Annotated in this window: 189 protein-coding genes, 1 tRNA gene, 1 pseudogene and 1 riboswitch; of the genes and pseudogenes, 76 read left to right on the top strand and 115 right to left on the bottom strand. The window is 67.6% G+C overall.

From position 1 onward, the window contains the following. Positions 1 to 519: DUF924 family protein (locus tag AC1RVW_RS04035; protein WP_493198152.1), on the top strand; the 519-nt coding region annotated here is incomplete at its 5' end. A 5-nt stretch (positions 520 to 524) separates the two neighbouring features. On the opposite strand, the gene AC1RVW_RS04030 is transcribed toward AC1RVW_RS04035, so the two are convergent. Further along, positions 525 to 1448 carry a YihY/virulence factor BrkB family protein gene (locus AC1RVW_RS04030; protein WP_172839879.1) on the bottom strand — a complete coding sequence of 308 codons (924 nt, stop codon included), beginning with the start codon at positions 1446 to 1448 and terminating at the stop codon, positions 525 to 527. Between the two features lie 86 nt (positions 1449 to 1534). On the opposite strand from AC1RVW_RS04030, the gene AC1RVW_RS04025 reads away from it, so the two are divergent. Genes AC1RVW_RS04025 through AC1RVW_RS04010 form a run of 4 tightly spaced genes read left to right on the top strand, consistent with a single transcriptional unit; the run spans position 1535 to position 4203 of the window. Further along, entirely contained in the window at positions 1535 to 2101 is a 567-nt protein-coding gene (locus AC1RVW_RS04025) for a chromate transporter (protein ID WP_493198149.1), read from the top strand. Further along, positions 2098 to 2697: a chromate transporter gene (locus tag AC1RVW_RS04020; protein ID WP_081269124.1), complete on the top strand. Its 600-nt coding sequence runs from the start codon at positions 2098 to 2100 to the stop codon at positions 2695 to 2697. The genes AC1RVW_RS04025 and AC1RVW_RS04020 overlap by 4 nt, the downstream gene beginning before the upstream one ends. Positions 2698 to 2737: 40 nt before the next feature. Then, positions 2738 to 3706 (top strand): aldo/keto reductase, encoded by a 969-nt coding sequence (locus AC1RVW_RS04015; RefSeq protein ID WP_493198147.1) that lies wholly within the window; start codon positions 2738 to 2740, stop codon positions 3704 to 3706. Between the two features lie 14 nt (positions 3707 to 3720). Further along, on the top strand, positions 3721 to 4203 hold the full coding sequence (locus tag AC1RVW_RS04010; RefSeq protein WP_081269122.1) for a DUF3237 domain-containing protein: 483 nt from the start codon (positions 3721 to 3723) through the stop codon (positions 4201 to 4203). 7 nt (positions 4204 to 4210) lie between these two features. Here AC1RVW_RS04010 and AC1RVW_RS04005 read toward each other — a convergent pair whose 3' ends face one another. Continuing rightward, positions 4211 to 4732, bottom strand: a complete 522-nt coding sequence (locus tag AC1RVW_RS04005; RefSeq protein WP_285410937.1) for a GNAT family N-acetyltransferase — start codon at positions 4730 to 4732, stop codon at positions 4211 to 4213. Between the two features lie 43 nt (positions 4733 to 4775). On the opposite strand from AC1RVW_RS04005, the gene AC1RVW_RS04000 reads away from it, so the two are divergent. The 3 genes from AC1RVW_RS04000 to AC1RVW_RS03990 all read left to right on the top strand — a co-directional run bounded on the left by AC1RVW_RS04000 (position 4776) and on the right by AC1RVW_RS03990 (position 6951). Continuing rightward, positions 4776 to 5381: a helix-turn-helix domain-containing protein gene (locus AC1RVW_RS04000; protein ID WP_493198144.1), complete on the top strand. Its 606-nt coding sequence runs from the start codon at positions 4776 to 4778 to the stop codon at positions 5379 to 5381. A 104-nt stretch (positions 5382 to 5485) separates the two neighbouring features. Continuing rightward, a complete protein-coding gene (locus AC1RVW_RS03995) occupies positions 5486 to 5656 on the top strand; it encodes a hypothetical protein (RefSeq protein WP_172839878.1) in 171 nt (56 codons plus the stop codon). Positions 5657 to 5745: 89 nt separating this feature from the next. Next, positions 5746 to 6951 carry an NAD(P)/FAD-dependent oxidoreductase gene (locus AC1RVW_RS03990; protein WP_493198141.1) on the top strand — a complete coding sequence of 402 codons (1206 nt, stop codon included), beginning with the start codon at positions 5746 to 5748 and terminating at the stop codon, positions 6949 to 6951. 15 nt (positions 6952 to 6966) lie between these two features. On the opposite strand, the gene rlmB is transcribed toward AC1RVW_RS03990, so the two are convergent. The 4 genes from rlmB to AC1RVW_RS03970 form a co-directional block, all read right to left on the bottom strand. Then, positions 6967 to 7713 carry a 23S rRNA (guanosine(2251)-2'-O)-methyltransferase RlmB gene (gene rlmB / locus AC1RVW_RS03985; RefSeq protein WP_081269119.1) on the bottom strand — a complete coding sequence of 249 codons (747 nt, stop codon included), beginning with the start codon at positions 7711 to 7713 and terminating at the stop codon, positions 6967 to 6969. Between the two features lie 123 nt (positions 7714 to 7836). Next, complete coding sequence (locus AC1RVW_RS03980) at positions 7837 to 8817, bottom strand: hypothetical protein (protein ID WP_493198139.1); 981 nt, start codon at positions 8815 to 8817, stop codon at positions 7837 to 7839. Between the two features lie 4 nt (positions 8818 to 8821). Next, positions 8822 to 9301, bottom strand: a complete 480-nt coding sequence (locus AC1RVW_RS03975) for a hypothetical protein (protein ID WP_081269117.1) — start codon at positions 9299 to 9301, stop codon at positions 8822 to 8824. Positions 9302 to 9352: 51 nt separating this feature from the next. Beyond that, entirely contained in the window at positions 9353 to 10063 is a 711-nt protein-coding gene (locus tag AC1RVW_RS03970; protein ID WP_081269116.1) for an ABC transporter ATP-binding protein, read from the bottom strand. Between the two features lie 36 nt (positions 10064 to 10099). Between AC1RVW_RS03970 and AC1RVW_RS03965 the strand changes: the two genes are divergently transcribed. Further along, on the top strand, positions 10100 to 10738 hold the full coding sequence (locus AC1RVW_RS03965) for an arylesterase (protein ID WP_234382513.1): 639 nt from the start codon (positions 10100 to 10102) through the stop codon (positions 10736 to 10738). A 58-nt stretch (positions 10739 to 10796) separates the two neighbouring features. Here the strand turns inward: AC1RVW_RS03965 and AC1RVW_RS03960 are convergent, their stop codons facing one another. Beyond that, a complete protein-coding gene (locus tag AC1RVW_RS03960; protein ID WP_055796387.1) occupies positions 10797 to 11000 on the bottom strand; it encodes a hypothetical protein in 204 nt (67 codons plus the stop codon). A gap of 113 nt (positions 11001 to 11113) precedes the next feature. After that, positions 11114 to 12307 carry a PLP-dependent transferase gene (locus AC1RVW_RS03955; RefSeq protein ID WP_493198136.1) on the bottom strand — a complete coding sequence of 398 codons (1194 nt, stop codon included), beginning with the start codon at positions 12305 to 12307 and terminating at the stop codon, positions 11114 to 11116. Between the two features lie 87 nt (positions 12308 to 12394). Here AC1RVW_RS03955 and AC1RVW_RS03950 point away from each other — a divergent pair, with 87 nt between their 5' ends. Both AC1RVW_RS03950 and AC1RVW_RS03945 read left to right on the top strand, forming a co-directional pair. After that, positions 12395 to 13279 (top strand): helix-turn-helix domain-containing protein, encoded by an 885-nt coding sequence (locus AC1RVW_RS03950; RefSeq protein WP_493198134.1) that lies wholly within the window; start codon positions 12395 to 12397, stop codon positions 13277 to 13279. A gap of 52 nt (positions 13280 to 13331) precedes the next feature. Continuing rightward, positions 13332 to 13784, top strand: a complete 453-nt coding sequence (locus AC1RVW_RS03945; RefSeq protein WP_081269112.1) for a VOC family protein — start codon at positions 13332 to 13334, stop codon at positions 13782 to 13784. Positions 13785 to 13802: 18 nt separating this feature from the next. Here AC1RVW_RS03945 and AC1RVW_RS03940 read toward each other — a convergent pair whose 3' ends face one another. The 20 genes from AC1RVW_RS03940 to AC1RVW_RS03845 all read right to left on the bottom strand — a co-directional run bounded on the left by AC1RVW_RS03940 (position 13803) and on the right by AC1RVW_RS03845 (position 34341). Next, on the bottom strand, positions 13803 to 14327 hold the full coding sequence (locus AC1RVW_RS03940) for a phosphoribosyltransferase (protein ID WP_081269111.1): 525 nt from the start codon (positions 14325 to 14327) through the stop codon (positions 13803 to 13805). A 21-nt stretch (positions 14328 to 14348) separates the two neighbouring features. Next, positions 14349 to 15680 (bottom strand): adenylosuccinate synthase, encoded by a 1332-nt coding sequence (locus tag AC1RVW_RS03935; RefSeq protein WP_081269110.1) that lies wholly within the window; start codon positions 15678 to 15680, stop codon positions 14349 to 14351. A gap of 22 nt (positions 15681 to 15702) precedes the next feature. After that, entirely contained in the window at positions 15703 to 16863 is a 1161-nt protein-coding gene (locus tag AC1RVW_RS03930) for an ATP phosphoribosyltransferase regulatory subunit (protein ID WP_493198131.1), read from the bottom strand. 56 nt (positions 16864 to 16919) lie between these two features. Next, positions 16920 to 17108, bottom strand: coding sequence for a DUF2065 domain-containing protein (locus AC1RVW_RS03925; RefSeq protein ID WP_081269108.1), 189 nt, complete (start codon positions 17106 to 17108; stop codon positions 16920 to 16922). Positions 17109 to 17124: 16 nt separating this feature from the next. After that, positions 17125 to 18024, bottom strand: a complete 900-nt coding sequence (gene hflC / locus AC1RVW_RS03920; RefSeq protein WP_081269107.1) for a protease modulator HflC — start codon at positions 18022 to 18024, stop codon at positions 17125 to 17127. Positions 18025 to 18041: 17 nt separating this feature from the next. Beyond that, a complete protein-coding gene (hflK, locus tag AC1RVW_RS03915) occupies positions 18042 to 19415 on the bottom strand; it encodes an FtsH protease activity modulator HflK (RefSeq protein ID WP_081269106.1) in 1374 nt (457 codons plus the stop codon). A gap of 74 nt (positions 19416 to 19489) precedes the next feature. Then, positions 19490 to 20659 carry a GTPase HflX gene (hflX, locus tag AC1RVW_RS03910; RefSeq protein ID WP_106934243.1) on the bottom strand — a complete coding sequence of 390 codons (1170 nt, stop codon included), beginning with the start codon at positions 20657 to 20659 and terminating at the stop codon, positions 19490 to 19492. Between the two features lie 57 nt (positions 20660 to 20716). Further along, positions 20717 to 20962: an RNA chaperone Hfq gene (gene hfq, locus AC1RVW_RS03905; protein WP_012747311.1), complete on the bottom strand. Its 246-nt coding sequence runs from the start codon at positions 20960 to 20962 to the stop codon at positions 20717 to 20719. Between the two features lie 162 nt (positions 20963 to 21124). Next, complete coding sequence (der, locus tag AC1RVW_RS03900) at positions 21125 to 22468, bottom strand: ribosome biogenesis GTPase Der (RefSeq protein ID WP_081269104.1); 1344 nt, start codon at positions 22466 to 22468, stop codon at positions 21125 to 21127. Positions 22469 to 22528: 60 nt separating this feature from the next. Next, complete coding sequence (gene bamB, locus AC1RVW_RS03895) at positions 22529 to 23671, bottom strand: outer membrane protein assembly factor BamB (RefSeq protein ID WP_081269103.1); 1143 nt, start codon at positions 23669 to 23671, stop codon at positions 22529 to 22531. A gap of 7 nt (positions 23672 to 23678) precedes the next feature. Then, positions 23679 to 24371, bottom strand: coding sequence for a YfgM family protein (locus tag AC1RVW_RS03890; protein ID WP_081269102.1), 693 nt, complete (start codon positions 24369 to 24371; stop codon positions 23679 to 23681). A gap of 5 nt (positions 24372 to 24376) precedes the next feature. Further along, positions 24377 to 25687 carry a histidine--tRNA ligase gene (hisS, locus tag AC1RVW_RS03885; RefSeq protein WP_081269101.1) on the bottom strand — a complete coding sequence of 437 codons (1311 nt, stop codon included), beginning with the start codon at positions 25685 to 25687 and terminating at the stop codon, positions 24377 to 24379. 16 nt (positions 25688 to 25703) lie between these two features. Next, positions 25704 to 26975: a flavodoxin-dependent (E)-4-hydroxy-3-methylbut-2-enyl-diphosphate synthase gene (ispG, locus tag AC1RVW_RS03880; protein WP_493198126.1), complete on the bottom strand. Its 1272-nt coding sequence runs from the start codon at positions 26973 to 26975 to the stop codon at positions 25704 to 25706. Further along, positions 26972 to 27940 (bottom strand): RodZ domain-containing protein, encoded by a 969-nt coding sequence (locus tag AC1RVW_RS03875; protein WP_409195662.1) that lies wholly within the window; start codon positions 27938 to 27940, stop codon positions 26972 to 26974. Before AC1RVW_RS03875 ends, ispG begins: the two co-directional genes overlap by 4 nt. After that, the gene (gene pilW, locus AC1RVW_RS03870) at positions 27933 to 28787 is read right to left on the bottom strand and encodes a type IV pilus biogenesis/stability protein PilW (RefSeq protein WP_106934239.1); all 855 of its coding nucleotides are present in this window, start codon (positions 28785 to 28787) and stop codon (positions 27933 to 27935) included. The genes AC1RVW_RS03875 and pilW overlap by 8 nt, the downstream gene beginning before the upstream one ends. A gap of 4 nt (positions 28788 to 28791) precedes the next feature. Beyond that, entirely contained in the window at positions 28792 to 29940 is a 1149-nt protein-coding gene (gene rlmN, locus AC1RVW_RS03865) for a dual-specificity RNA methyltransferase RlmN (RefSeq protein ID WP_106934238.1), read from the bottom strand. A gap of 21 nt (positions 29941 to 29961) precedes the next feature. Further along, the gene (ndk, locus tag AC1RVW_RS03860; RefSeq protein WP_493198125.1) at positions 29962 to 30387 is read right to left on the bottom strand and encodes a nucleoside-diphosphate kinase; all 426 of its coding nucleotides are present in this window, start codon (positions 30385 to 30387) and stop codon (positions 29962 to 29964) included. A gap of 153 nt (positions 30388 to 30540) precedes the next feature. Next, positions 30541 to 32340 (bottom strand): pseudouridine synthase, encoded by a 1800-nt coding sequence (locus AC1RVW_RS03855; RefSeq protein WP_493198123.1) that lies wholly within the window; start codon positions 32338 to 32340, stop codon positions 30541 to 30543. Beyond that, positions 32337 to 33176: an SMC-Scp complex subunit ScpB gene (gene scpB, locus AC1RVW_RS03850; protein ID WP_493198121.1), complete on the bottom strand. Its 840-nt coding sequence runs from the start codon at positions 33174 to 33176 to the stop codon at positions 32337 to 32339. Before scpB ends, AC1RVW_RS03855 begins: the two co-directional genes overlap by 4 nt. A 130-nt stretch (positions 33177 to 33306) precedes the next feature. After that, a complete protein-coding gene (locus tag AC1RVW_RS03845; RefSeq protein ID WP_493198119.1) occupies positions 33307 to 34341 on the bottom strand; it encodes an RluA family pseudouridine synthase in 1035 nt (344 codons plus the stop codon). Between the two features lie 14 nt (positions 34342 to 34355). Between AC1RVW_RS03845 and AC1RVW_RS03840 the strand changes: the two genes are divergently transcribed. Further along, on the top strand, positions 34356 to 35162 hold the full coding sequence (locus AC1RVW_RS03840) for an outer membrane protein assembly factor BamD (protein WP_081269094.1): 807 nt from the start codon (positions 34356 to 34358) through the stop codon (positions 35160 to 35162). Positions 35163 to 35195: 33 nt separating this feature from the next. On the opposite strand, the gene AC1RVW_RS03835 is transcribed toward AC1RVW_RS03840, so the two are convergent. Next, a complete protein-coding gene (locus tag AC1RVW_RS03835) occupies positions 35196 to 37283 on the bottom strand; it encodes an ATP-dependent DNA helicase (RefSeq protein ID WP_493198117.1) in 2088 nt (695 codons plus the stop codon). After that, a complete protein-coding gene (locus AC1RVW_RS03830; RefSeq protein ID WP_493198115.1) occupies positions 37280 to 37483 on the bottom strand; it encodes a YdcH family protein in 204 nt (67 codons plus the stop codon). The genes AC1RVW_RS03835 and AC1RVW_RS03830 overlap by 4 nt, the downstream gene beginning before the upstream one ends. A gap of 106 nt (positions 37484 to 37589) precedes the next feature. Here AC1RVW_RS03830 and AC1RVW_RS03825 point away from each other — a divergent pair, with 106 nt between their 5' ends. Next, positions 37590 to 38360, top strand: a complete 771-nt coding sequence (locus AC1RVW_RS03825; protein WP_081269091.1) for a PP2C family protein-serine/threonine phosphatase — start codon at positions 37590 to 37592, stop codon at positions 38358 to 38360. Between the two features lie 30 nt (positions 38361 to 38390). On the opposite strand, the gene AC1RVW_RS03820 is transcribed toward AC1RVW_RS03825, so the two are convergent. The 8 genes from AC1RVW_RS03820 to AC1RVW_RS03785 all read right to left on the bottom strand — a co-directional run bounded on the left by AC1RVW_RS03820 (position 38391) and on the right by AC1RVW_RS03785 (position 49477). Beyond that, complete coding sequence (locus tag AC1RVW_RS03820; protein WP_493198113.1) at positions 38391 to 39068, bottom strand: hypothetical protein; 678 nt, start codon at positions 39066 to 39068, stop codon at positions 38391 to 38393. Beyond that, positions 39065 to 40165 (bottom strand): cell division protein ZapE, encoded by a 1101-nt coding sequence (zapE, locus tag AC1RVW_RS03815; RefSeq protein WP_493198112.1) that lies wholly within the window; start codon positions 40163 to 40165, stop codon positions 39065 to 39067. The genes AC1RVW_RS03820 and zapE overlap by 4 nt, the downstream gene beginning before the upstream one ends. A 4-nt stretch (positions 40166 to 40169) precedes the next feature. Beyond that, on the bottom strand, positions 40170 to 41597 hold the full coding sequence (gene lpdA / locus AC1RVW_RS03810; RefSeq protein ID WP_081269088.1) for a dihydrolipoyl dehydrogenase: 1428 nt from the start codon (positions 41595 to 41597) through the stop codon (positions 40170 to 40172). Positions 41598 to 41743: 146 nt separating this feature from the next. Next, positions 41744 to 43015, bottom strand: coding sequence for a 2-oxoglutarate dehydrogenase complex dihydrolipoyllysine-residue succinyltransferase (gene odhB, locus AC1RVW_RS03805; RefSeq protein WP_493198110.1), 1272 nt, complete (start codon positions 43013 to 43015; stop codon positions 41744 to 41746). 56 nt (positions 43016 to 43071) lie between these two features. Then, entirely contained in the window at positions 43072 to 45948 is a 2877-nt protein-coding gene (locus tag AC1RVW_RS03800) for a 2-oxoglutarate dehydrogenase E1 component (protein WP_493198108.1), read from the bottom strand. 179 nt (positions 45949 to 46127) lie between these two features. Continuing rightward, entirely contained in the window at positions 46128 to 48062 is a 1935-nt protein-coding gene (locus AC1RVW_RS03795; protein WP_493198157.1) for a propionate--CoA ligase, read from the bottom strand. Positions 48063 to 48186: 124 nt separating this feature from the next. Beyond that, positions 48187 to 48792, bottom strand: coding sequence for an isochorismatase family protein (locus AC1RVW_RS03790; protein WP_081271716.1), 606 nt, complete (start codon positions 48790 to 48792; stop codon positions 48187 to 48189). Between the two features lie 34 nt (positions 48793 to 48826). Further along, the gene (locus tag AC1RVW_RS03785; protein ID WP_409195670.1) at positions 48827 to 49477 is read right to left on the bottom strand and encodes a TetR/AcrR family transcriptional regulator; all 651 of its coding nucleotides are present in this window, start codon (positions 49475 to 49477) and stop codon (positions 48827 to 48829) included. Positions 49478 to 49584: 107 nt separating this feature from the next. Between AC1RVW_RS03785 and AC1RVW_RS03780 the strand changes: the two genes are divergently transcribed. From AC1RVW_RS03780 to AC1RVW_RS03770, 3 genes are all read left to right on the top strand, one after another. Next, positions 49585 to 51207: a 4-hydroxyphenylacetate 3-hydroxylase family protein gene (locus AC1RVW_RS03780; protein ID WP_493198105.1), complete on the top strand. Its 1623-nt coding sequence runs from the start codon at positions 49585 to 49587 to the stop codon at positions 51205 to 51207. A gap of 10 nt (positions 51208 to 51217) precedes the next feature. Next, the gene (locus AC1RVW_RS03775) at positions 51218 to 52012 is read left to right on the top strand and encodes an alpha/beta fold hydrolase (RefSeq protein WP_409195672.1); all 795 of its coding nucleotides are present in this window, start codon (positions 51218 to 51220) and stop codon (positions 52010 to 52012) included. Between the two features lie 282 nt (positions 52013 to 52294). Beyond that, positions 52295 to 52870: a C40 family peptidase gene (locus tag AC1RVW_RS03770; RefSeq protein WP_081271713.1), complete on the top strand. Its 576-nt coding sequence runs from the start codon at positions 52295 to 52297 to the stop codon at positions 52868 to 52870. A 97-nt stretch (positions 52871 to 52967) separates the two neighbouring features. Here the strand turns inward: AC1RVW_RS03770 and lpdA (AC1RVW_RS03765) are convergent, their stop codons facing one another. Genes lpdA (AC1RVW_RS03765) through aceE form a run of 4 tightly spaced genes read right to left on the bottom strand, consistent with a single transcriptional unit; the run spans position 52968 to position 59859 of the window. After that, on the bottom strand, positions 52968 to 54806 hold the full coding sequence (lpdA, locus tag AC1RVW_RS03765; RefSeq protein WP_493198102.1) for a dihydrolipoyl dehydrogenase: 1839 nt from the start codon (positions 54804 to 54806) through the stop codon (positions 52968 to 52970). Continuing rightward, positions 54803 to 55396: an Ntn hydrolase family protein gene (locus AC1RVW_RS03760; protein WP_081271711.1), complete on the bottom strand. Its 594-nt coding sequence runs from the start codon at positions 55394 to 55396 to the stop codon at positions 54803 to 54805. The genes lpdA (AC1RVW_RS03765) and AC1RVW_RS03760 overlap by 4 nt, the downstream gene beginning before the upstream one ends. Continuing rightward, positions 55393 to 57081 carry a dihydrolipoyllysine-residue acetyltransferase gene (gene aceF / locus AC1RVW_RS03755; protein ID WP_493198100.1) on the bottom strand — a complete coding sequence of 563 codons (1689 nt, stop codon included), beginning with the start codon at positions 57079 to 57081 and terminating at the stop codon, positions 55393 to 55395. Before aceF ends, AC1RVW_RS03760 begins: the two co-directional genes overlap by 4 nt. 51 nt (positions 57082 to 57132) lie before the next feature. Then, complete coding sequence (gene aceE / locus AC1RVW_RS03750; RefSeq protein ID WP_081268978.1) at positions 57133 to 59859, bottom strand: pyruvate dehydrogenase (acetyl-transferring), homodimeric type; 2727 nt, start codon at positions 59857 to 59859, stop codon at positions 57133 to 57135. A 218-nt stretch (positions 59860 to 60077) separates the two neighbouring features. On the opposite strand from aceE, the gene AC1RVW_RS03745 reads away from it, so the two are divergent. The 5 genes from AC1RVW_RS03745 (at position 60078) to AC1RVW_RS03725 (ending at position 66916) form a co-directional block, all read left to right on the top strand. After that, entirely contained in the window at positions 60078 to 62618 is a 2541-nt protein-coding gene (locus tag AC1RVW_RS03745; protein WP_081268979.1) for a PAS domain-containing sensor histidine kinase, read from the top strand. After that, complete coding sequence (locus AC1RVW_RS03740; RefSeq protein ID WP_012747279.1) at positions 62615 to 63247, top strand: response regulator transcription factor; 633 nt, start codon at positions 62615 to 62617, stop codon at positions 63245 to 63247. The genes AC1RVW_RS03745 and AC1RVW_RS03740 overlap by 4 nt, the downstream gene beginning before the upstream one ends. Positions 63248 to 63323: 76 nt before the next feature. Beyond that, entirely contained in the window at positions 63324 to 64175 is an 852-nt protein-coding gene (folD, locus tag AC1RVW_RS03735; protein ID WP_493198096.1) for a bifunctional methylenetetrahydrofolate dehydrogenase/methenyltetrahydrofolate cyclohydrolase FolD, read from the top strand. A gap of 5 nt (positions 64176 to 64180) precedes the next feature. Further along, positions 64181 to 66238 (top strand): M3 family metallopeptidase, encoded by a 2058-nt coding sequence (locus AC1RVW_RS03730; RefSeq protein WP_081268981.1) that lies wholly within the window; start codon positions 64181 to 64183, stop codon positions 66236 to 66238. 30 nt (positions 66239 to 66268) lie between these two features. Further along, the gene (locus AC1RVW_RS03725) at positions 66269 to 66916 is read left to right on the top strand and encodes a glutaredoxin family protein (protein ID WP_493198094.1); all 648 of its coding nucleotides are present in this window, start codon (positions 66269 to 66271) and stop codon (positions 66914 to 66916) included. 24 nt (positions 66917 to 66940) lie between these two features. Here AC1RVW_RS03725 and rpiA read toward each other — a convergent pair whose 3' ends face one another. Further along, the gene (gene rpiA, locus AC1RVW_RS03720) at positions 66941 to 67654 is read right to left on the bottom strand and encodes a ribose-5-phosphate isomerase RpiA (RefSeq protein WP_106934222.1); all 714 of its coding nucleotides are present in this window, start codon (positions 67652 to 67654) and stop codon (positions 66941 to 66943) included. A 40-nt stretch (positions 67655 to 67694) separates the two neighbouring features. Between rpiA and AC1RVW_RS03715 the strand changes: the two genes are divergently transcribed. Then, positions 67695 to 68774 (top strand): quinone-dependent dihydroorotate dehydrogenase, encoded by a 1080-nt coding sequence (locus tag AC1RVW_RS03715; protein ID WP_493198092.1) that lies wholly within the window; start codon positions 67695 to 67697, stop codon positions 68772 to 68774. 17 nt (positions 68775 to 68791) lie between these two features. Here AC1RVW_RS03715 and AC1RVW_RS03710 read toward each other — a convergent pair whose 3' ends face one another. The 14 genes from AC1RVW_RS03710 to uvrB form a co-directional block, all read right to left on the bottom strand. Then, on the bottom strand, positions 68792 to 69517 hold the full coding sequence (locus AC1RVW_RS03710) for a phage holin family protein (protein ID WP_493198090.1): 726 nt from the start codon (positions 69515 to 69517) through the stop codon (positions 68792 to 68794). 51 nt (positions 69518 to 69568) lie between these two features. Further along, positions 69569 to 69865, bottom strand: coding sequence for a glycine zipper domain-containing protein (locus AC1RVW_RS03705; RefSeq protein WP_081268986.1), 297 nt, complete (start codon positions 69863 to 69865; stop codon positions 69569 to 69571). Between the two features lie 134 nt (positions 69866 to 69999). Then, a complete protein-coding gene (locus AC1RVW_RS03700) occupies positions 70000 to 71109 on the bottom strand; it encodes an NAD(P)/FAD-dependent oxidoreductase (RefSeq protein ID WP_493198088.1) in 1110 nt (369 codons plus the stop codon). Between the two features lie 45 nt (positions 71110 to 71154). Then, positions 71155 to 71271: a stereocilin gene (locus AC1RVW_RS03695; protein ID WP_106934218.1), complete on the bottom strand. Its 117-nt coding sequence runs from the start codon at positions 71269 to 71271 to the stop codon at positions 71155 to 71157. A 283-nt stretch (positions 71272 to 71554) separates the two neighbouring features. Continuing rightward, positions 71555 to 71629, bottom strand: a tRNA-Val gene (locus AC1RVW_RS03690). Positions 71630 to 71688: 59 nt separating this feature from the next. Further along, positions 71689 to 72411 (bottom strand): DNA polymerase III subunit epsilon, encoded by a 723-nt coding sequence (dnaQ, locus tag AC1RVW_RS03685; RefSeq protein WP_106934217.1) that lies wholly within the window; start codon positions 72409 to 72411, stop codon positions 71689 to 71691. Then, complete coding sequence (fdx, locus tag AC1RVW_RS03680) at positions 72411 to 72749, bottom strand: ISC system 2Fe-2S type ferredoxin (protein WP_285411004.1); 339 nt, start codon at positions 72747 to 72749, stop codon at positions 72411 to 72413. Before fdx ends, dnaQ begins: the two co-directional genes overlap by 1 nt. A 9-nt stretch (positions 72750 to 72758) precedes the next feature. Continuing rightward, positions 72759 to 74624 (bottom strand): Fe-S protein assembly chaperone HscA, encoded by a 1866-nt coding sequence (gene hscA / locus AC1RVW_RS03675; protein ID WP_493198085.1) that lies wholly within the window; start codon positions 74622 to 74624, stop codon positions 72759 to 72761. Positions 74625 to 74715: 91 nt separating this feature from the next. Next, positions 74716 to 75234, bottom strand: coding sequence for a Fe-S protein assembly co-chaperone HscB (gene hscB / locus AC1RVW_RS03670; RefSeq protein WP_285411007.1), 519 nt, complete (start codon positions 75232 to 75234; stop codon positions 74716 to 74718). Positions 75235 to 75297: 63 nt separating this feature from the next. Beyond that, positions 75298 to 75621, bottom strand: a complete 324-nt coding sequence (gene iscA / locus AC1RVW_RS03665; protein WP_081268993.1) for an iron-sulfur cluster assembly protein IscA — start codon at positions 75619 to 75621, stop codon at positions 75298 to 75300. 1 nt (position 75622) lies between these two features. Beyond that, positions 75623 to 76042, bottom strand: coding sequence for a Fe-S cluster assembly scaffold IscU (gene iscU / locus AC1RVW_RS03660; protein ID WP_081268994.1), 420 nt, complete (start codon positions 76040 to 76042; stop codon positions 75623 to 75625). Positions 76043 to 76092: 50 nt separating this feature from the next. Then, the gene (locus tag AC1RVW_RS03655; protein WP_081268995.1) at positions 76093 to 77313 is read right to left on the bottom strand and encodes an IscS subfamily cysteine desulfurase; all 1221 of its coding nucleotides are present in this window, start codon (positions 77311 to 77313) and stop codon (positions 76093 to 76095) included. 100 nt (positions 77314 to 77413) lie between these two features. Continuing rightward, positions 77414 to 77950 (bottom strand): Fe-S cluster assembly transcriptional regulator IscR, encoded by a 537-nt coding sequence (gene iscR, locus AC1RVW_RS03650; RefSeq protein WP_007828186.1) that lies wholly within the window; start codon positions 77948 to 77950, stop codon positions 77414 to 77416. A 242-nt stretch (positions 77951 to 78192) separates the two neighbouring features. Next, entirely contained in the window at positions 78193 to 80301 is a 2109-nt protein-coding gene (gene uvrB / locus AC1RVW_RS03645) for an excinuclease ABC subunit UvrB (RefSeq protein WP_106934213.1), read from the bottom strand. Between the two features lie 105 nt (positions 80302 to 80406). Between uvrB and AC1RVW_RS03640 the strand changes: the two genes are divergently transcribed. The 4 genes from AC1RVW_RS03640 to AC1RVW_RS03625 all read left to right on the top strand — a co-directional run bounded on the left by AC1RVW_RS03640 (position 80407) and on the right by AC1RVW_RS03625 (position 84488). Continuing rightward, the gene (locus AC1RVW_RS03640) at positions 80407 to 81603 is read left to right on the top strand and encodes an amino acid aminotransferase (RefSeq protein WP_081268997.1); all 1197 of its coding nucleotides are present in this window, start codon (positions 80407 to 80409) and stop codon (positions 81601 to 81603) included. A 158-nt stretch (positions 81604 to 81761) separates the two neighbouring features. Then, positions 81762 to 83201 (top strand): polyhydroxyalkanoate depolymerase, encoded by a 1440-nt coding sequence (locus AC1RVW_RS03635; RefSeq protein ID WP_493198082.1) that lies wholly within the window; start codon positions 81762 to 81764, stop codon positions 83199 to 83201. Between the two features lie 19 nt (positions 83202 to 83220). Next, positions 83221 to 83853, top strand: coding sequence for an RnfABCDGE type electron transport complex subunit B (locus tag AC1RVW_RS03630; RefSeq protein WP_493198080.1), 633 nt, complete (start codon positions 83221 to 83223; stop codon positions 83851 to 83853). Beyond that, the gene (locus tag AC1RVW_RS03625) at positions 83850 to 84488 is read left to right on the top strand and encodes a LysE family translocator (protein ID WP_493198078.1); all 639 of its coding nucleotides are present in this window, start codon (positions 83850 to 83852) and stop codon (positions 84486 to 84488) included. The genes AC1RVW_RS03630 and AC1RVW_RS03625 overlap by 4 nt, the downstream gene beginning before the upstream one ends. Here the strand turns inward: AC1RVW_RS03625 and AC1RVW_RS03620 are convergent. Beyond that, positions 84454 to 85380 (bottom strand): EamA family transporter, encoded by a 927-nt coding sequence (locus tag AC1RVW_RS03620; protein WP_493198076.1) that lies wholly within the window; start codon positions 85378 to 85380, stop codon positions 84454 to 84456. The two genes, AC1RVW_RS03625 and AC1RVW_RS03620, sit on opposite strands and share 35 nt — an antisense overlap. Before the next feature lie 118 nt (positions 85381 to 85498). Between AC1RVW_RS03620 and AC1RVW_RS03615 the strand changes: the two genes are divergently transcribed. After that, complete coding sequence (locus tag AC1RVW_RS03615; protein ID WP_285411018.1) at positions 85499 to 85996, top strand: Lrp/AsnC family transcriptional regulator; 498 nt, start codon at positions 85499 to 85501, stop codon at positions 85994 to 85996. On the opposite strand, the gene AC1RVW_RS03610 is transcribed toward AC1RVW_RS03615, so the two are convergent. The 8 genes from AC1RVW_RS03610 to scpA all read right to left on the bottom strand — a co-directional run bounded on the left by AC1RVW_RS03610 (position 85986) and on the right by scpA (position 95485). After that, positions 85986 to 86477, bottom strand: a complete 492-nt coding sequence (locus tag AC1RVW_RS03610; RefSeq protein WP_106934207.1) for a VOC family protein — start codon at positions 86475 to 86477, stop codon at positions 85986 to 85988. The genes AC1RVW_RS03615 and AC1RVW_RS03610 overlap by 11 nt on opposite strands. Continuing rightward, positions 86474 to 87511, bottom strand: a complete 1038-nt coding sequence (gene bioB, locus AC1RVW_RS03605; RefSeq protein WP_493198074.1) for a biotin synthase BioB — start codon at positions 87509 to 87511, stop codon at positions 86474 to 86476. The genes AC1RVW_RS03610 and bioB overlap by 4 nt, the downstream gene beginning before the upstream one ends. After that, on the bottom strand, positions 87511 to 89559 hold the full coding sequence (gene accC, locus AC1RVW_RS03600; RefSeq protein WP_493198072.1) for an acetyl-CoA carboxylase biotin carboxylase subunit: 2049 nt from the start codon (positions 89557 to 89559) through the stop codon (positions 87511 to 87513). The genes bioB and accC overlap by 1 nt, the downstream gene beginning before the upstream one ends. 63 nt (positions 89560 to 89622) lie before the next feature. After that, positions 89623 to 90246 carry a hypothetical protein gene (locus AC1RVW_RS03595; protein ID WP_493198070.1) on the bottom strand — a complete coding sequence of 208 codons (624 nt, stop codon included), beginning with the start codon at positions 90244 to 90246 and terminating at the stop codon, positions 89623 to 89625. Continuing rightward, positions 90216 to 91760, bottom strand: coding sequence for an acyl-CoA carboxylase subunit beta (locus AC1RVW_RS03590; RefSeq protein WP_081269005.1), 1545 nt, complete (start codon positions 91758 to 91760; stop codon positions 90216 to 90218). Before AC1RVW_RS03590 ends, AC1RVW_RS03595 begins: the two co-directional genes overlap by 31 nt. A gap of 37 nt (positions 91761 to 91797) precedes the next feature. Then, positions 91798 to 92847 (bottom strand): methylmalonyl Co-A mutase-associated GTPase MeaB, encoded by a 1050-nt coding sequence (meaB, locus tag AC1RVW_RS03585; protein ID WP_409195684.1) that lies wholly within the window; start codon positions 92845 to 92847, stop codon positions 91798 to 91800. Further along, a complete protein-coding gene (locus AC1RVW_RS03580) occupies positions 92841 to 93314 on the bottom strand; it encodes a GNAT family N-acetyltransferase (RefSeq protein ID WP_106934204.1) in 474 nt (157 codons plus the stop codon). The genes meaB and AC1RVW_RS03580 overlap by 7 nt, the downstream gene beginning before the upstream one ends. Positions 93315 to 93322: 8 nt before the next feature. Then, complete coding sequence (gene scpA, locus AC1RVW_RS03575; protein ID WP_285411025.1) at positions 93323 to 95485, bottom strand: methylmalonyl-CoA mutase; 2163 nt, start codon at positions 95483 to 95485, stop codon at positions 93323 to 93325. A 128-nt stretch (positions 95486 to 95613) separates the two neighbouring features. Here scpA and AC1RVW_RS03570 point away from each other — a divergent pair, with 128 nt between their 5' ends. Further along, positions 95614 to 96255, top strand: a complete 642-nt coding sequence (locus tag AC1RVW_RS03570; protein WP_106934202.1) for a GntR family transcriptional regulator — start codon at positions 95614 to 95616, stop codon at positions 96253 to 96255. A 30-nt stretch (positions 96256 to 96285) separates the two neighbouring features. Here AC1RVW_RS03570 and AC1RVW_RS03565 read toward each other — a convergent pair whose 3' ends face one another. From AC1RVW_RS03565 to AC1RVW_RS03555, 3 genes are all read right to left on the bottom strand, one after another. Then, positions 96286 to 97074, bottom strand: a complete 789-nt coding sequence (locus tag AC1RVW_RS03565; RefSeq protein WP_409195686.1) for an IclR family transcriptional regulator — start codon at positions 97072 to 97074, stop codon at positions 96286 to 96288. A 160-nt stretch (positions 97075 to 97234) separates the two neighbouring features. Beyond that, positions 97235 to 98236: a tRNA dihydrouridine(20/20a) synthase DusA gene (gene dusA, locus AC1RVW_RS03560; RefSeq protein WP_106934201.1), complete on the bottom strand. Its 1002-nt coding sequence runs from the start codon at positions 98234 to 98236 to the stop codon at positions 97235 to 97237. 159 nt (positions 98237 to 98395) lie between these two features. Next, positions 98396 to 98779, bottom strand: a complete 384-nt coding sequence (locus tag AC1RVW_RS03555) for a response regulator (RefSeq protein ID WP_081269012.1) — start codon at positions 98777 to 98779, stop codon at positions 98396 to 98398. Between the two features lie 178 nt (positions 98780 to 98957). Between AC1RVW_RS03555 and AC1RVW_RS03550 the strand changes: the two genes are divergently transcribed. The 3 genes from AC1RVW_RS03550 (at position 98958) to AC1RVW_RS03540 (ending at position 101655) form a co-directional block, all read left to right on the top strand. After that, positions 98958 to 99350, top strand: a complete 393-nt coding sequence (locus AC1RVW_RS03550; RefSeq protein WP_409195687.1) for a hypothetical protein — start codon at positions 98958 to 98960, stop codon at positions 99348 to 99350. Positions 99351 to 99379: 29 nt separating this feature from the next. Next, positions 99380 to 101122, top strand: a complete 1743-nt coding sequence (locus tag AC1RVW_RS03545; protein WP_493198065.1) for a hypothetical protein — start codon at positions 99380 to 99382, stop codon at positions 101120 to 101122. Between the two features lie 86 nt (positions 101123 to 101208). After that, positions 101209 to 101655, top strand: a complete 447-nt coding sequence (locus tag AC1RVW_RS03540) for a hypothetical protein (RefSeq protein ID WP_081269014.1) — start codon at positions 101209 to 101211, stop codon at positions 101653 to 101655. On the opposite strand, the gene ilvB is transcribed toward AC1RVW_RS03540, so the two are convergent. After that, entirely contained in the window at positions 101656 to 103434 is a 1779-nt protein-coding gene (ilvB, locus tag AC1RVW_RS03535) for a biosynthetic-type acetolactate synthase large subunit (protein ID WP_493198063.1), read from the bottom strand. Between the two features lie 65 nt (positions 103435 to 103499). Here ilvB and AC1RVW_RS03530 point away from each other — a divergent pair, with 65 nt between their 5' ends. After that, positions 103500 to 103994 (top strand): Lrp/AsnC family transcriptional regulator, encoded by a 495-nt coding sequence (locus tag AC1RVW_RS03530; RefSeq protein ID WP_172839876.1) that lies wholly within the window; start codon positions 103500 to 103502, stop codon positions 103992 to 103994. 8 nt (positions 103995 to 104002) lie between these two features. Here the strand turns inward: AC1RVW_RS03530 and AC1RVW_RS03525 are convergent, their stop codons facing one another. The 6 genes and pseudogenes from AC1RVW_RS03525 to AC1RVW_RS03500 all read right to left on the bottom strand — a co-directional run bounded on the left by AC1RVW_RS03525 (position 104003) and on the right by AC1RVW_RS03500 (position 110192). Beyond that, the gene (locus tag AC1RVW_RS03525) at positions 104003 to 105022 is read right to left on the bottom strand and encodes an OmpA family protein (protein ID WP_493198060.1); all 1020 of its coding nucleotides are present in this window, start codon (positions 105020 to 105022) and stop codon (positions 104003 to 104005) included. A gap of 110 nt (positions 105023 to 105132) precedes the next feature. Further along, positions 105133 to 106365, bottom strand: coding sequence for a dienelactone hydrolase family protein (locus AC1RVW_RS03520; RefSeq protein ID WP_081269017.1), 1233 nt, complete (start codon positions 106363 to 106365; stop codon positions 105133 to 105135). A 14-nt stretch (positions 106366 to 106379) separates the two neighbouring features. Continuing rightward, positions 106380 to 106904, bottom strand: a complete 525-nt coding sequence (locus AC1RVW_RS03515) for a flavin reductase family protein (RefSeq protein WP_253819906.1) — start codon at positions 106902 to 106904, stop codon at positions 106380 to 106382. Further along, positions 106890 to 108113 (bottom strand): annotated as a pseudogene (locus AC1RVW_RS03510) (styrene monooxygenase/indole monooxygenase family protein); the annotation flags it as partial. The pseudogene AC1RVW_RS03510 and the gene AC1RVW_RS03515, both read right to left, overlap by 15 nt. A gap of 7 nt (positions 108114 to 108120) precedes the next feature. Further along, positions 108121 to 109362 (bottom strand): styrene monooxygenase/indole monooxygenase family protein, encoded by a 1242-nt coding sequence (locus tag AC1RVW_RS03505; RefSeq protein WP_493198058.1) that lies wholly within the window; start codon positions 109360 to 109362, stop codon positions 108121 to 108123. A 38-nt stretch (positions 109363 to 109400) separates the two neighbouring features. After that, positions 109401 to 110192 carry an SDR family oxidoreductase gene (locus tag AC1RVW_RS03500; protein WP_409195692.1) on the bottom strand — a complete coding sequence of 264 codons (792 nt, stop codon included), beginning with the start codon at positions 110190 to 110192 and terminating at the stop codon, positions 109401 to 109403. Between the two features lie 185 nt (positions 110193 to 110377). Between AC1RVW_RS03500 and AC1RVW_RS03495 the strand changes: the two genes are divergently transcribed. The 5 genes from AC1RVW_RS03495 to AC1RVW_RS03475 all read left to right on the top strand — a co-directional run bounded on the left by AC1RVW_RS03495 (position 110378) and on the right by AC1RVW_RS03475 (position 116021). After that, positions 110378 to 111415: an AraC family transcriptional regulator gene (locus AC1RVW_RS03495; RefSeq protein ID WP_493198056.1), complete on the top strand. Its 1038-nt coding sequence runs from the start codon at positions 110378 to 110380 to the stop codon at positions 111413 to 111415. A gap of 112 nt (positions 111416 to 111527) precedes the next feature. Then, on the top strand, positions 111528 to 111824 hold the full coding sequence (locus AC1RVW_RS03490; RefSeq protein ID WP_081269084.1) for an iron uptake protein: 297 nt from the start codon (positions 111528 to 111530) through the stop codon (positions 111822 to 111824). 34 nt (positions 111825 to 111858) lie between these two features. Then, positions 111859 to 113544: a PepSY-associated TM helix domain-containing protein gene (locus AC1RVW_RS03485; RefSeq protein ID WP_493198054.1), complete on the top strand. Its 1686-nt coding sequence runs from the start codon at positions 111859 to 111861 to the stop codon at positions 113542 to 113544. Then, positions 113537 to 113860: a DUF3325 domain-containing protein gene (locus AC1RVW_RS03480; RefSeq protein ID WP_081269023.1), complete on the top strand. Its 324-nt coding sequence runs from the start codon at positions 113537 to 113539 to the stop codon at positions 113858 to 113860. Before AC1RVW_RS03485 ends, AC1RVW_RS03480 begins: the two co-directional genes overlap by 8 nt. Before the next feature lie 193 nt (positions 113861 to 114053). Next, entirely contained in the window at positions 114054 to 116021 is a 1968-nt protein-coding gene (locus AC1RVW_RS03475; protein ID WP_493198052.1) for a sensor histidine kinase, read from the top strand. 6 nt (positions 116022 to 116027) lie between these two features. Here the strand turns inward: AC1RVW_RS03475 and AC1RVW_RS03470 are convergent, their stop codons facing one another. Then, a complete protein-coding gene (locus AC1RVW_RS03470) occupies positions 116028 to 116921 on the bottom strand; it encodes a LysR family transcriptional regulator (RefSeq protein WP_493198050.1) in 894 nt (297 codons plus the stop codon). An 88-nt stretch (positions 116922 to 117009) separates the two neighbouring features. Here AC1RVW_RS03470 and AC1RVW_RS03465 point away from each other — a divergent pair, with 88 nt between their 5' ends. Next, positions 117010 to 117786: an NAD(P)H-dependent oxidoreductase gene (locus AC1RVW_RS03465; RefSeq protein ID WP_493198049.1), complete on the top strand. Its 777-nt coding sequence runs from the start codon at positions 117010 to 117012 to the stop codon at positions 117784 to 117786. Here the strand turns inward: AC1RVW_RS03465 and AC1RVW_RS03460 are convergent. From AC1RVW_RS03460 to AC1RVW_RS03445, 4 genes are all read right to left on the bottom strand, one after another. Beyond that, positions 117783 to 119873: an alpha/beta hydrolase domain-containing protein gene (locus AC1RVW_RS03460; protein WP_493198047.1), complete on the bottom strand. Its 2091-nt coding sequence runs from the start codon at positions 119871 to 119873 to the stop codon at positions 117783 to 117785. The genes AC1RVW_RS03465 and AC1RVW_RS03460 overlap by 4 nt on opposite strands. A 63-nt stretch (positions 119874 to 119936) precedes the next feature. Further along, complete coding sequence (locus tag AC1RVW_RS03455; protein ID WP_493198045.1) at positions 119937 to 120902, bottom strand: Bug family tripartite tricarboxylate transporter substrate binding protein; 966 nt, start codon at positions 120900 to 120902, stop codon at positions 119937 to 119939. A gap of 50 nt (positions 120903 to 120952) precedes the next feature. Next, on the bottom strand, positions 120953 to 121321 hold the full coding sequence (locus tag AC1RVW_RS03450; RefSeq protein ID WP_081269029.1) for an AtuA-related protein: 369 nt from the start codon (positions 121319 to 121321) through the stop codon (positions 120953 to 120955). Next, complete coding sequence (locus tag AC1RVW_RS03445; RefSeq protein ID WP_493198154.1) at positions 121318 to 122703, bottom strand: acyclic terpene utilization AtuA family protein; 1386 nt, start codon at positions 122701 to 122703, stop codon at positions 121318 to 121320. The genes AC1RVW_RS03450 and AC1RVW_RS03445 overlap by 4 nt, the downstream gene beginning before the upstream one ends. Positions 122704 to 122814: 111 nt before the next feature. On the opposite strand from AC1RVW_RS03445, the gene AC1RVW_RS03440 reads away from it, so the two are divergent. Then, positions 122815 to 123732 (top strand): LysR family transcriptional regulator, encoded by a 918-nt coding sequence (locus tag AC1RVW_RS03440; RefSeq protein ID WP_493198043.1) that lies wholly within the window; start codon positions 122815 to 122817, stop codon positions 123730 to 123732. Positions 123733 to 123802: 70 nt separating this feature from the next. On the opposite strand, the gene AC1RVW_RS03435 is transcribed toward AC1RVW_RS03440, so the two are convergent. Continuing rightward, positions 123803 to 124525: an FABP family protein gene (locus AC1RVW_RS03435; protein ID WP_493198041.1), complete on the bottom strand. Its 723-nt coding sequence runs from the start codon at positions 124523 to 124525 to the stop codon at positions 123803 to 123805. A 42-nt stretch (positions 124526 to 124567) separates the two neighbouring features. Next, positions 124568 to 125536 (bottom strand): Bug family tripartite tricarboxylate transporter substrate binding protein, encoded by a 969-nt coding sequence (locus tag AC1RVW_RS03430; protein WP_493198039.1) that lies wholly within the window; start codon positions 125534 to 125536, stop codon positions 124568 to 124570. A 256-nt stretch (positions 125537 to 125792) separates the two neighbouring features. On the opposite strand from AC1RVW_RS03430, the gene AC1RVW_RS03425 reads away from it, so the two are divergent. From AC1RVW_RS03425 to AC1RVW_RS03415, 3 genes are all read left to right on the top strand, one after another. After that, entirely contained in the window at positions 125793 to 126182 is a 390-nt protein-coding gene (locus tag AC1RVW_RS03425) for a DUF427 domain-containing protein (protein ID WP_493198037.1), read from the top strand. 87 nt (positions 126183 to 126269) lie between these two features. Next, complete coding sequence (locus AC1RVW_RS03420) at positions 126270 to 127262, top strand: DUF2157 domain-containing protein (protein ID WP_493198035.1); 993 nt, start codon at positions 126270 to 126272, stop codon at positions 127260 to 127262. Then, positions 127259 to 128920 carry a GDYXXLXY domain-containing protein gene (locus AC1RVW_RS03415; protein ID WP_493198033.1) on the top strand — a complete coding sequence of 554 codons (1662 nt, stop codon included), beginning with the start codon at positions 127259 to 127261 and terminating at the stop codon, positions 128918 to 128920. Before AC1RVW_RS03420 ends, AC1RVW_RS03415 begins: the two co-directional genes overlap by 4 nt. 106 nt (positions 128921 to 129026) lie before the next feature. Here the strand turns inward: AC1RVW_RS03415 and AC1RVW_RS03410 are convergent, their stop codons facing one another. After that, on the bottom strand, positions 129027 to 129407 hold the full coding sequence (locus AC1RVW_RS03410; RefSeq protein WP_493198031.1) for a helicase SNF2: 381 nt from the start codon (positions 129405 to 129407) through the stop codon (positions 129027 to 129029). Between the two features lie 170 nt (positions 129408 to 129577). Further along, positions 129578 to 130231 carry a TetR/AcrR family transcriptional regulator gene (locus tag AC1RVW_RS03405; RefSeq protein ID WP_493198029.1) on the bottom strand — a complete coding sequence of 218 codons (654 nt, stop codon included), beginning with the start codon at positions 130229 to 130231 and terminating at the stop codon, positions 129578 to 129580. A 156-nt stretch (positions 130232 to 130387) separates the two neighbouring features. Between AC1RVW_RS03405 and AC1RVW_RS03400 the strand changes: the two genes are divergently transcribed. From AC1RVW_RS03400 to AC1RVW_RS03360, 9 genes are read left to right on the top strand one after another with little or no spacing between them, the layout of a single operon-like run. Next, a complete protein-coding gene (locus tag AC1RVW_RS03400) occupies positions 130388 to 131239 on the top strand; it encodes a uracil-DNA glycosylase family protein (RefSeq protein WP_493198027.1) in 852 nt (283 codons plus the stop codon). An 8-nt stretch (positions 131240 to 131247) separates the two neighbouring features. Then, a complete protein-coding gene (locus AC1RVW_RS03395; protein WP_106934177.1) occupies positions 131248 to 132873 on the top strand; it encodes a GMC family oxidoreductase in 1626 nt (541 codons plus the stop codon). A gap of 38 nt (positions 132874 to 132911) precedes the next feature. Next, entirely contained in the window at positions 132912 to 133232 is a 321-nt protein-coding gene (locus AC1RVW_RS03390) for an NIPSNAP family protein (RefSeq protein WP_081269040.1), read from the top strand. Positions 133233 to 133291: 59 nt separating this feature from the next. Continuing rightward, positions 133292 to 134344 (top strand): BMP family ABC transporter substrate-binding protein, encoded by a 1053-nt coding sequence (locus tag AC1RVW_RS03385; protein WP_493198025.1) that lies wholly within the window; start codon positions 133292 to 133294, stop codon positions 134342 to 134344. Positions 134345 to 134360: 16 nt separating this feature from the next. Continuing rightward, the gene (locus AC1RVW_RS03380) at positions 134361 to 135914 is read left to right on the top strand and encodes an ABC transporter ATP-binding protein (protein ID WP_493198023.1); all 1554 of its coding nucleotides are present in this window, start codon (positions 134361 to 134363) and stop codon (positions 135912 to 135914) included. Further along, on the top strand, positions 135911 to 136945 hold the full coding sequence (locus tag AC1RVW_RS03375; RefSeq protein WP_493198021.1) for an ABC transporter permease: 1035 nt from the start codon (positions 135911 to 135913) through the stop codon (positions 136943 to 136945). The genes AC1RVW_RS03380 and AC1RVW_RS03375 overlap by 4 nt, the downstream gene beginning before the upstream one ends. Then, positions 136942 to 137844, top strand: coding sequence for an ABC transporter permease (locus AC1RVW_RS03370; protein ID WP_081269044.1), 903 nt, complete (start codon positions 136942 to 136944; stop codon positions 137842 to 137844). The genes AC1RVW_RS03375 and AC1RVW_RS03370 overlap by 4 nt, the downstream gene beginning before the upstream one ends. An 11-nt stretch (positions 137845 to 137855) precedes the next feature. Further along, positions 137856 to 139388, top strand: coding sequence for an amidohydrolase family protein (locus AC1RVW_RS03365; RefSeq protein WP_493198019.1), 1533 nt, complete (start codon positions 137856 to 137858; stop codon positions 139386 to 139388). A gap of 46 nt (positions 139389 to 139434) precedes the next feature. Then, on the top strand, positions 139435 to 139827 hold the full coding sequence (locus tag AC1RVW_RS03360) for a VOC family protein (protein WP_081269046.1): 393 nt from the start codon (positions 139435 to 139437) through the stop codon (positions 139825 to 139827). Positions 139828 to 139858: 31 nt separating this feature from the next. On the opposite strand, the gene AC1RVW_RS03355 is transcribed toward AC1RVW_RS03360, so the two are convergent. Beyond that, complete coding sequence (locus tag AC1RVW_RS03355; protein ID WP_081269047.1) at positions 139859 to 140353, bottom strand: cupredoxin domain-containing protein; 495 nt, start codon at positions 140351 to 140353, stop codon at positions 139859 to 139861. 157 nt (positions 140354 to 140510) lie between these two features. Here AC1RVW_RS03355 and AC1RVW_RS03350 point away from each other — a divergent pair, with 157 nt between their 5' ends. Genes AC1RVW_RS03350 through AC1RVW_RS03340 form a run of 3 tightly spaced genes read left to right on the top strand, consistent with a single transcriptional unit; the run spans position 140511 to position 143172 of the window. Further along, complete coding sequence (locus AC1RVW_RS03350; protein ID WP_493198016.1) at positions 140511 to 141368, top strand: hypothetical protein; 858 nt, start codon at positions 140511 to 140513, stop codon at positions 141366 to 141368. A gap of 41 nt (positions 141369 to 141409) precedes the next feature. Further along, positions 141410 to 141979: a hypothetical protein gene (locus tag AC1RVW_RS03345; RefSeq protein WP_081269049.1), complete on the top strand. Its 570-nt coding sequence runs from the start codon at positions 141410 to 141412 to the stop codon at positions 141977 to 141979. Then, positions 141976 to 143172 carry a PrsW family intramembrane metalloprotease gene (locus AC1RVW_RS03340; RefSeq protein ID WP_493198014.1) on the top strand — a complete coding sequence of 399 codons (1197 nt, stop codon included), beginning with the start codon at positions 141976 to 141978 and terminating at the stop codon, positions 143170 to 143172. The genes AC1RVW_RS03345 and AC1RVW_RS03340 overlap by 4 nt, the downstream gene beginning before the upstream one ends. Before the next feature lie 16 nt (positions 143173 to 143188). Here AC1RVW_RS03340 and AC1RVW_RS03335 read toward each other — a convergent pair whose 3' ends face one another. Further along, positions 143189 to 143449, bottom strand: coding sequence for a hypothetical protein (locus AC1RVW_RS03335; RefSeq protein WP_493198013.1), 261 nt, complete (start codon positions 143447 to 143449; stop codon positions 143189 to 143191). Positions 143450 to 143640: 191 nt separating this feature from the next. Between AC1RVW_RS03335 and AC1RVW_RS03330 the strand changes: the two genes are divergently transcribed. Both AC1RVW_RS03330 and AC1RVW_RS03325 read left to right on the top strand, forming a co-directional pair. Continuing rightward, positions 143641 to 144000 carry a DUF2845 domain-containing protein gene (locus AC1RVW_RS03330; RefSeq protein ID WP_493198011.1) on the top strand — a complete coding sequence of 120 codons (360 nt, stop codon included), beginning with the start codon at positions 143641 to 143643 and terminating at the stop codon, positions 143998 to 144000. 30 nt (positions 144001 to 144030) lie between these two features. Next, positions 144031 to 144771 (top strand): DUF6882 domain-containing protein, encoded by a 741-nt coding sequence (locus AC1RVW_RS03325; RefSeq protein WP_493198009.1) that lies wholly within the window; start codon positions 144031 to 144033, stop codon positions 144769 to 144771. 7 nt (positions 144772 to 144778) lie between these two features. Here the strand turns inward: AC1RVW_RS03325 and AC1RVW_RS03320 are convergent, their stop codons facing one another. Continuing rightward, a complete protein-coding gene (locus AC1RVW_RS03320; RefSeq protein WP_493198007.1) occupies positions 144779 to 145198 on the bottom strand; it encodes a cupin domain-containing protein in 420 nt (139 codons plus the stop codon). Between the two features lie 110 nt (positions 145199 to 145308). Next, entirely contained in the window at positions 145309 to 146052 is a 744-nt protein-coding gene (locus AC1RVW_RS03315) for an NAD-dependent epimerase/dehydratase family protein (RefSeq protein WP_493198005.1), read from the bottom strand. 90 nt (positions 146053 to 146142) lie between these two features. Here AC1RVW_RS03315 and pdxR point away from each other — a divergent pair, with 90 nt between their 5' ends. Continuing rightward, complete coding sequence (pdxR, locus tag AC1RVW_RS03310; protein ID WP_493198003.1) at positions 146143 to 147579, top strand: MocR-like pyridoxine biosynthesis transcription factor PdxR; 1437 nt, start codon at positions 146143 to 146145, stop codon at positions 147577 to 147579. A gap of 6 nt (positions 147580 to 147585) precedes the next feature. Here pdxR and AC1RVW_RS03305 read toward each other — a convergent pair whose 3' ends face one another. Further along, positions 147586 to 148680, bottom strand: a complete 1095-nt coding sequence (locus tag AC1RVW_RS03305; protein ID WP_285411074.1) for an ATP-dependent DNA ligase — start codon at positions 148678 to 148680, stop codon at positions 147586 to 147588. Between the two features lie 138 nt (positions 148681 to 148818). On the opposite strand from AC1RVW_RS03305, the gene AC1RVW_RS03300 reads away from it, so the two are divergent. The 9 genes from AC1RVW_RS03300 to AC1RVW_RS03260 all read left to right on the top strand — a co-directional run bounded on the left by AC1RVW_RS03300 (position 148819) and on the right by AC1RVW_RS03260 (position 161825). Then, positions 148819 to 152004, top strand: coding sequence for a hypothetical protein (locus AC1RVW_RS03300; RefSeq protein WP_493198001.1), 3186 nt, complete (start codon positions 148819 to 148821; stop codon positions 152002 to 152004). Beyond that, entirely contained in the window at positions 152001 to 153707 is a 1707-nt protein-coding gene (locus AC1RVW_RS03295) for an SWIM zinc finger family protein (RefSeq protein WP_493197999.1), read from the top strand. Before AC1RVW_RS03300 ends, AC1RVW_RS03295 begins: the two co-directional genes overlap by 4 nt. Before the next feature lie 278 nt (positions 153708 to 153985). Then, complete coding sequence (locus AC1RVW_RS03290) at positions 153986 to 155935, top strand: reverse transcriptase family protein (RefSeq protein WP_493197997.1); 1950 nt, start codon at positions 153986 to 153988, stop codon at positions 155933 to 155935. 331 nt (positions 155936 to 156266) lie between these two features. Next, positions 156267 to 157367 carry a GNAT family N-acetyltransferase gene (locus AC1RVW_RS03285; protein ID WP_493197995.1) on the top strand — a complete coding sequence of 367 codons (1101 nt, stop codon included), beginning with the start codon at positions 156267 to 156269 and terminating at the stop codon, positions 157365 to 157367. Then, positions 157364 to 158215: a PA4780 family RIO1-like protein kinase gene (locus AC1RVW_RS03280; protein ID WP_493197994.1), complete on the top strand. Its 852-nt coding sequence runs from the start codon at positions 157364 to 157366 to the stop codon at positions 158213 to 158215. The genes AC1RVW_RS03285 and AC1RVW_RS03280 overlap by 4 nt, the downstream gene beginning before the upstream one ends. Before the next feature lie 23 nt (positions 158216 to 158238). After that, the gene (locus AC1RVW_RS03275; protein ID WP_493197992.1) at positions 158239 to 159180 is read left to right on the top strand and encodes an ABC transporter substrate-binding protein; all 942 of its coding nucleotides are present in this window, start codon (positions 158239 to 158241) and stop codon (positions 159178 to 159180) included. A 46-nt stretch (positions 159181 to 159226) separates the two neighbouring features. Beyond that, on the top strand, positions 159227 to 160450 hold the full coding sequence (locus AC1RVW_RS03270; RefSeq protein ID WP_493197990.1) for a GAF domain-containing sensor histidine kinase: 1224 nt from the start codon (positions 159227 to 159229) through the stop codon (positions 160448 to 160450). A gap of 6 nt (positions 160451 to 160456) precedes the next feature. Continuing rightward, the gene (locus AC1RVW_RS03265; protein WP_493197988.1) at positions 160457 to 161326 is read left to right on the top strand and encodes a GNAT family N-acetyltransferase; all 870 of its coding nucleotides are present in this window, start codon (positions 160457 to 160459) and stop codon (positions 161324 to 161326) included. Positions 161327 to 161339: 13 nt separating this feature from the next. Continuing rightward, on the top strand, positions 161340 to 161825 hold the full coding sequence (locus AC1RVW_RS03260; RefSeq protein ID WP_106934153.1) for an SET domain-containing protein: 486 nt from the start codon (positions 161340 to 161342) through the stop codon (positions 161823 to 161825). Positions 161826 to 161842: 17 nt separating this feature from the next. On the opposite strand, the gene AC1RVW_RS03255 is transcribed toward AC1RVW_RS03260, so the two are convergent. The 9 genes from AC1RVW_RS03255 to AC1RVW_RS03215 form a co-directional block, all read right to left on the bottom strand. Beyond that, entirely contained in the window at positions 161843 to 162175 is a 333-nt protein-coding gene (locus AC1RVW_RS03255) for a DUF1090 family protein (protein WP_493197986.1), read from the bottom strand. Positions 162176 to 162217: 42 nt separating this feature from the next. Next, positions 162218 to 162715: a vWA domain-containing protein gene (locus tag AC1RVW_RS03250; RefSeq protein ID WP_493197984.1), complete on the bottom strand. Its 498-nt coding sequence runs from the start codon at positions 162713 to 162715 to the stop codon at positions 162218 to 162220. A gap of 140 nt (positions 162716 to 162855) precedes the next feature. Continuing rightward, positions 162856 to 163935 (bottom strand): magnesium chelatase ATPase subunit I, encoded by a 1080-nt coding sequence (locus tag AC1RVW_RS03245; RefSeq protein WP_493197982.1) that lies wholly within the window; start codon positions 163933 to 163935, stop codon positions 162856 to 162858. Then, positions 163932 to 167750 carry a cobaltochelatase subunit CobN gene (gene cobN, locus AC1RVW_RS03240; protein WP_493197980.1) on the bottom strand — a complete coding sequence of 1273 codons (3819 nt, stop codon included), beginning with the start codon at positions 167748 to 167750 and terminating at the stop codon, positions 163932 to 163934. The genes AC1RVW_RS03245 and cobN overlap by 4 nt, the downstream gene beginning before the upstream one ends. A 28-nt stretch (positions 167751 to 167778) precedes the next feature. Beyond that, complete coding sequence (gene cobW, locus AC1RVW_RS03235) at positions 167779 to 168846, bottom strand: cobalamin biosynthesis protein CobW (protein ID WP_081269069.1); 1068 nt, start codon at positions 168844 to 168846, stop codon at positions 167779 to 167781. Positions 168847 to 168993: 147 nt separating this feature from the next. Continuing rightward, entirely contained in the window at positions 168994 to 169671 is a 678-nt protein-coding gene (locus tag AC1RVW_RS03230) for an energy-coupling factor ABC transporter permease (RefSeq protein WP_493197978.1), read from the bottom strand. Positions 169672 to 169717: 46 nt separating this feature from the next. Then, positions 169718 to 171253 carry a PepSY domain-containing protein gene (locus tag AC1RVW_RS03225; RefSeq protein WP_106934146.1) on the bottom strand — a complete coding sequence of 512 codons (1536 nt, stop codon included), beginning with the start codon at positions 171251 to 171253 and terminating at the stop codon, positions 169718 to 169720. 11 nt (positions 171254 to 171264) lie between these two features. Beyond that, positions 171265 to 173433 (bottom strand): TonB-dependent receptor, encoded by a 2169-nt coding sequence (locus tag AC1RVW_RS03220; RefSeq protein WP_493197976.1) that lies wholly within the window; start codon positions 173431 to 173433, stop codon positions 171265 to 171267. A gap of 134 nt (positions 173434 to 173567) precedes the next feature. After that, positions 173568 to 173837, bottom strand: a riboswitch (cobalamin riboswitch). A 39-nt stretch (positions 173838 to 173876) separates the two neighbouring features. Then, entirely contained in the window at positions 173877 to 174104 is a 228-nt protein-coding gene (locus AC1RVW_RS03215) for a hypothetical protein (protein WP_081269073.1), read from the bottom strand. A gap of 137 nt (positions 174105 to 174241) precedes the next feature. On the opposite strand from AC1RVW_RS03215, the gene AC1RVW_RS03210 reads away from it, so the two are divergent. Continuing rightward, positions 174242 to 174646, top strand: coding sequence for a hypothetical protein (locus AC1RVW_RS03210; protein ID WP_081269074.1), 405 nt, complete (start codon positions 174242 to 174244; stop codon positions 174644 to 174646). Positions 174647 to 174651: 5 nt separating this feature from the next. Here AC1RVW_RS03210 and AC1RVW_RS03205 read toward each other — a convergent pair whose 3' ends face one another. The 3 genes from AC1RVW_RS03205 to phbB all read right to left on the bottom strand — a co-directional run bounded on the left by AC1RVW_RS03205 (position 174652) and on the right by phbB (position 178686). After that, positions 174652 to 176358, bottom strand: a complete 1707-nt coding sequence (locus tag AC1RVW_RS03205; RefSeq protein WP_081269075.1) for a cation:proton antiporter domain-containing protein — start codon at positions 176356 to 176358, stop codon at positions 174652 to 174654. A gap of 123 nt (positions 176359 to 176481) precedes the next feature. After that, positions 176482 to 177825, bottom strand: coding sequence for a dicarboxylate/amino acid:cation symporter (locus tag AC1RVW_RS03200; RefSeq protein WP_081269076.1), 1344 nt, complete (start codon positions 177823 to 177825; stop codon positions 176482 to 176484). Positions 177826 to 177948: 123 nt separating this feature from the next. Next, positions 177949 to 178686, bottom strand: a complete 738-nt coding sequence (gene phbB, locus AC1RVW_RS03195) for an acetoacetyl-CoA reductase (protein WP_081269077.1) — start codon at positions 178684 to 178686, stop codon at positions 177949 to 177951. Positions 178687 to 178899: 213 nt separating this feature from the next. On the opposite strand from phbB, the gene AC1RVW_RS03190 reads away from it, so the two are divergent. Next, entirely contained in the window at positions 178900 to 179547 is a 648-nt protein-coding gene (locus AC1RVW_RS03190) for a DJ-1/PfpI family protein (RefSeq protein WP_106934144.1), read from the top strand. Further along, positions 179544 to 180083 (top strand): CinA family protein, encoded by a 540-nt coding sequence (locus tag AC1RVW_RS03185; RefSeq protein WP_493197973.1) that lies wholly within the window; start codon positions 179544 to 179546, stop codon positions 180081 to 180083. Before AC1RVW_RS03190 ends, AC1RVW_RS03185 begins: the two co-directional genes overlap by 4 nt. A 9-nt stretch (positions 180084 to 180092) precedes the next feature. On the opposite strand, the gene AC1RVW_RS03180 is transcribed toward AC1RVW_RS03185, so the two are convergent. Genes AC1RVW_RS03180 through AC1RVW_RS03160 form a run of 5 tightly spaced genes read right to left on the bottom strand, consistent with a single transcriptional unit; the run spans position 180093 to position 185128 of the window. After that, positions 180093 to 181103: a tripartite tricarboxylate transporter substrate-binding protein gene (locus tag AC1RVW_RS03180; RefSeq protein WP_493197971.1), complete on the bottom strand. Its 1011-nt coding sequence runs from the start codon at positions 181101 to 181103 to the stop codon at positions 180093 to 180095. 36 nt (positions 181104 to 181139) lie between these two features. Continuing rightward, a complete protein-coding gene (locus tag AC1RVW_RS03175; RefSeq protein WP_493197969.1) occupies positions 181140 to 182027 on the bottom strand; it encodes an HpcH/HpaI aldolase/citrate lyase family protein in 888 nt (295 codons plus the stop codon). Further along, the gene (locus AC1RVW_RS03170; protein WP_493197967.1) at positions 182024 to 183205 is read right to left on the bottom strand and encodes a CaiB/BaiF CoA transferase family protein; all 1182 of its coding nucleotides are present in this window, start codon (positions 183203 to 183205) and stop codon (positions 182024 to 182026) included. Before AC1RVW_RS03170 ends, AC1RVW_RS03175 begins: the two co-directional genes overlap by 4 nt. Before the next feature lie 17 nt (positions 183206 to 183222). Beyond that, positions 183223 to 184119: an HTD2 family dehydratase gene (locus AC1RVW_RS03165; protein WP_493197965.1), complete on the bottom strand. Its 897-nt coding sequence runs from the start codon at positions 184117 to 184119 to the stop codon at positions 183223 to 183225. Positions 184120 to 184147: 28 nt separating this feature from the next. Beyond that, positions 184148 to 185128 carry a tripartite tricarboxylate transporter substrate binding protein gene (locus AC1RVW_RS03160; RefSeq protein ID WP_493197963.1) on the bottom strand — a complete coding sequence of 327 codons (981 nt, stop codon included), beginning with the start codon at positions 185126 to 185128 and terminating at the stop codon, positions 184148 to 184150. A gap of 107 nt (positions 185129 to 185235) precedes the next feature. Here AC1RVW_RS03160 and AC1RVW_RS03155 point away from each other — a divergent pair, with 107 nt between their 5' ends. Continuing rightward, positions 185236 to 186180 (top strand): LysR family transcriptional regulator, encoded by a 945-nt coding sequence (locus tag AC1RVW_RS03155; protein ID WP_493197962.1) that lies wholly within the window; start codon positions 185236 to 185238, stop codon positions 186178 to 186180. A 438-nt stretch (positions 186181 to 186618) separates the two neighbouring features. On the opposite strand, the gene AC1RVW_RS03150 is transcribed toward AC1RVW_RS03155, so the two are convergent. Both AC1RVW_RS03150 and yghU read right to left on the bottom strand, forming a co-directional pair. Beyond that, positions 186619 to 187209, bottom strand: coding sequence for an NADPH-dependent FMN reductase (locus AC1RVW_RS03150; protein WP_081269577.1), 591 nt, complete (start codon positions 187207 to 187209; stop codon positions 186619 to 186621). 28 nt (positions 187210 to 187237) lie between these two features. Next, on the bottom strand, positions 187238 to 188116 hold the full coding sequence (gene yghU / locus AC1RVW_RS03145; protein WP_409195726.1) for a glutathione-dependent disulfide-bond oxidoreductase: 879 nt from the start codon (positions 188114 to 188116) through the stop codon (positions 187238 to 187240). A gap of 28 nt (positions 188117 to 188144) precedes the next feature. Between yghU and AC1RVW_RS03140 the strand changes: the two genes are divergently transcribed. Next, positions 188145 to 188777: a glutathione S-transferase family protein gene (locus tag AC1RVW_RS03140; RefSeq protein ID WP_493197959.1), complete on the top strand. Its 633-nt coding sequence runs from the start codon at positions 188145 to 188147 to the stop codon at positions 188775 to 188777. Positions 188778 to 188816: 39 nt separating this feature from the next. Here the strand turns inward: AC1RVW_RS03140 and AC1RVW_RS03135 are convergent, their stop codons facing one another. Beyond that, complete coding sequence (locus AC1RVW_RS03135; RefSeq protein ID WP_081269580.1) at positions 188817 to 189995, bottom strand: acetyl-CoA C-acetyltransferase; 1179 nt, start codon at positions 189993 to 189995, stop codon at positions 188817 to 188819. Positions 189996 to 190032: 37 nt separating this feature from the next. Next, the gene (gene phaC, locus AC1RVW_RS03130) at positions 190033 to 191790 is read right to left on the bottom strand and encodes a class I poly(R)-hydroxyalkanoic acid synthase (RefSeq protein ID WP_106937415.1); all 1758 of its coding nucleotides are present in this window, start codon (positions 191788 to 191790) and stop codon (positions 190033 to 190035) included. A gap of 110 nt (positions 191791 to 191900) precedes the next feature. On the opposite strand from phaC, the gene AC1RVW_RS03125 reads away from it, so the two are divergent. Then, positions 191901 to 192215, top strand: coding sequence for a hypothetical protein (locus AC1RVW_RS03125; RefSeq protein ID WP_493197957.1), 315 nt, complete (start codon positions 191901 to 191903; stop codon positions 192213 to 192215). On the opposite strand, the gene pgeF is transcribed toward AC1RVW_RS03125, so the two are convergent. The 3 genes from pgeF to AC1RVW_RS03110 are packed head-to-tail and all read right to left on the bottom strand — an operon-like array spanning position 192147 to position 194487. Then, positions 192147 to 192905, bottom strand: coding sequence for a peptidoglycan editing factor PgeF (gene pgeF, locus AC1RVW_RS03120; RefSeq protein ID WP_493197955.1), 759 nt, complete (start codon positions 192903 to 192905; stop codon positions 192147 to 192149). The two genes, AC1RVW_RS03125 and pgeF, sit on opposite strands and share 69 nt — an antisense overlap. A 5-nt stretch (positions 192906 to 192910) precedes the next feature. Further along, entirely contained in the window at positions 192911 to 193549 is a 639-nt protein-coding gene (maiA, locus tag AC1RVW_RS03115) for a maleylacetoacetate isomerase (RefSeq protein ID WP_493197953.1), read from the bottom strand. A gap of 23 nt (positions 193550 to 193572) precedes the next feature. Next, on the bottom strand, positions 193573 to 194487 hold the full coding sequence (locus AC1RVW_RS03110; RefSeq protein ID WP_493197951.1) for a tetratricopeptide repeat protein: 915 nt from the start codon (positions 194485 to 194487) through the stop codon (positions 193573 to 193575). Between the two features lie 115 nt (positions 194488 to 194602). Here AC1RVW_RS03110 and AC1RVW_RS03105 point away from each other — a divergent pair, with 115 nt between their 5' ends. From AC1RVW_RS03105 to AC1RVW_RS03090, 4 genes are all read left to right on the top strand, one after another. After that, positions 194603 to 195304 (top strand): fumarylacetoacetate hydrolase family protein, encoded by a 702-nt coding sequence (locus AC1RVW_RS03105; RefSeq protein WP_493197949.1) that lies wholly within the window; start codon positions 194603 to 194605, stop codon positions 195302 to 195304. A gap of 17 nt (positions 195305 to 195321) precedes the next feature. Continuing rightward, positions 195322 to 195873, top strand: coding sequence for an NUDIX hydrolase (locus AC1RVW_RS03100; RefSeq protein WP_081269586.1), 552 nt, complete (start codon positions 195322 to 195324; stop codon positions 195871 to 195873). 14 nt (positions 195874 to 195887) lie between these two features. Next, on the top strand, positions 195888 to 196370 hold the full coding sequence (locus AC1RVW_RS03095; RefSeq protein ID WP_081269587.1) for a CreA family protein: 483 nt from the start codon (positions 195888 to 195890) through the stop codon (positions 196368 to 196370). Between the two features lie 140 nt (positions 196371 to 196510). Further along, on the top strand, positions 196511 to 197026 hold the full coding sequence (locus tag AC1RVW_RS03090) for a murein hydrolase activator EnvC family protein (protein WP_106934130.1): 516 nt from the start codon (positions 196511 to 196513) through the stop codon (positions 197024 to 197026). Positions 197027 to 197045: 19 nt separating this feature from the next. On the opposite strand, the gene AC1RVW_RS03085 is transcribed toward AC1RVW_RS03090, so the two are convergent. Next, positions 197046 to 198834 (bottom strand): hypothetical protein (locus AC1RVW_RS03085; protein WP_493197946.1); only part of this gene is annotated, 1789 nt, incomplete at its 5' end.

Below are 198834 nucleotides of genomic sequence, written 5' to 3'. Positions count from 1 at the left end.
GTGGCCGGCTTCTGGCGCGACGCCGGCCCTGAACGCTGGTTTGCCAAGAACGACGAATTCGACGCCGCCTTCATCGCCCGCTTTGCCAACGCCCACCAGGCCGCGGCGCGCGGCGAACTCGATGAATGGGCGCACGACGCCCAAGGCGCGCTGGCACTGCTCGTGCTGCTCGACCAGTTCCCCCGCAACGCCTGGCGCAACAACCCGCACATGCTCGCCACCGACGGCAGGGCCCTGGCAGTGGCAAAGCAAGCGGTGGCCGCCGGGCTCGACCAGCAGGTTGCCGCCGAACTGCGGCCTTTCTTCTACCTGCCGTTCATGCACTCCGAGGTGCTGGCCGAGCAGCAGCGCTCGGTCGAACTCAATGCCGCGCTGGACGCCAACACGCAGCGCTTTGCCGTGCTGCACCGCGACATCGTCGCGCGCTTCGGCCGCTTTCCGCACCGCAACAGGATGCTGGGGCGCGAATCGACCGCGCAGGAGCAGGCGTTCCTGGACCAGGGCGGCTTCGCGGGCTGACCCGCTCAGTTGTCGTTCTGCGCCAGCGGCACGTCGCGTGTCGGCGAGGGGTTGAGTTCCGTCGCGCCCTTCTTGTCCTTCATCGATCCGTAGGTGCGCGCATAGACCCAGGTGAACTCGGCGCCCAGAAGGAAGATCTGCGCCGAGTAGTACACCCACACCAGCACCACCACCAGCGAACCCGCCGCGCCATAGCCCGAGGCCACGCTGCTCTTGCCGATGTACAGCCCGATCAGATGCTTGCCCACGGTGAAAAGCAGCGCGGTGACCGCAGCGCCTACCCACACGTCGCGCCACTGCACCTTGGCGCGCGGCATGATCTTGTAGATCATCGCGAAGATCACCGTCACCATCGCGAAGCTGAAGACGAAGTTCACCACCTGCGCGGTGGTCTCCCAGGCACCGAACATCGGCGACCACCACTTGCCCAGCGCCGCGAGCGCCGCGCTGGCCACCAGCGACACCATCAGCAGGAAGCCGATGCCCATGATCATGCTGAACGACAGCAGCCGCACCCGCAGCATGTTGAACAGGCCGCTGTTCTTGACGCGGGCCGGCGCGCGCCAGATGCGGTCGAGCGCGTCCTGCAGTTCGCCGAACACGGTGGTCGCGCCGACCACCAGCAGCCCGATGCCGATGACCGTGGCCACGACGCCCTCGGTGGGCTTGTTGACGGCCTTCAGCATGCCCTGGACCGCCGCCGCGCCCTGCTCGCCCATCAGCCCCGAGAGCTGCGCGAAGATCTCCCCGCGCGCCGCCTCCTGGCCGAAGACCAGCCCGGCCACGGCGATCACGATCAGCAGCAGAGGCGCGATCGAGAACACGGTGTAGTAGGCCAGCGCGGCCCCCATGCTCGGCGCGTAGTCGTTCGACCAGGAGTTGAAGGCCTTCTTGCAAAGGTCGAAGAGCGCGCGTAGTTGCATGAGCATGGTTGTAGTTTCCCTGTGGAGGCGTCCGGGATCTTGTCAGTACGATGCCCGGCGCGTTGAAAGCCTGACTACGATAATCGCTCCACATGCACCCGTCTCCACCAGCCCAGCCGCAGTCGCCGCGCGACCTGTTCTTTTCGTTCACCTGGCTGGCGCTGCAAGGCTTCGGCGGCGTGCTGGCCATCGTGCAGCGCGAGATGGTCGAGAAAAAGAAATGGCTCACGCCCGAGCAGTTCCTCGAGGACTGGGCCGTCGCCCAGGTGATGCCCGGCCCCAACGTGATCAACCTCGCCCTGATGATCGGCGACCGCTACTTCGGGCTGCGCGGCGCCCTGGCGGCGGTGGCGGGCATGCTGGCCATTCCGCTCGTCGTCATCCTCGCGCTGGCCGTGCTCTACGCCCACTACGCCGGCAACCCGCAGGTGGCGGCCGCGCTGCGCGGCATGGGCGCGGTGTCGGGCGGGCTGATCGCGGCCACCGGCATCAAGCTGGTGCCGCAGTTGCGCAAGCACCCGCTGGGCTTTGCCACCTGCCTGGGCTTCATGGCGCTGGTGTTCTGCGCCATCGCGCTGTTCAAGATCCCGCTCGGCTGGGTGCTGCTGGTGCTCGGCGGCGTGGCCTGCGCGTGGACCTGGAAGAAGATACCGGCATGACCATCGCGATGCACTGGCACGACTGGCTGGCCCTCTTCGGGCAGTACATGCTGCTTTCGCTGCTGTCGATCAGCGGCGCGATCACCACGGTGCCCGACATGCACCGCTACCTGGTGGCGCAGCACGGCTGGCTCACCGACGCGCAATTCAGCTCCTCCGTGGCCATCGCGCAGGCAGCGCCGGGGCCCAACGTGCTGTTCGTGGCGCTGATGGGCTGGAACGTCGGGCTCAACGCGGGCGGCGGCATCGGCGGCGGGCCGGGGGCGTGGCTGCTGGGCTTCTTCGGGCTGCTCGTCACCATGGTCGGCATCATGCTGCCGAGCACCACCCTCACCTACTTCGCCACGCGCTGGGGCCACCGCAACCGCACCCGCCGCGAGGTGCGTGCCTTCAAGCAGGGCATGGCGCCCGTGGTGGTGGGCCTGCTGATCGCCACCGGCTGGGTGCTGGCGGCGGGAAACCATGCCGGCAATGCGCCCGCCTGGCACCTGTGGCTGCTGACCGGCGCGGCCGCGCTTATCGTCTGGCGCACGCGCATCCATCTGCTGTGGCTGCTCGGTGCCGGTGCGGTGCTGGGCGCCATCGGCTTCGTCTGACCATTTTTTTCTCAACGCTTTTCTCCGGGAACACCAACTCATGTCGCAACTTCGCCCGCTCGGCCGCTCCGGCCTCCTGGTTTCGCCGCTCGCCTTCGGGGGCAACGTGTTCGGCTGGACCGTCGACGAGGCTGCCTCGTTCAAGCTGCTCGACGCGTGGCTCGACGCCGGCTTCAACTTCGTCGACACCGCCGACGTGTACTCGGCCTGGGTGCCGGGCCACACGGGCGGCGAGTCCGAGACCATCATCGGCAAGTGGCTCAAGCAAAGCGGCAAGCGCAACCGCGTGGTGCTGGCCACCAAGGTCGGCAAGCCGATGGGCGAAGGCAAGGTGGGCCTGTCGCCCAAGTACATCCGCGAGGCGGTCGAGGCTTCGCTCAGGCGCCTGCAGACGGACCACATCGACCTCTACCAGTCGCATGACGACGACGCCGACACGCCGCTCGAGGAGTCGCTGCGCGCCTTCGACCAGCTGATCCAGGAAGGGAAGGTGCGCGCGATCGGCGCGTCGAACTACACGGCGCCGCGGCTGGCCGAAGCGCTGGACGTGTCCGAGAAGCTCGGCATCGCCCGCTACGAGAGCCTGCAGCCGCTCTACAACCTGTACGACCGCGCGGTGTTCGAAGACGCGCTGGAGCCGCTGTGCCTGAAGCGCGAGGTGGGCGTGATCAACTTCTACGCGCTGGCCGCCGGCTTCCTCACGGGCAAGTACCGCACGGAGGCCGACGCGAGCAAGAGCGCCCGCGGCGCCAACACCACCAAGAAGTACCTCAACGAACGCGGCCTGCGCATCCTCGACGCGCTCGACAAGGTGGCCCAGCAGTACAACGCCAAGCCCGGCCAGGTGGCCATCGCCTGGCAGATCGCGCGCCCCGGCGTGACGGCGCCGATCGCCAGCGCGACGTCGATCGCGCAGCTCGAGGAACTCGTGGTCGCGACGCAGCTGAAGCTGGACGCGGGCACCATCGAGATGCTCGACCGCGCCAGCGCAGAGACCGCCGCGGCCTGAGGAAGGGGCGAGTGATGAGCGTGTTCGATTTCAACGATATCTCCGCCCCTTCGCTCGAGCATTTCGCCGACCTGCGCGTCGAGGTGGGCACGCCGCAGGTTCTGGGCGGCACCCCGCGCGGCATGCGCCGCGTGGTGCCCATCACGGGCGGCGAGGCCACCGGGCACGGCTGGCGGGCGCGCGTTCTGCCGGGCGGCTGCGACTTCCAGCTGATCGTGAGCGAAACGCTCTCCGAGCTCGATGCGCGCTACGCCCTGGAGACCGACTCAGGCGACCTGATCTACGTGCAGAACCAGGCCATGCGCTCGGCCACGCCCGAGGTCATGGCCCGGCTGCTGCGAGGAGACCCCGTCGACCCGACGCAGGTGTACTTCCGCTGCAACCCGCGCTTCGAAACCACTTCGCCGTCGCTGAAGTGGATCAGCGAACGCATGTTCACCGGCGCCGGCATGCGCAAGCCGTCCGAGGTGGTGATGCGTTTCTACACGCTGGTCTAGCAAGCGCTCAGCCGTCGACCGGGTTCAGCGGCGTCGCCAGGATCCGCTGGTAGAAGGCCACGTCGAGCCAGCGGCCGAACTTGAAACCGGCCTGGCGCACGGTGCCGGAATGCTCGAAGCCCAGCCGCTCGTGCAGCGCGATGCTGCCGGCGTTGGCGGCATCGATGGCGCCGACCATCACGTGCACGTCGCGCGCAATGGCCTCGGCAATGATCGCCTCCATCAGCGTGCGGCCCAGGCCCGCGCCGCGGTGGGCGCTGTCGACGTACACCGAATGCTCGACCGTGTACTTGTAGGCGGGGAAGGCGCGGAACGCGCCGTAGCTGGCAAAACCCAGCAGCTTGCCCTCGTCGTCCACCGCGCCGATCACCGGAAAGCCGTTCGTGCGCTTGGTGGCGAACCAGGCAACCATGTTCTCCGGCGTGCGCGGCTTGTAGTCGTACAGCGCGGTCGAGGTGGCGATGGCTTCGTTGAGGATGGCAAGAATCGCCCCGGCGTGCGCTTCTTCGGTACAGGGGATGAGCCGCATGATGTTCCTTGAGTCGTCCAATATAAGAGAATAATAATCTCATATGGGAAACACTTCATCCACCTCCACCGCCTCTTCTGCACATGGCGCTGCCGATGGCATCGACGCACTCATCGCCTCGCGGCTGCTGGCGCTGCGGCAGGCACGGGCGCTCAGCCTTGCCGAACTGGCCGAGCTGTCGGGGGTCAGCAAGGCCATGATCTCGAAGGTGGAGCGTGCCCAGAGCAGCCCCACGGCCGTGCTGCTGGGCAAGCTGGCTGCGGGGCTGGGCGTGCCGCTTGCGCAGTTGCTGACAGAAGAAAAGGACAGTCCCCAACGCCTGCGAACGAGGGCCGAGCAGCACGTGTGGCGAGATCCCGAAGCGGGCTACCTGCGCCGCCAGGTGGCGGAGCGCCACGCGGGCAGCGGTGTCGAACTGGTCGAGGTCGAGCTGCCGCGTTCGGCGCAGGTCAGCTATCCGCGGTGGAGCGGCAAGCCTTATCGCCAATGCCTGTGGATGCTCGAAGGCGCGCTCCGCGTGGACTACGGCGACGAGCGTTTCGAGCTTGGGCCGGGCGACTGTCTCGACTTCAGCGTGGACAGGCCGCTGGCGTTCAAGGCGCTGGGTCGCGGAGCCTGCCGCTACCTGCTGGTGGCGAGCCCGTCCTAGCCCATCGGTAGGCTCGCTCCCACATGGACAGGCGGCGCGGGCCGCCTCGAAGCCTCGCGCCGGCCGGGATACTGCAACGCATCTCAGCTTCCGGAGGAACGGCGATGTCCTTTGCGCTTTACATGATCGGTTTCTTGATCTTCCTGGGCGGCCTCGTCTGGGGAGCCACGGTGTTGGGCGTGCCGACGCTCTACATCGGCATCGGTGCGGTGATCCTGCTCGGGATCGGCATCTTCAGCGCGGTCGGCCGCACCCGCGGCAAAGACCCGTCCTGAGTTCACACAGGCTTCACGCCGCACGCACAGCGGCTGGCTAACTTCGCTGCGCACCGCAGACCGCGGTGCGTATCGAACACAGCCAGCCCATGCCATCTTCTTCCTCGAGTTTCTTCGCCCCCCTCGATTCATCCCTGATCACCCCGCCGCATGCGGCGCCGGTTGCATCGCCAGGCAGCGGCGGTGCAGGCATCAAGGTCGATCTTCTCGTGGTGGGTGCCAGCTTTGCCGGGCTGGCCTGCGCCCGTGCCGCGGCCCTCGCCGGACTCAGCGTGATGGTGCTGGAGAAGAAGGCCAGCGCCGGCAGCAAGCTCCACACCACCGGCATCATCGTCAAGGACGCAGTCGACAGCGTGCCATGGCTGGCAGAGGTGCCGCCCGCGCTGGTGCGCCGCATCGACGGCGTGCGGTTGTATGCGCCCAACATGCGCCATGTGGACCTGCACGCGCCGGGCTACTGGTTCTGGGCCACCGACGCCCCCTTGCTGCTCGACTGGATGGTGGACTCGGCGCGGGCCTGCGGTGTCGACGTGCGGCTCGGCACGCTGTTCGAACAGGCGCTGTGGATCAACGGGCGCTGGGAGGTGCCTGTCACGCATGGCCCCTGCATCACTGCCACCTACCTCGTGGGCGCGGACGGTCCGCATTCGCGCGTGGCCAAGGCGCTGGGCCTGTCGCGAAACACGCGCTTCCTGTACGGCGTGGAACATGAGTACCAGGGTGCGCGCATGGAGCCCGGCCTGCTGCACTGCTTCATCGACCGCAAGTTGGCGCCCGGGTACATAGGCTGGGCGCTCGACGGTGTCGGCGTGAGCCAGATCGGGCTGGCGCGCCGCGTGGTGCCCGGCGACGCCCAGGCGCTGCGGCTCGATCCGCTGCTCCACAAGATCGCCTCGGTCGTGTCGCCGGGCGATTCACCGCCCATTGCAGTGCGCGCCGGCATGATCCCGTGCGGCGGCGTGCTGCCAAGGGTCGCGCGGGAACGGGCGCTGCTGGTGGGCGACGCCGCCGGCATGGTGTCGCCGGTGACCGCGGGCGGCATCCACACCGCGCTGCAGCACGGCGAACGCGCGGGCGAGGCAGTGGCGCGATTCGTGCGAAAAGAGGCCGACGATCCGGCCACCTGGTTCGTGCGCAGCTACCCCAGCTTCCTGCTCAAGCGCACGCTGCGCTGGGCCTTCGACAATTTCCAGAGCGACTGGATGTTCAACCACCTGCTGGGCACGCCGCAGATGCGGCGCGTGGCAGAACTCATCTATTTCCACCGCAAGGGCGGCCCGCCGCCCCAGGCCTAGGCCAGGAAACGGCGCTCAGGCGCCGCGCTGGCGCATCGCCTCGTAGAGGCACACGCCGCTGGCCACCGAGACGTTCAGGCTCTCCACCGCGCCCGCCATCGGAATGCTCACGAGCTCGTCGCAGGTCTTTCGCGTGAGCTGGCGCATGCCCTCGCCCTCGGCGCCCAGCACCAGCGCCAGCGGGCGCTTGAAATCGCTTTGGTAGATTGTGCCCGGCGCGTCGTCGCTGGTGCCCACGCACCAGATGCTGCGCTCCTTGAGTTCGTTCAGCGTGCGGGCGAGGTTGGTCACCATGAAGTACGGCACCGTCTCCGCGGCACCGCTCGCCACCTTGGCGACCGTGGCATTGATGCCGGCCGCATGGTCCTTGGGCGCGATCACCGCATGCGCGCCGGCCCCATCGGCCACGCGCAGGCAGGCGCCGAGGTTGTGCGGATCGGTCACGCCGTCGAGCACCAGCAGCAGCGGCACCGTGCCGGCCTCTTCGAGGCCTTCGAGCAACTCATCGAGCGAATGGACCTGGGCCACGGGTTCGACCCGCGCCACCACGCCCTGGTGACCATGGCTGCCGCTGAGCTTGGACAACCGCAGGCCATCGGCCTCGACCAGCCGGACGCCGGCTTCTTGCGCACGCGCAATGAACTGTTTCATGCGCGCATCGCGCCGGCTGGCGTCGAACATCACTTCGAGCACCGATTTAGGCGCGGTCTTGATGCGCACGCCCACGGCATGGAAGCCGAAGATCACTTTAGGGGAAGACATCCCGTGATTATCCCTACCCCCAGGCTTGCCCACTTCGTGTGGCCTCCGCCCCCCTGGAAGGGGGCAACACCGGCGGCCCGGCAAAGCCGGTTCCGCGGTGTTCCACGAAGGTGCCTCGCTCCGTCAGGCGAGGGGTAAACCGCTGGTCGCGCGGGTGCGCTCGTCGTGCAGTTGCTGCACCGCCAGCGCGTTCGGATGCACCTTCTCGCTGTTGCCCACGGCCTCGAGGAACTGGCAGGCGGCGTGGCCTTCGGCGGCCTTTTCGTAGCGGGCGATCCAGGCGTCGCGCGCGGGCAGTTTGTCGGGCGCCACGGGCCACACGCCGGGCCGGGGTCGCATCGCATCGCCGATGCCGATGCGCCACGGCTTGGCGCTCAGGCGCGCGCGAAAGCAGTTCTGGTTGCGGCACATGCGGGCGTACACCTTGTCGACGCCCAGCAGCTGGAAGCAATCGGCCACCGCGTTGTCCGACGGCTTGAAGACATCGTGCATGGCCAGTACGCGAAAGCCCGCGGGCGTGCGGTAGATGCGCAGGTGCCAGTCGGGATGCTGGTGCATGAAGCGTCCGATGCGCTCGGCCGCCTGCTTCTCGGGCGATGGGTTGCCGCTGGGCTCGCCGCGCTTCTTGCGCTGGCCGATGACCCAGGCCACGGCGAACACCACGATGCCCGCGATCAGCCCGCCGAGCCAGGTCCTGGCGGCCCAGCCGCCGACCACACCGGCGATCAGGGCCGGCACCAGCGCAAAGCCGAAAACGCTGCCGCGTAGCGGCTCCTCGAAATCGATGTCCACGAACAGCACGTCGGGCGTGTTGAGGCAGCGCGCGCCGTAGCTGTTGCGCGTGACCACGGTGTCGCCCTGCCGCTCGACGATTTCCTCGCGGATCGGCACGCCGTCGGCGCCGTTGTAGGCGCGCTTGAGTTCGCGGCGGTCCAGCTGCTCGCCGGCCACGATGCGGTCGAAGGCCTCGCGGGCGCGCTGGTCGGCATGCGCCTGCGCTGCCACGGGACTGTCGTCGGACCAGCCGTGCCGGCGAACGGTGATCTGCTTGCCGGCCACGCGCTCCTGGACGCGGCCTTCGGCCCAGAACTGGGGAACGATCATCGGGTCAGAGCTCTTTTCCGAACAACGCCCAGACCAGCAGCATGGCCAGCACGATGACGGTGACCGGCAGCCAGCTGTAGCTGCCCGCCGGCACGCGGCCCGGCTCGTCGACCACCGGGCGGCGAGGTATTTCCGACGCCAGATGGCCGAAGGCGCCGACCGGCGGGTTTTCGTGGTTCTCGACCAGCCGCTTGGCGGCCGCGAGGCTCAGGCCGGTGGCGTCGCGTGTGAGCCGCACGGCCTCGACCTTGTTGCCTTGCGCCAGCGCGGTCAGTGCCGTGGACGGCATCGACGCGAAGCCGCGATCCTGCGCGGAGACGTCGGGCGAAGCGCGGCCCGGGTCCCCCATCCATGCGGCATAGCGCTCGACGGCGTCCTTGGCCGACCGGAGATCCATGCCGGTGCTGTCACGCACGATCTTGATGGCCTCGATCAGCCTGCCACGCCGCAGCGCCGCGATGGCGTCCGGTGGTAGGTCGTCCATGGGGGATGTTGCTCCTGTATTTGCTATCCGTTTGATAGCTTACCGCGCTTGTCAGCCGGGCGCTACGGCAGCTTTTTCATTACCTGCCACCCTTCCGGCCTCGATCGTGATGCGCCGTTCGCACCGATCGGCGATGCCGCGGTCGTGCGTGACGAGCACGAGCGTGGTGCCCAGTTCGCGGTTGAGGTCGAACATCAGCTTCATGACCTGCTCGCCGGTGGCGAAGTCCAGGCTGCCGGTGGGCTCGTCGGCCAGCAGCAGCGAAGGCTGAACGACGAAGGCCCGCGCCAGCGCCACGCGCTGCTGCTCCCCGCCCGAGAGCACCTTCGGGTAGTGCCCGAGCCGCTGGCCCAGCCCGACGCGGCCCAGCATTTCGGTGGCCGCCTTGCGGGCGTCCTTGCGGTTGGCAAGCTCCAGCGGGAGCATGACGTTCTCGAGCGCGCTGAGGTTGCCCAGCAGCTGGAAGCTCTGGAACACGAAGCCCACGCGCTTCGCGCGCACGGCGGCGCGCTCGTCCTCGTCGATGGCGAACAGATCGTCGCCCGCGAGCCTGACGGTGCCGCGCGTGGGCGTGTCCAGCCCCGCGATGATCGACAGCAAGGTGCTCTTGCCCGAACCCGAGGCGCCGACGATGGCCGCGGTCTCCCGCGCACCGAGGGTGAAATGGATGTCCTGCAGAATATCCAGCGTGCCGGCCGAGTCGGTCACGGACTTGAAGACATGCTCGACGGCGACAATGGCATCAGACGGGGGTTGGGACATGGAAAGGCTTTGGTTTTGAATCGACGTGACTTTATCTTGACCACCGCCGCGCTCGGCAGCGCGGGGACTTGGACAACCGCGGCGAATGCCCAGGCTCCAGCCTCCACGGCGGGCAAGCCGGTGATCCTGGTGCTGGGCGATTCGCTGAGCGCAGAGTACGGGCTCAAGCGCGGCGAAGGCTGGGTACCCTTGCTGGAGAAAAGGCTTGCGCAGCAGAAGATCGCGGCGACCGTGGTCAACGCCAGCATCAGCGGCGACACCAGCTCCGGTGGACGCGCCCGCTTTCCTTCGCTGCTCGCGCAGCACAAGCCCAGCCTCGTGGTGCTGGAGCTCGGCGCCAACGACGCCCTGCGCGGCCTGCCGCTGGCCGACACCGAAAGCAACCTGCTGCAGATCACCAAGGCCGCGCAGGCGGCAGGCGCGAAGGTGCTGATCGTCGGCATCCAGGTGCCGCCCAACTACGGCGGCGACTACACGCGGCGCTTCGAGGCGGTGTTCTCGAAGGTGGCCGGCGCCACCCGGTCGGCGCTCGTGCCCTTCCTGCTCAAGGGCGTGGCGGACGCACCGAACGCGCTCTCGCTGTTCCAGGCCGACCGCATCCATCCGACGGCGGCGGCACAGCCGCAGTTGCTCGACAACGTCTGGCCCGAACTGCGCAAGCTGCTGCCCAAATGAAAAAACCGCCACCGGCGCAAGCCTGTGGCGGTTTTCATGGAGGGAAGCCAGAAACGGATCAACCGTTCTTGGTGGGCAACTCGGGCACCGTGGGGGGATCGCGTTCGAGCGAAGCCACGTCGGTTTCCGGGTCTCCGGGAGCCAGTCCGTCGCTGCTCGGGCTGAGTTTGCGATTCGCCTTTTCCCGGAGCTTTTCTTCCTTTTTCTTCTTCTTGGCCAGCTCTTTCTGGCGCTTCTCGTAGCCGTAATTTGGTGTTGCCACTGCTTCTCCTTGGGCGAGGCAGTCAGGGTGACTGCGCGTGGCCTACTGTAAGCGATAACGGTGCAGTCTCAAGAGCCCCCTGCCGCGGCGCTCGAGACAGCCGATTCGCTTTTTTACATCCGTGCCAGCGCCTGTTGCAGATCGGAGCGCAGATCGCCCACGTCTTCCAGGCCGATCGAAAAGCGGACGAGCGTGCCCCTGTGGGGCCAGCGCGCCACGCTGGCGTCGCGCATCAGGCCGATGTCGTAGGGCACCACGAGGCTGATCGGCCCGCCCCACGAATAGCCGAGCCGGAACAGCTTCAGGCTGTCGCAGAAGCGGTCGACCTGCTCGGTGCGGAAGCGCTCGTCGAACACCACGGAGAACAGGCCCGCCGCCAAGTCGGTTTCGCCGCAGAGTGCACGCCAATGGACATGGCCCGGCGAATCTTCCAGCGCCGGGTGCAGCACCTGCGCGATTTCCTCGCAGCCGTTGAGCCATCCCGCCAGCTCCCGTGCCGCACGGTCGTGCGCCGCATAGCGCAGACCGATGCTGGGCAGCGAGCGCAGCAGCGTCTCGACGTCGCCGACGCCGACGCCGAACCCCATGCGCATGTGGGTGAGCTTGAGGGAGCGGTGCAGTCGCTCGTCGCGCGTGACCACGCTGCCCATCAGCACGTCGCCGCCGCCGCTCGGGTACTTGGTGAGCGCATGCACGGAGATGTCGACGCCCTGCCCCGTGCCGTTGAAATCGAAGGACGCGAAAGCCAGGCCGGCGCCCCAGGTGTTGTCGAGCGCCGTCATCACGCCGCGCGCGCGGCAGACATCCACCAGCGCGGGAAGGTCGGGGAATTCCATCGTCACCGAACCGGCCGCCTCCACCCACACCAGCCGCGTGCGTGACGAGAGCTTGGCCTCGAGGTCCGACGGGTCCATCGCGTCGTACAGGCGGTGGGTGATGCCGAAGTTGGCGAGCTCGCCGGTGGCCAGCGCCTTGTTGGGGCCGTAGGCGTTGTCGGGGATCAGCACTTCGTCGCCGGTCTTCAGGAAGGCGAACGCCACCAGCGAGATGGCGGCCAGGCCGCTGGGCACCAGCAGGCATTCGGTACCGCCTTCGAGCGTGGCCAGGCGCTCCTCGAGCGTGAAGGTGGTGGGCGTGCCGTGCAGGCCGTAGGTGTAGCCGGCCTTGGTCTTCCAGTCACGGGCGCGCATCGCCGCCACGTCGGCGAAGAACACCGTCGACGCCTTGAACACGCCGGGCTGCGGCGCGGCGAAGGTGTCGGGTGGGGTGTAGGGGTGGTGGATCAGGGTCGTGGAAAGCTTGCTCATGGGTGAATCCTAGCGTGGTGGTCGCGCGCACTGCTCGCGCCCGGGCCCGATTGCGCTGTGAAACGGCTCGACGGACACTCTCCGCACATGCAACTGACCCGCCTTCCCTTGCCTCAGCTGCGGCCCTTCGTGCGGCTGCTGTGGGCGTCCGAACCCGAGGGGGTGCCCCGCGAACGGCCCGGCGCGCGCGAACATGTGCTGCCCACGGGCGGCATGCACCTCGTGTTCCGGCTCTCCGGGCCGCCGCTGCGCCTTTTCCATGACGACGAGGACGCGCGGGGCTACACCGTGGGCCATGCGATGGTGGGCGGCACACGCTCGGCCTTCTTCGTGCGCGACGTTTCGCTGCAGACGCGTTCGGTCGGCATCATGCTCAGGCCCGGCGCGGCGAACGCGCTGCTCGGCGCGCCTGAAGACGCACTGGCCGGCCGCCACACACCGCTGGAAGCGCTCTGGGGTACCGCCGCCGGCTTTGCGCTCGAACAGCTTCACGCCGCCGGATCGCCAGCGCGGCAGCTCGAGATCGTCGACGCGTTGCTGAGCGCACGGCTCGCCGCGTCCACCGCGCACCGCCTGCACCCCGCGGTGGCGCAGGCGCTGGCCAGCATGGCCGGCTGGAACGCCAGCGACGACGGCGCGCAGGCCGGCGCGATCCGCCGGCTGGTGACGCAAAGCGGATACAGCCACCGGCGTTTCATTGCGCTTTTTCGCGGCATGACCGGCCTGGCGCCCAAGCAATACGCCCGCATGCTGCGCTTCGACCACGTGCTGGGCCGGTTCGCGATCGACCCCGAGCAGCCCTGGGCCGACCTGGCACTGGACGCGGGCTACAGCGACCAGGCGCATTTCAACCGCGACTTCCTCGCGACCGCCGGCATGTCGCCGCAGGCCTACCGGCGCGCGGCACCGAAGTCGTCGCGCCACGTGCCGGTCCGAGCGGCTGCCGGCAGGTCAAATTTCTTCAAGACGTGAAGATAGGCCGGAAACCACAATCACGCCCATCCCACCCTGACGGACGAACACCATGGCCATCCACGAACTGTTCCCCTACATCTGCGTCCACGACGCGGCCGCCGCCATCGACTTCTACTGCAAGGTCTTCGAGGTGAAGGAGATCTTCCGGCTGACCGAGCCCAGCGGGCGCATCGGCCACGCGGAGCTGGACTTCCACAACGGCGCGATCCTGATGCTCTCGGACGAATTCGCCGAATGCGACATCCACAGCGCGAAGACACTGGGCGGCACCGCCGTCACGCTGCACCTGCATGTGGACGATGCCGACACCGTCGTGGCGCGCGCGGTCGCTGCCGGCGCCACGCTGGACAGGGCACCGCAGGACCAGTTCTATGGGGAACGTTCCGGCGTCTTTCGCGACCCCTTCGGCCATCGCTGGAACGTGGGGCACAGCATCGAGAAGCTGACGCCGGAAGAAATGCAGCGGCGCTATACCGCGATGCTGCTCAACCCCGCCGGATGAAACGGCGGGACTGGATCGTCAGACAGACCACTTCTCGATGAGCTTCTCGGCGCCCATGGAGTCGTAGCCTTCGAAAGGCTGATGGATCCACGGGTTGGTGGCCAGGAATTCCACCTGGTAGTCGGGCGTGAAGGTCGACAGCGCCTTGGTCCAGATCACGGCGCTGCGCAGCTCCGTGATGGGCGGATAGTTGTTGCGCAGCATGTCCATCACCGCGTGCAGCGTGTGCCCCGAGTCGGCCAGGTCGTCCACCAGCAGCACCCTGCCGGCGATCTCGCCCTTGGGGGTGGTGATGAAGCGGGCGATGTCCAGGTGGCCCTGCACCGTGCCTGCATCGGCGCGGTACGAGCTGGTCGACATGATCGCCAGCGGCTTGTCGAAGATGCGCGAGAGCACGTCGCCGGGGCGCATGCCGCCGCGCGCCAGGCACAGGATGGTGTCGAACTGCCAGCCCGACTGGTGCACCTTGATCGCGAGCTTCTCGATCAGGTTGTGGTACTCGTCGTAGCTGACGTAGAGATGCTTGCCGTCTTCGGTCAACATGGTTCTTCTTTTCCTCTGTTTTCAGTCGGCCAGGTAGGGGTGGCGCATCATGATCGTGTGGTCGCGATCGGGGCTGGTCGACACCATGTGGATCGGCACGCCGGTGACCTGCTCGATGCGCTGCAGGTACAGCCGCGCATTGACCGGCAGCTTGTCGTACTGCGTGACGCCCACGGTGCTTTCGCTCCAGCCCTCGAGGGTCTCGTAGATCGGCGTGCAGCGCTCGATCTCGTCGGCGCCCATCGGCAGGATGTCGGTGATCTCGCCGTCGAGTTCGTAGCCGGTGCACAGCTCGAGCTTCTCGAGGCCGTCCAGCACGTCGAGCTTGGTGATGCACAGGCCCGACAGGCCGTTGACCTGCGCCGAACGCTTGAGCAGCGCGGCGTCGAACCAGCCGCAACGGCGGCTGCGGCCGGTGGTCACGCCCTTTTCGGCGCCCACGGTGCTCATGTGGTAGCCGGGGGTGCCGGGCGTGGCCCAGTCGAGCTCGGTGGGGAACGGACCGCCGCCCACGCGCGTGCAGTAGGCCTTGGTGATGCCCAGGATGTAGTGCAGCATGCCCGGGCCAACGCCCGAACCGGCGGCGGCGTTGCCGGCCACGCAGTTGCTGGAGGTGACGTACGGGTAGGTGCCGTGGTCCACGTCGAGCAGCGTGCCCTGCGCGCCTTCGAACAGCAGGTTGGCGCCGTTCCTGTGCGCGTCGTTCAGCTCGCGCGAAACGTCGGCCATCATGGGCTTGAGCAGTTCGGCGTGCTTCATGGCTTCGTTGAAGACTTCGTCGAAGTCGATGGCCGGTGCGCTCAGCACCTGCGTCAGCACGTGGTTGTGCAGGTCGAGCAGCACGCGCAGCTTGGCCGCGAAACGCTCGGGGTGCTTCAGGTCCTGCACGCGCAGCGCGCGGCGGGCGATCTTGTCTTCATAGGCCGGACCGATGCCGCGGCCGGTGGTGCCGATCTTCTCGATGCCACCCTTTTCGCGGTACGCCTCGCGCGCGATGTCCAGCGCGGCGTGGAACGGCAGGATCAGCGGGCAGGCCTCGCTGATGCGCAGGCGCGAACGCACTTCGACGCCAGCCTTCTCCAGCCCTTCGATTTCCTCGAACAGCTTGGCAGCCGACAGCACCACGCCGTTGCCGATGTAGCACTTGACGCCGGGGCGCATGATGCCGCTCGGGATCAGGTGCAACGCTGTCTTCACACCGTTGATGACCAGCGTGTGGCCCGCGTTGTGGCCGCCCTGGAAGCGGACCACGCCCTGGGCGCTTTCGGTCAGCCAGTCGACCAGCTTGCCTTTGCCCTCGTCGCCCCATTGGGTGCCGACGACGACCACGTTTCTTCCGGTGGTTACGCTCATGCTCGTTCCATTACTCAAAAATTCAGATCGTTCGGACACTCCACTGGCCTGCTTGCTCGACGAGCTCGCGGTCGCAGTGGAATTCATCGATTTCGCTGCCATGGCCCGGCAGCACGCAGACTACCGTTTCACCGGACTTGCGCAATTGGGCAATCGCCTGACGCAGGCCGGCCGCATCGCTCCAGGGCGCGCGGATGGCGGCACGCAGCGGACGGGCCGGCAGCACGCCGACCAGTTCACGCACGTCGAGGCTGAAGCCGACGGCCGGACGATTGCGGCCGAACACGGCTCCCACCTCGTCGTAGCGGCCGCCGCGCACCAGCGAATCGGCCGCGCCGGGCACGTAGATGCCGAAGCGCATGCCGCTGTAATAGGCGTAGCCGCGCAGGTCGGCCAGGTCGAAGCTGATCTGGCGGCCCGCAACCTCGTCCAGGCCGTCGGCGATCTGCTTGAGGTCGGCCAGCGCGGGAGCCACTGCGGGCGTGCCCTCGAGGGCCTTCGCGGCCTCGTCGAGCACGGAGACGTCTCCATAGAGCCCGATCAGGGCGCGCAGGCCGTCGCGCGAGGCAGCGGGGAAATCCTTGGTGAGCGAGGCGAGTTCGCTTGCGTCCTTGGCGGCCAGCGCGGCGTGCACCCGGGCCAGCACCGCCGCGTCGACCGGCACACCAGCGAACAGCGCGCGCACGATGCGGGCATCGGCCAGGTCGACGATCACGCCTTCGCGCAGCCCCGCGGCATCGAGGCAGTCGAGTGCGAGCAGCAAGGTCTCGGTGTCGGCCTCGAGGCCGGCGTGGCCGTAGATCTCGGCGCCGAACTGCAGCGGCTCGCGGGTCGCATGCGGCCGGTCGGGGCGGGTGTGGAGCACCGGGCCGCAGTAGCACAGGCGGGCCACGCCGTCGCGGTTCAGCAGGTGGGCATCGATGCGCGCCACCTGGGGGGTGGTGTCGGCGCGAAGGCCCATGCTGCGGCCGGAGAGCTGGTCGACGAGCTTGAAGGTTTGGAGGTCGAGCGCCTCGCCGGTGCCCGAAAGCAGCGACTCCAGGTGCTCGAGCAGCGGCGGCATCACCAGCTCGTAGCCGTAGCCACGGGCGGTATCGAGCAGCTGGCGTCGAAGTTCTTCGATGTGGCGCGCCTCGGAAGGCAGCACATCGGCAATGTGATCCGGAAGGACCCAAGCGGACATGGGGATCGGGGGCGTGGTTAAACCGGGATTCTACCGGGACCGCGACCAGCCCGAGACTAGGCCAGGATCCAGAGCAGTATCAAACCCAGCAGGATGCTGCAAAGTCCGAAGAAACGAAGCTGGCCGTCGCGCAGCTGCATGAGCTGCCCGAAGCCGCGCCGCCACCCTCCCGGCGACACGAAAGGCAGGATGCCCTCGATCACCAGGACGAGCGCGAGCGCGCTCCAGAAAGTGTCGGCGCTCACGGCTCCTGAGGACGAATCAACGACGAGGAGCGTTGGTGGAGGAACCCGAGCCCTGCATGGCGCGGAAGAAGTCCGACGACGGGTCCAGCACCATCACGTCGCTCTTCTTGTTGAAGCTCTGCTTGTAGGCCTCGAGGCTGCGATAGAACTGGGCGAACTGAGGGTCGCGGCCGAAGGACTCGCTGTAGGCGGCAGCGGCCTGGGCATCGCCCTCGCCCTTGATCTTCTGCGCATCACGGTAGGCGTTGGCGACGATCACTTCGCGCTGACGGTCGGCGTCGGCGCGGATCTTTTCGCCCTCGGCCGTACCGGTCGAGCGCAGTTCGTTGGCCACGCGCTTGCGCTCTGCCTCCATGCGGCGGTAGACCGATTCGGTGATGGCTTCCACGTAGTCGACACGGGTGATGCGAACGTCGACCACGTCGACGCCCCAGGGCTTGGCGCCCTTCACCACCGACAGCACTTCGCGCTGCACGTCGGCCATCAGGGCCTCGCGGCGCACCGAGATCAGGTCGCGCACGGTGCGCTTGTTGATGTTTTCCTGGAACGCATTGCGCACCACGCGGTTGAGCTGCATCGCACCGGCGTTCTCATCGAGACCGACGTTGCGGATGTAGGCCTGCGGGTCGCTGATGCGCCAGCGCACGTACCAGTCGATCACCACGCGCTGCTTTTCAGCGGTGAGCATGGGTTCGGTGTCGATGCTGGAGAGCGTGAGCAGCCGCTTGTCGATGTACGACACGTTCTGGAACGGCGGCGGCAGCTTGAAGTTGAGGCCCGGCTCGGTGATGACCTGCTTGATCTGGCCGAGGGCATAGACCACGCCGAACTGGCGCTGGTCGACCACGAAGAGGGTTGAGCTCAGCAGCACGAGCAAGACGAGGATCGACGATGCGATGAATCCGATTCTGTTCATGTTCTTCTAGTCCTTGTTCAACGCACGTCGCGGTCGCGCGAGCGGCCGTCGCGGGCTCGCACGTCGCCCGTCACGGGCGCCACCGGGATCACCGAGGACTGGGGCGGCGCGGTGCCGGCCACATTGGGGCTGGCCGCATCGACCGGCGTGGGCGTCGCGCTGTTGCCGCTTTGCTGCATCAGCTTGTCGAGCGGCAGGTACAGCAGGTTGGAACCCTGCTTGCTGTCGACCAGCACCTTGGTCGTGCTGGCGTAGATCTGCTGCATGGCGTCGGTGTACATGCGGTCGCGGGTCACCTGCGGCGCCTTCTGGTACTCGGCCAGGACCGAAGCGAAGCGGCCGGCATCACCCTGGGCCTGCGCCACGATGCGCGCCTTGTAGGCTTCGGACTCTTCCTTCAGGCGCGAAGCCGTACCGGTGGCGAGCGGCACCACGTTGTTGGCGTAGGCCTGGGCTTCGTTCTTGGCGCGTTCGCGCTCCTGACCGGCCTTGAGCACGTCGTCGAATGCGGCCTGCACCTGCTCGGGCGGACGCACGCCGCCCTGCTGCAGGTTGATGCCGACCACTTCGACACCGACCTTGTAGCGGTCGAGGATGGTCTGCATCAGCGTGCGCACGCGGGGTGCGATCTGGTCGCGCTCTTCGGCCAGCGCGGCGTCCATCTTCATCTTGCCGACCACCTCGCGCACGGAGGTCTCGGCCACCTGCACGACGGTCTCGGCGGGCGACTTGCTCTCGTAGAGCCAGGCGCGCGCGTCGCTCAGGCGGTACTGCACCGCGAACTTGATTTCGACGATGTTCTCGTCTTCGGTCAGCATGGCCGACTCGCGAAGGCCGGTGGAGCGCACGATGGCGTCGCGGCCCACGTCGGTGGAGCGGATCTGCGTGACCACCACGACTTCATGGCGCTGGATGGGATAAGGCAGGCGCCAGTTGAAACCGGCGCCCACGGTCGTCTTGTAGCGGCCGAACTGGGTCACGACCGCCTGCTGGCCTTCGTTCACGATGAAGAAGCCGGTGCCGAGCCAGATAAGTACGGCCACGGCAGCCACGAGGCCGAGGCCGAATCCTGCGTTCTTCATGTCGGGCCTGTAGCCGTTGCCGCCGCCGTTGCTGTTGCCGCCGCTGGGACGATTGCCGCCGCCCTTGCCGCCGCCGAAGAAACCGCCGAGCTTGCGATTGAGGTCGCGCCACAGTTCATCGAGGTCGGGCGGGCCCTGGTTGGGGCCCTGGCCGCGGGGACGGTCGTTGTTGTTGCTGTTGTTGCCCGAAGGCGGGGGCGTCGGTGCGCCCGGAGGATTGGCTTCGGGGGGACGGTTGCCGGTCGGGCGATCACCGTTGGAGGACGGCTCGTCGCCACGACCCCACCGGCCATCGTTCAGATTGAACATGCCCAGAAACCCTCTCCGCGCTGGCTTTGAATTCATTCGCTTCGTTCTCTTGTCAGTGGCGGGATTGTGCCCAATCAATTGGCCGCATCGTGCAATTCAGCGTTCGCCTCAGGGGACATCGTATCGGCTACGGAGCCCGATTGCCGGGCGAGCTCGGCGCGCAGCAGCGGCACGCCCTCGCCGCTCCTGGCGCTCAGGAAGATGCGGGGGACCTGCACGCCGTCGATTTCCATCTCGTCCTGCAGATGCAGCGGATGCTGCGTGCTTTCAAGGGCGTCGAGCTTGTTGAAGACCAGAAGCTGCGGGACGGTGTCGGCACCGATCTCGCGCAGCACGGTCTGCACCTCGGCCATCTGTTCGGGGTAATGGGGGTTGGATGCGTCGACGACGTGCAGCAGGAGGTCGGCGTCGACCGCTTCCTGCAGCGTTGCCTTGAACGCGTCGACCAGGCCGTGCGGCAGGTCGCGAATGAAGCCGACGGTGTCGGAAATCGACACCTGGCGCCGGGCATCGCCCAGGTAGAGATTGCGCGTGGTGGTGTCCAGCGTGGCGAACAGCTGGTCGGCCGCATAGGCGCGGGCCTTGACCAGTGCGTTGAACAGCGACGACTTGCCGGCGTTGGTATAGCCGACGAGCGAGATGTTGAAGGTGTCGCGCCGCTCGCGCTGCCGGCGCTGCGTACCGCGCTGCTTCTGCACCTTGGCCAGCCGCTCGCGGGTGCGCTTGATCGACTCGCCGATCATCCGGCGGTCAAGCTCGATCTGCTTTTCGCCCGGACCGCCGCGCACACCCGCGCCACCGGTCTGGCGCTCCAGATGGGACCAGCGCCGGACCAGCCGGGTACTGAGGTACTGCAGGCGGGCAAGCTCCACCTGCAGCTTGCCTTCGTGCGAGCGCGCGCGCTGCGCGAAGATCTCGAGAATGAGGAAAGTGCGGTCGTACACCGCGACGTCCAGTTGGCGCTCGAGGTTGCGCTGCTGTGCAGGGCTCAGCGCCTGGTCGAAGATGACTTCGCTCGCCCTGTGGAGGGCGGCCAGTTCCTTGATTTCTTCGGCCTTGCCGCTGCCGACGAACAATGCCGCGTCAGGGGCCTTGCGTTTGCAGGAGAGATGGGCGACGGGCGTGAGGCCGGCAGTCTGCGCGAGCAGGCCGAGTTCCTCGAGTTCGCTGTCGAAATGGGGCAGCCCGAAATCAACGCCGACGAGAACGGCGGCGCCTTCCTGGCGGGGGATCTGTTCAGACAAGCGGGATCAGAATTGGGAAAAAGCGCGACGGCCGGAAGGCCGCCGCGCTCCGCGCTATCAGGCAGCGGCGTCGTCGTTCTCGGCAGCCGAGAAATTGACGGCACGACCCGGCACGATGGTGGAAATGGCGTGCTTGTAGACCATTTGCGTCACTGTGTTGCGAAGCAACACGACGTACTGGTCAAAAGACTCGATCTGCCCTTGCAGCTTGATACCGTTGACCAAATAAATGGAAACCGGCACATGCTCGCGACGCAAGGTATTCAGAAACGGGTCTTGCAGAAGTTGCCCTTTATTGCTCACGATATTCTCCGTGTTCAAGAGTAGTTGTTGGAGAGATGACCTTAACACAGGGTTTCCGCGCTGCAGCAACCCGGGTCAAAAGCCTTGAGAAAATAACGGTTCTCAAAAGCCGGAACTTCCGCCCTCGTCGCAAGTCATTGGCCGCCATCGGCGCCCAATGGCTCAGTCGTCCTTGTCGGCAAAAGGATTGTGGGAGCTCTTGAATTCGATCCGCAACGGGGTACCCACCAGATCGAATTCCTTGCGGAAGCGCCCCTCGAGAAAGCGCTTGTAAGCATCGGTCACATGTTCGAGCGAATTGCCGTGGATCACGATCACCGGCGGATTCATGCCACCCTGGTGCGCATAGCGCAGCTTCGGCCTGTACATGCCGCCGCGCTTGGGCGCCTGGAACTGCACCGCCTCCAGCAGCAACCGGGTCAGCACCGGCGTCGACATCTTGCGCGTGGCCGACTTGTGGGCCTGCGCAATTGCCTGCCAAACCGGGCCAAGGCCCTGGCGCTTGATGGCCGAGATGAAATGCAATGCCGCAAACTTCAGGAACGGCAACCGTGTTTCGATCTGCCGCTGGATCTGCTCGCGCTGGTAGCTGTCGACCGCGTCCCACTTGTTGATGGCGATCACCACCGCGCGGCCGCTTTCGAGGATGTAGCCCGCGATGTGGGCATCCTGGTCGGTCACGCCCTGCGTGGCGTCGAGCAGCAGCAGCACCACATTGGCCGATTCGATGGCCTGCAGCGTCTTGACCACCGAGAACTTCTCGATCGCCTCGAACACCCTGCCCTTGCGGCGCAAGCCGGCCGTGTCGATCAGCTCGAAGCGTTGGCCGTTGCGCTCGAAGGGCACTGAAATCGCGTCGCGCGTGGTACCGGGCATGTCGAATGCCACCAGTCGCTCTTCGCCAAGCCAGGTGTTGATCAGCGTCGACTTGCCCACGTTGGGCCGCCCCGCCACTGCCAGCTTGATCGGCTTGTTGACTTCGTCCTCGTCCGACTCGTCATCCGGATCGGGCAGGTTCAGCGGCTCGAGCGCAAGCTCGACCAGGTCGCGCATGCCTTGCCCGTGCGCCGCGGAAACCCCGTGCACGTCGCCGAAGCCCAGCTCGTAGAAATCCACGAGCTTGGTGCCGTCGTGCATGCCCTCGGCCTTGTTGGCCGCGAGCACGCAGGGCTTGCCCAGACGGCGCAGTTCATTGGCGATCTCATGGTCTTGCGCCGACAGGCCTTCGCGGGCATCGACGACGAAGATCACCACGTCGGCCTCAGCCACGGCCTGCCGCGTTTGCTTGGCCATTTCCTTGTAGATGCCGCTGCCGGCATCGGGCTCGAAGCCGCCGGTGTCGATCACGATGAACTCGTGCTTGCCCAGGCGACCGTTGCCGTAGTGGCGGTCGCGCGTGAGGCCGGCGAAATCGGCGACGATGGCGTCGCGCGTCTGGGTCAGGCGGTTGAACAGCGTCGACTTGCCGACGTTGGGACGCCCGACCAGGGCCACGACCGGCTTCATGGCCGGCCTTTCGATGGCGCGGTTTTCATGGTCGGGCCTTGCAGGAAAAGATTCAAAAGATTATTCAGGGCGGTAGCCAAACACACCACCCTTGGCAGTCACGACCACGACCGTGTTGCCGACGAGCACCGGCGCAACGGTGATGGCGGAGCCATCGGGGGTGACACGATTGAGCAGAGCGCCGTCTTCGCGCGACACGAAATGCAGCGTGCCGGTGCTCTCCCCGATGATCAGCGAGCGGCCCACGGCCAGCGGCGAGGTCAGCTCGCGATTCTTGAGGCGGCTCATCTGCCAGGCACGTTCGCCGTCGCCGCGGCGCCAGGCGATGACGCTGCCATCGGATTCGGTGCCGTAGACAAAGCGGTCGTCGCCGCTGACGCCGTCGGCGCCCGAAGCCGGCTTGCTCCAGACCAGCGTACCGCGCGTGGTGTCGACGCAGCCGACGCTGGCGTAGTAGGCCCGTGCGCAGACCGAGTCGCCCAGACGGCTCACGCTGCCGGTCAGGTCGACCAGGCGCTCCACGTCGTTGGTGCCACGCGGTGCGGCGATGGGAGCCTCCCAGCGCGAGGTGCCGTTGCCGGGGTTGATGCCGACCAGGCGGCCGCCAAGGCCTGCCACCAGCGTGTCGCCGACGGCCATCAACACGCCCGACTTGCGCAGCACCAGGTTTTCACCGGCGCGCTGCTGGATCCACAGGCGACGGCCGCTCTGGCCGTCCCAAGCGCTGACGCTGCGGTCGGCGGTCTGCACAAACACCCGGCGGCCAGCGACCAGCGGCGCGGTGAAGGCTTGGGCGGACAGCTTCTGCTTCCACAGCACCTTGCCGTTCTCGAGGGCCACCAGTTCATTGCCGGTGGTGACGACGGCCGCCAGGGAACCGTCGCTGCCGACACCGGCCGCCAGCGGCGCGCCGGCGCTTGCACGCCAGGTTTCGCGGCCGGCGCGCGCATCGATGGCAACCACGGTGCCGTCGCTGCCGGCCACGGTGACGATGTCGCCGTTGATGTTGGCGGTGAGCGGGAACTTGACTTCGGGGATCTTCACCGTCCAGGCCTGGCGCACGCCCAGCAGGGCCGGATTGGCGGGCAGTTCTTCGGGCTTCGGCTTGCTGGTGCCCGAGCAGGCGGCCAGGAACGCGACCAAAACAAGGGCTGATCCCGCACGCAGGGCGGTCGATTCAGGCATGAAACGCTTGAAATTCATGATGCGGTCAGGGAGTTTTGGGAGCTGCGGGAGTGACGGTGACGACTGGGGCCAGGCTCTTCGGGTCGACACCGACCGCGTTCAGCTTGATCTCGACCAGACGGCGGTAGTCGGAGGTGGCGCCGAGGCCGGTCCAGGCCTTTCGGTACTCGGCCTGCGCCTCGTTGCGCTTGCCCTGGGCCAGGTAGATGTCGCCCTTGCGATCGGCCACCAGCGGTTCGAATTCCTTGGGCACGCTGCCGTCGAGCTGCTTGAGCGCTTCGTCATACGACTTGCTGTCGAGCAGCTCGCCAGCAAGGCGCAGCTTGGCGACGGCCTTGTAGCCGGGGTCGACGGCGTTCTGCGCAACCCATTCCAGCGCGGAGCGCGAGCCTTCGGCATTGCCCTTCTCGAACAGCGTCTTGGCGACCAGCAAGCCGGCCTGCTGTGCATAGGCGGTGTTGGCGAAGCGGTCCTTCATGTCGGCCAGCACGCGCTGGATGCGTTCGACGTCGCCGGCCTGGGTGGTGCGCTCGACCTCGTCATAAAGTGCCGCGGCCTGCACGGCCTTGTTGCGCTGGAAGTATTGCCAGCCGTTCCATGCCACGAAGGCACCGGCGACAAGCAGGACAGCCCAGGTGATGAGGGTGCCGTAGGTATTCCAGAAATGCTTGAGCTGGTCGAGCTGTTCCTGTTCTTCGAGATCGAGATGGGTTGCCATGCGTGTCAGGTGTTGGAAGCCGGCGATTGTAGGGTGGCGGCCCATGTGGGGGCTTCAGCAAGTGCCCGGGAAGTCTGCGCGCCGCTTCCGTCGCGCAGCGCCTTGAGAGTCACTTCACCGCGTGCGAGTTCATCGGCACCGAAGATCAGGGCGTAGGTGGCGCCGCTGGCGTCCGCCTTCTTCATCTGCGCCTTGAAGCTGCTGAGGCCGTCAGCCGTGGCCGCATGCATCTGCACGCGCACGCCGATCTCGCGCAATTGCTGCAGCGTGCGCAGCGCGATGGGCATGGAGGCGGCATCCGGCACGATGGCGTAGGCGTCGGGCACCGGTGCCGGCACCTCGGCGCCCTGCTCCTTGAGCAGGTCGAGCACGCGCTCGACACCCATGGCCCAGCCCACGGCCGGCGCGGGTTTGCCGCCGATCTGCGCAATCAGGTCGTCGTAGCGTCCACCGGCACACACCGTGCCTTGCGAACCCAGGCGGTCGGTCACGAATTCGAAGACCGACAGGTTGTAGTAGTCCAGCCCGCGCACAAGACGCGGATTGATCGTGAACGCGATGTCGTTGGCCTTGAGGATGGCCTGCAGCCCCTCGAAGTGCGCGAGCGACTCTGCCCCGAGAAAGTCGATCAGCTTCGGCGCCGACTCGACCACGTCCTTCATTGCCGGATTCTTGGTGTCGAGAATGCGCAGCGGATTGCTGTGCAGGCGGCGCTTGCCGTCTTCGTCGAGCTTGTCGGCATGCTTCTCGAAGTGCGCGATGAGTTCGGCGCGGTGCAGCGCGCGCTCGGCAGGCTGCCCCAGGCTGTTGAGTTCGAGGCGCACGTCGGTCAGGCCGATGGCCTTCCAGAGCGCGTTCGCCAGCAGGATCAGTTCGGCATCGACATCGGGACCGGCAAAGCCCAGCGCCTCGGCCCCGATCTGGTGGAACTGGCGGAAACGCCCGCGCTGCACGTTCTCGCGGCGGAACATGGGGCCGGTGTACCAAAGGCGCTTGGGCCCTTCGTACAGCATGTTGTGCTCGATCACCGCGCGCACCAGGCCCGCCGTGTTCTCGGGGCGCATGGTCAGGTGTTCGAACTTGCCATGCTTGTCGGCGCGGTCCTCGAAGGAGTACATCTCCTTCTCTACGATGTCGGTCACCTCGCCGATGCCGCGCACGAAAAGCGCGGTGCGCTCCAGGATCGGCGTGCGGACGTTGCGGTACGCAAACCGCCCCATCAGGTCGCGCACGGTGGCTTCGAGCCACTCCCAGCGCGCCGATTCGGGCGGCAATATGTCGTTCATGCCTTTGACGGCATTCAATTTTTCAGCCATGGATCCTGCGGAGGTGTCAGGCAGCGACGGCGTGTTCGCCGCCGAAGCGCTTTTCGATATAGGTTTCTACGAGTTGGTGAAACTCGTTGGCGATATTGTCGCCGCGCAGCGTGAGCGCCTTTTCGCCGTCGATGAAGACCGGCGCGGCGGGCGCCTCGCCGGTGCCGGGCAGGCTGATGCCGATGTCGGCATGCTTGCTCTCGCCGGGGCCGTTGACGATGCAGCCCATGACGGCCACCTTCAGCGTTTCCACGCCGGGATACTTGTTGCGCCAGACCGGCATCTGCATGCGCAGGTAGTCGTCGATCTGCTTGGCCAGTTCCTGGAAGGTGGTGCTGGTGGTGCGGCCGCAGCCCGGGCAGGCGGTGACGCTCGGCACGAACACGCGCAGGCCCAGCGCCTGCAGGATTTCGTTGGCGATCAGCACTTCCTGCGTGCGCGACTCGCCCGGCTGCGGCGTGAGCGACACGCGAATGGTGTCGCCGATGCCCTCCTGCAGCAGGATCGACAAAGCCGTGGCCGAAGCCACCGTGCCCTTGGTGCCCATCCCGGCTTCGGTCAGGCCCAAGTGCAGCGGATATTCGCAGCGGCTGGCCAGCTCGCGGTAGACCGAGATCAGGTCTTGCACACCGCTTACCTTGCACGACAGGATCACCTGGTTGCCTGCCATGCCCATCGACTCGGCCAGCCTGGCGGACTCGATGGCGGATGTGATCAGCGCCTCGTACATCACCTGCTTGGCATCCCAGGGCTGGGCGCGCTGGCTGTTGGTGTCCATCAGGCTGGCGAGCAGTTCCTGGTCGAGGCTGCCCCAGTTGACGCCGATGCGCACGGGCTTGTTCCAGCGCATCGCGGCGTCGATCATCTGGCCGAACTGCTTGTCCCTCTTGTCGCCCTTGCCCACGTTGCCGGGGTTGATGCGGTACTTGCTCAGCGCTTCGGCGCAGGCCGGATAGTCGGTGAGCAGGCGGTGGCCGTTGTAGTGGAAGTCGCCGATCAGCGGCACGTCGACGCCCATGCGGTCGAGCTGTTCGCGAATGTAGGGCACCTGCGCCGCGGCTTCGGGCGTGTTGACGGTGATGCGCACCATCTCCGAACCGGCCAGCGCAAGTTCCTTGACCTGGATCGCCGTGCCGATGGCGTCGACGGTGTCGGTGTTGGTCATCGACTGCACGCGCACCGGCGCGTCGCCCCCCACCGTCACGACACGCGGTCCCCAGACCACGCTGGCCTGGCGCGAGCGGCGCGCCTTGGGCGCCGCGGAATCGATGGGAAGGCAGTCGCTCATGACGTCACCTCGAAACGCGCCACGCCACCGCTCTTGGTGACGGGCTTCAGGTCAAAGGGCTTGCCGCGCACCTGCACGTCGACGCTCGACGCACGGCCGACCACCACGGACAGCGGCAGCGCACCCGAGAGGCCGACGGTCTCGCCGGCCTTCAGGCTGCGGCGCAGCAACTGCTTGCCACCGGCTTCGGTCACGGTGATCCAGCACTCCTCACGGGCCACGAAGACGAGTTGCTGGCTGCTTGCGGCCGGAGCGACTGCCGGTGCCGTTGCGACCGGGGTTGCGGCGGCAGCATTCGGGGCCGCTGCGGCAGCTGGCGGCTCGCCCGTGGTGCTCGCCGAGCCGCTCGGCGCCACCGGCTGTGCCGGCGCCGTCTGGGCGACCACGCCCGGGCCACCCGATGCAGGCGGCGCATCCGCAGCCGCGTCGTTCGTTGCGGCGCCATCGGCCGCGCCACGTGCGGTCAGGCGGGAAACGGAGGCGCCGAGCTGATCGAACACCGACTGCGGCAGCCAGAACAGCGCGCCGGCGCCGATCAGCAGCAACACCACGACCGTCAGCAACGCGCGCGACGGCAGGCCGCCGCTCGAACGGCCGCTGCCGGTCCAGCGCGGCGTGCCCGACGAGATGTTGGTCTTGAGCGTGCGGTCGGCGTCGGCCAGCGACACCTTCTGCGTGGTCGGCAGCTTGGCGAGCACGGGCGCCGGATCGATGCGCAGGGCACGGCAAACACTGCTGGCAAGCGCGCGCGCAAAGACCGGGTCGGGCAACGAAGCGATGTCGTCGGCCTCGAGCGCCAGCAGTTTCTGCGGTGGCACCTTGAGTGCCGCCGCCACCATTTCGATATGAAGGCCGTGGGCCTCGCGCGCCTCGCGAAGCATGTCGCCGGCGGTCTTGTGCGTGATGTCGGCTGCCTCGAGCGGCTGTGCCGCGGAAGTGCCGAACTCCGAAACCCTATCAGTCATTGAAATTCCCGCGCTCGTACGCTGATGCCTCCCGCGATTGGGGGAAGCGTCGTTGCAGTTGGCCTCCCAACTGCGCCACTGCTTCGCGGTTGTTGAGCTTTCGTTCGATCTTGATGCCGAGCCACAGCGTCTCGGCGCTGGCCGAGGGGCTGTTGTTGACGCGGCGAATGTAGAACTGCGCGCGCGACCATTCTTCGCGCTGCGAGAGCACCAGGGCCAGGTTGAAGCCGACCACCGGGTTGCCCGCATCGATCTCGTAGGCCTGCTGCAGGGTGCGCTCGGCCTGCGCGCGCTGGCCCGCCCTGAGCTCGCAGACGCCGCGCGTCATGAGCGTCTTGGCGCGGTCGGGATAGCTGGGCACGGCGAGTGCCTCGTTGAACTGGGTTGCCGCGTCGCCGTAGCGGTTCTGCTGGCACAGCAGCCAGCCGTAGTTGTGGCGCGTGTTGGGGTCGCGCGGATTGATGGCGATGGCACGGCGGAAGCTGTCTTCGGCCATGCCGGCGTCGTCGAGCCGCATGTAGACCAGGCCGCGCAGGTTGTACGCGTCCGCATTGTTGGGGTCGGCGGCGAGCGCCTGCTTGATCTCGTCGAGCGCGACGTTGGTCTGGCCCTGCTCGAAATAGCCCGATGCCAGTTCCATGCGCAGGCGCGCGCGGCGCTGACGCGAGCTTTCGTCCGACTCGGTGACGATGTCCACGCCCTTGCCCGAACTGGTGTCGGCCAGGCTCGTGGTGGTGGTGCGCGTGCTGACGCAACCGGCGAGCAAAAAAGTCACGGCGACGCCGGCAAAGCTCGCGGCCAGCATTCGCTGCGCGCTAGCGGTCGTCATCGGAAAAGCCATGCTCATTGCTTCAGTGCTCCTGGGGAACGGTCTTGCGGACCGGATGCAAAACAATGGGACGCTCCGTTGCGCGACGCTGGGCCATGCGCTCGGCTGCGCGGGTGCGGTCCTTGACGTCGCCGGCAAGCTGGCCGCAGGCGGCGTCGATGTCGTCGCCGCGCGTCTTGCGCACCGTGGTCACCAGGCCCGCTTCGCTCAGCATCCTGGCGAATGCCAGCACGCGCGGCTGCGGCGAACGCAGCAGGCCCGAGGCCGGGAACGGATTGAACGGGATCAGGTTGAACTTGCAAGACACGCCGCTGGTGCGAACAAGCTCGATCAGCTGGCGCGCATGCTCCGGCTGGTCGTTGACGCCGTCGAGCATGCAGTACTCGAAGGTGATGAAGTCGCGCGGCGCGTGCGCCAGGTAGCGCTTGCACGCCTCGAGCAACTCGGCGATCGGGTACTTGCGGTTGAGCGGCACGAGGTCGTCGCGCAGCGCGTCGTTGGGCGCATGCAGCGACACGGCCATCGCCACCGGGCAATCGGCGCCCAGGCGGTCGATCATGGGCACCACCCCGGAGGTCGACACCGTCACGCGACGGCGCGACAAGCCATAGGCGTTGTCGTCGAGCATGGTGCGCAGCGCGGGCACCAGCGCGGAATAGTTCTGCAGCGGCTCGCCCATGCCCATCATCACCACGTTGGAGATGACACGCTCGTCGCGCTTGAGGTGCTTGCGCAGGAAGTGCTCGGCGAACCACAGCTGGGCGACGATTTCGCCCGTGGTGAGGTTGCGGCTGAAGCCCTGGTGCCCGGTCGAGCAGAAGCGGCATCCGACCGCGCAGCCTGCCTGGGACGACACGCACAGGGTGCCGCGGTCGTCTTCAGGAATGAATACGGCTTCGACGGCATTGCCGTCGCCGACGTCGAACAGCCACTTGATCGTGCCGTCCTTGGATTCGTGCTGCGTGAGGACCGACAGGGCCTCGACGCGAGCGGTGGTCGCGAGTTTCTCGCGCAGCGACTTGGCCAGATCTGTCATCTGGGTGAAGTCGCTGGCGCCACGCTGGTGGATCCAGCGGAACAGTTGCGTGGCGCGGAATTTTTTCTCGCCGAGTTTTTCGCAGAACGCGGCCAACCCCTCGAGATCGAATTCGAGCAGATTGGCCGTGGTCATGGAATCGGTCGAGATACGACTTCAGCGTGCGTAGACGTTGAGGCCGGCGAAGAAGAACGCGACTTCGTTCGCTGCGGTTTCAAGAGCGTCCGAGCCATGCACGGCGTTGGCGTCGATGCTGTCGGCGAAGTCGGCGCGGATGGTGCCGGCGGCTGCCTTCTTGGGGTCGGTGGCGCCCATCAGGTCGCGGTTCTTGGCGATGGCGTTCTCGCCTTCGAGCACTTGCACGAACACGGGGCCCGAGATCATGAACTCGACCAGGTCCTTGAAGAAAGGACGTTCCTTGTGCACGGCGTAGAACTGTTCGGCTTCGTTGCGCGACAGGTGCACCAGCTTGGCGGCGACGATCTTGAGGCCGGCAGCTTCAAAACGGGAAACGATCTTGCCGATGACGTTCTTGGCGACTGCGTCGGGCTTGATGATGGAGAGGGTACGTTCGATAGCCATTGAAATGCTTCCTGGAGCTTTGATTTTGAATAGTTTTGTCACAACTGCAACGAGTTTGTTGCGCCGTATGTCGACAAAGCCTCTGATTTTAACCGGCGCAGCCCCCTGGGCTCATGAAAACCCCGCGAAAGGCCGCGCTGCGACGGGAGACTTTCAGCGCCCGCGGCGACGTCCGCCACCCGCGTTGCCGAAGCCGCCTCCGCCACCACCTCCACCGCCGCGTCGGCCGGGGCCTCCGCGCTGCTCCTTGCGCTGGCGCGAGAAGCTGTCGGCGCCGATGTAACCGAGCGAGGTCTTCATCGGATCGGGTTGGTTGGCTCCGCTCGGCTGGCGGTCGTCACCCTGGCGATTGCCGCCGCCCTTGCCGCGGCGCCCCTGGCCTTGCCCCTGCGGCTGCTGGCCGCCGTTGCCGCCGCCGCCCCGATTGGGGCGTGGGCCGCGGTCGCCGCGCGGCGGACGGCCGTCGCCCAGCGGATTCGGGATCGGCGCCTCGCCGCGATTGCCGTCGTCGCGCATCTCGCGCGGCTGGCCACCGCCCTGGCCGCCGTTGCGGTTGCCGCGGCGTTTCTTGTTGCGCCCGTTGCGGCCATTGTTTCCGCCGCCTTCCTGGCCGGGGCCGCGTTGCTGCAGGCCGGGTCGGGCCGCAGCGCCGCCTGAAGCCTGGAACAGCGCGCGGATGTCGCGCTCGTCGAGCTCCATCCAGGCACCGCGCTTCAGGCCGCGCGGCAGCACCATCGCGCCGTAGCGGATGCGGATCAGCCGGCTGACCGCATGGCCGACCGATTCGAACAGGCGGCGCACCTCGCGGTTGCGGCCTTCCGAGATCGTCACGCGATACCAGCAATTGGATCCCTCGCCGCCGCCGTCCTCGATGGTGCCGAACTGGGCCATGCCGTCGTCCAGGCGCACGCCGTCGAGCAGCTTCTGCTTCTCTTCGCTGGTGAGCGCACCCAGCACGCGGACCGCGTACTCGCGCTCCAGGCCGAAGCGCGGGTGCATGAGCTGGTTGGCCAGGTCGCCGGAGCTGCTGAACAGCAGCAGGCCCTCGGTGTTCAGGTCGAGCCGGCCGACCGATTGCCACTTGCCCTGCTGCAGGCGCGGCAGCTTGCGGAACACGGTGGGCCGGTTCTGCGGATCGTCATGCGTGACCACTTCGCCGGTGGGCTTGTGGTACGCAATGACGCGCGGCGGCGGAGGCGCGATACGGTAGCGGATGGGCTTGCCGTTGATCTTGACCTGGTCGCCGTACTGGATGCGCTGGCCGATGTGGGCCGGCTCGTTGTTGACGGAAATGCGGCCCTGGAGAATCAGCTGCTCCATTTCGAGCCGCGAACCCAGGCCCGCCTGCGCCAGCACCTTGTGCAGCTTGGGCGAATCGGCCTCGGGCAGCAGCACGCGCTTGAGCGGCGGTACTTCGGGGCTTTCCTCGTCGGCGTCGAACTGGCCGGAAATGACGTCGGCGAAGCGGATCGGCTCGGGCGGCAGCGCGTTGCGCTGCTCGCGCTCGGCAGCGCGCCGCGCGCGATCGAGGTCGTCTTCTTCCTCGTCGGGCTCTTCCTCTTCCTCGTCGCCTTCCTCGCTGTATTCGCGGACCGGTTCGGCGGCGACAGCGACAGGCGCGACAGGCTCCGGCGGCCGCACAGGCTCTTGTGCCGCCTCGGCAACGGCCTCCGCTACGGGCGCGGCCTCAGGCAAAGCCGAAGGCGCTTTTTCGGACACCGACTGCTCGACCGCCTCCGCGACCTTCTTCTTGCGGGGCGCGCGAGGCTTCTTGGGCGCTTCGGCCTCGGCCGCCGGCTCCGCCGGTGCAACCGACACTTCGGGCACAGCCTCCGGCGCCACCGACTCGGTAGCGGCAACCACAGCCTTCCTGGGCGTGGCCGCCCTTTTCTTCTTCTTGACTTCGGGCTCGGCCGGCAGCATTGCCGCGTCGTCGGTGTCGGATGGGCTCATGAGGTTTTTCCGGGAGAAACTGCTTCGGGATCGGCCTCGTCATCGGACGGACCGTCGGGTTCTTGTGTTTGTTCGGGCTCTTGGGCCGGAACGGTCTCGGCGGCCAAAGGCGCCTCGGATTCATCGGCAGCGGCGGCGTTTTCGGCGACTTGCGCCTGCGCGGCCTCCACGGCTTCGGCAGCCTCGGACAGCACTTCCGCCGGCACGGGCATTTCGACGGGCTCGTCGACGGCCACCACGGCGGGCTCGTCGACGGGGTCCATCGGCAGCCCCTGCTGCTCGCCCGACGCCTGCTCGAGCGCGTCGACCAGGGCGGCCTGCTGCGCCGGCGTCTCGATCAGCGGCAGCTGGTCGAGCGACGCCAGGCCGAGGTCGTCCAGGAACTGGCGCGTGGTCGCGTACAGCGCCGGCCTGCCGACGGTTTCGCGGTGGCCGATCACCTCGACCCAACCGCGGTCCTCGAGCTGCTTGAGGATCAACGAGTTGATCGTCACGCCGCGGATGTCTTCCATGTCGCCGCGCGTCGCGGGCTGGCGGTACGCGATGATGGCCAGCGTCTCGAGGGCGGCGCGCGTGTAGCGCGGCGGCTTCTCGGGGTGCAGGCGGTCGAGATGATCGCGCATCTCGGGCCGGCTCTGGAAACGCCAGCCGCTGCCGACGCTCACAAGCTCCAGGCCGCGCTGCGCCCAGTCTTCCTGCAATTCAAGCAACAGCACCTTGATGGTGTCCACGCCCAGCTCGTCGTCGAACAGCACGCGCATGTCGCGCACCGGCAGCGGCTGGCTCGAACAGATCAAGGCGGTTTCGAGAATGCGCTTGGCATCCGCCGTATTCATGGTTCGCGTTATCCGGGAAAAGGCGCCTGGGTAGACGCTGGCTCACAAGGATGAAAGGAGTAGGCGTTGCCGGCACGCGGCGAATGCAACGCAAGGCCGGCATCGGATGGCCGGCGCGGCCCTCGGGCCGTCAGGCGCGATTGTAATCCAGCCCCCAGGACTGCAAAGCCTGAACGAGATCGGGCGGCGGCGACGAGCGGAACTCCATGGCTTCGTGGGTGACCGGATGCACGAATGCCAGACGGAACGCATGCAGCGCCTGGCGCGACAGGCCGACGGCCGGCGCGCCGCCGTAAAGCGCGTCTCCCACCAGCGGATGCCCGATCGACGCCATGTGCACGCGGATCTGGTGGGTGCGACCGGTTTCGAGCGTGCAGCGCACCACGCAGCCTTCGGAGTGGCTGTCGAGCCGCTCGATGAGCGTGCGCGCGGTCTTGCCCGCATGGCGCTCCAGGTCGACCACCGCCATGCGCAGCCGGTTGCGCGGGTCCCGCCCGATGGGCGCGTCGACCTGCCTGGCGGCCGCGCCGGCCCAGGGCTTGTGCCCGATCGCCAGGTACTGCCGCTTGACCTCTCGCGCGGCGATCAGCGCGACCATCGCGTCCATGGTCGCCCGCGTGCGCGCAACCACCATCAGCCCGCTGGTGTCGCGGTCGAGCCGGTGGACGATGCCGGCGCGCGGGAGCAGCACGGCCTTGGGGTCGAGCGCCAGCAGCCCGTTGAGCAGCGTGCCGCTCCAATGCCCGGGCGCCGGGTGCACGACCAGCCCTGCGGGCTTGTCGACGATGCGCAGGTGCTCGTCCTCGTACACGGTCACGAGGTCCATCGGCTCTGGCCGGAAGGCCTGGCTCTGTGGCGTGGGCCGCAGTTCGATGCGCCCCGCCTGCCCCGCCTTTACGCTGGCCGAGACCTTGGTGACGGTGCGCCCCTGGAGCTCGACGGCCCCCGCCTCGATGAGCTGCTGGAGGTAGCTGCGGGAAAACTCGGGCACCAGGGCCGCCAGCGCGCGGTCCAGCCGCTGGCCGTGCTGGGCGGAATCGATGGTGAAGGGCCGGAGTTCGCTGGCCTCGGCCGGGTCGGCGCCTTCCTCGTGTTCGGCCGCCTCCAGGTTCTCGGGGGTATTGCCCGAAGGGCCGGTCGATATAATTGAGGGTAACTGTTTCACGAAAGCCGTATGTGATGTTTCGCGCCAAATTATCGGTCCCCACCTGGATCGCGCTCAGCGCGGCGGCCCTGCTCGCAGCCGGCTGCTCGTCGACCACCGTCGACAAGACCGCGAACTGGAGTCCCAACAAGATCTACGCGGAAGCAAAGGACGAGGCCGGATCGGGAGCCTACGACAAGGCCGTGCCGCTCTACGAGAAGCTCGAAGGCCGCGCCGCCGGCACGCCCCTCGCGCAGCAGGCCCAGCTGGAAAAGGCCTACGCCCAGTACAAGTCGGGTGAAAAGGCCAGCGCCATCGCCACCATCGACCGCTTCATGAAGCTGCATCCGGCGAGCCCCGCGCTCGACTATGCGCTATACCTCAAGGGCGTGATCAACTTCAACGACGACCTCGGCATGTTCGCGTTCCTCACGCGCCAGGACCTGTCCGAGCGCGACCAGAAGGCCGCCAAGGAATCGTTCGAGTCGTTCAAGGACCTCGTGACCCGCTTCCCCGAGTCACGCTACGCCCCCGACGCGCGCCAGCGCATGAACTACATCGTGAACTCGCTCGCGCAGTACGAGGTTCACGTGGCCCGCTATTACTACTCGCGCGGCGCCTACCTGGCGGCCATCAACCGCGCCCAGATCGCCCTGTCCGACTACCGCGAAGTGCCGGCGCTCGAGGAAGCCCTGTACATCATGGTGAAGTCGTACGACGCGCTCGGCATGAAGGACCTGCGCGACGACGCCCAGCGCGTGCTGACCACCAACTACCCCCAGAGCACCTACCTTGCCAACGGCTTCAAGGGCAAGGACGACCCCTGGTGGAAGGTCTGGTAAGGCCGCCAGCAGCCCTGAACCGGCGCGCTCCGGCTAGCTCCTGAGCGCGTCCAGCGCGGCGTCGAAGTCCGCTTCGTTTTCGAGCCGCCGCATCGGCGGAAGCGCCGCCAGCAGGCGGCGGCCGTAGCCCATGGCGACCAGGCGGGTGTCGCATATCGCCAGCACGCCGCTGTCGGTCTCCCGCCGAATCAACCGCCCCGCCCCCTGCTTGAGCGCAACAGCCGCTTCGGGCAACGAGTAATCCGCGAACGAACTGCGCCCCTGCGCCTCCAGGCGCTGCGAGCGTGCCTCGACCAGGGGGTCGTTGGGCGGCGGAAAAGGCAGCTTGTCGATCACCACCAGTTGCAGCGCGTCGCCCGGCGCGTCGAAGCCCTCCCAGAACGAAGCCGACGCCACCAGCACGCAGCCCGCGCGCCCGCCGCTCGCGCCCTCGCGAAAACGATCCATCAGCACCCGCTTGGGCAGTTCGCCCTGCACCAGCACCTCGGGGCGAGCTTCGGTCTCCAGCAGCTCGAACTGCTGCTTGATGGCATCGCCGATGGTGCGCAAGGCGCGCAGCGTGGTCGTCAGCACCAGCGTACGGCCGCCGAGTTCGGTGGCGCCGCGTGCAGCCAGTTCGGCGACCCGCTGGCTGTGCGAGGGGTCGTTGGGCTTGGGGAACGCGCGAGGCACGTACAGCGCCGCCTGCGAGGCATAGTCGAACGGACTCTGCACGCGCAGCACTTCGGCATCGTGCAGGCCGCAGGGCTCGGTGAACCAGCGCAGCGTGGGCTCATCGCCCAGCGTGGCCGAGGTGAAGACCCAGGCTCGGCCGCTGTCTTCATGCACCGGCGTCTCGCGGGGGGGGCGCTCGCCGTAGGCATCGAGTTCGTCGCCGTCGTCCGCGTCGCCGCCTTCGTCGGCATCCGACGCATCGGCAATCTTGAGCACCCGCTTGCGCATCGCATCCGCGATGTCGAGCGGCGACTCGATCAGCCGCAGTTGCGAGCCGACATCCACCCAGCGCACCGAGTCGACCTCGCAAGGCTGCGCGAAGCGCGCCGTGCGCTTGGCGAGCTGGCGTGCCCGCTCGTGCAGCCGCACGAAGTCGGGCGAGATTTCGCTGACGGTGGCCAGCCCTTCGGCGGCCAGTTCGAACGAATGCTGCAGGTCATCCAGCGCATGCTGCCAGGCGTCGGGGTCGATGCCTTCCGGCGAAGGGCCCAGCCAGCGCAGCTTGGCGCCCGGCCACTGCTTGCCGACCACCAGCCGCAGCTCGCGCGCGGCACGCTCGACGCCAGACACCAGTTGCTGCCAGTCGACCAGCCCGCGCGCATGCTGCAGGCCCGAGCCCAGCATGTCGCGCGCGAAATCGAGTGCCTGGCCGCTGCCGAGCTGCGCGCCCAGGAACTGCACGCCGGTTTCATTGAGCTGGTGCGCCTCGTCGAACACGACGACGCTCACGCTGGGCAGCAACTCCGCCATGCCGGTCTCGCGCACCGCGAGGTCGGCGAAAAACAGGTGATGGTTGATGACAACGATGTCGGCGGCCAGCGCCTCGCGCCGCGCCAGGTTGACGTGGCAGGCCTTGAACTGCGGGCACTGCGCGCCAAGGCAGTTCTCGCGGGTGGAGGTGATGAGGGGGATCAGCGGCGAACGCTCGTCCAGCCCCGGCAGCTCGGCGAGGTCGCCGGTGCGCGTGGCCTTCGACCACTGCTCGATCTTGGCGAGCGTGCGCAGGCTGCCGCGTTCGGGCAGCGAGGCGTCATGGCGCGCGGTGTCCAGTCGATGCAGGCAGAGGTAGCTGGCGCGCCCCTTCAACAACGCCGTGCGCACCGGCAGCCCGAAGGCCTCGACCAGCCGGGGCAGGTCGCGGCCGAACAGTTGGTCCTGCAGCGTCTTGGTGGCGGTGGACAGCAGCACGCGCTCGCCGCTCAGCAACGCCGGCACGAGGTACGAGAAAGTCTTGCCGACCCCGGTGCCGGCCTCGACCACCAGCACGCCGCCCTGGTCGATGGTGCGGGCCACGGCCATGGCCATCTCGGTCTGGCCGGAGCGCTCGCGGAACTGCTCGGCAGCCCGCGACAGCGCACCGTCTTGCGCGAAGGCGTCGCGCACCTTGTCTTCGAGCGCGCCTGTCACGCCGGCTCTTTCGGGTCGAGCACGTTTTCGAGGCGCGTGATCCGGTCGCGCAATGCGAGGCGGCGCTTTTTCAGGCGCCGCAGCAGCAACTCGTCTTGCGGCGAGCCTTCGGACAGCCGGTCGATGGTGGCATCGAGATCGGCATGCTCGATACGCAGCTCGATGAGCTGCCGGGAAAGGGAATGAAGATTGGAGTCCAACGTTGGAGTGCGAACGCAGAGTTGGCGCGTCGCATGTTCATTCGATAATACGTCCTGACACGAATCCCCGAGAAGACAGAACCACGCGCTCTGGCGCACATGCCTCATGACTCAAGGCTTTCGACTAGCAGCGGCCACCGGACTCCACAAGGGAGACCGCCCGTACCAACAGGACCAGGTCTTGATGATGAGTCACCCGAGGGTGCCCGGCTGCGTGCTGGGCGTCGTTGCGGACGGCATGGGCGGTCGCAGCGGCGGGCGCAAGGCATCCGACCAGGTGATGATGACCGCGCGCCAGCTCTTCGCGCGCTACGCCCCGGGCCGCGACGACCCCGAAGTCCTGCTGAGGCAAATGCTGGAAGACTCGCACACGGTCATCAAGCTCACCGCAGTTTCCAGCGAACAGGAGCCCCACAGCACGCTGGCGGCGTTCCTGCTGAACCCCAAGGGCGAATGCGCCTGGATCCATGCCGGCGACTCGCGCATCTATCACTTCCACGACGGACAGCTCGTCAAGCGCACGCGCGACCATTCGTACGTGCAGGCGCTGATCGACCGCGGCCAGATCAGCGAGGCCGAAGCCAACACCCATCCGCAGGGCAACATCCTTCTGGGCTGCCTTGGCATGACCACGACGCCGCCGCCCATCGATCCGCACTACATCCCGAAGATGCAGTCCGGCGACCTGCTGATGGCATGCAGCGACGGGCTCTGGCATTACTTCACGCCCGAGGAAATGGCGAGCGTGCTGTACGCCCAGCCGCCGCGCGACGCGGTGGAAATCCTGGTGGGCGAAGCGCGACGCCGGGCGCGCGGCACCGGCGACAACATCTCCATCGCAGTCCTCAAGCTCGACGCGCTGCCGGCAGCGGCCTGAGCGCGGTTCTTCCAGGCGGCAGTGCCCGAATCAGGGTGCGGCCGGAGCCGGAGTAGCGCCCGCCGCGGGAGGCGGCGGCAGCGGCGCGCCGCGCGGCTTGTCGCTCGAGGCATTCCTGCGCTCGACGCTGGCCCTGTGCTCGGCCGCCCTCTTCTGCTTGTCTTCGAAGCGCTGGACGTTCGCGGGTGCGGCGGCTCGCAACTGGGCCGCCTTGGCCCGCTCGTCGGCATGTGCCTGCTGCTTCGACTGGAATTCGCGCTCGCGCTCCGCCGCGCCGGAAGCCGTCGAGGCGCGGCTGGCCGCGTGGTCGGCGGCGCGCTGCTCGCGGTCCTTCTGGCTCTGGATCGACTGTTCCTGCTTTTCCTTGGTGTCCTGCTCGCGCTGCGTGGCAGCCTTCTGGTCGAGCTTCTGCAGTTCGGCAGCACCGCTGCGCTGGCGCTGGATGTCGTTGATCGCGGTTTCCTGGCGCTTGATGCTGTCGGACTGGATCCGGCGCCGGTTGCGGCTTTCACTCAGGCAGTCCTCGACCGCGAATTTCTTGTAGCAGGCGGTCCGCTCTTCCAGGAAGCGCTTTTCCATGGCCTCGCGCTCGGACGAGAGCCTGCGCTTCTCGGCCTCGAGATCGACAGTGCCCGAGGCGGCGTTGGACTGCGCCCACAGCGGCAGGCTGGCCAACGACATCAACAGGACAAGAGCGAATTTTTTCATGTGAGTCGGGTGTCGACGATGCGGCGTTCCAGGGAAAGAAACTCGCTCGACTGCATTTCGGTGAGCCGGGAGACCGTGCGCGGGAATTCGTGCGACAGCGGACCCTCGGTGTACAACGCCTCGGGCGGAACCTCAGCCGACATGATGAGCTTGCAGCGCCGGTCGTACAAGACGTCGACCAGCCATGTGAAACGGCGTGCTTCCGAAGCCATGCGCACGGGCATGTGCGGCACGTCGGACAGCAGCACCGTGTGGAACTGGCTCGCTATCTCCAGGTAGTCATTCTGCGAACGCGGGCCGCCGCACAGCGTCTTGAAGTCGAACCAGACCACGCCGCCGGCCTTGCGCCGCGCGCGGATCTCGCGCGATTCGATGTGCAGCACCGGGTTTTCGTCGGCCACCTCGGCCAGCTTGTCGAAGGCCTTGCGCATTTCCTTCTCGGCCGCCGCGTCGTTGGGCGTGAGGTACATGCGCAGTTGCTCCAGCGTGCGGCGCCGGTAGTCGGTGCCGTTGTCGACGCTGAGCACCTCGAGCTTCTCATTCAGGAGCGCGATGGCAGGCAGGATGCGGTCGCGATGCAACCCGCCGGGGTAGAGATCGTCGGGCTTGAAGTTCGAGGTGGTGACGAAGCCCACGCCGTTCTCGAACAGCGACACCAGCAGCCGATGAAGAATCATCGCGTCGGTGATGTCCGCCACATGGAACTCGTCGAAGCAGATGAGCTTGTAGCGCTTGGAAATGCGCAGGCCCAGTTCGTCGAGCGGATTGACCGTTCCTTGCAGCTCCCGCAGTTCGCGGTGCACTTCACGCATGAACTCGTGGAAGTGCAGGCGCGTCTTGCGCCGCAGCGGCACGGCGTTGAAGAACAAGTCCATCAGGAAGCTCTTGCCCCGCCCGACGCCACCGTACATGTAGACGCCGCGCGGGAGCTCCGGCCGGTTGATGAACTTCTTCAGCGCATTCGAGCGCTGGGCCTTGTACTCTGCCCATTCGTTGGCGCAGCGATCCAGCGCCTCCACGGCGCGCAGCTGCGCGGGATCGCTGTGGAACCCGCGCGCAGCGAGTTCCGCCTCGTAGGCCTGTTTGACGCTGGTCAAGAGATCAGAAGTTCAGCGTGCGCTTGTCGACAGCCAGCGCGGCTTCCTTCGTGGCTTCCGACAGCGACGGGTGCGCATGGCAGATGCGCGCGATGTCTTCCGCGCTCGCCTTGAACTCCATGGCCACGACGGCTTCGGAGATCAGCTCGCTGGCCTGCGGGCCCACGATGTGCACGCCCAGGATCTCGTCGGTCGCAGCGTCGGCCAGGAACTTGACCATGCCGGTCGTGTCGCCCAGAGCGCGTGCGCGGCCGTTCGCGAGGAACGGGAAGGTGCCGGCCTTGTAGGCGCGGCCTTCGGCCTTGAGCTGCTGCTCGGTCTGGCCGACCCACGCGATTTCGGGGCTCGTGTAGATCACCCAGGGAATCGTGTTGAAGTTGACGTGGCCGTGCTGGCCCGCAATGCGCTCCGCCACGGCAACGCCCTCTTCCTCGGCCTTGTGCGCCAGCATCGGGCCGCGCACCACGTCGCCGATCGCCCAGACGTTGGGCAGGTTGGTCTTGCACGCGTCGTCCACGGCGATGGCGCCGCGCTCGTCGAGCTTCAGGCCCACGGCTTCGGCGTTCAGGCCGATGGTGTTGGGCACGCGGCCGATCGACACGATCAGCTTGTCGACTTCCAGCGTCTGGGCTTCGCCCTTGGCGTTGGTCCAGGCAACGCTCACGCCCTTCTTGGACGACTTGATCTCGCCGACCTTCACGCCGAGCTCGATCTTGAGCTTCTGCTTGTCGAAGGCCTTCTTGGCTTCCTTGGCGATCTGCTCGTCCACCGCGCCGAGGAAGGTCGGCAGCGCTTCGAGCACCGTGACTTCCGCGCCGAGGCGACGCCACACCGAGCCCATTTCGAGGCCGATGACGCCCGAGCCGATCAGGCCCAGCTTCTTGGGCACCGCGCCGATGCGCAGCGCGCCGTCGTTCGAGAGGATGTTCTCCTCGTCGAACGGCGCGCCCGGCAGCGCACGGGCGTTGGAGCCCGTGGCGATGACGATGTGCTTGCCGCTGATCGACTCTTCGGCGGCGCCGGCCACCTTGAGCTCGTAGCCGGTTTCGTCCGTCTTCACGAACGATGCGCGGCCGTGGAAGAACGTGATCTTGTTCTTCTTGAACAGGTACAGGATGCCGTCGTTGTTCTGCTTCACGACCTGGTCCTTGCGGGCCAGCATCTTGTCGATGTCCAGGCCCAGGCCTTCGACCTTGATGCCGTGGTCGGCGAAGTGATGGCCGGCCTGCTCGAAGTGCTCCGACGATTGCAGCAGTGCCTTCGAGGGGATGCAGCCGACGTTGGTGCAGGTGCCGCCCGGTGCCGGGCCGCCCTTGCCGTTCTTCCACTCGTCGACGCAGGCGACGTTGAAGCCGAGTTGCGCCGCACGGATGGCGGCGATGTAGCCGCCGGGGCCGCCGCCGATGACGACGACGTCGAATTGTTTGCTCATTGGGTTTCCGTTTCAGTTGTCCATCGCGCCGCGTGAATCAGGGTTCCTTCGCGAACACCGCGGAACCGGCTTTGCCGGACCGCAGGTGTTGCCCCCCGCGAGGGGGTTGGCGAAGCGACACGAAGTGCGCGAAGACTGGGGGTGGATCAGATGTCGAACAGCAGGCGCGACGGGTCTTCCAGCGCTTCCTTCATGGCGACCAGGCCCAGCACGGCTTCGCGGCCGTCGATGATGCGGTGGTCGTAGCTCATGGCGAGGTAGTTCATCGGACGGATGACGATCTGGCCGTTTTCCACCACGGCGCGGTCCTTGGTGGCGTGCACGCCCAGGATGGCCGACTGGGGCGGGTTGATGATCGGGGTCGAGAGCATCGAGCCGAAGGTGCCGCCGTTCGAGATGGAGAACGTGCCGCCGGTCATGTCTTCGATGCCCAGCTTGCCGTCTTGCGCCTTCTTGCCGAACTCGGCGATCTTCTTCTCGATGTCGGCGAAGCTCATCTGGTCGGCATTGCGCAGGATCGGCACCACCAGGCCGCGCGGCGAACCGACGGCGATGCCGATGTCGAAGTAGCCGTGGTACAGGATGTCGTTGCCGTCGACCGAGGCGTTGATCACCGGGTACTTCTTCAGCGCGTGCACGGCGGCCTTCACGAAGAAGGACATGAAGCCGAGCTTCACGCCGTGTTCCTTGGTGAAGCTATCCTGGAAGCGCTTGCGCAGTTCCATGACTGGCGCCATGTTGACTTCGTTGAAGGTCGTCAGGATGGCGTTGGTGGATTGCGACTGCAGCAGGCGCTCGGCGATGCGGGCGCGCAGGCGGCTCATCGGCACGCGCTGTTCCGGACGCTCGCCCAGGTCGGGCGCACCGGCCGGCGCCGCGACTTGCGGCAGCGCGGGCTTGGCGGCCGGCGTGGCGACGGTGGCGGCAGGTGCCGCGGGCTTGGCGCCCGAAGCCACGGCGCCGAGCACGTCGCCCTTGGTGACGCGGCCGTCCTTGCCGGTGCCGGCGACGTCGCTGGTCTTCAGGTTGTTGTCGGCCAGCAGCTTGGCGGCGGCGGGCATGGCCACGTCGGCCTTCGAGCCACCCGTGGCAGCAGCAGCGGCCGCCGGGGCGGCTGCCGCAGCCGCAGGAGCGGCAGCGGGTGCCGCGGCAGCCGGGGCGCCGGCCGAAGCCTTGCCTTCGGTGTCGATCTTGGCGATCAGCTGCTCGGCCACCACGGTGGCGCCATCGGGCTGAACGATTTCAGCCAGCACGCCGGCCGATGGCGCGGGCACTTCCAGCACGACCTTGTCGGTCTCGATCTCGATCAGGATTTCATCGACGGCGACGGCTTCGCCGGCCTTCTTCTTCCAGGTGAGCATGGTGGCCTCGGCCACGGATTCGGAAAGCTGGGGGACTTTGACTTCTACGATAGACATGTGGAGTGAGCTCCGTTTTGTTCTTCAGGGTGTTCGTGTGAAAAAGGGACAGGCGATTACTTGGTCAGCACGAAGCCCTTGAGCTTGGCGAACGCGCCGTCGACCAGCGCCTTCTGCTGTTCCTGGTGCAGGTGCGAGTAGCCCACCGCCGGCGATGCCGATGCGGCACGGCCGGAGTAGCCGAGCTTCTGGCCGTCCTGCATGTTTTCGTGGATGTAGTGCTGCACGAAGAACCAGGCGCCCTGGTTCTGCGGCTCGTCCTGGCACCAGACCACGTCGACGAGGTTCGGGTACTTCTTGATCTCGGCGGCAAACGCCTTGTGCGGGAACGGATAGAGCTGCTCGACGCGGATGATCGCCACGTCTTCGCTGCCCAGTTCCTCGCGCTTCTTGGCCAGGTCGTAGTAGACCTTGCCCGAGCAGGCGATCAGGCGCTTGACCTTCTCGGCCTTCAGGCCCTTGCTGTCGGGAATGACGGTCTGGAAGCTGCCCTTGGTGAATTCGGCCAGCGGCGAGGTGGCGTCCTTGTTGCGCAGCAGCGACTTGGGCGTGAGGATGATCAGCGGCTTGCGCAGGTTGCGCACCATCTGGCGGCGCAGCACGTGGAAGATCTGGCTGGCCGTCGTGGGTTGCACCACCTGCATGTTGGTGTCCGCGCTCAGCTGCATGAAGCGCTCCAGGCGTGCCGAGCTGTGCTCGGGGCCCTGGCCTTCGTAGCCGTGCGGCAGCATCATGGTCAGGCCGTTGACGCGGCCCCACTTCACTTCGCCCGAGGCGATGAACTGGTCGATCACCACTTGCGCGCCGTTCACGAAGTCGCCGAACTGGGCTTCCCAGATGACGAGCGTGTTCGGGTCGTTCGAGGCGTAGCCGTATTCGAACGCGAGCACGGCTTCTTCCGACAGGATCGAGTCGATGACGACGAACGGAGCCTGGTTGTCGGCCACGTTCTGCAGCGGCGTGTAGGTGCCTTCGTCGAACTTCTCGCGGTTCTGGTCGTGCAGCACGGCGTGGCGGTGCGTGAACGTGCCGCGGCCCGAGTCTTCACCCGACAGGCGCACCGGGTAGCCGCTGGCCACCAGCGAGGCGAAGGCCATGTGCTCGCCCATGCCCCAGTCGATGTTGACGTCGCCGCGGCCCATGGCCGCGCGGTCGTCCAGCACCTTCTTCACGAGGGGGTGCACCGTGAAGCCTTGCGGCACGGTGGTGATCTTCTCGGCCAGGCGCTTCCACTCGCTGGAGGGAATGGCGGTGTCGCCGGCGTCGGTCCACTTCTTGTTGAGGTACGGGCTCCAGTCGACGGCGTACTTGCTCTTGAAGTTGGTGAGCACGGGGTCGACGGTGTTCTTGCCTTCGTCGAAGGCGGCGCGCTGCGCCTTGACCATGTCGTCGCCGAGCGTGTCGCCCAGGCCTTGAGCGGCCAGCTTGTCGGCGTACAGCTTGCGCGTGCCGGGGTGCTGGGCGATCTTCTTGTACATCAGCGGCTGCGTGAGCGAGGGGGTGTCCTGCTCGTTGTGGCCCAGCTTGCGGAAGCAGATGATGTCGACGACCACGTCCTTCTGGAATTCCATGCGGAAGTCCAGGGCGATCTGGGTGGCGAGCACCACGGCTTCGGGGTCGTCGCCGTTCACGTGCAGCACCGGCGCCTCGATCATCTTGACGATGTCCGAGCAGTACAGCGTCGAGCGGCTGTCGCGCGGGTCGCTGGTGGTGAAGCCGATCTGGTTGTTGATGACGAAGTGCACCGTGCCGCCAGTGGAGTAGCCACGGGTCTCGGCCAGCGCCAGCGTTTCCATCACGACGCCCTGGCCTGCGAAGGCGGCGTCGCCGTGCACGATCACGGGCAGCACCTGCTTGCCCAGCGGGTCGCCGCGGCGGTCCATGCGGGCACGCACCGAGCCTTCGACCACGGGGTTCACGATTTCAAGGTGCGAGGGGTTGAACGCCAGGCTCAGGTGCACCGGGCCGCCGGGGGTGGTCACGTCCGAGCTGAAGCCCTGGTGGTACTTGACGTCGCCGCTGGGCAGGTCTTCGGGGGCGGTGTGGTCGAACTCGGCGAACAGGTCGGCCGGCATCTTGCCGAGCGAGTTGACCAGCACGTTCAGGCGGCCGCGGTGGGCCATGCCGATCACGATTTCCTGCACGCCCTTGACGCCGGCCTGGTTGATCAGCTCGTCCATCGCGACGATGAAGCTTTCGCCGCCTTCGAGCGAGAAACGCTTCTGGCCGACGTACTTGGTGTGCAGGAAGCGCTCGAGGCCTTCGGCGGCCGTCAGGCGGCTGAGCACGTGCTTCTTCTGCTCGGCGCTCAGCTTGGGATTGGTGCGGGCGCTTTCGAGCCGCTGCTGCCACCAGCGCTTGTGGTTCTGGTCGGTGGTGTACATGTACTCGGCACCCATCGTGCCGCAGTACGTTTCGCGCAAGGCATTGAGCAGGTCGCGCAGCGACATGGCTTCCTTGCCGAAGAAGGTGTTGCTGGTGTTGAACACCGTCTCGAGGTCGGCATCGGTGAAGCCGTAGAACGAGGGCTCGAGTTCCGGAATGGCGGGACGCTCGGCGCGCTTGAGCGGATCGAGGTCGGCCCAGCGGGCGCCGACGTTGCGGTAGGCGGCGATCAGCTGCTGGACGGAGGTGCGCTTGCGGCCGAGTTCGGAATCGGCGCCGCTGGCCTGCACGACCTTGGTCGTGCCCTGCTTCGCGCGTTCGGCGAAGGCGTTGATGACCGGCAGGTGCGGGACGTCGCGGGTGTTGCTGCCGTCGGCGGCGGGAACGTTCTGCAGCGCGTCGAAATACGAACGCCAGTTGTCGGGCACGCTGCCGGGGTTGGAGAGGTAGTTTTCATACATCTCTTCGACATAGGGGGCATTGCCGCCGAAGAGGTATGTGTTGCCTTGATAGGCGGCGTACGCCGATGGCGTCGATGAATCGCTCATGATCCGCTGACCTTCGCTTCCCTGAAGGAAGCACTAGCTGGTTAAGAAACCTTCCGCGACACGGCTGAACCGGTTGGCGGATGCGACTGTGGCTGGGGAAGGGCCTGAGTACCTTGGCATTGTGCCACGTCAACCATATGACGGTTCAAAGGGAGCCTGCAACCCCCTTCGGGGATAACTCAGGGCGAAGAAAGTAACTGTTTGATCTGCTGCAGCGTGGCGGGGTCGTCGATGGTGGTCAGGTCGCCCGGGTCGCGCTGCTCGCAGACCGCCTGGATGGCGCGGCGCAGCAATTTGCCGCTGCGCGTCTTGGGCAGGCCGCTCACGAAGCGCACGCGCGCGGGGCGGGCCAGCGCGCCGAGCTGGTCGGCCACCAGCTTCATGATCTCGCCCTCGAGCTTGAGCGCCAGGTCGGCGTCAGCCACGGCCTTGCCGTCCTTCGGAACGACGAAGGCCATCGCCACCTGCCCCTTGAGCGCGTCGGCCACGCCCACCACGGCCACTTCCGCGACATTGGTATGGCCCGAAATGCTCTCCTCGATCTCGCGCGTGCCCAGTCGGTGGCCCGCCACGTTGATCACGTCGTCGGTGCGCCCGAGGATGTAGAAATAGCCGTCTTCATCGCGAATGCCCCAGTCGAAGGTCGAATAGACCATCTTGCCGGGTACGCTTTTCCAGTAGGTATCGACGAAGCGCGCGTCGTCCTTCCACACGGTCTGCATGAAACCGGGCGGGGTCGGCCCCTCCACCACGACCACGCCTTTCTCGTTCGCGCCGGTCAGTTCCTCTCCGGTCGACTCGTGCAGGATCTTGATGCGGTAGCCGTACATCGGCACGCCCGGGCTGCCGAACTTGCTGGCCTTGGCCTCCACGCCATTGGCAATGGTGATCATCGGCCAGCCCGATTCGGTCTGCCAGTAGTTGTCGATGATCGGCACGCCCAGGCCATCGCTGATCCAGCGCGCGGTGGGCTCGTCGAGCGGCTCGCCGGCCAGGAACAGCGCGCGCAGGCTGGACAGGTCGTACTTCTTGAGCAGGGCCGGGTCCTGCTTCTTGAGCACACGCACCGCGGTGGGCGCGCTGAACATCACCGTCACCTTGTACTTCTCGACGAGGCGCCACCAGATGCCGCCATCGGGCTGCCGGTCGATGCCCTGCGTGGGCAGGCCTTCGTACATGATGGTCGCCATGCCCGCGATCAGCGGGCCGTACACGATGTAGCTGTGGCCCACGACCCAGCCGATGTCGCTGGTCGAGAAATAGGTTTCGCCAGCCCGCCCGTCAAAGATGTGCTTCATGCTCGCGGCCAGCGCCACCGCGTAGCCGCCCACGTCGCGTTGCACGCCCTTGGGCTTGCCGGTGGTCCCGCTCGTGTAGATGGTGTAGCTGATGTCGGTCGAGGCGAGCCAGGTGCAGGGCACCTTGGCGTCGATGTGCTTCTGGCGCAGGTCGGCGGCGAGGTGGTCGCGCCCTGCCGTCAGGTCCATGTGTGCGAGGCCGCGGTCGGTGAGCAACACGGCCGAGGGCTTGTGCTTCGACAGGCGGATCGCCTCGTCGAGCAGCGGCTTGTACGCGATGACCTTGCCGCCGCGCGAGCCGGCATCGGCACTCACGACCACCTTGGGCTCGGCATCTTCGATGCGCGTGGCCAGCGAAACGCTCGCGAACCCGCCGAACACCACGCAGTGGATGGCGCCGATGCGCGCGCAGGCCAGCATGGCGAACGCGGCCTCGGGAATCATCGGCATGTAGATGAGCACCCGGTCGCCCTTGCCGACACCGAGTTCGACAAGGCTGGCGGCGGTGCGCTGCACTTCGGCGTGCAGTTCGTCGAAGCTGTAGCTCTTTTCGACGCCGGTTTCTGTGGAGACGAAGATCAGCGCGGGCTGGCTGCCGCGCTCGGCCAGATGCCGGTCGACGGCGTTGTGGCACAGGTTGGTGGTGCCGCCCACGAACCACCGCGCGAACGGCGGCTGGCTGGCGTCGAGGATCTGCTGCGCGGGGGTGTGCCAGTCGATCAGCCGGGCCTGCTCGGCCCAGAAGGCCTCGGGCGCATCCACTGACAGGCGATGGAACTCTTCAAAGCGGCTCATCTGGATTTGTCTCCGTTCTATGTTTTCGTTCAGGCAGCCTCGCCAAAACTGAATTCATAATTATGGAGACCGATCTTGCAGCAAGCTGACGACCGGGACAACCCGGCCGAGCCCCACCCCGGCAACGGCGCCGGGGGCAGCGGGTTTAACGGATCAGGGCCTGCAGTTCGCGGAACGCCGGGTGCTCGGCAGTGCGCAGCCACTCGAAGCCGACCATCTCGGTCGTCACCAGCTCGGCGCCGGCACCGGCCAGCCGGTCGAACGCGGCGTCGCGGTTGCGCTCGGTGCGCGAGCTGCAGGCGTCGGTGACGACCCAGACTTCGAACTCGTCTTCCAGCAGGTCGAGCGCGGTCTGCAGCAGGCAGACATGGGCTTCGCAGCCGGCGATCACGATCGTGTTGCGCTCTTCGGGCGCGGCCTGCGGCTTCTGCAGATGCTTCGGCAGGCTCCGCGCATTGCCCTGCGGCGCGGCCTTGGCCGGCGCGCGCAGCCATTCGCCGAGGCCCTCTTCCACGCCGCTGAAGTGCATCTTCGCCAGCGTCTTCCTGCACAGCGCGCGGATGTCCGGCAGGTTTTCGCCCAGCTTGGACGGGTTCTGCTCGGTGCCCCAGACCGGCACGTCGACCCATTTCGCCATCTGGCCGAGGCGCACGGCATTCTTCGCAACGGCCTCGTTTTCGAAGACCGCCGGCATCAGCCGTGCCTGGTAGTCGACCAGCACGAGTTGGGATTGCGAAGCGTCGAGCAGCATGAACGGATTCTTTCTTGTAGAGGTTTGGGTTGGGCTAAACCGTACCACCGAAAAGACCGGGTTTGGCCGCCTGGGCGGCAACGCGCTCCACCAGCTGCGCCACGTAGGCCTTGAAGAGTGCGTCGGCCGACTGCCTGAACATGCGGATGCGCCCGGTGTGCTGCATCAGCAGCAGGCCCACGCCGTGTGCGAACAGCGAGGTGTTTTCCCGCAAAGCGCCGTCCGCGTCGAGGCCCATGGCCTGCAACGCGTCTTCGCAGGGGCGAAGGGCCTGATGCAGATGGTCGTTCAGCTCATGGTCGAGCTCGCTGGTCAGCCCGCGCGGGCGCATGCCCTGCACAAGATAGAAGCCGAGGTCGAGCTCGCGCGGGTTCGCCGCGTAGAAGTCGAACCACGCCTGCGCCTTGGCGGCGAGCGTCTGGTCAGGACGACCTTCGGACTCGGGGGCATCGGCGACGGCCGTCTGGAGCCGCTGGATCGATTCATCGAGCAGCGCGCCGTAGATCGCTTCCTTGCTATCGAAATAAGAGTAGATGGCACCCGGCGTGTAGCCGGCCCTGCGCGCGATTTCGCGAATGCTCGCGCCCTCGATGCCAGCTTCCAGGAACACGGCGCGTGCGGCGTCGAGCACCAGCGCGCGGCGCGCATCGGTGAGCGCCTGGCGGCGTTGGAGCTTGGCATGCATGGGCGGGACTATACAAAAAATTCGAGCGTTGATCAAAAAATTAAACAGTGTTCAAATTTTGCCCGGAAGCCCCTCGGAAGCCCAGAAAACCACGGAGACAAGAAACGATGAACGCCCCGCTCCCCGCCACCACGCTGATGTCCGGCGCCGACTACCGCGAATCGCTGCGCCGCTACCGCCCCACCGTCTTCGTGGACGGCCGCCGCGTCGAAAGCGTGGCCGATGAGCCCGCCTTCCAGCCCGGCATCAATGCCATCGCCCTCACCTACGACTACGCGCTGCGCAAGGAATACGAGCCGCTGATGACGGCGGTGCAGCACACCAGCGGCAAGCGCGTGAACCGGCTGTCGCACATCAACACCAGCTCCGGCGACCTGCTCAACAAGCTGGAGGCGGTGCGCCTTGTCTGCCAGGAAACCGGATGCGCCCAGCGCTACCTGACGCACGACGCGCTCAACGCAATCGCCCAGGTCTCGGCCCGCATCGACGACGCGCGCGGCAGTTCCGAGCACACCGCCCGCTTCCACGAGTACCTGCACCGCGTGCAGGACCAAGACCTGACGCTGGGCGTCGCCATGACCGACGCCAAGGGCGACCGCAGCCGGCGGCCACACGAGCAGGCCAACGTCGACAGCTACCTGCACGTGGTGGAGCGCAATGCGCGCGGCATCGTCATCTCGGGCACCAAGGCCATCGTGACGGGAGCGCCCTATGTGCATGAACTGCTGGTCATGCCCTGCCGCAACATGGGCAAGGAAGACGCCGACTTCGCCGTCTGCTGCGCCGTGCCGCTGGACGCGCCGGGGCTCACCATCGTCGCCCGCCCCGCCGGGCGCCCCGGGGAAAAGCTCGAGCATGGCGACGCCCTTTTCAGCCGCAAGTACGGGCAGAGCACCGGCGTATGCATGTTCGACAAGGTCTTCGTGCCATGGGAGCGCGTGTTCTACGCCGGGGAATGGGAGCATTCCGGCCACCTGACCTACAGCTACGCCACGCACCACCGCCACAGCTGCATCGGCGCGCGCGCGGGCTTCGGCGACCTGCTGATCGGCGCCGGCGCGCTGATGTGCGAGGCCAACGGCTTCGACCCGGGCAAGGAAAGCCACCTGCGCGAGCAGATGGTCGAGCTCATCACCATCACCGAAAGCTTCTTTGCCTGCGGCGTGGCGGCCAGCGTCTATGGCAAGGCCGACGAGCACTGCGAGGTCTTCATGCCAGACCCGGTGTTCAGCAACATCGGCAAGCTGCTGCTGGCCACGAAGATCTACGACATGCACCGCATCGCGCACTACGTGAGCGGCGGGCTCATCGTCACCCTGCCCGGCCCCGACGAAGACCACAACCCCGAGACCGCCGCCCGCCTGTCGGACGTGCTGCGCGCCAACCCGGCCATTCCCTACGAGCAGCGCATCGAGACCGCCCGCTTCATCGAGGATCTGACGGCGGGCTACCAGGGCGGCTGGTACAGCGTGATCAGCCTGCACGGCGGCGGTTCGCCGGCCGCGATGAAGCAGGAAATCTGGCGCAACTACCCGCTCGGCTCCAAGGTCGAACTGGTGGAGCGCATCCTCGAGCGCGGCATCGCGGCCGATGGATCGCCCGCCGCCGCCCCGCACGACCCGGCACGCGCCATCACCCGCAACCGCCAGCCCGGCAAATGCTGCGACACCGGCTGCACCACGCCAGGGCAACCGGTGATGGTCGACCTGCCGGCGTCCCGCCGCGCCTAAACTGCGGCGCATGAAGCTGCCGTCAACACGCCTTTGCCTCGTAGCCCTGGGAATCGGAGCGGCCCTGCTGGTCGCGGCCTGCGGCGGAATACGCAAGGCCACCGTGCCGATGGCGACCACGCTCGAGAAGAGCAATTGCGCGCGCAACGTCGACACGCTGCTGGTCATGCTGCCCGGCGCCTATTCCACCCCCGACGAATTCACGCGCGAAGGCTTCGTCAGTGCCGTGCGAGACGCCCGGCTCGCCGCGGACGTGATGCTGGTCGACGCGCACCTGGGCTACTACAACAACAGGAGCATCCTCGATCGCCTGAGCGCCGACGTGATGGCGCCGGCACGCCAGCATGGCTACCGCCATATCTGGATCGTCGGCATCTCGGTCGGCGGATTCGGCGGGCTGCTCTATGCGCAGACGCATCCCGGCGAACTCTCCGGCGTGGTGACGCTCGCGCCCTACCTCGGCGAGCGCGCGCAGAGCACCGACATCGCCAACGCCGGCGGGCTTGCGCAATGGCACGGCCCGCTGGCGGATCCGGGCGAAGGCATTCCCCGCGCGCCGAACGAAACCCAGCTATGGCAATGGTTGCGCGGCTACGTCGGTTTCACGCAGACAGCGGCACCGCGCCCGCCGCTCTACCTGGGCTACGGCGTGGACGACCGCTTCGCTTTCAGCCACCGGCTGCTGGCGGCGGCGCTGCCCGCGGAACGCGTCTTCACCACCGAAGGCGGCCACGACTGGCCGGAGTGGAAGCGCCTGTGGCAACGCATGCTGCCGACGCTGCCGCTGCCGGGCTGCCCCGGTTGACGGCGGCAGCGCCGGCTCCGAGCACTAGCCTGCAACTTCGCAGACTTTGCCAACGGATGACATCAGCTTGGCAGCAAATGGCGAGTGAATCCAGCATCCGGTGTTGTCCAACCCGTCTGCGTAGGTCCATTTTGTGACAACCACTTATGGACCATAAACGTTCACCGTTACATTTTTTCTTTGGCCGAATTGAAAAAATCCATGTAAATCAATGGTTTACGGTGGCAATCGCTAATTCTGTTTAAATTGACATAACCGCGCGTCATCAATATCCTACGCGCCATGCGTTTTTTCGTCCTACCCGTGTCCCTCCTGCTTGCCGTCGCTGCCCACGCAGCCCCTCAACAGGACCGATCTGACGACGAGATGGCCCGCATGCTTGCAGACAAAGGCCTGATCGGCCAGCTGCAGCAGGTGCGTCAAACAGTCTCCGAACGAACCTCCGACCTCGTGGTCACTGCCATCGGCTTCCTCGGCGTGCCTTATCGCCGCGGCGGCAACACGGCGGAAGCAGGCTTCGATTGCAGCGGCTTCGTTCGTGCCATGTACAACCAGACGGTGGGCCACATGCTCCCCCGTCGCGCCGAAGAGCAGGCAGCCGCCACCGAGAAGATCGACCGCGAGCAGCTCAAGCCCGGCGACCTCGTGTTCTTCAACACCATGCGCCGCGCCTTCAGCCATGTCGGCATCTATGTCGGCGAAGGCAAGTTCATCCACTCGCCGCGTTCCGGCGCCCAGGTTCGCGTGGAAGACATGAACGGCAGCTACTGGCAGCGCCGCTTCGACGGTGCCCGCCGCGTGCTGGCCGGCCCCACGGACGAAGTGAAGGCGGCAGCCGTCGCACACACCGGCAACTGAGCCCCTTCTTCCTCCCTGGAAGTCCAGGACGAAAAAAATCCCGCCGCAGCGGGATTTTTTTATGGGCGCTCGACAGGCGCCCCCTTCCAGCCGGAAATCAGCTCTTGCGGGCCGGCGGCAGGTCCGTGCAGGTGCCGTGCGCCACTTCCGCCGCCATGCCGATGCTTTCGCCCAGCGTCGGGTGCGGGTGGATGGTCTTGCCGATGTCGATTTCGTCGGCACCCATCTCGATGGCGAGTGCAATCTCGCCGAGCATGTCGCCCGCGTGCGTGCCGACGATGCCGCCGCCCAGGATGCGGTGCGTCTCGGCGTCGAACAGCAGCTTGGTGAAGCCCTCGTCGCGGCCGTTGGCGATGGCGCGGCCCGATGCCGACCACGGGAAGTGCCCCTTCTTGACCTTGATGCCCTCGGCCTTGGCCTGGTCCTCGGTCAGGCCGACCCACGCCACCTCGGGGTCGGTGTAGGCCACGCTCGGGATCACCCGGGCGTTGAAGGCGGCGATGGACAGTTCCTTGTCGCCCTTCTGCTCGCCTGCGATCACTTCGGCCGCCACGTGTGCCTCGTGCACCGCCTTGTGCGCCAGCATGGGCTGGCCCACGATGTCGCCGATGGCGAAGATGTGCGGCACGTTGGTGCGCATCTGGATGTCGACCGGAATGAAGCCGCGGTCGCTCACCGTGACGCCGGCCTTTTCGGCGCCGATCTTCTTGCCGTTGGGGCTGCGGCCCACGGCCTGCAGCACCAGGTCGTACACCTGCGGCTCCTTCGGCGCGTTCTCGCCCTCGAAGCTGACCTTGATGCCTTCCTTCGTGGCCTCGGCGCCGACCGTCTTCGTCTTCAGCATGATGTTGTCGAAGCGCGGCGCATTCATCTTCTGCCAGACCTTGACCAGGTCGCGGTCGGCGCCCTGCATCAGGCCGTCGAGCATTTCGACCACGTCCAGGCGTGCGCCCAGCGTCGAATACACCGTGCCCATCTCCAGGCCGATGATGCCGCCGCCCAGGATCAGCATGCGCTTGGGGTCCGTGCCCATCTCGAGCGCGCCGGTCGAGTCGACCACGCGCGGGTCCTTCGGCATGAAGGGCAGGCTCACGGCCTGCGAGCCGGCCGCGATGATGGCGTTGCGGAACTTGACGGTCTGCTTGCTGCCCGTGGTGTCCCAGCTGGTGCCCGAGGTTTCGTCGACCTCCAGGTGGTACGGGTCGATGAAATTGCCGACGCCGCGCAGCACCGTCACCTTGCGCATCTTGGCCATGGCCGTGAGGCCGCTGGTGAGCTTGCCCACCACCTTGTTCTTGTGGCCCAGCAGCTTGGCGCGGTCGACCGTGGGAGCGGCAAAGCTCACGCCCAGGTCCGCGAAGTGCTTGACCTCGTCCATGACCGACGCCACGTGCAGCAGCGCCTTCGACGGGATGCAGCCGACGTTCAGGCACACGCCGCCGAGGGTGGCGTACCGCTCGATCAGCACGACCTTCAGGCCGAGGTCGGCCGCGCGGAAGGCTGCCGAATAGCCGCCGGGGCCGGCGCCGAGCACGACCACGTCGCATTCGACATCGACCTTGCCGCCGTAGCTCGACACGGCCACGGCCGCCGAGGCGGGGGCCGGCGCCGGTGCGGCCTTGGGCGCGGAGGCTGCACTGGGTGCGGCGGCGGCAGCGGGAGCCGGTGCTGCAGCAGCGGGGGCGGCCGCGGCGGAGCCGTCGACTTCCAGCGTCAGCACGACAGAGCCTTCCTTGACCTTGTCGCCCACCTTCACGGCCAGCGCCTTCACCACGCCGGCGGCGGACGACGGGATCTCCATCGAGGCCTTGTCCGATTCGACCGTGATCAGCGACTGCTCGGCCTTGACCGTGTCTCCGACATTGACCAGCACCTCGATCACCGCGACTTCGTCGAAGTCGCCGATGTCGGGCACCTTGATTTGTTGTTCGCTCATTTGGACACTTTCAGTTTGAGTGTGAGAACGTCGACCGGTGGGGCCGAATTGCGATCGAATTCGCAGGCGGCGGCAATGCCCGCCTCCGCCACGTCGCGCGAGGTGCGCGACTTGATGTCATAGGCCGCGTGCATGGCGCCGAGCGCAAAGCTGCGTCCCGAGCCGATGGCCCAGAACTCCTTGAACTCGAACACCTCGCGGTAGCTGTAGATGCCGTAGATGCCGCTCGGGTTGGCCATCAGCATAGTGAACTGGCTCGACTCGTAGGGCTCGTGGTCGTCTTCCTTGGTCTGCATGAAGAACGAGTCCTTCAGCACCGGATGCAGCATCGTGAAGGTGCGGAAGATCTCGTGCTTGCTGCCGAACAGCAGCTTCTCGCGCGGTTGCACGGCCAGCGCATGCTGCAGCACCAGGAAGTGCGCGGCCGCGCCGGCCATCGCGAACAGGCTGGTGCCCGCCGCGTCCTCGACGGTGAAGATCTTCTGGTTGGCCTCGGCGCGGTGCGACAGCCGCGTGTCGCCGAAGGTCACCAGAGAATCGGCTGCCATCGTGACCTGGCCACCCTTGCGGACGGCCACAACCGTGGTCATAGCAGGATACGGCGATAGTCCGCGAGCACCTGGCCCAGGTAGGCGTTGAAACGCGCAGCCAGGGCGCCGTCGATCACGCGGTGGTCATAGGACAGCGACATCGGCAGCGTCAGGCGCGGCACGAACTGCTTGCCGTCCCACACCGGCTTCATCGCGCTCTTCGACAGGCCGAGGATGGCCACTTCCGGAGCGTTGATGATGGGCGTGAAGTGCGTGCCGCCGATGCCGCCGAGCGAGCTGATCGAGAAGCAGCCGCCCTGCATGTCGGCCGAGCCGAGCTTGCCGTCGCGCGCCTTCTTGGCCAGTTCGCCCATCTCGGCGCTGATCTGCAGGATGCCCTTCTTGTCGGCATCCTTCAGCACCGGCACCACCAGGCCGTTGGGCGTGTCCGCCGCGAAGCCGATGTTGTAGTACTGCTTGTAGACGAGCTGGTCGCCATCCAGGCTGGTATTGAACTCGGGGAATTTCTTCAGCGCCGCGACCACCGCCTTGATGACGAAGGCCAGCATCGTGACCTTGACGCCGGACTTCTCGTTCTCCTTGTTGGTGGAGACGCGGAAGGCCTCGAGCTCGGTGATGTCTGCTTCGTCGTTGTTGGTGACGTGCGGGATCATCACCCAGTTGCGGTGCAGGTTGGCGCCGCTGAGCTTCTTGATGCGCGAGAGGTCCTTGCGCTCGACCGTGCCGAACTTGGTGAAGTCGACCTTCGGCCATGGAATGAGGCCCAGGGCCGCGCCGTCGCCGCCGCCACCAGCCGGCGCCTTGGCCGCGGAAGCCTTGGTGCTGACCTGGCCGCTCATCACGGCCTTGGTGAAGCTCTGAATATCTTCCTGCGTGATGCGGCCCTTGAGGCCGGAACCCTTGACCTCTTCGAGCGGCACGCCGAGTTCGCGGGCGAACTTGCGCACCGACGGGGACGCATGCGGCAGCTTGCCGGTGGGCGCGACGGTCGGGTCGTGCGGTGCGGCGGCAGCGGCCGGGCTCGCGGCGGGCGCCGGGGCTGCGGCGGCTGGCGCGGGCGCGGGCGCGGGTGCGCTGGCGGTCGCCGCAGCAGGCGCGGCAGCAGCGGCCTGCGCGGGCGCCGGGGCCGCGGCAGCCGTGCCTTCGAGCACGGCGATCAGGTCGCCGATGTTGACGGTGTCGCCGACCTTGACCTTGAGTTCCTTGAGCACGCCGGCCGCCGACGACGGAATCTCCATCGAAGCCTTGTCCGACTCCACCGTGATGAGCGACTGCTCGGCCTTGACCGTGTCGCCGACCTTCACGAGCAGCTCGATGACGGCCACGTCCTTGAAATCGCCGATGTCGGGCACCTTGACCTCGACCGGACCCGACGCCGCTGCAGGCGCGGCGGCAGGTGCCGGCGCAGCCGCAGCGGGCGCCGGCGCGGGCGCGGGCGCAGCGGCGGCAGGAGCCGCAGCCGGAGCCGGTGCAGCGGCACCCGCTCCCTCGGCCTCCAGCACGAGCACCACCGAGCCCTCCTTCACCTTGCTGCCGACCTCGACCTTCAGCTCCTTGACCACACCGGCCGTGGACGACGGGATTTCCATCGACGCCTTGTCCGATTCCACCGTGATGAGCGACTGCTCGGCCTTGACCGTGTCGCCCACCTTCACAAGCACCTCGATCACCGCGACTTCATCGAAATCGCCGATGTCCGGCACCTTGACTTCCACTGCTGCCATATCGTTTGTCTCCCGCCGTGAGGCGCCGTTTCGTTCGTTGATTGTTGAGGGTCAGGCGTAAAGCGGGTTGACCTTGTCGACATTGATGCCGTACTTCTTGATCGCTTCCACCACCTTGGCCACGGGCACGGTGCCGTCTTCGCTCAGCGCCTTGAGCGCAGCCACCACGATGTAGTGGCGGTTGATCTCGAAGTGCTCGCGCAGCTTGTTGCGGAAGTCGCTGCGGCCGAAGCCGTCGGTGCCGAGCACCTTGTAGGTGCGGCCCTTCGGGATGAAGGGACGGATCTGCTCGGCATAGGCCTTCATGTAGTCGGTCGATGCGACCACCGGGCCTGCAGTGGGCGCGAGCTGCTCGGCCACGAAGGGCACGCGCGGCGTCTGGTCGGGGTGCAGCAGGTTCCAGCGGTCGGCGTCCTGGCCGTCGCGGGTCAGCTCGTTGAAGCTCGGGCAGCTCCAAACGGAAGCCGACACGCCCCAATCTTTCTCGAGCAGCTCTTGCGCGGCGAAGCTCTCGCGCAGGATGGTGCCGCTGCCCAGCAGTTGCACCGTGGGTGCTTCCTTGCCCTTGGACGCCTTGATCGCGGGGCCCTGCTTCGACAGGTACATGCCCTTGATGATCTGCTCTTCGGTACCGGGCTGCAGGCCGGGCATCGCGTAGTTCTCGTTGAGCAGCGTCAGGTAGTAGTAGACGTTGTCCTGCTTCTCGACCATGCGCTTGAGGCCGTGGTGCAGGATCACGCCGACTTCATGCGCGAAGGTCGGGTCGTAGCTCACGCAGTTCGGGATGGTGTTGGCCAGGATGTGGCTGTGGCCGTCTTCGTGCTGCAGGCCTTCGCCGTTCAGCGTGGTGCGCCCCGAGGTGCCGCCCAGCAGGAAGCCGCGGGCCTGCATGTCGCCGGCCGCCCAGGCCAGGTCGCCGATGCGCTGGAAGCCGAACATCGAGTAGTACACATAGAACGGCACCATGATGCGGTTGTTCGTGCTGTACGACGTGGCCGCCGCGATCCAGCTCGACATGCCGCCGGCTTCGTTGATGCCTTCCTGCAGGATCTGGCCGGCCTTGTCTTCCTTGTAGTACATGACCTGGTCCTTGTCGACCGGGGTGTACTGCTGACCGTGCGGGTTGTAGATGCCGATCTGGCGGAACAGGCCTTCCATGCCGAAGGTGCGGGCTTCGTCCACCAGGATGGGCACGACGCGCGGGCCAAGCGCCTTGTCGCGCAGCAGCTGCGTGAGGAAGCGCACGTAGGCTTGCGTGGTCGAGATCTCGCGGCCCTCGGCCGTGGGCTCCATCACCGCCTTGAAGGTGTCGAGCGAGGGGACCGTGAAGCTCTCGTCGGCCTTGACGCGGCGGTGCGGCAGGTAGCCGCCGAGGGCTTTGCGGCGCTCGTGCAGGTAGCGCATTTCCGGCGTGTCGTCGGCCGGCTTGTAGAACGGCAGCTCGGCGATCTGGCTGTCGGGAATCGGGATGTTGAAGCGGTCGCGGAAGGCCTTGATGTCTTCGTCGCCGAGCTTCTTGGTCTGGTGGACCGTGTTCTTGCCTTCGCCGATCTTGCCCATGCCGAAGCCCTTGACGGTCTTGACGAGCAGCACGGTGGGCTGGCCCTTGTGGTTCTGGGCGGCGTGGAAGGCGGCGTACACCTTCTGCGAGTCGTGGCCGCCGCGCTGCAGGTTCCAGACCTCGTCGTCGGTCATGTGCTCGACCATCTTCAGCGTGCGCGGATCGCGGCCGAAGAAGTTCTTGCGCACGTAGGCGCCGTCGTTGGCCTTGAACGACTGGTAGTCGCCGTCGTTGCACTCCATCATGATCTTGCGCAGCGCGCCGTCATGGTCCTTCTCGAGCAGGGCGTCCCAGCCCTTGCCCCAGATGAGCTTCACGACGTTCCAGTTGGCGCCGCGGAACTCGCCCTCGAGCTCCTGGATGATCTTGCCGTTGCCGCGCACCGGGCCGTCCAGGCGCTGCAGGTTGCAGTTGATGACGAAGATCAGGTTGTCGAGGTTCTCGCGCGCCGCCAGGCCGATGGCGCCCAGCGATTCGACCTCGTCCATTTCACCGTCGCCGCAGAACACCCAGACCTTGCGGTTTTCGGTGTTGGCGATGCCGCGTGCATGCAGGTACTTGAGGAATCGCGCCTGGTAGATCGCCATCAGCGGGCCCAGGCCCATCGAGACGGTGGGGAACTGCCAGAACTCCGGCATCAGCTTGGGGTGCGGGTAGCTCGACAGGCCCTTGCCGTCGACTTCCTGGCGGAAGTTGAGCAGTTGCTCTTCGGAGAGGCGGCCTTCGAGGTAGGCGCGGGCATAGATGCCAGGCGAAACGTGGCCCTGGATGTAGAGCAGGTCGCCGCCGTGGTTTTCGCTCTCGGCGTGCCAGAAGTGGTTGAAGCCGGCGCCGAACATGCTTGCCAGCGAGGCGAAGGAGCCGATGTGGCCGCCCAGGTCACCGCCTTCGGCCGGATGGTGGCGGTTGGCCTTGACCACCATGGCCATCGCGTTCCAGCGCATGTAGGCGCGCAGGCGCTGTTCGATTTCGAGGTTGCCGGGGCTGCGAGCCTCCTGCGAAGGCTCGATGGTGTTGACGTAGCCCGTGTTGGCCGAGAACGGCATGTCGACCGTGTTCTGGCGGGCATGTTCGAGCAGTTGCTCGAGAAGGAAGTGGGCCCGCTCGGGACCCTCGCTCTGGATGACGGAGGACAGTGCATCCATCCATTCGCGGGTCTCCTGGGCGTCCGCGTCATTCGCGGCCGAGCCGAACAGGTTCTCGGGATTTGCCGACATGCTTGTCTCTCCTTTTAGGGCTGTGGCGGTAATTTAGTGCGCTATGCGCTCAGCGCGGCGGAGTTTCTCATAGAAATATCTGAATTTCAAATAGTGCTTGATGATTTCTTAATGTGATATTTGGATGACATTGAGCCTTTTGACGCCGACCATGCAGGAGCCCATGGCACCGCGGCATTCCAGTCGCTGCCGAGGGGGCCATCACCTAAACTCAGGGCATGCCTCTTTCTTCCCCGCTGGCGGTTGCCCGCAGTGCCGTGAACGCCTCGCCCCTGTCCTGGTGGCGCAGGTGGTGGCGCAAGCAGACGCCGGTGCTGCAGGACGCGGTCGCGATGCTCGCGCCGATGGCCGCCGTGCTGCTCTTTCTCGCGGCCATCGTGTCGGCCTTCTGGTATCTGCGCACCGAGGAGGTCGAGCGCGAGCAGGAGTCGGTCCGCCGCGACGTCGAATACGCCCAGCAGCGCATGCGCCTGAGGCTGCTCGAGCGGCAGGAGCAACTGATGCGCATCGCGCGCGATGCCTCCAACCGAGAGATCGACCCGATCGAATTCACCAGCCGCGCCGAGTCGCTGGTGAGCCAGTTCCCCGAGCTGCAGACCATCACCTGGATCGACGACCGCCGCCGCTTCAAGGCCGGCTACGCCGCGCCCAGCGTCCACCCCGCGCAGCAGCACCTGATCGGCGACGTGCTGCGCCCCGGCGACATCGAAAGCAACTACGCGCTGGCACGCGAGCTGCGCCAGCCGGTGTATTCGCAGCCCGTGGCCGGCGGCGATCCCCCGGCGATGCTGCAACTGCACATTCCCCTGTTCGACCAGGGCCTGTTCGCGGGCGTGGTGCTCGGCGAGTTCTCGGTCGACGGCCTGCTGCGCTACGGCATGCCGTCCGAGGTGCAGGCGCGCTACGCGGTGTCGCTGCTCGACGCCAAGGGCCGCGTGATCGCAGGCAACACCACCAACCTGAAGGAAAGCGGCACCCGCCTGCTGCCCTGGACCGAGCGCACCAACGAATATGAAGTGCCGGTGTCGCCGGTCGGCAATGCCCTGGTGCTGCGGGCGCAGGCCTACCGCACCTCGCAGGGCGTGGTCGGCAACGGGCTGTTCTGGCTGGTCTGCGCGCTCAGCGTGCTCACGAGCTGGATGCTGATCGGCACCTGGCGCCACACGCGCCGACGGCTGCAGGCACAGCAGCGGCTGGTGGCTGAAACCAACTTCCGCCGGGCCATGGAGAACTCCATGCTCACCGGCATGCGGGTGCTCGACCTGCAGGGCCGCATCACCTACGTGAACGCCGCGTTCTGCGCAATGACCGGCTGGAGCGAGGAAGAACTGGTCGGCCAGTCGCCGCCCTTCCCCTACTGGCTCGAGTCCGACCGCGAGGTGATGAACGAGCGGCTCGAAGAAGAACTGCATGGCCGCGCCCTGCCCGGCGGCTTCCAGGTGCGGGTGAAGCGCAAGAACGGCAGCGTGTTCAACGCCCGCCTCTACGTGTCGCCGCTGATCGACGCCCGCGGCCACCAGACCGGCTGGATGACGTCGATGACCGACATCACCGAGCCCACGCGCATCCGCGAACAGCTCTCCGCCTCCTACGAGCGCTTCACCACGGTGCTGGAGGCACTGGACGCGGCCGTGTCGGTGGCGCCCATCGGCTCCGAGGAACTGCTGTTCGCCAACAAGCTGTACCGCCTCTGGTTCGGCTCGGACACCGTGGGCCACCTCGGCATGGTCGCGCAGGCCGGCGTGCCTGCGTCGAACGCGCACGACGAGGGCCTGGACGACGTCGACCCCTACGCCGGCCTGCCGATCGACACGCTCACCGCCGCGCAGACCGCCAACAACGAGATCTTCGTGCCGCACCTGGGCAAGTGGCTCGAAGTGCGCTCGCGCTACCTGACCTGGGTGGACGGGCGCCTCGCCCAGCTCGTGATCGCCACCGACATCACGCCCCGCCGCGACGCCGAGGAGCAGGCCGCCGCGCAGGCCGACAAGGCCCAGGCCGCCAGCCGCCTCATCACGATGGGCGAAATGGCGTCGAGCGTGGCGCACGAGCTCAACCAGCCGCTGACCGCCATCACCAACTACTGCAACGGGATGATGTCGCGCATCAAGGGGCAGACGATCGACACCGAGGCGCTGCTCGCCGCGCTCGAGAAAACCTCGAAGCAGGCCCAGCGCGCGGGCCAGATCATCCAGCGCATCCGCTCCTTCGTGAAGCGCAGCGAACCCAACCGCACGCCGGCCGACGTGGCCACCATGGTGAGCGAAGCGGTCGAGCTCGCCGGCATCGAGCTGCGCCGGCGCAACGTGCGACTGAACCACTACGTGGCGGCACGGCTGCCGGTGGTGCGCGTCGACCCGATCCTCATCGAGCAGGTGATGGTCAACCTGCTGAAGAACGCGGCCGAATCCATCGACATCGCCGACCGCCCGCTGGCACGCCGCAGCGTCGAGCTGCGGGTGCTGCCCAAGGTGATCGAGGGCCACAACGCCATCGAATTCTCGGTGCAGGACACCGGCAAGGGCCTGGCCCCGGAAGTGATGGACCGGCTCTACGAGGCTTTCTTCTCGACCAAGCCCGAAGGCATGGGCATCGGGCTCAATTTGTGCCGCACCATCGTCGAGTCGCACCGCGGCCGGATGCAGGCGGAGAACATCTACAATGGTCCGGATGTGATCGGATGCCGTTTTTCCTTCTGGATTCCGGTGTTGGACGCTATCAGTTCCGTAGCTAGCGACGAGGCAAAGGTACCTGCATGAGTTTGATTCCGAAGAAGGGCACGGTCTATGTCGTCGACGACGACGAAGCCGTACGCGATTCGCTGCAATGGCTGCTCGAAGGCAAGGACTACAGAGTCCGCTGTTTCGATTCCGCCGAATCCTTTCTCTCCCGATACGACCCGCGCGAAGTCGCCTGTTTGATCGTCGACATCCGCATGGCCGGCATGACCGGCCTCGAACTGCAGGATCGGCTGATCGAAAGGCGCTCCCCGCTGCCGATCGTGGTCATCACCGGCCACGGCGACGTGCCGATGGCCGTCGACAGCATGAAGAAGGGCGCCATGGATTTCATCCAGAAGCCTTTCAACGACGAGGAACTCGTCACGCTGGTCGAGCGCATGCTCGAACATGCGCGCGGCGCCTTCACCCAGCACCAGCAATCGGCCAGCCGCGACGCGCTGCTGTCCAAGCTCACCGGCCGCGAGGCACAGGTGCTCGAACGCATCGTCGCAGGCCGCCTGAACAAGCAGATCGCCGACGACCTGGGTATCAGCATCAAGACGGTCGAGGCGCACCGCGCCAACATCATGGAAAAGCTCAACGCCAACACCGTGGCCGACCTGCTGAAGATCGCGCTCGGACAGGCGGCCCCCGCGGCCAAGGCCTAGAAGCTATCCCTGCGATAGCGATGAATGACCCCCACGCCTGCGCAAGCGGGCGTTTTTACTTGGAAGATCGAAACCGATGACCGCCCAACTGATCGACGGCAACGCCCTCGCCAAAACCATTCGCGCCGAAGTTGCCGGCCGCACCGCCGCACTCAAGGCCAAAGGCGTGGACCCGGCCCTTTCCATCATCCTCGTGGGCGAAGACCCGGCCAGCCAGGTCTACACCAGGCACAAGGTCAACGACAGCGCCCAGACCGGCCTGGAGGCCACGCTCGAGACCTACCCCGCCGACATGAGCGAGGCCGACCTGCTGGCCCGCATCCGCACCCTCAACGACGACCCGAAGGTGCACGGCATCCTGGTCCAGCTGCCGCTGCCCAGGCACATGGACAGCCAGAAGGTCATCGAGACGATCTCGCCCGCCAAGGACGTCGACGGCTTCCACGTTGCCAGCGCCGGCGCGCTGATGACCGGCGCCCCCGGCTTCTGGCCCTGCACGCCGCACGGCTGCATGAAGATGCTCGAATCCATCGGCTACGACCTGCGCGGCAAGCACGCGGTGGTCATCGGCCGCAGCAACATCGTCGGCAAGCCGATGGCCATGATGCTGCTGGCCAAGAGCGCCACCGTGACCATCTGCCACAGCGCCACGCAAGACCTGGGCGCCATCACGCGGCAGGCCGACGTGATCGTCGCGGCGGTGGGCAAGCTCAATCTCCTGACCGCCGACATGGTGAAGCCCGGCGCGGTGGTCATCGACGTGGGCATGAACCGCAAGGAAGACGGCAAGCTCGCCGGCGACGTCGATTTCGACGGCGTCAAGGAAGTCGCAAGCTGGATCACGCCCGTGCCCGGCGGCGTCGGTCCCATGACGCGCGCCATGCTGCTCGCCAACACCCTTGAAGCGGCCGAACGCGCCGCCAAGTAACTCACATGGCCATGACGAACAACCCCCTCCTCGATTTCACCGACCTCCCGCTGTTCGACCGGATCAAGCCGGAGCATGTGTCGCCCGCGGTGGACACCCTCCTGGCCGACGCCGAGACCGCGCTGCAGACCGTGACGGCGCCCGAATTCCCCGCCGACTGGAACGCGATCTCGAAGGTGCTCGACGTGGCGTCCGAACGCTTCAGCCGCGCCTGGGGCGCCATCGGCCACCTGAACGCCGTGGCCGACACCCCTGAACTGCGCGCCGCCTACAACGAAGCCATGCCGCGCGTCACCGCCTTCTGGACCCGCCTGGGCTCCGACGAGCGGCTCTACGCCAAGTACAAGGCCATCGACGTCGCCACGCTCAATGCCGAGCAGCGCCAGGCCCATCGCAATGCCGTGCGCAACTTCGTGCTCGGCGGCGCCGAGCTGCAGGGCGAAGCCAAGAAGCGCTTCGCCGACATCCAGGAACGCCAGGCCGAGCTGAGCCAGAAGTTCAGCGAGAACGCCCTCGACGCGACCGACGCCTTTGCCTACTACGCCTCTCTCGGCGAGCTCGAAGGTGTGCCCGAAGACGTGGTGAGCGCAGCCCGCGCCGCCGCCGAAGCCGACGGCAAGGAAGGCTACAAGCTCACGCTCAAGATGCCGTGCTACCTGCCGGTGATGCAGTTCGCCAAGAGCAGCGCGCTGCGCGAAAAGCTCTACCGCGCCTATGTCACCCGCGCCAGCGAGTTCGGCGACGCCTCGTTCGACAACACCCCGCTGATCACCGAGATCCTCGCGTTGCGCGAGGAAGAAGCCAAGCTGCTGGGCTACAGGAATTTCGGCGAACTGTCGGTCGTGCCGAAGATGGCCGAATCGCCCGAACAGGTCGTCAAGTTCCTGCGTGACCTCGCGGCCAAGGCCAAGCCCTACGGCGAGCGCGACCTGGCCGACCTGCGCGTCTTCGCGGCCGAGCAGCTGAGCATCACCGAGCCGCAGCCCTGGGACTGGACCTATATCGGCGAGAAGCTGAAGGAAGCGCGCTATGCCTTCAGCGAGCAGGAGGTGAAGCAGTATTTCCCGGCGCCGAAGGTCATGGCCGGCCTGTTCAAGATCGTCGAGACACTGTTCGAAGTGTCGATCCGCCGCGACAGCGCGCCTGTGTGGCACCCGAGCGTCGAGTTCTACCGCATCGAGCGTGCCGGGCAGAAGGTCGGCCAGTTCTACCTTGACCCGTCCGCCCGCGCCGCCAAGCGCGGCGGCGCCTGGATGGACGACGTGCGCGCCCGCTGGCTGCGCCCCGACAACGGCGTGCTGCAGACGCCGGTCGCGCAGCTGGTCTGCAACTTCGCCAGCGGCGTCGACGGCAAGCCGCCGCTGCTCACGCACGACGACGTGACCACCCTCTTCCACGAGTTCGGCCACGGCCTGCATCACATGCTCACGCAGGTGAACGAGCGCGACGTCTCGGGCATCAGCGGCGTCGAGTGGGACGCGGTCGAGCTGCCGAGCCAGTTCATGGAAAACTTCTGCTGGGAGTGGGACGTGCTCAAGCACATGACGGCCCACGTCGACACCGGCGAGCCGTTGCCGCGCGCGCTGTTCGACAAGATGACGGCGGCCAAGAACTTCCAGAGCGGCCTGCAGACGCTGCGCCAGATCGAGTTCTCGCTGTTCGACATGCTGCTGCACACCGAGTACCGCGCCGCCGACGCCAAGCCCGGCGACGTGATGGCGCTGCTGGGCAAGGTGCGCACCGAAGTCGCGGTGATGCCGTCGCCGCCGTTCAGCCGCACGCCGAATACTTTCAGCCACATCTTCTCGGGCGGCTACGCGGCCGGCTACTACAGCTACAAGTGGGCCGAGGTGCTGAGCGCCGACGCCTACGCGGCCTTCGAGGAAACCGTGGGTGCCGACGGCGAGCCGAACATCGAGACCGGCCGCAAGTACCGCCAGGCCATCCTGGAGGCGGGCGGCAGCCGCAGCGCGATGGATTCGTTCAAGGCCTTCCGCGGCCGCGAACCCCAGCTTGATGCGCTGCTGCGACATCAGGGCATGGCCGAGGCCCAGCCCGCTTGATGCGGCGCTGAAGCTTGCGATACTCGGGCGATGCATCCGACCCCTTACAAATTCTCACTGCATCGCCTGATCGGCCTGGCCCTCGTGTTCGCGGCCGCCAGTGCCACGGCGCAGAACGTCTACCGCCAGGTGGACAAGAACGGCAAGGTCACTTTTTCGGACCGCGCACCGACTGCCGACACGGGGGCGGCATCGGGGGCGCAAGGCGGCGTCAGCACGCCGCCCAACGCGGGGCTGCCTTACGAGCTGCGGCAAGTGGCACAGCGCTACCCGGTCACGTTGTACAGCGGCGAAGAGTGCGCGCCATGCGGCGCCGCTCGCTCCCTGCTCACGACGCGCGGCATCCCGTTCGACGAGCGCACAGTCAAGAGCAACGCGGAAATCGAGGCGCTGCAGCGCCTGAGCGGCCAGAGTTCGCTGCCGCTGCTGACCATCGGATCGCAGCAGCTGAAGGGTTTCTCCGACGTCGAATGGTCGCAGTACCTCGACGCGGCTGGCTACCCCAAGAGCAACAGCCTTCCCGCCGGCTACCGCAACGGCCCGGCACGGCCGCTGGTCGCACAGCAGGCGGCGCCCGCCGCTCGCCCCCAGGCTCCGGCACCCGCCGCGCAACCGGCTTCGCCACCGCCCGCATCGAGCGAGCCGGGGCCGAGCAACCCGGCAGGCATCAAGTTCTGATTCTGAACCTGGGGCGTTGCCGCCTCAGGCGAAGGTCATCGTCTTCACGCCCGTGGCGGTGCCAAGCAGGCACACGTCGGCCTTCTGATGGGCGAAGACGCCCACGGTCACCACGCCCGGCCACTGGCTCACCTCGGACTCGAAAGCCAGCGGATCGGCGATGCGCAGGCCGGTCACGTCGACGATGTGCTGCCCGTTGTCCGTGACCAGCGGCAGGCCGTCCTTCTCGCGCACCTGGGCGATGCCGCCCATGGCCGCGAACTGGCGCATCACGCGGCGAGCGGCCATCGGAATCACTTCCACCGGCAGCGGGAAGGCGCCCAGCGTTTCCACCAGCTTGGACGCATCGGCGATGCAGATGAACTTGCGCGACTGGGCCGCGACGATCTTTTCGCGCGTGAGTGCCGCGCCGCCACCCTTCACCATGAACCCGCGGTGGTCGATTTCGTCGGCGCCATCGATGTAGACGGCCAGCTCCTCCACCTCGTTGCTGTCGAACACCGGAATACCCAGTGCCCGCAGGCGCTCGGTGGAGGCCACCGAGCTGGAGACGGCGCCCTTGATCTGGTCCTTGATGGTGGCCAGCGCGTCGATGAACTTGTTCACCGTGGAGCCGGTGCCGACGCCGACGATCTCGCCCTTGACCACGTAGGCCAGCGCGGCGTGGCCGACCAGGGCCTTGAGTTCGTCCTGGGACAGGGTGCCGGAAACAGGGGTTGGGGAGGCGGGTGCGGTCATCGCGGAGAATCCTTGGCTCATTGAAGTCGAGAATTATCCGATGCCCCTGCTGCTGCCCTCTTCGCTCTACGGCCTGGCCCGCCCTTTCCTGTTCGGCTTCGACCCCGAGCACGCCCATGAACTGACCCTCGACGGACTCGCGCGCACCCAGAACACGCCCCTGGCCTGCGCCTATTCGGCACCGCGTGTCAGTGATCCCATCCAGCTTGCGGGGTTGAGCTTTCCGAACCGCGTGGGCCTGGCCGCCGGGCTCGACAAGAACGCGCGCTGCATCGATGCCTTCGCGGCCATGGGCTTCGGATTTGTCGAAGTGGGCACGGTCACGCCGAAGGGCCAGCCGGGCAACCCCAAGCCCCGCATGTTCCGCCTGCCGCAGCGCGACGCGCTGATCAACCGGCTGGGTTTCAACAACGAAGGGCTGGAGGCATTCCTTGCGAACGTGCAGAAGGCGCGTTTCCGCAAGGCGGGCGGCGCGGCCAGGCCGCCGATGCTGCTCGGCCTGAACATCGGCAAGAACGCCGCCACGCCGATCGAGCGCGCGGTGGACGACTACCTCGCCTGCCTCGACGGCGTGTACCCGCATGCCGACTACGTGACGATCAACATCTCCAGCCCCAATACCGCGAACCTGCGCTCGCTGCAGAGCGACGAGGCGCTCGACGCCCTGCTCGGCGCCGTGGCCGAGCGGCGCGAGACGCTGGCCACGCGCCATGCCAAGCGCGCGCCGCTGTTCGTGAAGATCGCTCCGGACCTCGACGAAACCCAGGTCGCGGTCATTGCCGCCACCCTGAAGCGCCACGGCATGGACGGCGTGATCGCCACCAACACCACGCTGGCACGCGACGCGGTGAAGGGCCTGCCGCATGCGGAGGAAGCGGGCGGACTTTCAGGCGCACCGGTGCGGGAAGCCAGCAACCGCGTGATCGCGCAACTGCGCGCGGCGCTGGGCGCGGGTTTTCCGATCATCGGGGTGGGCGGCATCCTGAGCGGGGCCGATGCCAAGGCCAAGATCGCCGCCGGTGCCGACGTGGTGCAGATCTACACCGGGTTGATCTATCGCGGCCCCGGACTGGTCCGCGAAGCGGCCCAGGCGCTGCTGCGGGATCGCAGCAAGGCCTGAGTCTTTTTCGGCTCTCTTCAGCGCATGCGCCAGAGCACTGGCGCAATGAACGCGGCCCAGCGCAGCAGACGCCGCGGCCGGATCACCACCACGGCCGCGGCAGCGGCGACGCCGGCGGCCACAGGGTGCGCCCGCGCAATGCGCAATGCAGCAGCGGCAGCGGACTCGTCGGGCGGAGGCGCCTGCTCCGCCTTGGCCGCGTCGTCGTGAGCGAACTGCGGCTCGCGTCCGCCCTGCAGCGTTGCGATGCGCTGGCGCTGGCGGTCCATGCGCGCCAGCAGTTCCTCGCGCGTGGCGGGCCTCGGGGGACGGGGTTCGTCGTCGGGCTGGTCCGGGTCCTTGCCGAGGCCGAAACGGTCCTGAACCCATGCCCAGTCGCGCTCGAACTCCTGGCGCGCCGGCGCGAAGCCGTTGGACGCATTGCGCAGGGTCTGCAGCAGGCCGATGGCGGCCACCAGCCACAGCACGATCCACACGCCCGCCACCGACCACGCGGCCGTGATGCGGTACGGCGTCTCCCAGAAATGAACCACCACCGCCACGGACACCAGCGCCACGGTGACGGTGGTCAGCCCCAGCACGGCCAGCCCGAACACGAGCATCAGCTTCAGGCGCTGCTTCTCGTCATCCCAGGCCATGCGCAGCAGTTGCACCCGGTCTTCGGCCGCCAGGGCGCCTTCGGCGGCGGCGATACGCAGCCGGCGGACGCGGGCGTCCAGGCCGAACAGGGAAAGCAGCCTCATGGGCTACCTCCTGTCATGCCCGGGTGAACGGTGCTGCGGTGCGGCTGCCGGTCAGCGGCGGCCAAGCAGCAGGCCCACCAGCACGCCGACGGCCAGTGCGGCACCGGCGATCTGCCATGGTTCGTCGTGAGCGTAGGCGTTGGCGGAAGTGGCTGCCTCGCGGGCCTTCTTGGCGGCGAGCTTGCTTTTCTCGGATGCGAGCTCGCGCGCAATGGCAAGCTTGGTGTCGATGCGCTGGCGCAGCGCCTTGATGTGGGGAACCGAATCCAGGTCCTTGCTCGCCAGCACGCCGCGCACGTCGCTCGCGATGTCTTCGGCTGCTGCTTCAAGATTTTGGGATGCACTCATTGGAATCTTTCCTCCGTGATGACACCGGCACCGCGCCGGCGGCTTCACGCCAGCAAATGGCGTACTGTCATGTTACAGGCACAAAAGACCCTCATGCGCGACAGATGTGCGTACATGTGCCCTTCGCTCCTCGCTCAGCCTTCCATACCGGCCAGCAGGCGGGCGACGTGCGCCCCGATCGCCAGGCTGCTCGTGAGCCCCGGCGACTCGATGCCTAACAGATTGACCAGCCCCGCCACGCCGTGCGACGCCGGTCCGTCGATCATGAAGTCCGCGGCGGGCTCGCCGGGCCCCGAGATCTTGGGCCGCATGCCGGCATAGCCGGGAATCAGCGCGCCGTCGGGCAACGCGGGCCAGTACTTGCGCACCTCGGCATAGAAGCCGTCGCCGCGCGCGGGGTCCACCACGAGGTCGTCGGCCGAGGAAACCCACTGCACGTCGGGGCCGAACTTGGCCTGGCCGCCGAGGTCGATCGTCAGGTGCACGCCCAGGCCGCCCGGCTCGGGAACCGGATAGACGAGCCGTCCGAAAGGCGCCCGACCCGACAGGGTGAAGTAGTTGCCCTTGGCGAAATGCTCTCTAGGCACGGCCGCAGCAGGCAAACCCTCGAAGCGGCGGGCCAGCGCCGGCGCGCCGAGCCCCGCGGCGTTGACCACCGTTCGGCAACGCAACGCCGTACCGTCCTGCGCGATCAGCACGATGCCGTCGGCACCGCATTCGGCGCGCGATACAGGCGATTTCAGCGCGAGCATGCCGCCTGCGTTCTCGAGGTCGCCGAGCAGGCTCAGCATCAGCGCATGGCTGTCGACGATGCCGGTGCTGGGCGAATGCAGCGCCGCAACGCACTGCAACTGCGGCTCCAGGGCTTTGGCCTGCTGTTCAGAGAGCAGTTCCAGGTCGTCGACGCCGTTGGCCGCCGCCTTGGCCCGGATCGCATCGAGCTGCCCCGCCTGCTCGGGCGACGTGGCAACGATCAGCTTGCCGCAGCGCCGATGCGGCACGCCGCGCGCCTCGGCGTAGGCGTAGAGCAGTTGCTTGCCTTCCACGCAAAGCCGCGCCTTCAGTGAACCCTGCGGGTAATAGATGCCCGCATGGATCACCTCGCTGTTGCGCGAACTGGTGCCGGTGCCAATGGCGCCTTCGGATTCGAGCACCAACACCTCCCGGCCTTCGAGGGCCAACGCACGCGCCACGGCCAGGCCCACCACTCCACCGCCAATGACGGCGCAATCGATTTCTTCCATCGTGCGAGCTTATCGCGGCCCGCACGGCAGGTGCGCAGGCTCAATTCACTGAGGTGGGGGTACCGGGTCCGTGGGTTCGTCTGGTGGCGTGCTCGGGCCCTCGTCGGGCTCCACGGGCAGGTCCGGCGTGACGGGGGTCGGAAGATCTGGATGAGTGGCCATGGTCTTGCTCCTTTTCCGACATTTCCATGCCGGCGCCGGCAAAGGCGCGCCATCATGCGGCTGCACTTGCCGTCGGTGCGAACCGACAGCAGCGCTCGTCGCTTCAGGCAGGTCGTGCGAATGGCAGATCCGCGCGGGAGCCACGGGGTCGGTGCAGTGCGGCGGGCAGAGGCTCTATTTCGCATGCGACAGCTGCGCCGATCTGTTCGGCGCGAAGCCGTAAAAAACAAACTGGCGCGCAAAACAAAAAAGCGACCTGGAAATCCAGGTCGCTTTTTGATGATGGTGGGCGGTGGAGGCTTCGAACCTCCGACCCCAGCAGTGTGAATGCTGTGCTCTACCCCTGAGCTAACCGCCCAAAGCAGCGCATTGTTTGCGTTGCTTCGAATTACGTATCGCGTTCAGCGAAGCCTCAGATTATGCCACAGCTTTTTCTTCGTTTTGACGAAACAGCGTGCGACCACCAGAAGATTTGTCGAGCTGGGCCAACACGCCCTCGTGCGCGGCGAGCTCATGTTCAGCTGCCAGGATCACCGGCAACTCGAACTGGCTCAGGTCCATGGCCACGACCTTGGTGCCGACCTCGGGCTCGTTGGAGGCCACGTCGATGAGCAGCGCATCCTGTCCGCGCGTGAGGTTGATGTAGACGTCGGCCAGCAGCTGCGCGTCGAGCTTGGCGCCGTGGAAGGTGCGGTTCGAACGGTCGACACCGAAGCGGTCGCACAGCGCATCGAGCGAGTTGCGCTTGCCCGGATACACCTGCTTGGCCATGGCCAGCGTGTCGGTCACTTCCGCGACGAAGGTGCGCAGCGGAGGAAAGCCGGCGCGCTCGAACTCCTTGTTGAGGAAGCCGACGTCGAAGGCCGCGTTGTGAATGATCAATTCGGCATCGCGCAGGTACTCGACGATGTCGTTGGCCAGCGTGGCGAACTTCGGCTTGTCGCGAAGGAAATCGGTCGTCAGGCCGTGGACCTTCAACGCGTCTTCGTGGCTCTCGCGCTCCGGGTTGAAATAGATGTGCAGGTCGTTGCCGGTGAGCTTGCGGTTGAACAGCTCCACGCAGCCGAGCTCGATGATGCGGTCACCGTTCTCTGCAGAGAGCCCGGTGGTTTCGGTATCGAGGACGATCAAGCGACTCATTAGTGGTTTTCCTTGGCGTGGTTGATCGAGTACTTCGGAATCTCGATGGTCACATTTTCCTGCGCCAGGATCGATTGGCAACTCAGCCGCGATTGCGGCTCCAGGCCCCAGGCGCGGTCGAGCAGGTCTTCCTCGCCCTCTTCCGCTTCGTTCAGCGAGTTGAAGCCCCCGCGCACGATGACGTGGCAGGTGGTGCAGGCGCAGCTCATCTCGCAGGCGTGCTCGATATTGATGTCGTTGTCGAGCAGCGCTTCGCAGATCGAGGTGCCGGCTGGCGCGGTGATTTCGGCGCCTTGCGGGCAGTACTCGGGATGCGGATAGATCTTGATCGTGGGCATGTTTTTGTTCTAGAGAGATTCGACCTTGCGGCCGGCAAGTGCGCGCGCAATGCCCGCGTTCATGCGCTGTGCGGCAAAGGCTTCGGTGTCGTCGGCCAACTTCTTTGTGGCGGCCTCGATGGCGGCGGCGTCGTTGCTGCTCCTGGCGGCTTCGCGCAATTGCAGCATCGAAGCATCGATGACCGCGCGCTCCTCGCCGTTCAGCAGGTCGCCATCGGCATCGAGCGCGCTCTGCGTGGCAAGCAGCATGCGGTCGGCATCGACGCGTGCCTCGACCAGCGCACGGGCCTGCATGTCCTGCTGCGCGGTGGAGAAGCTTTCCTGCAGCATCGTCGCGATCTGGTCGTCCGACAGGCCGTAAGACGGCTTGACCGCCACGCTGGCCTCGACGCCGCTACCCTGCTCTTTTGCGCTCACGCTCAGCAGGCCGTCGGCATCGACGGTGAAGGTCACGCGGATGCGCGCGGCGCCAGCGGCCATCGGCGGAATGCCGCGCAGCGTGAAGCGCGCGAGGCTGCGGCAGTCGGAGACGAGGTCGCGCTCGCCCTGCACCACGTGCAGCGCCAGTGCGGTCTGGCCGTCCTGGTAGGTGGTGAAGTCCTGCGCCATCGCGGTGGGAATGGTCTGGTTGCGCGGCACGATGCGCTCGACCAGGCCACCCATGGTCTCGATGCCGAGCGACAGCGGGATCACGTCGAGCAGCAGCAATTCGCCCGCGCCGTTGTTGCCCGCCAGCTGGTTCGCCTGGATGGCGGCACCGAGGGCCACGACTTCGTCGGGGTTCAGGTTGACCAGCGGTTCGCGGCCGAAGAAATCGGCGACGGCGCGGCGCACCTGCGGCATGCGGGTCGAGCCGCCGACGAGCACGATGCCCTGCAGCGCTTCAGGTTTCAGTTTCGCGTCGCGCAGAGCCTTGCGGACGGCTGCGATGGTGCGGTCGGTGAGTGGCTGCGTGGCGGCGTAGAACTGCTCGCGAGACAAATCGAAGGAGATGGTGTTGCCTGCGACATCGGCCTTGAAGATGGTCGACGGCGAATCGGTCAGTGCCTCTTTCGCTGCCCGCGCGGCCACGAGCAATGCGGCCTTGTCGGCGTCGCTGACGGCTTGCAGGCCGGTCTGCGCGAGCACGAAATCGGCCAGCGCATGGTCGTAGTCGTCGCCGCCGAGGGCCGAGTCGCCACCCGTGGCAATCACTTCGAACACGCCCTGCGTGAGCCGCAGGATCGAGATGTCGAAAGTGCCGCCGCCCAGGTCGTAGACCGCGTAGACGCCTTCGCTCGCGTTGTCGAGCCCGTAGGCGATGGCCGCGGCCGTGGGCTCGCTGATCAGGCGCAGCACGTTCAGGCCGGCGAGTTGCGCGGCATCCTTGGTCGCCTGGCGCTGGCCTTCGTCGAAGTACGCGGGCACGGTGATGACGGCGCCATACAGTTCGTCGTCGTCGAAGGTGTCCTGTGCACGGTAGCGCAGCGTGGCCAGGATCTCGGCGCTGATCTCGACCGGCGACTTCTCGCCCGCCAGCGTCTGCACCTTCACCATGCCACCATCGCCGCTGCCGATGCGGTACGACATCGCATCGCGGTTCGCGATGTCGGCCAGGCCGCGGCCCATGAGCCGCTTCACGGAAGTGATGGTGTTGGCGGGGTCCTGCGCGCGCGCGGCCACGGCATCGAAGCCGATCTGGCGGCGGTCGCCTTCGAGGTAGCGCACGGCCGAGGGCAGCAGCACGCGTCCCTGGTCGTCGGGCAGGCATTCGGCCACGCCGTTGCGCACCGAAGCCACAAGCGAATGCGTCGTGCCCAGGTCGATGCCCACGGCAATGCGGCGCTGATGCGGATCGGGCGCCTGGCCGGGTTCGGAAATCTGAAGAAGAGCCATCAGGCCTCCTGCCGGGCCGCCCCAAGGGAGGCCTGCGCCCCCATGGGGGGCAGCGAATACACGAAGTGATGAGCGTGGGGGTTCATGTCTTCTATTGTCCCAACTGATCGAACTTGGCTTCGACGTCCTGTCCGAAGCGCTCAATGAACATGAGGGCTCTCACCTGCTGCGCGGCGGCGGGGTAGTCGCCCTTCTCGTCGATCAGCCAGTCGAGCGACGACAGCGCGCGCGCGCGGCCGGCCTCGACCTCCGCCTGGAGCTTCTCGAGCGAAGCGATGCTTTCGACATCGTCGAGCGCCTCGCGCCACTCCATCTGCTGCATGAGGAACTCCGCAGGCATCGCCGTGTTGTTCTCGGCGTTCAGCGGTGCGCCGTGCATCTCGCAGATGTAGCTGGCGCGGCGGATCGGGTCCTTCAGGCGCTGGTAGGCCTCGTTGATGCGCACCGACCACTGCATGGCCACGCGCTGCGCCGCAGCGCCCTGTGCGGCAAAGCGGTCCGGGTGGGCTTCGCGCTGCAGCTCTTTCCAGCGCGCGTCGAGCACGGCGCGGTCCTGCGCAAAAGTCGCCGGGACGGCGAACAGTTGAAAGTCGGTGTCGTTCAGGTTCATGGCAAGAAAAAACCGCCAGCACATGACATGGTGGCGGCTATGGTCGCAGTCAGCGACGGCGCATCAGATGCGAAAACTTTCCCCACAACCGCAGCGGTCGCGTTCGTTGGGGTTGATGAACTTGAAGCCCTCGTTCAGGCCTTCGCGCACGAAGTCGAGTTGCGTGCCGTCGATGTAGGCCAGGCTCTTCGGGTCGACCAGCACCTTCACGCCGTGGTCTTCGAACACCACGTCTTCAGGCGCCAGTTCGTCCACGTACTCGAGCTTGTAGGCCAGGCCTGAGCAACCCGTGGTCTTCACGCCCAGCCGCACACCCACGCCCTTGCCCCGTTTGCCGAGGTAGCGGGTGACGTGTCGCGCAGCGGCTTCGGTCAGCGTGACGGCCATGTCAGTGGACAGCTTCGGCAGCAGCGGATTCGGTCTTGACGCCGTGCTTGGCCTTGTAGTCGCTCACGGCGGCCTTGATCGCGTCTTCGGCCAGGATGGAGCAGTGGATCTTCACGGGCGGCAACGCCAGTTCTTCGGCGATCTGCGCGTTCTTGAGCGCAGCCGCTTCGTCGAGCGTCTTGCCCTTGACCCATTCGGTCACGAGCGACGACGAGGCGATGGCCGAGCCGCAGCCATAGGTCTTGAAGCGGGCGTCTTCGATCACGCCGGTTTCCGGGTTGACCTTGATCTGCAGCTTCATCACGTCGCCGCAGGCCGGTGCGCCGACCATGCCGGTGCCTACCGAGTCGTCGCCCTTTTCGAAGGAGCCGACGTTGCGGGGATTTTCGTAGTGGTCGATGACCTTGGAAGAATATGCCATGGTGTACCTCTCAAACTTTGTTCAATCGTGGAGCCTGGTGCGGGCCTGCGTCAGTGGGCCGACCACTGGATCGTGCTGATGTCGACGCCGTCCTGGAACATCTCCCACAGGGGGCTCAGCTCGCGCAGCTTGGCGACGTTGTGCTTGATGGTCGAGATGGCGTAGTCGATTTCTTCTTCGGTCGTGAAACGGCCGATGGTCATGCGTAGGCTGCTGTGCGCCAGTTCGTCGCTGCGGCCCAGGGCGCGCAGCACGTAGCTGGGCTCGAGGCTGGCCGACGTGCAGGCCGAGCCCGACGACACCGCCAGGCCCTTGATGCCCATGATCAGCGACTCGCCTTCGACGTAGTTGAAGCTCATGTTCAGGTTGTGTGGCACGCGGTGTTCGAGGTCGCCGTTGATGAACACCTGTTCCACGTCTTTCAGCCCGTCGAGCAGACGCTTCTGCAGGCGGCGTGCGTGTTCGATGTCCTTGTGCATCTCGAGCTTGGCGATGCGATAGGCCTCGCCCATGCCGACGATCTGGTGCGTGGGCAGCGTGCCCGAACGCATGCCGCGCTCATGGCCACCACCATGCATCTGCGCTTCGAGGCGGATGCGCGGCTTGCGGCGCACGTACAGCGCGCCGATGCCCTTCGGGCCGTAGGTCTTGTGCGAAGCCAGGCTCATCAGGTCGATGGGCAGCTTCGTGATGTCGATGTCGATCTTGCCGGTGGCCTGGGCCGAGTCGACGTGGAAGATCACGCCCTTTTCGCGGCACGCGTTGCCCAGCGCGACCACGTCCTGGATCACACCGATTTCGTTGTTCACGAAGAGCACGCTGGCCAGGATGGTGTCGGGGCGAATGGCCGCCTTGAACTTCTCGAGGTCGACGAGGCCGTTTTCCTCGACGTCGAGGTAGGTCACCTCGAAGCCTTGGCGTTCCAGCTCGCGCATGGTGTCGAGCACGGCCTTGTGCTCGGTCTTCAGCGTGATCAGGTGCTTGCCCTTGCCCTTGTAGAACTGGGCAGCGCCCTTGAGCGCGAGGTTGATCGATTCGGTGGCACCCGATGTCCAGACAATTTCGCGCGGATCGGCATTGATCAGTTCGGCCACCTGGCCGCGCGCCTTCTCGACAGCCTCTTCCGCTTCCCAGCCCCAGGCGTGGCTGCGCGATGCCGGGTTGCCGAAGTGCTCGCGCAACCAGGGAATCATGGCGTCGACCACGCGCGGGTCGACCGGCGTGGTGGCGCCGTAATCGAGATAGATCGGGAAATGAGGAGTTACGTCCATGGCTGGCTCGTGCTGGCGTGGGGGTTGTTTTTAGATCTGGGCTGCTGCTCGTGCCGGCGCCCGAAGGCGCCGCCGGAAATCAGAAGTCTCGAAAGCGGTATCAGGACTTCGCGAAGGCGTTGCCGAGAGCGAACACCGAGTTCGGCGCATTCACGCGAATCGGCTTGACCACCGGCTGGGCCGAGATGGCGCGCTTGACGACGGGCTTGTTCTCGATCTGCACGCCCTTGGCGATCTGGTCGTCGACCAGCTTCTGCAAGGTGACGGAGTCGAGGAACTCGACCATGCGCTGGTTCAGCGAGGCCCAGAGCTCGTGCGTCATGCAGCGGCCGGCTTCGCCCAGGCAGTTTTCCTTGCCGCCGCACTGGGTGGCGTCGATGGGCTCATCGACGGAAACAATGATGTCGGCGACCGTGATATCGGCAGCCTTGCGGCCGAGGCTGTAACCGCCACCGGGGCCGCGGGTCGATTCGACCAGTTCATGACGGCGCAGCTTGCCGAACAGCTGTTCGAGGTAGGACAGCGAAATCTGCTGCCGTTGGCTGATTGCGGCCAGCGTGACCGGACCGGTGTTCTGACGCAACGCCAGATCGATCATTGCCGTGACCGCAAAACGGCCTTTGGTAGTGAGACGCATCGCAAGCTCCTTCAAGTGCTTACCGTTGAAATGACACCGTGGCCCTGGGCTGCGGTGACCTCGTCTCCGCCCTGCCCGACCCCTGGCGCTGGTGAACCAGCCGGTAGGAGTCGGTCCTTCATCGCGAAGTTCTTTTCTTGTTGTTGAGTATTTCGCTCAAGTATAACAGAAGCCCCCGAACTCTGCTCGGGTAAACCCCAGCGCCGTCCGCTTGAAGAACGCGAACGTTTGAACTAGCGCGGCTAGAGCGCGATGTTGTCCCCGCCGGCAGCCCCGAAAGCCTGTTCGCGCAGCAGCGCCAGCTGGTCGCGTACGCGGGCCGCCTTCTCGAATTCGAGGTTCCGGGCGTGCTCCAGCATCTGCTTTTCCAGCCGCTTGATTTCCCGTGCGATGTCCTTTTCGCTCATGTCCTCGACCTTGGCGCGTTCCAGGTCGAGCTTGGCCATTTCCTTGCCCGTTTTCTCGCTGTAGACCCCGTCGATCAGGTCACGCACCTGCTTGACGATGCTGCGCGGCGTGATGCCGTTCGCCTCGTTGTGCGCAATCTGCCGGGCGCGGCGGCGCTCGGTCTCGTCGATGGCCTTCTTCATCGAATCGGTCATGCGGTCGGCGTAAAGAATGGCCTTGCCGTTCAGGTTGCGCGCCGCCCGGCCGATGGTCTGGATCAGCGAGCGCTCGGCGCGCAGGAAGCCTTCCTTGTCGGCATCGAGGATCGCCACCAGCGAAACCTCCGGAATATCCAGCCCCTCGCGCAGCAGGTTGATGCCCACCAGCACGTCGAAGGTGCCCAGGCGCAGGTCGCGCAATATCTCCACCCGCTCGACCGTGTCGACGTCGCTGTGCAAGTAGCGCACCTTCACGCCGTTGTCGCCCAGGTAGTCGGTCAGCTGCTCGGCCATGCGCTTGGTCAGCGTGGTGATGAGCACGCGTTCGTTCTTGTCCACGCGCACGCGGATCTCGCCCAGAACGTCGTCCACCTGGTGGGTGGCGGGCCGAACCTCGACTTCGGGGTCGATCAGGCCGGTGGGCCGCACCAGCTGTTCGACCACGTTGCCGGCATGGTCCTTCTCGTACTGCGCCGGCGTGGCCGACACGAAGATGCACTGGCGCATGCGCGTCTCGAACTCCTCGAGCTTGAGCGGCCGGTTGTCCAGCGCACTCGGCAGGCGGAAGCCGTACTCGACCAGCGTGGTCTTGCGCGCCCGGTCGCCGTTGTACATGCCGCCGAGCTGGCCGATCATCTGGTGGCTCTCGTCGAGGAACATGAGCGCGTCCTTGGGCAGGTAGTCGGTCAGCGTGGCCGGCGGATCACCAGGCGCGGCGCCCGACAGGTGGCGCGTGTAGTTCTCGATGCCCTTGCAGTGGCCGATTTCGGCCAGCATCTCGAGGTCGAAGCGGGTGCGCTGCTCCAGCCGCTGCGCCTCGACCAGCTTGCCCGCGCTCACCAGCTCCTTGAGCCGCTCGCTCAGCTCGATCTTGATGGTCTCGACCGCCGCCATGACCTTGTCTCGCGGCGTCACGTAATGGCTGGACGGGTACACCGTGAAGCGCGGCACCTTCTGCCGGACGCGCCCGGTCAGCGGATCGAACAGCTGCAGCGACTCGATTTCGTCGTCGAACAGTTCGAAACGGATCGCCAGTTCGCTGTGCTCCGCCGGAAACACGTCGATGGTGTCGCCGCGCACGCGGAAGGTGCCGCGAGCGAAATCCTGCTCGTTGCGCAGGTACTGCATGCGGATCAGCCGGGAAATCAGGTCACGCTGCCCGACCTTGTCGCCGACGCGGGCAATCAGCCGCATCTCCATGTAGTCCTCGGGCGTGCCGATGCCGTAGATGGCGCTCACCGTGGCCACGATGACCGTGTCGCGCCGCTCCAGCACGCTCTTGGTGGCCGACAGCCGCATCTGCTCGATGTGCTCGTTGATCGAGGAATCCTTCTCGATGAACAGGTCGCGCTGGGGCACATAGGCCTCGGGCTGGTAGTAGTCGTAGTAGCTCACGAAGTACTCGACGGCGTTCTTCGGGAAGAACTCGCGGAACTCGCTGTAGAGCTGCGCCGCCAGCGTCTTGTTGGGCGCGAACACGATGGCCGGGCGGCCCAGCCGAGCGATCACGTTGGCCATGGTGAAGGTCTTGCCCGAGCCGGTCACGCCCAGCAGGGTCTGGAACACTTCGCCGTCGATCACGCCTTCGACCAGCCCTTCGATGGCCTTGGGCTGGTCGCCCGCGGGCGGATAGGGCTGGAAGAGCTCGAACGGGGAGTCCGGGTACCTGATGAATTCACCCTGTTTCGCGGGCCCGATCGGGTCCACTTTCTTCAGGTCTGCTATGGCTTCGTTGTTGTCTGGCATGGCTGTTCCCGACAGGTGGCGCTCGCGCCGGTAAAATTCAAGGCAACCGGAAAGCATAAAGCCTAGTCCGGTTGCAGCGAAGCTTTCATCCCAAAGGACCTTTCCATGTCTATGTTCACCGCGGTCGAAATGGCACCGCGCGACCCGATCCTCGGCCTCAACGAGCAATTTGCAGCCGACACCAACCCCAACAAGGTCAACCTCGGCGTCGGCGTCTATTACGACGACAACGGCAAGCTGCCCCTGCTCCAGTGCGTGCAGGCCGCAGAACAGAACATGATGAAAGCGCCCACCGCGCGCGGCTACCTGCCCATCGACGGCATCGCGGCGTACGACAACGCCGTCAAGGCGCTGGTCTTCGGCGCCGACAGCGAGCCCGTCACCTCGGGCCGCGTGGCCACCATCCAGGCCATCGGCGGCACCGGCGGCCTGAAGGTCGGCGCAGACTTCCTCAAGAAGCTCAGCCCCTCCGCCAAGGTGCTGATCAGCGACCCGAGCTGGGAAAACCACCGCGCGCTGTTCACCAACGCCGGCTTCGAAGTCGAAAGCTACCCCTACTACGACGCGGCCAAGCGCGGCGTCAACTTCGAAGGCATGCTGGCCGCCCTGAACGCAGCCCCGGCCGGCACAATCGTCGTGCTGCACGCATGCTGCCACAACCCCACCGGCTACGACATCACCGCCGCCCAGTGGGACCAGGTCGTCGCGGCCGTCAAGGCCAAGGGCCTGGTGCCCTTCCTCGACATGGCCTACCAAGGCTTCGGCTACGGCCTGAAGGAAGACGGCGCGGCCGTCGCCAAGTTCGTCGAAGCCGGCCTGACCTTCTTCGTCTCGACCTCTTTCTCCAAGAGCTTCAGCCTGTACGGCGAGCGCGTCGGCGCACTGTCGGTGCTGTGCGAAAACAAGGAAGAAGCCGGCCGCGTGCTGTCGCAGCTCAAGATCGCCATCCGCACCAACTACAGCAACCCGCCCACGCACGGCGGCGCCGTGGTGGCAGCGGTGCTCGGCAACCCCGAGCTGCGCGCCCTTTGGGAAAAGGAACTGGGCGAGATGCGCGTGCGCATCAAGGCCATGCGCCAGAAGCTGGTCGATGGCCTCAAGGCCGCGGGCGTGAAGGAAGACATGAGCTTCATCACCACGCAGATCGGCATGTTCAGCTACTCGGGCCTGACCAAGGACCAGATGGTGCGCCTGCGCAATGAGTTCGGCGTGTACGGCACCGACACCGGCCGCATGTGCGTGGCCGCGCTCAACAGCAAGAACATCGATTACGTCTGCGCGTCGATCGCCAAAGTCATCTAAGTGACAGCAAAGTGTGAGGGAATGCGCTGCAGCGACGATTCCTTCACACTTCTTGGCCAAAGGACCCTCGCGGCGGGGTCGTTGTAGGGGTTAGGCCCCCTGCAACGCAGCGAATGCGCTGATATATTGCACCGCAACATTCCACTCAAAGATCAGCGATGCTCTATCAACTTTACGAAGCCCAGCGTTCCTTGATGGAGCCTTTCTCGGACTTCGCCCAGGCAGCCTCCAAGCTTTACGGCCCCGGCGCCGTATGGGGCCAGCTGCCCATGGCCCAGCGCATGGCCGCGGGCTATGACCTGCTCTACCGCCTGGGCAAGGACTACGAGAAGCCCGAGTTCAACATCAAGTCGGTGAAGGTCGATGGCGCGGATGTCGTCATCCAGGAAGCCATTGCGCTCGACAAGCCCTTCTGCGAGCTGCGCCGCTTCAAGCGCTTCACTGACGAGCCGCACATCCTCAAGACGCTCAAGAGCCAGCCCGTGGTGCTGGTCGTCGCACCGCTGTCGGGCCACTATGCGACCCTGCTGCGCGACACCGTGCGCACCATGCTGCAGGACCACAAGGTCTACATCACCGACTGGAAGAACGCGCGCCTCGTGCCGCTGTCGGAAGGCGAGTTCCACCTCGATGACTACATCAACTACGTGCAGGAGTTCATCCGCCTGCTGCAGGCCGAGTACGGCAACTGCCACGTGGTGAGCGTGTGCCAGCCCACCGTGCCCGTGCTCGCTGCCGTGTCGCTCATGGCCAGCCGCGGCGAGCCGCTGCCGCTCACCATGACGATGATGGGCGGCCCCATCGACGCGCGCAAGTCGCCCACCGCGGTCAACAACCTCGCGATGAACAAGAGCTTCGAGTGGTTCGAGAACAACGTGATCTACCGCGTGCCGCAGGGCTTCCCCGGTGAAGGCCGCCGCGTGTATCCCGGCTTCCTGCAGCACACGGGCTTCGTGGCCATGAACCCCGACCGCCACGCCAGCAGCCACTACGACTACTTCAAGGACCTCATCAAGGGCGACGACGCCAGCGCCGAGGCCCACCGCAAGTTCTACGACGAGTACAACGCCGTGCTCGACATGGACGCCGATTACTACCTCGAAACCATCCGCACCGTGTTCCAGGAGTTCGACCTGGTCAACGGCACCTGGGACGTCAAATCCCCCGACGGCAAGGTGGAGCGCGTGCGCCCGCAGGACATCCACGGCACGGCCCTGCTCACCGTCGAAGGCGAACTCGACGACATCTCGGGCTCGGGCCAGACCGAAGCCGCGCACAGCCTGTGCACCGGCATCGACGACGCGAAACGCGAGCACTACGAAGTCAAGGGCGCAGGCCACTACGGCATCTTCAGCGGCCGCCGCTGGCGCGAACTGGTCTACCCGAAGATGCAGAAATTCATCGAGGCCAACGACCAGCCGCAGCGCCGCGCGAGCGCCCGCGACGCACTAGCCGCCGAAGACACCGTGAAGCCTGTGCGCAAAAGCCCGGCTCCCGCAGCGGTCGCGGCCAAGAAAACCCCGGCGAAGACGGCCACGGCCGTCGCCGCCAAGAAGACAGCGCCGCGCAAGAAGCCCGGCACCAGCGCGGCGCGCTGAAGCGCGCGCCATTCCCACAGTGAAGGGGCTCGCCGCACGCATCAACGACGCACTGCCCCAAACGCAGTGCACACGTTGCGGCTACCCGGATTGCGCAAGCTACGCCCAGGCCGTGGCCGACGGCGAGGCCGGCATCAACCAGTGCCCGCCCGGCGGCGCCGAAGGCATCGGCCGGCTCGCACGACTCACCGGCCGAGCGCCGCTGCCGCTCGACCCCGAATTCGGCGTTGAAGGCCCGCGCGCCATGGCCGTCATCGACGAGGCCTGGTGCATCGGCTGCACGCTCTGCCTCGATGCTTGCCCCACCGACGCGATCGTCGGCGTCAACAAGCGCATGCACACGGTGATCGAGGCCCACTGCACGGGCTGCGAGCTGTGCATTCCGGTCTGCCCCGTCGACTGCATCTCGCTCGAGGTCGAAACACCCGGCCGCACCGGCTGGCAGGCATGGTCTGCCGAGCAGGCCGCGAGCGCACGGCGCCGCTACGAAGTGCACGGCAAGCACCGCAACACCGATGCGCGGCTTGCCGAGACGGCGCCCAAGGCCGAAACTCCGCAAGACGCTGGTGCACGCAAGCGCGCCATCGTCGAAGCCGCACTGGCGCGTGCCCGCGCCGCCTCGCAACAACGCCCACCAGCCGCCAAACCATGACGCTCGACACCCTGCTCATCTACATCGTCGCTTCGCTCGCGCTGGCCCTCATTCCGGGGCCGACGATGCTGCTGGCGCTGTCCAACGGCATCGAGGGCGGCATGCGCCGCGCGAGCTGGGGGATTGCCGGTGCATCGCTGGGCAGCATCACGCTGATCGGAGTCGTCGCCCTGGGACTGGGCTCGCTGCTGGCGACCTCGGAATGGCTCTTCAATGCGATCCGTGTCGCAGGCGTGGCCTACCTCGTGTGGCTGGGCGTCAAGCTGTGGCGCAGCGAAACCACCGACCTGCGCACCGCGCTGGCCAAGTCGCCGCTCGAAGTCCGTCCGCAGGGCCGTGTCGCGCTGCTGCGCAGCCTCATGGTGGCGCTGTCGAATCCGAAGACGGTGCTGTTCTTTGCAGCCTTCCTGCCGCAGTTCGTCGACATCGCGAAGCCGCAGGGCCCGCAGTACCTGCTGCTGGGCGCCGTTTTCGTCGCTCTCGACACCTGCGTGATGCTGGCCTATGCCGGCGCCGGCACGCAGGCCGTACGCTTTCTCTCGCAGCGCGGCCTCAAGGCAATGAACCGCGGTTGTGCGGCCGGCATGTGGCTGTTGGCCGCTACCCTTGCCGTGTGGCGCCGCCCCGGCGCTTGAAGAGCAGCAACAGCACGCCCGCCAGCACCACGCCCACCGCGTACCACTCGAAGCGCGTCACAGTCTCGCCGCCGATCCACACGCCCAGCAGCATCGCGATCACCGGGTTCACGAAGGTATAGCTGGACGCCAGCGCGGCCGGGGCCTTCGCGAGCAGCACCATGTAGGCGTTGAAGGCGATCAGCGAGCCGAACACCACGAGGTAGATCCACGCCGCCACCGCCTCGGCCTGCAACGGCCAGCCCACCGTTTCACCCGACACCCCGGCCAGGCCCATCAGCACCACGCCGCCGCAGAGCATCTCGCTCGCGAAGCCCATCGCGCCGGGCGCCAGCGGCAGGCCGCGCTGGCTCAGCACACTGCCGAGCGACCAGCAGCAGCATGCGATGCAGATCGCCAGCAAGCCTTCGGGCGAAGACCGGAAGCCGCTGCCCTGCGTCAGCATCAGCACGCCGACGAGCCCGAGCGCAATGCCCGCGGCCTCCAGCCGCGACGGCCTCACGCCCCAGATCAGGTTGAGCAGCGCGATGAGCAGCGGAATCACCGCGATGAACGCGACGACCAGCCCAGAGCCGATCGACACCTCGGCGCTGGCCGTGCCGCCCATGCCGCCGCCCAGCATCAACGCCCCCACGACAAACGCATTGCGCCATTGCACCGGCGACGGCCACGGCGCCCCGCGCCAGCGCATCCACACGATGAGCAGCACGCCCGCGCACAGGAAGCGCGAGCCCATCTGCAGGAACGGCGGAAAGCTCACGAGCGCGTACTTGATCGCGAGATAGGTCGAGCCCCAGACCACCCAGGTGGCCGCGAGGCACAGCCACAGCAGCGGCGGCAAGCCGGAGCGCCCGGCGGACGCGGGCTTGGCTGGAGAAGCGAGGGTGGACATGGCCGAGGGAAGTCTCTTGTTGGTATGTGATGGCAGCCATGGTATGAAAGCCAACCTCCGGCATCCATGCGACATTAATGGTTCTGCCCTCTTCCAACCGTTGATTTGAAGGAGTTGCATGGACTTCGCCTTGAACCCCTCACTGGATGCGCACGACACCCGCATCCTGGCCGAACTGCAGAACGATGCACGGCTGACCATGGCCGAACTCGGCCGCCGCGTGCACCTGAGCCAGCCCGCGGTGACCGAGCGCGTGAAGAAGCTGGAGGCCGCTGGCGTCATCAGCGGCTACCGCGCCACCGTGAACCTGGGCAAGCTGGGCTACGGCATCCGCGCCATCATCCGCGTGGGCCGCGCCGACTACGCACGCGTGGTCGAGCTGGTGCAGCAGACGCCCGAATGCGTCAATGCCTACAACGTGACCGGGGAAGACAGCTGGATCCTGGAGATCGCGGTGATCGACGTGAGCCACCTCGATGCGGTGGTCACCAAGTTCTGCATCCTCACCGAGACCGCCACCTCGATCATCCTGAACCCGGCGCGAGAGCACCAGGCGATGCTGCCGCCCAGGAGCTCGGACGTGAAGCCGCCGATCAAGAAAGTGCTCAACGCGTAGCTGCGAGCGCGCTGAAAGCCGCCACCACTTCAGGCGGCGCCTGCACCATCTCGATCAGCACACCCTCGCCCGCGATCGGGAACTCGTCGTTCGCCTTCGGGTGAAGAAAGCAGATGTCGAAGCCGGCCGCGCCCTTGCGGATGCCGCCGGGCGCAAAGCGCACGCCCTGCGCCGTCAGCCACTCGACGGCCTTGGGCAGGTCGTCGATCCACAGGCCCACGTGGTTCAGCGGCGTCGTGTGCACGGCAGGCTTCTTCTCCGGATCGAGCGGCTGCATCAGGTCGACCTCGACCTTGAACGGGCCCACGCCCATCGCGCAGATGTCTTCATCCACGTTCTCGCGTTCGCTCTTGAACGTGCCCGTGACTTCGAGCCCCAGCATGTCGACCCACAGCTTTTGCAGCCGCAGCTTGTCGGGGCCGCCGATGGCGATCTGCTGGATGCCCAGCACCTTGAAGGGGCGTGTGGTGGCGGCGGTCATGCGGCGCAGCTTTCCGTGGCCTGCTCCTGGACCTGCCGCGCGTTGAGCCCGAGCTTGCGCAACAGCACCGTGTCGGCTTCCACGTCGGGGTTGCCGGTGACCAGCAGCTTGTCGCCATAGAAGATCGAATTCGCGCCCGCCATGAAGCACAGCGCCTGCACCGCGTCGCCCATCTGCTGGCGCCCGGCCGACAGACGCACGCGCGCGGTGGGCATGGTGATGCGCGCGACCGCGATCATGCGCACGAAGTCGAAGGGGTCGACCGGGTCCGAGTCGGCCAGCGGCGTGCCTGGCACGCGCACCAGGCTGTTGATCGGCACCGATTCCGGGTACGGGTTCAGGTTGGCCAGCTGCGCGATCAGCCCTGCGCGGTGCACCGGCTGCTCGCCCATGCCCACGATGCCGCCGCAGCACACGCTGATGCCCGCGCTGCGCACGTTGGCCAGCGTGTCGAGCCGGTCCTGGTAGGTGCGCGTGTCGACCACGTCGGTGTAGTACTCGGGCGCGGTGTCGAGGTTGTGGTTGTAGTAGTCGAGGCCGGCGGCCTTGAGCTGGTGCGCATGGTGCGGCTCCAGCATGCCGAGCGTGGCGCAGGTCTGCATGCCCAGGCCCTTCACGGCCTCGACCAGCACGGCCACCTTCTCCACGTCGCGGTCTTTGGGCGCTCGCCATGCGGCGCCCATGCAGAAGCGCGTGGCGCCGGCGTCCTTGGCGGCTTGGGCAGCGCGCACCACCTCGTCGACCTCCATGAGCTTCTGCGCCTTCACGCCGGTATCGAACTCGGCCGACTGCGGGCAGTAGCCGCAGTTCTCCGGACAGCCACCGGTCTTAACCGACAGCAGCGTGGCCAGCTCGATGTCGCCTTCGGGAAAATGCTGGCGGTGCACGGTCTGCGCCTCGAACAGCAGGTCCATCAGCGGCTTGTCGAGCAGCGCCTGGATCGCCTCGACGGACCACGGGCCCTCGGTCCTGGGGGCAGCGGCCTTCGCGGGCCGGTGCAGCGTGATCGCCTGTTGCAAGTCGTTGGCACCCATCAGTTGAACTCCAGAATGATCTGATCGACGGCGAGCGATTCGCCCTTGGCCGCCGAAATCTTGCCGACCACGCCGTCCTGCGAAGCGAACAGCACGTTTTCCATCTTCATCGCCTCGATCACGGCCAGCTTCTCGCCGGCACGCACCTGCTGCCCCGGCTGAACCGACACCTCGACCAGCAGGCCCGGCATCGGCGACATCAGGAACTTGCTCAGGTCAGGCGGCGCCTTGTAGGGCATCAGTTCCAGCAGCCGCGCGCCCAGCGGCGACAGCACCATCGCCTCGATCTGCGTGCCGTCGTGCGACACCCGCAGCGCCAGCGGGCTCTTGCCCGCGCCGCGCTCCACCTGCGCGGTGAAGGGCTTGTCGTTGACGATGCCCTGCACGCGGACCGCGCCCAGCGCAAAGCTGCTGTCGATCTTGTAGCTCTTGCCGCCCACGGCCACCGAGCTGGCGCCGGTCTTGCCGTGGAAGTCGGTAACGGAAACCGGGTGATGCACGTGCTTGCCTTCCGGCCCCAGCTCCACCACCACGAACTGCTCGCCCACCTTCACGCCATGGCCTTCGAGCTGCCCGCTGATGCCCGATGCGCGCGCGCGATAGCGGCGATGCACATAAGCCGCGAGCGCGATCAGGAACGACGGGTCGGCATGCGGCACGTCTTCCGCATGGAAGCCCTTGCCGTAGTGCTCGGCGATGAAGCCGGTGTTGAAGTCGCCCGACACGAACTTCGGATGCGCCAGCAGCGCCGCCTGGAACGGGATGTTGCTGCTGATGCCTCGGATCACGAAGCCGTTGAGCGCCTCTCGCATGCGGGCAATCGCATGCTGGCGGTCCTTGCCGTGCACGATGAGCTTGGCGATCATCGAGTCGTAGTACATCGGGATCTCGCCGCCGTCGTACACACCCGTGTCCACGCGCACGCCTTGCAGGTGCTCGGTGTCGCTCGCGAACATGGTCTCGGTCGGCGGCTGGAACTTCACGAGCCGGCCGGTCGACGGCAGGAAATTGCGGAACGGGTCTTCGGCATTGATGCGGCACTCGATCGCCCAGCCGTTGCGCTTCACTTCGGCCTGCGTCAGCGGCAGCTTCTCGCCGGCCGCCACGCGGATCATCAGCTCGACCAGGTCGAGGCCGGTGATGCATTCCGTCACCGGGTGCTCCACCTGCAGGCGCGTGTTCATCTCCAGGAAGTAGAAGCTCTGGTCCTTGCCGACCACGAACTCCACCGTGCCGGCGCTCTGGTACTTCACGGCCTTGGCCAGCTGCACGGCCTGCTCGCCCATGGCCTTGCGCGTTTCGTCGCTGATGAAGGGGGAAGGAGCTTCCTCGATCACCTTCTGGTGGCGCCGCTGGATGGAGCACTCGCGCTCGTTCAGGTAGATCACGTTGCCGTGCGAGTCGCCCAGCACCTGGATCTCGATGTGGCGCGGCTCCTCGACGAACTTCTCGATGAACACGCGGTCGTCGCCGAAGCTGTTGCGCGCCTCGTTGCGGCACGAGGTGAAGCCCTCGAAGGCTTCCTTGTCGTTGAAGGCCACGCGCAGGCCCTTGCCACCGCCGCCGGCCGAGGCCTTGATCATCACCGGGTAGCCGATGTCGTTGGCAATCTCCACGGCGCGCTCGGCCGTCTCGATGGCATCGTTCCAGCCCGGAATGGTGTTGACCTTGGCTTCGTTCGCGAGCTTCTTCGAGGCGATCTTGTCACCCATCGCCGCGATCGAATAGTGCTTCGGCCCGATGAAGGCGATGCCCTCTTCCTCGACCTTGCGTGCGAAGGCTTCGTTCTCCGACAGGAAGCCGTAGCCAGGGTGCACGGCCTCGGCGCCCGTCTGCTTGCAGGCCGCGATGATGCGGTCCGCCTGCAGATAGCTCTCGCGGCTCGGGGCCGCGCCGATGTGCACGGCCTCGTCGGCCAGCTCGACGTGGCGGGCTTCCTTGTCGGCGTCGGAGTAGACGGCGACGGTGAGGATGCCCATCTTCTTGGCCGTCTGGATGACGCGGCAGGCGATCTCACCGCGGTTGGCGATCAGGATTTTCTTGAACATTTGCTTTACTCGTTTCTCATCAAGATGATGTTCTGCACTTGTCAGATTTGCCGGCCTGACGGCCTACATCTCCGTCAGACATTTTTCAAGCCATGCACCCGTCACTCGCGTGATTGCCATCGGCTCACGGTACGAGTCGACGGGATAGGCGTAGAAGAACTCGACAAGCCGCGTATTGCTCGCATCGGAAGTCTCTGTGCCCATGTACTTCAGCGTGGACTGAGCTTCGGACAAGGGGCGCCCTTTGAAGCGCATGACCGCCGGGATGAAAGAGGTTTGCCACGTTTCGCCGCACCGCCCGACAGTAGCCTCGGACGCCTGCGGAAACAAACGCGCCGCACATGCAGACGCAACGACTTTCAACTCATCGGAGGCTCCTGACGCGGGCAACGACTTTCCCCAGCCAGCAAGCAGACGTTCATACTCACCTTTGAGCGGGGCCAGCAGTTGTCCAAGAGCCTCTGCACGCGCCGTATCGGGCGAGTCCGAAGAGCGATTCGCCTCCGCTTTTGCGGGGACGTGTAGCGCCTTGAAGAGCAGTCCGCATTGGACGCCACGCGCGTCGAATGCCGGCAACTTTGAATCGGCGGCACTGCACCCCGATGTGATTCCCAGCATGGCCAGTGCGGAAACCAGGAGCTGGACAGAGCGTTGAATCACAACGGAATGTTCCCGTGCTTGCGCCACGGGTTCTCGAGCTTCTTCTCGCGCAGCATCACCAGCGAGCGGCAGATGCGCTTGCGCGTCTCGTGCGGCAGGATCACGTCGTCGATGTAGCCGCGTGCGCTGGCCACATACGGGTTCGCAAAGCGGGCCTTGTATTCGGCCTCGCGGGCAGCGAGCTTCTCGGGGTCGTTTTTGTCCTCGCGGAAGATGATTTCCACCGCGCCCTTGGCGCCCATCACCGCGATCTCGGCGCGCGGCCAAGCCAGGTTGACGTCGCCGCGCAGGTGCTTGGAGGCCATCACGTCGTAGGCGCCACCGTAGGCCTTGCGCGTGATGACGGTGATCTTCGGCACCGTGCACTCGGCATACGCGTAGAGCAGCTTGGCGCCGTGCTTGATGATGCCGCCGTACTCCTGCCCCGTGCCGGGCATGAAGCCTGGCACGTCGACGAAGGTGACGACCGGAATGTTGAAGGCGTCGCAGAAGCGCACGAAGCGTGCGGCCTTGATGCTGCTCTTGATGTCCAGGCAGCCCGCCAGCACCAGCGGCTGGTTGGCGACGATGCCGATGGTCTGGCCTTCCATGCGAGCGAAGCCGATCACGATGTTCTTCGCGTAGTCGGGCTGCAGCTCGAAGAAGTCGCCGTCGTCCACCACCTTCAGGATCAGTTCCTTGATGTCGTAGGGCTTGTTCGGGTTGTCGGGCACCAGCGTGTCGAGCGAATAGTCGGGCCGGTCGGCCGGGTCGCCCAGGCCGTTGTTGCCCAGGCGCACCGGCGGCTTCTCGCGGTTGTTGAGCGGCAGGTAGTTGTACAGGCGGCGCAGCATCATCAGCGCCTCGACGTCGTTCTCGAACGCCATGTCGGCCACGCCGCTGCGCGTGGTGTGGGTGATGGCGCCGCCGAGTTCCTCTGCAGTCACGCTCTCGTGCGTCACGGTCTTCACCACCTCGGGGCCGGTGACGAACATGTAGCTGCTGTCCTTCACCATGAAGATGAAGTCGGTCATGGCCGGCGAGTAAACGGCGCCGCCCGCGCAGGGGCCCATGATCATGCTGATCTGCGGCACCACGCCGGAGGCCATCACGTTGCGCTGGAACACGTCGGCATAGCCGCCGAGCGAGGCCACGCCTTCCTGGATGCGCGCGCCGCCCGAATCGTTCAGGCCGATGACGGGTGCGCCGACCTTCATGGCCTGGTCCATCACCTTGCAGATCTTCTCGGCATGCGCCTCGCTGAGCGCGCCGCCGAAGACGGTGAAGTCCTGGCTGAACACGAACACCAGGCGGCCGTTGATCATTCCGTAGCCGGTGACCACGCCGTCGCCGGGGATCTTCTGCTCGGCCATGCCGAAGTCGACCGAGCGGTGCTCGACGAACATGTCCCACTCTTCGAAGGTGTTGTCGTCGAGCAGCAGCTCGATGCGCTCGCGCGCCGTGAGCTTGCCCTTGGCGTGCTGCGCGTCGATGCGCTTCTGCCCGCCGCCGAGACGCGCCTGGGCGCGACGCTTTTCGAGTTGTTCGATCAGTTCTTGCATGGTGTGCTTCCGAAGCTGTGGTCCTGAATTTCGTGTCTCATGGTCTGGCCGTGATGGCGGCCGCGGCGAGCAGGCTGCGCGCCGCGGCCGATGCCGGCAGCGTGCCCTGTGCCACCTGCTGCGTGAGCTGCGGCAGCAGCTCGCGCACCTGGGGGTGATGCCTGAAGGCCTGCTTGAGGCCTGCGTCGATCCGCTCCCACATCCACGCGGTGGCCTGCTTCTCGCGGCGCTTGCCGAGCTTGCCGTTGGCGGTCTGCAGTTGCCTGAATTGCGTGACGGCTTCCCAGAATGCGTCGACGCCGGTGTCGGCGAGCGCGCTGAGCTGCAGCACCTTGGGCAGCCAGAAGCGCACTTCAGCGCCGCTGTGCGCGTCGTGCACCGCGTGTGCGTGGTCGGGGTTGCCCTGGTGGCCGAACAGCCGCAGCGCCGAAGTGATCTGGGCCTGCGCGCGCGTGGCGGCGTCCTTGTCGATGTCGGCCTTGTTGATGACCACGAGGTCGGCCAGCTCCATCACGCCCTTCTTGATGGCCTGCAGGTCGTCGCCGGCGTTTGGAAGCTGCATCAGCACGAACATGTCGGTCATGCCGGCCACGGCCGTTTCGCTCTGGCCCACGCCGACGGTCTCCACGATCACGATGTCGTAGCCGGCGGCTTCGCACACCAGCATGGCCTCGCGCGTCTTCTCGGCCACGCCGCCGAGCGTGCCGCTCGAGGGGCTGGGGCGGATGTAGGCGCGCTCGTGCACCGAAAGGCGCTCCATGCGCGTCTTGTCGCCCAGGATGGAGCCGCCCGACACGGTGGACGACGGATCGATGGTGAGCACCGCCACGCGGTGACCCTTGCCGATCAGCAGCAGCCCCAGTGTTTCGATGAAGGTCGACTTGCCGACGCCGGGCACGCCCGAGATGCCGAGGCGAAACGAGTTGCCCGTGCGCGGCAGCAGCGCGGTCAGCAGTTCGTCGGCCTGCGCGCGGTGGTCGGCGCGCGTCGATTCGAGCAGCGTGATGGCTTTGGCGATGGCGCGCCGCTGCGCCATGCCATCGGTTTCGGCGACGGCGCGTTCGAGCGCCTGTGCCGTATTCAGCACACCGCCTCCGACGCCACGCGCCAGCGGTAGTGCAGGTCGACGCCCTCCTCGCCTTCGAGCACGAAGCCGTGCCGCAGGTAGAAGCGGTTGGCGTCGCTCTTCATGAGCGCGGTGAGCTTGATGTCCAGCCGCTGCGCGCGCGCCTGCGACTTGGCCCATTCCAGCACCCATTCCCCGATGCCCAGGCCCTGGAAGCCGGAGCGCAAGTAGAGGTGGTCGAGGCGCAGCGCATCGCTGTCCTCCGGCTTGAGCGTGACGAAGCCGATGCGTTGGTCGCCATCGAGCACGATGTGGTGCATGTACGGCACGACGAAGCCCGCGCTCAGGCGCTCGCGCGAGCGTGCGGCGTCGAAACGGCCCACGCGCTCCAGGCTCGGGCGCATCGCGTCGATGCGCAGGGCCAGCATGGCTTCGAAATCGCTGGAATCGACCGGCTGCAGCGACAGCCGCGACAAGAGATCGCCCACGTCGCGCCTCAGGCCGTGACCGCCGCGCGAATCTGCTCCAGCACGTCCTTGGCGCTGGCCGGAATGGGCGTGCCCGGCCCGTAGATGCCCTTGACGCCGGCCTCGTAGAGAAAGTCGTAGTCCTGCCGCGGAATCACGCCGCCGACGAACACGATGATGTCGTCCGCGCCCTGCTTCTTGAGCTCGTCGATGATGGCCGGCACGAGCGTCTTGTGGCCGGCCGCGAGCGTGCTCACGCCCACGGCGTGCACGTCATTCTCGATGGCCTGGCGCGCGCATTCTTCGGGCGTCTGGAACAACGGGCCCATGTCCACGTCGAAGCCCAGGTCGGCGAACGCGGTAGCGACCACCTTGGCGCCGCGGTCGTGGCCGTCCTGGCCGAGCTTGGAGATCATCACGCGCGGACGGCGGCCCTGTTCCTCGGCGAAGGCGTTGATTTCGGTCTTGAGGGCTTCCCAGCCTTCGGCGGAGTCGTAGGCAGCTGCGTACACACCGGTCACCTTCTGCGTGTCGGCCCGATGGCGGCCGAATGATTTTTCGAGCGCGTCCGAAATCTCGCCCACCGTGGCGCGCAGGCGCACGGCGTCGATGCTCAGTGCCAGCAGGTTGCCGGTGTTGTTCTCGGCGGCTTCTGTGAGCGCGTCGAGCGCGGCCTGCACGCGGGCGGTGTCGCGCGAGGCGCGGATCTTCTGCAGCCGCGCCACCTGCTGCTCGCGCACCTTCACGTTGTCGATCGAGAGGCTGTCGATCGCGTCTTCGCTCTTGAGCTTGTACTTGTTGACGCCGACGATCACGTCCTTGCCGGAGTCGATACGCGCCTGCTTCTCGGCGGCGGCGGCCTCGATCTTGAGCTTGGCCCAGCCGCTGTCCACGGCCTTGGTCATGCCGCCCATGGCCTCGACCTCCTCGATGATCGCCCAGGCCGCATCGGCCATGTCCTGCGTGAGCTTCTCCATCATGTAGCTGCCGGCCCAGGGGTCGATCACGTTGGTGATGTGCGTCTCTTCCTGGATGATGAGCTGCGTGTTGCGCGCGATGCGGGCACTGAACTCGGTGGGCAGTGCGATGGCCTCGTCGAGCGCGTTGGTGTGCAGGCTCTGCGTGCCGCCGAACACCGCGGCCATGGCCTCGATGGTGGTGCGCACCACGTTGTTGTACGGGTCCTGCTCGGTGAGGCTCCAGCCCGAGGTCTGGCAATGCGTGCGCAGCATCAGGCTCTTGGGGTTCTTGGGGTTGAACTCCTTCATGATGCGGCACCACAGCAGGCGCGCCGCGCGCATCTTGGCCACTTCGAGATAGAAGTTCATGCCGATGGCCCAGAAGAAGCTCAGGCGCCCGGCGAAGCCGTCGACGTCCAGGCCCTTGGCCAGCGCGGTCTTCACGTATTCCTTGCCGTCGGCCAGCGTGAAGGCGAGCTCCAGCGCCTGGTTGGCGCCGGCTTCCTGCATGTGGTAGCCGCTGATCGAGATCGAGTTGAACTTGGGCATCTTCTGCGCCGTGTACTCGATGATGTCGCCGATGATCCGCATGCTCGGCGCCGGCGGAAAGATATACGTGTTGCGGACCATGAACTCCTTGAGGATGTCGTTCTGGATGGTTCCGCTGAGCTGATCCTGCGCCACGCCCTGCTCTTCGGCCGCGACCACGTAGCCCGCCAGCACCGGCAGCACGGCGCCGTTCATCGTCATGGACACGCTCACCTTGTCGAGCGGGATCTGGTCGAACAGGATCTTCATGTCCTCGACCGAATCGATCGCCACCCCGGCCTTGCCGACATCGCCGGTCACGCGCGGATGGTCGCTGTCGTAGCCGCGGTGGGTGGCCAGGTCGAAGGCCACGCTCACGCCCTGCCCGCCGGCGGCCAGCGCCTTGCGGTAGAAGGCGTTCGACTCCTCGGCGGTGGAGAAGCCCGCGTACTGGCGGATGGTCCACGGCCGCACCGCGTACATGGTGGCCTGGGGGCCGCGCAGGTAGGGTTCGAAGCCGGGCAGCGTGTCGGTGTACTTGAGACCCTGCAGGTCGGCCGCGGTGTAGAGCGGCTTCACGCTGATGCCGTCGGGCGTGATCCAGTTCAGCGCGCTCACGTCGCCACCGGGAGCCGACTTGGCTGCGGCCTTGGCCCAGGCTTCGAGATCGGCGGGCTTGAAAGAGGGTTCGGGTGTGCTGCTCATGAGGGGCCGCTTCGCAGTGTCTTGCAGAGGTATTTGCAAATTTGCTTGCACGGATTTGCAAGTCGTTCGCGAGTCTACCCCATCCATAATTATTAATTCAAACCCGATTTTGAAGTACAGTGCGGCCCATGTCCGCCGTCACCCTTACTCCCCGCGCCCTCTATGAAGAGGTGGCCGAGCTGCTGCGCCAGCGGATCTTCCGCCGCGAACTGGAGCCCGGCAGCTGGATCGACGAGCTGAAGCTGGCCGAGGAGTACGGCATCAGCCGCACCCCCCTGCGCGAGGCGCTGAAGGTGCTGGCCGCCGAGGGCCTGGTGACGATGAAGGTGCGGCGCGGCGCCTACGTGACCGAGGTGTCCGAACAGGACCTGGCCGACGTGTACCACCTGCTCTCGCTGCTGGAGAGCGATGCCGCCGGCGTGGTGGCCGAGCGCGCCACCGACGCGCAGCGCGCCGAGTTGAAGGCGCTGCACGCCGAGCTGGAAGCCGCCGCCACCCCCGAGGACCGCGAGCACTTCTTTGCCGTGAACGAGCGCTTCCACATGCGGCTGCTCGCCATCGCGGACAACAAGTGGCGCGACCAGATGGTGGCCGACCTGCGCAAGGTGATGAAGCTCAACCGCCGCAACTCGCTGCTGAAGGCGGGGCGGATCGCGGAATCATTGGCGGAGCACCGCGCGGTGATGGCCGCCATCGAGGCTCGCGATGCCGAGGCGGCCATGGCCCGCATGCGCGAGCACTTCAGGAACGGCCTCGAAGCCGCGAACTAGGCGCTGGCCTCCCGAAAAGGGAACGGCGCTTCAGTCGTGATGGCCGAGGGTGCCGATTTCCCTGGCGATGGCACGCGCCGTGTCCAGCAACAGTGGCGCGATGCGCGTCACCATGGCTTCCTTGGGCATCAGGTAGGCCGGACCGCCGCAGCTGACCGCGTACCGCTCGCCGCGCGGCCCCTGCAGCGCGAAACCGAGGGCGTGGATGTGCGGGTTCCAGTCACCGAAAGAACCGCAGTAGCCCAGGCGCGCATATTCTTCGAGGCCCGCCATGAGATGCGGCTTGATGGTCGGCCAGCTCTCGCCGCTCTCGAGCCGGATCTGCTCCAGCAACTCGGCCTGCTCCGTCGCGGGCAGCGCCGCCAGATACGCCCGGCCGGCTGCCGATGTGGCGATAGTCATTCGGGTGCCGACCTCGATGCGCGAGCTGATCACCGCCGAGCGCGGCCGCAGCGAATCGATCACGAGCATGTCGAGCTCGTCCCGCACACCCATGTGCACGCTGACGCCGGCCGCCTCCGCCAACTCGGCCAGGTGCGGCCGAACCACCGTGCGCAAATCGAAATGCAGCAGGTAGCGGCTGCTCATGTCGAGCAGCGCAGGCCCCAGGCTGAAGCGCTCGTTGTCTTGCGACTGTCGCAAATACCCTGCACTCACCAGCGTGGCGGTGAGCCTCGACACCGTGGCCTTGGGAATTCCCGTGGTATCTGCCAGTTCGCGATTGCCTATGGGTGCCGCCGCCATGCCGATGACCTTGAGGAGAGCCAGGCCGCGAGCGAGCGCGCTCACTTCTTCTTTGCCGCCAATCGCGTCATTCATTGAATCGAAACCTTCTTATTTCCCTGATGCACCTCATTTTTCAGCAAAAAACGGTTGACGTGCCACTTATCATGAAGTAGCAATTTCGAAACAATGTTTCATTTAGCGGCAAACAGGCGTGAAAACACCCGTGCCGAGCGCCGAAGCAGGCGCGCCGGGTTCAGGCCGCCTGGACCGCCGGCTCGTGCGCGAGTGCCATGACCTCGTGCGGCGGCAGCGTCTTGTGCCGATGGTCGCTCCAGACCTGCCGCCAGCGGCGCGCGCCCGGCAGGCCGTTGCGCAAGCCCAGCATATGGCGCGCGATCGACGACCACTGCGTGCCGTGCTCGGCGGCCTCGCGGACCATGTAGTCGCACATCAGCGACTCGACTTCTTCGCGCGTCAGCGCCTGCGGCGCGGCGCCGTAGAACTCGGCGTCCCATTCGGCGAGCCACCAGGGGTTGTGATACGCCTCGCGCCCGATCATCACGCCGTCGAGCAGCCGCAGGTGCTCGTGCACTTGCGCATTGGCCGATATGCCCCCGTTGATCGAGAAATTCAGCGCGGGAAACTCATGCTTCAGCCGGTGCACGAGCTCGTAGCGCAGCGGCGGGATCTCGCGGTTCTGCTTCGGGCTCAGCCCTTGCAGCCACGCATTGCGCGCATGCACGATGAAGGTGTGGCAGCCGGCCTCGCTGACCTGCCCGACGAAGTCGCGCACGAACTCATAGCTCTCGATCTTGTCGATGCCGATGCGGTGCTTTACGGTGACGGGCACGCTGACCACGTCGACCATCGCCTTCACGCAATCCGCCACCAGTTGCGGCTCGTTCATCAGGCAGGCGCCGAAAGCGCCGCGCTGCACGCGCTCGCTCGGGCAGCCGCAGTTCAGGTTGATCTCGTCGTAGCCCCACTCTTCGCCCAGCTTGGCGCAGTGCGCAAGATCCGCAGGCTCGCTGCCGCCGAGCTGCAGCGCCACGGGATGCTCCTCGGCGTTGAAGCGAAGGTGCCGGGGAACGTCGCCATGTATCAGCGCGCCGGTCGTCACCATCTCGGTGTAGAGCAGCGCGTGTCGGGACAGCAGGCGGTGGAGGAACCTGCAATGGCGATCGGTCCAGTCCATCATCGGAGCGACCGAAAGAATTTTCTTGTTTGAATTCAACAACTTATCTCTGTATCCCATACGTCACCGCCCATCGGCCCGAAGGGGCCGGCCAGCCGGTGGAGCACCGGCCGCATCGGCTTCGTAGTTTCTCACGCAGCGTGCGGGTTCAAGACCGCCGCAGGATAGGCCGCGCTCGCGGCCGCGTCTTGTACGCCAGTGATCCCGCCTGCCGGTCCGCTACCTCACCGTGGCCAGCGAGCGCTCCAGCGTCTGGGTCAGTTGCTCGACCGTGTAGGGCTTCCGCAGCCACGACGTGCCCTTCATTGCCGTGGCCGGCTCGGCCTGCCCCGTCACGAAGATCACCGGCACGTGGTGGTCATGCAGGAGCCGTTCGGCCAGGTCGTGGCCCGACAGCGCGGGCAGGCCTATGTCCACCATCACCACGTCGAAAGCGCCATCGAAGAAGCGCGCGATCGCGGCCTCGGCGCTCTTCACGCCCGTTGCCCAGTGCCCCAGGGCTTCGAGCAGCTTCAGGGTGGTGGCGAGCGTGTCGGCATCGTCCTCGACCAAGAGCACCCTGAGCTTTTGTTGTTGTGTTGTCGGCGGCGGTTCTGTTGTCATTGAAATGCATTTTTCCAGACAAATCGCCGCAGCGCAGCGCGTGCGCACCCTTGGGCGCAGAGATCTACGCCAGATAGCGGCCTTGTCTGACTCGGCATGTCGGCCATGAAGGCGCGGGCCGGCCTCGTATCATCCAAAGCCCTGCCCCATGGGCGGCAGCTGCCACGCAGGCACGCGCATGAACACACCCACATCTCTCCTCGACGCCGCCGGACTGCGGCGACTCGCCCTTGCATCCACCCCCGACGCATCGCCGTGCGCCTGCCGCCTCCAGCAAGCCGCGGCCTGGGAGAGCATCACCGAAGAGCGCTGGCCAGAAGCCTTGATGCAGCAGGTCGGCACGCTGCGCGATCCGGATCTGTACGAACCGACTTTCGAGGAATGGCACCCCGCCGGAACGCGCTACGACTCGCCGGACGCGCCGATCTCGGTCACGCACTTTCCGTTCAACCGCTGCAACGTGTACCGCTGCACCGCATGCAAGCTGCTGGTGCTGCGCTACACCGAGTTCGGCGGCTACTACATCGACCACCGCGTGCGGCGCGTCGACCCGGCATTGATCGCCGACTGAGCGCGCACCGGCCCTGCAAGATCGCCCGCGTGCAATTCCTCAGACACCGCCTGCCCTTGCTCCTCGCGCTGGTCGTCACCGCGGCGACGAGCTCCGTGGCGAGCGCCGCGAATGCCGCCGAGCCGGTGCTGCTAGTCACCGCGCCCGCCGCCTTGCGGGCGGCCGAACGCTCCGGTGCCGGATTCGCCCGCTGGTTCGATGCGGCAGCACCGGCATCGAGCGACGGCGTCGCCACCAACGAGTCGCTGGCGCGTTCACCCGCGTGGCGCACCATCACCGGCCCGCTGGGCGACAGCCTCGCCGGCATCCAGCGGCGCGACCGGCAGGCCGGCGTCGGCGTTGCGCGCTATGCGCACCGGCTGTTCGACGCCCGCTGGCTCGCGAGCCCCGATGCGTTCTTCGAACTGGTCGGCGTTGCCAACCGCATGGACCGGCGTCCTTTCCAGAACGGCGCCTGCGGTGAGACGCGGCTGGTGTACCGGCTGGCCTACCGCACCGCCGCGATGCAGTCGCGCCTGCCGATGACCGTCAACGTGGAACTGCGCGGCGACGCGCCCGACGCCGACGGCAGCTGTGCGGCCACGGCCAGGCTCTGGCAGCCGCCGCAGGGCGCGACCGGCGACGAAGCGCTGGGCCGCTGGCTGGTGTCGGCCGACGGCCCCCTGGCGCCCAAGCGCCTGGAACACGCGCGCATCTCGCAGATCACGACCAACCTGCAGAGCGTGCGTTGGCCCTCGGCGGTACGGCCCGACCTGGGCGGTCATGCCGAGTACATGCTGCGCGCCTTCCGCTGGAATGCGGGCACGAAGCGCTACGAGGCAAAGCCGCTCGAAAACACGCCCGATGTCGCAAAGCTCAAGGCCAGCGCGCCGCTGCGCAAGGAATTGCAGCAGTGGCTGCGGCAGCCGGACAACCTGCGCGCGCTCGACGAGGCGACATTGCAGATTCCCGAGAAATTCCTCGCGACCGAAGCGGTGTCGGTCGCACCGCGCGGGCTGGAGCGGCTCGCGAACCGCCCTTTCGAGCAGGTCTTCGCGCCCGGCGAATGGCAGGCGGTGCCCGGCAGCCGCACGCTGCGTTCACCGCAGGCGCTGCTGCGCCGCCTCGACGACCTGAGCTGCATGGGCTGCCACCAGAGCCGCGCGGTCGCGGGCTTTCACCTGCTGGGCGTGGACCGGCGCGGTGCGTCGCGGACCTTCACCACCGGCAACGCGCTCGCGGTGCCGCACTCGCCTCACGTGCAGGACGAACTGGCGCGGCGCACGGCCTATGTGCAGGCTTCGCTGTCGACGCCGCGGCCCGATCCGTTCCGCCCGCTCGCCGAGCCGCTGGAAGCCGACACCGCCGCCGAGCCCGCGACGGTCGGCGCGCGCTGCGAGCCCACGCGCATCACGCCATCGGCCAACCCCTGGCTCGACCGCGCCGAGAAGCTGCCGCGCATCGCCTGCGAAGGCGCGGCCTCGGTGTGCGAGAAAACCTCGGTCGGCTTCCCGGGCGGCATGTGCTCGGGTCCCTGTGACCCGAAGGACCCGAACGGCACCTGCGGCGGCATCGCCATCCTGAGCGACTTCAACAGTTGCCTGGCCGCGAAGAAGCCGTTCGGCGAATGCCTGGCCAAGCACACGCGCCCCGGCAACCTGCGCAGTTGCTCGGCGCAGCAGGCCTGCCGGGACGACTACATCTGCGCGCAGGCCGACGGCCAGCCCGAAGGGCGCGGCGCCTGCATCCCGCCCTACTTCCTGTTCCAGATGCGGGTGGACGGGCACTCCTAGGTTCAGCCGGGACCGGCCTGTAATGGAATGAAATGGATCGGCCTCCGGACGGATGCCAACATCCATCCATCGAACAGGAGGACTACATGGGGATCGCATTTGCCAAAGACTGGGACAACATCAATGGGCTCCAGGCAAAGCATGGATTGCAGTACGCCGATGACTACAACACCCTGGGCGCGTCGAGCTGGCAGCAGATATGCACCATGCTGAACACATGGGCAAAAAGAGAAATCGCCCATAACCATGCCAATGAACTCCACGACGTGGCCACCGCGGTGCTGGACAGTCAAACCGATGTCACGGTCGAACTCGGCTTCCATCAGCTACAGAACTTCAACGGGCAGAGTTACTTTCACATCACCGTCATACATCCGGACGGCAGAAAGTTCCATATGTTCAGCCGGGCCGTCATCTACATGCAGCAGATCGCGCATATAGAAAAAACCATCGAAGGCGGCACCCGGGTTCCCACTTCTTACGAGAAGAGGATCTATACGTACCCCCAACAGCCTTACAACCCCATCGTTTGATCAGGCCTCTTCGTACCAGCGGTCCTTGGCCAGCATCACGCGGTGGTGGCCGTGTCCGGACGGCATCATCGGAAAGCAGTTCTCCTGCGCCGCCACCTCGACGTTGAGGAAGAACGGTCCATCGCTCGCAAGGCACTCGGCCAGCGCCTCTTCCAGTTCGGCCGGGTCGGTCACGCGGCGCGCGCCCCAGCCGAAGGCCTTGGCCAGGGCCACGAAGTCGGGCAGCGCCTCGTTCCAGCTGTGGCTCAGGCGGTTGCCGTGGTTGAGTTCCTGCCACTGGCGCACCATGCCCATGTAGCCGTTGTTGCACAGCACCAGCTTCACCGGCACGCGGTGCTGCACGGCAGTGGACAGCTCCTGGATGTTCATGAGCACCGACGCATCGCCGCTCACGCACACCGTCAGCGCCTCGGGGTGGCCGATCTGCGCGCCGATGGCGGCCGGCAGGCCGTAGCCCATGGTCCCGGCGCCGCCTGAAGTAAGCCAGCGGCGCGGGCTGTCGAAGCGCAGGTATTGCGCGGCCCACATCTGGTGCTGGCCCACGTCGGTCGAGACGATCGCGTCGCGCCCGCCGATGGCGCGGTTCAGCGAAGACATCAGCTGCTGCGGCAGGATCGCGTCCTGGCGCGTCTCGAAAGCCAGGCAGTCTTCGGCGCGCCAGCGTTCGATGCGCGACCACCACGGCGCCAGCCGCTCGGGGGCAAAGCTGTCGGGCAGCAGCGCCAGCAGGCCTTCGAGGATCGTCGCGCAGTCACCCACCATCGGCACGTCGACGTGCACCACCTTGTTGATGCTGCCGGGGTCGATGTCGATGTGGATCTTGCGCGCATGCGGGCAGAACTCGTCGAGCTTGCCGGTCACGCGGTCGTCGAAGCGCGCACCGATGCACACCACCAGGTCGGCCTCGTGCATCGCCAGGTTGGCCTCGAGCATGCCGTGCATGCCCAGCATGCCGATGAACTTGGGGTCCGACGCCGGGAAGGCGCCCAGCCCCATCAGCGTGAGCGTGCACGGCGCGTGCAGCAGGTGCACCAGTCGCGTGAAGGCTTCGCAGGCCTCGGGGCCGGAGTTGATGAGCCCGCCGCCGCCGTAGATGACCGGACGGCGCGCCGTGGACAGCAGGTCGGCCGCGCGCTGCATCATGGCCTTGGGCGGCATCGCGGCGCGGCTGGTGCGCAGCGCGCGCAGCGGCGCCGGCTCGGGCGCATGGCTCAGGCGGTTGAGCTGGATGTCCTTCGGCACGTCGAGCAGCACCGGCCCGGGGCGGCCGGTGGTGGCGATCTCCAGCGCGCGGCGCACCAGCGAAGGCACGTCGTCCGCCGAGCGCACCTGGCGGTTCCACTTGGTCACCGAGCGCGACATGCCCAGCGCGTCGCTCTCCTGGAAAGCCTGCGTGCCGATCACCGCGGTCGCCACCTGCCCGCTGATGCACAGCACCGGCACCGAGTCGCTCATGGCGTCGAGCAGCCCGGTGATGGTGTTGCCCACGCCGGGGCCGGAAGTGACCAGCACCACGCCCACCCGGCCGGTGCTGCGCGCATAGCCTTCGGCCGCATGCACCGCCGCCTGCTCGTGGCGCACCAGCACATGGCGCAGCCGCGGCTCGCCGTGCAGCGCGTCGTACAGCGGCAGCGCCGCGCCGCCGGGGTAGCCGAAGATGGTGTCGACGCCGCACTCGACCAGCGTGTCGAGCAGGGCTTCGGCACCGTTGCGCACCACGGGGGGCGCCTCGGGGTGGAGGGACAGGGAGGGCGTGAGGGGTAGGTCGAGCAGTCGCATGCCGTCGATTCTTCCGGTTTGAGCGCAAAATATGCATCTTTCTTTTGGCTCTTCTGACTCGATTCATGAAAATCAATCGGCAAATCATCGGTGACAACGAAGGATCTTTCGACAAGACCGATCTGGCGATCCTCCGTGTGCTGCTGCTCGATTCCCGCAAGACCCTGCAGGAGATCGGCAACGAGGTCGGCCTGTCGCCCACCAGTTGCTGGACGCGCATCAAGAAGCTCGAGGCCACGGGCGTCATCAAGCGCTACACGGTCGACGTCGATCCGGCCAAGCTGGGCTACCACGACTCGGTGATCGTGCAGGTCACGCTGGAGAGCCACACCGACGAGACTCTCTACGACTTCGGCCGCGTGCTCGCGACCATCCCCGAGATCCAGGAGGCCTACCTGGTATCAGGCGACTACGACTACTACATCCGCATCGCCGTGCGCGACACCCGCGACTACGAGCGCCTGCTGCGCGAGAAGCTCTACAAGATCCCCGGCATCCGCCACAGCAAGTCGCACTTCGTGCTGCGCGTGCTGAAGGAGACCAGCGTGCCGGTCATCTGAAGCCCGGCTCAGAGCCGGACCAGTTCGACCCGGCGGTTCTTCGCGCGCCCCGCCTCGCTGTCGTTCGGCGCCACGGGCTCGGCCGACCCGGCACCGCGGGTCGTGAAGCGGCGCGGGTCCACGCCGGCCTTCACCAGCGCCGCGATCACCGCCAGCGCGCGGCGCTTCGAGAGATCGTCGTTGTGCTTCGCGTCGCCCTGCGCATCGGTGTGGCCCACCACCGAGAGCTTCAGCGGCGGATTGCCGCGCATGAGCTTGGCCATTTCGTCGAGCGTGGGCTGCGACTCGGGCCTGATGACGTCCTTGTCCAGGTCGAACAGGATGCCGTAGAGGTTCACGCGCCCTGTCTCCGCCAGGCTCTTCTGCATGGCCGTGGCATCGACGAAGACGATCTTGTTGTCTTCCATCGCCTTGGTCTCGACCACCCGCACGAAGGCGTGGTTGCCCACGTCGGCGTTGTGCTCGGCCAGCGCGATGCTGGCGTACACGGTGCCCGTGGGGCCGGTCTTCTTCGCCAGCAGGTAGCGGCCGCTCACCGCGAAGTAGTTGCGCGCGTAGTCGCCCCGGCTGCCCAGGCGCGGCCATTCGGGCTCGTCGAAGGCCAGCGCAAAGTCGTAGGGCGTGGTGGTGTCGACGCTGCCCGGGCGCGGCCTGTAGCACGACGCATTGGCCGTGCCGCAGGTGAACAGCACCTCGAAGCCCTTGGCCTTGAGGCTGGACTCGTAGTTGCGCTGCACCTCGAGCAGCGAGCGCTCCTTGGGCAGGCGGTAAAGGTAGAGCGTGACCTTGCCCTCGACCCGCAGCAGGTCGGGCTTGCCGCCGCCCCAGTTCTGGAACGGCTCCTTGATGAGGCCGACCTCGTCGTACGCGGCGGCCTTGTAGCCGTCGAGCACCGCGCACTCGTAGCGGCCGACCAGCGGATGGTCCTTGGCGGGCTCGGCGGCGAATGCGCCGGCAAGCAGCAACGGCGACAGCAGAGCCGCGCCGGCCAGGCGCGTGCATCGGGCAATGAAAGAAGTCTTTGTCATCGAAGGCATCGGCTGGAACGGCGATGCGCTTCATGCTAGGCAGTGAAGCCTCCGCTGTGCATTCGACGGATGGCCTATGCCGTGGCCGGACCGGCCCGGCCACCCCTGGCTCAGCGCATCAACGTATTCGACGGCAAGGTCTCGTCCAGCAGCTTGCGCGCCGTCTCGATGCCCGCCACCGGCAGCAGCTTGGGGTCGAGCAGGCCGACCTGCACCAGCACGCTGGCCTGGTCCCAGTAGATGTGCTCGTGGTAGAGCTTGTCGCCACGGAACTTGATGACGGCCAGCAGCGGCACTTCCACCCGCTTGCCGGTGGGCGCCACGCCGGGCAGCATCCACGGGATCTCGGTGGTGTGGGTGAAGCTGAACAGCAGTTCGTCGACCACCTGGGTGGCGCCGATGGTGCGCGAGATCGAGGTGAGCGCGGTGTCCGGCGGGTTGCTGTTGACGAAGTGGTTCGTATAGAACGCGTGCAGATCCTTGTAGCCCACGCCGCCGGTCATGGTCGGAATGTGGTTGACGTAGGGCTCGGCCACCATGGTGCGCATGGTGTCGTCGACGTTGCGCGTGGCGAACTCGTATTCGCAGTGCTTGTCCCACAGCGCCGAGAGGTCGTAGTGCGGGCCGATCGCGTCTTTCAGCGTGGCGATGCTGCGCTCGTGCGCCATGAGCGCCGAAGGCTTGTGGAAATGCTCGCCGCCCGCGCGTGCGAAGGCGTGGTCCATGCCGGGGTAGACGTACAGCGACACGCCCGGCCGGCCCTTGAGCGCGGCCAGGATGCGGTCGCGCGCCTCGGGCGGGCAGAACTTGTCGAGCTCGGCGATGTGCAGGGTCAGCGGGCACTTGATGTTGTCGGCCTCGTCCAGCGCGGCGTCGATGCCCACGCCGTAGTAGCCGACCACCGCATCGGCGTCGGTGCGGCAGGCGCTGAGGTAGGCGAGCTTGCCGCCGAGGCAGAAGCCGAGCACGCCGACCTTCTTTTCCGTTACCTCGGCACGGGCGCGCAGCGCGTCGATGGCGGTCTGCATGTCCTGCATGCCCTTGGCTTCGTCGAAGCCTCCGTACAGGGCGAAGGCACGCTGCCAGTCAGCTTCGCTGTAGCCCAGCTCCACGCCGGGCTCCTGGCGCCAGAACAGGTCGGGCACCAGCACCACGTAGCCTTCCTCGGCGTAGTAGTCGGCCACCTCGCGCATCGTGTGGTTGATGCCGAAGATTTCCTGGGCAATCACGAGGCCGGGGCCGGTGCCCGCCTCTGGCAGCGCCAGGTAGCCGCGAAAGGCGCCGCTGCCGTCGGCGGCCTGCATCTGGATGTACTGGCCCGGGGCCTTGGTTTTCTCTTGCATGTGGGTTCTCCGTTCTATTGCAAACATTCCGGGTGCCGCGTCGTCACCTGGTAGTAGCCCGAGTGAAAGACCAGCGGCTCGCCGTCGAAGCGGTCGTAACGCTCGACCTCGCCGATGAAGATGAGGTGATCGCCCCCGTCATACTGCCTGACATTGCGGCAGACGAAGCGCGCAATGACATCATTGAGCAAGGGTACGCCCGCCGTGCCCTCGCAGCAGTCCACGCCGCCGAACTTGTCGGCCTGCGGCGTGGAGAACTGGCGCGACAGGTGATGCTGGTGCGCCGCCAGCACGTTGATGGCGAAGTGGCTGGCGCCGGTGAAGTCCGCCACGCTGGGCGCGTTGCGCGCCAGGCTCCACAGCACCAGGGGCGGATCGAGCGACACCGACGAGAACGAGTTGGCCGTCATGCCCACGCGGCGCCCGTCGATGGCGCGCGTGGTGATGACGGTCACGCCGGTGGAAAACTGGCCCAGCGCCTTGCGGAAGTCGCGGCGGTCGAAGCGGTCGGCCACGGCCTCGCGCGCCCTGTCCTCCAGGAAGCGGTCGGCCTGCGCCGCATCGAACCACCAGGGCGCGAAGGCGCGCGGATCGTCGAAGCCGTTGACCACCGTGCTCGCGACCGAGGGCATGTGCGTCGCGCTCTGCAGCAGCTTGTGAAGGTGCGGCGTGGGCGGCGCGAGCAGGCTGCGGGTCCAGTCGGTGGCCCAGCGGGCGTAGCCCTCCCAGTAGCGGTCGAAGGTCTCCTGCATCCAGGCCGCGTCGAAGGGTGCGCCGGCGTTTTCGAGGATGCGCTGCAGGTAGATGTGGGCGCTCTTGGCCGCGTTGTTCGAGCCCTGCCCGGTGATCGGGTCGTTGAGCACCACCACGTCGGCCATGCCCAGCACCCGGCGCCCCGAGGGCAGCGTGGCGACGGGCTTGCGCACAGTGGGCGCGAAGCTGCCGACGAGGATGCCGTTGTCGTCGGTCAGCGCGATGTCCCGACAGCGCTCGGCCTCCCAGGGCAGGAAGGTTTCGAGGATCTGCCTGCTGCGCGCCAGGTGCTCCTGCGGCGTCTTCACGTCTGCCCAGCAGTCCATCGGCCCGCCAGGAATGCCTTCGAACACCATGATCTCGCACGGGCCGCTGGTCGTGAGCGCGGGGAACACGAAGTACTCGCCCACGCCGGGAATCAGGTTGAAGCACACGGCCGGGAACGGCTCGCGCGGCTTCATGCCCTTCACGTAGGTCAGCGCCAGCACGCGCTGCGGTGCGTCGAATGCGCTGCGTTCGGCGTCGCGCTCGAAGAGCTTTGCGATCTCGCCCTTGCCGCTGGCCACCACCACCAGTTCATGCGTGCGCGCGCACGCCTCCAGGGCATCGAGCCCCACGGCCTTCAGCACGATCCGGCCGCCGCGCTGCTCGAAGGCGTTCATCCAGCCGTGGATCTTGACGCGCTGGTCGACCGACTGCGCCGCGCCGTCGAGCCGGGCGCTCCACTCGATGGCCTTGCCGCCCTGCGGGTTGCGCACCGTCATGCCGATGCCTTCCACGCGCGGGCAGTCGTCGGCCCAGAAGTCGAGCCCGAGTTCCCGCTCGGTCTGCAGCGCGGTCTCGAACATGCACTGGCTGGACATGACCGGCCCCTCGAGAATTTCCCGCGCGCCGCGGTTCGAGTAGACCGTCACCTCGTGCCCGGCCGCCTGCAGGCCCAGCGCAAGCTGCATGCCGGACTGGCCGGCGCCGACGATGGCTACGCTGCGTTTCATGGCGTCGTCAGGCCGCCGCGGCGGCGCATGTGTCGATGTAGCGGTCGGCCTCCACCGGGTCTGCGAACCACGGGAAGAAGGTGCGCGGATCGTCGAAGCCGTTGGCGAAGGCGCTGGCCAGCGTCGGCATCGCGCCGGCGCTGCCGAGCAGCTTCAGCACATGGGGCGGCGGCGGCGTGAGCAGCATGTTGGTCCACTGCGTGACCCACTGCGAATAGCCGAACCAGTAGCGGTCGAAGGTCTGCTGCATCCACGAGGCATCGGCCGCGCCCTCGCCGCGCGCGAGGATGCTCTTGAGGTACACGTCGGCGCACTTGGCCGCGTTGTTCGAGCCCTGGCCGGTGATCGGGTCGTTGAGCACCACCACGTCGGCCAGGCCGAGCACCTTGCGCCCCGAAGGCAGCGTGGCCAGGGGCTTGCGCACCGTGGGCGCGAAGCGGCCGGCGAGGATGCCGTTGTCGTCGGTCAGCTCGATGTCCTTGCAGCGCCCGGCTTCCCACGGCGTGAAGGTGTCGACGATCCACTTGCTGCGCGCCAGGTGCTCCTGCGGCGTCTTCACGTCGGCCCAGCAGTCCATGGGGCCGCCCGGAATGCCTTCGAACACCATGATCTCGCACGGGCCGCTGGTCGTGAGCGCGGGAAACACGAAGTACTCGCCCACGCCGGGAATCAGGTTGAAGCACACGGCCGAGAACGGCTCGCGCGGCTTCATGCCCTTCACGTAGGTCAGCGCCAGTGCGCGCTGCGGCTTGTCGAAGGTCGACTTGTGGGCGTCGCGCTCGAAGAGCTTCGAGATCTCGCCCTTGCCGCTCGCCACCAGCGTCAGGTCATGCGTCTGCGTGCAGGTTTCGAGCTCGTCGATGCCCGCGTCCTTGAAGACCAGCTCGCCGCCCTTCTTCTGGAATTCGGCCATCCATGCCGGGATCTTCACGCGCTGGTCGACCGACTGCGCGCTCGAATGCAGCCGTGCCGCCCAGTCGATGGCCTTGGCGCCCTTCTGCTCGGGATGCGGCACCGCCAGCCCGATGCCGTCGACCGTGGGGCATTCCCTGGCCCAGTGGTCGAGGCCAAGGTCTCGCTCGATCTGCAGCGAGGTGTGGAACATGCACTGGCTCGACATCACCTTGCCGTTGCGTATGTCGTCCGCCGTGCGGTTGCTGAACATGGTGACTTCGTAGCCCGCGCCCAGCAGGCCGAGCCCCAGTTGCAGGCCCGACTGGCCTGCGCCGACGATTGCGATCCGCTTCATTGTCTTGCTCCTTGCTTGGTTGCTTGCTTGCTTGCTGGTCAGTCCATCAGCTTGGGAATGGCCGGCACGGCCTGCTCGGGGCCCATGGCCGCGTAGCCTCCGTCCACCGCGTAGTCGGCGCCGGTCACGAAGCTCGCGTGGTCCGAGCACAGGAAAAGCACCACCTGCGCCACCTCGTCGGGGTCGCCCACGCGGCCCAGCAGATGGAAAGGCGCGGCCACGCGGTCGGTCTTGGCGCGGTCGCCGTTGCTCAGGCGGTCCATCACGGCCGACCATGTCCAGCCCGGCGACACGCTGTTCACGCGGATGCGGTCGCCCGCCAGGTCCATGGCCATGTTGCGGGTGAGCTGCGCCATCGCGGCCTTGCTGACCGGATACAGCCAGCGCCCGGTCTGCGCCACGCGCGAAGAGATGCTCGTGAAATTGACCACCGCGCCACCGCCCGCCGCCACCATGTGCGGATGCACCGCCTGCAGCATCGCCACCGCGCTGGCCACGTTCACGTTGAACGAGCTGAGCCAGTCGGCGCGCGGCGACTTGAAGCCGTCGTCCACGTAGGAGCACGCGAGGTTCACCAGAAAGTGCACGCCGCCGTGCCGCTGCGCCGCCTGGGCCACGCATGCCGCCACCTGGGCGTCGTCGGTGATGTCGGTGTGCGCGAAAAGCGCGCCGGCGCCCAGCGAATCGGCCAGCGCCTGTCCGTTGCCGGCGTCGATGTCCGCAATGGCCACCTTCACACCGGCGGCGTGCAGCGCGCGCACCACGCCGGCTCCTATCAATGTGGCACCGCCGGTGACGATGGCGCTCCTGCCTTCGAGTCCCTTGAACATGACGCTGGCTCTCCTGTTACGGTGGATCAACCGGGCCGGGCTGGCCCGTGGGGTCGTACGTTAGGAGGCCGGGGCGCGCGCACGCATCCCGCAAGCGCAGGCGCTGTCCCTGCCGCGCATGTTTTTCGAGCAGGGGCGACCCGAATTGTGGGCGGGGATGGTTTTTGCTACGGTGCCCCAGCCCCATGGAAACCGCCGCCACGACCCCACGGCTGCCGCTGCAGCGCTACCGACTGTTCGAAAGCCACGACATGGACGAGGCGCGTGAAAGCGTGGCCCGCGTGTTCTGCCCGCACGGCCTGACCATGCTGCGGCCGCGCACCGAACTGGACGCCTGCCACCACAGCGCGCGCCTGCACCGGGACGTGAGCCTCAACTATGTGCAGTACGGGCCGGGCGTGCAGATCGACCCGGGCTATCTGCAGGACTTCTTCCTGCTGCAGATTCCGCTGCGCGGAGGCGCGGACATCCGCTGCGGCGCGCAGCAGGTCGATGCCACGCCCAGCCTGGCATCGCTGCCGTCGCCGACCGAACAGCTCTCCATGCGCTGGGCCGACGACAGCCCGCACCTGATCGTGCGGCTGGCCCGCCCGGCGCTGCAGTCGCGGCTGGAGGCGCTGCTGCAGGCGCCGGTGCGCCAGGCGCTGACGTTCGAGCTCGGCGTGCCGCTCGACAACCCCGCGCTGGCGCCGCTGGTGCATTTCATCGACTACCTGCGGCTCACGCTCGACGCGGGCAACTCGCTGCAGGCCGGCGGCAGCCGCCTGGCCGAGCATGCCGAGGCCTACCTGATGGCAAGCCTGCTGATGTCGGCGCGGCACAACCACTCGGGCGCCCTGGCCGGCGATGCGCAGCGCGGCCTGCTGCCGCGCGTGGTCCGCAAGGCGCAGGAGTTCATGGCGGCGCACGCCGAGCAGCCGGTGTCGCTGGCCGACGTGTGCCGCGAGGTCGGCTGCAGCGCACGCGCATTGCAGCTGGCGTTTCGCCAGCATGCGGGCCAGGGTCCGATGGAGTTCCTGCGCGAACTCAGGCTCGACAGGGTGCGGGCCGACCTGGTGGCGGCGGCGCAGCGCGACGACGGTGGCGGCGTGCGCGAGACGGCGGAGAAATACGGCTTTCTTCACCTCGGCCATTTCGCGGCGCAGTACCGCGCCCGCTTCGGCGAAAAGCCCTCCGAGACGCTAGCGCATAGGGCTTGCGCCGACAAAACCAAGATACTATGAGAATAGTTCTTATTTGATAAAAGGCGTCGAACCGGTTATTCGTTCGAGGCCCGCCGACCTGGCTCAAGACGCATCCGCGCGGCTCACCACCGTGCCACGCCGCCTCGACAGCATGACCGCTTCAAACGTTTCTCCTTCCCGCGTCGCCTGGCGCATCGCCGCCGGCATGCTCGGCGGCTACGCCTTCACCTGGGGCTTCATCGCGCTGGCCATCGGCCTGCTGTTCGCAGCCCGCATGGAATTCCACGACGCCGAGGCGCTGGGCTACATCGTGGGCTTCATCGTGTTCCTGGTCGCGTTCCTCTGGGCGTTCTCGGCGCACAGCCTGGCGCGCGTGTGGCTCGTGCTGGCCGGCGGCGGCGCGCTCATGGCCGGTGCCGCCTGGCTGGTGCAGCGCACGCTGCTCTGATCGTCGACGCGCACGCCCAAGGAGACCCAAGTCCGTGTTCCAGAATTTCCGCCTCTCGATGGCCTGGCTTCATACGTGGTTCGGCCTTGTGCTGGGCTTCGTGCTGATGGCCGTCTTCTTCTTCGGTTCGCTGTCGGTGTTCGACCGCGAGATCGACCGCTGGGCGATTCCCTCGACCCGCTTCGAGCCGCAGCCCATGCCATCGTTCGACAAGATGCTGCTGCCCGTCTTCCAGGACATGAAGCCCAGCGCCCAGAGCATCGAGCAGGCCCGCAGCCGCGTGAGCGGCCCCATGGCCGACAGCTTTCCGGTGGTCAAGAGCTGGGGCGCCTACACCACGCACCGCGACCCGGTGCTCAGCCTGTTCTCCAGCTATGAGCTGCCCAATGCCAAGGACCCCGAAGACAGCGTGTTCGGCGACCGCACCATCGACCCGCGCAACGGCAGGCTGCTGCCCGACGACCACCTGAAGATCGGCAGCCAGTTCTTCTACCCGCTGCACTACAGCCTGCACCTGGAGTGGAAGAACCTGGGCTACTTCATCGTCGGGTTCTCGGCGCTCGTCATGCTGGTGGCGCTGGTCAGCGGCGTGGTCATGCACCGCAAGATCTTCCGCGAGCTCTTCACCTTCCGCCCGCGCAAGCACACGCAGCGCAGCACGCTCGACCTGCACAACCTGACCGGCGTGGTGGCGCTGCCCTTCCATTTCATCTTCGCCTTCTCGGGGCTGGTGATCTTCGGCAGCATCTACTTTCCAATCACCGACACCCAGCTCAAGCCGCTGCACGACCTGCATGAAAAGCACGAGGCAATGGAAACCGGCCTGCCGCACGACCGCGCGGGCGTGCCCGGCACGCTGGCCTCGGTGGACGCCATGGTGGCCGAGGCCAAGCGCCGCTGGGCCGCCAAGGACATGGCCGGCGACGTGGGCTTCCTCAGCGTGCAGCACGTGGGCGACGCCAACAGCTACGTCAGCGTGTACCGCGCCGGCACCGACCGCATCGCGCTGACCGGCGAAGGCATCCACTTCAAGGCCTCGACCGGCGAGGTGCTGCGCGAAGACCCGCCGCTCACGCCCGTGGCCAGCGTCAACACCTTCCTTACAGGCCTGCACCTGCAGCACTTCCGCCACTGGCTGCTGAGGTGGCTGTATGTGCTGGGCGGCCTCTCGGGCTGCGCGTGCATTGCCACCGGCTTCGTCTTCTTCGTGGAAAAGCGCAAGCGCCAGCATGCGAAGCAGGAGCGCGGCGGCGCGCGCTGGGTCGACGCCTTCGCGGTGACCACCGTGACCGGCATGCTCGTCGCCACGCTGGCCATGCTGATCGGCAACCGCCTGCTGCCCGACGACCTGCCGGCGCGCGGCGACTGGGAAAAGTACATCTTCTGCGGCGCATGGCTGCTCGCGTTCGCGCACGCCATCTGGCGCACCGCGCCTGTTGCCGAGGCGCGCATGGCGCCCGCCTGGGCAGAGCAGTGCTGGGCCGTCGCCGTGATGGCCGTGGCCGCGGTGCTGCTGAACTGGGTGACCACCGGAGACCACCTGCTGCGCACCATCGGCCAGGGCTACTGGCCGGTGGCGGGCGCCGACCTTTTCATGCTCGCCAGCGCCGCGGTCGCGGTCATGGCCGCACGCAAGCTCGGCCGCCGCACCGGCGTGACCTCCGCTCCGGCGGCACCTCGCGCGGCCTCCGCCAGCGTTGAGGAGAGCGCCCGTGCCTGACGCCCTCCTCCTGCTGCTGGCCGTGCTGGCCAACATCGCCGGCCTCGGCTGGCTCGCGCTGGCCATGGATGTTCATTGGGAACAGGCGTTCGGCCCGGTGCCCGCGTCGCGGGGCACGGTGGTGCTGCTGCGCGTGCTTGGCGTGTCGGGGCTGGTCGCGTCGCTGCTGCTGTGCCTGGCAGTCGACCACGCTTCGATGGCTTCGCTGGTGTGGTTCATGACGCTGGCCGGCGCCGCGCTGGCCATCGCGTTCACCGCGGCCTGGAAGGCCCGCTGGCTGGCCTTGCTGGCGGCCTGGGTTCGTCCGGCCGCCTGACACGCCCCCCTCCACACACGGGGCCGAGCCAGTCCGCCGCCCCCGCCTGTCACGAAAAAGTATTCCCCTGTGGCGGGGGAAGCCGGCTTGACCAACGACATAATGGCGGCCGCGCGCGGTAGCGGGCCGGTCCCGGCACTCATCCGGCGCACCTAGAGCAAGCTGAACAAGATTTCCAAGGCAGAAGCGATCTATGAGGCTTGGCCGCAAAGGCTGTTGGCGAATCGGCCGGTCGATCGCGAAGCTCTGGCTGGCGTTGCTGCTGGCCATCCTGCCCTTTGCGCACGCCGACGAACCGCCGCGGAACGCGTACACCGCCGTCCACATCACCCGGGCGGAACTGCTGTCCGTGACGGGTACGGGCTATTCCCTCCCGCCCCAGCAGATCGAAGACACCACCTTGCCGAGCGCCGGCTGGAAGCCTGTCAGCCTCCCATACACGGCCTTGCGTGAACTGGTGCCCACGGCGTCCAGCGGCACGCGGGCCGTCACCGACTGGTACCGCATCGACCTGTCGGGCCAGCCCCGGACGACGCAGCAACGCGTTCTCTACCTCCCGCGCTGGAAGACCCTGGGGCACATCGCGGTCTACGGCGACGGCGTGCTGCTCTACCAGTCGCACGGCAGCCCCGTCCACAACGGCTACAACCATCCGCTGCTGCTGCCGCTGAACGCGACCGCGAACACGCTGTCCCCGAAGTCCGTGCTGATCCGGGTCGACCGCCTGCGCAACAGCGGAAGCGGGTTCTCCACGGTGTGGGTGGGCGACGAGCATGCCCTGGCCTGGCGCTACCAGTCGCGCCAGATGCTGCAGGTGCAGTTGCCGTTCATGGGCAGCGCGGCGTTCCTGGCGGTGGGCGCGTTCGCATTCGCGGTGTGGCTGGGCAAGCGGCGCGAATCGCTCTACCTGCTGTTCTTCGCCATCTCGGCCGTGGCGTTCCTGCGCATGCTGCACTACTACGTGGGCGGCAGCTACCTGCCGATTTCGGACGAATGGTTCGAATGGGTGACCGTGGCCAGCCTGCTGTGGCTGATCGTCCTCATCCACCTGTTCCTGCAGCGCCTGCACCAGCAGCCCTCGGCCTGGCTGACCCGGCTGGCGCTGGGCCTGACGCTGGCCTGCAATGTCGCGACGCTGCCGCATGTGTCGACGTCGATCGTCAGCCTCTACCTGTTCACGCCGCTGCTCAACCTGGCGGTACTGCCGGTAGCGGTGCTGATCTTCGCGGTGAACCTGCGCAAGGCCCTGCGGGCGCAACTGCCGGAAGGGCGGCTGGTGGCGGGCTGGACGGTGTTCGCCGTCGTGTTCACCTCCTACGATGGGCTCCTGCAGAACAACCTGGTCAGCCCGGAGAGCGTGTACACCTCGCCCTACGCCGTCATCGGCCTGTTCTTCGTCTTCTCGTTCATCATGTTCCAGCGCTACACCGGCGCGTTCGCCGAAGTGGGCCGGCTGAACACCGAACTGGTCCTGCGGCTGCGGGCACGCGAAGCCGAACTGGAGCAAAGCTACCAGCGCCTGCGCGTCATTGAGAACCAGCAAATGCTCAACGCCGAACGGCGGCGCCTGATGCAGGACATGCACGACGGCCTGGGCTCGTCGCTGATCAGCGCCATCCGCTCGGTCGAGCGAGGCACCATGAACGAGGCCGAGATTTCCAGCGTGCTCAAGAGCTGCATGGAAGACCTGAAGCTGGTCATCGACTCCATGGAAAGCGTGGACGCCGACCTGCTGCTGCTGCTGGCGACCCTGCGCTTTCGCCTGGCGCCGCGCATCGAGGGCGCCGGCGTTGCGCTGCGCTGGGAGGTACAGCCCGTGCCCGTGCTGGCCTGGCTGGACCCGAACAGCGCATTGCACATCCTGCGCATCGTGCAGGAATGCGTGGCCAACGTGCTGCGCCATACGCGGGCCTCGACCATCTGCTTCAGCACCGAGACGACCGACGACGGCGTGTGCGTGGTGATCGAGGACAACGGCGAGGGCTTTGCCGTGGAAGAGGCCCTGCGCCGGCACGGCCGCGGCTTGCGCAACCAGCAGCAGCGTGCGCAGGCCATCGGCGCCAGGGTGAGTTGGGAATCCGGCAGCGCCGGCACCCGGTTCACGCTCTGGCTGCCTCTGCACCGCGACGCCGACACCATGAAGGCGCCGGATCCGGTTTGAGCTCCGTCAGAGGCCGGCGGCGATCTGATCGCGCAGCCACCTGTGCGCGGGATCGCGGTGCCGGCGCTCGTGCCAGAGCATCGCCATCTCGTAGCCGGGCACCTCCAGCGGTGCCTCCACGACACGCAACCCGGCCGCGACGCGCGCCAGCCGCTCGGGCAGCATCGCAACCATGTCGGTGCGAGCCAACACCGACACCATGAAAAGAAAGTGCGGCACCGACAGCGCCACGCGCCGCGTCAGGCCCTTTTCGGCCAGCGCCTCGTCCGTCGGCCCGGCAAAGCCACCGCCGCCGGGCGACACCACCACATGCTCCAGCGCGCAGAACTGCGCGAGCGACGGCCGCCGTTTCAGGCGTGGATGCCCTTCCCGCCCGGCCAGCACATAGCGCTCGTGGAACAGCACGCGCCGGTGCAGCCCGGGCTGCGCGCCCACACTGGTGTGAAAGAACAGGTCGACCTCCGCCTGCTCCAGTTGCCGCGCCATGCGCGAGGGCACCGCCTCCACCACGGCCAGCCGCGTGTGCGGCGCCGCGGCACGCAGCCCGGCCAGCGCCGGCAGCAGGATGGCCGACTCGGCATAGTCGGCAGCGGCCACGCGCCAGGTGGTCGTCGCCTCGGCAGGGTCGAAAGGGCGCGTGGGCGCCACCGCGCGGCCCAGCGATTCGAGCGCCTCGCGCAGAGGCTCGCGCAGTTCGTCGGCGCGCGCGGTGGGCCGCATGCCGCGCTGCGCGGGCACAAGCAGCGGGTCGCCGAAAGCTTCGCGCAGCTTGGCGAGTTGCACGCTCACGGAGGGCTGCGACAGGTTCAGCCGCTCGGCCGCGCGCGTGACGTTGCGTTCGGCCAGCAGCGTGTCGAGCGTGACCAGCAGGTTGAGGTCGAGCCGGCTGAAATTGTTCATGGCAATTCCTGGAATTCATACTATTCATTTCCAATATATCGCCAGGAAACCTAACCTGCGGGCATCTTCATTCGAACCTCCGCGAAACATGAACATCCTGCTCGTACTTGCCCATCCCGAAGCCGCTTCGCTTAACGGCTCGCTCCATCGCTTCATGCTCGAGCACCTGACGGCCATCGGCCATTCCGTGCAGGTATCCGACCTGTACGCCATGCGCTGGAAGCCCGCGCTCGATGCCGACGACTTCCCCGCGCGCGACACCGCCGCGCGCTTCGACCCCGTGCTCGACTCGCTCCGTGCGTTCGAGACTGGAACGCAAACCGCTGACATCGCCGGCGAACAGAAAAAACTGCTGTGGGCGGACGCCGTGATCCTGCAGTTCCCGCTGTGGTGGTACTCGATGCCCGCCATCCTCAAGGGCTGGGTCGAGCGCATCTATGCCTATGGCTTTGCCTACGGACTCGGCGAACACTCGGACACCCACTGGGGTGACCGCTTCGGCGAAGGCGTGATGGCCGGCAAGCGCGCGATGCTGGTGGTGACGACCGGCGGCTGGGCATCGCACTACGCGCCGCGAGGCATCAACGGGCCCATGGACGACCTGCTGTTTCCCATCCAGCACGGCATCCTGTACTACCCGGGCTTCGACGTGCTGCCGCCGTACGTGGTGCATCGCACGAACAAGATCGACGATGCAGCCTACGCACGCATCACCGGGGAACTGGGTCAGCAACTCGACACGCTCTTCACGGCCGAGCCGATCCCGTTCCGCCCACAGAACGCCGGCGACTACGACATTCCCGCCCTCACCCTGCGCGAGGACATCGCGCCGGGCAAGACAGGCTTTTCGGTGCACACCGCTTAAGGCAGCACCGGATTCGCGACCGCGTTGGCAATTGCCGCGTCGGCATCCACGCGCAGCATGAAGCGCCTGGCCACGAGATCGTTGGCGGCCGTGGTCACTGCCGCCACGTAGCCTGCCTGGTCCACATAGCGCTCCTGCAGCGACGGGCGCGGGTCGCTCCCGCGCAGCGCCGCCGTCTTGGCAAATGCGAAGTAGGAGCCGAACAGGCCCGCCTGGTCGATGCGCCCGGGCTGATTCGTGTAGTTCCAGCCGGTGTTGGTGCCCAGCGGCACGGCCACGTCGATGCTGCGGATGCCCGCGATGTCGTTGCCGTCGGCATCGACCTGCGGCACCAGGATCGCGTAGTCGCGCCCCAGGTAGGCCGGCGGCACCTGGGTGGCGATGCCGCTCTCGTCCTGCGGCCGGTAGCCGGGGCCCCAGTCGAGCAGCGAGTAGGTGTTGACCAGCCCCGTGTAGCTCACCCCGGGAATGGCCGGGAACGCGACCCGCGCCGGGCGCACCAGCGTGCCGTCGGCGATCCTGGGCACCTGGTTGTCGGGCGGCGTGGTGCCCTTGACGACCCAGTCCTCCAGGTTCTGGTACAGCGCACGCACGACCGGGATCGCGCCCGTGTTGGCATTGGTCGCATACAGCGCCCCGGCGCCCGCGCCCGGCACCGACGCGAGGCCCAGCAGGTGGTGCGAGCTGGCGTAGTAGTAGATGCGCGCGTTGCCGGGCTGCACCAGGTCGGCCGTGCCCCAGGCGTCGGTCAGCAGCGGCGAACCCTGCAGCGTCCAGAACTCGGTGCCGCTGAAGCCGATGAAGAGCTTGGGACAGGTGCCGCTCGCCTCGCAGCGCGACAGGATGCCGCCGCGCCGCTGGGCCACGTCGTCCACGTAGTCCTTCGACAGGCCGCGCGTGCCGCCCTGGCCGAAGGCCGTGTGGTCGGCGCGCACGCCACCGCCGCCGCCGGGCACGGAGAAGCGCATGTTGATGTTCGTCTGCCGCGCCGCGATCTGCGCGAACACGCCGTCGAACACCTTGGCGCCCGAGCGGTCCTCGTTGAAGCCGAGGTGCACGAAGGTCTTCATGAAGTTGCCGCACTGCGAGACGCCCGAGGCAATCGTGTTCCTGATCGCGGCCGCCACCGGGTTGGCGGTACCCGCCGCATCGGCGGAGTCCCGATGGAAGAAGCTGATCATGTCGCGCAGCGCCGCGAGGCCGAGGCCCATCACCTTCGGGTCTTTCGCGACGTAGACCAGCTCATACAGATAGGCCGGGTCCCACTTGTCCCTGAGGCACACGCTGGTCTCGTCGGGCGTGCCGGGGAACGGCGTGGCGGCACCGCACTTCGCAAACTTCCAGTCGCTCGCCGGAATGAGCTGGCGCGCGTCGCCCTCGTTGATGCGGCGCGTGAGCACGTAGCCGGGCTTGGTGTTGTCCAGGCTGGCCGTGGCATAAGCCTGCATCGCCGCGTTGAAGGGGCCGCCCGGCAGCGGCAGCGAATCGTTGGTGGCGGCGGTGGGCAGCAGCTCGGCGCGGTAAGTGCCGGTGATGCTGCTGCCGTCGGCGTTCTTCGCCACGGGCACCTTGAGCGTGAGCTTGCCCGGCGCCGCCGGCACGTCGCCCTGCCATGCGGCCGTGAGGAACACGTAGCCGCGCGAGGCGAAGTACGGGTCGAGGTTGACGATGTTGCCGCGGTTGGGCGCGTCGTAGCGCAGCACGCCGCTGGCCTTGCTCATGTCCTTCGGCTTGAAGAGCACGAAGTCGGAGCTGTACTCGACCTTGCCGTTGGCGTTCAGCGGCGCGAGCGACAGGTCCTGGATGATGGCGTTGCGCGCGTCCCTGGGGTCGACCTCGCCGGTGAAAGTGCCCGTGATCATCTCGTAGGCGCCGACGCTGCCGAAAGTGCCGGGCACGTCTTCCGTGGCGGTGATGGCGAGCTTGTATTTGGGCGCGGCAGCCGCCGTGGCGGGCGGGGCAGGCGTGGTCGTGGCGGGCGGCGGCAGCAGCAGGCTGCCTCCTCCCCCGCCGCCGCTTCCGCCGCATGCGCTCAGAAAAAGGGCGGCCGAAGCCACCGTGGCAGCCTTGAGGCTCCAGCGTTTCATGGTCTTGTCTCCTGTTGTGTGTCTTGTGTTGTCGCGGCGCCGATCCCCGCTACGGCGCGCGGACTACTCGGCCTCGATGCCGGCGGCCTTCACGATGCGGCCCCACTTCTGCGATTCGGCCGCCTGGAACCTGGCAAGCTCCTCTGGCGAGGTGGTGAACACCTCCGTGCCGGTGGGTTCATAGAACGCGGTCTTGGCGGCCTCGCTCTTCGCGGCCTTCACCAGCAGTTCGTTCAGCCGCTTGACCACGGCCGGCGGCGTCTTCGCCGGCGCATAGGCGGCGAACCAGTAGCCCATCTCGTAGCCCTTCACGCCGGCTTCGGAAATGGTGGGTACGTCGGGCGCGAGCGGCGAGCGCGCGGAGCTGGAGATGCCCAGCGCGCGCAGCTTGCCGGCCTTGACCTGCGGCAGGCCGGTGGCGGTGTCGGTGATCATCATGTTGATCTGGCTGCCCAGCAGGTCGGTCACCGCGAGCGTGTTGCTCTTGTAGGGCACGTGCAGCAGCTTGATGTCGGCCATCTGCTGTAGCAGCTCGCCGGCCATGCGGCTCGACGAACTGCCGCTGCCGAAGCTGTACTTGCCCGGCTCCTTCTTCGCGAGCGCGATGAACTCGGCCACGCTCTTCGCCGGGAACGACGGGTTCACCACCATGATCTGCCCGCCCTTGCCCAACGCGGCGACGGGCGCGAAGTCTTTCACCGGGTCGTAGGGCAGCTTCTTGAACAGGTGTTCGTTGGCGGCATGCGTGGTGTTGGTGGTGATCAGCACCGTGTAGCCGTCGGCAGGCGCCTTCGCCACGTTCTGCGACGCGATGAAGCCGCTGGCGCCGGCCTTGTTGTCGATGATGACGGCCTGCTTGGTCTCGGTCGCGATCTGGTTGCCGAGCGCGCGCGCGATCTGGTCGGTGGCCGTGCCGGCCGCGAAGGGCACCACGAAGGTGATGGCTTTCTCCGGGAAGGCCTGCGCATGGCCCAGCAGCGGCGCGAGCGCCAGCGCGGTGGTCAACACGGTCAGGGGGAATCGTTTCATTGTTTTGTCTCCGGAATTGGAAGGGGCAGTGGAAAAGGTGGAAGCCGGCGCTACGGCCCGGCCAGCAAAGGCACGAGCGGGCGCGGCACGCGAACGGGCATGTCGAGCAGCAGGAAGGAAAGCGCCTTGCCGTGCGCATCGAGATTCAGCGCATCGTTGACGCCGCCGTCGAGCACCGCGTCGAGCACGAAGTTCATCGCGTGCAATTTCGGCAGCAGGAAGCGCTGCACCTGCGACGGTGCGCGGTGGCGGAACTGCGCGGCCACGCGCTCGGGCGTGAGTTGCTCGGCCAGCAGCGGATACAGCCCGGCGTGCCAGGCGATGACGCTGATGTTGGAGCGGTCGCCCTTGTCGCCGGTGCGGCCGTGGGCCGCGCGGTAGAGAGGCACCTCGATGGTGTCTTCAGGAATATTGCTCATGCCAGTTCCTCCGCGGCCAGCAGTTCGAAGCGCACCGGCACCGCCTCGCGCGAGAGCAGGCACGACAGCGTGTTGAGCCGCGGCGTGAGCGCGGTGCGCACGCCGCCGCCGCCGGCCGGACCGCAGGTGTAGAGCGCCGTCACCTCGCGGCCGAGCCGTTCGGCCTGGGCACGGTCGGCATGGGTGGCCGCGACGCGCAGGCGCACGTCGCGCAGGCCGCTGTCGGGCGTGTCCGCCAGTGCGCGGCCCGCGTCGTCGCCGAGGATGCTCAGCGCGCCGATCAGGTCGACGCGCAACGCAAGGCCGTCGAGCCGCTTCTTCAGCACGTCGGCCGCGAGCCGCGCGCGCGCTTCGGCGCGAGGGCCGGCGTAGGAAATCTCGCCCTCGGCCAGCCAGCCGCCTTCATGGCAGACGTTGACCTTGTAGTTGCGCGGCCGCTCGTGCCCGCGCACGCCGCGCAGTTCGACGCGGTCGGCGCCGGGCAGCGCGCGCACCTCGGCGTCGGCGATGTCGGCGACCACGTCGGGCGTCAGGTAGGCGGCGGGGTCGTGCACTTCGTAGAGCAGTTGCTCCTTCACCGTGGCTTCGGTCACGAGGCCGCCGGTGCCGTCGGCTTTGCCGATGACGCAGCCGCCGTCGGCGTCGATCTCCGCGATGGGAAAGCCGACCGACTCGAGCCCCGGCACGTCCTTGTACCCGGGGTCGGCAAAGTAGCCGCCGCACACCTGCGCGCCGCATTCGAGCAGATGGCCGGCCATGGTGGCGCGGCCCAGCCGGTCCCAGTCGTCGGCGCGCCAGCCGAAATGCGACATGGCCGGCCCCACGGTGAGCGACGGGTCGGCCACCCGGCCGCACACCACGATCTGCGCGCCCGCGTCGAGCGCGGCGGCAATCGGCTCGGCGCCGATGTAGGCATTGGCACTGACCACGCGCAGACCTTCCATTCGCGCGCCGAGCGCTTCGCGCAGCACCGCGCGATGCCCGGCGCCCGAGAGGTCGTCGCCCTCCACCACCGCGATGCGCGGGGCGCTGGCACCCAGTTCGCGCGCCATGCGGGCGATGTGCCGGGCGGCGGCGCGCGGGTTGGCGGCGCCGAAATTGCTCACGATGCGGATGCCGTGTGCCAGGCAGCGCGCCAGCACCGGCCGCAGCATGTCGTCGAGCAGCGGTTCGTAGCCGGCATCGGGGTTGGCGCGGCGGCGCAGTTGCGCCAGCGCCAGCGTGCGCTCGGCCAGCGTCTCGAAGATGAGGAACGCGCGCCGCCCCGCGGGGCCTTGCGCGAGACGCGCGATCAGCGTGTCGACCACCGGGCCGGCGGCGTCGGTGCGGTCACCCGAGAAGCCGGCCGCGCATCCGATCAACAGCGTGGGCGTTGCAGCAATGGAAGTCATCGAGCCGCACTGTAGGCAGCCCGCCATCATCCGTAAAATCGAAAATACGGATCGATTGATCTGCTTTTCAAATAATGTATCCGCCCACCGGAACCCCGAGACATGAAAAAGACGCCAGACCTCTCCACGCGGCAGCTGCGCGCCTTTCTCGCGCTGGCCGAGCACCGCAACTTCACCCGCGCCGCGCAGACCAGCCACCTGTCGCAGCCGGCCTTCAGCGCGCTCATCCGCACGCTCGAAGACGCCGTCGGCACGCGCCTGTTCGACCGCGACACGCGCAGCGTGCAGCTCACGCCCGAGGGTCTGCTGTTCGAAGGCTCGGCGCGCCGGCTGCTCGACGACATGGGCAACGCGATGGTCGACCTGGCCGACCACGTGGAGCGCCGCAAGGGCCGCGTGCGCGTGGCCGCCCTGCCCTCGCTCGCGGCCGGCTGGCTGCCCGCGGTGTTCGCGGAATTCATGCAGGCCTGGCCCGGCATCCGCGTCGACCTTGACGATGCGCTGTCCGACGCCTGCATCGCGCTGGTGCGCGGCGGCCAGGCCGACTTCGCGCTCGCCGCCTCGGGCGCGGAGGCCGCGGCGGGCAGCGACCTGCGCGCACGCAAGCTGTGCAGCGACCGCTTTCACCTGGTGTGCCGCGCCGACCATCCACTGGCGCGCGAGCCGCGCCTCACGGTCAAGAAAATCGCGCCGCATCCGTTCATACAGATGGCGCGCAACAGCAGCGTGCGCCAGGCGCTCGACGCCGCGCTGCATCCGCAGCGGCTGAACGCGGTGTTCGAGGTCGAGCACCTGGCCACCGTGATGGGGCTGGTCGAGGCGGGCCTGGGCATCAGCGTGGTGCCGGCGCTCACGCTGTTCCACTTCCAGCGCGAAACGCTGGTGACCCGCCCGCTGCCCCTGCCCGCGCTCACGCGCACGCTGTACCTGGTGCAGCGGCGCGAAGGCAGCCTGTCGGTGGCGGCGCAGACGCTGTACGACCTGATCGTCGCGCGGCTGGGCTCGCTGCGGCTGGACTGAGCCCGGCGCGGGCATCGCGTGCCGCCGGCCAGCGCGCCCGGCTACTGCGGAACGGCCGGGCTGGCGCAGCTCAGACCGGAGTCACCCGGGAGGCCACCCCGGCACTGGCAACGTCGATTGCGCTCTTCCTTGCCACCTCCGCCATGGCGGCCAGCGCCGTCGGATTGGGCGTGGGCTCGCCGACCTTGCGCAGCAGGTTGCGGTCGGTATGGCTGAAGGGCTCGGCCTGGCCGCGCACGCTCAACACGGTTTCCTGCTCGTACGACCAGTTGCGGTCGTCGTGGATGGTCACCGCGATGCTGTAGCGCAGCGTCTTGAACGCATGCTCCAGGAACGGGTTGGCGAGGATGCCGTTGGTCTCTCCGCCGCGCACCGCCTCCAGCCTGAAACTGCGGTCGCCGGCCTTCGCCTGGCCGGTGGCCATGGCCGTCAGCCCGCGCGGGATCGACAGCGTCTGCACCAGCGCGCCCGTGGCGGGCTCCCAGAGCCAGTAGCCGACCTGGTCGTGGAAGGTTTCGACGTCGTCGGGCTTGACGATGCGCAGGTGATAGCGCAGCCCGTAGAAGATCTGCGGTCCGTTGGTCTGCGCGTCGATGGGCTGGAACTCCGCATGCTCGATGAACGCCTCGGCTTCGGGGCCTTCGGGCTTCGGGCTCACGTCGTGGCCTGAAGTGCCGATCCACACGCCCGCGAGGCCGGTCAGCGGGCCGAGGTTGGCAAGCGTATGCGGATCGGGCTCCGGTTCGGTATAGATGTCTTCGGGAAATTCAGGGGAATCCGGGAGCTCGGCCATTTTTTCTTCCTGGAGTTTGCGGGAGTGTGGACGACAAGTTGGTCACTGATCAAGACGGATGCCGACCTTGGCGATGATCGCACCCCACTTGCGGGCCTCGCTGTCGATGAAGGCCTTGAATTCCTCGGGCGAACCGCCCCCCGCCACCAGCCCTTGGTTGGCCAGCAGTTCGCGCACCGCCGGCTCGCGCAGCACGGCGTTGACGTCCGCGTTGATGCGCTGCACCACCTCGGGCGGCGTGCCGGTGGCGGTGAAGAAGCCGTTCCAGGCCAGCGATTCGAAGCCTGCGTAGCCCGCCTCGGCCACCGTCGGCAAGTCTTTCATGAGTTCCGAGCGGGTGGCGCTGGTCACCGCGATGAGCTTCACCCGATGGCCCTGGATCAGCGGCAGCAACGCAGGCGCCACCGTGAACAGCGCCTGCGTGTCGCCCGCGGCAAGCGACAGCCCTGCGGGCGGCGAGCCCGAGTACGGCACATGCACCGCCTCCATCTTCGTCACGCTGCGCAGCAGCTCCATCGTGAGGTGAGACGAACTGCCCGCGCCCACGGACGCATAGCTGAACTTCGAGCCCTGCTTCCTGGCCCAGTCGACGAATTCGGGCAGCGTGTTCGCCGGGTTGCCCTCCTGCACGGCCAGCACATTGGGCTGCGAGGTCGTGAGCACGATGGGCACCAGGTCGCGGGACGGCGCATAGGGCATGCGCCGGTACATGTAGGGCCCGAATGCGATCGGGCCATTGAAGCCGATGCCCAGCGTGTAGCCGTCGTGCGGCGCCTTGGCCACCGTGTCCATGCCGATCAGGCCGCCGGCGCCGGCCTTGGTCTCGATGACCACGGGCTGCTTCCAGATCACGCGCAGGCGGTCGGCCAGCGTGCGCGCGATCACGTCGAGCGAGCTGCCGGCCGGCGCGGGAACGATCACGCGAACGGGCCTGGACGGCCACTCCTGTGCACTTGCGCCGGCGGCCAGCAGGCCGGCGAGCAGGAAGATGGCGAGCCTGTTGTTCTTCACTTGGGTCTTTCGCTGGTCGGGGTGGGGCAGCGCGAAGTTTTATCACCGTTCGCCAGGAAGGCCTGACGCAGGCATTACAAACCGAAGCACTACAAATCGATCCGAAAGGCTTCCACAGCACCTCCGGGCGGCATTCCGGCCTTTAACCACTTCGCGAACGTGCTGATTTCAGGGGGGCTTCAAACCGCCCCGACATCGCGGCAAGATGCGCATCCGCCGATTCTTGCGTCACCCGACCAACTGAAGGAGCCCCCTCATGTTCGCCACGCCCGAACGCACCATCAAGACCCCCGGCCCCGATCACCCGATCACCATCGCGCGCAATCCGCTTCGCGTGGTTGTGTCGGTGGACGGCCGCGTCATTGCCGACACGCGCGAAGCGCTGACGCTGCGCGAAGCGCATTTCGGAACCGTGCACTACATACCGCGCAAGGACGTGAAGATGTCCTTGCTGGAACGCACCTCGCATGCAACCTACTGCCCGTACAAGGGCGAGTGCAACTACTACAGCATTCCCGCCGGCGGCGAGCGCTCGGTGAATGCGGTGTGGACCTACGAGTCGCCCTACGAGCCGGTCGCCCAGATCAAGGACCACGTGGCCTTCTACCCCGACCGCGTCGGCCCCATCGAGGAGCGGGTGGACTGACGACCACACCCGAGCCCCCTCTTCCGGCGCCCGCAGGCGCCGGAACCGACACGTGGAGAATGGCAGCGGCAACCATCCTCCACGTCCATGAACATCAGACTCGCACTCTACGAACTCGCCCGCATCCATCGGCTGCCGTCGGCTCGCATGCACGCGCTGTTCGCGCTGGCTGAACTCGACGCGCAACCGACGCAACTGCCGCAGCGCTTCTGGCGAGTCGTCGCACTGCTCGCCGCGGGACTCGGCGGCTTCGGCATCGTGATGTGGGTGGCGGCCAACTGGGGGTCGCTGGGCCGCGCCGGGCAGTTTGCATTGCTGCAAGGCTGGGTGCTGCTGACGGCGCTGGCCGCATGGCGCAGCGCGACGCTTCGCACACCGATGGGCCTGTTGTGCCTGCTGGGTACGGGCGCACTGTTCGCCTACTACGGCCAGACCTACCAGACCGGTGCCGATGCCTGGCAGCTGTTCGCGCTGTGGGCCGTTCTCAGCCTGCCGCTGTGCCTTGGCGTGCGCAGCGACGTGCTGTGGTTTCCCTGGGCGATGGTGGCCTGCAGCGCGATCGGCCTCTGGACCTATGCGCACACGGGCCACCGCTGGCGCTTCGACGACAGCGACCTGCCGATCCACCTGGTCGGCTGGGGCATGGGCGTGCTGCTCATCACCGTGCTGAGCCCGTGGGCACGGCATTGGGTCGGCGAAACGCACTGGTCGCAACGGCTGGCGATGCTGGCACTGGCCGTGAACGTGACGCTGACCTCGCTTGCAGGGCTTCTCTGGCGCAGCGAGGTTTCGCCCCACTACTTTATGGGCCTGGCGCTGATGTGCGGTGCCGGCGGCATGCTGATGCAGCGGCAATGGTTCGACATCGTCGGGCTGAGCGCCGCCGTGCTCTGCGTCGACACCCTGCTGGTCGCCGGCCTGGCTCGCATCCTGTTCGACGGCGGCGGCATCGACACCATGGGCCGGTTGCTGTTCATCGGGCTGGTGGCCGCGGGATTGCTGGCCGTGTCCGTGGCCGTGGTCATGCGCAGACAAAGCACCGTGTTGGCGGCATCGCGGCAGCAAGGAGCGACCGCATGATCGCCCCGTCCGAGATCATCCGGCGCGCCGCGGCCCAGGGCCTGCTGCCGCAAGACGCGCAATGGCCGCGCGAGGATTCCCGCCCCGGGGCGGTGCTGCTGCTGACTTCGTTGGGAGCCTGGCTCGCCGTGCTGCCGCTGCTGGGCGCGATCGGCCTGGCATTCGGCGATGCGCTGCTGCGCGAAGGACCGGCACTTTACGTATCGGGACTCGGCCTGCTGGCCGTGAGCGTCGTCATCCTGCGCCAGGGCGGACTGGCGCTGTTCATCGAACAGCTCTGCCTGCCGGCCGTGGTGCTGGGCCTGTGCTGCCTGGGATGGGCGCTGTTTCGCGACCTGTCGGTTTCCGTCGCCGCGCTGGGCATGTGCGCTGCCAGCGTCGTGCTGGCATCGCTCGCGCCGCTGCACTGGCTGCGCAGCCTGCTGGGCATGATGCTGGGCGTGTTCCTCACCGTCGCCGTCATGGGATGGTCGAGCGGCGAAGACGCCTTCGATCACCTGTTCTGGTCCGGCCGCTTTCGCTGGACCTGGTGGCTTCAGGCGCACATCGGCCTGGCCGCATGGCTCGCGGTGCTCTGGCTGCTGCCGCGGTTGCCCGGCGCCCGCACCGGCAGCCTGCTGGAGAGCCTGGCCGAAGGCTGGTGCGCGCAGCTGTTGCTGATGCTGGTGCTGCTGTCGGGCACCACGTTCATGCTCGGCGGTGTATTTGCGGGCAGCAGCGCAGGAAGCGAAATGGGCCAGGCCGGCAGCGGTTTCGACCTGCTCGGCACCACGCGGAACATGGTGTCGGTGCTGTGTGCCCTGGGCGCGGCCGCGCTGTTGGCCAGTCGCTGGCCGGCACTGCGGCAAATGCCGCTGTCGGGCCTGGGCGTGGCACTGCTGCTGGCGGTCTTGTGCGCCTTCATGCCCAACCTCGGCGCGGCCTGCCTTTGCACCGCGGCATTGGCGGTGACGCAACGCTGGCGGCTCGCCGCCCTGGGCTGCGCGGCCGCGCTCTGGATCGTGGGCAGCTTCTACTACCTGCTCGCGTGGTCGCTGGCGGACAAGGCGCTGCTGCTGGTGCTGATCGGTGCCGCGCTGGGCGCACTGGCCTGGCTGGCAACGCGCGCCATGTCGCATGCGGCCGGCGCCGAGAGCGTTGCGCAGAACGCCGGCAGCTGGTGGAAGAACAGGCGGCTCGCCGGCATCGCACTGGCAGGTGTCGCCACGCTGGCCGTGGCGAACTTCGCCATCTTCGAGAAGGAAAACATCATTCGCGACGGCCGTCCCGTGTTCGTTCGACTGGCGCCTGTCGACCCGCGCTCGCTGATGCAGGGCGATTACATGCGGCTGAACTTCGCATTGCCCGATCGAATGGACCGGGACGACCACCCTCCCGGTGGCCGGCGGCCGACCGTGCTGGTGCGCCCCGATCCGGCGCTGCCGTCGGCCTATACGCTGCATCTGCCATCGGCCCTGGAGCCGCGGCGGAGCGACGACATCGAAGTACCGCTCAGTGCCAAGGACGGGGGCTGGGTCTTCGTCACCGACGCATGGTTCTTCAAGGAAGGCGATGCGCAGAAGTTCGAAGGTGCGCGTTACGGCGAATTCCGCATCCTGCCCAATGGTTCGGCCCTGCTGGTGGGCATGGCGGACGATCAATTGCGGCCGATCCGGTAGCGCGCACGTCCCATGAAAAAGCCGGCCCCGCTTGTGCGGAGCCGGCTTCTTTTTTTTTGATTCGACTGCCTTCGCCGGAGCGGCGAAGCACGTCAAGGCAGACCGATTACAGCGGCAGCGTGTCGCCGCGAGCAGCAGCGCGGGCAGCGGCACGCACGGTGGCGCGATCGACGCCGCTGGCAAGCACAGGCGCCACGCCCGACGAAGCGCCGTCGGCATACGGGTTGGCACTGTGCGCGGCGGCCACGGCTTCGGCGCGAATGGCTGCGCGGCTGGTGGCCGAGGCGGTCAGTTGCACCGGGCCCGAGTTGGCGCCATCGGCATAGGGGTTGGCGCTGTGCGCGGCCACGACGGCCTGTCTGGCGACTTCGGCGCGGCTGGCGGCGGAAGTCAGTTGATGCACGCCGTCATAGCTTTCGGCATGGGCAGCGCCGGCAGCGGCCAGCAGAGCGAGAGAGACGGCGGAGAGGAGTTTCGAGGCGGTCATTTGGAGGTCCTTCATTTGGTTGGTTTCTTTTCACCTGGATCAGCTGAAGGGCTGGTCCATGAAAAGAATTTTGCGCCGCCGAACCGATATAAAACCGCATCGAAAAGAACCGCGGTGTTCGTGTGAAGGAAACAATCGCGGCGCCCGCTCCTGCCGCGAGCAACGCAGCCTCAGTCGAGCAGCACGCCCGCCAGCACCGTGCTCACGATGCATTCGAGCGCCTGCTCGTAGTGAACCGCCGTGAGCTTCTTCACCTGCAGCACCGCGTTCACGATGGGCTCGTAGTCGGCATAGAACTGGGTCGAGGCCCAGAGCATGAAGAGAAAGTGGCGCGCGTCGATCCTGCGGATCTTCTTGGCAGCCATCCAGGCTTCGAGCACCTCGATGCTGGCGGCCGTGCTCTGCGCGATGTGCGCCCTGTCGGCGGCCGACAGGAAGGTGCCGCCGCGCACCACCTCGTTGGCGAACAGTCGCGCCTCCAGCGGATTCTTGCGGCCCAGCCGGAGCTTGGCTTCCACGTACGCACGCAGCGCCACGGCGGGTTCGGTCTCCACCTTGAGGATGCGCAGCGCGCTGTCCCACTCCTCCAGCAGCGGCGCGAAGGTGGCGCTATAGAGCTCTTCCTTCGTGGGGTAGTAGTAGTAGACGTTGGCCTTGGGCAACCCGGCCACCGTGGCGATCTCCGCGATGCGCGCGCCGTCGAAGCCCTTGGCCGCGAACACCTCGCTGGCGGCCTTGAGGATCTTGCGCTTGTTGGCCGCCCTGATCTCCCTGTCCGCGGTTGTCTCAGGTGCCGAAGGTCGTGTTGTCTTGGTTTCGCGCATGGCTATGAGTCGCTTTTTTTGACCGAAGCAAATTCTAGAGGTGGCCCGGCGCGGCGGCCGGGAAAGCACCAGTAAAAAAATCTGACCATATCGTCAATTTATTACTTAGAATTTCCTGACGAACTGGTCAGCTTTTTTGAAGTTTGAATGTAAGCCATGCCTCAAGCCCTGCGCACCGCCTTGCAAGAAACCCTGCTCGACTGGCAGGACGACCTGCCCGATGAATGGCGCAGCGCGCTCGGCGGCGTGCGGCTGGACTTCGAAGGCGTGGACGCTCGACTCGAGCTGGAAGCCTGGGAACCCATCTTTCCCGCGCGCAAGGGCCGCCGCCTGCCCGGCATGCCGGCAGGCGCGCACATGCTCAAGGCCTTCGACAGCGTGATGCCCTCAAAGGTGCGCTGCCTGGTGCTGGGGCAAGACCCTTACCCCTCGATCGACATCGCCACCGGCCGCGCCTTCGAGGTCGGCAACGTCGCCCGGTGGCGCGAGCTCGACAAGATGTTCACCAAGAGCATCCGCGCCTGGGTGCAGATGCTGGCCGAGGCCCGCACGGGCGACGCGGGCTACGGCGGCAGCTTCGCCAACTGGCCGCGCACGCTGGCCGACATCGAATCGGGCGCGCTGCCATTCGAGACACCCGACTGGCTGAGCGACCGCTGGATAGAAGACGGCGTGCTGCTGCTCAACACCTCGTTCACGCTCAGTCGCTTCCAGGTGGCCATCGACCCGCATCAGTCGCACGGACACCTGGTGCTGTGGAAGCCGCTCATCCAGGCGGTACTGGCCCACCTGCTGCAGCGCGGCGAGCCGCTGGTCTGCATGGGCTTCGGCGCTTCGGCCGCGGAGGCCTTCGCGGCGGCGGGCGTCGGCGAGGGCCGCAACGGCAATGTCGCCTGCATCCTGCGCGAGCACCCCGCCTACGCGGACGCCGTGCTCGGCCTGCCCAACCCCTTCGTGCTCTGCAACACCCATCTGGCCGAGATGGACAGCCCCCCCATCCACTGGTGACCACCCCAATGAACGACAAGAACGACTACGACTACATCATCGTGGGCGCGGGCTCCGCGGGCTGCGCCCTCGCCGCGCGGCTCAGTGCGCGCCCCGCCACGCGCGTGCTGCTGCTGGAGGCCGGCGGCAAGGACTCCAACCCGCTGTTCCGCCTGCCGATGCTGATGGGCAAGCTGTTCCAGTCGGGCATCTACAACTGGCACTTCCACACCGAGCCCGAGCCCAACCTCAATGGCCGCAAGATCTACTGGCCGCGCGGCAAGGTGCTGGGCGGCACGTCGACCATCAACGGCATGATCTACGTGCGCGGCGGCAAGCAGGACTACGACGGCTGGGCCGCCATGGGCAACCCCGGCTGGTCGTACAAAGACGTGCTGCCCGCCTTCAAGCGCTCCGAAGGCCACATCCAGCGCGACGGCGTGTTCCACAACGCCAAGGGCGAACTCACCGTGTGCCGCGCGCGCGGCTGGAACGCATTGCTCGACGTGTTCTGCGCTGCAGGCCAGCAGGCCGGCTATCCGCTGAACGACGACTTCAATGGCGCCAGCCAGCTCGGCTTCGGCCGCTACGACTTCACCATCAAGAACGGCAAGCGCTGGTCCACCTCCTTCGCCTTCCTGCGGCCGGCGCTCAAGCGCAGCAACCTCAAGGTCGTGACCCGCGCGCGCACGCACAAGGTGCTGGTGGAGCGGGCCCGGGCCGTGGGCGTGTCTTACGAACTGCACGGCCAGATGCGCACCGTGCGCGCGCGCAAGGAAGTGATTCTTTGCGCCGGCGTGGTCGGCTCGCCGCACCTGCTCATGCTGTCGGGCATCGGCCCGAAGGAAGAACTGGAGCAGCACGGCATTGCGGTGCTCAAGCCGCTGCCCGGCGTGGGCGGCAACCTGCAGGACCATGTGGACTGCGTCATGTCCTATGAGTGCAAGCAGCCCGTCACGCTCTACAAGGACCTGCGCTTCGACAAGATCGCGTTCTCCGTGGTGCAGGGCATGCTGTTCGGCGAAGGCATCACCACCACCTTCCCCTACGAGGCCGGCGCCTTCATCAAGACCTCGCCCGAGCTCGCCAACCCCGACGTGCAGCTGCACTTCATGCCCGCGCTGGAGAAGACGGCCAACCTGTACTTTCCCAACCCGTTCAGGAAGAGCACGGTCGAGGCCAAGCACGGCTTCACCCTGCGCGTGGGACCGGTCAACCCGAACAGCAAGGGCCGCATCCGGCTGCGCTCGGGCCGCCCGACCGACGCGCCGATGATCGAGCCCAACTACCTGGACACCGAGTTCGACCGCAAGACCATGGTCGATGCGATCCGCGCCACGCGCCGCATCATCGAGCAGCCCGCATTCGACGACTACCGCGGCAAGGAGATCGCGCCCGGCCCCGAGAAGCAGAGCGACGAAGACCTCGTCGCATGGCTGCGCGCCACCGCCATGACCACCTTCCACCCCGTGGGCACCTGCAAGATGGGCCACGACGAACTGGCCGTGGTCGACCACCGGCTCAAGGTGCACGGCATCGAGGGCCTGCGCGTGGCCGACGCCTCGATCATGCCGGTCATCTCCAGCGGCAACACCAATGCACCGGCCATCATGATCGGCGAGAAGTGCGCCGAATTCATCCTGGCCGGCCAGTAGAAGCACGAACCCCAGGCCAGCAGGAGCACAGCAAAAAAATGATCGTCGAACACCGCCTCTACACCTTCCGCCCCGGCACCATCGACCAGTGGCGCGAGAAGTACGAACGCGAGGGCCTGCCGGTGCAGAAGCGCCACCTCAACAAGTTCGTGGGCCTGTACATCTCCGAGATCGGCCGGCTGCACACCTCGGTGCTGATCTGGGCCTACGACAGCCTGGCCGACCGCGAGGCCCGCCGCGCCGCCATGTACGCCGACCCCGAGTGGCAGGCATTCATCAAGAGCGTGTGGGCGCTCGACGCCATCCAGAGCCAGGACGTGATGATCATGAACCCCGCCCCCGGTTCGCCGACGCCCTGAGCGCATTTCTTCCCCGCAGCAATTTCGTCCGCCAGTTCTTCAACCCGAGAGATATCCGCATGACAAGCAACGCATCCTCCCGCGCCGCCACGCCCCGCCGGCAGATACTGAAAGCCGCGGCCGGCCTTGGCGGTGTCGCCATGGCCGGCGCCCTCTATCCGCTGATCGCGAATGCCAAGGGCGGGCTGATCGCGCTGGTGCACACGCAGGCTGCGGGCGACGCCAGCGCGGTCGACGCGATGATTGCGCGGCTCAAGCTGCTGGGCAAGGAAACGGGCATGCAGACGCGCGCCATCTACGCGAAGGACCCGTCGACCTACGAGACCATCTTCCGCACGCTGGGCGATGCCGGCGCGGCCATCATCGTGTCGACCTTCAACGAAGTGACCGAGCCCTTCAAGGCGCTCGCGCCCAAGTACCCGAAGACGCAGTGGCTGCAGCTGTTCGGCGACGAGATGAAGCCCGCCATCCCGAACGTGACCACCGTCTCCTACGACTACTACTTGGGCACCTACCTGGCCGGCATCTTCGCGGGGCGCATGTCGACCACGGGCAAGATCGGCTTCATCGGCGGCATGTCGATCCCGCCGCTGAATGCCGACTACAACGCCTTCAAGGCCGGCGTGCTGTCGGTGCGCAAGGACGCCGCGGTCACGGTGGCCTTCGCCGGCTCGTTCCAGGACCCGGTGAAGGGCCGCGAGATCGCCACGCAGATGTTCAACGGCGGCATCGACTTCATCCAGACCGACGCCGCCGCGACCGACGCGGGCATCATCGCCGCCGCCAACGACAAGCCCGGCCGCCTGCTGAGCTGCCTCGACCCGGCGCAATACCCGCAGGGTCCGAAGACGCTGATTTCCATCGTCAGCCTGCACTTCGGCAAGTCGCTCTACGACGAGGCCAGCAAGATCCTCAAGAACGGCAAGGGCGGCGCGCACCTGAACACCGGCCTGGGCACCGGGGTGGTGGGCCTGGAGCTGTCGCCGCTGTTCCAGAAGGAAGGCGACAAGGCCGTGGCGGCCAAGGCCGAAAAGGTGATGGCCGAGATCCGCACCGCGCAGGCGGCCATCCTGAGCGGTGCCCTGAAGGTGCCTTTCAACACCGTTCTCTGACCCTCGCCACCGCAGCATGAACAGCAGTTCCTCGAACAGCGGGGCCTCCCCTGCGCGCCCGGCGCTGGTGCTCGACGGCGTCACCGTGCAATACGACACCGTGAAGGCGCTGTCGGACGTGTCCATCGCTTTCGAGGAAGGCCGCATCCATGCGGTGGTCGGCCAGAACGGCGCGGGCAAGACCACCTTCGCCCGCGTCTGCTCGGGCCTGGTGAAACCCACGCACGGCCGCGTGCACATCGGCGAGCACGAGATCCGCACCGGCCACGTGAACGCCGCGCGCGCGGCCGGCGTGGAACTGGTGCACCAGAGCTTCGCGCTGCCCGCGTCGTTCACCGTTGCACAGGCGATGGAGTTCGGCGCCACGCGGCACAGCGGACTGTTCACCAGGCGCCAGCTGGAGGCGCGCTGGCAGGCGCATCTCGGAGGGCTGGGCCTTTCGGTCAGCCCGCGCGAAGTGATCCGCAACCTGCCGATCGAGACGCAGCAGGGCATCGAGATCGCGCGTGCGCTGGTCACCGACGCGCGCGTGCTGATCCTGGACGAACCCACGGCGGTGCTCGCACCGGCCGGCGTGGAGACGCTGTTCGAGCGCATCCGCATCCTGAAGAAGCGCGGCGTGACCGTCGTGCTCATCCTGCACAAGATCCGCGAGATGATGGCCATTGCCGACACCGTGAGCGTGCTGCGCCGCGGCGAGCATGTCACCGGCCCAGTGCCATGCGCATCGATCGGCGCGGCCGAGCTGAGCCAATGGATCATGGGTGACGCCAAGGCACCGGTGCAGGCAGCCGCGGCACCGCCGCGTGCAGCCGAAGGGCTCACGGCTCCCACCGTGCTGCGCATGCACAAGCTCTCTACCCAGCCCGACGCCGAGGGCGCGGCGCTGAACGAGGTGAGCCTCGACGTGCGCGCGGGCGAGATCATCGGCATCGCCGGCGTCGAAGGCAACGGCCAGCGCACGCTGGTGCGCGCCATCTCGGCGCTGGCCGGCACCGCGTCCGGCACGCTCGAGTTCGGCGGCAAGGACATGACGCACAGCGACCTCGCCACGCGGCGCGCGGCGGGCCTGCGCATCATCCCGTTCGAGCGCAACGTCGAGGGCCTGTCGCTCAACAGCAGCTTGTGGGAGAACTGGTCCATGGGCCGCCTGCTGCAGGGCGGGCTGCTGTCGTTCGTGCGCCCGAAGAAGCTCCAGGCCGAGTGCGACGTGGCGCTCGCGCAATGGGACGTGTGCTACGCCAACTGCGGCCAGCCCGCGGGCTCGCTCTCCGGCGGCAATGCGCAGAAGGTGATCTTCGCGCGCGAGGTGGACGACAGCGCCCGGCTCATCATCGCGGCGCAGCCCACGCGCGGCCTCGACATCGGCGCCACGGCCTATGTGTGGAAGGCGCTGCGGCAGGCGCGCGACCGGGGCGCGGCCATCATCCTCATCTCGTCCGACCTGGATGAGCTCTTCGACATCAGCGACCGCGTGCTGGTCATGCTGCGCGGGCAGGTGGTCGGCGAATACGGCGCGCCCTACGACCTGCGGCAGGTCGGCCAGGCGATGGTGGGAGCACACGCATGACGGCCTCTCGCATGCTGCCCGTGCTGCGGGTGGTGGTCTTCGTCTGCTTCGCGCTGCTGCTGTGCGCGCTGGCCTTCATGGGCGCCGGGCTCGACGCGGGCGAGCTGTTCACCGGCATCCTCGACGGCGCCTTCCTGCGCGACGGGGCCCTGCACCAGGGCCTGCGCTGGGCCATGCCGCTGTTCATCACCGCCACCGGCGTGGCCATCGCGTTCCGCGCGGGCTTCTTCAACATCGGCGCCCAGGGGCAGTTCTATGTCGGCTCCATCTTCGCGGCGTTCACCGCCGAGTGGCTCGCGGGCGGTCCGGCCTGGCTGGTCGTCGCCTGCTGCCTGATCGCGGGCATGCTGGGCGGCGCGCTGTGGGCCATGTGGCCGGGCCTGCTGCGCCTGCGCTCGGGCACCGACGAGGTCATCACCACGCTGATGGGCAACTTCCTGGCAGGCCTGCTGCTGGTGTACGTGACTTCCGGGCCGCTGAAAGACCCGACGGGCTCGGGCCAGCAGGCATCGAGCCGGCCCATTGCCGATGCCTACCGCATCTCCGATTCGCTGGGCGTGTCGCCGCTGATCGTGGTGCTCACGCTGCTGGTGTTCGCGCTGTCGTGGCTGCTGGCCAACCGCACGGCGCTGGGCATCGTCGCCAACCTCGCGGGGCGCAACCCGACCATGGTGTCGTGGCAGGGTGCGCGGGTCGGGCGCATCGGCCTCTTCAGCTTCCTGGTGAGCGGCGCGCTGGCCGGGCTGGCCGGCGGCATCGAGCTGCTGGGCCCCAACGGGCGGCTGGCCAGCGGCTTCCTGCCCGCGCACGGTTTCACGGCCATCCTGATCGCGCTGGTGGCGCAGCTCACCATCGTCGGCACCGCCGTGTCGGCCCTCTTCTTCGGTGCGCTGGCATCGGCCGCGCTCTACCTGCCGGTGATGGCCGGCATGCCCGCGGCGGCCATCGAGGTCATCAACGCCACGATCGCCCTGTTCATCACGTCCCGCGCCAAGTGGCTGGACAAGCTCCTGACCCGAAAGCCCGCATGACAGACACGCTCGTCTCCATCCTGATCTCCGGCACGCCGCTGGTGTATGTCACGCTGGCGGGCGTGCTGGCGCAGCGCGCGGGCATCTGGAACCTCGGCCTGGAGGGCCTGATGATCATCGGCAGCTGCGCGCTCATCGTCGGCATCGTGCAGACCGGCTCGTTCGCCCAGGCCATGCTGATCGCCGCGGGGCTTTGCGTGGCGGCGTCGGCGCTGCTGTGGTGGGTGGTCGAGCGGCTCAAGGCCAACCCGATCATCGCGGGGCTGGGCCTGACGGGGCTGGGCCTCGGCGGCACCTCGCTCGCCATCCAGGCGCTGTACGACAGCGAAGCCACGGTGACTGCGCCGTTCGGCATTCCCAAGCTCAACAGCCTGACCAGCGTCGACCTGGGCGCATTCGGCGGCCTCTCGGTGTTCGTGCTGTTCATGCCGGTGGCGGTGTGGCTGGTGTGGCTGCTGCTGGAACGCACCCGGCTGGGCCTGCAGATGTCGGCCTCGGGCGAGCACCCGTTCGCGGCGCGCAGCGTGGGCGTGAACCCGGGGCGCATGCGCCTGCTGGCGCTGGCGCTCGGCGGCGTGCTGTGCGCCATCGGCGGTGCGGAGCTGGCCGGCGGCAGCCTGCAGATCTTCTCGCAGAACATGACGGCGGGCCGAGGCTTCATGGCGTTCGCGGCGGTGATCTTCGGCGCCGGCAGCGCACTCGGCGCCACCGCGGCGGCACTGTTCTTCGCGGTGGTTTCCGCGCTGGGCATCCGCGCCCAGCTGATGTATGGCGGCGCCATTTCCAACGACCTGCTGCAGTCGCTGCCCTACCTTGCGACCATCTTCGGCGTGTGGCTGAGCACCAAGCTGCGCGGCGGGCTGGGCTCCATCAGGGGCACGGCCGAGATGCGCGACTGAGCAGGCGGCACATGACGACCACGCCAGCCCTCACACTGATCCGCGGCGCCGAGGTACTGACCCTGGCCGGGCCGCAGGGCACGCAGCCCGTGCATGCCGACCTGCTGCTGCGGGACGGCAGGATCGAAGCCATCGGCCCCGACCTGCCCGTGCCGCAGGCCTGCACACTCGTCGAAGCGCGCGGCAAGCTGCTGATGCCGGGCCTCGTCAACGCACACACGCATTCGAGCGAGACCTTCTTCAAGGGCCGCTACGAAGGCATGCCGCTGGAGACCTGGCTGCTGTACGCCTACACGTACCTCAGCGGCAGCCCCATCGGAGACCGCCTGCTGTACCTGCGCACGCTGCTGCTCGCCACGCAGTCGCTGAAAAGCGGCGTGACCACCCTGTGCGACGACTTCTTCGACCCGATGGCGCACAGCATCGACCGGCTCGGCATCGTCTTCCGCGCATACCGGGACGCGGGCATCCGGGTCAATGTGTCGAGCGCGGTGCTCAACACGCCGGTGCTCGACTCCACGCCCTTCGGCCACGAGCTGTTTCCCGAACACCTGAGCGCGCAGCTGAAATTCGGCGCACCGGCCACGGCCGCCGACTACACGGCGTATTGCCAGGAGGCGTTCAGGCTGTTCCACGGGCAGGCCGATGGCCGCCTGCGCTTTGCCATCACGCCCTCGGCGCCGCAGCGCTGCACCGTCGACATGCTGCAGGCCTGCCACGCGCTGGCGGTGCAGCACGGCGTGCCGCTGCACACCCACCTGCTGGAGACGAAGGTGCAGGCCGTGGCAGGCCAGATGTTCTACGGCAAGACGCTGCTGGCGCACATGCACGACATCGGCATCCTCGACCACCACGCCACCCTGGCGCACGCCATCTGGCTCACCGATGCCGACATTGCGCGCATGGGCGAGGCCGGCTGCACGGTGGTGCACAACCCGCTGAGCAACCTCAAGCTGGGCTCGGGGCTGTCGCCCATCCGCAAGCTGATGGATGCGGGCGTGCGCATCGGGCTGGGCACCGACGGCCTCTCGTCCAACGACAGCGCGCGCGTCTTCGACCTGATGCGTTTTGCCGCGCTGATGCACAACGGCCCGGGCGCCGACGCCGCCGAATGGCCGCGCGCCGCCGAGGTGCTGAAGATGGCCACCATCGACGGCGCGCGCACCGCGCTGCTCGACGAAGTGACAGGTTCGCTCGAAGTCGGCAAGGCCGCGGACCTCGTCATGCTGGACCTGGACAACGACAACTTCCGGCCACGCAACGACATCGCAAAACAGCTGGTCTATTGCGAGAACGGCAGCTCGGTCGAACTCGTGATGGTGGCCGGGCGGATCGTCTCGCAGGACGGCCGGCTGCTCACAGTCGACGAATCGGCGGTGTGGGCCGAACTGGACGAACTGCTGCCCGCCTACCTGCAGGAACACGGCAAGTGGGAGGCCGCCAACCGCGTGTTCGAGCCCAGCTTCGCCGAGGTGATACGGCGATGCCAGGCGGTCGAGCTTCCCGGCCTTTCGCGGCTCACACCGCCAATCGACTCCAGATAGAGTGCCGGCTGTTTCACTCGACCGCGCACTCACGCATCCGACACCCATGAAATTCGGCTACACCATCGTCTACGTTCCCGACGTCGCCCAATCGCTTCAGTTCTTCGAACAGGCCTTCGGCTTCACGCGCAAGTTTCTTCACGAATCGAACACCTACGGCGAGCTCGCGACCGGCGAGACCACCCTCGCCTTTGCCGCGCACGAGCTTGCGGAGTCCAATTTCCCGCAAGGGCATGTTGCTGCATCGGCCTCGGCCAAGCCGCTGGGCATGGAGCTGGGCTTCGTTACCGACGATGTCGCGGGAGCGCATGCACGAGCGATTGCGGCAGGGGCATCCGAATTGTCCGCGCCCGTCTCCAAGCCATGGGGACAGGTGGTCTCCTATGTGCGCTGCCCCGACGGCACGCTGGTCGAGCTGTGCTCGCCCATCGGCGGCTGAGCGGCGATCGAACGGGCAGGCACGCAGAAGGTCAGCGGCCAGCCTTCGCCACGCTCACCGCGCCCTTCATGCCGGCGTCATAGTGCCCCGGCTGCAGGCAGCCGAAATCGACCTTGCCCGCCTGCGTGAACTGCCAGAGCACCTCGCCGGTCTTGCCCGGCGCCAGCGTCACCATGTTCGGATCGGCGTGCTCCATCTCGGGGTTCTTCATCATCGCCTCGTAGTGCGCGCGCAGATCCTTCCCAGTTCCCAGCACCAGCTCGTGCTTCAGGACACCCACGTTCCTGACCACGAAGCGCACCGTCTCTCCCTGCTTCACGCGGATGTCGGACGGGGTGAAGCGCATGTTGTCGGTCATGTCGACATGGATCGTGCGAACCGATTTCCCGGCCGCGCCGGGCTTGCCGATGGCGCTGTCGGCGGCGGCGTCGTGGCCGCCTGCATGCGTGCCCGATGCGGTGGCGCCGGTGGCCGCCAATGCGAGCAGCGCCGCGACGGCGGGAATGTGGAGTCTGATGCGAACCATGGCTTTCCTTCTCTTGCTTTGCCTTGCCTTGCCGTGAACGGATGAACGAAATGTCCGCCCGCGCCGCACTGTAGGAAGCCCATCCACGGATAGCCTGACAGGCCGGTGACAAGAAAGTAATCTACGCAGCCTTGTGCCGCCGCGCCGGAAGGAATCCATGTCGCATCCCGTCTTCCTGTCCAGTTCCGCCCTGCCTCGCATGCCCGAGGGCAGCCGCAACGAATGGCGCGGCTTCTTCGGTCACGGCGGCGAACTGGAAGCCAATGCGTTCTTCCCGCTGTTCTGGCGCGCGCTCTTCGGCGCGGACGACATCCGGCATGCGCGGTTCATCGACGAATGCGACATCGAAGATGAAGCCGCCGTCGCGGACCGCGCGGAATGCCTGGAACATTTCGGCGCGGAGGCCACGTACCCCTACCTCGTGACCGACAAGCGAACTGCATTGGCGCGATTGGCGAGCCGGCGCGAGGCCATCCTGGCGGCAGTCGGCGAGCGTTACCGGCCCATTTTTGACTGCTTTGCGGAACTGATCGCGCATGGTTTCGCGGATCATCTGCTGCTGCGGACCAGCGGGTTGCCCGACGCCGCCGAAGCCGAGAAATGGCTGCGCGCCGATCTGGCGGCCATCGACACGCCCGATGCCGCGAGTGGCGAGATGAAGCAGCTGGCGAAAGACTTGTCGGCACACGGCGCGAACCCGGTATGGCTGTTGTCGGGCGCGGGCTCGACCGATGCGGGGTCCTGGCCCACGGAGGAACTGAAAGGCCTGTTTCCGCAGGCTGACAGGAAGAAGCCGAGGCGGGAGCCAGTCGCGCCACAGGCCGCGCGGCCACCGTCCAGGCCCAGGAGCTGGCTCGACGCCGTGCTCGAATGGCTCGGCATCTTCGTCGCGGCAGGCGTGGCGCTGGGTACTTACGGGTTCACCAGGTCGGTGTGGCTGGCGCTGCTGGCCTTTGTTTGCGCGGCCGTGATCGTGGGCTTCGGCGTCGCAAAGTCGCGCGGACCTCGGGCGTGACTCGTGCGCGATGAAGGTCGTCCATATGGCACGATCAACCCATGCACGAGCCCTCCCGCCGAATCCCCTACCGCACCTGGCCCGGCGCGCTCGCGGTTCTGCTCGCCATTGCCGCCTACGTCGGCGGGCTGACTTTCTGGGACCGCCACACGCCCGGCGCACGCCCGTTGGCGCTGGCGGCCGGCGAAACCATCGATGCGGGCCAGGCGCGGTTCGTGCCGGCCGAGGGCTGGAAGATGGACGTGGCGCGCTCCAAGGCCGGCCGCTCGCTGATGCTGCTCAAGGGCGGCCACAAATTCCGGGTGACGACGGAGCCCTGGGCGGGCGGCCCCGACGGTCCGCTGGTGCGGCAGCAGCGGCTCATGGAGCGCGGCCAGGGCCTGACCATCGACGGCGACGTGTCCGACTTCGTGACGTCATGGGGCCTGCAGGGCAAGACTTTCGCGTACTACGGCTCCAAGCTGGCCGGTCGCTTCTGGCAGGTGGTCGACATGCGGCGCAAGTCGCTCGTGCAGATCGACTTCTACGGACCCAACGACGGGCTGGACGACGCGCTGGCGGAAGCCCGCGGCATGCTGGACTCCATGGACATCGAGGCGCCGCAGGAATGAACATCGACGCTCCCGCCCTCGACAAGGACCAGGCCTCGTGGCCGGTCGGTACCGACTCTTTCTTCCAGCCCCAGCGCGCGGCGTTCTGGGTGCTTACGGCGCTGATCGTCAACGGCCTGTTCTACACGGTGAACATGTTCTCGCTCGGATTCCGCGTGGTCCCGGTCACGGCCTTCCTGGGGCTGCTGGTGTGGGGGCTCTACACGCTGATCTTCCTGGCCGCCTTCCGCACACTCGACCTGCTCGAACAGCATCCGCCGGAGGCGTTCATTCTGGCTTTCGCCTGGGGCGGCATGGGCGCGGTGTACTTCGCGGCGCCGGCCAACATCGCGATCCAGAGCCTGTGCGCCAAGCTCATATCGCCGGAGTTCGTGGCGGTCTGGGGGCCGGCCATCGCGGGGCCGATCACGGAAGAGTTCCTGAAGATCGCGGGCGTCATCCTGCTGGTGCTGGTCGCGCGCAACCAGTTCCAGACGTATCTCTCGGTGCTCATCGTCGGCGCGCTGGCGGGGCTGGGCTTCCAGGTGATCGAGAACCTGAGCTACACCGTCAATGCCTCCATGCACTTTCCGCTGGAGAACCAGGTCTATCCGGTGTTCCTCAACCTGCTCACGCGCGGGCTCATGAGCGGACTGTGGAGCCATGCGGCCTACACCACCATCGCGTCTTTCGGCATCGCCTGGTTCCTGCTGCATCCAGAGCGGCCGATGGCTGTGCGGGTGGCGGCGGCACTGTCGAGCTTCGCGCTCGCGTGGGCCATGCACTTCATCTGGAATTCGCCGTTCCTCGAAGACCTGTTCGACAACGGCTACGGAGAAATGGCCGTGCTGCTGTTCGTCAAGGGCATTCCCGCGCTGGTCGCGGCGGGCCTGATATGGCGCGTGGCCGTGAAAGAGAACGGCACGTACCTGCATGCGCTGGCAGCCGTCTTCGTGCCCGAGCGCGACCTGATCCGCGACGACGAATGGGTACGGCTGGGCGCGCCCATGCAGCGCTACAAGGTCCGCCGCGAGATGGGCTGGACCTATGGCTGGCGCGCGAGGCGGCTGAAGACCCGGCTGCAGCGCGAGCAACTGCGCCTGATCCGCAAGGCGGGCACCTACGGCCGAGGGCCGCAGACGCTGCGCCACGAAATCGCCATCAGGCAGCTGCGCGCGGAGCTCGATCCTTTGATCCAGCCGCGGCAGCCCTGATCCGCTTGGCCTGGGCTCAGCCTGCGTCCTTCAACGCTTTTTTTGCCTTCTCGGCCGAGCTCTTCGAGCGGTTCTTGTGATAGCCCGACTTGACGTTGTTCACGGCCTTGCCGACCGGGCCGCTCTTCTTGGCGTCGCTGTCCGCGCGCTTCTCGTCGATCTTGTGCTTGGCGGCGTCGGTCGCGTCGGAGGCGGCCTTGCCGATCTGGGCACTGGCGGTGCCGGCGGCGAGCATCGTCAGCGATGCTGCAAAGGCAATCAGGATTTTTCTGGTCATCGGGTGTTCCTCCAGGTTCGATAGTCGAGCCTCGATGCTCGCATCGCTTGGCGGAACCGCGTGTCAGCCACCACCCCGCATCCGCCAGGGCCGCCATCGCACATTTCCGGCACTACCGCAAAGGCTTAGAACTTCAAGCAGCGGATAAAGTCCGAGCCGGAACATCCTCCTTTTGCTTCTCTTTGCCGCCCATGCGCACCACCACCGCGAGCGCCCTCCTCTTCGGTATTGCCGCCCTGCTGCACGGCGCAGGCGCGTCCGCCCAATCGCTGAGCTGCGGCGGCATGCTCTCGGGCGTGGGCGACTCCAAGTATTCGGTCGTGCAGAAATGCGGCGAGCCGATGTCCAAGGAATTCGTCTGCGTGCCGCGCCCGCAAGTCGCCTGGGTGCTTTCGCCCTACCCCGGCGGCCCGGCGCAACAGGTGATCACGCAGCAATGCGTGCCGATGGAAGACTGGGTCTACAACCGCGGCCAGGGCAACTTCCTGGGCATCGTGCGCTTCTACAACGGAGCGGTGGAATCGGTGCGCGACGGGGATCGGGTGCGCTGAGCGCTTTCATCAACGAACACAGGATCTGACGTGAGCACATTCCAGGATCATTTTTCGGACCAAGCAGCCTCCGCCCTGGCCAGACAGATGGCACTGGGCGATGTCATCGGACAAAGGTCCTGGGGCATCGACGTGCAGAAGGGCGTGCTGAGTTTCGGCGATGACCTGCGATACCCCGCGCAACTGCTCGGCACACACGCCTTGGGCCCCGGCACGTGGCTGTGGGTCTGGGCCAACGCGCAGAGCAACATCCCCGAACAGCACACCGAGGCGGCCCTGCGCATCCGGCAGCGCGGAGAAGCGGAGTCGATCGAGGCTTTCACCTCCGCGTCGCTGCAACTGGACGATGCCCTCACCGACCACATGATCGCCATGACGTGCGGCGGCCTCGAAGGCGGGCGCTGCTACTACCGCGCGCCCTACGACGGCGGCGCCCTCTTCGTGCTGCTCGACGACGTGCCGCGCGAGGTACTGGCACCTGTGACGCTGCCACGCGCGGTCACGGTGCTGATGGAGGTGATCTCGCAGTTCGACGTGGACCACAGGCGGATGGCGACGAGCTTCCTGCGGCAGCAGGGCCTGGAGGCCACATCGAGCACCGCGGCGGCCATCCGGGCCGAGCGCGCGGGCGAGGGGCACATCGAAATCAGCTTCGATGAATCCGGCCGCATCTCGAACGTTGCCTGCACGCTGCTGCCCCAAGGCGCAACGCCGGCGGCAGAGCCGCCGCCCGAACCGAAAGCGCCGCGCTGGCAGTTCTGGAAGCGATAGGCCCTCTTCAGGGCGGCAGCACCAGCGGCCCGCAGTTCTCATCGGCCACGAACACCGACACCAGCTTCGCGTGCTTCACCGGATCGGGGTTCTCCGCAAACAGGTGCAGCGTGCCGGGCGGCTCGAAGAAGGTCTCGCCGGTGCGGTAGTTGCCGGGCGGCGTGCCGGCAAGCTGCGAGCGCACCGTGCCTTCGAGAACGATCGCGGTCACCGAACCCGGGTGGCGATGGGCCGGCGAATAGGCCATCGGCGGAAAGTCGACGATGGCGGTGGTGACGGACTTCCCTGGCACATGCGGCAGCGGCTCGCACGAGATCACCTTCACCGAAGTGGCGGGCCGCGCGGCGGCGCCCGGGCCTTCCACCGATGGTGCCGACGCGAACATCGGCCGGCTCACCGTGCTGCAGATGTCATCGATGAGCCGCACTGCCGACTGCCTGCCCGCATGCGGCAGCAGCGCCCAGGCCGCGGCGGCGACTGCTAGCGCGCCGAAGCCGAGGCACGTGCGGTGACACGGCAGCAAAGGCTCCTTCGCATTCACCGCACCGCCCCCAGCGCCAGCCGGGCATCCGCGCGCCACCCCAGCGCACGCTTCGCCTTCTCGCTGCCGACTTCATCGCCATCCTCGGCGATGTTGAAGACGCCGCCTTCCGAGCGCTGCAACGCCAGCAGCGCCGCAACGGCGGCGGCCTCGACATGCAACGGGCTCGCGCCCTTCGGCTCGGCGGTCGAGGTGCCCGGACCATAGAGCTGGCCGTAGCGCAGCACTGTGGACGTCATGCCTGGCGCGCCCAGTACCGCCTGCTCCAGCGCGACGACGCCGTCGACGCTGACGCGGCGCACACCCTCCGCGTCCAGGTCGAGCGGCATGTCTTCGGTGAAAGGCTTGGCACCGGGCGCATAGGCCCACGCGATGCTCTGCGCCACCAGCCTCTTCGCGCCCGCTGCCGCCGCAGCGGCCACGAGGTTGCGCGTGCCCTCGGTGCGCACCCGCGCGTTGAGCACGGCGGCCTCGGCCATGCGCCTCGGATCGAGGTCCTTCGGCAAGGCGGTGAGTTGGTGGATCACGCCCCACGGCGCGACGCGCGCGAGGGCTGCCCTCAGTGCCGTCGCGTCGAATACATCGACGACCACCGGGCGCACGCCCAGCGCTTCCAACCCGGCTGCCCGGTCGGCGCGCCGCGTGCTGCCGTACACGACGTAGCCCGCGTCCTTCAACAGCGGAATCAGCGCGGTGCCCACGGCCCCGGTCGCGCCCGCCAAAAATACTTTCTCGCTCATCGCATCGATTCCTTCAAGCTGTTCATGGAACGAGCTTAGGCCTACGATGCCTCACCCGAAAGAACCAAGAATCGACAAAACGACTGGGCCATGGCAAGCGGCAAGAAACCATCCAGGAAAACACCGACGCTCGACCGCGCCAGGGCCACGCCCCTGTTCCGGCAGATCTACGAGCGCTACCGAAACGCCATCGAGCAAGGCACGCTGCGCCCCGGCGACCGCGTGGCATCGGCGCGCAACCTGGCCAGCGAACTGGGTGTGGCGCGCGGCACCGTCGAGGCTGCGTTCAGCCAGTTGACGGGCGAAGGCTATCTGTCGTCGCGCGGGCAGGCGGGCACGGTGGTCTCGCCGTCGCTGCCGGTGCAGCATGCGGCGCGGCGCGAACCCCGGCGCGTGGAGGCACCCGTCGCCATCGGCGGACTCATGCAGCCGGGCGAACCACCGTTGCTGCAACTCGGCATCCCGTCGTTCGATGCCTTCCCGCGCAAGCTGTGGTCGCGCCTGGCGGCGCGGCGCATGCGGGGCATGGGCGCGGCCGACATGTTCTACGGCGCGCCCGCGGGCTTCGCGCCGTTGCGCGAGGCCATCGCGGCCTACCTGCAGGTGTCGCGCGGCGTGGCCTGCCATCCCTCGCAGGTGCTGGTGACACCGGGCTACCGCGCCTCGCTCGCGCTGGTTGCGAACGTGCTGCTCAAGAAGGACGACCGCGTGTGGATCGAAGACCCGGGCTTTCCGCCGACACATGAAGTTCTTCGCCGCACCGGCCAGCGCGCGGTGCCGGTGCCGGTCGACGAAGAGGGACTGGTGGTCTCGCGCGGGCTGCGCAAGGCGCCGAAGGCGCGCATGGCCGTCGTCACGCCCTCGCACCAGGCACCGCTGGGCGTGTCGATGTCGCTGGCACGGCGGCTGCAGCTGCTCGAATGGGCCTCCACGGCCAATGCCTGGATCGTCGAGGACGACTACGACGGCGAATATCGCTATGCCGGTCCGCCGCTGCCGGCGCTCAAGAGCCTGGACGGCAACGACCGCGTGCTGTATGCGGGCAGCTTCTCGAAGGTGCTGTATCCGGGGCTGGCGCTCGGCTACCTGGTGGTGCCCGAGTCGCTGCGCGCGCGCTTCGAGGAGGCTGCGCGCATCGGCTCGAACGGCAGCCCGCAGCTCACGCAAGCCATCGTGGCCGACTTCATGCGCGAGGGCCATTTCTCGCGCCACCTGAAGAAGATGCGGCTGCTGTACGCGCGCCGCCGGAGCATGCTTGCCTCGGCCTTGCTGAAAGCTTTTGGCGACGCGGTGCGCATCGACTTGAAGAGCGGCGGCATGCACCTGCTCGCACGCTTCGACGGGCTCGGCCATCGCGATGCGGAGCTGGCCCGCCGTGCGCAACAGGCCGGGCTGAACTGCCAGCCGTTGTCGGGCCGGCATGTCGCGGCGTCCGGCGACGAAGGGCTGCTGATGGGCTTCACCAACATCGCGAGCGCCGCAGAGGCGAACCGGCTCGCGGCCCTGCTTCGTGCCGCGTTCGGCTGAAGCGCGTCAGGCTTCGCCGTCTTCCTCGAGCGCCGCGCTGCGGTCCTTGATGCGCGTGACCTGCGACAGCACCGCATCGGCCGGTGTCATGTCGGGCCGCCGACCCTTGTAGACGGGCTGTTCGAACTTGCCGCCGGCATAGCGGTACAGGTAGCGCACCTCGACCAGCGTGCCCACGGCCGGCAGAGCCTCGCCGGGCGGCACGGTCACGTTGCCGAGATCGACCATCGCGCCGGCTTCGTCGCGCAAGCCCACGGCCACCGAGCGCTGCGCATTGACGCGAAGCACCTCGCAGGTCGCGCTCTGGTTGAACTTGAACTTCAGGCTGGCGCTGCTGCGGCCCGCCGCGAACGGCGCGTCGAGCGCCTTCAGCACATAGCCTTCACTGTGCGCGGCCAGCAGTTCGGCGGCACGCCGGCGCTTGCCCTCGGCGCTCAGTTCGAGCGCGAGCACCGTGATCCACGGCACCGTCGCCGCGGCCTTCCGCAGATGGCCGAAGCGCTCGATGAATGGCGCGCCGCGCAGGTCCTGTCCTGCCATCTCCAGCAGGTCGAAGGCCAGGAAAGCATCGCCGACGTGCTCGCCCGCGATCACCGTTCGACCGGCGTGCGCGTCGGCGGCGCCGACCCATGCCTGCGGTATGTCGACGAACAGCCCGCGCCGGTTGGTGCCGCGCACCGTGCCGCCTTCGATCAGCAGGATGCGGTTCTCGCCGTCCGCCTTTTCCTGCAGGCCCCAGCCGGGGTCGTCGAGGTAGCGCGCCAGCTGTTCCTCGGCAATCAGCGTGGGCAGTTGCGGCAGCTCGCCGCTCACGCGGCCCGCGAGCTCCGTGGAGGTGTAGAGCGCGCCGGACTGGTCGGGCGTGTAGCCCTTGGACGTCTTCTCCTTCACGACCTTCTCGTAGATCTTCAGCGCGGCCTCGTAGGCGAGCGGGCTGCTGGTCTTGGTGCCCGTGGCGAGCGTGCCGCCGCGCCGGCCGTTGCCGTAGTCGACGACCCAGCCGTCGTCCTTCTGGCGCAGGTGCACCTGGTAGACCTTGTCCGAGCCCTGGCCCGTGAAGTAGAGAAAACTCGATTGTTGTAAGTGTTCCGTATTCGCCATCGCGCTCATTGCCTGCCTGTTCGAAAAGATGTCTGCCGAGCACGATGCTACACACGGCCAACAGGCGCCCCTGGCCGCTAAGATGCTCGGCGGAACAAGAAGCACAAGCATCCAACCCGAAGGCAGGGAGGCCTCCGCGTGAAGCGCATTCGCTCAGAGAAATTGATCCGCATGAAGCCGGGCGCGCTGGGCGCGAGCGGCTTCAGCACGGTGGAACTGTTCGCCTTGCCGGAAGCCCCGGGCCACGTGGTGCACGTGAGCACCAGCCGCGACGGCCAGCAGTGGAAGGAAACCGTCCACACACCCTCGCCGCTGCCGCTGGATGCCGCCACCGCCGCCTTCGAGCAGGCCGTGGCGGCGCAGATCGCGCAGGGCTACACCATAGAAGGCACCCCACTTGCCACTGCCCCATCAGCATCGCCTGCCCCCGTTGCGCTTGCACACCCCGGCGACGCCGTGCTACTCGCCAGCCTCCACCCCGACACCTGGCGACTGCTGCCGCCGGTGCGCCAGAGCCGCGTGGTGTGGCGCATCGGCGAACGCCGGCTTGCCGCCTCGGTGCCACGCCTCATAGACCTCCTCGAAACCGGCGAGCCGATGCTCGACTACTGCATCGCCTGGGCCATCGGCCGCTGCGGCGACGGTGGTGCGTTCGAGGCGATGCGCGAGCTGTCCCAGCGCGGCCGCACGCCCGTGGTCACGCGCGCGGCACGCTGGGCCGCATTGAGCCTGTGGCCGCAGGACCAGCGCGCCAGCGAAATGGCGCGCATCGCCGACGACTGGCCGGTCGCGCTGCACCGCGCCTGGGCCGGGCTGCTGGAGCTGCCGCTTGAACAAGCCATGCCCCGCCTGCGCGATCACCTGGCCGACAGCGCGCTCTGGAACGGATTGAAATTCCCAGCGTGGGTCGAGCAGCTGTTCGACCTGTCGCTGCTCGAAGGCCCCGCCGCCGACAGCCTGGTGCACGCGGCGCTGCGCGAGATCGCTCAGACGCTGCAGCTCGCGGCCGGCAGCTTCCGCGCATGGCGGCGCCTCTACAAGGGTGCCGAATTTGCGGGCGAGTACGCACTGCTCGGCGTGCTGCACCAGCGGCTCGAAACACAGCGCGCGGCGTTCCGCTCCGGCGGACGCTGGGCGATGGCGAACGGCCGCTATGTAGAGATCGCGAAAGAAATCGTGCGGCCCGACAGCCGCCTGGCCTACAGCCACCGCACGCGCGACTACCTGCGCCGCCGCACCTGGCGCAGCCTGCGCCGTCTGGCTTTGGCCGGCACGGCCGATGAGGCAAGCTGGCTGCAGCTGGCCATGGGCGTGCTGCTCGCCGCCGACGATGCCGACGCCGGCACCGCCGGCCAGCAACGCGACCCGCGCTGGAGCGAAGAACCCGGTCGCTGGCACACCGGCCCCTACAGCAATTGGCTGGTGCTGATGCAGCTGCTGCACCGCCACGACGCCGAATGGGAAGCCCAGCGCGGCGGACTGCGCTGGCGCCGCCACAGCCCGCTGCCCACGCAGCGCATCGACCGTACCGAAGCCTGGCCGGAGCGCTGGGACCGCCATCCGCAAGCCCTGCTGCAGCTGATGCAGCAAGGCCGCTGCGCCGCGGTGCACGCCTTTGCCGCCCGCGCATTGCAAGACAACAGGCCCTTCTGCGAGGCGCTGGACGCGCCCACCGTGTGGAGCCTGCTCGCCAGCAACTGGGACGACACCGCGCGCTTCGCGCTCGCCATTGCGCGCCAGCGCATCGCGGCGGGCACGGCGCCCATGCCATGGCTGCCGGCGCTGCTGCGCTCTCCGCTCGCCGAGGCGCGCGCCTACGCGCTCGAATGCATCGCACGCGATCCGGGCCTGTACAGCCAGCAGGTCGATCTGCTGCTGATGCTGCTCACCTCGGCCGATGCCGACGTGCGACGTGCCTCGCGGCTGCTGTTGCAGGCGGCGGCGTCGAACCTCTCGACGCTCGATGCGCTGTGCGTCGAACTGCTGGCCTGGCTCGCGGGCAGCGATGCCGATACGCCCGAGCTGCCCGCCATCTGCGAGAACCTGCAATGGGCGTTGCAGGGCCTGCTGCGCACCGCGGCGGCCAAGGCGCCGCTGCCGGAACTGCTTGCGCTTTTCGATCACCCTGCAGCCGAGGTCGTGGCGACAACGGCCGAGTGGCTGCTGCTGCACCCGGCCTCGGTGCAAGGCCTGCCGGTGGCCGTGCTCACACGGCTGCTGCAGTCCGACGATGCGCGCCTGCGCGGCGCCGGCGTGCGCCTTTTCACCGCCCTGCCCGACGACACGCTGCTCGGCCAGCCCGAGCTGTTCGCGGCCTTCTGCGCCAGCCCGATGGCCCCCGTTCGCGCGGCCGTGGCGCCGAAGCTCGCGCAGTTGCTGCCGGAGCATCCGGCGTTCGGCGCGGCGCTGATGCCGATGCTGCGCGACGAGCTGTTCCGCGCCGAAGCCGCCGAGGGCGTGTTCGACGCCCTGCTGCAATGGCTGCGCGGCCCGCTCGCCGAGCACACGCGCCGGGGCGAGCCCGCCGTCACGCTGCGCCTGCTCGAAGCACGCAGCAAGGGCGCGCAACAGCTCGGCGCATGGCTGCTGCCGCAGCAAGATCCGCAGGGCTTCGACGTGCTGCAGACGGCGAGCCTCGGCCTCGTCGACACCGCCGCCGCGCGCCGCTGGGCCATGGACCAGCTCGCCGCACAGCCGGAACGCACGCTCGCGAATCTCGGCGACGCGCTGCGCATCTTCGACAGCCGCTGGGACGATGCCCGCGACTGGGCCCGCCAGTGGTTCGGCGCCCAGGGCAACGCGCCCCAATGGACGCCGGCGCTGCTGGTGCGCCTGTGCGACCACAAGGACGCCGGCGCGCAGCGGCTGGGCCGCGAGTTGCTCACCACGCATTTCGACGTGACCGACGTCACCACCTACATGCTGCAGCTGAGCCAGCACCCCTCGCCCGGCATGCAGCTGTTCGTGACCAACTGGCTGGCCTCGGCCGCCGGACGGAAGCCCGACGTGCTCGCGCGGCTGGAGCCCTACTTCCTGAGCGTGCTGTCGCAGGCGAACCGCGGCCGGCTGGCCAAGGCGCGCGTCATGCAGTTCCTGGCTGCGCAGGCGGCGCATTCGGAAGACATCGCGCGCATCGTGGCACGCGTGTTCGCGCGGCAGGCCGTCACCGGCGCCATCACCGAGCGCGCGCAGTACGTGGCGGGGCTGCGCGGCATCCAGGCGCAGTTCCCCGAACTCGACAACCCCTTGCAGACCGCCCCGGTACGCAGCGTCGCGCCGCGCCGCGCGCTGCCCGCCGCCCCGGGCGGAGGAAGCGCCGCATGAGATTCCAGTACCGCTACTTCGGCCACTCCGGCGCGCAGCACACGGCCGACAGCACCGCGCTGCAGTTCGCGCCCGACACGCTGCGCGCGCCGGTGCACTTCGTGGCCGACATCAACCGCCACCTGCCGTTCCGCGAAGGCATGTCGGCCCTGCACGACGTGGTGGTGGGCGACCTGCGCTTCCAGCCGCGCGACAAGAGCGCGTATCTCGAATGGCTGGCCGGGCAGGAAGGCGAATTGCTCGCGCAGTTCATGGCGCGCAGCGACGAGCTGAAGACTCAGATGGCGCCTCTTCGCGACGAACTGGCCGAGCTGCGCAAGCGCAAGTCGGCCGTGCTGCAGCCCTTCCTGCGCGCGCAGAAGAGCTACTTCGACCACATCTACAAGGTCAACCGCGAGGCGTGGTTCGTGCTCGACCCGGTCATCACGGTGCACCCCGACCGCGTGTTCTTCGAGTGCTTCAGCCAGGACGAGTCGAGCTACGGCATGTTCTCGTGCAGCCACGACATCTTCGACCGGGTGAGCGACCATGCCTTCGGCACCACCAACGTCGACTACTCCGAGTCTCTGTACGACGAGTTCCAGAAGATCCGCGACTACAAGACCACGCGGCTGGCCATCGACCCCGGCGGCTTCCAGGTTCAGAGCGACAACGACCCAGCCTTCCACGAGCCGAAGATCGACGTGCCCGACAGCTGGGTGCGCGGCTTCCTGCAGGTGAGCAGCGCGATGCTGCTGCCGGCGCAGCGGCTGCAGCTGCACCCGATGGACGTGCACAACATCTGCCTCGTGCTGCGCCGGCGCAAGGAGCGCGTGGGGCCGCGCTCGCTGCGCTTCATCCTGCGGCCGGGCCAGCCGGTGCGCATCCTGTTCGAGCCCTGGGGGCACGAGCTGGTGTGCCCGCGCTCCACGCACAGCGCCACCTCGGACATCGACATCCGCGTGTGGGGCCGGCGCCGGCTGCTGCAGCTCGAACGCCTGGTGCCTGTGGCGCAGGGCTTCACCGTGCACCTGCTGGGCACCGGCATGCCCAGCTTCTGGGTGGCGCAGCTGCCCGACATGGAATTCACGCTCGGCCTCTCGGGCTGGACCGCCAACGACTGGTCGCGCAACGGCCACTTCGAACTGCTGCAACCGCGCCACACGGTCGACCAGGACAGCCAGCTTCGCGCGTTCACAGCATTGGGCGAACGCTGGCGCGCCACCACCGCCGAGCTGGCGGCAGCCACCGGGCTGTCGACGCTCACGGTCGATGCGGCGCTCGGCGGCTACGTGCAGGCCGGCCGCGTGGTGTACGACCTGGCGCACGGCGTCTGGCGCCTGCGCGAACTCAGCCGCGAGCCGCTGCCCATGGACAAGCTGCGCTACGCCAGCCCCGAGGAAGAAGCCGCTGCCGAACTGGTGCGCGCACGCCGCATTGCCAACGTGAAGACGCAGGCGCGGGCCGACGGCGGCCTCGCGCTGAGCGGCAAATGCAAGGGCGCGACCGGCCAGCGCGAATACCTGGTGAGCCTGCAACTCGACACCGACCAGCGCGTGGCCTCGGGCGACTGCCAGTGCGGCCATTTCGTGCGCCACCGCATGACCAAGGGACCGTGCGAGCACATGCTCGCGCTGCGCCTGTCCGCCTCGCCGGCTACGGCCGGCATCCAGAACGCAACGACAACGACGACAGATCAGGAAAGGACCGCACGCATCGGCTGATACACTGCTTTTTGCGAACGGAGCGGGAAGGCTCTTGCAATCCGGTTGGCGTATCGCCACCCTCGCACACAGCACTTCCCAAGCGTCACTGGACGTCTCTTCACTGTGCCGTACACGCATGGTGACGCGACAACAGTACGGCTTCCTCGAAGCTCATCGGCGTCACCATGCGTGTACGGCGTCGAGTGGAGCCCTCCAGTCCCGAGGCTCTTCGACGAGATTCCCGCTTCGTTCGCAATTTTTTTCTTCAGCAGTGCATCGGCCGGTGGCGCAGCGCCATGACCATGCAGTCTCCCCCCGCATCTTCCATTCCCGACTCGGCACTCACGCGCGAGCAGCTCTACGAGCGCATCCGCAAGGGTTCGAAGCAGGAGGTGGTCCTCGAGGAAATGCAGCGCCTGGGCTTCTGGCCGCAGGACGCGGCGCAGCCCACGGTAGAGGCCCGGCTGATCCGCCGCGAAAGCGAGCTGCAGGCCGCACTGAGCAAGCTCGGCGAGGAGCTGCGCGGCATCGAGGACCGCGACAAGGCCCTGAAGACGATGCGCAAGGAGCGCATGGCCAAGGCCCGCGAACGCCGCGAGGAAACCCGCCAGCGCCTCGCCCAGGGCCGCCATGCTCGCGCACTGGCATGGCACGAGCGGCGCCAGCGCGAACTGCTCTACGTGGGCGAAGGCGTGTCCGGCGGCCTGGGCGAGGCACGCAGCGACGCCGAGGTGCTGGCGCGCAACGCCCTGCCCGCCTTGCACCACGCGGGCGACCTCGCGCAGGCGATGGGCATCGGCCTGGGCGAACTGCGCTTCCTGGCCTGGCACCGCGACGTGGCCAGCGTGAGCCACTACCAGCGCTTCACCATTGCCAAGAAGAGCGGCGGCGAGCGCCATATCTCCGCGCCCATGCCGCGCATGAAGCGCGCGCAGTACTGGGTGCTCGACAACATCCTCGCGAAGATGCCGGTGCACGACGCGGTGCACGGCTTCCTGCCGGGCCGCTCGATCCTCACCAATGCCGCGCCGCACGTGGGGCAGGACGTGGTGATCAACCTCGACCTGAAGGACTTCTTTCCGTCCATCGGCATGCGCCGCGTGCGCGGCGTGTTCCGCCAGCTGGGCTATTCGCAGCAGGTGGCGAGCCTGCTCGCGCTGGTGTGCACCGAGGCACCTACCGACGAAGTGCAGCTCGACGGCCGCCGCTACTTCGTCGCGCGCGGCGAGCGCGTGCTGCCGCAAGGCGCGCCGACCAGCCCCATGCTGACCAACCTGCTGTGCCGCCGGCTCGACGCACGGCTGGCCGCCAGCGCCGCCAGGCTCGGCTTTCGCTACACGCGCTATGCCGACGACCTGAGCTTCTCGGCCGACGCCGCGCACAGCCGCGACACGGCCAAGCTGCTGTGGCGCGTGAAGCAGATCGTGGCCAGCGAAGGCCTCACGGTGCACCCCGACAAGCAGCAGGTCATGCGCAGACACCGGCAGCAGCATGTGACGGGCATCGTGGTCAACAACAAGCTATCACTCGACCGCGACACGATGCGCCGTTTTCGCGCGGTGCTGCACCAGGCCGAACGGCATGGCCCGCAGGGCTTGCAGTGGAACGGCAACAGCGACGTGATCGGTGCGCTGCGCGGCTACGCGAACTTCATCGCGATGACCGACGCGGCGCGCGGTGCGCCCTACGTGGAACGCGTTCGCGCACTGGCCGCGAAGCACGGCGGCGGCAAGGCGACCGCGCCGGCCGTGCCGCAGACGCCGTCGCAACGCAGCCTGCCCGCGGGCCAGTTCCGCAAGCAGTCGGCTGCGGGACAGGCGCCGTGGCCCGCGTGGTGGCAGCCCGCGCAGGCAGCGGTGCCCGTGCTGGAGAAGACAGCGGAGCAGATCGCCGCAGAGAAGAAGGCGCAGCGCGATGCAGCCCGGGCACAGGCTGCCGCTGTAGCAGCCGCGCCACAGGCCGCGGCGCGGCCGGCGCAGACGCAGGCGCCATCCGCGCCTTCCACTCCCGCGTCCGCCCCCGCGCCCGGCGCCCTGTCCCACATCGGCTGGATCGTCAGCATGATGTTCCAGGCGCTCTACGTGGTCACGACCTTCCTGGCCGGCTCCAGCCCGCTGATCTGGCTGCTCACCGGCGGCGTGTTCATCAGCAACTTCCTGCGGCGCAAGAGCGGATGGGGCGGCTTCCTGGCGGCGGTCTTCGTGTCTTCCGCGGTGGCTACGCTCGTGCACAGCATGCGCAAGTGAGCGAGCGAGCGAGCGCCAAAACCACACGCCGCTTCACAGCGCAAGGCAAGCCAGCTACAGTCGTCGCTCCGACAAACAGCCACAGAAGGAGGTACGCGATGGAAGACACCGCTGTTCACGCCCCCCGCATCGTGCGGTTTGTCGTGCCCCCTCTAGCCCTCTGACCGACTGCTGACGCTTCACCCGCGCAGCACGTGCCCTTGACGGGCGCGGCCAGTCTGGTACCCGCGGCCCTTTCGCCGCAGCGACAACAAACCGCCCCGATTCAAACGCCGCCGCCAGCACGCATGTGCCGGCCGCGCCCCGTTCCTTTTCGAATCAAGGCAAACCCATGCTTGAACCCCGTGCCGCGCATTCGCGGCATACCGTGACCACCACCGTGTTCGATCCCCAGCGCGCGAGCGAAGCCGACTGGGACCGCTTTCTCGCCTACTGGCGCCTGCGCTCCGCGGAAGACCATCCCGGAGAGCCCGTGCAGCCCGACGCCGACCGCCGGCGCGAGGTGCTGAAAACCGCCCCGCTGTATGCCTTTCATCGCGTGCTGGCCGTGGGCGAGCACGGCGAATTCATCGGCAGCCTGAGCACCAGCTTCCGCCGCCCGGGCACTCCGGGCAGCGAGCCCTTTGCGCCTTTCATCGACGCCTGGGGCGGCGTGCTGCTGCCTCACCGCCGGCGCGGCGTGGCGAGCGCCTTGCTGCGCACGCTGCTGGCGCAGATGGAGCAGCACGGCAAATCCATCGCGACCATCAAGGCGCACATGCCCGGAGGCCACGCCTTCCTGCAGGCCATCGGCGCGAGCGAAAAGCACCGCAGCGTCGAGAACCGCATGCGCTTCGACGGCCTCGACTGGCAGGAGCTCGCGCGTTGGCGCACCGAAGGCTTCGCGCCTGCACACGGCCTTCGCGCCGAGGTGCATGCCGGCCGCGTGCCGCACGAGCGGCTGGCGGCGCTGGTGGGCCCGATGTCCAGCTTGTTCGACGACGCACCCACCTCCGGCCTGCAGCGTCCGCCCTTTCGCTACGACCTCGAAGACTTCGCACCCTGGTACGCGGAAATGGACCGCCGCGGCGGCGAGCACTTCCTGGTGCTGCTGCTCGACGGCGACGAACTGGCCGCGATGTGCGAGGCCAGCTGGAATGCGCGCTACCCCGACCGCATGAGCCAGCGCCTCACGGCCGTGTCGCGCAAATGGCGCGGCAAGGGTCTCGCCAAGGGCGTGAAGGCCGCCATGCTGCAACTCGTGCGCGAGCGCCATCCCGAGGTCACGCTCGCCATCACCAGCAACGCCGAGGTCAACGCGCCCATGCTCGCCATCAACCACCGCCTGGGCTTCGCGCCGTACCGGCACGACAGGCTCTACCAGGTCGGCACCCGAAGCCTGCGGGACTTTCTCGCCACCCGTTCCACTACGCCCGAGGAGGCATCTCGATGAAAGCACCCCAGAGACTGCAGGCCCTGATCGACGAAGGCCTGATCGACAACGTGGTGCGCCAGCTGATGAGCGGCAAGGAAGCCATGGTCTACGTCGTGCGCTGCGGCGACGAGACACGCTGCGCCAAGGTCTACAAGGAGGCCGACAAGCGCAGCTTCCGCCAGGCCGTGGACTACACCGAGAACCGCCGCGTCAAGAACAGCCGCGAGGCGCGGGCCATGGCCAAGGGCACGCGCTTCGGCCGCCAGGTGACCGAGGCCATCTGGCAGAGCGCCGAGGTCGATGCGCTCTACCGGCTGGCCGCCGCCGGCGTGCGCGTACCGACGCCGCACAACTTCCTGGAGGGCGTGCTGTTGATGGACCTCGTGACCGACGCCAACGGCGACGCCGCCCCGCGCCTGAACGACGTGGCCTTCTCGCCCGAAGACGCGCTACTCCACCACGCCAGCCTGCTGCGCGAGGTGATGCGCATGCTGTGCGCAGGCATCGTGCACGGCGACCTTTCGGAGTTCAACGTGCTGCTGGCCGAAGACGGCCCGGTCGTCATCGACCTGCCGCAGGCGGTCGATGCCGCGGGCAACAACCACGCCCGGCGCATGCTGCTGCGCGACGTGGAGAACCTGCGCAACTTCTTCGGCCAGTTCGCGCCCGCGCTGCTGAAGACGCGCTTCGGCGAAGAGATCTGGCACCTCTACGAACGCGGCCAGCTGCGCCCCGAGACCGAGCTGACCGGCAGCTTCGTGCCCGAGACCGGCCCGGTCGACCTGCGCAACGTGCTGCGCGAGGTGGACGACGCGCGCGAGGAAGAGGCCGCGCGGCTGCTGCGCCTGCGCACGCCGCGACAATAGGCGGGCCAACGCCCGCCTGCCCGATGACCTCTTCCGCCCTGCCGACTACCGTCCCGCGCCAGCTCCTGGCCTCCACCGTCCGCCGGGTCGCCAAGGCCGCGGCTTTCGTGGCGCTGGGCTTCGGCCCGGCCGCGCAGGCCGCCGGCACGGCCATCCGGCTGCAGGACGACCGGGGCACCACGCTGGAGCTGCAGGCGCCGGCGCGGCGCATCGTGTCGCTGATGCCCTCGCTGACCGAAACCGTCTGCGCGCTGGACGCGTGCGACCGGCTGGTCGGCATCGACCGCCATGCCAACTGGCCGGCTTCGGTGAAGGGCCTGCCGCAGGTGGGCGGCATCGACGACGCCAACATCGAGCGCATCGTCGCGCTCAAGCCCGACCTGGTGCTGTTGCGCCCGCGCAGCCGTGCCGCAGAGCCGCTGGAGCGCCTGGGCATCAAGGTGCTGGCGCTCGACGCCAAGACCCATGCCGACCTGCGCCGCGTGATGGAGACCGTGGCCCGCGCCACCGGCCGCCCCGGCGCCGGGGAGGCCTACTGGCGCAAGCTCGATGCCGGGCTGGACGCCGCCCGGGCCCGCGTGCCGGCCGGCTGGCAGGGCCGGCGCGTGTACTTCGAAGTGCACGGCGGCATGGCGGCGGCCAGCGAAAGCTCCTTCATCGGGGAAACCCTTGCCCGCCTCGGGCTGGGCAACGCAGTGCCCGGCACGCTCGGCCCCTTTCCCAAGATGAGCCCCGAATTCGTGGTGCGCGCCGACCCCGACGTGCTGATGGTGTCGGCGCTGGGCGAAATCTCGGCCATGGCCGGGCGGCCCGGCTGGTCGGCCATGTCGGCGATAAAGCGCGGGCGGGTCTGCAGCTTCGCCTCGGCCCGCTTCGACCTGATGATGCGCCCCGGCCCACGGCTGGACGAGGCCGCCGACGCCATCGTGGGCTGCCTCGCCTCGCTGGGCGAGCCCAAGCCTTGACCGACCGCGCCCCTCGGCGGCGGCCCTGACGTACCATTCCGGCATCTTGACCACATCGCCCGCCTCTTCCGCGCCTGTAGCAGCCGTCGATACCGACGAGGCCATCGCGCGGGACGTGGCCGCCATCGGCCGCATCAGCGCGGTGCCATCGCTGCTCAAGGTCATCTGCCAGCACACCGGCATGGGCTTCGCGGCCGTGGCCCGCGTGACGGACGGCACCTGGACCGCCTGCGCGGTGGAAGACAACATCCAGTTCGGCCTCAAGCCCGGCGGCCAGCTGGAGGTGCGGACCACGCTGTGCAGCGAGTCGCGCGCGGCGCGCCAGCCGGTGGTGATCGACAAGGCCAGCACCGACCCCGTCTACTTCGACCATCACACGCCGCGCCTGTACAACATCGAGAGCTACATCTCGGTGCCAATCATCCACACCAACGGCGACTACTTCGGCAACCTCTGCGCCATCGACCCGCGTCCGGCCCAGGTGTCGGAGCCGCGCGTTGTGGCCATGTTCACCGCCTTCGCCGACCTGATCGCGCGCCAGCTCGAGACCGAAGACCGCCAGGAACGCACCGAAACCGCCCTGCAATCGGCCCAGGCCACGGCCGAGCTGCGCGAGCAGTTCATCGCCGTGCTGGGGCACGACCTGCGCAACCCGCTGTCGTCGGTGGGCGCGGCGGCCGAGCTGCTGATCCGCCGGCAGGCCGAGCCCGACCTCGTGAAGCTGGGCACCCGGCTGAAGGCCAGCACGCGCCGCATGTCGGCGCTGATCGACGACGTGCTCGACTTCGCGCGCGTGCGGCTGGGCTCGGGCATGGGCCTGGAGATCCGCGAAGCCGCTTCGCTGGCCTCGGGGCTCAAGGACGTGATCGACGAAGTGCGCGCCGCCCATCCGGCGCTCGACATCCGCGACGAGATCTCCATCAGCAGCACCGTGCGCTGCGACCCGGGGCGCATCCAGCAGGTGCTGTCCAACCTGCTGGGCAATGCGGTCGCGCACGGCGCGCCCAACCAGCCGATCGTGGTGCGCGCCGAGGTGCGCAACGGCCAGCTGGAGCTTTCGGTGGCCAACGGCGGCGAGCCCATTCCGCCCGGCGACATCACCAGGATCTTCCAGCCCTACTGGCGCCCCGAGAACAGCAAGCCCGGCGGCGGCCTGGGGCTGGGCCTGTACATCTGCGCGGAAATCGTCGCGGCCCATGGCGGAACGCTGGAGGTCACCTCCTGCGCGGAAGACGGAACCTGTTTCGTGGCGAAGCTCCCGGTCGCCTGACACTTCATGCAGAACAGCAGCGGCATGGCGGTGGTCCCCGCCACGGACTTTTCTCACGGTGAACTCACCGCACTCTGGAACCGCGCCTACGAGGGCTACTTCGTGCCCGTCGCGTTCGACGAGCAGCGCTTCGAGCGCCACCTGCGGCGCGGCGACGTCGACCTCACGCTGTCGCGCGTGCTGGCGGTGGACGGCATGGCCTGCGGCATATCGCTGGTCGGCCGGCGCGGGCAGCGCGCGTACCTCGCGGGCTTCGGCATTGCGGATTCGCACCGGCGCCAAGGGCTGGCCGGGCAGTTGATCAAGTCGCAAGCCGCGGCCCTGTCGCATGCCGGCATCGCGCTGGCGGTTCTCGAAGTGATCGAGCAGAACCCGGCGCGCACGCTCTACCGGCGGGCCGGCTTCAAGGAGCTGCGCACGCTCGACGTGCGCGAATGGAGCTTCGAGAAGCATCGCCGGAAGGCCAGCACGCGGCCCGAACCCGCTGCGCTCCAGCAGCTGCACCACGCCTGCGCCGAGGTTTGCCGACCCACCTGGCGCCGCGAATGGCCGACCGTGCTCGACGCCCTGGTGCGCGAGCACGCCGTCGCGCTCGGCGTGTGGCGCGACGACACGCTGTGCGCCTACGCGGTGATGCCGCCGCCCGGCGATGGCCAGGGTGCGCTGCTCGACGCCGCGGCCCTCGACGAAACCGCCGCGCACGAATTGCTCGACGCCCTGGCCACCGCCCGCCCCGGCACCCGCTGGCGGCTGGTGGACGAGCCCGAGGGCAGCCCGCTGCTGCGCGCGGCCGGCGCGCGCGGCGCGGTTCCGGTCATCCGCCAGGTCGAAATGGCACTGACCTTGCATCAAGACAACGACGCCCCTCTCGCCTGACCCTCGCTCCCCCATGAAGCACCGCAAGCAAACCACATCGTCCACGCCTTTCGTCCGGGTCGGCCCCAGCGGCGTGCACGGCCTCGGCGCCTTCGCCACGCGCGACCTGCCGCCCGAAGCCTTCCTGGGCCTGTACGAAGGCCGCCGCTACACCAAGGCCGAGATCGCCACCAAGGTCTGGAACGACCAGCTCACCTACCTGTTCACGCTGTCGAACCACGAGACCATCGACGGCGCCAAGGGCGGCAACGCCACGCGGCACCTGAATCATTCGTGCGAGCCCAACTGCGAGGCGGTCGAGGAATACGACGAGGGCGGCGAGCTGGTGCTGAAGTTCCAGACGATCACGGCCGTGGACGCGGGCGACGAGTTGTTCATCGACTATTCGCTGACGGCGGACGACGGCTCGCCGCCCTCCAAGTACCCCTGCCACTGCGGTTCGGCGAACTGCCGGGGGACGATGCTGGCGCCCGAAGAGGCCGAGGCACCCGCCCCCTGAGCGTCCCGGCGCCGGCGTCAGGGCGACTCGCTCTTCAGCCTGCGCAGTTGCTCTTCGGTGCGGTCGAGCTCCAGGCGAAGCGCCCTGGCCTGCTGCTCCAGCCTGTCGATATGGGCAGCGCGGCTCTCGGCCGGCGCCGCGGCCTTGCATTGCGCCTGCAGCGCGCTCAAGGCCTCGGCAAGCTCCCGCCGCCGCAGCATCTGGCCCCGCGAACGCGCGAGATCGATATCGCGCTCCAGGACAGCCTCCTCGGCCTGGCAAGTGGCGCTGTCCGGCGGCACGGCGGGTTGTGCGAAGGCAGGCAGCGTCACGCTCGACACAAGGGCCAGGAAGAAGGTTTTGACGCTCATGCCGCACGGTAACGCAACGGCAGCAAAAAACACCGCTCAGCCCTACACGGCGAGGTAGCGCGCATCCCACCCCTCGGCGAGTTGCTTCGCGCGGTGCAGCGGCACGCGCGCCACCTCGAAATCGACCACGCATGCGACATCGGCGGCTTCGGGCCGCGCGGGGCTTTCGCTGCTGCGCCCGTCGGTCAGCAGCCACAGCCAGCGCTGCCGCGCGTCGCTCTTTGCGAGCAACTGCTCGGCGCGCTGCACGCCCAACGCCAGCGGCGTGCCGCCACCGGCGGCAATCGGCGCGACCCAGTCGTCGTTCCAGGCGCTGGCGCGGCGCGGCGGCAGGCGCAGTTCGACCACCTCGCCGGCAAAGCACAGCAGCGCGACATGGTCGCGGCGCTGGTAGGCCTCCTCCATCAACGCGAGCAGCAGGCCCTTGGCGCGCGCGAGGTTGCCGTCGTCGCGCATCGACGCCGAGCAGTCGAGCAGGAAGCAGTGCAGCGCGCCGCTGCGTGCCTCCCGCGGGCGGCGTCTCAGGTGTTCGGCGCGCAACTGGCCCGCACCGCGCGCCGCAAAAGTACGCGGCCAGTCGAAGGCCGTGCCCTGCGATGCGGCGCCATGCCATGCGTCCCTCTGCGTGCCCTGCCTCCGGTCACCCTGGCGCGCGCCAGCGGGTGCGGCGTCCCGGAGGCTCAGGCTTTTTTTGGCGCGGCCTGCGGGCGGGAAGCGATCAGCGGGCGCAGCGGTTTCACGCGCTCGATGCCGACGGGCTCGGGCGGCATGGCGCCCCAGTCTTCGTCGGCGGCACTGCTTGTGCCGGAGGCGCCGTTCGTCTCCGCGCCACGTGGCGCAGGTGCAGGCGCCGGGGCGGAGGTTTTGGCCGGCGGCGCGCCAGCGGCTTCCGGCTTGCGACGGTGCAGCAGCACCGCTTCGGCCGCGCGCCGCACGTGATCGGTGGTGATGGCTTCGGCGTCTTCCCACGCCGCGAGCGCTCGCGCCGAGCGCAGCATGACGAGGTCCGCGCGCAGGCCGTCCACGCCGGCCTCGATGCACAGCGCACCGACCGCGTCGTGCACCGCGTCCCCATAGGGCAGCGCCGAGCCGTCGGCCAGCCGCGCGCGGGCCCGCGCCAGCGCGTCCGACAGCTCGGCCTCCGCCTGCGCGTGCTTCGCGCGGAAGGCGGCCGGATCGGCATCGAACGCCAGCCGCGCGCGCACGATGGCCTGGCGTTCGGCCGCATCGTCGATGTTGCGCAGCTGCACGCACAGGCCGAAGCGGTCGAGCAGCTGGGGCCGCAGCGTGCCTTCTTCCGGATTCATGGTGCCGACCAGCACGAAGCGCGCGGCGTGACGGTGCGAGATGCCGTCGCGCTCGACCACGTTCACGCCGCTGGCCGCCGCGTCGAGCAGCGAATCGATCAGCGCATCGGGCAGCAGGTTGATTTCGTCCACGTACAGCACGCCGTCGTGCGCGCGCGCCAGCAGGCCGGGCGCGAACTTGAGTTCATGGCCGGCCAGCGCCTGGCCGAGGTCCAGGGTGCCGACGAGGCTTTCGAGGCTCGCGCCCAGCGGCAGCGTGACGAAGGGCGCGCCGGGCAGCAGTTCGGCCAGCGCCCGCGCGGCGGTGGTCTTGGCCGTGCCGCGCGGTCCTTCGATCAGCACGCCGCCCAGCGCGGGATCGACCGCGGCCAGCAGCAGCGCCTGCCGCAACTGCGGCTGCCCGGCGATCGCTGCAAACGGAAAAGGCAGCGGCATCGGGGCGGCTGTGGTCATCGGGGGGTTCCTTCCATCCGCTGCTCCTGGTCGAGCAGCAGGTTCTCCAATTGGGTGCGGTAGTCGCCGGGCGACTGCCAGAGGCCGCGCTGCATGGCTTCGAGCAGGCGGCTGAGCATGTCGTGCAGCGCGCGCGGATTGTGCTCGCTCACGAAATCGCGGGTGGCCTCGTCCAGCACGTAGGCGTCGGCCACCATCGCGTATTGGTGGTCGCCGACCACGCGCGCGGTGGCGTCGAAGCCGAACAGGTAGTCGACCGTGGCGGCCATCTCGAAGGCGCCCTTGTAGCCGTGGCGCTTCACGCCGTCGATCCACTTGGGGTTGACCACGCGCGAGCGGATGACGCGGCTGATTTCTTCCTTCAGCGTGCGCACGCGCGGCGCCTGCGGGTTGCCATGGTCGCCGTGGTACATGGCCGGCTGCCGGCCGCTCAGGTGGCGCACGGCGGCGGCCATGCCGCCCTGGAACTGGTAGTAGTCGTTGGAGTCGAGCAGGTCGTGCTCGCGGCTGTCCTGGTTCTGCATGACGACGTCCATGGCGCGCAGCCTGCGCACCAGCGCGCCGGCGGCCGGCACGCCGTCGCTGCCCTGCCCGTAGGCATGGGCGCTGCCGCCGACATAGGCCTTCGACAGGTCGTCGTCGGTCTGCCAGTCGCCGTGGTCGAACAGCGGCTGCAGGCCAGAGCCGTAGCTGCCCGGCGCCGAGCCGAACACGCGCCAGCCGGCCTGGGTGCGGGCGGCTTCGGGCGCCACGCCCTGCGCTTGCAGCGTGGCGGCTTCGCGCAGGATGCGCGCGCGGATCGGGTTGCGCTCGGCGTCTTCGTCTTCCTGTGCCGCGACGGCCTGCACGGCGGCGTCGAACATCTGCACCGCGTTGGGAAAGGCGTCGCGGAAGAAGCCCGAGATGCGCAACGTGACGTCGATGCGCGGGCGGCCCAGCCCCACCGTGGGCAGCACCTCGAAATCGACCACCCGCTGGCTGCCCGGCGCCCACTTCGGCCGAACGCCGATGAGCGCGAAGGCCTGTGCCAGATCGTCGCCGCCGGTGCGCATGGTGGCCGTGCCCCAGACCGACAGGCCCATCGCCACCGGGTAGTCGCCATGTTCCTGCATGTGGCGCTCGACCAGTTGCGCGGCCGACTTCAGGCCCAGCATCCAGGCCGTGGGCGTGGGAATGGCGCGGGTGTCGACCGCGTAGAAATTGCGCCCGGTCGGCAGCACATCGGGCCGGCCGCGCGAGGGTGAGCCGCTCGGGCCGGGCGGCACGAAGCGGCCCTGCAGGGCGCGCGAGAGCTGCAGCAGTTCCTGCGTGCCGCAGGCGTCGAGCGCGGGCGCCAGGCTGCGTTCGACGCGCCCGAGCACGGCCGCGGTGCGCGGCAGATCGGGCGGGCAATCGCGCGACTCGATCAGCCGCTGCGCGAGCAACTCCAGCCGCTCGCGCGTGTCGCCCTGGTGCCGCCACGCATCGGTGCTGACAGCCTGCAGCAGCGCGGGCCGGGCGCCCTGCCAGGGCCTGGCCGCGTCGATGTCCAGCGGATCGAAGCCTTCGCCGGGCAGCAGGTCGTTTGCCAGCGCGCCGAGCAGCCCCGCGTTCTCGCCCGCGCCTTCCGCGGCCGGATAGCGCGCGAGCGCCAGCAGCGTGTCGCGCCGCAGGCGGCCCGCGGGCGATGCGCCGAACACATGCAGCCCGTCGCGGATCTGCGTTTCCTTCAGCTCGCACAGGTAGGCATCGACACGGGCCAGCACCGCGTCGTCTTCCGCGCCCGGCATGCCCAGTTCCTCGACCAGGTGCTGCGCCCGCACCGCCGCGAGGATCTGCGCGCGCAGCACCTTGGCGCGGCGCGCATCGACCAGCAGCGCGTCGTAGTACTCGTCCACCTGGCGCTCCAGGTCTTGCAGCGGGCCGTGGTTCTCGGCGCGCGTGAGCGGCGGCATCAGGTGGTCGATGATGACCGCCTGCGTGCGCCGCTTGGCCTGCGCGCCCTCGCCCGGGTCGTTGACGATGAAGGGATACACGTTGGGCATCGGCCCCAGGACGGCGTCGGGCCAGCAGGCCTGCGACAGCGCGATGCTCTTGCCAGGCAGCCACTCGAGGTTGCCGTGCTTGCCGACATGCACCACGGCGTCGATGGCGAAGGCGTCGCGCAGCCAGAAGTAGAAGGCAAGGTAGCTGTGCGGCGGCACCAGCTCGGCGTCGTGGTAGCTCGCGTAGTCGGCCGCGCCCAGGGCGCCCAGCGCGCGCGCGGGCTGGATGCCGACGAACACCCGGCCCAGCCGCAGCCCCGCGATCATGAAGCGGCCCTGCCGCACCATCGGGTCTTGCTCGGGCGCGCCCCATCGGGCGTCGATGGCGTCGGCCATGCCTTCGGGCAGCGACGCGAGCCGCGCGCGGTAGTCGGCCAGCGCATAGCTTTGCCAGGCCGGGCGCGCGGCCCACTGCGCGGGGTCGTTGGCGATGCCTTCCTGCAGGCGGCGCATCAGCGCGTCGCCGTCTTCGGGCAACGCGGCGGGGTCGCCGAGCGCATAGCCCTCGGCCTGCATCGCGCGAAGGATGGCGATGACCGAAGCCGGCGTGTCGAGCCCCACGCCGCTGCCGATGCGGCCTTCGCTGCCGGGGTAGTTGGCCAGGATCAGCGCGACGCGCTTGTCGGCCGCGCCGAGCGCGCGCAGCCGGCACCAGCGCCGCGCCAGCTCGGCAACGAAAGCAACGCGGTCGGGCTCGGGCTGGTAGTTGACCACCTCGGTCTGCGTGAGTTCGCAGCGGTGCGACAGGCCCTTGAAGCTCACGGCGCGCGTGATGATGCGGCCGTCCATCTCGGGCAGCGCGATCTGCATCGCGATGTCGCGCGGGCGCAGGCCCTGGCTGTCGGCCAGCCAGTCTTCGCGGTTGCCGCCGCTCACGATCACCTGCAGCACGGGCGCGTCGCCGGCCAGCGCAAGGCTCTCGCCCTCTTCCTTCTGCGTGCCCTGCCCCAGCGCGGCGAAGGCGGTGGTGTTGAGCACGAGCTGCACGTCATGCGCGGCGCACAGCTCGCGCAGCGCCGACAGGCACAACGGGTCTTTCAGCGAATCGAGCGCAACGGGCAGCGTGTTCAGCCCCTCGGCGCTCAGCGCGGCGGCGATCGCGTCGAAGGCCACGGTGTTGCCCGACAGCAGGTGCGAGCGATAGAACACCAGCGCCACCACCGGCGCACCCGCGTGCCAGCTGGCGCGCAGGTCGTCGATGCCGGCCACCGTGTGCGCCGTGTCCATGCCGCGCGGCACATGCAGCGCGACCTGCGGCAGGCTGCGCGGCGGCAATGGCGCGTCTCCATGGCCGAGGCCGTGGAAGGCCACCGCGCGCAGGAACTGCAGCGCATTGCCCGCGCCGCCCGCGCGCATGTACTGCCAGAGCTGCCGGCCCACCGCGCGCGGCGCGGTGCCGCGCGCCAGCAGGTCTTCGTCTTCCTGCAGGTCGCCGGAGAACATCGCGAGCTGCTGGCCCTTGCGCTTCGCGAGCTTCTCCAACTGCTGCAGCCCGTAGGCCCAGGCTGATTCGGCCCCCAGGTGGTCGACCACCACCACGCGCGCATGCTGCAGCACCTCGTCGATGTACAGGTCGAGCGAGGCCGGCTGCTTCAGGTACATGAGGTTGGCCAGCCGCAGCGACGGGTAGCCGGGGTCGGTTTCGGCCAGCGCGGTGCGTGCGGCGGCCAGCAGTGCGAGCGTGGTGTCGGCCGAGCTGAGCACCACGATGTCGCCCGGCGTCTGGTCGAGGCGGGTGACGACGCCGTCGTCCTCGACGAAGCGTCCGGGCTGGGTGCTCAGCAGGTGCATGCGTTCAGGAGTTCAGGCCGTCAAACCGTCATGCGGCGACAGCAGCCGCCTCTTGCAGCGCCTTGCGCAGCGCCGCTTCGTCCAGGTCTTCGCCGATGAACACCAGCCGCGTGCGCTGCGCCTCGCCGTCGCGCCAGCGGCGGTCGAAGTGGTGGTCGAAGCGCCGGCCCACGCCCTGCACCAGCAGGCGCATCGGCTTGCCCGGCACGGCGACGAAGCCCTTCACGCGGTAGATGGTGTGCTGCTCGACCAGCTTGCCGAGCACGGCCAGCAGGCTGTCGCGGTCCACGGGCGGCAGCTCGATCACCAGCGAGTCGAACTCGTCGTGGTCGTGGTCTTCCTCGTGGTCGTGGTGGCTTTCGCGCAGGTGGATGGTGGCCTCGGCGGCGCGGCCCTGGCCCAGCAGCAGCGCGAGCGGCAGCCTGCCCTCGGTGGCGGCGACGATCTTCACCTCGGGCGGCAGTTCCTCGCGCACCAGGGCCTCGACCTTCGCGCGCGCGGCGTCGTCCATCAGGTCGGTCTTGTTGAGCACCACCAGGTCGGCGGCAGAGAGCTGGTCTTCGAACAGCTCGTGCAGCGGCGATTCGTGGTCGAGGTTGGGGTCGGCGCGGCGCGCTTCGTCCACGGCCTCGGGGTTCTCCGCGAACTGGCCCGACGCGGCGGCCGGGCCGTCGACCACGGTGACCACCGAGTCCACGGTGAAGATGTTGGCGATGTCGGGCCACTGGAAGGCCTGCACCAGCGGCTTGGGCAGTGCCAGGCCCGAGGTCTCGATGAGCACCGCGTCGAGGTCGCCGCGCCGCTCGGCCAGCTGCAGCATCACGGGCAGGAACTCTTCCTGCACGGTGCAGCAGACGCAGCCGTTGGCCAGCTCGTAGAGCGCGCCTTCGCGCTCGTTGCCTTCGTCGTCGCAGCCGATGCCGCAGCCGCGAAGAATCTCGCCGTCGATGCCGAGCTCGCCGAACTCATTGACGATCACCGCGATGCGGCGGCCTTCGGCGTTGCCGAGGATGTGGCGCAGCAGCGTGGTCTTGCCGCTGCCGAGGAAGCCCGTGACGATGGTGACGGGGATCTTGGCGTTGCTTGCTTGGGTCATTGGAGTGTTCGTTGGGGCGCCCGTGGCGGCCGGAGAGATGAACGGGCACCGGGCGGCAGCATGGGCGTTCCGGTGGCCATCACGAGAGGATCGGCGCCAGGCCCGCCAAGCGAGCCTGGAACCCGGGAAGAAGGAGAGCGCGGTGAATCAGACGCCGCCGTACAGGCGGCGCTCGACGAAGACCGAGCCTTGCAGGCGGCGCCAGCCCTTGGCGGCGGCCAGCACGCCCAGGTCGACCAGCGGCTCGACCAGCACCACCGTCATGTAGGCAGCCCCGAAGCTGGCGATCTGGCCGAGGTTCTCGAGCCCGGTGCCGCGGCCGTACAGCGCCCAGAAGCCGACCCACACCACGATGCCGCCCTGGTAGGCCACCGACAGCTTGAAAGCCTGCTGGTAGCTCAGGTCCACATAGGCCACGTTCTTCGGGATGATGCGGCGCGCCAGCGCGGCGGTCGCGAACAGCGGCACCAGCAGCGTGGTGACGTTCATGCCGTACTGCGCAATGTCCTGCGGCTCGAAGAACAGGCCCTGGATGAGCAGCCCGCCCGCCAGGCCGATGGCCGCGGGCGCCAGCCCGAACACCAGCAGCAGCGTGGTGCCGAGGATCAGGTGCACCTCGGACACGCCCACCGGGTGATGCGGCAACACCTCGAAGAAGCAGAACACCAGCGCCACGGCAACGGCGGAGCGCAGCACCAGTGCGGCAAGGCCGTCTTTCACCGCGGTTTCGATGGCCACCTTGCCTGTGTAGGCGAGTGCGGCAGCGGCCGTGGCATAGCTGAGAAAAATCTTGGTTCCGTCGACGAGACCTGGTTCGATGTGCATCGAGCACCTCCTGAAATGCACCGCAGTGCGAAAGTTGATTGTTGGTTCATGGACCTGCCTGCGCAAGCCCCTTCGAGGCCGCCGCCCGCCGTGGCTTGCGCCGCAGCCGGCGCCAGCCGATCACCACGCCGCTGGCCGAGGCTACCGCACCGACCACCGACAGCAGCCACATCACGACATCCCAGGCCGGCCGGTACTGGATGAGCCAGGGAAAGTCGAGGCTGTGCGCCGCGTTGAAGAGCCAGCGGCGCAGGCGCGAGTTGCTGTCGTTGCTGCCCGCCACCTGCCCGCTGGCCGGGTCGATGTAGACCCGGCTGCGCGCGGCGTCGTCGAACTGCAGGCGCCACACGGGCACGATGCGCTCGCGGTGGTGGCCGTACCAGTGGAAGTCTTCGCGCGTCTGGAGCACCGCCTCGGTGACACGGGCGCCGGGACGCAGCGCCGAAGCGGCGCGCACGATGTCGTCCCTGGCAATGGAAGCAGGCGCGCCGCTGGCGGCATCGACCACCCACGCGCGCACCTGCGCATCGCGCAACTGCAGCAGCGGCCGGCCGTCGAACCACAGCAGCATGGCCTCGCGCGGCGCGGCGGCGCCCCCGCCGTGCGGCAACGATGCCGGCGGCCAGGGGAACGGCGACACCCCAGCACCGCTGTAGCGGGCCATCGCCGCCGCGTCGCCCGGCCCGCGCTGGAACCAGCCGTTGGGGTTCATCGAGAGCCAGCCGCTGATGATCCAGGTCAGCACGAAAAAGCCGCCGATCAGCCCCGCGATGTGGTGCCAGGCCATCCACCCGCTGTACGGCGTGACCGATCCGCTGCGAAAACGCCTGCGCAGCCGCACACGCAGGATGCCGATGACGATGCCCGTCACCGCCGAGACGATGCACGCCGCCGACAGCCACACGACCACGTCGTGCCACAGGGGCGGGTCGGCGCGCAGCGGCGTGAAGTAGATCCAGTGCGGCACCGAGCCCAGCCAGTTCCAGAAGCGCTCGGAGCGGTTGCTGTCGCGCACCACTTCGCCGTTGCGCGAAGACACGTAAAGCTCGGTGCCGGCCGCGTCGCCAAGCTCGATGCGGTGCAGCGGGCGCAGCGGGTTCAGGCCCTGAGGCACGGTCCACTGGTCGCGCTCCAGCGTCTCGGCCCAGCGCGCGCCCGGCCGGCCCGAAAACGCGCGCGCGATGGCTTCGGCCTGCGCGGCATCGACCGGGCCCGGCACACGGCCGTCGCGCGCCGAGACCGTATGCCGGCCGCCGTGCGCATCGACGATGCGCCACACGGGCTGCGGATCGGTGCCGCCCTGCATCTCCAGCACCATGCGCCGGGGCGGCTGCGCGCGTGCGGCGGGCGGCAATGCATCGAGCGCGGCCGCGGGCGACACCGTTGCCTGCGAAAAGCGCAGCGGCCCCAGCCCGGCCAGCCGCTCGGCGTCCGTCAGGTTGGGATACCCCACGTACATCATCACCACGCCCGAGACGAACCACATGACGAACAGCAGGCAGCCGCCGATGCCCAGCCACCGGTGGGTCCAGTAGAGGCCGTGCCGGATGCGCGGCCAGGCGCGGCGCCATGCGGAAGTCATGCGTGGGTCGCTCAGAAATCGACCAGCGCCGAGAGTTCGAACGAACGCGGGCGGCCCAGCAGCCACTGGTTGCCGCCGTTCGAGAACGACACCGCATAGCGCCGGTCGGCCAGGTTGTAGGCGCGCAGCGCCAGCTTGAGCGAACGGTTCGCCTGCCAGCTGAGCGAAGCGTCGGCCACGGTGTACGAGCCGATCTTGCGCGAGTTGGCGGCGTCGACCTGGCGCGGGCCGACATGGCGCACGCCGAACGCGGCCTCCCACTGCGGCAGGAAGCGCCAGTTGAGCCACAGGTTGGCCGTCTGCTCGGGCACGCCGCTGGGCGTGTTGCCCGCGCGCGAGATCAGCCTGCCGCCGACCACTTCGTTGAAGTCGTCGTAGCGCGCGCGCAATCTGGCGATGTTGGCCTCGAGGTCCAGCGTGGGCGTGAGCGCCATGTCCAGCGTGGCCTCGATGCCCTCGGACGACTGCCGCCCGATCTGCTGCGTCTTGCCCGGGTCGCTCGCGTCGCGCGACAGCAGCTTGTTCTTCTCGATGCGGTAGGCCGCCACGGTCCAGGCGCCGCGGTTGTCGGCGAACTGGCGCTTGTAGCCGACCTCGACCTGCCGGCCGGTGCTGAGCTCGAACGGCACCTGCGTGGCCGAGGTGCTGATGAGCGAGGTCAGCGGATCGGCCGCGCGCGCCACCTGCGCATAGAAAGACTGCGACGCATCGGGCGCATACACCACGCCCAGGCGGCCGGTGGCGTACTCGAAGGTCTTGCCCAGATTGTTGGCCGCGTTCTGCAGGTCGGCGCGGGCGATCTTCGCGTGGTCCCAGCGCAGGCTGCCCACCACCGACCATTGGTCGTCGAAGGCCAGCTTGTCTTCGGTGAAGAAGGCGTAGGTGTCGGTCCTGGTCCGGTAGCGAGGCGTGTAGGCCACGGGCGAGACGTAGTAGCCCGGGTTGAAGACGAAGGGGTCCACCACCGATCGCCCGCCGTAGGGCGAATCGTTGGTGTGCTGGAAGTCGATGCGGTTCACGTCGAAGCCCACCAGCACCTGGTTGGCCAGGCCGAACAGGCCGTGCTTGAAGGTGGCGTCGGTGCGGTTGCCGATCTGCTCCTGGTCGTGGCCGATTTCCAGGTAGTCGCCGCGCGTCACGCGGCGCGTGGTGGCGCTGTAGGTGTAGGTCTCGCTGTTGCGCCAGTGGCGCTTGCTCTCCAGCCGGTAGAGCTGGTTGCGCACGGTGACCGAATCGTTCGGCGTCCACTGGGCGTCGAGGCGGGTCCACTTGTCGCGGTACTTGATCTCGGAATCGTCGAGGTTGTAGTTCTGGCGCAGCGTCTGGCTGCTCAGGCGGCCGTCGATCAGCGGCACGCCGTAGTAGCGCTGCGGCGACTGCCGGCCCTCGTCGTGCGAGAGCGTGAACTGCAGTTGCGGCGACACGTCGAGCCGCACCGCCGCGCCCACGGCCAGGCTCTCGGCCTGGCCGCGCTGCATGAAGCCGTCGGTCTGGCGGTGGCTGATGTCGAAGCGGTAGGAGAGCCTGTCATCGATCGCGCCGCCGCTGCCGAAAGCCACCTGGCGGGTGGCGTCGGAGCCTACGGTGAGCAGCGCCTGGTTCTGGATCGGCCCGCGCGTGGGCTTCCTGGGCACCACGTTGATCGCGCCGCCGATGGCGCCTTCGCCGTACATCACCGAGGCCGCGCCGCGCAGTATCTCGATGCGGTCGACCGACCAGGTGTCGAACGGGAAGGTGACGGTGCCCGCGCCCGCGTACAGCCGCGTGCCGTCGAACAGCTGCATCACCGAGCCGTGGCCCAGGAAGCCGCGCGCCGCCATCGCGGTGCCGCCGTTGCCGGGGCCGGGCGAACCGGTGATGCCGGTGGCGCGGGTGGCGGCATCGATCACCGAGACGTCGCCGCGTGCGCGGATGGTGTCGCCGTCCAGCACCTCGATGCTGGCCGGCGTTTCAAGTGGCGTCAGGCCCAAGCGGCTGCCGGTCTGCGTGGTCTCGTCGATGGCGAGCCGGGTGTGGCGGTCGGCCTCGACCTGCACCGGCGCCAGGCTCTGGCTGCCGTCGGCCTGCGCGAGGGCAGCGGCAGGCCCGAGGGCGAGCCCCAGCCCCAGTGAAATACCCGAAAGCCGCACGCGTTGCGGCGCGCCCGTGCGATCGCGCGATGGCGATGCCTGTCGGCTCATGTGATCTCTCCTCCGGCCCGCGTCCCCGCAGGCTCCTCTGTCCGAAAAAGGACGAGGCGGGAGAAGCGGAGGGGCGATGACGGTCCAGGCGCGAGCGCGGAGGCGGCAGGCCCGGACACGCACTCCCGCAGCGTCCGAAGGCGGTTTCCAAGGCCGGTATCCGGGCTTGCGGAGCGCTCCGACGCGCGAAATGCGCATCGGAGCAGAAAGCCTCGCCTTCCCACGCCGAAGCGCAGTGGCCGCCGGCCTCTTCAAGGAGGCGCAGGCTTGAGGGTTCCCGATCCGCTGACCGTTGCGGGGGCAGCGCAGGAATGACCGGGTCGGCTATGACCCGGCGCACCTGCTTCCCGTTTAACCCCGGCGCCATGGCATGGCGGGCGGGGCACCTTCGAACCGTGTTGACTGGTTTGATTCGTGAGAATTAACAAACCAGAACCGCGAAATTATAAGTAGCCGCTATTGCCGTCGGGTCCGAACAGGCGCCGCATCACCGCCACGCCGGCCACCAAGGCGTTCGAGTAGCTGGCGTAGGGCTCGAGCGCCGCTTCCAGCGGCTCGTAGAAGTGGGAGGCGTCTCCGGGCTCTCCGGCGACCGCTTCCATCAGCACCCAGTAGAACTCCCCTTTTTCCAGCTCATGGACAGTGAGCGCGATGTTTCTCTGTGTGTGCATGGAATGGATTGGGCAGTGCTTATTGGTGAATGGGTGGAGGCCAAGGCCGGTTGACAGCTTCCGGGCTTCTCCTACAGAGGGGATTCCCCGTGCAGCCTATGTTTTTATGTTTTGCACATGCACAAGCAGGAGACAGCATGAAGAACTTCACTCTCGAACCCGGCATGCGGGCGACCATCGGCGGAGCCTTCTATCCGACCGGCTACTCGATGGTCATGTTTCCGGACGCGGAAGATGCCCAGCGCGTCGGCCGCGGCCTGATCGAGCAAGGCACCAGCGGCGACGACGTCTACCTGCTTCCCGCGCAAACCGTGCTCTCCCAGATCACGCCCACCGTGGAGACTGCCGACGACCCCTTGCCCTCCGCCGGCACCGAAGGCGCGACCGTGCGCGCATACACGAAGCTGGCGCGCGAAGGCCACACGGCGCTGCTGGTGAAGACCGAGGACAGCGAAGCGGCCGAGCAGCTCATGGTGCTGGTGCGCACCGTGCCCTACTCCATCGCGCAGCGCTACCGCACGCTGGTGATCGAAGACCTTTGAGTTCGTCAGGCCGGGGCCGCCATCGACACGGCCCGCTGGACCACGTCGCGCGCCATGGCCTGCGCGAGTTCCTGCTCTCCCAGGAACACGGTCACGGCCGCCTCGCGCGTGAGCAGCGCGGCTTCCTGTTCGTTGTGGCTGCGGATCACGGTCTGGATGGTCGGGTTGAGCGTGCGCGCCGTCTCGATCATCTGGCGCACGTTCATGGCGTCGGGCGTGGCAACCACCAGCACGCGGGCGCGGGCCACGTGCGCCTGGATCAGCACCGCCGGATCGGCGGCATCGCCCCACACGGCCGGCGTGCCGGCTTCGCGCAGCTTTTCGACCAGTTCGCGGTTCTGCTCGGCGACCACGTAGGGAATGTCGTTGGCGTCGAGTTCCGCCGCAATGCGGCGACCGACGCGGCCATAGCCCACCAGCACCACCTGCCGCGACAGGTACTTGGCCTCGGTGGTCATGGGCAGTTCGGCCAGCGGGTCGTCGCGCGACTCGAGCCCGCGCGCGAACGACGAGTGCGCGTGCAGCCATTTCTGCATCGGCCCGATCAGGCTGAACCACAGCGGGTTGGTGGCGATGGAGATGAGCGCGCCCGCCAGCACCAGGCTCTGCCCCTCCACCGGCAGCAGGCCGAGCGACACCCCAAGCCCCGCCAGGATGAACGAGAACTCCCCGATCTGCGCCAGGCTCGCGCTCACCGTGAGCGCCGTGCCCAGCGGGTAGCGGAACACCAGCACCAGCGCGCACGCCGCGAGCGACTTGCCCAGCACGATCACCAGCACCACCGCCAGCACCTGAAGCGGCCGCTCGATCAGCACCGAGGGATCGAACAGCATGCCGACCGACACGAAGAACAGCACCGCGAAGGCGTCGCGCAGCGGCAGCGACTCTTCCGCTGCGCGGTGCGCGAACTGCGACTCGCGCATGACCATGCCCGCGAAGAAAGCGCCCAGCGCGAACGACACGCCGAACAGCGCCGCCGACGCGAAGGCGATGCTCACGGCGGCCGCCACCACGCACAGCGTGAACAGCTCGCGCGAACCGGTGCGCGTGACCTGCCAGAGGATCCACGGGAACACGCGCCGCCCCACCACCAGCATCAGCGCCACGAAGCCGCCGACCTGCAGCAGCGTGAGACCCAGGGTCTGCCACAACGGGTCGGCCGGCCCTTCCTGCGCGGCATGGCCGCCCAGCGTGCCGGCCAGCGGCGGCATGAGCACCAGCACCAGCACCATTGCCAGGTCTTCGACCACCAGCCAGCCGATGGCGATGCGCCCGGTGAACGAATCGAGGATGCCCAGGCTCTCGAGTGCGCGCAGCAGCACCACCGTGCTGGCCACCGACAGCGCCAGGCCGAACACCAGCGCAGCGCCGGGGCTCCAGCCCCACCACATGGCCAGGCCGCCGCCGAGCAGCGTGGCCACCGCGATCTGCGCGAGCGCGCCGGGCAGCGCGATCTTGCGCACCGCCAGCAGGTCGTCCAGGGAGAAATGCAGGCCGACGCCGAACATCAGCAGCATCACGCCGATCTCGGCGAGCTGGGCGGCAATGCCCGCATCGGCCACGAAGCCCGGTGTGAACGGGCCGATGATCACGCCGGCCAGCAGGTAGCCGACCAGCGCCGGCAGCCGCAGCTTGGCCGCCAGGAAACCGAAAACGAGCGCAAGCCCCAGGCCGGCGGCAATGGTGTTGATGAGGGAGACGCTATGGGGCATCGCTCCATTTTGCAGGAACGATGCCCAACCTTCGAGGCTGGCAGGACTCTTCACGCAACACCGCGGGACCGGCTTTACCGCCGGGCCGCCGGCGTTGCAGGGGGCTGCTCCCCGGCTATCCGGCTATCCGGCCATCTTGCTGCTGCGCGCGGCGTCCAGCGCCTCGGGCTCCTGCGCCTCGACCCAGGTCTCGTTGTTGAGCCCTGCCTGCAGCCGGTTCTCGTCCAGCTCGTTGGTCCACTTGGCGACCACGATGGTGGCCACGCCGTTGCCGATCAGGTTGGTGAGCGCGCGGGCTTCCGACATGAAGCGGTCGATGCCCAGGATGAGCGCGAGCCCCGCCACCGGCACATGGCCCACGGCCGACAGCGTGGCCGCCAGCACGATGAAGCCGCTGCCCGTGACGCCCGCGGCCCCCTTCGAGGTGAGCAGCAGCACCGCCAGCAGCGTGATCTCCTGCGTGAGCGTCATCGGCGTGTTGGTGGCCTGCGCGATGAACACCGCCGCCATCGTCAGGTAGATCGACGTGCCGTCGAGGTTGAACGAGTACCCCGTGGGAATGACCAGGCCCACGCAGGTCTTGTTGGCGCCCAGGTTCTCCATCTTCTCCATCATGCGCGGCAGCACCGATTCGCTGGACGACGTGCCCAGCACGATCAGCAGCTCTTCCTTGATGTACTTGATGAACTTCCAGATGCTGAACCCGTGGAAGCGCGCGATGAGCCCCAGCACCACGAAGATGAACAGCAGGCAGGTCAGGTAGAAGGTGCCCATCAGCTTGCCCAGCGAGAACAGGCTGCCCAGCCCGTACTTGCCGATGGTGAAGGCCATCGCGCCGAAGGCGCCGATGGGCGCCAGCTTCATGATGTAGTTGACGATACCGAAGAGCACGTGCGAGCCCTTCTCGATCACGTCGAACACCAGCGTGCCGCGCCCGCCGAAGCGGTGCAGCGCGAAGCCGAAAAGCACCGCGATCAGCAGCACCTGCAGGATCTCGCCCTTGGCGAACGCGTCGACGATGGTGTTGGGGATGATGTTCAGGATGAAGTCGACGGTGCCGGTCATCTTGCCGGGGCCGGTGTACGAGGCGATCGACTTGGTGTCGAGCGTGGCCGGGTCGACGTTCATGCCGGCGCCGGGCTGCAGCACGTTGACCAGCACCAGCCCGACCACCAGCGCGATGCTGGAGACGACCTCGAAGTACAGCAGCGCCAGGCCGCCGGTCTTGCCGACCTTCTTCATGTCTTCCATGCCGGCGATGCCGACCACCACCGTGCAGAAGATGATCGGCGCGATGATCATCTTGATGAGCTTGATGAAGCCGTCGCCCAGCGGCTTCATCGCCTCCCCGACCGAGGGGTAGAAATGGCCGAGCAGCACGCCGATGATCACCGCGGTGATCACCTGCACGTAGAGGGAGCGGTACAGAGGGAGCTTCTTGGCGGATTTACTTGTTGTGTTTTCCATGGATGCCTCCGGAGGATTCGGAACTGTAGGTTGCGTCGGATCAGGTTTCCATTCGTAGAAGCCGCATCGTGAACAAAAAAACCCGCCGAGGCGGGTTTTTTCTTCAGGTGCCGGTCAGCATGTTCAATGCATGTGCAGGCCGCCGTTGACCGAGAAGTCGGCCCCGGTGCTGTAGCCGCCTTCGTCCGTGGCGAGCCACGAGATGATCGACGCGATTTCGCTCGGCTCGCCCAGGCGCTTGACCGGGATGGTGGCCACGATCTTGTCGAGCACTTCCTGGCGGATGGCCTTGACCATGTCGGTGCCGATGTAGCCCGGGCTCACGGTGTTGACCGTCACGCCCTTGTTTGCCAGCTCCTGCGCCAGCGCCATGGTGAAGCCGTGCATGCCGGCCTTGGCCGCCGAATAGTTGGTCTGGCCCGCCTGGCCCTTGGCGCCGTTCACCGAGCTGATGTTGATGATGCGGCCCCAGCCCTTCTCGACCATGTCGCCGACCACCTGCTTGGTGACGTTGAACATGCTGTTGAGGTTGGTTTCGATGACCGCGCTCCAGTCCTCGGGCGTCATCTTGAGGAACATGCGGTCGCGCGTGATGCCGGCGTTGTTGACCAGCACGTCGATGGGGCCGTGCGCTGCCTTGGCGGCGGAGAAGGCTTCGACGGTGGATTGCCAGTCGCCGACATTGCCGACCGAGGCATGGAACTCGAAGCCTTCGGCTTTCTGTTCGGCGAGCCACTTGGCGTAGTCGCGCGTGGGGCCGCAACCTGCGACCACAGTGAACCCGTCCTTGTGCAGACGCTGGCAGATGGCTGTTCCGATGCCCCCCATGCCCCCGGTGACATATGCAACTTTCTTGCTCATGAGAATTCCTTTATGTACGTAGCAAAAGCCTGAACGGCCGCCTTCACTCTAGCGAGTTTCGGACCACCGAACTCTGAGGAAAACACTGAGCCAAGCTTGCAACCAGCTGTCACGAAGCGTGGCTTCAGCGCAGACTCTATCCTCGCATCGCCCGCGCACCTGCAGTTCTTGCATGACCACCTACGCCACGGAAATATCAAGGAGTTCGAAAGTATGAATTTCGGGATCATCATCTTCCCCGACGTCGAAGAGCTCGATTTCGTCGGACCATGGGAAATGCTCACCATGTGGAGCAAGCTGGCCGGCGGTCCCGCCAACTGCCTGATCGTGGCCGAGAAGCGCGAGCCGGTGGCCTGCGCCAAGGGCCTGTCGGTCAACCCGCACGTGTCTTTTGCCGACTGCCCGCCGCTGGACTACCTGCTGGTGCCCGGCGGCATGGGCACCCGGCGCGAGGTCGACAACCCGGTGCTGACCCGTTTCCTGGCCGACCAGGCGCCCACCTGCCGCGCGCTGCTGTCGGTGTGCACTGGCGCCTTCGTGCTGCACGCGGCCGGGTTGCTGTCGGGCAAGACCGCGACCACGCACTGGGGTTCGCTCGACCGACTGCGCGCGCTGGGCGACGTGAAGGTGGTCGAGCAGCGCTTCGTGCGGGACGGCAACGTCTGGACTTCCGCCGGGGTTTCGGCCGGCACCGACCTGATGCTGGCCTTCATCGCCCACACCGCGGGAGAGGAAGCCGCCGCCAAGGTGCAGCTGCAGGCCGAGTACTACCCGGCCGACACGGTCTACGGCAGCACGGCGAGCCACGAACGCGCGCCGGCCTACGTGAAGCGCCCCGGCACCCCGTTCGCCAAGCCATGAGAACGCAGCCCTCCTCCATCTCCACCCCGGAGCAACTGGCGGTGCTGGCCGCGCGCGTGGGCGGCCTGCTGCGTGCGCGTGGCCAGACCGTCTCGGTCGTCGAATCCTCGGCCGGCGGGCTGGTGTCGGCCGCGCTGCTCGCCGTGCCGGGCGCGTCGGCGTATTTCAGGGGCGGCGCGGTGGTCTATTCGCGGCGCGCGGGCCGGGCGCTGCTGGGCCTCACCGCCGAAGACATGGCCGGCATGCGCGGCGAGACCGAGCCCTACGCCCGCCTGGTCGCCGGCCGGGTGCGCGACAGCCACCACACGAGCTGGGGCATCAGCGAAAGCGGCGCCGCCGGACCGGCGGGCAGCCCCTACGGCGACGCGCCGGGGCATGTGTGCCTCGCCGTGGTCGGCGGCGCGGCCACGGTGAGCCGCACCATCGAGAACGGCGGCACCGACCGGCCGCTCAACATGGACCTGTTCGCGCGACAGCTGCTCGCGCTGTTCGAAGAGACGCTGCGGGCGCAGCCCGAAGAAGCCCCGCCCGCCTGAAGCGAAGGCTCAGTCCGCCTGCACGCCCGCCGCGCGGATCACCTTGCCCCACTTCTCGACTTCCGCCGCGAGGTGCGTGCGCAGGCTCTCCGGCGTCTGCTTGTCCAGCGGCACGATCTCCGAGCTGAGTTCGGCCAGGCGGTGCTTGACCATGTCGTCCTGCAACGCGGCGCGCAAGGCGACGTTCAGCTTCTCGATCACCGCGGGCGGCGTGCCCTTGGGCGCGTAGATGCCGTGCCACACCCGCACGTCGAAGCCCTTGAGGCCCTGCTCGTCCAGCGTCGGGATGTTCGGCATGCTCGACAGCCGCTTCGGCGTGGTCACGCCGAACACCTTCACGCGGTTGCCGTCCTTGATGACCGGCGCGGTCTGCGTGGTCTGGTCGCACAGCAGGTCGACCTGCCCGCCCATCAGGTCGTTCAGCGCCGGGCCCGCCCCCTTGTAGGGCACGGTGGTGAGCTGCACGCCGATCTGGTTCATGAAGAGCAGCCCGCACAGCTGCGACACCGCCCCCACGCCCGCATTGGCCAGCGTGACCTTGTCCTTGTTGGCCTTCACGTAGGCCAGCAGTTCCTGGTAGCTGTTGGCCGGGAAGTCCTTGCGCGACAGCAGCGTCATCGGCACGTCCAGCACCTGGCCGACGTATTCGAAGTCCTTCAGCGGGTCGTAGTTGAGCTTTTTGTAGAGCGCGGGCGCGGTGGCCATGCCCATGTGGTGGATCAGGATGGTGTAGCCGTTGGGCGCGGCCCGGGCCACGCGCGCCGGCGCGATGGTGCCGCCCGCGCCCACCGTGTTTTCGACGATCACCGTCTGGCCGAGCGACTTGCCCATCGGAATGGCGAGCATGCGCGCCACCACGTCGGTCGGGCCGCCGGCGGAATACGGCACGACCATGGTGACGGGCTTGTCGGGCCACGGGGCCTGCGCCGAGGCGGGCGATTGCGCCGCCAGCAGGCAGGCGCCCGCCGAGGCGGCCGCGATCAGGGTCTTGAATTTCCAGGTCTTCTTGGTTGCTGTCACTTCTTTGTCTCCTATGGTTATGGGCAGGTATCTGTCTCAGGACGGTGGCGGGGCATCGGGCGCGAGCAGCCGCTCGGCGAGCCGCACGACGGGCGCGTCGACCATGCGGCCGTCGAGGCTGACCACGCCGCCGCCCGACGCCCGCGTCGCCTCGATCACGCGGCGGGCCCAGGCCAGTTCGTCGACGCTCGGGCCGAGTGCCGCATGCACCGGCGCGACCTGGTCGGGGTGGATGCACAGCTTGGCGCCGAAGCCGCCGCGGCGGGCGCGCGCGGTGTCGGCCGCGAGGCGCTGCGCGTCGCGCCAGTCGGGCGTCACGCCGTCGATGGGTGCGGGCAGCCCGGCGCGGCGCGTGGCGAGCAGCAGTGCCAGCCGCACCGGAACCAGCTCGGCTTCGTCCGCGCCGCAGGCCAGGCCCAGGTCGGCCTGGAAGTCGAGATTGCCGAAAGCCAGGCGCAGCACCTGCGGGGCGGCAGCGAGCTCATCGATGGAAGCGAGCCCGGCGGCCGATTCGATCAGCGGCACCAGCAAGCCCCGCGGCCCGACGGCTTCCGCCAGCCGCGCCAGGTCTTCGGCGCGCTCGGCCTTGGGCAGCATCACGCCGGCGACCAGTCCTTGCGTCACCAGCATGCCGACCTGCGCGCAGTCGTCGCCGTGCCACGGCGTGCCCTGGGCGTTCACGCGCACCAGCAGGCGGCCGCGCTGGGCGGCCGATAGTGCGGCAAACGAGGCCTCGAGCCCGTCGCGCGCCGCCACCTTTCGCTCGGGCGCCACGGCGTCTTCCAGGTCGACGATCACGCCGCCCGCGCCGGTCGCCAGCGCGCGGGCATGGCGCTCGGGCCGGTCGGCCGGCACGAAGAGGAAGGCGCGCGCCAGCGCCAAGGGTGCCAGGGGTGCCGGTGGCGCGAGGGAATTGCCGCTCACACCGCCCCCGCCTCGCGCAGTGCCGCGATGTCCTCCTCGCTGCGCCCCAGGCCGCGCAGGATGGCGTCGGTGTGCTGGCCGACCGCGGGGATCGGGTCCATGCGGTAGTCGAACGCGCTCTGCCGCCCGGCCGGCAGCAACGCGGGAATGTCCCCGGCCGGCGAGCCCACCTGCCGCCAGCGTTCGCGCGCCTGCAGTTGCGGATGCGCCCAGAGGCCGGCCATGTCGTTCATGCGCGCGTTGGCGATCTGCGCGGTGTCGAGCCGCTCGAGCACCTGCGCGGTGCTCAGCGCGCCGAAGGTCTCGACGATCACCGCGCGCAGGGTTTCGCGGTGTTCGTTGCGCCGTGCGTTGCTGTCGAAGCGCGCGTCGGTCGCGAGCCCCGGCTGCAGCAGCACCTTCTCACAGAACACCCGCCATTCGCGCTCGTTCTGCAGGCCCAGCATCACCGTGCCGCCGTCGCCCGCCGGGAACGGGCCGTAGGGATAGATGGTCGCGTGCGACGCGGCGCTGCGCGGCGGCGGCGGTGCGCCGTCGTAGGCGTAGTACATCGGGTAGCCCATCCATTCGGCCAGCGACTCCAGCATCGACACGTCGATGTGCGAGCCCTTGCCGGTCTTGCCACGCTGGAGCAGCGCCGCGAGGATGCCGGTGTAGGCGTACATGCCCGCCGCGATGTCGGCGATGGAATTGCCCGACTTGCAGGGCTCGTCGGGCGTGCCCGTGACAGACAGGAAGCCGGCCTCGCTCTGGATCAGCAGGTCGTAGGCCTTCTTGTCGCGGTACGGGCCGTCGTCGCCGTAGCCCGAGATGTCGCACACGATGAGCCTCGGATGCTCCGCCTGCAGCGCCTGTGCGCCGAGCCCCATGCGCTGCGCCGCGCCGGGCGCGAGGTTCTGCACCAGCACGTCGGCTTCGGCCACCAGCTGCCGCAGCACCTCGAGCGCGGCGGGCTGCTTGAGGTCGAGCGTGATGCTTTCCTTCGAGCGGTTGACCCACACGAAGTGCGAGGCCTCGCCGCCCACGCGCTCGTCGTAGGCCCGCGCGAAGTCGCCAGCGCCGGGCCGCTCCACCTTGATGACGCGCGCGCCGAGGTCGGCCAGCTGCCGGGTGCAGAACGGCGCGGCAATGGCATGTTCGAGAGAAACGACGGTGATGCCGTCCAGTGGTCGGGTCATGGGTTCGTCCTCCCTCTTCAGGCCAGCACGGCCGTGGCCTGCATCGTGAGCCAGCCGTCGGCGTCTTCGCCCCACAGGCTGAATGTCTTGCCGTCCGCACCCGGCTTGCCGTGCACGCGGAACGGCGCGGTATCGAAAGTCGGGCGGACCGCGCGGAACTCGAAGCGCGCGAGCTGCGCGTCCGGCACGTTGCGGCGCAGCAGGTCGACCAGCAGCGTCGCGATCAGCGGGCCGTGCACGATCAGGCCGGGGTAGCCCTCGACCTGCGTCACGTAGCGCCGGTCGTAGTGGATGCGGTGGCCGTTGAAGGTCAGCGCCGAGTAGCGGAACAGCAGCACGTCGTCGGGCGCGATGTCGCGGCTGAAGGCGGCGTCCTTCGGCGCCGGCGTGGGTGGCGGCCCCGATTCGCCGGGCTGCGCGGCGGCGCGGTAGACGATGTCGTGCTCCTCTGTCAGCGCCAGGCCGCGCTCGTTGCGCACCTCGTGGCGCACCAGCACGAACACCAGCTCGCCGGTTCGGCCCGCCTTGTGCGTGACCGACGCGATGGTCGAGGTGCGCTCCACCTTGTCGCCGACCCGCAGCGGATTGCCAGCCTCCCAATGGAGCCGGCCGCCGGCCCACATGCGGCGCGGCAGCGGCACCGGCGGCAGGAAGCCGCCGCGCCGGGCGTGGCCGTCCTCGCCGATTTCCGACTGGCGGTGGTGCGGCAGGAAGTAGAGCCAGTGCCACAGCTCGGGCAGGCGCGTGCTGGCCGCGGGCGCGGCGTCGTCGCGGTCGAGGGTGGCGGACAGCGCGCGCACGGGCGCGGCGGTGATGTCGTCGGCCAGCGTTTCGCTGCGGCCCTGCCAGGCCTGCAGCTTTGCCAAGGTGTCGTCGTCGATCAGGCGGGGGTTCGGGGAGGTTTGCTCGCTCATGGGTGGGGGGTTGCTTCGATGCTTCGGTTCAATCGACCGCGGCGCCGGATGCCTTGACGATGCGCGCCCACTTGGCGAGGTCGTCCTGCAGCAGCTTCGCGAACTGTTCGGGGGAGGTGTCGGGCGCGATCTCCACGCCCTGCTGGTCCAGCTTGTCGCGCAGGTCCTTCGAGGCCAGCGCCTTGCGCGTGGCGTCCTGCAATGTCGCGATCACGTCGGCCGGAACGCCGGCGGGCGCGAACAGGCCGATCCACAGCGTGCCGTTGTAGCCGGGCACGGCCTCGGCGATGGTGGGCACGTCGGGCAGCACCGGCGAGCGCTTGTCGCCGCTCACGGCCAGCGCGCGCAGCTTGCCGGCCTTGATGTGCGAGAGCGCCGAAGGCAGGCTCGCGAACACGATCGGCAGTTGCCCGCCCAGTACGTCGTTGAGCGCCGGCGCCACGCCCTTGTACGGCACGTGCTGCAGCGAGATGCCGGCCATGCTGTTGAGCATTTCGCCGAGCAGGTGATTGAGCGTGCCGTTGCCGGCCGAGGCGTACTGGTAGTTGGCGCCCTTCTGCCGGGCGAGCTTCAGGAACTCGGCGAAGTTCCTTGCCGGAAACGACGGGTTGACCAGCAGCACGTTGGGCACCGCGCCGATCAGCCCGACGGGCTTGAAGTCTTTCACCGGGTCGAAGCCGGGGTTCTTGTACAGCGCCGGGTTGATGGCCTGGCTGCTGCTGATGGTCATGAGCAGGGTGTAGCCGTCCTTCGGCCCCTTGGCCACCAGCTGCGTGCCGATGTTGCCGCCTGCGCCGGGCCGGTTGTCGACCACCACGCTGGCGTTGTTCATCACTTCGCCGAGCTTCTGGCCCACGAGGCGCCCGACGATGTCGTTGGTGCCGCCGGCCGCCTGCGGCACGACCAGCGTGACGGGGCGCGAGGGGTATGGCTCGGCGCTGGCCGCAGCCGGCTGCAACAGGGTGGCGGCGGCGGCGAGCGCCAGCAGCGCGAATGCGCGAAAGCTCATGTTTCTTGTCTCCATGGCCGCATGGTCGTCGGCACTACCCGCGCGCGCAATCTGCGAATTCGGAACCCAGCCTTCTGCGATTCCGAAGGCTTGACTAAGATCAGGCGATGCTCTTCGACCTCACCGACCTGCGGCTCTTCGTGGCCACGGCCGAACTCGGCAACCTCACGCGGGCCGCCGAGCGCCAGCACCTGTCGCTGGCCGCCGCCAGCGCGCGCATCAAGGCGCTGGAAACGCAGGCCGGCCTGCAACTGCTGCAGCGCGAGGCCCGCGGCGTACGGCTGCTGCCGCCGGGAGAAGCCTTCCTGCACCACGCGCGCCTCGTGCTGCACCAGACGGAGCAGCTGCGCGCCGACCTGCTCGAATACGGCGGCGGCCTGCGCGGCCACCTGCGCGTGTTCGCCAACACCACGGCCGTGACCGACTTCCTGCCCGAGATCCTGCCGGGCTTTCTTGCGAACAACCCGCGCATCAACGTCGACCTTCAGGAAAAACCGAATGCTCAGATTCCGCGCGGCGTGCTCGACGGCCGCGCCGACATCGGCATCGTCGCCGGCCGCGTCGACACGCTGGGGCTGGAAGCCATCCACTTCAGCACCGACCGGCTGGTGCTGGCCACGTCGCGCAAGCACCGCTTCGCCAGGCGCCGCAGCATCGCCTTTGCCGAGACGCTCGACGAGGACGCCATCGGCATGCAGCAGGGCAGCACGCTGCAGACCTTCCTGGCGCAGATCACCGACAACCTGGGCAAGCGCCAGAAGCTGCGCATACAGCTGGGCAGCTTCGACGCCATGTGCCGGATGATCGGCAGCGGCGTGGGCATCGGCGTGGTGCCCGAGTCGGCCGCGCGGCGCAACCAGGACAGCATGCAGCTCGCGCTGATCGACCTCAGCGATGCATGGTGCGTGCGGGAGCGCTACCTGCTGGTGCGCGACCGGGCGGCGTTGCCGATATATGCACAGGCGCTGGTGGAAACCTTGTGCCGTCACTACGCCGACGAGGCGCGGACGCTGGGGCAGCCCGATTCACCGCAAGTTGTGCGCAAAACCTGAGCCGATGCGCGTATTCCCCATTTTCTGTGCACAACTTTGGGGGTAACTCATGAGGAGCATTGTAAAAGCGCTGCAACTCATTGTTTTATATAGGTATTCCACACTTTGCTCAAAATTTGAGCGGTGCACAACCTTGGCGCCCGAACGCCGGTTCGAAGGCATTTTTCTGCCCGGATTCCTAGCAGAGGATGGCTGGAGTGCGACCTGAACGCACGATGCAGAGCAAAATTTTTTCGCTGCGTGCCGCCAACTTGCGCGCGGAACCGCACCCGCCAGGGTTACTCCCCATTTTCTGTGCACAACTTTGGGGGTAACTCAGGTGGAGCCTTGTAAAAGCAATCTAAGCTGTTGTTTTATAAGGGGATTCAACAACATGCCTAAATTTTGGGCGGTGTACAAGATGCTTCGGGCGCACCGCCGATACCGGGCTTTCAGGGCTCAGTAAGGCGGCGCCTTGCGCCCTCTCTGCGCCCGGGCCGCCTCGGTCCACCAGGCCAGGTCGTCAGCGAACCGCCCGAACGATCGGTCGAGCGAATCGCCCGCGCTGCCCGTGGGCTTGCCCTGCGCGTCCAGCGTCTGAGAGATCGGCCCGACCGCGAGCGTGCTCGACACCACGACCATGCCCATCTCCGACAGGATCGAATGCCACACCGTGCCCGAGCGCACACCCGAGAAGCGCCCCGCCGAGTAGCTCGCAACCGCGGCGGGCCGCCAGAACCACTCCTCCAGGAAGTGGTCCGTCAGGTTCTTGAGGCCGGGCTGCGGGCCCCAGTTGTATTCGCCGGTCACGAAGACGAAGGCGTCGGCCGTGCGGATCTTTTCGGCCAGGGCTTCCATCGCCGCCGGCGCGGTGCCCTTGGGGTACTCCTTGTACATGCGGTCGAGCATGGGCAGGTCGACGGCCTTGGCGTCGATCAGCTCCGCCTGCGCGCCTCGCCCGTTGAGCCCCGCGACGATGTAGTCGGCCAGGCGCACGCCCATGCGGTCGGACCGGTACGAGCCGTAGAAGACCAGGATCCTGTCGCTCATCGAAGCTCCTTGTTTGTTGCGGGTTGGCTCAGGCCGGCGGTTGCAGCTTGTCCTGCGTGCGGGTGTCGAAGTCGCTGGCGTCGTGCCGCTCGAGCAACTGGCTCGACGGCTGGCCCCAGGCGCGATTGACCATGCGGCCGCGCTGCACCGCGGGGCGCTGCGCGATCTCGTCGGTCCAGCGCAGCACGTTCTTGTATTCGCCCACCTGCAGGAACTCGCCCGCTTCGTACAGCTGTCCCTTGGCCAGCGTGCCGTACCAGGGCCAGACGGCCATGTCGGCAATGGTGTATTCGCTGCCGGCCAGGTAGCGGCTCTCGGCCAGCCGGCGGTCGAGCACGTCGAGCTGGCGTTTGACTTCCATCGCGAAGCGGTCGATGGCGTATTCGATCTTCGTCGGGGCGTAGGCGTAGAAGTGCCCGAAGCCGCCGCCCAAATAAGGCGCGCTGCCCATCTGCCAGAACAGCCACGACAGGCATTCGGCGCGGGCCGCGCGCTCGGCCGGCAGGAAGGCGCCGCCGAACTTCTCGGCCAGGTACTGCAGGATCGCGCCCGACTCGAACACCCGGACGGGCGCCGCGCCGCTGCGGTCCAGCAGCGCCGGGATCTTGGAATTCGGGTTCACCGCCACGAAGCCGCTGCCGAACTGGTCGCCGTCGTTGATGCGGATCAGCCAGGCGTCGTACTCGGCGCCGGCATGGCCCAGCGCCAGCAGTTCTTCCAGCATCACCGTGACTTTCACGCCGTTGGGCGTCGCGAGCGAATAGAGTTGCAGCGGGTGCTTCCCGGTCGGCAGGTCCTTGTCATGGGTGGCACCCGCGATCGGGCGATTGATGTTCGCGAAGCGGCCACCGCTTTCCTTGTTCCAGGACCAGACGGTGGGCGGCGTATAGGCGGTCGTGCCATTCATGCGATGAATTCCAGGAGTTGGACAGACGATGATCATTCTCTACGACTGCGCCACGGCGCCCAGCCCGCGGCGCGCGCGCATCCTGCTTGCCGAGAAGGGCATTGCCCATGAAACGGTGCAGGTCGACCTCGTGCGCGGCGAACAACTGGGCGCCGCCTACCGAGAGATCAATCCGCAATGCACGGTGCCCGCGCTGCGCACCGAGGAAGACGGCCTCCTGACCGACAACGCCGCCATCGCGGCCTGGCTGGAAGCGCGCTACCCCGAGCCGCCGCTGCTGGGCCGCACGCCAGCCGAAAAAGCCGAGATCGCCAGCTGGAATTGGCGCGTGGAATTCGAAGGCCTGCTGGCCATTGCCGAAACACTGCGCAACGGCTCGCCGGCCATGGCCGGCCGCGCCCTGCCCGGCCCGGTGAACTACGCCCAGATTCCCGAACTCGCGCAGCGCGGGCTGGCGCGCGTGCAGCATTTCTTCGAGACGCTGAACGAGCGGCTGGCCGGCCGCGAGTTCATCGCCACAGACCAGTTCAGCATTGCCGACATCACCGCCGTGGTGGCGGTGGACTTCGCCCGCGTGGTGCGGGTCAAGCCGGGGGAGCAGCACCCCGAGCTGCTGCGCTGGCGCGCTGCAATGGCGCAGCGGCCGTCGATGTCGCGCTGAGCGGCGACACCGACGGGCGCAAGCGCCCGGTTGCTGCGATCAGCGTTCGATCGTCAGCGCAACGCCCATGCCGCCGCCGATGCACAGCGACGCGATGCCCTTCTTGGCGTTCTGGCGCTGCATTTCGTGCAGCAGCGTCACCAGGATGCGGCAGCCCGACGCGCCGATGGGGTGGCCGATGGCGATGGCGCCGCCGTTGACGTTCACCTTGTTCACGTCCCAGCCCATTTCCTTGTTCACGGCGCAGGCCTGCGCGGCGAAGGCTTCGTTGATCTCGAGCAGGTCGAGGTCGGCGGCCTTCCAGCCGGCGCGCTGCAGCGCCTTGGTCGACGCGGGCACCGGGCCCATGCCCATGATGGCGGGGTCGAGGCCGGCGGTGGCGTAGCTGGCGATGCGGCCCAGCGGCTTCAGGCCGAGCGCGGCGGCCTTCTTGGCCGTCATGACCATCACGGCTGCGGCGCCGTCGTTCAGGCCCGAGGCATTGCCCGCGGTCACGCCGCCGGCCTTGTCGAAGGCGGGGCGCAGGCCGGCCAGGCCTTCGGCGCTGGTCTTGCGGTTGATGAACTCGTCGGTATCGAAGATGACGGGGTCGCCCTTCTTCTGCGGAATGCTCACGCCGACGATCTCGTCCTTGAACTTGCCGGCGTCCTGCGCGGCCGCGGCCTTGGTCTGGCTGCCCAGTGCCAGCTCGTCCTGCGCGGCGCGGTCGATGCCGAACTTCTTGGCCACGTTCTCGGCGGTAATGCCCATGTGGTACTGGTTGTAGACGTCCCACAGGCCGTCCACGATCATGGTGTCGACCAGCTTCCAGTCGCCCATGCGCTGGCCGTTGCGCGAATTGGGCAGCACGTGCGGCGCGGCGCTCATGTTTTCCTGGCCGCCGGCAATCACGATCTCGCTGTCGCCTGTGGCCACGGCCTGAGCCGCCAGCATCACGGCCTTCAGGCCGGAGCCGCACACGGCGTTGATGGTGAGCGCCGGCGTTTCCTTGGCGCCGCCGCTCTTCAGCCATGCCTGGCGCGCGGGGTTCTGGCCGGCGCCGGCCGCGAGCACCTGGCCCATGATGGCCTCGCCGACCTGTTCGGCCGTGAGGTTGGCGCGCGCGATCACTTCCTTGATGACGATGGCGCCCAGCTCGGTGGCAGGAATGCCGGCGAGCGAGCCGCCGAACTTGCCGACAGCCGTGCGCGCGGCCGAAACGATGACGATGTCTTCCATGAGGTTCTCCGTTGAAGTGATTTGAAATCTGTTGCGCTCAGGCCTTGGCCTTCACATAGCGGCCCGGCGCCGGCTCGATGGCCTTGTAGGCCTTGCCGTTGCCATAAGCCTTGGGCGCGGGGATCTGTTTGCCCGCGTGTCCCTTGAGCCATTGTGCCCAGTCGGTCCACCAGCTGCCGGGGTGTTCCTGCGCGCCGGCGAGCCATTCGGCCTGGGTCTTGGGGAATTTGCCGTCCTCGCGGATCCAGTGGCTGCGCTTTTTCTTGGCGGGCGGGTTGATCACGCCGGCGATGTGGCCCGACGCGCCCATCACGAAGCGCTTCTTGCCCGGCAGCAGCTGCGTGGAGGCATAGGCGCCGCCGATGGGCACGATGTGGTCTTCGCGCGAGCCGTAGATGTAGGCCGGAATGTCGATGCTGCCCAGGTCGATCTTCTGGCCGCACACGGTGAGCGCGTTGGGCTTGGCCAGCTTGTTCTCGTGGTAGGTGTTGCGCAGGTACCAGGCATAGAACGGCCCCGGCAGGTTGGTGGCGTCGCTGTTCCAGTACAGCAGGTCGAACGGCGGGGGGGTCTCGCCCTTGAGGTAGTTGCCGACCACGTAGTTCCAGACGAGGTCGTTCGGCCGCAGGAAGCTGAAGGTGGAGGCCAGGTCGCCGCCGGGCAGCAGGCCGCCCTTGCCGAGCTGCATTTCGCGGTACTGCACCATCTGCTCGTCCACGAAGATGTCGAGGATGCCGGTGTCGCTGAAATCGAGGAAGGTGGTCAGCAGCGTGACCGACGCGGCCGGCTTCTCGCCGCGCGCCGCGAGCACCGCCAGCGCGGTGCTCAGGATGGTGCCGCCCACGCAGAAGCCCAGCGTGTTGATCTGCTTGCTGCCGCTGATCTCCTGCACCGTGTGGATCGCCTTGATGGCGGCGTTCTCGATGTAGTCGTCCCAGGTGGCCTTGTCCATCGACTCGTCGGGGTTGCGCCAGCTCACCACGAACACGCGGTGGCCCTGCTCGTTCGCATAGCGAATGAGCGAGTTCTCGGGCTGCAGGTCGAGGATGTAGAACTTGTTGATGCACGGCGGCACCAGCAGGAACGGCCGCTCGTACACCTTGGCGGTGAGGGGCTTGTATTCGAGCAGCTGGAAATAGTCGTTCTCGAAGACCACCGCACCCTCGGTGGTGGCCACGTTGCGGCCCACTTCGAAGGCGCTCTCGTCGGTCATGCTGACGTGGCCCTGCTTCATGTCGTGCAGCAGGTTCTGGATGCCCTTGGCAATGCTCTCACCCTGCGTCTCGATGGCCTTCTTCTGGGCCTCTGCATTGAAGGCGAGCGAATTGCTGGGCGACGAGGCGGCCATCCATTGCTCGACCGCGAAGCGCATGCGCGCCTTGGTCTTCTCGTCGGCGTCGATGGCCTCGGCCATGCTGAGCATGGTGCGGCCATTGAGAAGGTACACGGCCGCCGAGAAGGCCGACAGCGGGTTGCTGCCCCAGGCTTCGCTGGCGAAGCGCTTGTCGCCTTCGGGCCTGGCGTCGAAGCCGCGGCGCCAGAGATCGGTTGCTTCTGCAACGTACTGTTGCTGGATGGCCTTGAGCTTTTCGGGGTCGATGGACAGCTTCGGCAGCTCGGGCAGCTTCGACGGCGACATCTGCGGCATCTGCCACAGCGGCGTGCCGCCGACGTTGAAGGCCGTGGCCCCCTGCGTGGCGGATTGCTGGAATGCTTCCAGCGCCTTGGTCCATCCCTCGGTCATTGCTTGCTGGAAGGGCGCGAACGCATCGGCCCCCGCGGCTTGTTGCTTCATCATGTCTCCTGGTCCTCGCCTGAAACGAAACGGATGGCTTGCGTGATTTGAGTATCCTGCATTCACAAGGCACCCACAACGCCGCTCTTTCCCTTACCGACTGAAATTCCGTGTTTATCCATTTGATCGTGATCGGCTGGCTCTACGTCGCACTCATGATGGCGGTGGCCGAAGCCACCAACACCACGGGCACGGTGCCGGGCGCCATCTTCACATTTCTTTTGTACGGATTGGCGCCGCTGGCACTGGTGGTTTACCTGATGAGTACCCCGGCGCGGCGGCGGGCCATCAAGCAGCGCGAGGCCGAGGCGCAGGAAGCCGCACGCCGCGCCGCCAGGGCCGAAGAAGCAGCGGCCTCAGACCTTCCAGACCAGCGCGGCGAATCGCCCGCTGATACCGTCGCGCCGGTGCGAAAAGAACCTTGAGCCATTGGCGACGGTGCACCACGCGTCGGTGCCGTCGTTGCCATGCACCGAAGCGACCCCGGCCGCGTTCAGGCGCTGGCGTGCGAGCGCGGGCAGGTCGGCCAGCCACTTGCCGGCGGCGGCCGAGGGGATGAAGCACGCGGCGGCCTCGGGCGAATGCGCCTCGAACGCGGCCTTGACCTCGGAGCCGACCTCGAAGGCCTTCGGCCCGATGCAAGGCCCCAGCCATGCGATGACCTTGCCGGACGAGTCCGGTGCGAACGACCGTGCGGTTTGCTCGAGCACGCCGCCCGCCAGTCCGCGCCAGCCGGCATGCGCGGCCGCCACGCGGTGGCCCGCTTCGTCGGTGAAAAGCACGGGCAGGCAGTCGGCCACCATGATGGTGCAGGCCAGCCCCGTGGCGGTGGCGGTGCAGCCATCGGCCGCCGTGCCGTCGCGCACCACGTGCTGCTTGTCGTCGAGGGCGACCACGCCGGTGCCGTGCACCTGCTGCAGGAAGACCGGCCGCGCGGCGACGGCTTCGCGCAGGCGCCTGCGGTTCTCAGCGACGTGCGCGGCATCGTCGGCCACGTGGTCGCCGAGGTTCAGGCTCTGGTATCGCCCCTGCGAAACCCCGCCGTCTCGTGTGGTGCACACGGCCCGCACGTTCGGCGGCGCGGGCCACTCGGGCACGAGCCAGCGCGCATCCATCGGCTTCAGGCTTCCGCGTCGGGCGCCTGCGAGGGCTGCGCGCGCTGGAAGGCGTCGAGCTCCATGCAGGCCTCGAATGCGGCCATGGTGCGCGGCAGGCCGCTGAAGTCGCAGTCGAAGCGGCGGCCGTTGAAGATCTGCGGCACCAGGCAGCAGTCGGCCATGGTGGGCGCGTTGCCCCAGCAGTAGGTGCTGGCGGGGTGCTGCGCGAGCTGGCGCTCGAAGGCCAGCATGCCATCGCGCACCCAGTGGCGGTACCAGTTGTTCTTGGCTTCCTCGTCGAGCTTCAGGTCCTTCACGAGGTACTTGAGCACGCGCAGGTTGTTGAGCGGATGGATCTCGCAGGCGATCGACTGCGACAGCGCGCGCACATGCGCACGGCCGGCCGGGTCGCTGGGCAGCAGCGGCGGCTCGGGGTGCACTTCGTCGAGGTATTCCATGATGGCCATCGACTGCGAGAAGCGCTCGCCCTCGTCTTCGAGCAACGGCACCAGCATGTCGGCGGAGATGGCGGGATAGGAGCCGGTGCGGTGTTCGCCGCGCGCGATGTGCACGGGAACGTACTCGTAATCGAGGCCCTTCAGGTTGAGGGCGATGCGCACGCGGAACGAGGAAGAGGAGCGGAAATAGTTGTGCAGCTTCATGGTTTTCCGAGCATAGCGCGCCATCAAGTACGAGGCACGCCCACCAGCAGGCAGCGCAGCTCGCCGAGCACGCAGCCCGGCGCCGCTGTTTCGCGCCATTCCGCAAGGACGCGCAGCGCGGCGCCCTCCTCCCGGGCCGCGATGCCCAGGCGCCACGGGCCGCGCGCGCCGGGCGGCTCGCCGGGTTCGTGGTTGTGCCCCTCGCCGTGGGGACGCCCTTCGGAGCAGGCGCGGCAGAGCACCTGCATGCTGGTGGTCCAGTTCTCGGCGCTGGCATCGGCCGCCTCGAAACGCCGGATGAGCGCGTCGATGTCTTCCTGCGCCACGCCCTCGATCGTCACTTCATAGGTGCCGTGCTCCGACGGCGCGATCAACTCCAGCGCGTCGAACACCGGCACCTCGCGATCGCCGCGCATGCGGTAGCCGTTGGCCGCGCCGTCGTGCAGCACGAGGTCGCCCCAGCGGTGGCCGCAGGCCGGCGTCGGCACGCTGCGCAGGATGGCGCGGGCCGGGTCGATGCGATCGGCCCACACCACCTCGCTGGCCTCGTCGCCGTGCACGCGGATGGGCGTAAGGCCGACGAAGAAATCGATCGGCCCTTCGCCGTCCGGAATGCCGATGCCGTACTGGCGCCATGCGCGCCGCGCCGTGGCCCAGTCGCCCAGCGCCGTGGCCGCGATGCCCAGGTTCCAGAGCGCGCCCTGGTTGTCCGGCTCGCATTGCACCGCGCGGGCATTGGCCTGCAGCGACGCGGCCCAGTCGCCGCGGTACTTGTGGATGAGCCCGGCGTTGTACCAGGGCGCCGCCCAGTACGGGTGGACGGCGCTGGCCTGTGCGTAGGCTTCGAGCGCGCCGTCCTGGTCGCCCTCGTCGTCGCGCCGTCGGCCGAGTTCATTGAAGGCGGTGGCTTTGCCGGCTTTGCCGAGGCGGATTGGCATTGTGAAAACTGGAAACGAAGAAATGGGGTTGCGCGGGAGGCGCTATTGTGAGCCTCCCGCCTCTGGCACACTGCCGGTTTCCCCGCCAGGTTTCGCTGAAAAAGGACACGTCGCAATGGCTTCCGAGTTTGTCTTCGCCCCGCCCGCCACCGTTTCTGTTCCCGTGGCCGGCCAGCCCGCCCGCTTCCCGGTGCACCGCATCTACTGCGTGGGCCGCAACTACGAAGATCACGCCAAGGAAATGGGCTTCACCGGCCGCGAGCCGCCCTTCTTCTTCATGAAGCCCGCCGACGCGCTGGTGACGGTCGATGCCGGCCAGACCGGCGCCATGGCCTACCCCACGCTCACCAAGAACCTGCACCACGAGATCGAACTGGTGGTGGCGATCGGCACCGGCGGCAAGAACATCGCGGCAGCCGATGCGCACAAGCACATCTACGGCTACGCGGTCGGGCTCGACATGACGCGCCGCGACCTGCAGAACGACATGAAGAAACAAGGCCGCCCCTGGGACATCGGCAAGAGCTTCGAGCAGAGCGCGCCCATCGGCCCGATCGTGCCCGTGGCACAGGCCGGCGACGCCGAAAAAGCCGAGATCTCCCTGCAGGTGAACGGCGCCGACCGCCAGCGCAGCAACGTGAGCAAGCTGATCTGGAACGTGGCCGAGACCATCGAGCACCTGTCGGCCGCGTGGGAGCTGCAGCCCGGCGACCTGATCTTCACGGGCACCCCTGAAGGCGTGGCCGCCGTGGTGGCCGGCGACACGCTGGTGGGCGAAGTCGCGGGCCTGCCGGCGCTGACCGTCAGGATCGTCTGAAGGCGGCGGACGGCTTCATGCTCCTGCGCGTTCCCATCAAGCACTGCAAGAACTGCGGCACCGCCGTGGTCTACCGCGTTCCGGACGACGGCGACACCAAGCAGCGCGCCATCTGCCCGGCCTGCAACACCATCCACTACGAGAACCCGCTCAACGTGGTGGGCACCATTCCGGTCCTGGGCGACAAGGTGTTGCTGTGCAAGCGCAACATCGAGCCGCGCTGGGGCAAGTGGACCCTGCCCGCCGGCTTCATGGAACTCGAGGAAACCACCGCCCAGGGCGCGGCCCGCGAGACCGACGAAGAGGCCGGCGCGAACTTCGAGATGGAAGGCCTGTTCTCGGTGATCAGCGTCGTGCGCGTGGGCCAGGTCCACCTGTTCTACCGCGCGCGCCTGCTCGACGACAAGTTCGACCCCGGCCACGAGACCATCGAGGCGAAGCTCTTCACCGAGGAAGAGATTCCCTGGGAAGAAATCGCCTTTCGCACCGTGCGCGAAACGCTCGAGCACTACTTCGAAGACCGCCGGCGCGGCAGCTTCGACCGCGTCCACACCATCGACCTCATCTGAAACCGCACGACACCATGACACTTCGCTCCACCCTGCTGCGCACCGCGCTCGGCCTCGGGTTCATCCTGGCTGCCACGGCACACGCGGAAACGGTGGGCGACGTCGACACCGCCTTCAAGCTCATCGGCCCCGACCACAAGATCGTGATCGAGGCCTACGACGATCCCAAGGTCAGCGGCGTCACCTGCTATGTGTCGCGCGCCAAGACCGGCGGGCTGGCCGGTGCATTCGGCGTGGCGGAGGACAAGTCCGAAGCCTCCATCGCCTGCCGCCAGGTCGGCCCGGTGAGCATCACGCAACCGCTGCCCAAGCGCGAAGAGGTCTACAGCGAGCGGCTGTCGATCCTCTTCAAGCGGCTGCGCGTGGTGCGCATGGTCGACCCCAAGCGCAACACGCTGGTCTACCTGACCTACTCCGACCTGCTGGTCGACGGCTCGCCGAAGAACAGCGTGACCGCCGTGCCCATCGACCGCGGCACGCCGATTCCGCTCAAGTAGCGCGCGCCCCACTGCCCCTTTGCTGCCCGGCACTTCCCGGGGAGCCGGCGCGCGAGTTTGCTAGCATCGCTCGCGCGGCTCCGCCCGGTGGAGCCGCACCGAAGGAACCCTCCGCAACGAATCCGTTCCAACAAGGCGCCATGCAACTCCAGACTCTTGCTTTCCGTACCGGCGCTGCAGCGCTGCTTGCCGCGAGCCTCGCGGCGTGCACCACCGTCGATCTCAACACGCCCTGGCCCACGGCCCCGGCGGCCAAGCCACCGGTGGCACAGCGCCCCGCGGCACAGTTCATCCGGCCCGTCAACGGCCCGATCATTGCGCGCTTCGACGGCGACCGCACCAAGGGCATCGACATCGCCGGCACGCTCGGCGACCCGGTCCTGGCCTCGGCCGACGGCCGCGTGGTGTACGTGGGCGGCGAACTGCCGGCCTACGGCAACATGGTCATCATCAAGCACAACGAGACCTTCCTCACCGCCTACGCGCACCTGCAGACCATCTTCGTCAAGGAAGGCACCGTGGTGCGCCAGGGCGACAAGATCGCCGAAATGGGCCGCAGCAACGCCGACCGCGTGAAGCTGCGCTTCGAGATCCGCAGGAACGGCAACCCCGTGGACCCCGAGCCCTACCTCAACGGCCGCCAGCCGCCGCAGTAGCCGCCAGCCGGCAGTTCACTCAGTTGGCCTGGCGCAGCACCACTTCGCGCCAGTTGGCGTCGCGCGTGCTCACGAACATGCTGCGCAGCACGAGGCCTGACATGGTCGGCGCATTGAAGGTGTGCGACGCGGCACCCGCGGCCGACGGCGCCACGTCGGCCTGGTCCGACCATTTGCTCGGCGTCGAGGTGGCGCCGGCCAGCGCCAGGAAGAACTCCGACGAAAACGCCGGGTTCAGGCCCGTCGCGCTGACCGCGAAGTCGCTGCCGCCGCTGTACGAAGCCAGCGCCGGCGTGGTCGTGAAGCTCGGGTAGGCCAAAGCCGCCGCCTCGGCCAGCGTGAACGGCCGCGCATTGAAGCTCTGCTTGTAGACGATGTCGAACGTGCTGCTCGTGATCTGCGCGACCGTGTCGTTGCTGGTGTAGGCCGTGAAGGTGTATTCGGGCGCGGCCGGTATCGCCGCGATGGCACTGTCGCTCAGCCCCGCCGTCGATGCGCCGGCGCAGTTCGATGCCAGCGCGTACTGGTTGCTGCCGTTGTTGCCCTGGATCGGCCAGTAGTCGCCCGCCAGCGCGGGGCGCACATGGCGCAGCCCGTTCGGCGGAAGGCCCGGCCCGGTCACCACCACGGCGACCGCCGCGTTGCTGTTGTTGGGGTTCGGGTCCCTGATCGCGAACTCCAGCCCCGTGATCACGCAGCCCGACAACGGGTCCTTGAAGGCCTGGATGTGCGGGTTGATGTCGAGCACGCGGCCGTCGCCACGCAAGCGCCACACGCCGTCGTTGCCCTTCACGATCTGCATGCTCTTGTTGTTGCTGAAAGCCACGCCGTTCTTGTCCCTGTGCGTGAACTCGACGAAGGCGCGCGGCGCCAGGTTGTTGGTGCCGTCGACCGTGTAGTTGATGCGGTTGATGACCACGTCGGCAAAGCTCGCGCCCACCATGTTGGTGTCGCCCGCCAGGTCGCTCACGAAGTCGCTGGCGCTCGCATCGGCCAGGCGGAAGTTGTAGGCGCTGTTGCTGGTGCTGGTCAGCAGCGGCAGCAGATCGGCCGGCGCGGGCAGCCCGTTCGCGAACTTGGCCGTGATGTCGGAGAGCGCCTTGCGGATCAGCACCACGTCGTCGGCCGCGGTCTCCATGCCGGTGCCGCTCATCGGCGTGGTGCCGGCGTCCTGGGCGGCCTTGACCGCGAGGTCGTCCACGACCTGCTGCTGCGTGACGATGTTGGTGATGGTGGCGACGTTGGTGGCAGGGTCCACGCTCACGCGCAGCACGTCCAGTGCCTTGTCCAGCGCGCTCGACAACGGGGAGAACGCAGTGCGCAGCAGGTCGATGCTCGAGTCCACGCCCATTGCCAGCAGCACCGGCAGCAGCTTGGCCTTGAGCGCGTCGGATTCGGCCTTGAGCTCCGTGGCCGACAGCGCAGCGAAATCGCCGCCGTCGAAGTACTTGTCGGCCACCTTGCCGGCGATGTTGGCCACCACCAGGTCGGTCAGCGGCGTGATGTTGATGGTGCCGTTGGCGTCCGCGGCGGTCGCGGCCGAGTGGATCACCACGCGCTGGCCGCCCACCGTGCCCTCGGCGCGGAACACGAAAGGCGCGGTCATGTCGGTCACGTCCACCGTGTAGCCGCCGTTGGAAGACAACTGCACGGTCTTGGTGGCGCCCTTGGCGTCCTTGACGGTGACCGTGCCCGACAGCGGCAGGCCCGACGCGGCCGTGCCCGAGAAAGCCATGGACGCCGGCGGCGGATTGCTGGCGGGGGGATTCGAGCCCCCGGCCACGGGCAGGCCGACAAAACCACTACCG

The organism is Variovorax sp. MPBD4-3, from assembly GCF_058809745.1.
Note: the sequence above shows the minus strand (reverse complement) of the source record. Positions and strands in the feature narration are given on the sequence as shown.

Excerpts from the sequence above, each read along its gene's own strand:
- AC1RVW_RS04030 (WP_172839879.1), bottom strand. The coding sequence starts at position 1,448 with ATGCTCATGCAACTACGCGCGCTCTTCGACCTTTGCAAGAAGGCCTTC.
- AC1RVW_RS04025 (WP_493198149.1), top strand. The coding sequence starts at position 1,535 with ATGCACCCGTCTCCACCAGCCCAGCCGCAGTCGCCGCGCGACCTGTTC.
- AC1RVW_RS04020 (WP_081269124.1), top strand. The coding sequence starts at position 2,098 with ATGACCATCGCGATGCACTGGCACGACTGGCTGGCCCTCTTCGGGCAG.
- AC1RVW_RS04015 (WP_493198147.1), top strand. The coding sequence starts at position 2,738 with ATGTCGCAACTTCGCCCGCTCGGCCGCTCCGGCCTCCTGGTTTCGCCG.
- AC1RVW_RS04010 (WP_081269122.1), top strand. The coding sequence starts at position 3,721 with ATGAGCGTGTTCGATTTCAACGATATCTCCGCCCCTTCGCTCGAGCAT.
- AC1RVW_RS04005 (WP_285410937.1), bottom strand. The coding sequence starts at position 4,732 with ATGCGGCTCATCCCCTGTACCGAAGAAGCGCACGCCGGGGCGATTCTT.
- AC1RVW_RS04000 (WP_493198144.1), top strand. The coding sequence starts at position 4,776 with ATGGGAAACACTTCATCCACCTCCACCGCCTCTTCTGCACATGGCGCT.
- AC1RVW_RS03995 (WP_172839878.1), top strand. The coding sequence starts at position 5,486 with ATGTCCTTTGCGCTTTACATGATCGGTTTCTTGATCTTCCTGGGCGGC.
- AC1RVW_RS03990 (WP_493198141.1), top strand. The coding sequence starts at position 5,746 with ATGCCATCTTCTTCCTCGAGTTTCTTCGCCCCCCTCGATTCATCCCTG.
- rlmB (WP_081269119.1), bottom strand. The coding sequence starts at position 7,713 with ATGTCTTCCCCTAAAGTGATCTTCGGCTTCCATGCCGTGGGCGTGCGC.
- AC1RVW_RS03980 (WP_493198139.1), bottom strand. The coding sequence starts at position 8,817 with ATGATCGTTCCCCAGTTCTGGGCCGAAGGCCGCGTCCAGGAGCGCGTG.
- AC1RVW_RS03975 (WP_081269117.1), bottom strand. The coding sequence starts at position 9,301 with ATGGACGACCTACCACCGGACGCCATCGCGGCGCTGCGGCGTGGCAGG.
- AC1RVW_RS03970 (WP_081269116.1), bottom strand. The coding sequence starts at position 10,063 with ATGTCCCAACCCCCGTCTGATGCCATTGTCGCCGTCGAGCATGTCTTC.
- AC1RVW_RS03955 (WP_493198136.1), bottom strand. The coding sequence starts at position 12,307 with ATGAGCAAGCTTTCCACGACCCTGATCCACCACCCCTACACCCCACCC.
- AC1RVW_RS03950 (WP_493198134.1), top strand. The coding sequence starts at position 12,395 with ATGCAACTGACCCGCCTTCCCTTGCCTCAGCTGCGGCCCTTCGTGCGG.
- AC1RVW_RS03945 (WP_081269112.1), top strand. The coding sequence starts at position 13,332 with ATGGCCATCCACGAACTGTTCCCCTACATCTGCGTCCACGACGCGGCC.
- AC1RVW_RS03940 (WP_081269111.1), bottom strand. The coding sequence starts at position 14,327 with ATGTTGACCGAAGACGGCAAGCATCTCTACGTCAGCTACGACGAGTAC.
- AC1RVW_RS03935 (WP_081269110.1), bottom strand. The coding sequence starts at position 15,680 with ATGAGCGTAACCACCGGAAGAAACGTGGTCGTCGTCGGCACCCAATGG.
- AC1RVW_RS03930 (WP_493198131.1), bottom strand. The coding sequence starts at position 16,863 with ATGTCCGCTTGGGTCCTTCCGGATCACATTGCCGATGTGCTGCCTTCC.
- hflC (WP_081269107.1), bottom strand. The coding sequence starts at position 18,024 with ATGAACAGAATCGGATTCATCGCATCGTCGATCCTCGTCTTGCTCGTG.
- hflK (WP_081269106.1), bottom strand. The coding sequence starts at position 19,415 with ATGTTCAATCTGAACGATGGCCGGTGGGGTCGTGGCGACGAGCCGTCC.
- der (WP_081269104.1), bottom strand. The coding sequence starts at position 22,468 with ATGAAGCCGGTCGTGGCCCTGGTCGGGCGTCCCAACGTCGGCAAGTCG.
- bamB (WP_081269103.1), bottom strand. The coding sequence starts at position 23,671 with ATGAATTTCAAGCGTTTCATGCCTGAATCGACCGCCCTGCGTGCGGGA.
- AC1RVW_RS03890 (WP_081269102.1), bottom strand. The coding sequence starts at position 24,371 with ATGGCAACCCATCTCGATCTCGAAGAACAGGAACAGCTCGACCAGCTC.
- hisS (WP_081269101.1), bottom strand. The coding sequence starts at position 25,687 with ATGGCTGAAAAATTGAATGCCGTCAAAGGCATGAACGACATATTGCCG.
- ispG (WP_493198126.1), bottom strand. The coding sequence starts at position 26,975 with ATGAGCGACTGCCTTCCCATCGATTCCGCGGCGCCCAAGGCGCGCCGC.
- AC1RVW_RS03875 (WP_409195662.1), bottom strand. The coding sequence starts at position 27,940 with ATGACTGATAGGGTTTCGGAGTTCGGCACTTCCGCGGCACAGCCGCTC.
- pilW (WP_106934239.1), bottom strand. The coding sequence starts at position 28,787 with ATGAGCATGGCTTTTCCGATGACGACCGCTAGCGCGCAGCGAATGCTG.
- rlmN (WP_106934238.1), bottom strand. The coding sequence starts at position 29,940 with ATGACCACGGCCAATCTGCTCGAATTCGATCTCGAGGGGTTGGCCGCG.
- ndk (WP_493198125.1), bottom strand. The coding sequence starts at position 30,387 with ATGGCTATCGAACGTACCCTCTCCATCATCAAGCCCGACGCAGTCGCC.
- AC1RVW_RS03855 (WP_493198123.1), bottom strand. The coding sequence starts at position 32,340 with ATGAGCCCATCCGACACCGACGACGCGGCAATGCTGCCGGCCGAGCCC.
- scpB (WP_493198121.1), bottom strand. The coding sequence starts at position 33,176 with ATGAATACGGCGGATGCCAAGCGCATTCTCGAAACCGCCTTGATCTGT.
- AC1RVW_RS03840 (WP_081269094.1), top strand. The coding sequence starts at position 34,356 with ATGTTTCGCGCCAAATTATCGGTCCCCACCTGGATCGCGCTCAGCGCG.
- AC1RVW_RS03825 (WP_081269091.1), top strand. The coding sequence starts at position 37,590 with ATGACTCAAGGCTTTCGACTAGCAGCGGCCACCGGACTCCACAAGGGA.
- AC1RVW_RS03820 (WP_493198113.1), bottom strand. The coding sequence starts at position 39,068 with ATGAAAAAATTCGCTCTTGTCCTGTTGATGTCGTTGGCCAGCCTGCCG.
- lpdA (WP_081269088.1), bottom strand. The coding sequence starts at position 41,597 with ATGAGCAAACAATTCGACGTCGTCGTCATCGGCGGCGGCCCCGGCGGC.
- odhB (WP_493198110.1), bottom strand. The coding sequence starts at position 43,015 with ATGTCTATCGTAGAAGTCAAAGTCCCCCAGCTTTCCGAATCCGTGGCC.
- AC1RVW_RS03800 (WP_493198108.1), bottom strand. The coding sequence starts at position 45,948 with ATGAGCGATTCATCGACGCCATCGGCGTACGCCGCCTATCAAGGCAAC.
- AC1RVW_RS03790 (WP_081271716.1), bottom strand. The coding sequence starts at position 48,792 with ATGCTGCTCGACGCTTCGCAATCCCAACTCGTGCTGGTCGACTACCAG.
- AC1RVW_RS03785 (WP_409195670.1), bottom strand. The coding sequence starts at position 49,477 with ATGCATGCCAAGCTCCAACGCCGCCAGGCGCTCACCGATGCGCGCCGC.
- AC1RVW_RS03780 (WP_493198105.1), top strand. The coding sequence starts at position 49,585 with ATGAACGCCCCGCTCCCCGCCACCACGCTGATGTCCGGCGCCGACTAC.
- AC1RVW_RS03775 (WP_409195672.1), top strand. The coding sequence starts at position 51,218 with ATGAAGCTGCCGTCAACACGCCTTTGCCTCGTAGCCCTGGGAATCGGA.
- AC1RVW_RS03770 (WP_081271713.1), top strand. The coding sequence starts at position 52,295 with ATGCGTTTTTTCGTCCTACCCGTGTCCCTCCTGCTTGCCGTCGCTGCC.
- lpdA (WP_493198102.1), bottom strand. The coding sequence starts at position 54,806 with ATGAGCGAACAACAAATCAAGGTGCCCGACATCGGCGACTTCGACGAA.
- AC1RVW_RS03760 (WP_081271711.1), bottom strand. The coding sequence starts at position 55,396 with ATGACCACGGTTGTGGCCGTCCGCAAGGGTGGCCAGGTCACGATGGCA.
- aceF (WP_493198100.1), bottom strand. The coding sequence starts at position 57,081 with ATGGCAGCAGTGGAAGTCAAGGTGCCGGACATCGGCGATTTCGATGAA.
- aceE (WP_081268978.1), bottom strand. The coding sequence starts at position 59,859 with ATGTCGGCAAATCCCGAGAACCTGTTCGGCTCGGCCGCGAATGACGCG.
- AC1RVW_RS03745 (WP_081268979.1), top strand. The coding sequence starts at position 60,078 with ATGCCTCTTTCTTCCCCGCTGGCGGTTGCCCGCAGTGCCGTGAACGCC.
- AC1RVW_RS03740 (WP_012747279.1), top strand. The coding sequence starts at position 62,615 with ATGAGTTTGATTCCGAAGAAGGGCACGGTCTATGTCGTCGACGACGAC.
- folD (WP_493198096.1), top strand. The coding sequence starts at position 63,324 with ATGACCGCCCAACTGATCGACGGCAACGCCCTCGCCAAAACCATTCGC.
- AC1RVW_RS03730 (WP_081268981.1), top strand. The coding sequence starts at position 64,181 with ATGGCCATGACGAACAACCCCCTCCTCGATTTCACCGACCTCCCGCTG.
- AC1RVW_RS03725 (WP_493198094.1), top strand. The coding sequence starts at position 66,269 with ATGCATCCGACCCCTTACAAATTCTCACTGCATCGCCTGATCGGCCTG.
- rpiA (WP_106934222.1), bottom strand. The coding sequence starts at position 67,654 with ATGACCGCACCCGCCTCCCCAACCCCTGTTTCCGGCACCCTGTCCCAG.
- AC1RVW_RS03715 (WP_493198092.1), top strand. The coding sequence starts at position 67,695 with ATGCCCCTGCTGCTGCCCTCTTCGCTCTACGGCCTGGCCCGCCCTTTC.
- AC1RVW_RS03710 (WP_493198090.1), bottom strand. The coding sequence starts at position 69,517 with ATGAGGCTGCTTTCCCTGTTCGGCCTGGACGCCCGCGTCCGCCGGCTG.
- AC1RVW_RS03705 (WP_081268986.1), bottom strand. The coding sequence starts at position 69,865 with ATGAGTGCATCCCAAAATCTTGAAGCAGCAGCCGAAGACATCGCGAGC.
- AC1RVW_RS03700 (WP_493198088.1), bottom strand. The coding sequence starts at position 71,109 with ATGGAAGAAATCGATTGCGCCGTCATTGGCGGTGGAGTGGTGGGCCTG.
- AC1RVW_RS03695 (WP_106934218.1), bottom strand. The coding sequence starts at position 71,271 with ATGGCCACTCATCCAGATCTTCCGACCCCCGTCACGCCGGACCTGCCC.
- dnaQ (WP_106934217.1), bottom strand. The coding sequence starts at position 72,411 with ATGAGTCGCTTGATCGTCCTCGATACCGAAACCACCGGGCTCTCTGCA.
- fdx (WP_285411004.1), bottom strand. The coding sequence starts at position 72,749 with ATGCCCACGATCAAGATCTATCCGCATCCCGAGTACTGCCCGCAAGGC.
- hscA (WP_493198085.1), bottom strand. The coding sequence starts at position 74,624 with ATGGCTCTTCTTCAGATTTCCGAACCCGGCCAGGCGCCCGATCCGCAT.
- hscB (WP_285411007.1), bottom strand. The coding sequence starts at position 75,234 with ATGAACCTGAACGACACCGACTTTCAACTGTTCGCCGTCCCGGCGACT.
- iscA (WP_081268993.1), bottom strand. The coding sequence starts at position 75,621 with ATGGCCGTCACGCTGACCGAAGCCGCTGCGCGACACGTCACCCGCTAC.
- iscU (WP_081268994.1), bottom strand. The coding sequence starts at position 76,042 with ATGGCATATTCTTCCAAGGTCATCGACCACTACGAAAATCCCCGCAAC.
- AC1RVW_RS03655 (WP_081268995.1), bottom strand. The coding sequence starts at position 77,313 with ATGGACGTAACTCCTCATTTCCCGATCTATCTCGATTACGGCGCCACC.
- iscR (WP_007828186.1), bottom strand. The coding sequence starts at position 77,950 with ATGCGTCTCACTACCAAAGGCCGTTTTGCGGTCACGGCAATGATCGAT.
- uvrB (WP_106934213.1), bottom strand. The coding sequence starts at position 80,301 with ATGCCAGACAACAACGAAGCCATAGCAGACCTGAAGAAAGTGGACCCG.
- AC1RVW_RS03640 (WP_081268997.1), top strand. The coding sequence starts at position 80,407 with ATGTCTATGTTCACCGCGGTCGAAATGGCACCGCGCGACCCGATCCTC.
- AC1RVW_RS03635 (WP_493198082.1), top strand. The coding sequence starts at position 81,762 with ATGCTCTATCAACTTTACGAAGCCCAGCGTTCCTTGATGGAGCCTTTC.
- AC1RVW_RS03625 (WP_493198078.1), top strand. The coding sequence starts at position 83,850 with ATGACGCTCGACACCCTGCTCATCTACATCGTCGCTTCGCTCGCGCTG.
- AC1RVW_RS03620 (WP_493198076.1), bottom strand. The coding sequence starts at position 85,380 with ATGTCCACCCTCGCTTCTCCAGCCAAGCCCGCGTCCGCCGGGCGCTCC.
- AC1RVW_RS03615 (WP_285411018.1), top strand. The coding sequence starts at position 85,499 with ATGGACTTCGCCTTGAACCCCTCACTGGATGCGCACGACACCCGCATC.
- AC1RVW_RS03610 (WP_106934207.1), bottom strand. The coding sequence starts at position 86,477 with ATGACCGCCGCCACCACACGCCCCTTCAAGGTGCTGGGCATCCAGCAG.
- bioB (WP_493198074.1), bottom strand. The coding sequence starts at position 87,511 with ATGGGTGCCAACGACTTGCAACAGGCGATCACGCTGCACCGGCCCGCG.
- accC (WP_493198072.1), bottom strand. The coding sequence starts at position 89,559 with ATGTTCAAGAAAATCCTGATCGCCAACCGCGGTGAGATCGCCTGCCGC.
- AC1RVW_RS03590 (WP_081269005.1), bottom strand. The coding sequence starts at position 91,760 with ATGCAAGAACTGATCGAACAACTCGAAAAGCGTCGCGCCCAGGCGCGT.
- scpA (WP_285411025.1), bottom strand. The coding sequence starts at position 95,485 with ATGAGCAGCACACCCGAACCCTCTTTCAAGCCCGCCGATCTCGAAGCC.
- AC1RVW_RS03570 (WP_106934202.1), top strand. The coding sequence starts at position 95,614 with ATGTCCGCCGTCACCCTTACTCCCCGCGCCCTCTATGAAGAGGTGGCC.
- AC1RVW_RS03565 (WP_409195686.1), bottom strand. The coding sequence starts at position 97,074 with ATGAATGACGCGATTGGCGGCAAAGAAGAAGTGAGCGCGCTCGCTCGC.
- dusA (WP_106934201.1), bottom strand. The coding sequence starts at position 98,236 with ATGGGATACAGAGATAAGTTGTTGAATTCAAACAAGAAAATTCTTTCG.
- AC1RVW_RS03555 (WP_081269012.1), bottom strand. The coding sequence starts at position 98,779 with ATGACAACAGAACCGCCGCCGACAACACAACAACAAAAGCTCAGGGTG.
- AC1RVW_RS03550 (WP_409195687.1), top strand. The coding sequence starts at position 98,958 with ATGAACACACCCACATCTCTCCTCGACGCCGCCGGACTGCGGCGACTC.
- AC1RVW_RS03540 (WP_081269014.1), top strand. The coding sequence starts at position 101,209 with ATGGGGATCGCATTTGCCAAAGACTGGGACAACATCAATGGGCTCCAG.
- ilvB (WP_493198063.1), bottom strand. The coding sequence starts at position 103,434 with ATGCGACTGCTCGACCTACCCCTCACGCCCTCCCTGTCCCTCCACCCC.
- AC1RVW_RS03530 (WP_172839876.1), top strand. The coding sequence starts at position 103,500 with ATGAAAATCAATCGGCAAATCATCGGTGACAACGAAGGATCTTTCGAC.
- AC1RVW_RS03525 (WP_493198060.1), bottom strand. The coding sequence starts at position 105,022 with ATGACAAAGACTTCTTTCATTGCCCGATGCACGCGCCTGGCCGGCGCG.
- AC1RVW_RS03520 (WP_081269017.1), bottom strand. The coding sequence starts at position 106,365 with ATGCAAGAGAAAACCAAGGCCCCGGGCCAGTACATCCAGATGCAGGCC.
- AC1RVW_RS03505 (WP_493198058.1), bottom strand. The coding sequence starts at position 109,362 with ATGAAGCGGATCGCAATCGTCGGCGCAGGCCAGTCGGGCCTGCAACTG.
- AC1RVW_RS03500 (WP_409195692.1), bottom strand. The coding sequence starts at position 110,192 with ATGTTCAAGGGACTCGAAGGCAGGAGCGCCATCGTCACCGGCGGTGCC.
- AC1RVW_RS03495 (WP_493198056.1), top strand. The coding sequence starts at position 110,378 with ATGGAAACCGCCGCCACGACCCCACGGCTGCCGCTGCAGCGCTACCGA.
- AC1RVW_RS03490 (WP_081269084.1), top strand. The coding sequence starts at position 111,528 with ATGACCGCTTCAAACGTTTCTCCTTCCCGCGTCGCCTGGCGCATCGCC.
- AC1RVW_RS03475 (WP_493198052.1), top strand. The coding sequence starts at position 114,054 with ATGAGGCTTGGCCGCAAAGGCTGTTGGCGAATCGGCCGGTCGATCGCG.
- AC1RVW_RS03470 (WP_493198050.1), bottom strand. The coding sequence starts at position 116,921 with ATGAACAATTTCAGCCGGCTCGACCTCAACCTGCTGGTCACGCTCGAC.
- AC1RVW_RS03465 (WP_493198049.1), top strand. The coding sequence starts at position 117,010 with ATGAACATCCTGCTCGTACTTGCCCATCCCGAAGCCGCTTCGCTTAAC.
- AC1RVW_RS03460 (WP_493198047.1), bottom strand. The coding sequence starts at position 119,873 with ATGAAACGCTGGAGCCTCAAGGCTGCCACGGTGGCTTCGGCCGCCCTT.
- AC1RVW_RS03455 (WP_493198045.1), bottom strand. The coding sequence starts at position 120,902 with ATGAAACGATTCCCCCTGACCGTGTTGACCACCGCGCTGGCGCTCGCG.
- AC1RVW_RS03450 (WP_081269029.1), bottom strand. The coding sequence starts at position 121,321 with ATGAGCAATATTCCTGAAGACACCATCGAGGTGCCTCTCTACCGCGCG.
- AC1RVW_RS03440 (WP_493198043.1), top strand. The coding sequence starts at position 122,815 with ATGAAAAAGACGCCAGACCTCTCCACGCGGCAGCTGCGCGCCTTTCTC.
- AC1RVW_RS03435 (WP_493198041.1), bottom strand. The coding sequence starts at position 124,525 with ATGGCCGAGCTCCCGGATTCCCCTGAATTTCCCGAAGACATCTATACC.
- AC1RVW_RS03425 (WP_493198037.1), top strand. The coding sequence starts at position 125,793 with ATGTTCGCCACGCCCGAACGCACCATCAAGACCCCCGGCCCCGATCAC.
- AC1RVW_RS03420 (WP_493198035.1), top strand. The coding sequence starts at position 126,270 with ATGAACATCAGACTCGCACTCTACGAACTCGCCCGCATCCATCGGCTG.
- AC1RVW_RS03415 (WP_493198033.1), top strand. The coding sequence starts at position 127,259 with ATGATCGCCCCGTCCGAGATCATCCGGCGCGCCGCGGCCCAGGGCCTG.
- AC1RVW_RS03410 (WP_493198031.1), bottom strand. The coding sequence starts at position 129,407 with ATGACCGCCTCGAAACTCCTCTCCGCCGTCTCTCTCGCTCTGCTGGCC.
- AC1RVW_RS03405 (WP_493198029.1), bottom strand. The coding sequence starts at position 130,231 with ATGCGCGAAACCAAGACAACACGACCTTCGGCACCTGAGACAACCGCG.
- AC1RVW_RS03400 (WP_493198027.1), top strand. The coding sequence starts at position 130,388 with ATGCCTCAAGCCCTGCGCACCGCCTTGCAAGAAACCCTGCTCGACTGG.
- AC1RVW_RS03395 (WP_106934177.1), top strand. The coding sequence starts at position 131,248 with ATGAACGACAAGAACGACTACGACTACATCATCGTGGGCGCGGGCTCC.
- AC1RVW_RS03390 (WP_081269040.1), top strand. The coding sequence starts at position 132,912 with ATGATCGTCGAACACCGCCTCTACACCTTCCGCCCCGGCACCATCGAC.
- AC1RVW_RS03385 (WP_493198025.1), top strand. The coding sequence starts at position 133,292 with ATGACAAGCAACGCATCCTCCCGCGCCGCCACGCCCCGCCGGCAGATA.
- AC1RVW_RS03380 (WP_493198023.1), top strand. The coding sequence starts at position 134,361 with ATGAACAGCAGTTCCTCGAACAGCGGGGCCTCCCCTGCGCGCCCGGCG.
- AC1RVW_RS03375 (WP_493198021.1), top strand. The coding sequence starts at position 135,911 with ATGACGGCCTCTCGCATGCTGCCCGTGCTGCGGGTGGTGGTCTTCGTC.
- AC1RVW_RS03370 (WP_081269044.1), top strand. The coding sequence starts at position 136,942 with ATGACAGACACGCTCGTCTCCATCCTGATCTCCGGCACGCCGCTGGTG.
- AC1RVW_RS03365 (WP_493198019.1), top strand. The coding sequence starts at position 137,856 with ATGACGACCACGCCAGCCCTCACACTGATCCGCGGCGCCGAGGTACTG.
- AC1RVW_RS03360 (WP_081269046.1), top strand. The coding sequence starts at position 139,435 with ATGAAATTCGGCTACACCATCGTCTACGTTCCCGACGTCGCCCAATCG.
- AC1RVW_RS03355 (WP_081269047.1), bottom strand. The coding sequence starts at position 140,353 with ATGGTTCGCATCAGACTCCACATTCCCGCCGTCGCGGCGCTGCTCGCA.
- AC1RVW_RS03350 (WP_493198016.1), top strand. The coding sequence starts at position 140,511 with ATGTCGCATCCCGTCTTCCTGTCCAGTTCCGCCCTGCCTCGCATGCCC.
- AC1RVW_RS03345 (WP_081269049.1), top strand. The coding sequence starts at position 141,410 with ATGCACGAGCCCTCCCGCCGAATCCCCTACCGCACCTGGCCCGGCGCG.
- AC1RVW_RS03340 (WP_493198014.1), top strand. The coding sequence starts at position 141,976 with ATGAACATCGACGCTCCCGCCCTCGACAAGGACCAGGCCTCGTGGCCG.
- AC1RVW_RS03335 (WP_493198013.1), bottom strand. The coding sequence starts at position 143,449 with ATGACCAGAAAAATCCTGATTGCCTTTGCAGCATCGCTGACGATGCTC.
- AC1RVW_RS03330 (WP_493198011.1), top strand. The coding sequence starts at position 143,641 with ATGCGCACCACCACCGCGAGCGCCCTCCTCTTCGGTATTGCCGCCCTG.
- AC1RVW_RS03315 (WP_493198005.1), bottom strand. The coding sequence starts at position 146,052 with ATGAGCGAGAAAGTATTTTTGGCGGGCGCGACCGGGGCCGTGGGCACC.
- pdxR (WP_493198003.1), top strand. The coding sequence starts at position 146,143 with ATGGCAAGCGGCAAGAAACCATCCAGGAAAACACCGACGCTCGACCGC.
- AC1RVW_RS03305 (WP_285411074.1), bottom strand. The coding sequence starts at position 148,680 with ATGGCGAATACGGAACACTTACAACAATCGAGTTTTCTCTACTTCACG.
- AC1RVW_RS03295 (WP_493197999.1), top strand. The coding sequence starts at position 152,001 with ATGAGATTCCAGTACCGCTACTTCGGCCACTCCGGCGCGCAGCACACG.
- AC1RVW_RS03290 (WP_493197997.1), top strand. The coding sequence starts at position 153,986 with ATGACCATGCAGTCTCCCCCCGCATCTTCCATTCCCGACTCGGCACTC.
- AC1RVW_RS03285 (WP_493197995.1), top strand. The coding sequence starts at position 156,267 with ATGCTTGAACCCCGTGCCGCGCATTCGCGGCATACCGTGACCACCACC.
- AC1RVW_RS03280 (WP_493197994.1), top strand. The coding sequence starts at position 157,364 with ATGAAAGCACCCCAGAGACTGCAGGCCCTGATCGACGAAGGCCTGATC.
- AC1RVW_RS03275 (WP_493197992.1), top strand. The coding sequence starts at position 158,239 with ATGACCTCTTCCGCCCTGCCGACTACCGTCCCGCGCCAGCTCCTGGCC.
- AC1RVW_RS03265 (WP_493197988.1), top strand. The coding sequence starts at position 160,457 with ATGCAGAACAGCAGCGGCATGGCGGTGGTCCCCGCCACGGACTTTTCT.
- AC1RVW_RS03260 (WP_106934153.1), top strand. The coding sequence starts at position 161,340 with ATGAAGCACCGCAAGCAAACCACATCGTCCACGCCTTTCGTCCGGGTC.
- AC1RVW_RS03255 (WP_493197986.1), bottom strand. The coding sequence starts at position 162,175 with ATGAGCGTCAAAACCTTCTTCCTGGCCCTTGTGTCGAGCGTGACGCTG.
- AC1RVW_RS03245 (WP_493197982.1), bottom strand. The coding sequence starts at position 163,935 with ATGACCACAGCCGCCCCGATGCCGCTGCCTTTTCCGTTTGCAGCGATC.
- cobN (WP_493197980.1), bottom strand. The coding sequence starts at position 167,750 with ATGCACCTGCTGAGCACCCAGCCCGGACGCTTCGTCGAGGACGACGGC.
- cobW (WP_081269069.1), bottom strand. The coding sequence starts at position 168,846 with ATGACCCAAGCAAGCAACGCCAAGATCCCCGTCACCATCGTCACGGGC.
- AC1RVW_RS03230 (WP_493197978.1), bottom strand. The coding sequence starts at position 169,671 with ATGCACATCGAACCAGGTCTCGTCGACGGAACCAAGATTTTTCTCAGC.
- AC1RVW_RS03225 (WP_106934146.1), bottom strand. The coding sequence starts at position 171,253 with ATGACTTCCGCATGGCGCCGCGCCTGGCCGCGCATCCGGCACGGCCTC.
- AC1RVW_RS03220 (WP_493197976.1), bottom strand. The coding sequence starts at position 173,433 with ATGAGCCGACAGGCATCGCCATCGCGCGATCGCACGGGCGCGCCGCAA.
- AC1RVW_RS03215 (WP_081269073.1), bottom strand. The coding sequence starts at position 174,104 with ATGCACACACAGAGAAACATCGCGCTCACTGTCCATGAGCTGGAAAAA.
- AC1RVW_RS03210 (WP_081269074.1), top strand. The coding sequence starts at position 174,242 with ATGAAGAACTTCACTCTCGAACCCGGCATGCGGGCGACCATCGGCGGA.
- AC1RVW_RS03205 (WP_081269075.1), bottom strand. The coding sequence starts at position 176,358 with ATGCCCCATAGCGTCTCCCTCATCAACACCATTGCCGCCGGCCTGGGG.
- AC1RVW_RS03200 (WP_081269076.1), bottom strand. The coding sequence starts at position 177,825 with ATGGAAAACACAACAAGTAAATCCGCCAAGAAGCTCCCTCTGTACCGC.
- phbB (WP_081269077.1), bottom strand. The coding sequence starts at position 178,686 with ATGAGCAAGAAAGTTGCATATGTCACCGGGGGCATGGGGGGCATCGGA.
- AC1RVW_RS03190 (WP_106934144.1), top strand. The coding sequence starts at position 178,900 with ATGAATTTCGGGATCATCATCTTCCCCGACGTCGAAGAGCTCGATTTC.
- AC1RVW_RS03185 (WP_493197973.1), top strand. The coding sequence starts at position 179,544 with ATGAGAACGCAGCCCTCCTCCATCTCCACCCCGGAGCAACTGGCGGTG.
- AC1RVW_RS03170 (WP_493197967.1), bottom strand. The coding sequence starts at position 183,205 with ATGACCCGACCACTGGACGGCATCACCGTCGTTTCTCTCGAACATGCC.
- AC1RVW_RS03165 (WP_493197965.1), bottom strand. The coding sequence starts at position 184,119 with ATGAGCGAGCAAACCTCCCCGAACCCCCGCCTGATCGACGACGACACC.
- AC1RVW_RS03160 (WP_493197963.1), bottom strand. The coding sequence starts at position 185,128 with ATGAGCTTTCGCGCATTCGCGCTGCTGGCGCTCGCCGCCGCCGCCACC.
- AC1RVW_RS03155 (WP_493197962.1), top strand. The coding sequence starts at position 185,236 with ATGCTCTTCGACCTCACCGACCTGCGGCTCTTCGTGGCCACGGCCGAA.
- AC1RVW_RS03150 (WP_081269577.1), bottom strand. The coding sequence starts at position 187,209 with ATGAGCGACAGGATCCTGGTCTTCTACGGCTCGTACCGGTCCGACCGC.
- yghU (WP_409195726.1), bottom strand. The coding sequence starts at position 188,116 with ATGAATGGCACGACCGCCTATACGCCGCCCACCGTCTGGTCCTGGAAC.
- AC1RVW_RS03140 (WP_493197959.1), top strand. The coding sequence starts at position 188,145 with ATGATCATTCTCTACGACTGCGCCACGGCGCCCAGCCCGCGGCGCGCG.
- AC1RVW_RS03135 (WP_081269580.1), bottom strand. The coding sequence starts at position 189,995 with ATGGAAGACATCGTCATCGTTTCGGCCGCGCGCACGGCTGTCGGCAAG.
- phaC (WP_106937415.1), bottom strand. The coding sequence starts at position 191,790 with ATGAAGCAACAAGCCGCGGGGGCCGATGCGTTCGCGCCCTTCCAGCAA.
- pgeF (WP_493197955.1), bottom strand. The coding sequence starts at position 192,905 with ATGGATGCGCGCTGGCTCGTGCCCGAGTGGCCCGCGCCGCCGAACGTG.
- maiA (WP_493197953.1), bottom strand. The coding sequence starts at position 193,549 with ATGAAGCTGCACAACTATTTCCGCTCCTCTTCCTCGTTCCGCGTGCGC.
- AC1RVW_RS03110 (WP_493197951.1), bottom strand. The coding sequence starts at position 194,487 with ATGCCAATCCGCCTCGGCAAAGCCGGCAAAGCCACCGCCTTCAATGAA.
- AC1RVW_RS03105 (WP_493197949.1), top strand. The coding sequence starts at position 194,603 with ATGGCTTCCGAGTTTGTCTTCGCCCCGCCCGCCACCGTTTCTGTTCCC.
- AC1RVW_RS03100 (WP_081269586.1), top strand. The coding sequence starts at position 195,322 with ATGCTCCTGCGCGTTCCCATCAAGCACTGCAAGAACTGCGGCACCGCC.
- AC1RVW_RS03095 (WP_081269587.1), top strand. The coding sequence starts at position 195,888 with ATGACACTTCGCTCCACCCTGCTGCGCACCGCGCTCGGCCTCGGGTTC.
- AC1RVW_RS03090 (WP_106934130.1), top strand. The coding sequence starts at position 196,511 with ATGCAACTCCAGACTCTTGCTTTCCGTACCGGCGCTGCAGCGCTGCTT.